We start from the raw sequence: 224,252 nt of genomic DNA on the forward strand, positions 1-224,252 counted from the left end.
GGTAAAATCAGAACGTCCCTTACGCGAGACAAATCCGTCGGATTTGCTCGGCACAGACCGTAAATCCCAAAGGGATTTACCTTATCGCGATAAACCGCACAGCGGTTTACGCACCGGATAAACCGCATAGCGGTTTACCGAGATGGCGCGGGGTGGAGCAGCCCGGTAGCTCGTCAGGCTCATAACCTGAAGGCCGCAGGTTCAAATCCTGCCCCCGCAACCAAATCAAAAAAAAAGCCCGCAAGACCGAAAGGTCCGCGGGCTTTTTGGCGTTCAGGGGCAAAGAAAACAAAACCGGCTAACCGCCAAGCGCGCCCAGAACAAAGTCCAGGACCTTCGGTCTAAGAAGACGATGGCCCACGATGGCCCACGGCAGCCTGCAATATGCAACGAAGGCCTACAGTCCGCTATCTCTGGTTTGCCCTCATCCGCCAGAGATAGGCCATGCCCTTTTCAAGCATGCGGAAACGACTCCGCAAGGCAGCATTCGGCGAAAAACTTCGCTTGGTCGTGCAATTTGGCCTTGCAGCTCTAGTCACTAGAGGTCGTAGCCTTGCGTCAAGATATGCAAGGAGCAGGTCATGGCAGCAAATATTCGCGAAAACCGATATCGGGTCGAAGGCATGGATTGTGCTTCCTGCGCATCGAAGATCGACACCGCCGTCAGGCGCATGCCTGGTGTTGAAGATGTCTCGGTTTCCGTTGCCGCGGGCACGATGTCGGTCAAGCATGCCGACGACGGCGATCTTGCCGCGAATATCGTCAGCCGGGTCGGAAAGCTCGGTTACCGGCTGCATCCGATTGCCGCCCACCAGAAGCCCGCGGTTGTCGCCATACACACTTGCTCGGGCGATCACGACCATGACCATCCTCACGATCACGATCACGATCACGATCATGGGCACGGCGACAAGCATGAGAAGCACGCGCATACCAACGACCACGAACATCAGCACAGCCACACCGCGGCCGGGGCAGCTTCATCGCAGCAGCCCAGTTCCCATGCCCATGATCACGGGCCAACGAACGGCCCCTGGTGGCGCTCGGCCAAGGGCCGGCTGACCATCGCCTGTGGTCTGGCTCTGGCCGCCGCCTATGGCCTTGGGCATCTTGTTCCGGCCACCGAGCCCTGGATCTTCACGCTTGCCATGCTGGTCGGCCTGCTGCCGATTGCGCGGCGCGCCTTCGCAGCGGCGACCTCGGGCACGCCGTTCTCGATCGAGATGCTGATGACCATTGCGGCGGTGGGTGCCGTCTTTATCGGCGCGACGGAGGAAGCGGCGATGGTCGTGCTGCTCTTCCTCGTCGGCGAACTGCTGGAAGGCGTCGCCGCCGGCAATGCGCGGGCCAGCATTCAATCGCTGACGGCGCTCGTGCCGAAGTCGGCCTATCTCGAGCGCAGCGGTCGGGTCGATGAGGTCCCGGCGGATAGCCTGGCGGTCGGCGCCGTCATTCTCGTCCGACCCGGCGACCGCGTTCCGGCCGATGGCATCATCCTCTCTGGCGAAAGCGCCGTCGACGAGGCACCGGTCACTGGTGAAAGCACGCCGGTGCACAAGGCAGTGGATGATGCGCTTGTCGCCGGAACGGTGAATGGCGACGGGGCCTTGCGCGTACGCGTCACGGCTGCGGCCTCGGACAATACCATTGCCCGAATCGTGCGGCTCGTCGAGGAGGCGCAGGAGAGCAAGGCGCCGACCGAACGCTTTATCGATCGCTTCTCGCGCTACTATACACCGGCCGTCGTTGTTGTCGCCGCCCTGGTCGCGATCCTTCCGCCACTTCTGGGCAGCGGCGTCTGGAGCGAGTGGGTCTACAAGGGGTTGGCGATCCTGCTGATCGGCTGCCCCTGCGCCTTGGTGATCTCGACTCCGGCTGCGATCGCCGCCAGCCTTTCGGCCGGTGCCCGCCGCGGCCTGCTCCTGAAGGGCGGCGCCGTGCTTGAAAATGTCGGCAAGATCACCGCCGCAGCATTCGACAAGACAGGTACGCTCACCGAAGGCAAACCGCGGGTGACTGATATCGTCGGCTTCGCCCGCGCCGAGAACGAGGTGCTGGGCTTGGCCGCAGCTCTTGAGCAGGGATCGAGCCATCCTCTGGCACGGGCAATCCTGCAGCGCGCCGACGAGCTGAAACTGCAGGTCCCGGGCATCACGACGGTCAAGGCTATCGGCGGCAAGGGTCTTGAAGGCGTCGTTGGCGCCGCCACCCTGTTCCTCGGCTCGCCCCACGCTGCCGATGACCGCGTGCCGATGTCGCCTGATCAGAAGGCGCGCATTGCGGCTCTGAACGACGAGGGCAAGACGGTCTCGGTGCTGATCTCCGGCAATGAGATTATCGGCGCCATCGCCATGCGTGATGAGCCGCGCCCGGATGCGGCAGTCGGCGTCAAGGCGTTGACCGACGCCGGCATTCATGTGGTCATGCTGACTGGCGACAACCGCCGCACGGCGGAGGCGATCGGCCGTCAGTTCGGCATGGAGGTGCGCGCCGAACTGCTGCCGCAGGACAAGCAGCGCATCGTTGGAGAATTGAAGAAATCCGGCTTCAATGTTGCCAAGATCGGAGATGGCATCAATGATGCGCCGGCGCTCGCTGCAGCCGACGTCGGCATCGCCATGGGCGGCGGCACGGACGTGGCGTTGGAGACCGCCGACGCGGCGGTGTTGCACGGCAGGGTCAGCGATGTCGCCGCGATGGTCCGGCTTTCCCGCTCTACAATGCGAAACATTGTCCAGAATATCACTATTGCGCTTGGCCTGAAGGCTGTTTTCCTCGTCACCACGATTGCGGGTATCACCGGTCTGTGGCCGGCCATTCTCGCCGATACCGGCGCCACGGTGCTTGTGACCATGAATGCGCTGCGCCTGCTGCGGCCCGTCCAAACCGCTTGAAGCAAAAGCATAAAACTGAACCGGCGGCATCGAATGCCGCCGGTTTTTTGTTGCGATTACGGCCGATCTGCCTGTGTATATTCACGCTGGACTCTCATCAGCGATCCGGTGAGAGTATAAGGAGATCTCGATTGAGGGCTTCCGTGCCGGGAAATCGATGATAAACTTATACCAAATGGTAAAAAAATCGCCGGCACGGTTTCTGGGAAGAAGACCGAAGCGGGCCAGTTTGGGGATCGTAAGGCCAATATGGACAGTATTGCCATCGAACTGCGTGGGATCGACAAGAGCTTCGGTCCGGTTCACGCCAACAAGAATATCAATCTGAAAGTCCGCAAGGGTACGATCCACGGCGTCATCGGTGAAAACGGTGCGGGAAAATCGACCCTGATGTCGATCCTGTACGGCTTTTACCAGGCCGATAGCGGCGAGATTCACGTCGATGGCAAGCAGGTCTCGATCCGGGATCCGAATGCGGCGATCGCTGCCGGCATCGGCATGGTGCACCAGCACTTCATGCTGGTCGAGAACTTCACCGTTCTCGAAAACGTCATGCTCGGCGCGGAAGAGAGCCAGATCCTCAACAAGGGCATTGCCAAGGCGCGCATCGAGCTGAAGCGGCTGGAGCGCGAATACGCGCTCGAGGTCAATCCGGATGCCGTGATCGAGGAATTGCCTGTCGGCTTGCAGCAGCGCGTCGAGATCCTCAAGGCGCTCTATCGCCGGGCCGATATCCTCATTCTCGATGAGCCCACCGGCGTGTTGACGCCGGCCGAGGCCGATCATCTCTTCCGCGTTCTCGAACAGCTGAAGAGCCAGGGAAAGACCATCATTCTCATTACCCATAAGCTCAGGGAAATCATGGCGATCACCGACGAGGTTTCGGTGATGCGCCGCGGCGAGATGGTGGCAACGCGCACGACGGCGGAAACCTCGGTCGAGGAACTCGCCGAGCTGATGGTCGGCCGCCGCGTGCTGCTGCGCGTCGAAAAGGGCGAGGCCAAGCCCGGCGATGTCAAGCTTTCGGTCAACGGTCTGACCGTCAAGGACGGCCGCGGCGTCACCATGGTCGACAATGTGTCGTTCAACCTTAGGGCCGGCGAGATCGTCGGCATTGCCGGCGTCGCCGGCAATGGCCAGTCGGAACTCCTGGAGGCGATCTCCGGTATCCGCCGTGCCGTTTCCGGCGAGGTGCACCTCAATGGCAAGCCGATCGACGTCACCGGCCATGCCGACCCCAAGGAGCTGCGCGATCGTGGCCTCGCTCATGTGCCGGAAGACCGGCACCACGTCGGCCTAGTGCTGAAATTCGAGGAATGCGAAAACGCCATCCTCGGCTATCACCATGACAAGCGCTACCTCAACGGCGTCTTCCTGAATGTCGACGCCATCCGCAAGGATGCCGAGCAGCGGATCGCCGAATACGACATCCGTCCGCCGAACGCCCGGCTGAAGACCGCGAATTTCTCCGGCGGCAATCAGCAGAAGATCGTTCTCGCCCGCGAGATGGAGCGGGGGCCGGACGTGCTGATCATCGGCCAGCCCACCCGCGGCGTCGATGTCGGCGCCATCGAATTCATCCACAAACGGATCATCGAGATGCGCGACCAGGGCAAGGCTGTCCTGCTTGTTTCCGTCGAACTCGATGAGATCCGCGCCCTGTCGGACCGTATCCTGGTCATGTTTGCCGGCCGTGTCGTCGGCGAGCGCGATCCCGATGCGACCGAGGGCGAGCTGGGCCTGCTGATGGCCGGCGTCGAAGGCCGCAAGGAGGCCGCAGAATGAGCAATCCCTATGCAAAGCTTCCAGGTTGGGTCGAATACGGCCTCGTCCCGCTGGTCAATCTCGCCGTCGCGTTTCTGGTTGCCGGCCTCGTGGTTCTGCTCGTCGGCGAAAATCCGTTCGAGGCGGCCTATCACCTGATCAACGGTGCCTTCGGTCGCGGCGAATATATCGGCTTCACGCTCTACTACGCCACCACCTTCATCTTCACCGGCCTTGCGGTCGCGGTCGCATTCCATGCCGGGCTTTTCAACATCGGCGGCGAGGGCCAGGCCTATGTCGGCGGCATCGGGGTCGCGCTCGCGTGCCTCTGGCTCGACCAGACGATGCCGTGGTTTGTGGTCTTCCCGCTGGCGATCATCGGTTCGGCCGCTTTCGGCGCTGCCTGGGCGTTTCTGCCCGGCTGGCTGCAGGCCAAGCGCGGCAGCCACATCGTCATCACCACGATCATGTTCAATTTCATCGCGTCGAGCCTGATGGTCTATCTGCTGACGCGGGTGTTGAAGCCGCTCGGCTCGATGTCGCCGCAGACGCGCACCTTCGCCGAAGGCGGTCAGTTGCCCAAGCTCGATTGGCTTCTGGGGATCTTCGGGCTCGATATCGGCACGGCGCCATTCAACGTTTCGTTCCTGCTGGCCCTTGTCGCGGCCTTCGGCGTCTGGCTCCTGATCTGGCGCACCAAGCTCGGTTACGAGATGCGCACCATGGGCCACAGTCCGTCGGCCGCGCGATATGCCGGCATGAGCGAGAGCCGCATCACCGTCATCACCATGATGATCTCCGGCGCGCTTGCCGGCATGATGGCGCTCAACCCGATCATGGGTGAGCAGGGCCGCATGCAGCTTGATTTTGTCCAGGGTGCAGGCTTCGTCGGCATCGCCGTCGCCCTCATGGGCCGCTCGCATCCGGCAGGCATCATCCCGGCGGCCGTTCTCTTCGGCGTGCTCTACCAGGGTGGGGCGGAGATCTCGTTCGAAATGCCGTCGATCTCGCGCGACATGATCGTCATCATCCAGGGCCTCGTCATTCTGTTTGCTGGCGCCCTTGAAAACATGTTCCGGCCGGCGATCACCCGGTTGTTTTCCACATCCAGCCGGCGCGCCGCGGTCGTTGCCCAGACCAAGGGAGCTTGAAGCCATGGATTTCTTCCACGTCATCGTGGTGCTCCTCGAGTCCACCATCCGCGTCTCCGTTCCGCTGATCTTCGCAGCCCTCGCCGGTCTCTTCACCGAGCGTGCCGGTATCTTCGATATCGGCCTTGAAGGAAAAATGCTGGGCGCCGCCTTTGCCGCCGGCGCGGTCGCAGCGATCACCCAATCCGTCTGGCTGGGACTGCTTGCGGGCATCCTCATCTCGATCGCCCTGTCCCTTGTCCACGGCTATGCGTCGATCACCCAGCGCGGCAACCAGATCGTCTCCGGCGTTGCCATCAACTTCATCGTCGCGGGTTCCACCGTCATCCTCGGTGAGGCCTGGTTCCGTCAGGGCGGGCGCACGCCGGCACTGGCCGAAGGTGCAAGGTTCCAGACGATCACTTTTCCCTTCGCGGACGCCATTCGCGATGTTCCCTTCATCGGGCCGATCTATGCCGATCTGCTCTCCGGGCATTTCATCCTGACCTATGTGGCCTTCGCCATGGTGCCGCTCAGCTGGTGGATCCTCTACCGCACCCGCTTCGGCCTGCGGCTCCGTGCGGTCGGGGAGAACCCGGGTGCCGTCGACACCGCCGGCATTTCGGTGGTCTGGATGCGGTACCGCGCCGTCATCTGCTGCGGCATCCTGTGTGGCTTTGCCGGCGCCTACCTGTCGCTGGCGATGACCGCCGGCTTCGTCAAGGGCATGACCGCCGGCAAGGGCTACATCGCGCTTGCAGCGCTGATTTTTGCCAAATGGCGGCCATTCAACATCATGCTTGCCTGCCTGCTGTTCGGCTTCCTCGATGCGTTTGCGATCCGCCTGCAGGGCAATCCCCTGCCGCTGATCGGCCAGGTGCCGGTGCAGCTGATGCAGGCATTGCCCTATATTCTCACCGTCATCTTGCTTGCCGGCTTCATCGGCAAGGCAATCCCGCCGAAGGCCGGCGGTGTCCCCTATGTGAAGGAGCGGTAAGGCTATGGAAAACGAACTCTTCGAAGCCGCACGCGAAGCGATGGCCAAGGCGCATGCGCCCTATTCCAAGTTTCCGGTGGGCGCCGCGATCCGTGCGGAAGACGGCCATATCTACACCGGCGCCAACATTGAAAACCTCTCCTTCCCGGAAGGCTGGTGTGCCGAGACCACGGCCATCAGCCACATGGTCATGGCCGGCCAGCGCAAGATCATGGAAGTCGCCGTTATCGCCGAGAAGCTGGCGCTCTGCCCGCCTTGCGGCGGGTGCCGGCAACGGCTTGCGGAGTTTTCCGGCGCCAGCACGCGCATCTACCTCTGCGACGAGACGGGCGTGAAGAAGACGCTCGCCCTGTCCGATCTGCTACCGCACAGCTTCGAGACCGAGATCCTCGGATGAGCAGCGCTGCTGAATTCCTGAGGGGCAGGCTCGGCGGCCTGGCTCCCCGCTATGGTATTGTCCTTGGTTCAGGGCTTGGGACGCTCGTCGAAGCGGTCAGTAACCCGACACGCATTTCCTATGCCGACATCCCGGGTTTTCCCGTCAGCAGCGTTTCTGGCCATGCCGGCGAACTCGTCGCAGGTTTGCTCGGCGCCGTCCCGGTCGTCATGCTGTCCGGCCGGGTGCATTACTACGAGAGCGGCGATGCCAACGCGATGCGCGTGCCGCTGCAGACGCTGAAGAAACTCGGCGTCGAAAATCTCGTGCTGACAAACTCCGCTGGCTCGCTGCGTGATGATCTGCCGCCGGGTTCGGTCATGCGGATCTCGGATCACATCAACTTTTCCGGATTCAATCCACTGATTGGCGTCGAAAGCGACGATCGCTTCGTCGGCATGACCAACGCCTATGACACCGAGCTTGCGACGCGCATGCGGCGCGCGGCCGACCGGATGGGCATTCCGCTGCAGGACGGCGTTTACATGTGGTTCTCCGGGCCGAGCTTTGAAACGCCAGCGGAAATTCGCATGGCGCGCGTGCTCGGCGCCGATGCGGTCGGCATGTCGACCGTGCCGGAAGTCATTCTCGCGCGCTTCCTCGGCCTCAAGGTTGCTGCAGCGTCGGTGATCACCAATTTCGGCGCGGGCATGACGGGCGGCGAACTCAGCCATCACGAGACGAAGGACATGGCGCCGGTCGGCGGCAAACGCCTGGCCGCCATTCTCAAGGAGATGATTTCCACGGACGCGGCGGTTCAGTGACCATGCTTCCCCAGGAGATCATCCGCCGCAAGAGAAACGGCGAGCGCCTCGAGGCGGCAGATATCACGGGCTTCGTCCGCGGCCTTTCCGATGGTTCGATCTCGGAGGGTCAGGTCGCTGCCTTCGCTATGGCTATCTGGTTTTCGGGCATGAGCCGGGACGAGACGGTGGCGCTGACGCTCGCCATGCGCGATTCCGGCGAAACCCTCGACTGGAGCAGCATCGGCCGACCCATTGTCGACAAGCATTCCACCGGAGGCGTCGGCGACAACGTCTCGCTGATGCTTGCCCCGATAGTCGCAGCATGCGGTTTGGCCGTGCCGATGATCTCGGGACGGGGATTGGGGCACACGGGCGGCACGCTCGACAAACTCGAATCCATACCCGGCTATGATATTCAGCCGTCTGCTGCGCTATTCCGAAAGACGGTCGACGAGGTCGGCTGCGCCATCATCGGCCAGACCGCCAATCTGGCGCCCGCCGACAAGCGGCTCTACGCCATCCGTGACGTGACGGCGACCGTCGATTCAGTTCCGCTGATTACCGCATCGATCCTTTCCAAGAAGCTTGCCGCCGGGCTGCAGTCGCTGGTGCTCGACGTCAAGCTCGGCAATGGCTCGTTCATGGGCGATGCTGGCGAAGCCGAGGCACTCGCCCGGTCGCTAGTTGATGTCGCCAATGGTGCCGGCGTTCGCACGTCGGCATTGCTGACGGATATGAACGAGCCCTTGGCCGATGCGGCTGGAAACGCGCTTGAAATCCGGAACTGCGTCGCCTTTCTCAAGGGCGAGAAAAGCGGCACCCGCCTTGAAACCGTGGTCATGGCTTTCGCCGCGGAGATGCTCGTCGCGGCCGGTGTGGCAGTCGACCCGGTAGCCGGCGAAGCATTGGCGCGCACGGCGCTTGCAAACGGTGCAGCGCTTGAGCGTTTCGCCAGGATGGTTTACGCGCTCGGTGGTCCCGCCGATTTCGTCGAGCGTCCCGAACAGCACTTGGCGCCTGCCCCAGTTATCCTTCCGGTGGAAGCAGAAAGAGACGGCTATCTACAATCCTGCCGGACCCGTGACCTTGGCATGGCCGTCATCGCTCTGGGTGGCGGTCGGACACATCCGAACGACAGGATCGATCATCGGGTCGGCTTTGCCGAGCTGAAACCGTTGGGAACGCGAGTTGCCGAGGACGAACCGATCGCCTTCGTCCATGCGGCGGACGAGACCGCGGCCGAACATGCGCGGCAAGAGCTGCTGGCGCTCTATACGATCGCCGACGCTCAGCCTGAGGTGCGCTCGCCAATCCTTTCAAGGATCACCTGACCAGATGCAGCGCGCCGTTTTCGACGCGGTAGGACGATAGTCGGCCGAGGAAGCTCATGCCGACGAGCATGCCGGCAAGCGCCTTGTCGGGCAGCACCAGGGCGTCGACGTCGCGCAACGATATGCCGCCGATTTCGACCCTCGTCAGCTTGGCCCGCGCTGCATCGACATCGCCATTGGCCGTTCGAACGCGTGCGTTGAAAGTAAGCGCTCCGGCAGACAGGCCGAGCCTGCGCGCGGTCGAGACATTGATCGCGATGGTGCTGGCGCCGGTATCGACCATGCCCCGTTCGGTGCGGCCGTTGATGCGGAACGCTCCGAAGAAATGGCCCGAGCGGTCGGCTTCGAGCACCACGCCTTTTCCCGAAGCATATTTCGCCGTCGTTGCCGGAAGGGAGTTGTTCACCGCCGGTTTGTCCGTGGCGGCAGTCTCAGCGTTCGAGAGATAGGAACTCGCGAGGTCAGGAATGACCAGGGCCGCAATAGCGATACCGCCGGCGAATGTCAGCAGACGGACGAACATGGCCTGACCTCCCGCGCATCGGGCCGCAGACGCCCGCGCCGATGAAGTCCAGTAGAGCAGGGGATGGCTAATGCGATACAAAAAAGCCGCCGGTTTGCCGGCGGTTTTTCATCAATTTTGCGCTCTGGTTAAGAAACGGAAAATTACTTGGTTCCATACATGCGGTCGCCGGCATCGCCGAGCCCGGGCATGATGTAGCCGAGTTCGTTCAGGTGGCTATCGATCGACGCCGTGAAGATCGGCACATCGGGGTGGGCGGCCTGGAAATTGCGAATGCCTTCGGGCGCTGCGAGCAGGCAGAGGAAGCGCAGGTTCTTCGCGCCACGTTCCTTCAGCTTGTCGATTGCTGCGATCGAGGAGTTGCCGGTCGCAAGCATTGGATCGACGACGATGATCAGGCGCTCGGACAGGCTTTCGGGCGCCTTGAAATAATACTCTACCGGCTTCAGCGTCTCGTGGTCGCGATAGACGCCGATATGGGAAACGCGGGCCGACGGCACGAGTTCGAGCATGCCTTCAAGCAGGCCGTTGCCGGCGCGCAGGATCGAAGCGAAAACGAGCTTCTTGCCTTCGAGCACCGGTGCGTCGATCGCCTGCATCGGCGTCTCGATGCGCTCCATCGTCAGTTCCAGATCGCGCGTCACCTCGTAGCAGAGCAGCGTCGAGATTTCCCGAAGCAGCCGCCGAAAACCGGCGGTCGAGGTTTCCTTCTTGCGCATGATGGTCAGCTTGTGTTGCACAAGCGGATGATCAATCACTGTAACGCCGTCCATGGCCACCTTCCCCGAAGTTTATGTATCCGCCCTTTTTCCATGGAATGCTCCGCGGCCGCAAGGGCGTTGGGCGGCTCGTTGTGTTCATCCCCAACCGCGACCACCCGCGCTACGGCATAATTCCTTAAATCGGAATCGATTTAAGGAGAAAATTATGCAGCAAGCTTAAAGCGCTACCGCGTCCTTAACGCGTCAAATTTGACGCGCGGCGCTGTAGGTGAACGCAAGGCTCGGTCAGATTAGGGCAAGCAGTTTCTGGCGGGTCGACTCGTCGACGAAAGCCGCCTGGATCGCCGTCCTAGTCATGCTATTGATGTCGTCGTCGCCGAACCCCATCACCGAAGAAGCTATGTCATATTCCTGGGCTAGCGAAGTGTGGAAGAAGGGCGGGTCGTCGGAATTGAGCGTCACGCGCACCCCGGCGCCATGCAGCGTCCGCAAGGGGTGCGAGGCGAAGTCCGGGAAGACCTGCAGGGAAATGTTGGATCCGGGGCAGACCTCCAGAACGACGCCGTCGTCGGCAAGCCGCTTGACGAGATCGGCGTCTTCGATCGCCCGCACGCCGTGGCTGATGCGCGACGGCCTGATATGGTCGAGCGCATCGCGCACACTGAAGGCGCCGGAAAGCTCGCCTGCGTGAATGGTCAAACCCAGGCCGGCGTCACGGGCGATATCGAATGCCCGGGCAAAATCGGCGACGCGGTGCATGCGCTCCTCACCCGCCAGATTGAAGCCGGTGACCAGCGCATGGTCTCTCCTGGCGGCAAATTCGGCCGTCTTGGCGACCGATTCCGGCCCGAGATGACGGATGCCGGTTATCAGCATGCGCGATTCGATCCCGGTCTTTGCCTTGGCGGCCTCCATGCCGGCGGCAAGCCCCTCAAGATAAGCGTCGGCCCCGAGGCCGATCGTGTTGCCGTGATCCGGCGAGACGATGATCTCGCTGTAGATCGTTCCGACCTCCGCCAGTTCCGTCAGATAGGCTTCGGCCAGAAGTGCATAGTCTTCCTGCGTGCGAAACAGCGAGGCGACACTGTCGTAGCACTTCACGAAGCTGGTAAAGTCTGTCCAGACATAGGCTCGGTCGGCGATGATCTCGCTGGTGTCGAGCCCGTACTTCTCCGCCTGCAGCAGCGCCAATTCCGGCGGTGTCGCGCCCTCGATGTGGCAGTGCAGTTCCGCCTTCTTCAGATGTGCGGTCAAATGAGGCTTCTCCCATGTAGGCCGGGTGCGATCCCGAGATGTCTGGCGACCGTTTCGCCGATATGCGCAAAGGTATTGGCAACGCCGAGCGAACGGCTGCGCACAGCCGGGCCGAACATCAGCACCGGCACGCGCTCGCGCGTGTGGTCCGTTCCGCGCCAGGTCGGGTCGCAGCCATGGTCTGCCGTGAGAATGACGATATCGCCGGGTTTCAGCCGCCGGTCGAGATCGGGCAATCGTGCGTCGAAGGCTTCAAGCGCCGCGGCATAGCCGGCGACATCGCGGCGGTGGCCGAAGAGCATGTCGAAGTCGACGAAGTTGGTGAAGACGAGGTCGCCATCCTCCGCCTCGTCGATCGCCGCCAGGCTGGCGTCGAAGAGCGCCATGTTGCCGTCCGCCTTGGTCAGCTTCGTCACGCCCTGATGGGCGAAGATGTCGCCGATCTTGCCGATCGCATGCACGGTGCGCCCCGCTTGCGCCAGCCGGTCGAGGACCGTCGGCTCGGGCGGCAGCACCGAGTAGTCGCGCCGGTTGCCGGTGCGGGCAAAGGTCTGCGCGTTGTGGCCGATGAAGGGACGGGCGATAACGCGGCCGATATTGTAGTCGTCGAGCAGGCGCCGGACGACCTGGCAGAATTCTAGCAGGCGCTCCAGGCCGAAGGTGTGCTCGTGGGCGGCGATCTGAAAGACGCTGTCCGAGGAGGTGTAGCAGATCGGCTTTCCCGTTCGCATATGCTCCTCGCCGAGGCGCGCGATGATATCAGTACCGGAGGCATGGCAGTTGCCGAGAATGCCGGGAATGTCGCCCTCGCGGCAGATCGCTTCGACCAGTTCGGCGGGAAACGCGTCGCCCTCGGCCGAGAAATAGCCCCAATCGAACGTGACCGGCGTTCCGGCGATCTCCCAATGACCGGATGGCGTATCCTTGCCGCGCGAGACTTCGCTGGCAGCGCCATAGGCACCGTAGACCCGGCCCGGAACCGGCATGCCAATAGGCACGCGGCCCGTGGCCAATTTCGCCGCATGCACGAGCCCGAGCGCAGACATGTTGGGAAGGTGCAGCGGGCCTTCGCGCACACCGGCGCGATCTGCGGCGCCCGTCGCGCAAAACTCGGCGATGTGACCAAGCGTGTCGGCACCCAGGTCGCCATAGGTTTCGGCATCCGGCGCACCGCCTATACCGAAGGAATCGAGGACAAAGAGAAACGCGCGCGCCATGAAAGTTCCGGTAAGCCGAAGCGCGGGGCAGGGCCTGCGTTCCGGTGCTGCAACGAGCGCGGACGCAGATGCCGCCAGCGCAATCCCGAAGGAATACCGCCGGCGACGCCGCAATGCAATTGGCCTCGACTACAGCGCTGCGCGTCTTATTAGACGCGCAAAGGTCGCTGTAGTACTTTGAATGGCTGCATGTTTTGATCCTTAAATCGGATAGGATTTAAGGAAACATGCAGTGGCCCCGGTCAGCAATCCGGGCACTTTATGGTTTCGGCCTGGCGTGAGCGGAAATACGCGGTTTTGGACAAATCTACGGTGTTCGTGCTGGATGCAAGGCTCGGCGCGAACAGCAACAGTCCATGCTCCACGATCAGCTCCGTACGGATGACGAAGGCCGTGGTCGCCGTAAACTGGCTCGGAACGGTGGTGGTCGAGTTGACGGCATACGGCACCGCGCCGTTTTGGTCGCGCGACCAGACGACGGTTCCCGTGTTCGTTCCGCTGACCTCGATGCCGGTAATCTTGAGCGTGTATTTTGAACCTTCGTACGGGGCAAGGATGCTTTTCACCACATTCGACATGTTTCCCAAATAGGTCTTGTTGACCTCGCTTTGCTGGGAAACCAGATCGGCAACGGCGCTGGCGGCACGCGCAGCCTTGCCGGCTACGGTAAAGCCGAGCGATAATTCGAATGCGCCGACGTAAATCATGATCAGCAGCGGCGTGACGATGGCAAATTCGACACCGCCAAGCCCGCCCCGGTCTTTGAGCAGCGAGCGGAAGCTTGCGAAGGTCAGGCGGATTGCCGTCATCCAGTGCATCGCTAAAGTCTTCACGACGCGCCTCACTCGTTTTCTGTGCGGAAAGTGGTTGTGGAAACCATGAGATAGTCTTTAGGCATGCTGGATCCGGCCGGGCGCAGGTTGGTCACAAATGGCCTGATGAGATCGGTCATCACACTCCAGCGATAATACGCGCGCATGACGTTGAAGGAGCCGGGTCCGCCCGGCGCAAACTTCAGGTCGGCTGTCTTGAGATCCGACGACGACGACGAGGGGTCCATTCGCGGGATGAGCACCGGGAATTTGGTGAGATCGGTGACACTTCTGACGTCGATATAGAGCTTCGAGGCTTGGGCAGCCTCCGTCGCCGAGCACGTCAACATCACCGAGATTTCCTCGCAGAATGCCTGGCGAAACTTTGTCTCGTCCATATCAGTCGCCGTCTTGCCACGGTTGAAGGTGATCTCGCCGGTCCGGATCTTTCGCGCCATCGTTTCCGTGGCGTTTGCCAGCAGCTGGTCGCCGTAGAAGGCGGCGAATGTTTCGATGGAGGCGAAAATCACCATAAAGAAGGGAAGAGCCAGTATCGCGAACTCAATGCTCGCGGTGCCCTTTCTGTCGCGCCGGAAACGCCTCAATAAGCCCCTTGTGGGCTTTGCGGCCTTTTGGGGCTGCAGTGTTTCCTGCTCGATGCTCATCGCGCCGTCCCATCATGTTACGCCTGACGGAGACACAAAGTAGGGAGTAACTATTGATATTTCGTTGGCGATAATCGCGGGTATTTTAGTGAATTTCCAGTGTTTCTCGCAGTTTGCTCAGCTCCCACCACTTGCGGTTTTGCGCTCCACATGCCGCTCGCAACTTGGCGTACAGGAAAGGACTGTGCGCGACGTCTGTCGATAGACGCGCAGAGTGTTTGCTTCGTCGATCGACACGAGAATTTGCTCGTCGACGATGGCGTTTCCGTCCTGATCGAGGATGACAAGATTCGTCGTGCCGAAGCTGCGGCCGGTAATGACGATCGTGCGGGCGTCGGCCACCGTCGCATCTGCAACTTCCGCGTTGCCGATGATGACTTTGGCGACCGGCCGGTCGAGCTTGAGCACCCGTGCATGGTCCATGTAGACGCGCATCATATCGTCCTGCGCGCTTGCGGCCGACGCCGCCATCAGCGAAAGCATGCCGAGGATCGTGAGTGTCAGCGTGGCGGTCCGGTTGGCCGCGAGGGGCAAAATCATGGCAGGTCCCTGAGATGGCATTCGCCCCATCATCGGCACTCTTGGTGAATGAATCGTTAAGTCGGGTCGGCGCATCCTAAGCCGGCACATTTCCTATTCGCTTACCCAAAAATCAGCGGTGGGCCGTTAATCTTTTGGTAGCTGTCTTCCTTAAGCCGATAGCAATTCGCCAGGACTAGGTTGAGCTCATCCGATCAACGGCAACAGTTGGCGGACGTGCTGAACAACAATCGTGAAGTTAGGAGAATCATCATGAAGAAGATTTTTGCCCGTCTGATGAAGGACGAGTCCGGCGCAACCGCCATCGAATACGGCCTGATCGCCGCTCTGATTTCGGTTGCGCTTATCGGTGGAGCGACGGCGTTGGGCGACAAGCTGAACACGCAGTTCACCAACCTCGGCTCGTACATGAAGGTTACCCCGGCTCCTTGATCACTGCCTCTTTCTCTGAGGGCAAGGCGAGGTTCCGCCGGCGATCAGCTTAAAGTGCGGGGCCGCCCTCCAGTGGGGCGGCCTTATCTTTGCTGCAAGCAGCAAAATGGACTTTTGTGTGCTGGCTGGAAGGCCAGGAAACGTATTCCGCAAACGATGGAACGTCGCAGTGGCGAATTTATGAGTTCCACTCGAGGAGACGACCGGTGATCGTGGCTGCTATCTTCGTAGTTTTTCCGTTTTGTCTGGCGTTGTCCGCTTTCTCCGACGCCTTTACGATGACGATTCCAAATCGGGTGCCGATCGTTCTGATTGCGACCTTCACCATCGTTGCGCCCCTTGCTGGGCTCGGCATCCCGGAAATCGCGCTCCACATTGCCACAGCCCTTACCGTATTCGGCTTATGCTTCTGTCTCTTTGCACTCGGAACCATGGGTGGCGGTGACGCCAAACTTCTGACCGCTTGCGCCCTATGGTTTGGGGCCAACAGTTCGCTATTGGAATTCTTGCTTTCAGTCTCACTGTTTGGCGGCGTGTTGACCGTTGCGATCCTGTTCCTCAGGGCGCATGAAGATTTCATCCTGCCCTCGCGAATTCCGATGCCGCGGCTATTGTTTACGGCCACAAAGATTCCATACGGGATAGCGATCGCGGCCGGCGGTTTTGTTGCCTACCCCTCGTCACCATTGGTGCGAATGGCGTTATCCAGTCTCCATTGAACTGGCGATCCGAGTTTTGACATGTGCCGCCGCAAGTGTTCGCCACGTGCAGTAAGCGGCCTATGCCGACGGTAGGCGATTATTAACCATACCCGTAAGCGGCTTATTAACTATAATTACACCAATTCCTGATCAACCTGACGCCAGCATATCTGCGGGGCTCAGAAACGATCATGAAACCGGTTCGCATCATCATACTGGCGGTGGCCGTCGCCTCGGCGGCGATGGCCGGGTTGTTGGCGATGAAGCTGACCCGTGGTCCCTCGCCACAAATGGCGGAGCCACTGATCGAGCGAGCGCCGACCGTCAATGTCCTTGTTGCGAGCAAGAGCTTGCCCGTCGGGTCGCGCTTAGGTGGCGATGCGGTCCATTGGATGGCATGGCCCAAGGACGGTGTCGTCGAGGGGCTCATCACCGAAGAAAATCGTCCCTCTGCCATTGAAGATCTGACCGGCGCAGTCGTTCGCCTGCCGATCTTTAACGGCGAGCCCGTGCGCAGCGAGAAGGTCGCGGACTCCTCCAGCCGAATCATGTCGTCGCTATTGCCTGCTGGCAAGCGCGCCGTTGCCACAGAGATCACCGTGGCGACCGGCGCCGGCGGCTTCATCCTGCCCAATGACCGCGTCGACGTCATCATGGTCCGTAAATCGGACGGCGATCTCTACCTGACGGAAACCGTGCTCAGCAATGTTCGCGTGCTGGCGATCGATCAGCAGGTCGAGGAGAAGGATGACGGCTCAAAATCCGTTGTCGGTACCACGGCGACGCTGGAACTGACGCCGGATCAATCAAAGGTCATGACTGTCGCGCAGCAAATGGCTGAACGCATCTCACTTGCCCTTCGCAGTGTCGCGGATGCTCAAGAATCCGATACGAACGCTGCGGATTACCTTCTGAGTGGCGATGGCCAGCCCAGCATCCAGGTCATCAAGTCGGGCTCGATCGTCAAGAACGACGGTGCCATCAGCCAAGGCCAGCAACAATGAGCGATCGAGCGGAGCGCAGGGTGAAGCGGAGCGGGAACAAATTTCGGACGTCTGTTGCAGCCGGTCTGTCGTTTTGCCTGACATTCTCGGGCATGGCGCTGCCAACGCTCCCGTTCGCCCATGCGGCCGCCTCGTCGGTCGTCAGGATCGTTGAAAGCGGGCCCGGGGTGAAGAAGAAGATCAGCCTGGGGCTGAACAAGGCCGTCGTCGTCGATCTACCGGCCGATGCCCATGATATTCTCGTCGCCGACCCATCGCTCGCCGATGCCGTCACGCGCACCTCCAGGCGTATCTATCTCTTTGGAAAATCCGTTGGGCAGACCAACATTTTTGTCTTCGGGCCGAATGGCGAAGAGATCGTCAGTCTTGACGTCGAGGTTGAGCGCGACATCGCCAATCTGCAGTCAAACCTGCGTCGTTTCATTCCCGATGCCGAAATCAACGTTGAGATCATCTCCGACAACATCGTGCTGACGGGTACCGTGCGCACACCGCTCGATTCGACGCGAGCCGTCGATCTCGCCAAGGCCTTCCTGCAGGGCGGTGAAGCGACGACACGCAACATCACTGCGCAGGGAAACAATGGTGATGCCGATATCTTTGCCGAGGATCGGCAGGTCTCGCAGATTGTCAACCTGTTGACCATCGAAGGTGACGATCAGGTCACGCTGAAGGTGACGGTTGCCGAAGTGAGCCGCCAGGTCTTGAAGCAATTGGGCTTCAACGGGCGTGTAGGAGACGGCGAGAGCGGTATCGGCTTCCGCAATCCTGCAAACCTCGGTGATGCGATCAGTGTCGGCGCAAACGCGCTGATCAAGGGATCCATCGGCGGAACGACGATCTCGAGCTACATCAATGCGATGGAGCAAGCCGGTGTCATGCGCACACTGGCCGAACCCACCTTGACGGCAATTTCGGGACAAGAGGCCAATTTCTATGTCGGCGGGGAATTTCGGCTCGGCGGCACCCAGGAAGTCAAGGTCGACGACAAAACCGGCGACCCAACGGTTACGCGTGAGATCAACGACGTCGAATATGGAATTCGCCTGAACTTCAAGCCGGTCGTCCTGGGACCGGGCCGTATCAGTCTGCAGATCGAAACCAACGTTTCCGAGCCGACCTATGAGGGCTCGATCGTCACCGGCAACGGCTTCACCTCTGTCCCTGGCAACACCTTCCTCGGCATCCGCAGGCGCGAGGCGTCGACCAGTGTCGAGCTTCCCTCGGGCGGCTCTATCGTCATCGCCGGCCTCGTGCAGGACAATATCCGTCAGGCAATGTCCGGCCTGCCGGGTGCATCGAAAATCCCGGTCCTCGGAACGCTCTTCCGCAGCAAGGATTTCGTGCGCAACGAAACCGAACTTGTCATCATTGCGACGCCCTACCTCGTGCGCCCGGTTGCCAGAAGCGCGATCGCCAGGCCCGACGACAATTTCAACCCTGCCAATGATCTCGACAGCTTCTTCCTTGGTCGCGTGAACCGCATCTACGGGCGCCCGGAAGCATCCGCACCGGCGGGTCAGTACCATGGCAATGTTGGCTTCATCTACAAATAGGGCTGGGTCATGCAAACGCGAAGCAGCTTCCACGAGAATTCTGAAAGGCCGAGTGCCATGTCCCTCAACAGATCCGGAGTTCCCGTCCGTCATTTGCGGCGTGCTGCAATCCTCCTCGTGGCTGCCGGGCTGCTTGTCGGCTGCGGCACCAAGGATAATCTTTCGACGGGCTCTATCCCCGATGATTACCGGACACGGCATCCGATCGTGCTTGCCGAGGGCGAGCGTACGATCGATATCCCCATTGCCTCCGGTGACCGTCGGCTGACGCAAGGCACGCGCGACGTCATCAGCGGCTTTGGTGCCGATTATCGCAATTCATCGACCGGTGTCGTCCAGATCATGCTGCCGCGTGGCTCGGCAAACAGCCACGCCGCGCAGGCCATGCGCAAGGAGATCCGCGGCGTTCTCGTCGCCGCCGGCGTTCCCGCGAAGCGACTGATCGAGGCCGGCTACGAGGCCGGTCCCATGGGTGATGCCGCTCCGGTTCGCTTGAGCTATGTGGCGATCACCGCCCAGACCGGTCCCTGTGGCGAGTGGCCGGAGGACGTTGCACTCAACACGATCCAGAACCGCAACTACTATAATTTCGGCTGCGCGTCGCAATCCAATCTGGCGGCCCAGATCTCCAATCCGACCGATCTGCTCGGCCCGCGCCAGATGTCGCCGATCGATGCGGAGCAGCGCGGCCAGGTCATCACGGACTGGCGCGGAACCGAAAAGAGTGACGGACCCGTCATCATCGTCAATTGATATCGTTGGGATCAGCAGATGAGCACCATTGAGTACAGGATCGAAACGGGGGCCGGGGCGGGCGATTCCGTTTTCGATACGGTTCAACCGGGCGACCTCGAGCAGGTCCGTCCGCTGCCGCGCATTTCTATCCATGCCTTTTGCGAAAGCGAGGCGATGCAGCGGCTGATGGAGCGTTGCGGCCAGGACCGCCGCATGGCGAAGGTCAGCCTGCGCATCAACAGTGGCGGCATCGATGCTGCGGCAAACATGTTTGCGACGGTGTCGACGCCCAATCTGATTATCCTGGAAACGTCGACAGAACCGCGGTCGCTGCTGACGGAACTCGCGCCATTGGCTGCGGTCTGCGACCCCAGCACCAAGGTCGTTCTCATCGGCAAACACAACGATATCGCTCTTTATCGCGATCTCATCCGCAACGGCATTTCCGAGTATATGGTCGCGCCGGTGGCGATGCCGGATATTCTGTCGGCGGTTTCATCGATTTTCGTCGATCCCGACGCCGAGCCGCTGGGGCGCAGCCTGGCCTTTATCGGCGCCAAGGGCGGCAGCGGTTCCTCGGCCATCGCGCACAATTGCGCCTGGGGCATTTCTAACCTTTTTTCGACCGAAACCATTCTTGCCGATCTCGACCTGCCCTACGGCACGGCCAATATCGATTTCGATCAGGACCCGCCAACGGGTATCTCGGAAGCGGTTTTCGCACCGGAGAGGCTCGACGAGGTCTTTCTCGATCGTCTTCTGACCAAATGCTCCGAGCATCTTTCGCTGCTGGCGGCGCCGTCGATGCTGGATCGCGCCTATGACTTCGAGGGTGGCGCCTTTCATCCGATCCTCGAGATCTTGCAACGCAGTGCACCCGTTTCGGTGCTCGACATCCCGCATATGTGGACGGAATGGACGCGCGCGGTTCTCGGCGAAGCCGATGAGATCGTGATCACAGCCGTGCCGGATCTCGCAAGTCTTCGCAACACGAAGAACCTGCTCGATGCCTTGAAGAAGCTTCGGCCGAACGACAAGCAACCTCATCTCATCTTGAATCAGGTGGGCATGCCGAAGCGTCCGGAGATTGCGGTGAGCGAATTCTGCGAGTCGCTGGAAATCGAAGCGGCCGCTATCATCCCGTTCGACGCCGTTCTCTTCGGCAACGCGTCGAACAGCGGCCGCATGATTGCGGAGATAGACAAAAAATCCGCCGCCGCCGAAACCTTCTCCCAACTCGCGCACCTGCTGACCGGCCGTGCGTCGATGAAGAAGGCGCGACGCGGCGGCCTCGGGAAGATGCTCGCGGCGCTGGGCAAGAAATAGACCACGCATACCGCATAATTCCTTAAGTCGGATTCGATTTAAGAAGAAAATTATGCAGCAAATCTAAAGTGTTACAGCGTCCTTAGCGCGTCATGTTTGACACGCGGCGCTGTACAACGGACGGATCAGGAACATGTTCGGCAAACGCGGAAACGAAGGCTTCGGCAAGAGCGGCACGACAGGTGCTGCTCTGCCGCCGATCGTCCCTGCCACGCAAGCGGCCGTCATCGCCCACGTGCCGGTGCTTGGCGATGCTCAAGCACCGGCGTCGCGTCCGCAATCGCCAGCTCCGGCACAAAGAAAGCGACCCGCCCGCAACGAGGACTACTACGATACGAAGTCGCAGGTTTTCTCCGCGCTGATCGATACGATCGATCTGTCGCAGCTGGCCAAGCTAGATACGGAAAGCGCACGCGAAGAAATTCGCGATATCGTCAATGACATCATCACGATCAAGAACTTCGCGATGTCGATCTCCGAGCAGGAGGAACTGCTCGACGATATCTGCAATGACGTCCTTGGCTATGGACCGTTGGAGCCGTTGCTCGCGCGCGATGATATTGCCGATATCATGGTCAATGGTGCCGGTCAGACCTTCATCGAAGTGGGCGGCAAGACGATCGAATCCGAAGTCCGATTCCGTGACAATGCCCAGCTCCTGTCGATTTGCCAGCGGATCGTCGGACAGGTGGGGCGGCGCGTCGACGAATCCAGCCCTATCTGCGACGCGCGTCTTCCTGACGGCTCGCGCGTCAACGTCATTGCGCCGCCGCTCGCCATCGACGGCACCGCACTGACGATCCGCAAATTCAAGAAGGACAAGCTGAAGCTCGATCAGCTGGTGAAATTCGGCGCAATCACGCCCGAGGGGGCAGTCCTTCTCCAGATCATCGGCCGCGTCCGCTGCAACATCGTCATCTCCGGCGGTACCGGTTCGGGCAAGACGACGCTTCTGAACTGCCTGACCGGCTTCATCGACCTCGACGAGCGAGTGATTACCTGCGAAGACACCGCCGAACTGCAATTGCAGCAGCCGCACGTGGTTCGCCTCGAAACCCGACCGCCGAATATCGAAGGCGAGGGTGAGATCACCATGCGGGATCTCATCAAGAACTGCCTGCGTATGCGGCCCGAGCGCATCATCGTCGGCGAAGTGCGCGGACCTGAGGTGTTTGACCTGCTGCAGGCGATGAACACCGGCCATGACGGTTCCATGGGGACGATCCACGCCAATACGCCGCGCGAATGCCTGGCGCGTATGGAATCGATGATCGCCATGGGCGGCTACACCCTGCCGGCCAAGACTGTGCGCGAGATCATCTCCGGATCCATCGACGTCATCATCCAGGCCGCGCGTCTGCGCGACGGTTCGCGCCGCATCACCCACATCACCGAAGTGGTCGGTATGGAAGGCGACGTCATCATCACGCAGGATCTGATGCGCTACGAGATCGAAGGGGAAGATGCCAACGGCCGTATTGTCGGCCGCCACGTATCGACCGGCATCGGTCGCCCGCACTTTTGGGATCGCGCCCGGTACTTCAACGAAGACAAACGCCTGGCGGCGACACTCGACGCTATGGACAAGGGCTAGGAGCCGCGATGTTCGGCATAGGCATCCCCGTCCTGGCGCTGGCCTTCCTCGTCGCAATTTCAGCGGCGGCCCTTGCCTATGTTGTCCTGTATTCGCGGATAGAAACCGAGAAGAAGGCGGAAGGTCGAATTCGCAAAGTCGGCGCCGCCGAAACAGATCGGGTCAAGGTCAAGGCAGCTCGCGATCGTGTCAGCGAAATGTCGAAGCGACGCAAGTCCGTTCAGGACTCGTTGAAGGAACTCGAGAAGAAGCAACAGGAAAAATCGAGCAAGACGGCGCCATCGATGAAGGCCCGCCTGGCACAGGCAAACCTGTCCATTTCCCTGACGCAGTTTTATCTTTTCAGTGCGGCTTTCGGCTTCGTCGCCTTCATCATCACGCTCATGGCTGGCGCCGGTCTCGCGATCTCGGCTGGCATCAGCCTGATCGCCGCCGCTGGCCTGCCACGCTGGTTCATCGGCTTCCTGATCAAGCGTCGCTGCAAGAAATTCCTTGAGGAGTTTCCGAACGCGCTCGACATCATGGTTCGCTCGATCAAATCGGGTCTTCCGTTGAATGATGCCCTGCGCCTCATCGCCGGTGACGGCCAGGAGCCGGTCAAAACCGAATTTCGCCGCGTCGTCGATTCTCAGCAGGTCGGCCTCAGCGTCACCGAGGCATGCGCCCGCATGATCAATAGCATTCCACTGGCAGAGGTGAATTTCTTCGCCATTGTTATTGGTATTCAGGCGCAGGCGGGTGGCAACCTGTCCGAAGCGCTCGGCAACCTGTCGAAGGTGTTGCGTGAACGAAAGAAGATGAAGGCCAAGGTCAGCGCTCTGTCGATGGAGGCAAAGGCTTCGGCTTGCATTATTGGCGCCCTGCCATTCATCGTGTCGTTCCTCGTTTACGTTACCTCACCCGACTACATGATGGTCCTGTTCACTGACCCGCGCGGCCATCTCATCATTGGCGCTGGCTTGGTCTGGATGAGTATCGGCATTCTGGTGATGCGCAACATGATCAATTTCGATATCTGAGGGACGATTATGAGCGAAGGATTGATCAAGACACTGACGGATCCCAATGTCGTCTTTGCCGTTCTTGTCTCATTTGCAGTGCTGGCGACCTTCTATTCTCTCGTGGTGCCGCTCTTGGAGCGCGGAGACCTCGGCAAGCGGATGAAATCGGTGGCGACCGAGCGCGAACAGATCCGCGCACGGGAACGCGCGCGCCTGGCGGCCGAAGTCTCGAGCGGCAAGGCCAATTTGCGCGGTCAGAACAATACGTCCGTTCGCCAGGTGGTCGAGCGGCTGAATCTGCGCAAAGCCCTCGTTGACGACAACACGGTCAACCGTCTCAAGACGGCGGGCTATCGGTCCCAGAACGCGCTCAACACCTTCCTCTTCGCGCGCTTCTGCCTTCCGTTCCTGTTCCTGGTCATCGCGATCATCTATATTTTCGTGCTCGGCAATTTTGCCGAAAAGCCGTTCATGATGCGGTTCGCATTTGCCGTCGGTTTTGCCTATGTCGGCTTCTATGCGCCGAACATCTTTGTCGCCAACGCCATCTCGAAGCGACAGCATTCCATTCGTCGCGCCTGGCCGGATGCGCTCGATCTCCTGCTGATCTGCGTTGAATCCGGCGTCTCGATGGAGCTTGGCATGCGGCGCGTTGCCGATGAAATTGCCTCCCAGTCGCCGGCTCTGGCGGAGGAATTGGTGTTGACGACGGCCGAGCTTTCCTTCCTGCCCGAACGCCGGATCGCGCTCGAAAACCTCGGCCACCGGACGGGCCTCGATGATGTGAAATCGGTGGTTCAGGCGCTGATCCAGGCCGACCGCTACGGCACCCCGATTGCCCAGGCGCTGCGCGTTCTGGCGCAGGAAAGCCGCGATCAGCGCATGAATGCCGCTGAAAAGAAGGCGGCGGCGCTGCCGCCCAAGCTCACAGTGCCGATGATCCTGTTCTTCCTGCCGGTTCTCGTCGCCGTCATCCTCGGTCCGGCCGGCATCCAGGTCGCCGATCGTTTCTGATCCCGCTGCTGCACAATTCTTCAGAGCGGATGCAATTTGGGAGATTGTGCCGAAAAGTCGGGCCGCCCATGGCGCTCGTCGCGTATTCCATTGAACGCGCGAGGCTGTGGAGGCTTGCAAATCAGAGGCGGCTTGAGATCAGCCTAGCGCATGTCACTATCGCAAAACCGCTACGCACTTTTGCGCGACATGCGCAAAAACAAAGGCTTAAAGCGCAGTCAGCGATTCCTACAGCGCAGCACGTCTTATTAGACGCGCAAAGGTCGCTGTAGCGGGCTTGGGGCGTGCGACAGACACCGGTTCCGTTCCGTGATCTCAGTTGGTGTTAGTTTCGTCCGCCTTGGCCAGCTGCGTCCACGCACCTTGCTGCGACAGCATCGAGCGCAGATATTTCACGTTGGCTTCTGCCTGCTCCCCGGAAAGCTCCTGGCGGGCGATCGTTTCGGCCTCTTGAAAGCGTCCCTGCAGCCCGACGGCGAGTGCGAGGTTCTGCCGTACGCTGCTGTCGGCGCCGGGTTGGCTCGCGGCGGACTTGAGATAGGTCTCCGCCGTGCGCAGGTCCTTGGTCAGAAGATAGGACATGCCGAGGTTGGAGAGCACCGAAGGCTCGTTCGGCTTGAGCTCGAGCGCTTCGCGATAGCGCAGGCGCGCCTCCTGGGCACGTCCGAGTTGGTCAAGGATCGCGCCCTCGGCCGATTTCAGCTTCCAGTCCGGCCGATCCGGCGTCTGCGCGCGACTGATCGTGTTCAGTGCCTGATCCAGTTGTCCGGCCGCTGCCTGCGCCTTGCCGTAGGCGCCGAGGACCTCGCGGTCCTGCGGATGGTTGATGGCGACCTGCTGCATGACGGCAAGCGCCTGTTCGTTGCGCCCGGTCATGCGCAGAAGATTGGCGTAGTTGAGCCCCGCCTCGCGATCCCGCGGGTTCTTCTCATAGGCCTGGCCGATGCCTTCGGCTGCCTGGGACAGTTCCGATGCGGTCATCGATTGAACCGACTTCGACGTGCCCGAAATGGAACCGGTCGTCAGCTCCTTCTTCGGCTGGTTGGCACAGCCGGCGACAGACAGGGCGACGATCGCGATCGCGGCGCCTTGCAGCAGACGGTTGGCGTTTAGGGATGAGATCGTGCGTTTGGCCATCGGCGGTGTCCCCAGCATGCATTCGCGCACCAGAACTCCAAACAACATCGGCGCAACTTTCACTCCAGCAATAATCTGTTAACCCTAACAGAGCGTTAAATGCGCGAATCCATCTCTGTCAGCCGAGGACTTCCATGGCCCCCTATCAGTTCATCGAGCGGCCGTCGCCGTTCAACACCAGCGCAGGCAAGACTCTGCCGATCTTCGCGGTCACGCCGGCGCATATCGAAACGGGAGCCATCGATCCGATCGCGCTTGATTGGGCCCGAAAGGCCGGCTTCAAGGCCGAATCGGGCGCGGTCCTTCTGATCCCATCCGCCGATGGCCATCTCGGCGGCGCGCTCTTCGGCCTGGGCGGCAACCCATCCGAGGCGCCGTTCCTGACCGGCAAGCTCGCGCGCGCCCTGCCACCCGGCAAGTGGCATATCGAAACGGCGCCGCTCACAGCCAACCGGCTGGCACTCGGCTATGGTCTCGGCTCCTATCGCTTCGAGCGTTACAAGTCGGCAAAGGGCGAGCCGCCGACCTTGCTCATCCCGACCGATGCCGATGCTGCCGATATCAAGCGTCAGCTCGCCGGCGTCTTCCTTGCCCGCGACCTCATCAACACGCCGACCAACGACATGGGCCCTGAGGCGCTGGAAGCAGCATTCCGCGCACTTGCGACGCACTACAAGGCGGATGTCTCGGTGATATCGGGCGAGGCTCTTCTGACGCAGAACTTCCCGCTTGTTCACACGGTCGGCCGTGCGAGCGCAGAAGCGCCGCGTCTTCTTGAACTGCGCTGGGGCAAGAAGGGCCACAAGAAAGTGACGCTGGTCGGCAAGGGCGTCTGCTTCGACACCGGCGGCCTCGACATCAAGCCCGCTTCCTCAATGCTGCTAATGAAGAAGGACATGGGCGGTGCCGCCAACGTCATGGGCCTCGCGCTGATGATCATGGATGCAAAGCTCAAGGTCGATCTGCGCGTCATCATCCCCGTCGTCGAGAACTCGATCTCCGCCAATGCCTTCCGGCCGGGCGACATCTATCGCAGCCGCAAGGGCCTGACGGTGCAGATCGACAACACCGATGCCGAAGGCCGTCTCATTCTTGCCGATGCGCTCGCCTATGCCGACGAGGAAAAGAACGAGCTGCTTGTCGATATGGCAACGCTGACCGGTGCCGCCCGCGTTGCACTCGGTCCCGACCTGCCGCCGTTCTTCACCGACGACGCCGAGCTGGCGCAGGATCTCTCTGAGGCGAGCCTCAGCGTCGACGATCCGATGTGGCGCATGCCTCTGCACATGGGCTACGACAAGGACGTCTCCGCGCGCATTGCCGACCTGACGAACGCGCCTTCGGGCGGCATGGCAGGTTCGATCACCGCAGCGCTCTTCCTCAAGCGCTTCGTCACCAACACCAAAAGCTGGGTGCATTTCGATATCTTCGGGTGGGCCCAGTCCGAGCGGCCGCATTCGCCTGTTGGCGGTGAGGCTCAGGCTATTCGCGCGCTCTATCAGCATATCGGGCGGATCGCCAAGTAAGTCTCTGATGAAGACGACCGGCGCTGACCCTGCGCCGGTCGTCCGAAAAAGCAACGCTTGCGTAACGGTCCGCCGCTATGGTGGCGGACTACCGCAGCGCCGCGCTTCCCTTGGAAGTGTATTGGTCGCTGTCGTTCGTTGACTGTCTGTTTGAATCCTCGAACCGGAGAGCGATCGAGGGATTCATGCGGTTGCGCAGGAGTTGCCATTGCCGGTCGAGCTTACGCCCTCCCAGGCCCTCGGGCTCTGGCACATGGTATCGTTGGAACAGGTGCGGGTGGACGGTCGCGATCTGACGCTGCGCCAGATGGCGATCCTCTTGCAGATCTATCTCGTGCCGCCGCCCCACACCGTTCGTGGCCTTGCCGCAACCCTTGGCGTCACCAAGCCGGTGATCACGCGAGCACTCGATACCATGGGCGCCCTCGGCCTTGTCGACCGCGCCCGCGACGACCGCGATCGGCGCAACGTGGTCATCAAAAGGACAGTCGACGGTGCTCTCTATCTTGAAAAATTCGGCGATCTGATCATTGATCAGGGCCGCAAACAGCCTAAGTGAGTTGACATGTCGACACTTCCCGATCGCCGCCTGAATGCCTATCGAGCCGACCTCGCCGAAAGCCGCCTTCGCGGTGTCGTGGAGGCCGAGCGCTATGTCGAGGGAAGCGTTGCCCGCGTCTCCGTGCCGGTAACGCCGCTCAGGGCAAAGCCCGATCTTGCCTGCGGTACCGATACCGAACTGCTGCTCGGCGAATCGGTTCGGGTGCTCGATACCAACGAGAGCTGGTGCTGGGTGAAGGCGGATCTCGACGGCTATGTCGGCTACCTTCCGGAATATTGCCTTGCGCCGGTGGTCAAGAGCCCGACGCACATCGTCTCGGCCCCGCGCACCTTCGTCTATTCCGGTCATGACTTGCGTTTTCCGACTGTTTATCCGTTGTCGATGGGCAGCCGTCTCAGCGTTGTCGACGAGCGCGAGACCCGTGGCACGCGCTACTTCCTGCTCGACGGCGGCCAGGCGGTGATCGCCAACCATTGCATCGAGGTCGGCAGCGTCGTGCCCGGAGACTATGTCTCGGTTGCCGCCCGCTTCGTCGAAACTCCCTATCTCTGGGGCGGTCGTTCCGGTTTCGGCATTGATTGTTCCGGCCTTGTGCAGCTGTCGATGATGATGGTCGGCAAGCTCGCCCCGCGCGACTCCGACATGCAGGCTGCAGGCTTGGGAACGCCGATCGCCCGTGAGGAGCTTAGGCGCGGCGACCTCGTCTTCTGGAAGGGCCACGTTGCGCTGATGGAAGACGACGAAACGCTGATCCATGCCAACGGCCATACGATGACCGTTGCCCGCGAGGGACTGGAAGCGTCGATCGAACGCATCGGTTGGCTCTACGACCAGCCGACGGGCTATCGCCGCCCTTAAGCATTTCCAGGAAAAGTGCGAAGCGGTTTTCCGTCAGGTAATGCGCAAAAACAAAGAGATAGAGGGTTTGGGCGGCTCTCTCGAGGCCGGAAGCGTTCTAAGCGCTCAGTAGCCGGCTAATTTATCGACGACGTGCTGCAAAGGTTGCCCGCTTTCGAGGCGGGCGATCTGCTGTTCGACGTGGCGGAACAGCGCCTTGACGTCGGACGAAGCTGCGACATGCGGCGTTACATAGACATTCGGCATCTGCCAGAAGCGGCTTTCTGGCGAAAGCGGCTCCTGCTCGAAAACGTCAAGGGACGCTGCGCCGAGAAGGCCCGAATCGAGTGAGCTCAAGATATCGGTTTCGACCTGGCTGCCGCCGCGGCCGCCATTGATGAAGACCGGGGCGCCAAAGGGGCCGTTGCGGCTCAGCTTGGCAAAAAGTCCGGCATTGAAGATGCCGCGGGTCTCCGGCGTCAGCGGCAACAGGCCAACCAGGAAGTCCGTGCGCGCCAGGAAGGCGTCCAGCTCGTCACCGCCATAGGTCTCGATGCCGTCGATCGCCTTCGTGCTGCGCGACCAGCCGACGACCTTGAAGCCCAAGGCCGAAAGCTTACGGGCCGCATCCTGTCCAAGCACGCCCATGCCCATGATGCCGACGGTAATGTCCGCCGCCTCGGGTTGGGAAAGGTCGCGCCACTCCCGCTTTGCCGCCAGCGCCTCATAGGTGCTGTGCTGGCGCAGATGCATGAGGCATTGCATCACCACCCATTCGCTCATGCGTGTCGTCAGGCTGCGATCGACGAAGCGCACAAGCGGCACATCCGGCAATCCCGGCAGCGTCAGGACATGGTCGACGCCGGCGCCGCCGGAGAACACCACCTTGAGATCCGGCGCTCTCTCGAAAAGGTCCGGTGCCGATTTCCACACCACGGCATAGTCGATATCAGAGAGATCGCGATTGTCGTGGATGGCATCGGCTCGGTTGATCACCTCCCGGTCCGGGAAGGCGCCCTTCAGGGCTGCCGCAACCTCCTCGGGAATGAACTTCAGATCGATGATGACGGAGCTTTTCGAGGGCATTGTTAGGACTCTACTGGCGGATGGCGGACAGGTTGACGGCTTCGAGGTTGAAGGCTGCCGCCATCAGGGCCTTGGTATAATCCTCCTGCGGCGCATTGAAGATGCGCTCCGCCGGGCCCTGCTCGACGACCTTGCCCATGCGCATCACGATCATCTCGTTGGCAAGCGCCCGCACAACCTTGAGGTCGTGGCTGATGAAGAGATAGGCGAGGTCGTGCTTGTGCTGCAGGTCGCGCAGCAGGTCGACCACCTGCGCCTGGACGCTCATGTCGAGCGCCGAGGTCGGCTCATCCAGCATCACGAATTTCGGCTTCAGTACCATCGCACGCGCAATCGCGATGCGCTGCCGTTGGCCGCCGGAGAATTCGTGCGGATAGCGCCAGCGGGTGGCGGGGTCGAGCCCCACTTCCTCGAGCGCTGCGGCGACGCGTTGATCGCGCTCGTTGTCCGACAGCGCGCTCTCGTGGATTTTCAGCCCTTCGGCGATGATGTCGGAAATCGACATGCGCGGGCTCAGAGAACCGTAAGGGTCCTGGAAGACGACCTGCATCCGGTTTCGAAGCGGCCGCATTTCGCGGAAGCTGTAGGCGGCGATGTCCTTGCCGACGAAGGCGATCCGTCCCTTGGACGATATCAGCCGCGTCAGCGCCAGACCGAGCGTCGTCTTGCCGGAACCCGATTCGCCGACGACGCCGAGCGTCTGGCCGGCGCGCAGCTTAAGGTCGATGCCGTCGACCGCCTTCACGTGGTCGACGACCTTGCGCAGGAAGCCGGCCTTGATCGGAAACCAAACCTTCACATCAGCCGCTTCCATGACGACTGGCTTCGAGGCGTCCGAAAGCGGCGGGTTACCCCTTGGCTCGGATGCGAGCAGGTGGCGGGTATAGGCATGCTGTGGATTGGCAAAGATCTCGGCGGTCGGCCCGGTCTCGACGATCTTGCCCTTGGTCATCACGCAGACCCTGTCGGCGATTTTTCGCACGATGCCGAGGTCATGGGTGATGAACAGCATCGACATGCCGTGCTCGTCTTTCAGCGTTTTCAAGAGTTCGAGGATCTGGGCCTGCACCGTGACGTCGAGCGCCGTCGTCGGCTCGTCGGCGATCAAAAGCTCCGGCCGGTTGGCGAGCGCCATGGCGATCATCACGCGCTGGCGCTGGCCACCGGAAAGCTCGTGAGGATAGGCGCCAAGCCGCTTCTCCGGCTCGCGGATGCCGACCTGGTTCAAGAGCTCGAGAATTCTCGTGCGCGCCGCGGCTCCTTCCAGTCCCTGATGCAGCTCCAGGATCTCGCCGATCTGCCGTTCGATCGGATGCAGCGGATTGAGCGATGTCATCGGCTCCTGGAAGATCATCGTGATGTCGTTGCCGCGCACATGGCGCAGCTCCGCATCGCTGGCCTTCAGCAGGTCCTTGCCGTTGAAGTGGATTTCGCCGCTCGGATGGCTTGCCGAAGGGTAGGGCAGGAGCTTCAGAATCGAGTTGGCGGACACGGACTTGCCGGAGCCGGACTCACCGACAAGCGCAACCGTTTCGCCGCGCTTGATGTCGAAGGAAATGCTATCGACCGCAAGCGAGGTGTTACCGCCCTGATGGAAAGCGACCGACAGATCGCGGACGGAGAGAATGGGATCGGTCATCGTCGCGCTCACCGGAATGTCTTTCTCGGGTCGAAGGCATCGCGGGTCGCTTCGCCGACGAAGATCAGCAGCGACAGCATCACCGACATGACGCAGAAGGCCGTCAGCCCGAGCCAGGGCGCCTGCAGATTGGATTTGCCCTGCGCGATCATCTCGCCAAGGGAAGGCGAGCCCGGCGGCATGCCGAAGCCGAGGAAGTCGAGCGAGGTCAGCGTGGTGATCGAGCCAGAAAGGATGAACGGCAGGAAGGTCAGGGTCGCCACCATCGCGTTCGGCAGCAGGTGACGGTACATGATCGTGCCGTTGCCGACGCCAAGCGCGCGCGCTGCATTCACATATTCGAAGTTGCGTGCCCGCAGGAACTCGGCGCGCACGACGCCGACAAAGCCGACCCAGGAAAACAAGAGCATGATGCCGAGCAGGATGAAGAAGCCCGGCGGCAGGATCGCGGCGATGATCAAGAGAATGTAGAGCACCGGCATCGACGACCAGATCTCGATGAAGCGCTGCATCAAGAGGTCGGTCCAGCCGCCGAAATAGCCCTGCACTGCGCCGGCCGTCACGCCGATGATCGCGGAGGCGATGGTGAGTACCAGCCCGAAGAGCACCGAGATGCGGAAGCCGTAGATCATGCGCGCCGTCACGTCGCGCGCCTGGTCGTCGGTGCCGAGCCAGTTGAGGTTGCCGGCAATGCAGTTGCGGTCGGCGGTGCCTTCCGGATAGGCCGAGCAGCGTTCCTCCGTGCTCATCAGCCAGAAGGGCTTTGTCGGCGCCGAATGCGGAATGTTCGAGTTGACCGTCTGGTAGGAGTAGCGGATCGGCGGCCAGATCATCCAGCCGTTGCCCTCGATCTCGTCGCGAATGTAGTCGGAGCGATAGTCGGTCTCGGCAAGGAAGCCGCCGAACTTCTCCTCCGGATAGTTGACCACCGCAGGAAACAGGATCTCGCCCTTGTAGGAGGCGATGATCGGCTTGTCGTTGGCGATGAATTCGGCAAACAGGCTGAGCACGAACAGCAGAAGGAACAGCCAGAGCGACCAGTAGCCGCGCCGGTTCGCCTTGAAGTTCTGCCAGCGCCGCTTGTTGACCGGCGACAGCCAGCCACGCGGCGGGGCGGCAACCTGGGTGGGGGCAGTGGTTACGGTGCTCATCACACGTCCCTCCGCTCGAAATCGATGCGCGGATCGACCCAGGTGTAGATGAGGTCGGAGAGCAGGCTGACGAGCAGCCCCATCAGCGAGAAGATGAACAGCGTCGCAAAGACGATCGGATAGTCGCGCTTGACGACGGAATCATAGCCGAGCCGCCCAAGGCCATCGAGCGAGAAGATATATTCGATCAACAGCGAACCGGTGAAGAAGGCCGAGATGAAGGCGCTCGGGAAACCGGCGATGATGATCAGCATAGCGTTGCGGAAGACGTGGCCGTAGAGCACCTGACGGTCATTCAGGCCCTTGGCGCGCGCCGTCGTCACATACTGCTTCTTGATCTCGTCGATGAACGAATTCTTGGTCAAGAGCGTCGTTGTCGCGAAGGCCGAAAGCAAAAGCGTGATCAGCGGCAGCGTCATGTGCCAGAAGTAGTCGAGGATCTTCTGCCACCAGGGCAGTTGCCAGAAATTGTCGGAAACGATGCCGCGCAGCGGAAACCAGTCGAGGAACGAGCCGCCGGCAAAGACGACGATCAGCAGGATGCCGAAAAGGAAGCTCGGAACGGCATAGCCGACGATGATGATGCCCGAGGTCCAGATGTCGAAGGTCGATCCATCAGACACCGCCTTCTTGATGCCGAGCGGGATCGAGATCGCGTAGGAAAACAGCAGGATCCAGAGCCCCAGCGAGATCGAGACCGGCATCTTCTCCTTGATCAGATCGATGACCGACGTGTTGCGGAAGAAGCTCTCGCCGAAGTCGAAGCGGATATAGTCCCACATCATCGTGCCGAAGCGTTCGAGCGGCGGCTTGTCGAAGCCGAACTGTTTTTCGAGCTTGGCGATGAATTCCGGGTCGAGCCCCTGGGCGCCTCGGTACTGGCCGCCTTGATCGCCACCGGTCTGCATCAGGTCGCCGCTGCTGCCGCTCAGCCGGTCGGAGCCGCCGGCGTTCGTCAGGTCCGAAATCACCTGTTCGACCGGTCCGCCGGGCGCAAACTGAATGACTGTGAAAGAAATCGCCATGATCCCGATGATCGTCGGGATCATCAGCAGCAGGCGTCGCAGGATATAGGCACCCATCAGGCCAGCCTTTCGATCGACGTGTTGCCGGTGGCCCGGACCCGCGAAGCGTCGGCGTGCGCCCTATGGTGTCTCAATCCTCACGTCTCCTTGCGGCTTTCAGGCCCAAGCCGGGCCTATATTCGTTTTCAGTGATTCGTTTTTCTGCATTTGGAATCGAGACGGCATCCAAGTGCAAGGGCTTCATTTGGCCGTGGCGTTTTTCGACCACCAGACATCCGGGAAGCCGGTGCCGTAATAGGGCAGCTCCTGCGGATGGGCGAGGTGGTTCCAATAGGCCACGCGGACCGCCTTGGAATAGAAGAGCGGCACGACATAGTTATGGGAGAGGAGAACGCGGTCGAGCGCCCGTGTCGTCGCAACCAGTTCCTCGCGGTTCGGCGCGAAGATGATCCTTCGGATCAGCTCGTCGATCGCTGGATCGGCAATGCCGGCATAGTTTCTCGATCCCGGCTGGTTGACCGAGCTCGAGCCCCAAATGTCGATCTGTTCGTTTCCTGGCACCAGGGACTGCGCCCAGATGCCATAGATCATGTCATAGTCGAAGCTTCTGACGCGATTGGTGTATTGCGAATCGTCGACGGTGCGGATGCGGGCATCGATGCCGATTTTCTTGACGCTGTTAATGAATGGCGTGACCGTGCGCTCGAAGGACGGGTTGGACAGAAGCAGCTCGAAGCCGAAGGGTTCGCCGGTCTTGACGTTGACCAACCGGTTGCCCTTGAGCTCGTAGCCCGCCTCCTTGAACAGGTCGAGCGCCTTGCGCAAGTTGCCGCGCACCTTCTGCGGGTCGCCGTTGATGGGGTTCACATAGGGCGTGGTGAAGACTTCGGCCGGAACCTTGTCCTTCAGCTCCTCCAGGATTGCCTTTTCGCGGCCCTCGGGAAGCTTGGAGGAGGCAAGCTCGGTGCCCCAGAAATAGCTGTCGACACGCTGATAGGCGTTGTAGGCGAGATTGCGGTTGAGATCCTCGAAGTCGAAGGCGTAGTTCAGCGCCTCGCGCACCCGCTGATCCCTAAACTTCTCGCGGCGCATGTTCGGCACCAGCGCCTGCATGACCCCGGTTGCGCGCAGCGGATTCTCGATCTCCTCGCGGATCACACGGCCGTCCTTCATGGCCGGAAAGTCGTAGGCGGTCGCCCAATGGCTCGCGCTGCTGTCTCGGTAGAAATCGACGTTGCCGGCGCGAAAAGCCTCGAATTCCACGTTTCTGTCGCTAAAGAAGGCATAGGTGATCGTGCTGAAATTGTATTGTCCGACATTGACGTTGAGGTTCTTGCCCCAATAGTCGTCCCTGAGCTCGAAGCGGATCGAGCCACCCGCCTGGAAAGAGGCGATCTTGTAGGGGCCGGAGCCCATCACCGGTTCCAGCGTTGTGCGGGAGATATCGCGCTTGTTGCCCTTGGCGTCCTGCCCCTCCCACCAGTGCTTCGGAACGATCGGGAACTGGCCGAGAATGTTCGGCAGTTCGTGGTTGTTCTTCTCGTCAAAGCGGAAGGTGATATCGCGCTCGCCGGTCTTTTCCGCTGAAACCACGTGGCGGTAATAGTTGGACTGGAGTGGATTGTGCTCCTTCGCCATGTTGAGGGAGAAGATGACATCCTCCGGGGTCACCGGCGTTCCGTCGGCCCACTTGGCCTCCGCACGCAGGCGAAAAGTGGCAGACGAGATATCGTCGGGATAGGAGACGCCCTCGGCAAGCAGGCCGTATGCGGTGGTGATTTCATCCTCGGCGGTTTTCAACAGCGTATCGAAGACCAGGGACGAAACGCCGGTCGCCGCTTCGCCCTTGGCGAGGATGGGGTTGAACGTGTCAAACGTGCCGTTTTCCGAGAGCCGCAGCTCGCCGCCTTTCGGTGCGTCCGGATTGACGTAGTCGAAGCGGGCGAAGCCATCCTTATGTTTTGGCTCACCGATCGACGACGTACCATTGCGCCAGACGGGCTGTTCTTCGGCATTCGATGCAGGGGGAAGGAGAAGAAGCGCTGCTGTCAGAAGCGAGGCCGCGAGGCCAGGTTTCACGGTCCTGCAGAAGTTTGGCATCCAGCCGGTACCCCTATATTCCAATGTTCTTTTTTGAAAGCATAGGCGAAATCGGGGCAATTGACAGGCACCGCCGCAAATCAGGCGAAATTTTTGCGTCACATCCCGGTGATTCACAAGGCTGAGGCAAAGACCGCGCCTTAGGATGGGGGTTCATCGGACACGGCGCGTCGGCGTCGGGGTCTGCGGGACATGAACGGGACGAAATGACATGGTTGCTCCACTTCAACGTTGCGGCTCGGCGCTTCTGGCGCTGTTGCTCGGAACGAGTTTCTTGATCGCCGATGCTGCCAGGGCCGACGACACGCCGGCAAAGACGCTTTTCGGCGCCAAGACGCTGCCGGCTCAGATGGCGCCTTCGTCCTATGGCTTCTATGCGAAGGGCTGCCTTGCCGGCGGCGTCGCGATCCCGACGGATGGTCCCACCTGGCAGGCGATGCGGCTGTCGCGCAACCGGCGCTGGGGCCATCCCCAGATGATCGCACTGATCGAACAATTCTCCCATGATGCCGCCGAAAAGGTCGGCTGGCCGGGTCTGCTTCTCGGCGATATCTCGCAGCCGCGTGGCGGACCGATGATCTCCGGCCACGCCTCGCACCAGATCGGTCTCGATGCCGATATCTGGCTGACGCCGATGCCGCAGAGGACGCTGACGGGCCGGGAGCGGGAAGACATCTCCGCAACGTCGATGCTGCAGAAGAACAAGTTTCTGACCGTCGACCCATCGATCTGGACGCCGGCGCATGCCCGGCTGATCATGCTGGCCGCCAGTTACCCGCAGGTCGAACGGGTCTTCGTCAATCCGGCGATCAAGAAGAAGCTCTGCGACACCTGGAACGGTGACCGTTCTGCGCTCGGCAAGGTCCGGCCGATCTATGGCCACGACTACCATTTCCACATCCGCATCAAATGCCCGGCAGGCTCGAAGACCTGCAAGGACCAGGCGGCCGTCCCGGCCGGCGATGGCTGCGACAAATCGCTGGCCTGGTGGTTTACAGATGAACCATGGGCAAAGCCGAAGAAGAAGCCGGGCGAAAAGCCGGTGAAGCCCCGGTTGACGACCATGGCCGATCTGCCGAAGGCCTGCACCCTGGTGCTGAACGGACCGGCCCCGGCCACCGAGCAGGATGCGACCTTCGGCATGGCCTATCGCGCTGCGTCGCCAGTGCCTGCCGAACAGGGCATCGAGCAGGTGATCGGCAATGCCGCAGCCGATTTGCCGCCAGCCGACATTCCCGTTCCCCTGGCGCGCCCGACGCTGCAGTAGCCGTCTCGGCTTGCGCCTTTTCAATCTTGCCGGGCTCATGTATACGGCCATCAAATCGATTTAAATTTGCTGGCGGGGATACGGCATGGCGGATCGGAAATGCGTTGCCCTGATCGCTCACGATCAGAAGAAGGATGATCTCGCCGCGTTTACCAAGGCAAACGAAGCGGTCTTCGCGCAATGGAAGATCGTTGCCACGGGCACGACTGGCGGCCGCGTTCTCGATGTTTGTCCCAGCCTCGATATCACGCGCCTGAAAAGCGGTCCGCTCGGCGGCGACCAGCAGATCGGCGCGATGATCGCCACCGGCGATATCCAGCTTCTGATCTTCTTCGTCGATCCGCTGACGGCGATGCCGCACGATGTTGACGTCAAGGCGTTGATGCGGCTTGCGATCGTCTACGATATTCCGATGGCGCTCAATCGCGCAACGGCGGAGCAGTTGATCGACTTCAACCACAACTGATACTGCATGAATCCTTAAATCGGATTCGATCTAAGGATTCATGCAGCAAGTTTAAGTGCTACAGCGTCCTTTGCGCGTCATATTTGACGCGCGGCGCTGTAGAGAATTCGAAACCTCACGGCGACGATCAGGATGGACAGTGTGATGCCCGGTGCGAGTGACAACAGTTTTTCCTTTCCGATCCTGATCGGCGACATCGGCGGCACCAATGCCCGCTTCGCTTTGCTGCTCGATGCCTTTGCCGAGCCGAAGCAGCTGCCGCCGATCAAGACCGGCGATTTCGAGACGATCGAGGAAGCGTTGCAGAAGAGCATCCTCGACAAGACCTCGGTCCAGCCGCGGTCGGCGATCCTCGCCGTCGCCGGCCCGATCAAGGGCGACGAGATTCCGCTGACCAATGCCGGCTGGGTGTTACGCCCCAAGGACATGCTGTCGGGCCTCGGCCTTGAGGACGTCCTGATCATCAACGATTTCGAGGCGCAGGCGCTGGCCGTCGCCGCCCCGGCTGCCGAAGATCTGGTGAAGATCGGTGGCGGCAGCGTTCGCCCGCTGACCTCCCGCGTCGTTCTCGGTCCGGGTACCGGACTCGGTGTCGGCGGCCTGGTCTTCGCGCAGCACACCTGGTTTCCGGTGCCCGGCGAAGGCGGTCATGTCGATATCGGCCCGCGAACCGAGCGCGACTTCCAGATCTGGCCTTTCCTGGAGCCGATCGAGGGGCGCATGGCCGGCGAGCAGATCCTCTGCGGTCGCGGCATCATGAATCTTTATCGGGCCGTTTGCGCCGCCAATGGCGAAGAACCGGTCCTGAACGATCCGGCCGAGGTCACCACAGCAGCACTTGCCGACAACAACCCCGCCGCGGTCGAGAGTATATCGCTGTTTTCGACCTATCTCGGTCGCGTGGCCGGCGACATGGCGCTGATTTTCATGGCGCGCGGCGGTGTGTTTCTGGCCGGTGGCATTTCGCAAAAGATCCTGCCGGCGCTGCAAAAACCGGAATTCCGGGCCGCCTTCGAAGACAAGGCGCCGCATTCCGCGCTGATGAAGACCATCCCGACCTTCGCGGTCATTCATCCGATGGCGGCACTGTCGGGTTTGGCAGCTTTCGCGCGCACGCCGAGAGACTTCGGTGTTGCAACGGAGGGACGCCGCTGGCGAAGCTGATGGCGGCGGCGTGCGCAAAGACTCGCCAAAGCGACATCAAAGCACTATAGAGCCCGAGAAAGGTAGTGTCGGCGTCCGACTTACCGCGCAGGCTCAGGGAAGACAGGCTTTTTGAGCGCCAGAGATAGAAAACAGCACGCTGTCGATTCTGACACGATCAGCGGAATCTTGAAGCGGGTCATCGCAGAAAACGGTCGCGATCATATCCGCGGCTACGTCTTTGCCATTGCGTGCCTGGCTGTCGTCGCCGTGACGACCGGCTTTACCGCCTCGATCATGGAGACCGTGATCAACGAGGCTTTTGCCAACAGAAATGCGGGTATCGTGCTGCTGGTGTGCGGTTCGATCTTTGGCGCGTTCGTGTTGCGCGGCTTTGCCACCTACGGCCAGGCGGTCGCCTTGTCGAAGATCGGCAACAATATCGTCGCGCGCTACCAGCGCCGGCTCTATGCGCATCTGATGGCACTGAGCGTCGGTTACTTCAACGAGACACGCTCGGCGCAGCTCGCTGCCCAGATCAGCCAGAATGTCAGCGGCATTCGGGACGTGCTCAATCTGACCGTCACTTCGATCGCCCGTGATCTCCTGACCCTGATCGGGCTCGTCGGCGTGATGTTCGCCAAGGATTGGCTGCTGTCGATCATCGTCTTCGTGGCAGCGCCGCCGTTGCTGCTGGGCCTGCGCTACGTTTCCAGGCGCTTGCGCTCGGCGACGCGTGAATCCATCGAGGTCAACAGCCGTGTCCTCGGTGCCATGCAGGAGACGATCCAGGGCATTTCCATCGTCAAGGCATTCACGATGGAGCGCGAACTGCGCGGCAAGGTCGAAGCGATCATCGAGCGGGCCGAAAACCGGGCCAACCGGATTGCGCGCTTGAGCGAACGCACCGCGCCGATGACCGAAACCTTTGCGGGTCTCGCGATTTCCTGCGTGCTTGCCTATTCCGCGTTCCGCGCGATTTATGCCGGCGTACCGCCGGGAGCCTTCTTCGCCTTCGTCGTCGCTCTGTTGATGGCCTATGACCCGGCCCGACGCCTGGCGCGCCTGCAGGTTTCGCTGGAACGTGCCGCGGTCAACGCCCGCATGGTCTACGAAATCCTCGACACGGTGCCGCATCAGCGTGACAAGCCGGATGCAAAGCAGCTCGAGTTCCACGGTGCAAACGTCGAGCTGCGCGATGTGCGCTTCCGCTACGCCAATGGCGACGAGATTCTGAAGGGCGTCAGCTTTGTCGCCGAAGGCGGCAAGACCACTGCGCTTGTCGGCCCGTCCGGGGCCGGAAAGTCGACGGTCATCAGCCTTGTTCCGCGGTTCTACGATCCGGCCTCCGGCCAGATTCTGATCGACGGGCAGGACATCGCCGACGTCACCAAGCAGTCGCTGCGCAATGGCATCGCCTATGTCTCGCAGCAGCCCTATCTTTTCGAAGGCTCTATCCGCGACAACATCCGCTATGGCCGCCCGGACGCGACCGATGCGGAAATCGAGGAAGCCGCGCGTCTGGCCTATGCGCATGACTTCATCCTCACCCAGCCGCAGGGTTACGACACCCCGGTTGGCGAAAACGGGGTCACGATGTCCGGTGGCCAGAGGCAGCGTCTGTCGATCGCCCGCGCGTTGGTGCGCAATGCACCGATCCTGCTGCTCGACGAGGCAACCTCGGCGCTCGACACCGAGTCGGAGGCCGCGGTGCAGAAGGCGCTCGACGAGGCGATGCACGGACGCACGGTCATCGTCATCGCCCACCGTCTGTCCACGGTCGTCAATGCCGACAAGATCATCGTCATGAAGGACGGTCTCGTCGTCGAGGAAGGCACGCACGAGGATCTTGCGGGCCGCCAGGACGGTCTCTACGCTCGCCTGCACAATCTCCAGGGCAAGGCCCCAGAGGCGTCGGCCGACGCCGAAATCTAAACATGAGCTGGAAGGAATATCGCCGATGAGCACGACGGACATGAAGCTTGTGGTCGTCGGCGCGGCCGGTCGCATGGGCCAGACGCTGATCCGTATGGTTCACGGCATGGACGGCGTCCGCCTGCATGCGGCCGTCGAACGTCCAGGCTCACCCTTCGTCGGCCGTGACGCGGGCGAACTCGCCGGGCTCGGACCGATCGGCATCGCGATCACCGACAAGCCGCTCGAAGCTTTTGTCGAAGCCGAAGGCGTGCTCGATTTCACGTCGCCGGCCGGCACCGTCGAATTTGCCGGCCTCGCCGCACAGGCACGCATCGTGCATGTGATCGGCACCACCGGCTGCGGGGCGGATGACGACGCGAAGATCCGCGCTGCCGCGCGTCATGCCCGCATCGTCAAGTCGGGCAATATGAGTCTCGGCGTCAATCTTCTCGGCGTGCTGACGGAGAAGGCGGCGCGTGCTCTCGGGCCTGCTGCCTGGGACATCGAAATCCTCGAAATGCACCATAAGCACAAGGTGGATGCCCCCTCCGGCACGGCACTGCTCCTTGGCGAAGCGGCGGCGAGGGGGCGCAGCATTGCGCTGTCTGAAAATTCCGTGCGCGTCCGTGACGGCCACACCGGCGCCCGCCCGCAAGGCACGATCGGTTTTGCGACGCTGCGCGGCGGCTCGGTGATCGGCGAACACTCGGTCATTCTCGCCGGAGAAGGCGAACAGGTGACGCTGTCCCACAGCGCCACCGACCGTTCCATCTTCGCGCGGGGCGCCATTACCGCAGCACTCTGGGCACGCGACCAGAAACCCGGCTTCTACTCCATGCTCGATGTTCTCGGGCTCAACTGACACCATCTCTATCGTCTCAAGGGGAAATCATATGAGCGGCACCCTCGTCCTTGTCCGGCATGGCCAGAGCGACTGGAACCTGAAGAACCTGTTCACCGGCTGGCGCGATCCTGACCTGACCGAGCTTGGCGTCGAAGAAGCCAAGGCTGGCGGCAAGGCGCTCGCCGACTACGGCATCAAGTTCGACATCGCCTTCACCTCGTCGCTGATCCGCGCCCAGCGCACCTGCCAGTTCGTGCTCGACGCCGTCGGCCAGCCGTCACTCGAAACCATCCGCGATCAGGCGCTGAATGAGCGCGACTATGGTGACCTCTCCGGCCTCAACAAGGATGATGCCCGCGAGAAGTGGGGCGAAGAGCAGGTGCATATCTGGCGCCGTTCCTACGACATTTCGCCGCCGGGCGGCGAAAGCCTGCGCGACACCGGCGCCCGCGTATGGCCCTACTACCTGACGGATATCCTGCCGCGCGTGCTGGCCGGCGAGAAGGTTCTCGTTGCCGCGCATGGCAACTCGCTGCGCTCGCTCGTCATGGTTCTCGACCGGTTGACGAAGGAAGAGATCCTGAAGCTCAATCTCGCGACCGGTGTGCCGATGGTCTACAAGCTCAACGCCAATTCGACGGTCGCTTCCAAGGAAGTGCTCGGCGATATGTCGGCTGCCCATTAAGGCAAACTGCAGAGCAAACAAAAGGGGCGCCGGTCGCCCCTTTTTTCGTTCTCAGGCCTTGCCGGCTTCCCATCCGAGGATTGCGCGCTTGCGCGTCAGCCCCCAGTGATAGCCCGTGAGATCGCCGCTCTTGCCGAGCGCCCGGTGACAGGGAACGACGAACGAGATCGGGTTACGGCCGACGGCTGCCCCGACGGCGCGTGAGGCGGTCGGCTGGCCGATCTCGCCGGCGATGGTCGAATAGGTCGTGGCGCGGCCGAGCGGGATCTTCAAGAGCGCCTGCCAGACCCGGATCTGAAAATCGGAGCCGATCAGGAAGATGCGCAAGGGCTCTCCGGCGCACCAGCGTTCAGGATCGAAAATGCGCGCCGCATAACGCGCCGTGGCCGCGCTGTCCTCGACATAGGTGGCGTTCGGCCAGCGATGCGCCATATCCTCGAAACTCTCGTGCTCGCCGCCGCCATCGGCGAAGGCAAGGCCGGCAAGACCTCGATCGGTGATCATCACCAGCGCCGTGCCGAAGGGGGAGGGGTGGTAGCCGTAGCGGATGGTGAGGCCCGCGCCGCGCGCCTTCCATTCGCCCGGCGACATCGCCTCATGGGTGACGAAGAGGTCGTGCAGCCGGCTCGGGCCGGAAAGCCCGATCTCGATGCTGGTCTCCAAGAGTGGCATGTCTTCCTGGCGCAGCAAGCGCTTGGCATGGTCGAGCGTGACCGCCTGCAGGAACGCCTTCGGCGACAGCCCGGCCCAGCGGGTAAAGACCTTCTGCAGTTGCGTCGGCGACTGCTTCAGACGCTTCGCGATCGCTTCAAGCGAAGGCTGCTCGCGATACTCTTCGGTGAGCATCTCGATCACATTTCTCACCGTGTCGTAATCGGTGCCATCAGGCGTGATGTCGGTGGGGAGGGTTGTCGCAATGTTCATCGGTCATCTCCTGTCGTGACACAGGTAACCATGCCGCCAGCGTCGTTGCCACCCGAAACTTGATTGGCCCTAGCGTCAGCGGCGGCGCACGGTGGCAAGCGCCCCGGAAAACGCCGTGGCGAAGGTTTCGCGGTCGTCGCGGTTGAGGAAGGAACCGACATCGGTCCTGTGGCCGCCGCCGCTGATGCTCATCGAGACGATGCCGATCTCCTGATGCCGTGCGATGTTGAAGCGCGCCCAGAACGGATTGAAGCGGTGTTCGATCATCCGGCCCGACGGCGTGAACTTGCGCACCGACACGTCGGTTCGCGAGACGCTGACTTCTTCACGGCTACGCGCCGAGCGGTAGTTCAGCCAGAAAGCACCGAACAGCAGCGCGAAATCCAGCCCGAAGAAGAACACGATCGGCCAAGCGCCGATCACCATGAACACGACCGCATGTACCAGGCTGAGCAGCCCGGCGATCAGGAAAAACACCTTGAACCCCTTAAAGCCCAGGGAGCGATAGGGGGTCAGTTCGGCGCTGAACACCGGCTCTTCGCCGTCAAGCGTCTGATCGTTGCCATCAGTCATGACCATTGACTATAGATGCATCATGAAAAACGTGAAGCCGAAATTGCCGGGCGAGCCCGCGAAAACGAAGCCAGCGACGGGCCGCCGCGCCCCGCGTACCTCAGGCGTCTACAGTCGCGAGGAAATCTCCGAGATCTTCCGACGCTTCTCGATCCAGCGGCCGGAGCCGAAGGGGGAACTGGAGCACGTCAATCCCTTTACCCTGGTGGTTGCCGTCGCCCTGTCGGCGCAGGCGACTGATGCCGGCGTCAACCGGGCAACCCGGGCACTTTTCGCCGTTGCCGACACGCCGAAAAAAATGCTGGCCCTCGGCGAGGAGAAGGTCCGCGACTACATCAAGACCATCGGCCTTTTCCGCAACAAGGCCAGGAACGTCATCGCGCTCAGCGAAAAGCTGATCACCGATTTCGGCGGCGAAGTCCCGCGCACGCGGGAGGAGCTGGTAACGCTGCCGGGCGTCGGGCGAAAGACCGCCAACGTCGTGCTGTCGATGGCCTTCGGCCAAGCGACGATCGCCGTCGACACCCATATCCTTCGCATCGCCAACCGCCTCTGTCTGGCACCGGGCAAGACCCCTGATGAGGTCGAGGCGAAGCTCTCGCGCATCATTCCCAACGAATATCTCTACCATGCGCATCACTGGCTGATCCTGCATGGCCGCTATTGCTGCAAGGCGCGCAAGCCGGAATGCGAGCGCTGCGTCATTGCCGATATCTGCAAGGCACCGGAAAAGACCTGCGATATCCCGGCGCCGCTGGTCGAGTTGCCGCAACAAGTTCTTCCGGTCGCCGGCTGACGCGCGTCTTATATCTGTCTGCGCTGTCGGCCCGAGACTGACTCATGCGGAGATCAGTCGGTCGATCAGATGGCCGATGGCGTCGACGTAGACCTCTGTCGGCGCGCCTTCGGCAATCTCCAGCACGGCGCGGTCGAAGGCGGCTGACAGCAGCGTCGCCATTGCCGTCAAGGCGGCCTGATCGTGGACCTGCGGCGCCATCGCCTCCGCCAGGCCCTCTTCCAGCGTTCTCTGGGCGTTGGCCGCGTCGATCGTCGCCATTTCCCGTGTGCCGAGCACGGCCGGGCCGTCGAGCAGTAGAATGCGGATTCTGCCCGGCTCCGCCATGGCGTCGAAGAAGGCGCGCGCGCCTGTTATCAGCGCCTCGCGCGGCGTCAGGCGGTCGAATGTCGCTTCCTCGATCCTCGCCGCCACGGCACTGGATTCCCGCTCGGCGACGGCGCGAAACAGTGCCCTCTTGTCTTCGAAGTGGTGGTAGAGCGCACCGCGCGTCATGCCGGCGGCAGCCACGATGTCCGGCGTCGACGTTTCTGCATATCCCCTCGCGACGAAGAGACCGTGGGCAGCATCGAGGATCGCGGCGCGCGTCGTGTCGGAGCGCTCGCGATTGGAGCGGCGCGAGGATTTTATTTGCATACATTCAGCCTGTATGTTAATTCAAAAATACATGCAGACTGTATGATGATGCGAGCGCGAGGGAAAGCCCCCATGAAATCGACGAGCTACTATCCTGTGATCATGACATCAGACGTTGCAGCAACCGCGGCATTCTACATCGACAACTTTCGCTTCCAGGCGCTGTTCACCAGCGACTGGTACATGCATCTGCAGTCGACGGAATCCGAGACGGTGACGCTCGCCGTCCTCGACTATCGCCATGAAACCATCCCGGAGCGTGCCCGCGCGCCGGTCAGTGGCCTGCTCCTCAACTTCGAAGTCGAGGATCCCGACGCAGTCTATGCCGATTGCCAGGCAGCAGGTCTGCCGATCCTGAAGGCGATCTGCGACGAAGATTTCGGCCAGCGCCACTTCATCACCGCCGATCCCAATGGCGTTCTGATCGACGTCATCAAGCCGATCCCGCCGAGCGCCGAGTTCGCCGCCGCCTATGAGGCAAGCGCATTACCAGCGGAATGATCGCAGCCACGCGTGTTTTGTCTTCCAAATGGCTGGAAAACCGCTATTAACGAACACCGGCCATTAGGGAAACTGGACGGAGTTCATGACAAAATACGACGTGCTGACGATCGGCAATGCGATCGTGGATATCATTGCGCGCTGCGATGACGGCTTTCTGAGTGAAAACGGCATCATCAAGGGCGCAATGAACCTCATCGATGCCGACCGCGCGGAGCTGTTGTACTCGCGCATGGGCCCCGCCGTCGAAGCTTCCGGCGGCAGCGCCGGCAACACGGCGGCCGGCGTTGCCAGCCTTGGCGGACGTGCCGCCTATTTTGGCAAGACGACCAACGACCAGCTTGGCGAGATCTTTGCGCACGACATTCGCGCCCAGGGCGTCTATTTCCAGACCAAGCCGCTCGAAACGGTGCCGCCGACCGCCCGCTCGATGATCTTCGTGACCGAGGACGGCGAGCGCTCGATGAACACCTATCTCGGCGCCTGCGTCGAGCTCGGTCCGGAGGACGTGGAGGCCGATGTCGTCGCTGAGGCCAAGGTCACCTATTTCGAGGGCTACCTGTGGGATCCGCCGCGTGCCAAGGATGCAATCCGCGAGGCCGCCAAGATCGCCCATGAAAACGGCCGCGAAACCGCAATGACCCTGTCGGACAGTTTCTGCGTCCACCGCTATCGCGACGAGTTTCTGGAGCTGATGCGCTCCGGCACCGTCGACATCGTCTTTGCCAACAAACAGGAAGCGCTCGCACTCTACGAGACCGAGGACTTCGATCTGGCGCTGGAAAAGCTCTCGAAGGACTGCAAGCTTGCGGCCGTCACGCTGAGTGAAGAAGGCTCCGTCGTCGTGCGCGGCACCGAACGTGTCCGCGTCGGCGCGACGCCGCTCGCGCAGGTGGTCGATACGACAGGCGCCGGTGATCTCTATGCTGCGGGCTTTCTCCACGGATATACGACCGGTCGGTCGCTCGAGGATTGCAGCAAGCTCGGCAATCTCGCAGCCGGTATCGTCATCGGCCAGATCGGCCCGAGGCCGATGGTATCGCTTGCCGCTGCCGCCAAGCAGGCCGAGCTCGCCTGAGGCGAGCTGCAGCGCCGCGCACCAAATATGACCTATGTCAGAGCGGGCGTAGCCTTTATTTGAAGGCTTCGCCCGGATAGGCGCCCCAGATCTCGCTCTGGACGATCCAGCCTTCGACGCCCTGGGTTTCGATGTGGCACCAGTCGCCATTGCATTCACCCACACGGATGACCACGCCGGGCTCCATGCGCGCAACGATCCCTGCCGTGCTCTGCGGCTCGCGGCGCAGGTTGACGAAGACGCCTTCGCCCTTGCCGCGCATCCATGGCGCGGTGACGGCCGTGCGGTCGCCCGACAGAAGGGCCTGGTTCACCCAGCCTTCCGTGCCGTCGGCGTCGCGGATACGGCGCCAGTTATCGTATTCCTGGATGATTTCCACCGGTACGCCGGGCCTGAGGTAGCGGAACGCCACCGCGTAGTCGACGCTCGGGCCGATGCGCAGGTTGACGCTCTTGGCCTTCAGGCTGACGAAACGCGGCAGCGGCAATCCGCTGGCCCCCTTTGCGGCCTGGGCATGGGCACCCGACGTCGTGATGACCGCGCCGATGCAGGCGGCGATCAACGCTAACGAGAGTTTGGAAATGACGTGACGCATGACGAAGCTCATTTTCCGTGGCAACTTGCAGGCGCAGTTCACCCAGGGCTCTTGGCCGGGGCGTAAATCGCGGGGACGACGCAGCGAGTTTTGTTTGTCTTCCCGACCGGGTCTGGTAGAAATTGCGGCTACAGGGAGAAAGTATCGCCCAACTTGGTTAAGGACCCGTCAACAAGGCCCATCGCAGCAATGACAAGCAAGAAGAAGCCCAAGGTCTACATCACCCGGAAACTGCCGGACATCGTCGAAACCAGAATGCGTGAGCTCTTCGACGCCGAACTGAACATCGATGATACGCCGCGCAGCCAACCAGAGCTTGTGGCGGCGGTGAAGCGCGCCGACGTGCTCGTGCCGACGGTGACCGACCGCATCGATGCGGCGTTGATCGAGCAGGCCGGCCCGCAACTGAAACTGATCGCCAGTTTCTCCAACGGCGTCGACAACATCGATGTCGACGCGGCCGCACGCAAGGGCATTACCGTCACCAACACCCCGAACGTTTTGACCGAGGACACCGCCGACATGGCGATGGCGCTCATTCTCGCCGTGCCGCGCCGGCTCGCCGAGGGTGCGCAGATCCTGACCGATCGCAAGGGCGAATGGGCCGGCTGGTCTCCGACCTGGATGCTCGGCCGGCGCATTGCCGGCAAGCGCATCGGCATCGTCGGCATGGGCCGCATCGGCACCGCGGTCGCGCGCCGTGCCAAGGCCTTTGGCCTGTCGATCCACTATCACAACCGTCACAGGGTCAAGGCCGAGACCGAGGAGATGCTGGAGGCGACCTATTGGGACAGCCTCGACCAGATGCTTGCCCGCGTCGATATCGTCTCGGTCAATTGCCCCTCGACGCCGGCGACCTATCACCTGCTTTCGGCCCGTCGGCTCGCGCTGATGCGCCCGGAAAGCTATATCGTCAACACCGCCCGCGGCGGCATCATCGACGAGACGGCGCTGATCAAGTGCCTGCGCGAAGGCAAGATCGCCGGTGCGGGGCTCGACGTTTTCGAGAATGAACCCGTGGTCAACCCCAAGCTCATCAAGCTCGCCGGCGAGGGCAAGGTCGTGCTGTTGCCGCATATGAGTTCGGCGACGCTCGAGGGTCGCATCGACATGGGCGACAAGGTGGTGATCAATATCCGCACCTTCTTCGACGGTCACCGGCCGCCGGATCGGGTGCTGCCGGGTCGCGATTGATTCGCGACTGATCAAAGCGTCTTGCGCATCTCGATCGAGGTAGGCCGGGTAAAGCCCGGGTGAGCGGTTCTGTCGGTTTCGACGAAGCCCCAGGCCGAAAACGTCCTGTGGTTTTCGGTGAGTTCGATCCGTGTCAGCAGCCTCAGAGCGGCCAAGTGGCGGTCGCGTGCCGCTGCTTCGGCGCTTGCAAGCAACAGTCGGCCGACGCCTTTTCCCCGGCAGGTCGCGGAAACCGCAAGCTTGCCGATATAGAGGCAGTCGGTCTCCGGCTTGCAGAAGATGCAGCCGGCAAGCACTGAGCCGTCGACGGCGACGAAGCCAATTTCTGCCGAAGCCTTCTCGCTCAGCCCCTCAATCGTTAGCGCATGGGCCGAGGATGGCGGATCAATCCGCCCGTCCATATAGGCAAAGGCGTCAAGGATCAGGGCCAGCAATTCCTTGTAGCGATCGAAGGCAGCGTCGATCCTGATGATCTGCATCAGTCTGCGCTCCTGTCCTTGCGCCGGCGATAGCGGATGGTGCTGAATTGCGCCGAGAGAGCGTCATACATCAACAGCCGACCGACGAGTGGCTCGCCGATCCCGGCGATCACCTTGATGGCTTCCATAGCCTGCAATGTTCCGATGACGCCGGTGAGCGCGCCGATGATGCCGGCCTCGGCACAGGAGGGCACGACGCCCGGCGGCGGCGCTTCGGGAAAGAGATCGCGGTAGGACGGGTTCGGTTCGCCATCCGCGCCCGAGCGATAAGGCATCAGCACTGTAAGCGAACCGTCGAAGCGGCCGACTGCACCGGTGACGAGCGGTATGCCGACGGTTGCTGCCGTATCGGCGGCGAGATAGCGCGTGTCGAAATTGTCCGAGCCGTCGATCACCAGATCATATTGGCGCAACAGCGCCTCGGCGTTGTCGGCTGCCAGACGAAGGGGATGCCTCTCGACCACCACATGCGGATTGAGCGCGCCGATCGCTGCCGAGGCGCTCTCGACCTTTGTCTGGCCAATATCGGCCGTGCGGTGGATCACCTGCCGCTGCAGGTTCGACAGCGACACCACGTCATCGTCGACGATGCCCAGCGTGCCGATGCCGGCGGCGGCGAGATATTGAAGAACAGGAGCGCCGAGGCCGCCGGCGCCAATGACGAGAACGCGCGCCGCCTTGAGTTTCTGTTGCCCCCCACCGCCGAGTTCGGGCAGCATGATGTGGCGCGCGTAGCGGGCAATTTCCGATGATTCGAGGCTTGTACTAGTCATGAGCGGACACTTTCCATGATCGGCTCCATCATCCCGATACGCTTCCGTGCTCCACCGTCAGGAACCGGCCGCGATCGCCGAGCGCGTCGAACATCGCACGGTCCGTCCCGGTCATGAAGGCCTGGCCGCCAAGTCCGTCGACGAGATCGAATAGGGCGGCGCGGCGGCCCATGTCGAGATGCGCGGCGATCTCGTCGAGCAGCAGGATAGGAGCGTGACCGGTCATGTCGCCGACGAGGCGCGCATGGGCAAGAACCAGGCCGACGAGCAGCGCCTTTTGCTCGCCGGTCGAGCAGCGCTCGGCTTCCATGTCCTTTTCGCGGTGGCGAATCAGGAGGTCGGTGCGGTGCGGTCCGTCCAGTGTCCGGCCGGCGGCCGCGTCGCGCGCCCGGCCCTCGCGCAGCATGGTGAGATATTGTTCTTCGAGGTCGAAGGCTGGCTTGTGGCTCTCGTCGTCGAGGAAGCCCGCCAGCGCCAGGCGCGCAGATGGAAAGACGCTGTCGCCGGTGTTTCTCTCGACGAGCGCCGTCAGCAGACCCAGCATCTCCTGCCGTGCGAGCGCCATCGACACGCCGAGCCCCGCCATTTCCCGCTCGATGGCAGTCAACCAGGCCGGGTCGGGACGAAAGTCGCTGAGGAGCCGATTGCGGCTACGCATGGCACGGTCGAATTCGCTGGCGCGCTTCCCATGCTCCGGATCGAGCGAAAGCACCAGCCGATCGAGGAAACGGCGGCGATCGGCCGACGGGCCGGTGAAGAGCCCGTCCATGGCCGGCGTCAGCCACAGCACGCGCAGATGGTCGGTCAGCTCATCGACCGTACTCGCTGTCGTGCCGTTCAGCCGCAGGCGTCGTGATTGCCCCTCACTGGTGCCGGCCGTGCCGGTACCGATCTCGACCGGGCCTTCCATGCCCACGACTTCGGCAAAGACCGAGAAGCCGTCGCTTGCGCCGACGCGAGCGACATCGGCATAGGCCGCACGCCTGAGGCCACGGCCTGGCGACAGAAACGACACCGCTTCCATCAGATTGGTCTTGCCGGCGCCGTTCTCGCCGGTCAGCACGACGTGCCTCTGGTCGAGCGCCAGCGACAGCGCCGCATAATTGCGGAACTCGCTCAGCTTCAGGCGATTGAGAAAGACCTTTTGTGGCATTTCGGGTCCGGATTCGACGTCGGCGCCAGTCGCAGCGCCACGCGTCGAACAGGACGTGCAAAGGACGCTGCAACACTTGCTGCATAGCTCCATAAATCGATGCCGATTTAAGGAGCTATGCAGTAGGACGAAAGCGGGCTTTAAGGCAAGACGAAAGGTGACCTGAGTCATTTCCAGGCAAAATTGCGCGATAACGGCGGGGAAAGCCTTATAATCCCAGTCGTTCAGCGCTTTTCTTGATCGCTTGCGTACAATATGACAGCCGCATGACAATCCACGAACGGATATATTTGTGATGCTGGCTTGGTTCCGCAAACTCCTTCCCCGCGAAGACAGCTTTTTCGATCTCTTCGCGCAACATTCGCGTACCGTCGTCGGTGCCGCCGAAGCGCTCGACAAGCTCCTCGCCGGCGGCGACGATCTCGAAAAGCACTGCGACCGGATCGTCGCGCTTGAAGACGAGGCAGACGGTGTCACCCGCGAAGTGCTTCTGGCCGTTCGTCGCTCCTTCATCACGCCGTTCGATCGTGGCGACATCAAGGATCTCATCCAGTCGATGGACGATGCCATCGACATGATGCACAAGACGGTCAAGACCATCCGGCTCTACGAGCAGAAGACCTTCGATCCGGGCATGAAGGAAATGGGCGTCATCGTCGTCCAGGCGGCGCACCTGATCGCCGAGGCCATTCCGCTGCTCAATCGCATCGGCGTCAACCACGGCCGGCTCATCGCCATCGCCGAAGAGGTCACGCGCATCGAAGGCCGGTCCGACGAGCTGCACGACCAGGGCCTGAAGGATCTTTTCCGCCGCTACGGTGCCAACAATGCCATGGCCTACATTATCGGTAGCGAGATCTACGGCGAGCTCGAGAAGGTCGTCGACCGCTTCGAGGACGTCGCCAACGAGATCAGCGGCATCGTGATCGAGAACGTCTGATGGACGCGACGCTCGCCCTGCCGTTGCTCGTCGCCCTCATTGCAATCGCCCTGTTCTTCGACTTTCTCAACGGGCTGCATGACGCCGCCAACTCGATCGCAACCATCGTTTCGACCCGGGTGCTCCGGCCGCAATATGCGGTCATGTGGGCGGCGTTCTTCAATTTCATCGCCTTCCTGTTTTTCGGCCTGCATGTGGCCGAGACGCTCGGACGCGGCATCATCGATCCCGGCATCGTTACGCCGCTGGTGATCTTCTCGGCCCTGATGGGGGCGATCGTCTGGAACATCGCGACCTGGATCTTCGGCATTCCGTCGAGTTCGTCGCATGCGCTGATCGGCGGCCTCGTCGGTGCCGGCCTAGCCCGCACTGGCGGCGATGCCATCGTCTGGACCGGTCTCTTGAAGACGGTCGGCGCCATCGTGATGTCGCCGATGATCGGCTTCTTCCTGGCGCTGCTCCTGATCCTCATCGTTTCCTGGCTGTTCGTGCGCCGGACGCCTTTTGCTGTCGACCGTACCTTTCGGGTGATGCAGTTCGTCTCGGCGTCGCTCTATTCGCTCGGCCACGGCGGCAACGATGCGCAAAAGACCATGGGCATCATCGCCGTGCTCTTGTTCTCGCAGGGCTATCTCGGCTCCGAGTTCTATGTGCCGTTCTGGGTGGTGATCACCTGCCAGGCGGCGATCGCGCTCGGCACGCTGTTGGGCGGCTGGCGCATCGTGCACACCATGGGCTCGAAGATCACCAAGCTCAATCCGATGCAGGGCTTCTGCGCGGAAACCGGCGGCGCCATCACGCTGTTTGCCGCCACCTGGCTCGGCATTCCGGTGTCGACCACCCACACGATCACCGGCGCGATCATCGGCGTGGGTGCCGCCAAGCGTGTCTCGGCGGTGCGCTGGGGCCTTGCCGGCAACATTGTCATCGCCTGGTTCGTGACGATGCCGGCCGCTGCTGCGATTTCGGCGCTCACCTACTTCGCAGTCGATCTGTTCCTGTGACCCTGTCCGCCTCCGGCTGCAATGCCGGGGGCGGGGCTCGCGGTTGGGGAGAGAGCCTCCGCATTGGCGGTGGGACTGAGCGTCATGAGACGATCCAGTTCAGGGAACAGGCGTCCGACTTTCGGTTGCAAGGCTCGTCCGGGATATCCGGCCCGGTCGTGATCGCGACTTGGGCGGCGCCCATCAAGATGTAGCGAATGGGGGTTGCGCATGAACGGTCGCGCCCACAGCCGCGCAGCGGTTCACGGGTCCCAGTGCGGAGGATCGCCAAAGGTCTTCTTCAGATGATCGGTAATTGCCCGGAGCTTGGCCGACGGCCGTCGGCCCTCCGGATGGGCCATGTAGATGAATTCCGGCTCTGGGCGAAAACCGACATCGATCTCGCGAAGCCGACCGTCGCGCACCGCAGGACCGCAGATGAATGTCGGCAGCAGCGCGATGCCGAGCCCGGCGACGGCAGCATCGTGGATCATGTCGCCGTTGTTGATGCGCAGCGCCATGCGGGCGCGGATAACGGTCGAACCGGTCGGCCCCTCGAACCGCCAGTCGGAAGCGCCGCGATTGGTGTAGAAGATACCGCGGTGATCGTTGAGTTCCGCAAGCGAGGCCGGCGTGCCGTTGCGATCGAGATAGTCGGGCGAGGCGACCAGCAGGCGCCTGCTTTTGGCAAGCTTCCACACGACCAGCCGTGAATCGGCGATGATCCCGTGGCGCACGATGGCGTCATAACCCTCCGAGGCGACATCGACCCGGCGATCGTCGAGATCGAGCGTCAATTCGACCTCGGGATGTGCCGCCAGAAAGGGGTAAAGGGCAGGCCCGAGATGCAGATGCCCGAAACTGACCGGGGCGGCGATCCGCAATGGTCCGGTCAGCGTCCCGCGGCGCTCCGCCAGATCGCTGGCGGCGGCCTGCACCTCGCTGACGATCCGCACCGCGCGCTCGCGAAAGGCGATGCCATCTTCGGTGAGAGTCAGCTTGCGTGTCGTGCGATGCAACAGCGTTGCGTTCAGGTGGCGTTCCAGGTCCGAGACCCGTTCGCTGATCACGGATTTCGACAGCCGCAGCCGGCGCGCCGCCTCGCTGATCGAGCCGGCTTCCGCAACTGCGACAAAGGCAGCAATTCCTTCGATCTTCAGCATCGTTCGGCATTTCCGAATTCGAGTTCCATCATTGGCAGACTAATCCGAACGGCAATCTTCGGCCATATCTATTGGCAACGAAGGACGGCGGTCGATGGAAAGAAGACCGGTCCCAAGCCAACCCAACAGCCAGGCCAACCCAAAAGAAGGAATTCCATCATGCCACGTTTGCACAACAAGACCGCGCTCATCACCGGCGGCACCAGCGGCATCGGCCTCGAAACGGCGCGCCAGTTCATCGCCGAGGGTGCCCGGGTCGCCGTTACCGGCACCAATCCGAAGAACATTGCCGAAGCACGCAAGATACTCGGCGAAGGCGCCGTCATCATCCAGGCCGATGCCGGCAACGCCGCCGGACAGGCGGCGGTTGCCGAGCAAGTCAAGGCCGCCTTCGGCCATCTTGACATCCTCTTCGTCAACGCCGGCATCGCCAAGCTTCAGCCGATCGAAAAATGGGACGAAGCCAGCTTCGACCAGTCGCTCGCGATCAACGTCAAGGGCCCGTTCTTCCTGATCCAGGCGCTGCTGCCGATCTTCTCCAACCCCGCCTCGATCGTGCTCAACACCTCGATCAACGCCCATATCGGCATGCCGACCTCCAGCGTCTACGCGCTCAGCAAGGCGGCGCTCCTGTCGCTTGCCAAGACGCTTTCGGGCGAACTGATCGGCCGCGGCATTCGCGTCAATGCGGTCAGCCCCGGCCCGATCAAGACGCCACTGCATGACGGACACGGTGCCACGCCTGCCGAAAACAAGGAGATCGTCGCATCGATCGCCGCGCAGATCCCGCTCGGCCGCTTCGGCGATGCAAGCGAGATTGCCAAGGCAATTGTCTTCCTCGCCTCAGACGAGGCCGCCTTCACGGTGGGCGCCGAACTGATCATCGATGGTGGCATGGCCACGCTCTGATACTCACCTGTCTGTTGCCGCCGCGCGCGTTCGATCGCGCGTGGCGGCAAAGTCCTGTTCGTCATCGACGGCACGCCGCGGGCGGCGTTGGCAGGGCGCCCGGAGGAGAGTATATTCTTGAAACCTAATAAGTCGTCGAACAGTCGAGCGGAATGAAGCAGATCCCACACCGATCAGATCCGGGAGGAGACGATGACGAGTGTCAATTGGACGATCAAGGGTCGAGAATTCATTCATTGCAATTGCGCCTATGGCTGCCCCTGCCAGTTCAATGCGCTGCCGACCCACGGCAATTGCTGCGCCGTCGGTGGATTTGAGATCGAGACGGGCCATCACGGCGACACGCGCCTCGACGGCTTGAGATGCGGGATCATTGCGGCTTGGCCCGGTGCAATTCATGAGGGCAGGGGTGAGGTCGTGCCGATCGTCGACATCCGTGCCACGCCGGCCCAGCGCGAGTCGCTGCTGCGCATCATGAGCGGCCAGGATACCGAGCCGGGAGCAACCTTCTTCCAGGTGTTCGCCACCACCTTCGAAACCTTTCACGACCCGGTCTTTGCCGAGATCGACTTCGACGTCGATGTCGGCGCGCGGACAGCACGGCTGAATGTGCCCGGGTGGATCGTGGCGCGTGGCGAGCCGATCTTGAACCCCGTGACCGGAAACCCGCATCAGGCACGCATCAACCTGCCGCAGGGCTTCGAATACGACGTCTGCGAGGTTGGACGCGGGTGGGCCGACACGAAGGGGCCGCTGACGCTGTCCATTCCGGATTCGCACGCCCATTTCGCCAGCATGCATCTGTCTGAAAGCGGCGTGGTTCACTGACGCCCATGGCCGACACTGCGCTCGAAACGCTTTTAAGGCGCGACCGGCTCATCGTCGTGGTCTCGCTGTTGGCGCTGACCGGAATTACCTGGCTCTATATTCTCTGGCTGGCAGTCGGCATGGAGGCCATGGCGCACGTGCCGGCCTCTGGCGATGGCATGAGCGGCGACATGGCGATGGGCACAGACGAGGGCATGGCCATGGACATGTCGCCGGGTGCCATGGCGTCGATGGCCGACGTCGCCTTCCGTCCCTGGAGTGTGTCGACCTTCGCCTATGCCTTTGTCATGTGGGCGGTGATGATGGTCGGCATGATGACGCCTTCGGCAACGCCGATGATCCTGCTCTTTGCCCGTGTCGGGCGGCAGGCGGCGCTCGACGACAGGCCGTTTGCCGCGACCGGCTTTTTTGCCGGCGGCTATCTCACCGCCTGGGTCCTGTTTGCGGCTCTGGCGACGCTCGGGCAATGGCTGCTGGAGTCTGCTCTGCTGCTGACGCCGATGCTGGCGAGCGGCAGCCGTATTCTCAGCGGCATCATCCTGATTTCGGTCGGACTGTTTCAATGGACGGCGTTGAAGGACGCCTGCCTAAGGCAGTGCCAGGCGCCGCTCATGTTCATCCAGAGCCATGGCGGCTTTCGCCGCGATGCCGGCGGCGCCTACCAGTTCGGTCTTCTTCACGGCCTTTATTGTGTCGGCTGCTGCTGGGCGCTGATGGCGCTCCTGTTCATCGGCGGCGTGATGAACGTCCTGTGGATCGCGGTGATCGCGATTTTCGTGCTCGCCGAAAAGGTGGTGCCCGGCGGCCGGATGCTGTCCCGCGTCGCGGGAGCCGCGGTCGTCATGGCCGGGCTGTGGCAGCTTGCGGCCATGACGTGATCCTACAGCGCCGCGCGTCTTATTGGACGCGCAAAGGTCGCTGTAGCACTTTGAATTGCTGCATGTTTTTATCCTTAGATCGGATAGGATCTAAGGAAACATGCAGTAGGGGCAACCGCTGAGCGTCAGTCGCTCAGCGTGTCGAAGAAATCCTTCATCCGGGCGAAGAAGCCGGCGGATTCCGGATTGTTGTCCTTCGACGAGATCTGCTCGAATTCCTGTAGCAGCTCGCGCTGACGCTTGGTCAGCTTCTGCGGCGTCTCGATCTGCATCTGGATGTAGAGATCGCCGGTCTGGCTGGAACGTAGCACCGGCATGCCCTTGCCCTTCAGGCGGAACTGCTTGCCGGCCTGGGTGCCTTCCGGCACGGTCACGCGCGACTTGGTGCCGTCGAGCGTGGTGACGTCGAACTTGCCGCCAAGCGCCGCCGTCGTCATCGAGATCGGCACGCTGCAATAGAGATCGGCGCCATCGCGCTGGTAGAACTCGTGCGGCTTGACCGAGAGGAAGATGTAGAGATCGCCCGCTGGTCCACCGCGCAGGCCCGCTTCCCCTTCGCCGGAGAGGCGAATGCGAGTGCCGTCTTCGATGCCGGCCGGAATGTTGACGGAGAGCGTGCGCTCCTCGGTGACGCGGCCCTGGCCGTGGCACTTGGTGCAGGGATCGGTGATCGTCTGGCCGCGGCCGCCGCAGGTCGGGCAAGTGCGCTCGATCGAGAAGAATCCCTGGGCGGCGCGTACGCGGCCCGAGCCTTGACAGGTTCCGCAGGTCTTCGGGCTGGTGCCAGGCTTGGCACCGGACCCGGTGCAGACGTCGCAGGTGATCGAGGTCGGCACCCGGATCTGCGCGGTCTTGCCGGAATAGGCCTCTTCCAGCGAGATTTCCATGTTGTAGCGCAGATCGGCGCCGCGCTCGCGGCCACCCGATGAACGCCGCTGGCGCCCGCCACCCATCATCTCGCCGAAGATGTCTTCGAAGATGTCGGAGAAACCGCCTGCGCCACCGGCGCTACCGCCAAAGCCGTTGCCCATGCCGCCCTGCTCGAAGGCTGCGTGGCCGTAACGATCATAGGCCGCGCGCTTCTGCGGGTCCTTGAGCGTCTCGTAGGCTTGGTTGATTTCCTTGAAGGTCTTTTCCGAGGCGGCGTCGCCGGGGTTCTTGTCCGGATGATACTGCATCGCCAGTTTGCGGAAGGCGCTCTTCAGCTCCTTCTCATCCGCGTTCTTGGCAACGCCAAGCGTTTCGTAAAGATCACGTTTCATTCTTCAAAGATTGTCCTGTTGACAAGGCGTGCCAGCGCGGGGGCCCGGCGGCTGCCTGGTTACCTTGCCACAGGATTTAGTAAACCTTGAAGCGCGATACCATAGCCCATCGGGCCGCGGATGCGGTTTTTTGTCGGAAAAATGGCGTTTCTGCCGGTCTCGCGCCCGGTAGACCCGCTTTGGGTGGCACTCCTGCCCCCAGGGATGCTCTGTAGCGGCGGTTTCAGCGGCGCGGGCCTCACGGGCCCGACGTCCTTCAGAGGCTGTCTGGCGCAGGCGCCTGAGGGGTAAAAAGGCAACAAAAAAGCCCGGGTCGCCCCGGGCTTTTCCGTCTCTAGGAGAGGGCGACTTAGGCCGACCGCTTGCGATCGTCTTCGTCGTTGACTTCTTCATAGTCCGCGTCGACGACATCGCCGTCGCGCGCGGCGTCAGCGGCGGCATCCGCATGGGCGGCGTCCGTCTGCTGGGCCTCGTAGATCGCCTGACCAAGCTTCATGGAGACTTCCATCAGCGTGTTGGTCTTGGCCTTGATGTCTTCGGCGTCCGGCTCGGAAGCCTCGACGGCGGTCTTCAGCGCGGCAATGGCGTCGGAGATCGCGTTGCGGTCGGTTTCCGAAACCTTGTCGCCGTAGTCCTTCAGCGACTTTTCCGAAGAATGGATCAGGCTTTCTGCCTGGTTCTTCGCTTCCACGCCTTCGCGGCGCTTCTTGTCGGTTTCGGCATTGGCTTCGGCGTCCTTGACCATCTTCTCGATGTCTGCGTCGGACAGGCCACCGGATGCCTGGATGCGGATCTGGTGTTCCTTGCCCGTACCCTTGTCCTTGGCCGATACCTGCACGATGCCGTTGGCGTCGATGTCGAAGGTCACTTCGATCTGCGGCATGCCGCGCGGTGCCGGCGGAATGCCGACGAGGTCGAACTGGCCGAGCAGCTTGTTGTCGGCTGCCATTTCACGTTCGCCCTGGGAGACGCGGATCGTCACGGCCGACTGGTTGTCGTCGGCGGTCGAGAAGGTCTGCGACTTCTTGGTCGGGATCGTCGTGTTGCGTTCGATCAGGCGGGTGAAGACGCCACCGAGCGTTTCGATGCCGAGCGACAGCGGGGTCACGTCGAGCAGCAGAACGTCCTTGACGTCGCCCTGCAGAACGCCGGCCTGGATCGCAGCACCCATGGCCACGACTTCATCCGGGTTCACGCCCTTGTGCGGCTCCTTGCCGAACAGCTGCTTTACGGTTTCCTGGACCTTCGGCATGCGGCTCATGCCACCGACGAGAACGACTTCGTCGATCTCGGCAGCCGAAACGCCGGCATCCTTCAGCGCGGCCTTGCACGGAGCAACGGTGCGCTGGATCAGGTCGTCGACAAGCGCTTCGAACTTGGCGCGGGTCAGCTTCATGGTCAGGTGCTTCGGACCGGAGGCATCCGCCGTGATGAACGGCAGGTTGATTTCGGTCTGCTGCGACGAAGACAGCTCGATCTTGGCCTTTTCGGCCGCTTCCTTGAGGCGCTGAAGAGCGAGCTTGTCGTTCTTCAGGTCGATGCCCTGTTCCTTCTTGAACTCGCCGGCGAGATACTGGACGAGACGCATGTCGAAGTCTTCGCCGCCGAGGAAGGTGTCGCCGTTTGTCGACTTCACTTCGAAGACGCCATCGCCGATTTCGAGAACCGAGATATCGAAGGTGCCGCCGCCAAGGTCGTAGACAGCGATCGTCTTGCCGTCCTTCTTGTCGAGGCCATAGGCGAGCGCGGCAGCGGTCGGCTCGTTAATGATGCGCAGCACTTCGAGGCCCGCGATCTTGCCGGCATCCTTGGTTGCCTGGCGCTGGGCGTCGTTGAAGTAGGCCGGAACGGTGATGACGGCCTTTTCGACCTTTTCACCGAGGTAGGATTCGGCGGTTTCCTTCATTTTCTGAAGGATCATGGCGGAGATCTGCGACGGCGAGTAATCCTTGCCATGCGCTTCGACCCAGGCGTCGCCATTGTCAGCCTTGGTGATCTTGTAAGGAACCATGTCCTTGTCTTTTTGCGTGGTCGGATCCTGGAAGGTCCGGCCGATCAGGCGCTTGATCGCAAAAAGCGTGTTTTCCGGGTTGGTGACGGCCTGGCGCTTTGCCGGCTGGCCAACGAGACGTTCGCCGTCTTCGCTGAACGCCACCATCGAGGGGGTCGTGCGCGCACCCTCGGCATTTTCGATGACCTTCGCATCTTTTCCGTCCATGACGGCGACGCAGGAGTTGGTCGTTCCCAAGTCAATACCAATAACTTTAGCCATGTCGTTCTCTCCTTGCAGCGGACTGTCGGAACCCGGTCAGGCATTCGTGAGACAGTCCCTAACGGGATGGTCTTTGGATTTCTTCGCAGCGGTGGCTGCGCCGATGCGGCGTATATAAGGACCGGCGTTTCGGACTGCAAGGCATTCTGCGGGGCGATTGGGGGCAAAAGCAAGCCTGCGATTGGCGTGCGGCCTACAATAGATGCTCGACCCGCGGCAGGGGCGGCTGCAAACTGCCAGGACGGCGCCGTTTGCGCCGCCTCAGCCGCCCGTCAGGATATCGAAAAGCGTCGTGCGCTTGGTGGCGCCGGTGGTCTCGCCGACGTCTGCCGGCGGCACCATGCCGCCACTGCCCTCAGGCAAAGGCCGGGTCTGCTGCACGGCGGCCGAGCCGTCGACGCCTACAGGCGGCTCAGGAAACGCGTTCGGGTCGCCGGAAAGCATGTCGCCCGCCGCGGCAGGCGCACCTCCGTCATCGAAGACCGGCTGCACCCCGGTTGTGCCGAACAGCGGCGAGGGCGAAAGGCCATCATGTGCGGCCACCATGAAGTCGTGCCAGGCCTTGGCCGGAAGGCCGCCGCCGGTGACCTTCTTCATCGACTTGCCGTCGTCATTGCCGAACCAGACGCCGGTGGTGAGGTTCGAGGTGTAGCCGACAAAAAGCGCATCGCGGAAGGATTGAGTGGTACCGGTCTTGCCGGCCGCCTCCCAGCCCTTCAGACGCGCCTTCTTGCCGGTGCCGTTGGTCAGCACCCGCACCATCATCTGGTTCATTTCGCTGACGATGGCCGGATCGAGCACGCGCGGCGGGTTGTCGTAGGTGTTTTCGTAAAGCACCGTGCCATCGGCCTTCGAAATCCGGCGAATGACATGCGGCGTCGCCTTGAAGCCACCGTTCATGAACGGGGCATAGGCCGAGGTCAGTTCGACCAGGCTCACTTCCGAGGTGCCGAGCGCGATCGAGGCGTTGGCTTGCATCTCGGAATCGATCCCCAGGCGATGCGCCACCTTCACCACGTTCTGTGGGCCGACCTCCATCACCAGCTGCGCGGCGATGGTGTTTAGCGAGTTGGCGAGCGCGTCGGCGAGCGTAACTTCGCCGCGGTATTTCTGGTCGTAATTCTCGGGCGTCCAGTTGCCGATTCTGACCGGGCCGTCGTTGCGGATCGACATCGGCGTGCGGCCGATCTCAAGCGCTGCCGCGTAGACGAAGGGCTTGAAGGCCGAGCCCGGCTGGCGCTTGGCCTTGGAGGCGCGGTCGAACTGGCTCTCGGCGTAGTCCTTGCCACCGACCAGCGCGCGGATGGCGCCGGTGCCGTCGATCGAAACGAGGGCTGCCTGCGAGGCGTCGAGCTTGGCGCCGTCGCCCGCAAGCGTGGCGCTGATCGCCTCCTCCGCCTGCTTTTCCAGATTGAGGTCGATGGTGGTGTCGACGATCAGGTCTTCCTTGACGTCGCCGATCATGCCGGGAAGCTGGTCCATCACCATGTCGGCGACATAGTGTTCGGCACCCGACCAATAGCTCTTGGCCTTGGTCGGCGTCTGCGACATCGCCGTCTTGATCTCGCTGTCGGTAACGAAGCCTTCCTCGCGCATGGCGCCGAGCACGACCTGGGCGCGCTCTTCCGCGGCCTTCGGGTCACGGGCGGGCGACAGGCGGGAAGGCGCCTTCAACAGGCCGGCCAGCAGCGCCGCCTCGCCGAGGTTCACGTCGCGCGCCGATTTGTTGAAGTAGCGCCTCGACGCCGCCTCAACGCCGTAGGCGTTCGAGCCGTAGAACACCCGATTGAGGTACATCGCCAGGATCTGGTCCTTGGAATATTTCTGCTCCAGCCAGAAGGCGAGTAGCACCTCCTGAACCTTTCGTTCCAGGGTCCGCTCCGGCGACAGGAACAGGTTCTTGGCAAGCTGCTGGGTCAGTGTCGAGCCGCCCTGGACCATTCGGCCGGTGGTGACGTTCGTCAGCATGGCGCGCGCCAGGCCCAGAGGGTCGACGCCGAAATGCGAATAGAACCGGCGATCTTCGATGGCGATCACCGCCTGCGGGATATAGGGTGACATGTTTTCGAGCGACAGCGCTTCGCCGCCGGTCGTGCCGCGATTGGCGATGATGTCGCCATTGACGGAGAGAATCTTGACGTTGGGCGGACGCTCGGGGATCGACCAGCTTTCAGCACTCGGCATGCGCGCGCCGTAATAGAGCACCAGGCCGCCGACGCCCATCGCGCCCCAGATGCCGAGCACAATGCACCAGTAAAACAGCGTGCGCACGAGACCGATGAAACCGCCGCCTCCGCCCGAGCCGCGGCGCGTTCCGCCGCGCTTGCTGCGCTGAGCCTTCTTCTTGGGCGCAGGAGCCGATTTGCCACGCGCAGGTTTGCGGCTGCCGCCGGTCACGCGATCGCTGGCCTCGATGCGAAAATCGTCATCGTCTTCGGCGTTGCCGCCGAACGAGGGCTCGATCCGTTGTCCTGACTTGCCGCTTGCTGCCATGCCGTTTGGATTTACCCCTCATGCCGCATTGCGGGCGCCCAGTCGTCCGCCCCAGCAGCGAACGCAATCCTAAAGGCGGGGAAAAATTGATCGCTCGACCCGCCATGGCGATGCGGTGAACTTTAAATGCGGCAATTTAAGGGGGGGTTAAAAACCGAATTGTAAAATATGCATGGTCTTCAACAGCTTGCCGGATTTGAAGCCCCAGGCTTTGCCGCTTCGTTCGCGCACGCCTGCCAGCATCAATCGCGCGGAGCCACGCGCACGCGCCATCATCAACAGCGGAGGAATTGGCCGCAGTTGCCGCCGACGTGCACGATCCGGCATTGTGTCTGTGTCGATGCCGGCCCTATTCGGCGGCCTTTTCGTCCTGAACCACGCGATCGGTCTTTTTCAGGAGCACAATTTCTTCGGACGTCGGCTGGCTTTCCGTCGTGATGCTGGCGGTGGTTGTTGTCGTATCGACCGCTGCATTGGTCTTGGCGTGATAGGCGCATTCGGCAAATGCCGCGGAGGCGGACAGGCCGACGGTGGCCACAGTCACCAGAATGATCTTCATGATCTTCTCCTTCTCGCTCACGCGTGAAATCCTAACCTGCAACGCGAGCCGCTCGAAATCACGATTTTGTTCCGGCGGAGGCTGCGCCAGGGTTATGGAGGTAGATCGAACGTCGTTGCTCTACTCGATCGAACTCCTGAGCGGTGTTTCGCCGACGAGCTTCGCCTGCTTGCTGCGGTCTGGTTCGGTGTACTCGTAAAGCCATTGGCTGAAAGGCAGTCGCAGCAGGACGGTCTTTGCCAGCTTGTTGGTAGCCATCGCATCGCAGTCGCGCGCCGGGTAGGCCTGGCGGGTACACATCGCTTGCGGACTGTCGACCAGGCGGTAGCCGTGACCTTGAAAGACCAGTGTGGTCATCGCGGTCAACCGGTACGAACCGGGCGGCACAACAACGAGGCGCAGGCTGGCAAGCCAGGTCGTCAGAATCAGGAGAACGATGATCGCGGTCGGGACCTGGAGCAATAACTTCAAGAAAGAGCCTGCAATTCCTAGGTGCAATGGCATCTAAGGAACCAAAAACGCCCGCATGTCTAGGAAGATGTGCGCCGTCATATCGGCTATCTCCAGTTGTGGTTTGCAACCTTTAACGCCAATCGCCACTCATATACGCAACCGGTAATAGATTGCGGACATGATTTTGGGTGAAAATTGTGCGATGCAACAAATCCGCCCTTGAAAATATTGCGACGCATGATTATTGTAACACTTATCGAAGCGCTGCACCTCCTCCCGCGGCGCCCGATGCGGATCGGTGGCACTCCTCCTCCCAGTCACCGGTCAAGTTTGAGAGCCCCGTGCACCTCCTCCCGCGCGGGGCTCTTTTCATGTCTGGACCCCCGCGCTCGTAACGAAAGCACCTGAACGGCGACGCAGATTTTGCTGGTCCTGTCGGTGTTGCGGGTGTATCGGCGCGGTTCATGGGCTCCAAGGCAAACGGCTATATCTACGCGCTCCTCGCCATCGTTATCTTTGCGATCCAGGACGGCATCTCCAAACATCTGGGCAGTGTCTATCCGCCGGTCTTCGTGGCGATGATCCGCTATTGGGCCTTTGCCCTGTTCGCCGTGGCGCTGGCCGCCCGCGCAACGGGAGGGCTCAAGCTGACGGCGACGACGAAACAGCCATTGCTTCAGGTACTGCGCGGGCTGCTGCTGCCGCTGCAGATCGTCATGATCATTACCTCTTTCACGATGGTTGGGCTGGCGCATTCGCAGGCGATCCTTTCAGCGACACCGCTGTTCGTAGCGCTTCTGTCGATGCCGCTTCTGGGCGAGCGTGTCGGCTGGCGCCGATGGCTGGCAATCTCGGTTGGGCTCATCGGCGTACTTCTGATCCTGAAACCGGCCGAAGGCGCGTTCGAACTCACATTCCTGTTGCCCTTGGCCGCAGCACTTGTCTTTGCCCTCTATGTCATCGTCACGCGGCTGGTCAGCCGCGACGATCCGGCGATGACGAGCTTCTTCTACACCGGCATCGTCGGCGCCGTGGCGATCAGCCTTGTCGGCCCATTCTTCTGGACGACGCTGTCGCCACCCGATTGGGGTTGGATGCTGCTCTTGTGCCTCACGGGAACCACGAGCCATTATTTCCTCATCCGTGCCTATGACGTGCTGGACGCGGTCGCCGTCCAGCCTCTGACCTATCTGCAGCTGGTCTTCGCGTCGATCATGGGCGTCAGCCTCTTCGGTGAGACGCTGACCACCAACATGGTTGCCGGCTCGGTGCTCGTGGTTGCGGCCGGCATCTTCACCGTCTGGCGCGAGCGCGTCGTTGCCCGCCGCAAGGCGGGCCTGCCGTCGACCTGACGCGATATCGATATTTTGGCGAATCTTGCTATGGCTTCGCCTTGATGTTGTGCTCGGTTGGCTGCCCCAAAAGCCGATCAGGAGGAGTGCCATGACGTTTCCGTCCGCCGCCGTGCTGGTGTTTTCGACGCTCGCTGCCGTGAATTCCGAAGCTCTGGCGCAGGACAACGTCGCCTATATCGACGACCGATCGGATGGTGCAGCAGTCGTTCGCTCGCTCTACAACGCCATCAATCGCAAGGAATATGCGCGCGCCTACGGTTATTTCGGCGAATCGAAACCGGTTGGCGGTTACAGGACTTTCACGCGCGGTTACGACCGCACCGTTTCGGTCGAAATAAAGCTCGGCAAGGTGAAGACCGAGGCCGGCGCCGGCAGCATCTATTCGGCTGTTCCGGTGGCGGTGAAGTCGATCGAAAAACGTTCGCGGGTACGCTTCTTCGCCGGCTGCTACGTGACGCGGATCATCAATCCTTCGCTGCAGGTGCCGCCGTTCACGCCCTATCAGATCGAAGCGGCGCGCCTCAAGGAAGTGAAGGGACCGCTGGAGGCGGCCCTTCCGACCGTCTGCAACGCCCCGTGACGACGACCTCTACTGAATAGGTCCGCGCCGCTCCGCAAGGAATCTTGACCGTTCGAACACCAGGATTACGGCGAGCGCCATGATGAACGGGATGACGAGATAGAGGATCCGGAAGATCGCCAGCGCCGCCAGCACGTCGGCCGGATCCATTTCCGGCAGGGCGGCGATGAAGACGAGCTCAAGAACGCCAAGTCCGCCCGGCGCGTGCGACAAGAGTGCTGCCGAAAACGACGCCAGAAAGATCCCGAGAATGACGATGAAACCCGGATTGCCGGCTTCCGGCAGGGCGAAATAGATGATCCCGGCGGCACCGATCAGCTCGACCGGCGCGATCACCAGCTGCCGCAGCACGATCGAGGGCTTGGGATAATGCAGCTGGAACCAGCGTGTGCGGATCGACGGCAGGCCGACGAGGCTGCCGATCACATAGAGCGCGATCACGACCAGGATCAGCACGCCCGTCGTCAGCGACATTTCGACCGGCAGGAACTCGGCGAACCGCTCGATGATCTCCGGTTTGACCAGAAGCACGATCGCCGAGAGCATCAGGGTGCCGAGCGTAAAGGTGAACGAGCAGAAGGCGACGAGCACGCCGACTTCGCCCGGCGTCAGCCCTTTCGATCGGTAGGCCCGGTAGCGCACGACAGCGCCCGAAAAGACGGAGGCGCCAAGATTGTGCGAGAGCGCATAGGTGGTGAACGAGCAGACGGTGATGAACCACAGCGAGATACGATGGCCGAGGTGATCGAGCGCCAGCTTGTCGTAGCCGGCAAGTGCTGCATAGGCGACCAGCGTTGCGCCGATCGCCAGCAGCCAGCTTCTCAGGGAAATCGCCTTGAAGCTGGCGATGAATTCGTCCAGCGAGAGGCCGCTCAGCTCGTGATAGAGCGCATGCACCGAAAAGATGATCGCCGCCAGCCCGACGACGGGCCAGAAATACGCGCGCAGCCTGCTCATACCGGTGTCGCGATCGCTGCAACAATCTTGGCCGAAGGCCCTTTCGACGGCGTCGCCTTTATCTCGGGACGCATCTGTTCATGAAAGCAGCCGCGATCGCGGCTCCAGCCCGTCACAGTTTCGCGTCCGGAACGCGACGTCTCGGTCCTCACACTTGCCAACGATCCAATTTCCCATTCTGATTTGTTTTGCAAAAGGGAAGCATCTGAGGTCGAGCAGGTCAAGGATCGATGCCCCGGCAGGGGCCGGTGTTTGGTCAAGAAATCGCGAACACGACACGGTAAAGCGGAGGCGGGCGGATGCAGAACGATGAGGAAAAGCCGATCGAGCCGGTTTTTCGCAATGGAACGGTGACGGTCGTCGGCGTGGTGCTGTCGTTTTCGCTGGGCTTTCTCACCCAGTGGGCAGCCAATCCGGTGCCATGGAATATGGGCGATCTTCCCGCCGTCATCCTGTTGGCGATCGGCATCCTTTTGCAGATGCATGCGCTCTGGGACTTTCTGCAGCTGCGGTCGCTGCAGCCAAAGGTCTACGGTCAGGCGACGCGCATCTTCTTCATCGGCGTAGTGGTTACCGGCAGCGGCGTGTTTGCAGCGCTTGTCGCCGACTTTGTCGTGATGATCTCGAAAGCGGGGTGATGGTCGTGGCGGGCTGACCCGCCACGACGTCGTTCGATATCAGGCGGCAAGCGCGTTCAGGATGCGGATCCAGGAACGAATGCCCTTGTGATAGGATTGCAGCTCGTATTTCTCGTTCGGCGAATGGATGCGGTCGTCCGAAAGGCCGAAGCCGACGAGCAGCGATTCCATGCCGAGCATCTTCTGGAAGTCGCCGACGATCGGGATCGAGCCGCCCATGCCGATGACCACGGCCGGCTTCGGCCATTCGTCGGAAAGGGCGAGCTTTGCCGTGTTGAGCAGGTTCGAATCGTAGGGCAGCTGGATTGCCGGCGAACCGCCATGGGCGTGAAATTCGACCGTGCAGTCCGCCGGCACCTTCGAGCGCACATAGGCGCGGAAAGCTTCGCGGATCTTCTCCGGGTTCTGGTTGCCGACCAGGCGGAAGGAGACCTTGGCGGAAGCCTGCGCGGCAATCACCGTCTTGAAGCCTTCGCCGGTGTAGCCGCCGGTGATGCCGTTGATCTCGGCGGTCGGGCGGGCCCAGGTGAGTTCGAGGACCGAACGGTTCTTTTCACCAGACGGGATCGACAGGCCGATTTCGCCGAGGAATTTTTCCGCGGTCTGGCCAAGCGTCTCCCATGCAGCCTTGATCTGGGCCGGGGTTTCCTCGACGCCTTCGTAGAAGCCTTCGAGCGTCACGCGGCTGTTTTCGTCATGAAGCCCGGCGAGGATGCCGGTCAGGATGCGGATCGGGTTGGCGGCAGCACCACCGAAATAGCCCGAATGCAGGTCGCGGTCGGCCGCCTTGATGATGACTTCCTCGCCGACGAGCCCGCGCAAGCCCGCCGAGATCGCAGGCGTGTCCCGGTCCCACATGCTGGTATCGCAGACAAGTGCATAGTCGGCTTTGAGTTCGGCCGCATTGGCTTCGAGGAAAGGTTTTAGCGACGGCGAGCCGGACTCTTCCTCACCTTCGAACAGGATCGTGACGCGGCAGGGCAGCGAACCGTGGACTTCCTTGTAGGCGCGGGCGGCTTCGACGAAGGTCAAGAGCTGGCCCTTGTCGTCGGCGGTGCCTCGGCCGGTGATGACCTTGCGGCCGGGCTCCAGCTCCTTGACGCCGGGTTCGAACGGATCGGTGTCCCACAGGTTCAGGGGATCGACCGGCTGGACGTCGTAATGCCCGTAGAACAGCACATGCGGGGCATCGGCGGTGGCGCCGGCGTGATGGGCAACTACCATCGGATGTCCGGGAGTGTCGCGGATCGAGGCGTCGAAGCCGAGGCCGTTCAGTTCCGCGACCAGCCATTCGGCGGCCTTGCGGCAATCGGCCTTGAAGGCCGGATCGGTCGAGATCGACTTGATGCGCACGAGGTCGAAAAGCCTGTCCAGGCTCTTCGGCAGGTTTGCGTCTGCGCGCTCGAGAATGGGGGTGATATCTGCCATCATGCATATCCTTGCTTCAAGTTTTGCCGGAACCTACTGCATGACGCCGCAAATCGGAATCGATTTCAGCAGCGAAATCATGCGGCCGTTCGACGGGCGGCAGCGATTTTGGCGTGTCCGAACGAACCCGCTCAGGTTGTTTAGAACCTCATGCGGGTGGATTTAAGCCAAATTTTTTGATGGAACGATTAGGGAGACGTGTTGCCTGTCACGCGGCACCGCCGTCACGCGCGGCATGGGCAAGCGCCATGCGCATGTATTCGAGCATGAGTTCGCGCTCGAATTGCCTGAGGCCTGATAACAGCGACTGATCGGCGGCAAGCGCTGCCTCCTTGGCCGCCGCCTCGATTTCCCTCGCCCTCTCGGTCAGGAAGATTTGCTGCGAACGCTTGTCCTGCGGATGTTTGCGCCTGACGATGAGCCCGTCGCGTTCCATTCTCGCCAGCGTGTTGGCCATGGTCGCCTGTTCGATGTCGAGCCTGTCGAGAAGCTGTTTCTGGGTCAGACCCTCCTCGGCCCATAGTTCCAACAGGACGGGAAACTGCCCGGGCGCGAAGCCGAGCTTCTGACCGCGCTCCTGAAGTGCACGCGAGAAGCTTTTGGCCAGCAGGCTGGCCAGGTAAGTCGCAGATTCCATACGGTTGAAGGCCATGCTCCAATGGGTACGCTCGAAGCGGCGCGAAGACAAGTTACAAAGCAGGCGATGGACTTGAGAAAGCCTTATCTCACAAGGATTTGACAAGGACTTGACCCAACCAACGAGAAACCGCCACGGCGCGGAGGCGGCGCCGTGGCGGTTCTCTGAAAACGGGACAAAGGCCCGGAGAGGGGGATAAGGCCTTTGTCCTCATCTGGTGCGGGCGGGGGACAGGCCAATCACCAGAAGACGGCATCACTCGGTGCCGTTGACTAAGATTTGAGGATTCAAATGTGGCTTTTCAAGGATTGGGCCAATGAATCGCACATTACAAATGCGTAACGTTTCTGTGAAAGCCGGACATTGCTCAAGCGCCCTTCGAGCGCCGGTTCCGCAAGGCAAAAATGACCTCCACGGCGCCGATCGCGATTGCAGTCGCCAACGCTGATTTCGCCACATCGCGGGCCGATTGATCCGGCCTGATGCACATGACGATAATGAAGGCGACGAAAAGTGCGGCCCGAGCGATCGCGTATTCGACCTTCTGCCACAGTGGCCACGGCGCGGCGTCCGCCCGTCTGAAATGGGCATCGAGCCCCGTCGTCGCAAGCAGATAGATCGGCGCAAAGACGGTCTTGATGACGACAAGGAATGCCGGATCGCTCAACAGCCAGGAAATGACGAAACAGACTCCGGCAAACCCTGAAAGAACAAGGTACTGTCTCAGTGCATATTGCACGTCATGCGGCATCGCTTGCTCCTCTGTGACAGCTGGACATTGTAGTGTTCGACGAGAAAACCGCAATGGACGTTTGGCTCACCCCGCGCTATCCATTGCCCATGAAAAACGGTGATCACCTCTTCCTCGTCGACGGCTCCGGATTCATCTTCCGGGCGTTCCACGCCATCCCGCCGCTCAACCGCAAATCCGATGGCCTTCCGGTCAATGCGGTGTCCGGTTTCTGCAACATGTTGTGGAAGTTGCTCACCGATGCGCGCGACACCTCCGTCGGCGTGACGCCGACGCATTTCGCCGTCATTTTCGACTATTCCTCGAAAACGTTCCGAAACGAACTCTACGATCTCTACAAGGCCAATCGCTCGGCGCCGCCTGAGGATCTGATCCCGCAGTTCGGGCTGATCCGCCACGCCACGCGCGCCTTCAACCTGCCTTGCATCGAGAAGGAAGGGTTTGAGGCCGATGACCTGATCGCCACCTATACGCGCCTTGCCGAAAAGGCGGGCGCCAGCGTCACCATCATCTCCTCCGACAAGGACCTGATGCAACTCGTGACGCCGAACGTCTCGATGTACGACAGCATGAAGGACAAGCAGATCTCGATCCCGGAAGTGATCGAGAAATGGGGTGTGCCGCCGGAAAAGATGATCGATCTTCAGGCGATGACCGGCGACTCGACCGACAACGTGCCTGGCATCCCCGGCATCGGCCCCAAGACCGCGGCGCAATTGCTGGAGGAATACGGCGATCTCGATACGCTGCTGGCGCGTGCGGGCGAAATCAAGCAGGCCAAGCGCCGCGAAAACATCATCGCCAATGCCGACCTTGCCCGCCTGTCACGCCAGTTGGTGACGCTGCGCACCGACACGCCGCTCGACGTCCCTCTCGAGGAGCTGCATCTCGAACCGCAGGATGGGCCGCGCCTCGTCGCCTTCCTGAAGGCGATGGAATTCACCACGCTCACCCGTCGCGTGGCCGCCGCCACCGATACGGACGCCGATGTGGTCGAACCGGCCGCGGTGCCGGTCGAGTGGGGCGCGGATGCGCGCGGACCGGATCTCGACAAGGCTGCGGCTGCCCCGGCGTCGTCGAGTGCCGGCGAGGCCGCGCCTGCGGCCGTGAGCCAGGTAGCCTCCACGGGCGAGGCCACTGACGCCACACCAGAGGCGCTCGCACAATCGCGCGCAGCCCTTTTCGCCAGCGCTACCATCGACCACTCGCGGTATGTCGCGATCCGCGATCTGCCGACGCTCGACGCCTGGATTGCCGACGCCAAGGACGCGGGCCTCGTCGCCTTCGACACCGAAACGACGTCGCTCGATGCCATGCAGGCCGAGCTCGTCGGCTTCTCGCTGGCGCTTGCTGACTATGGCAAGGACCCTTCGGGAACGGTGATCCGCGCCGCCTATGTGCCGCTGATCCATAAAACAGGAGTGGGCGATCTTCTCGGCGGCGGCCATGCTGAAAACCAGATTCCGGTGCGCGAGGCGCTCAGCCGGCTGAAGGTGCTGCTTGAAGATCCTTCGGTGTTGAAAGTCGCACAGAACCTCAAATACGACTACCTCCTCATGAAGCGACACGGCATCACCGTCCAGGGCTTCGACGACACCATGCTGATGTCCTACGTCGTTGATGCCGGCAACGGCACGCACGGGATGGATGCGCTGTCGGAGCGCTGGCTCGGTCACAAGCCGCTCGCCTACAAGGACATGACCGGCAGCGGCAAATCGTCGGTGACCTTCGATTATGTCGATATCGACCGCGCCACCGCCTATGCCGCCGAGGATGCCGAAGTCACCCTGCGCCTCTGGCACGTGCTGAAGCCGCGGCTGGTGGCCAAGGGGCTGGTGCGCGTCTATGAGCGGCTGGAGCGCCCGCTCGTGCCGGTGCTGGCCCACATGGAAGAGCGCGGTATCACCATCGATCGCCAGATCCTGTCGCGCCTCTCCGGCGAACTGGCGCAAGGGGCAGCGGCGCTCGAAGACGAGATCTACAAGTTAGCCGGCGAAACATTTACCGTCGGCTCGCCCAAGCAGCTCGGCGATATCCTCTTCGGCAAGATGGGGCTGCCCGGCGGTTCGAAGACCAAGACCGGCCAATGGTCGACCTCGGCGCAGGTGCTCGAGGATCTCGCGGCGGAGGGCCACGAACTGCCGCGCAAGATCGTCGACTGGCGCCAGATGACCAAGTTGAAGTCGACCTATACGGACGCCTTGCCGGGTTTCGTCCATCCGGAAACCAAACGCGTCCACACCTCCTATGCGCTGGCGGCGACGACGACGGGACGCCTGTCCTCGTCCGACCCGAACCTGCAGAACATCCCGGTGCGCACCGCCGAAGGCCGCAAGATCCGCACGGCCTTCATTGCCACATCAGGTCACAAGCTGGTTTCGGCCGACTACAGCCAGATCGAACTGCGCGTGCTTGCCCATGTCGCCGACATCCCGCAGCTTCGCCAGGCCTTTGCCGATGGCGTCGACATTCACGCGATGACGGCTTCGGAGATGTTCGGCGTTCCTGTCGCGGGCATGCCGAGCGAAATCCGCCGGCGGGCGAAGGCCATCAACTTCGGCATCATCTACGGTATCTCCGCTTTCGGCCTTGCCAACCAGTTGTCGATCGAGCGCTCGGAAGCCAGCGACTACATCAAGAAGTATTTCGAGCGTTTCCCCGGCATTCGCGACTACATGGAAAACACCAAGGCCTTTGCCCGCGAGCACGGCTATGTCGAAACGATCTTCGGGCGGCGTGCACATTACCCCGACATTCGCTCGTCGATCCCCTCGCATCGCGCCTTCAACGAGCGCGCTTCGATCAACGCGCCGATCCAGGGGTCCGCAGCTGATATCATCCGTCGTGCCATGGTGAAAATCGAGCCGGCGCTGAGTGAGGCGAAGCTTTCCGCCCGCATGCTGCTGCAGGTGCACGACGAACTGATCTTCGAGGTCGAGGATGCCGACGTCGAGCGGACCATCCCGATCGTCGTGTCGGTGATGGAAAATGCCGCGATGCCGGCGCTCGACATGCGGGTACCGCTCAAGGTCGATGCCCGCGCCGCGATGAACTGGGACGAGGCGCACTGAGGTTTCCCTGAGGGATTCCATCAGCGACCTTGCATCGACAGCTGCGGTTATTCTTGCAGAAGGCGGCCACGACGGCCGCCTTCTGCCTGTCGGCGTATCACGATGATAGAAAGCGCATGCCGCCGCCGTCTCAGCGGTTGCGGTCGTCCTCGTCTCCCCCTAGGCAGCGATCGGGGAGGGCGCTAGCGCGCCCGGCAGAGCCGCCGATCGGAGGAGACCATGGCCACCAACACATTCATCCTTGTGCTGTCCTGTGACGACAAGCCGGGCATCGTTGCCGCAGTGACGACGGAGCTGGCCGGCCTTGGCGCGAATATCGCCGAGAGCAGCCAGTTCTGGGATCGGCACACCAACAGCTTCTTCATGCGCATCGCCTTCCAGGCGCCCGATGGCATGACGCGGGACGACGTCGAGCGGGCGTTGCGGCCGGCGGTCGACCGGTTCCAGATGCGCACCGCGCTGACGGAAGCCGCACGCAAGCCGAAGATCGTCATCCTGGTGTCGAAGTTCGACCATGCGCTCCTGCGTCTGCTCTACCAGATCCGCGTCGGCTGGCTGAACGCCGAGGTCGCCGCCATCGTTTCCAATCACGAGGACAGCCGGCGCACGGCGGAACTCGAGGCGATCCCGTTTCATCATTGGACGGTATCGAAGACCAACAGGGAAGAGCAGGAGGAAAAGCTGTTGCGCCTGACGCAGGAGACCGGCGCCGATCTGGTGATCCTGGCGCGGTACATGCAGGTGTTTTCGGACAATCTGTCAAAGCGCCTCTACGGCAAGGCGATCAACATCCATCACTCGTTCCTGCCGTCGTTCAAGGGGGCCAGGCCCTACCACCAGGCCCACGAACGCGGCGTCAAGCTGATTGGCGCCACGGCCCACTACGTCACCCCGGATCTCGACGAGGGGCCGATCATCGAGCAGGAAACCGAACGTGTCAGCCACGCGCTGACGGCGGAGGACTTCGTCGCCAGCGGCCGTGACATCGAAAGCCGCGTGCTGGCCCGTGCCGTCAAGCTGCACCTGGAACGGCGGGTGATGCTCAACGGCCATAAGACCGTCGTCTTCAGCTGACGGTGGATAGTGCAGAACGGGCGGCGGAGGGCGTGCGGAAGCTCGAAAACAGCCGCCTCAGCCCGTCACGCCCTTCGGCGACGATGTCGAACGGGCGACCAAAGAGCAGCCACTGGGTGCAAAGCCCAAGCATCATCCAGTGAAGCGTGCGGGTCGCCGACGTGGGCGTCCAGCTGTCCTGCATGTAGCCCTTGGCAAGGGCGCGGGAAAAGGCCAGTTCGAGCAGGGCATTATGATGTTCGTCGAGTTCCTTGTGGCGGGTCAGGACCTCGCTCATGTCGCCGTCGTAGTTGGTGCGCAGCATGATGGTGAGAATGCGCTGGCGCTGCTCGTCGGCGGCCAGGATATCGATCCAGGCGCCCATGGCGTCCTCGACGATTGCCAGCGTATCGGCGGCCTCGGCCTCGATTTCCTGGGCGATCATGTCTTCCTGGGGCAGCGGCACGGCATCGTGCAGGGCCAGGAAAAGATCGGTCTTGTTGGCGAAGTGCCAGTAGATGGCGCCGCGGGTCACGCCCGCTTCCTTGGCCACTTCCTCAAGCGTGGTGTTTGAAACACCCTTTTCGTAGAACACACGTTCAGCGGCGCTCAGGATCTTCTGCCGGGTTGCCTCCGCATCGGCTTTCGTTCTGCGCATTCATTCCTCCTTGCAGAACGGCCCGCCGAGAGGGCGGGCCGTCGATAGCAGTGTTATTCGGCGGGTGTTGGGGTCTCGGCTGCAGCCGGTGTGGCTTCTACCTTCTTGCGTCCGAACAGCTTCGTGACGAACACGAAGAACACCGGAACGAAGAAGATCGCCAGCACCGTTGCCGAGATCATACCACCCATCACGCCGGTACCGATGGCGCGCTGGCTGCCAGAGCTTGCGCCGGTGGCAATCGCCAGCGGCAGAACGCCGAGCGTGAAGGCGAGCGACGTCATCAGGATCGGGCGGAAGCGTAAGTGTGCTGCCTCCAGCGTCGCATCGATCAGCGATTTGCCCTGTTCACGCAGTTCCTTGGCGAACTCGATGATCAGGATGGCGTTCTTCGCCGACAGGCCGATGATCGCGATCAGGCCGACCTTGAAGTACACGTCGTTCGGCATCTCGCGCATGGTCACGGCAAGCACCGAACCGATGACGCCGAGCGGAACCACCATGATGACCGCCACCGGGATCGACCAGCTCTCATAGAGCGCAGCCAGGCACAGGAAGACGAGCAGGCACGACAGCGCGATCAAGAGAGGCGCCTGGGTACCCGACTGGATTTCCTGCAGGGACTGGCCGGTCCATTCGTAACCGAAGCCTGCCGACAGTTCGCCCGCAAGCCGCTGCATTTCGTTGATCGCGTCACCGGAGGAGTAACCCGGAGCCGCTTCGCCGCTGATGCGTACCGACGGGTAGCCGTTGTAGCCGATCGTCTGGGTCGAGGCCTTGACCCACTCCACCGTCGCGAAGGCGGAGAGCGGGACCATGCCGCCATTGGCGTTGCGGACGTTGAGGTTCAACAGATCCGCCGTCTGCATGCGCTGACCCTCGTCCGCCTGCACCGTCACGCGCTGCATGCGGCCGGCATTCGGGAAGTCGTTGACATAAGACGAGCCAAGGTTGGTCGAGATCGTCGAGTTGATGTCCGCAAAGGTCACGCCGAAGGTATTGGCCTTTTCGCGGTCGATGGCCACGCTGACCTGAGCCGCATCGGGCATGCCTTCGAAGCGAACCCCGGTCACGATCTTGCTCTGAGCCGCAAGGCCGAGAAGCTGGTCGCGTGCCTGGGACAAAGCCGCTTCGCCGAGACCGCCACGATCCTGCAGGCGGAAGGAGAAGCCCCCGGTGGTGCCGAGGCCCTGGATCGCCGGCGGCGACAGCGCGAAGCTGATCGCATCCTTGATCTGGCTCATGGCCATGGTGGCCCGCATGGCGATCGATTGAGCGGCGTTGTCGGCGTCGCGTTCCTTCCAGTCCTTCAGCGTCACGAAGGCGAGCGCTGCGTTCTGTCCGGTGCCGAAGAAGGAGAAGCCGTTGATCGCGATGATGCGTTCGACAGCCGGCTCCTGGCCGAAGATCTTCTCCGCCTGTTCCACCACCTCGGTCGTACGGTTGCCCGTCGCTTCGGAGGGGAGCTGCATCATGACGATCACGAAGCCCTGGTCTTCGTCCGGAAGGAACGACGACGGCAGCTTCATGAACAGCCAGCCGAGGCCGGCCAAGACGGCGATGTAGACGATCATGTAGCGACCGGTGCGGTGGACCAGGCGCTTCACGATGCCGCTATAGCCGTGCGAGGTCTTGTCGAAGCTGCGGTTGAACCAGCCGAAGAAGCCGCGCTTGGCGTGGTGGTGGCCCTTCGGAACCTGCTTCAGGAAGCTGGCGCACAGCGCCGGCGTCAGCGACAGCGCGAGCAGTGCCGAGAACAGGATCGACACGACCATGGTCAGCGAGAACTGGCGATAGATCACGCCGACGGCGCCCGGGAAGAAGGCCATCGGAATGAACACCGAAGCCAGCACCAGCGTGATGCCGATGACGGCGCCGGTGATCTGCTTCATTGCCTTGCGGGTGGCGTCCTTCGGTGTCAGCCCCTCTTCGGACATGATGCGTTCGACGTTCTCGACGACGATGATCGCATCGTCGACCAGGATGCCGATCGCCAGCACCATGCCGAACATGGTCAGAACGTTGATCGAGAAGCCCATCGCCAGCATCACCGCGCAGGTGCCCAGAAGAGCGACCGGCACGACGAGTGTCGGGATGATGGTGTAGCGGATGTTCTGCAGGAACAGGAACATCACGATGAAGACGAGCGCGACCGCTTCGACCAGCGTCGAAAGCACCTTCTCGATGGAAACGGCAACGAACGGCGAGGTGTCGTAGGGAACCGAATATTCCAGGCCCTCCGGGAAGAACTTCGACAGTTCGTCCATGCGCTCCTTGATCGCCGTCGAGGTCGACATCGCGTTGCCGCTTGGCGACAGCTGTATGGCGATAGCCGCGGACGGCTTGCCGTTCAGGCGGGTCGAAAACGCGTAGCTTTCGCCGCCGATCTCGACGCGGGCAACGTCGCGCAGACGAACGGAGGAGCCGTCCGGATTGGCGCGAAGCACGATCGCTCCGAATTCCTCGGCGCTCGACAGCTGACCCTTGACGACAACAGGAGCACTGATCTGCTGCGTGATCGGGTTCGGCTGTGCGCCGATCGAGCCGGATGCGATCTGGGCGTTCTGGGCCTGGATGGCATTCGTCACGTCGCCGGCGGTCAGGTTGAGGCCGAGCATCTTGTCCGGATCGAGCCAGATGCGCATCGAGCGTTCGGTCGCAAACAGCTGCGCACGGCCGACGCCGGGCACGCGCTGGACTTCGTTCAGCACGTTGCGGCTGAGATAGTCGCCGAGACCGATGGCGTCCATAGAGCCGTCGGTCGAGGTGAGCGCGACGATCATCAGGAAGCCGGAACCGGCTTCGTCGACCTGTACGCCCTGGCGCTTGACCGAATCGGGCAGGCGCGGTTCGACGCGGCGAACGCGGTTCTGAATGTCGACGGCCGCCTGTCCCGGATCTGTACCGGGTGCAAAGGTGGCGCTGATGTCGACCGAGCCGGCAGCGCTGGAGGTCGATTCGAAATAGAGCAGGCCTTCGACGCCGTTCAGCTCGTTTTCGATCAGCCGGGTGACGCTCTGATAGGTGTCCTGCGACGAAGCGCCGGGGTAGCTCGTGTTGATGGAGATCTGCGGCGGCGCAACATCAGGATATTGCGATACCGGCAACAGCGGTATCGCGATGATGCCGGCGAGCATGATGAAGATCGCCACCACCCAGGCAAAAATAGGCCTGTCGATGAAAAAACTAGGCATTAATCAGCACTCACTCTGTGGCTTCAGCGGGCTTTGCGTCGGTCGCCGCGGTCGTCTGGGCTGCTTCGGCCGCCGGCTTTGCATTCGGATCCCAGTCGGTCGGCTCCACCGGCGCGCCGGGGCCGATCTTCTGGAAGCCTTCGACGATGACCTTTTCGCCGGGCTTCAGCCCCGAGGCCACCTGCCAGCGGGTTCCGACCGTGCGTCCAAGTGTGACGTTGCGGAACTCGACCTTCTTGTCGGCGGCCACGACATAGACCTGCGACTGGCCGGCATTGTTGCGCTGGACAGCCTGCTGCGGCACGGTGATCGCGTCCTTCTCGACACCCTGCTGGACCAGCACGCGGACATACATGCCCGGCAATAGGTCGCCGTCGGGATTGGGGAACTCGCCGCGCAGCGTTACCTGGCCGGTCGTCGCGTCAACGGCCGCTTCCGAGAACAGGAGCTTGCCCTTGTGTTCATAAGGCGTGCCGTCGTCGAGGATCAGTTGAACCTCGGCCTCCTGGTCACCGCTCATCATCTGGCCGGCTTCAAGCGCCTTGCGCAGGCGGATGAGATCGGTCGCCGACTGGGTAAAGTCGGCATAGAGCGGATCGAGTTGCTGGATCGTGGCGAGGTTTTCCGAGCTGTTGGCGCTGACGAGCGCACCCTCGGTGATGAGAGCGCGTCCGATCTGGCCGCTGATCGGGGCGGTCACGTTGGCGTATTGCAGGTCGAGCTTGGCAGCGGCCAAGCCCGCCTGGGCGATGGCGACGTCGGCGTTTGCTGCAGCCAGCAGGCCGTTTGCATCGTCGAACTGCTGGGCGGCGACGACGTTTGCCTTCTTCAGAGCTTCCTGTCGGGCAGCCTTCTGTTCGGCCTGGAGATGCACGGCCTGGGCGCGGCGCAGGGTCGCTTCGGCCTTTTCGACCTGGACCTGGAAGGGAGCAGGGTCGATGCGGTAGAGCACGTCACCTTCCTTGACCTTCGAGCCCTGCTGGAAGACGCGTTCGACGACGATGCCGGAAACGCGCGGACGAACTTCGGCGACGCGCGTCGCGGTGATGCGGCCCGGCAGTTCATTGGTGATCGGCAGCGTCTCGGATGCGGTCGTGAAGACAGCGACGGCCGATGGCGGGAAGGCGGGAGCGGCCTGTTCTTCGTCTTTCTGGCAGCCGGAAAGGAGAATCACGGTTGCCAAGGCGGCGGCCAGTGTCGGTCGGTTCATGCGCATAGCGATGTCCATATTCGGTGACCGTGCGCAGCCAGTGCGTATCGCAGGGCTGCGCGGTCCGGAAGTGAAGGGAAGCAATTACCAGTATCGGGATGGGAAAATACCGGAACGCTAATATACAAACACAAATGTATGTTAATTTGCGCCGCAGTGCAACACCGTGATGCAGCGCGTTGAATCGATCAAAAAAATCAGCCGCCGCAGTGCTTTCGGCACCACGGCGGCTTGATATCACTAAGGTGTGATCCGGGTTTGTCGCCGGATTATCGTCTCAGGCGAGGACGCGGTCGTCGGCACCGAAGCGGTGCATGCTGCCGACCATCGGCGTCGCAAAGACAATGTCATCAGGCGCGTAGCGGTGTTCGCCAAACAGCCGAACGGTGATCAGACCGACCTGGTCGGACTCGATATAGACAATCGTGTCGGCGCCCAGATGCTCGACGTGGATGACCTTGCCCTTCCAGTCGCCACTCTCGCGCGACAGACCGATATGTTCCGGCCGGATGCCGATCGTCTTGGCGCCGGGATCGCCGAGGCGGGCGCCGTCGACGAAGTTCATCTGCGGCGAGCCGATGAAGCCACCGACGAAGACATTGGCCGGCCGGTTGTAGAGATCCATCGGCGAGCCGATCTGCTCGATCTGGCCGGCGTTCAGCACCACGATCTTGTCGGCCAGCGTCATCGCTTCGACCTGATCATGGGTCACGTAGATCATCGTGGCCTTCAGGCTGCGATGCAGCCGGGCGATCTCGAGCCGGGTGTTGACGCGCAAGGCCGCATCGAGGTTCGACAAGGGCTCGTCGAACAGGAACAGCTTCGGTTCGCGCACGATGGCGCGGCCGATGGCGACACGCTGGCGCTGGCCGCCGGAAAGTTCCGCCGGGCGCCGGGCGAGATAGGGGTCGAGCGACAGCATGCTGGCGGCCTTGCCGACCTTGTCCTCGATTTCAGCTTTCGGCTTGCCGGCCTGCTTCAGGCCCAGGCCCATATTGTCCTTCACCGTCAGGTGCGGATAGAGCGCATAGGACTGGAATACCATGGCGATGCCGCGCTTGGCGGGGGCCACGTGTCCGACTTCGACGCCGTCGATCTGGACGCTGCCGGAGGTCGCGTCCTCAAGGCCGGCAATGGTGCGCAGCAATGTCGACTTGCCGCAGCCGGAAGGACCCACGAAGATGACGAACTCGCCGTCCTTCACTTCCAGGTCGATGCCCTTGAGAACCTCATGGTTTCCGTAGGCCTTGCGGATGGATTTGAGTTGAAGTGATCCCACCTAATTGCCCCTCTTAAAGTTTGACCGGCTGACCGGTGCGGACGCTTTCATCAGCCGCAAGGCAGATGCGCAGCGACTGGACGGCGTCGTTCATGTGGCGGTCGAGATTGATATCTTCGCGAATGGCCTTCAGCACATAGGCCTGCTCACGATCGCAGAGTTCCTGATGGCCGGGCTCTCCGTCCATTGTCAGGTCCTCGTCCGGCTTGAGAAAGCGACCGTTGGGACCAGTTTCCGCATTGTGCACGCGAATGACCGAGGTCTTGGTGTGTGTGTCGATATCGTCCGACTTGGCATTCGGATCCATGACGATCGACACGGAGCCCTTTGGCGACATGACGTCCTTCACGAAGAAGGCGGTCTCCGAAATCATCGGACCCCAGCCGGCCTCGTACCAGCCGGCCGACCCGTCTTCGAAGATCACCTGCAGGTGGCCGTAATTGTACATGTCCGAAGCGATTTCGTCGGAAAGACGCAGGCCCATGCCGCGCACCTCCACCGGCTTGGCGTCGGTGATCTGGCACATGACGTCGACATAATGCACGCCGCAGTCGACGATCGGCGGGGTCGTCTGCATCAGCGACTTGTGGGTCTCCCAGGTCGGACCGCTCGACTGCTGGTTCAAGTTCATGCGGAAGACGTAAGGACCGCCGAGTTTGCGGGCTTCGGCGATCAGCCGGATCCACGAGGGGTGGTGGCGCAGGATGTAGCCGATGATCAGCTTGCGGCCATGCTTCCTGGCGGCAGCAACGACCCGTTCGGCGTCTGCGACCGTCGTTGCCAGCGGCTTCTCCACGAACACGTCGCAGCCGGCTTCGAAGGCGGCAACCGCATAGTCGGCATGGCTGTCGGAATAGGTACAGACCGAGCAGAGTTCGGGTTTCAGTTCCTCAAGCGCCGTCTTGAAGTCAGGATGGATCTCGTAGCCGCGCAGTTCCTCCGGAAGCTCCACCTTGGAGCGGTTGACCAGCCCGACGATCTCGAAGCCGGGATTGTTGTGATAGGCCAGCGAATGGCTGCGGCCCATATTGCCGAGACCCGCGACGAGGACCCGGACCGGTTTGCTGTTTGAACTCACTTGACTGCTCCTGCGGTGATGCCGCGGATCAGCTGCCGCGAGAAAATGACATAGAGGACGAGAACCGGAAGGATGGCGAGCGACAGGGCCGCAAGCACGGCGTTCCAGTTGGTGACGAACTGGCCGATGAAGATCTGCGAGCCGAGCGTGACCGTCTTGGTTGCTTCTGCCGGCGCCAGGATCAATGGGAACCACAGATCGTTCCAGATCGGGATCATCGTGAACACGGCAACCGTTGCCATCGCCGGCCGGATCAGCGGCAGCACGAGGCGGAAGAAGATCGAGTATTCCGACAGCCCGTCGATGCGGCCGGCATTCTTCAGGTCATCCGAAACCGTGCGCATGAACTCCGACAGGATGAACACCGCGAGCGGTAGCCCCTGTGCGGTATAGACGAGGATCAGCGCCGTCAGCGTGTTGACGAGGTTGGCAGCGACCATGCCCTGAAGGATGGCGACGGTGCCGAGCCGGATCGGGATCATGATGCCGATCGCGAGATAGAGCCCCATCAGCGTATTGCCGCGGAAGCGGTATTCCGACAGCGCGAACGCGGCCATGGCGCCGAACAACAGCACCAGCGCGATCGCGACGACCGTGACGATGAAGCTGTTCTGGAAGTAGGTCGCGAAATCGCCCTGGCCGAGCACCGTCTGGTAGCCGATCAGGCTGAAGGTCTCGGGCGTCGGGACCGTCAACGGCGCCCGGAAGATCGCGTTGCGATCCTTGAACGAGTTGATGATCGTCAGGAACACCGGAAACAGCGAGATGAGCGTATAGGCGATCAGCGCGATGTGGACGAAGCCGGTGCGGAAAATGGAGTGGCGTGCTTGCGACATCTCGGCCTCCCTTAGAACTGATAGCGGCGCATGCGGCGCTGGATGACGAAGAGGTAGAGCGAGACGCCGGCGAGGATGATCAGGAACATCACCGTTGCGATCGTCGCGCCCATCGAGCGGTCGCCCAGCTGCAGCTGGAAGCCGAAGAAGGTGCGGTAGAGCAGCGTGCCGAGAATGTCGGTCGAGCCATCAGGACCGGCAAGCGCGCCCTGCACGGTGTAGACCAGGTCGAAGGCGTTGAAGTTGCCGACGAAGGTCAGGATCGAGATGATGCCGATCGCGGGCAGGATCAGCGGCAGCTTGATCTTCCAGAACTGGCTCCAGCCGGTGACGCCGTCGCATTCGGCGGCTTCGATCACTTCATCGGGAATGTTGAGCAGGGCGGCGTAGATCAGCATCATCGGGATGCCGACATATTGCCAGACCGAGATCAACGACACGGCGATCAGGGCCGAGCCTGGCCTGCCGAGCCAGGGCGCAAACATCGACTTGAGGCCGACGAGATCGAGCATCCAGGGCGCGACACCCCAGATCGGCGACAGGATCAGCTTCCAGATGAAGCCGACGATAACGAAGGAAAGCAGCGTCGGCAGGAAGATCGCCGTGCGGTAGAACGTGACGAAACGCAGCTTCGGAATGGACAGCATGGCCGCCAGCGCAACGCCGATCGGATTCTGCACGCACATGTGAATGATGAAGAAGATGACGTTGTTCTTCAGCGCGTTCCAGAAGTCGTGCGCCCAGCGCTCCTCGCCGAACAGGACCTGGAAGTTTGCGAGACCAACGAAGGTCGGCTGGCCGTCGACCGTGTTGTATAGCGAGAGACGCAGCGTCTCGATCAACGGCAGGATCATCACCGCCGTGTAGACCAGAAGGGCCGGCAGCAGAAAGATGAGGATGTGCCAGCGTTTCGGCCGTCTCACGGTCGGCTGTCCCTCTTGCAGTGAAGTGACGTTGCTCATTGATCGTACCCGCTTGTTCGACCGGTTCCCCAGGGCGTCATGATGCACGTCGACGCCACACGGCCGGTCTTGCCGCATAACGCCTGCCCCGATCCGGGCTCATGACGAAGGTTAAGGCTATCGCGTTCTTTTGCAAACGACTGCGTCGGGGACCTCCCCATCAAGGGGAGGTCGAGGACGCTGCGGCTGGGGGAGTGCCTCCTTGGGCAATGTCCTCCCGCCCGGCCCTTGCTGCATGTTTCCTCAATCCTATCCGATTTGAGGACAAAAACATTCAGCAATTCAAAGTGCTACAGCGACCTTTGTGCGTCCGACAAGACGCGCGGCGCTGTAGGGCCGACCCTCCCCCGAAGGGGAGGGAACCAGTTGCGCTTACTTCGCCGGCTTGTACCAGCCGTCGAGACCCTTCTGCAGCTTTTCGGCCGCAACCTCAGGCGTATCCGTGCCGTTGATGACGTTGGCCGATTCAACCCAGGTTTCGTTCTCGAGGCTCGGCGTACCGCGCGCCAGGATCTGGTAGGTCGAGCGGATCGTCGGCTTGCACTTTTCGCGCCAGGAAACGAATTCCTGAGCGAGCGGATCGGTCATCTTCACCGGGGTCGAATTGAGGCTGAAGAAGCCCGGCAGCGAATTGGCGTAAATCTCGGCGAATTCCGGCGAAGCGACCCAGGTAAGGAAGGTCTTGGCTTGCTCGGCGTGCGCACTCTTGGCGTTCAGACCGACGCCGATGTCGTTGTGGTCGGAGATGTAGCAAGCGTCGCCGGCGTTCTTAACCGGAGGCGGGAAGGCGCCCATCTTGAACTGGGCCTGGGTGTTGAACAGGCCGATTTCCCACGAGCCGGCCGGATAGATCGCGGCGCGGCCGAGCGTGAACAGGTTCTGGCTGTCCGGATAGGTCTGGGCCTCGAAGCCGTCGCCGAGATAGTCCTTCCACTTGGCGAGAACGCGATAGGGCTCGACCCACGGTTCATCGGTCAGCTTCTGCTCGCCCTTGATCAGCGCAGCGCGGCCTTCTTCACCCTTCCAGTAGGTCGGGCCGATGTTCTGGTAGCCCATGGTCGCGGCTTCCCAGAGATCCTTGGTGCCCATCGCCATCGGGATGTAGTTGCCGTCGGCCTTGATCTTGTCGAGAGCTGCGAAGAATTCGGCTTCCGTCGTCGGGATCTGGATGCCGAGCTGGTCGAAGGCGTCCTTGTTGTAGATGAAGCCGTGGATGACCGAAGCCATCGGCACGCAGAAGGTGGCCGAGCCATCGTCTGTCGTCCAGGCGGACTTGGCGACCGGGGAGAAATTTTCCATACCCGGCAGCGCCGTCAGGTCGGCAAGGTGCTTCTTGTTGTAGAGTTCGAGCGAGACATCGAACGGACGGCAGGTGATGAGGTCGCCCGCGGAGCCGGCGTCGAGTTTGGCGTTCAGCGCCGCGTTGTACTCGGTCGGCGCCATCGGGGCGAACTTGACCTTGATGCCGGGGTTCTTGGCTTCGAAAGCCGGGATCAGCTTTTCCTGCCAGATCGCCAGGTCGTCGTTGCGCCAGCTTTCGATCGTCAGCGTGACGTCCTCCGCGTGGGCCAGGCCGGCCGAGCCGAGAATGCTCGACGCAAGCAGCAGGCCCTTGAGTGTCGTACGGGTCATTTAGCTTCTCCCTCTTATATGCGCCGTTTTGGCGCGGTTTGAATCCCAGGTTTATCTCAGGCCGAAACGATATCGATCGCCCGGCGCAGGTTCTGCTTGGTCTGGTTGAGCGCCGCTTCGGCTGCCGCCACGTCCTTCGCGCCCGATGCCAGCAGGATGGCGATCTTGACCGAGCCGGATGCGGCATTGATCAGCCGGCCGGCCTCGGATGCGCCAACACCGGTAATGTCGGTGACGATGCGAACGGCGCGGCCGTGCAGCTTGATGTTGTCGGCGCGCAGATTGACCATGTGGCCGTCGAGCACGTGGCCGAGATGGATGCCGACCAGCGTCGAGAACATGTTGAAGGCGATCTTCTGTGCCGTGCCGGCACCCATGCGCGTCGAGCCGGAAACGACTTCCGGCGGCGTCTGCAGCAGAATGGCGACATCCGCGTCGTTGAAAAGAGCTGCGCCCGGATTGTTGGCAACGGCGATGACTTTTGCGCCGAGCTTGCGCGCTTCGTCGGCTGCGGCCAGCGCATAGGGTGTCGAGCCGCTGGCCGACACTGAAACCAGACAGTCGCCCGCGGTGATGCCGGCCTTGCGGACGTCTTCGCGCGCCAGATCCATGTCGTCTTCGTAGCCGCCGGCGAGGTCATTGAGACTGGCGGCGCCGCCTGCAAGCAGAATGACGATCTGGTCCTGGGGGATGCCGTAGGTGCCGGGAAGTTCCAGCGCATCGGCCATGGCCATCAGGCCTGAGCTGCCGGCGCCGGCATAGGCGAGACGCTTGCCGGAGGCGAGCGTTTCTGCAGCCAGGGACGCAGCAGCGGAAATCTGCTCAATCGCGGCGTCCACGACCTTTGCTGCCGCCTGTTGTCCGGATGCGAGCAGCCGAAGCGCCAGCGCCGGATGCATGACATCCAGGCCTTTGGCGTTGTCGTGACGCTCTTCGGTCTTCACTGAAGGCATAGGTTGTGTCTCCTCTGGGTGAATTAATGCCAAAAAAATACCAATTGTCTAGGAGAAATTACATTTGGGCGTCAAAAAAAACCAATCTCTGAAATTATCCGTTGTTATTCAATGCATTATTTCAAAATTGGATATCGAGACCAATTCGGACTTGGTTATTGGTATTTTTTTGGTATCCTCTATGGGCGGAGGTGCTCATGCCAAACTACCTAATAGGAATCGATGGCGGCGGAACAAGCTGCCGGGCGGCTGTGGCTGCGGGGGATGGACGTATTCTCGGCCGCGGCAAGGCTGGTGCAGCCAACATTCTGACGGATCCTGAAACGGCGCTCGCCCATATTGGCGACGCTGCGCGGGCGGCATTTGAAGAAGCCGGTCTTGATCCCTCTGGTATCGCCGAGGCGCGCGCAATTGTCGGCGTCGCCGGGCACAATGTCGGCGATGCCGTGCATTATGTGAAGCGACGCCTGCCGTTTGCCGCAGCCGATATCGAATCGGATGGTCTGATTGCCCTGCAGGGCGCGCTCGGCGACGAGGACGGCGCCGTCGCCATTCTCGGCACCGGCAGCATCTATATCCTGCGGCAGGCCGACATCGTCAGCTATGTCGGCGGCTGGGGCTTCACGATCGGCGATCATGGCAGTGGCGCACGCATCGGCCATGCGCTTTTGCAGGAAAGCCTGCTTGCCTTCGATGGCATCCATGAGGCGTCGCCGATAACCGATTCCGTCATGGCCGAGTTCAGGAACGATCCGAGTGCTGTCGTCGATTTCGCGCGCCTGGCAAAGCCGGGTGAGTTCGGCCGCTATGCCCCGCGTGTCTTCGAAGCGGCGCAGGCGGGCGATCCCGTCGCCGTGCGTCTGCTCAAGACTGCGGCGATCACGGTCGACGAGGCGCTAGACGTCGTGGTCGCCCGGGGCGGGCGCAAGCTCTGCCTGCTCGGTGGCCTCGCGCCGCTCTATCGTCCCTGGCTTGCCGAGCGCCACCAGCCGTTTTTTGTCGAAGCCGAGGCCGACGCGCTCACCGGCGCCGTCGCACTCGCCGCACAGCGCTTCGGCTCCCGCTCGGAGGTCGGCGCATGACCGATCATCTCGCTGCCATTCTGCCGCTCGAAGGCCTGCAGGCCGGTGGATCCGGTCCGCTCTATCTGAAACTGCGGCAATCGCTGGAAGACGCGATCCAGTCGGGCAAGCTCAATCATGGCGACGCCCTGCCGCCGGAGCGCGATTTGGCCGATTACGCCAATATCAGCCGCGTGACCGTGCGCAAGGCCGTCGACGATCTCGTGCGCGACGGCTTGCTGGTGCGGCGCCACGGCTCCGGCACTTTTGTCGTCAAGCCGGTCTCCAAGGTGCAGCAATCGCTGTCGCGGCTGACCTCGTTTACCGAGGACATGGCGCGCCGTGGTCTCAACACTCATGCCCGCTGGCTGGAGCGAGGCCTGTATCATCCGTCGCCGGATGAGATGATGGCGCTCGGCCTGCCGGCCGACGCGTTGGTGGCCAGGCTCGGGCGTCTGCGCATCGCTGACGACATGCCGCTCGCGATCGAGCGCGCCAGCATCTCGGCCGAATTCCTGCCGGATCCGCAGGCTGTCACCTCGTCGCTCTATACCGCGCTCGACAAGACCCGTTCCCGGCCGGTGCGCGCCGTGCAGCGCATCTCCGCCTGCAACATCAAGGATCCGGACGCCTCCATGCTCGGCGTCGCCGTCGGCTCTGCCGGCCTTTCCATCGAACGCGTCTCCTATCTCGCATCGGGACGCGTCGTCGAATTCACCCGCTCGCTCTATCGGGGCGACGCCTATGATTTTGTCGCGGAACTGACCCTGTCGGAATCCTGACCGTCGCTCCGCAAGAAAGGAATTGACCATGCAGACCAACATGCGCCGAGAAATCGACGAGATCCCCGAAGCGGCGGCCCGACTGCTCGAGCATTCTTCCGAGGCCCTGAAGCAGGCCGGCGCAGCGCTGCGCGCCAAGGACCCGGCTTTCCTGGTGACGATCGCGCGCGGTTCTTCGGACCATGCCGCCCTGTTCCTGAAATATGCGATCGAGCTGCAGGCCGGTCGACCGGTCGCTTCGCTCGGGCCGTCGCTCGCGTCGATCTATGGCGCCAAGCTGAAGCTCGGTGGCGCGGCGGCAATTGCGATTTCGCAATCGGGCAAGAGCCCGGATATCGTCGCGATGGCCCAGGCCGCAACCGATGCCGGCGCCGTATCAATCGCACTTACCAACACCCTGCCGTCACCGATCTCGAAGGCATGCACCCATCCGCTCGACATTCTCGCCGGCCCGGAAATCGCCGTTGCTGCAACCAAGTCCTATGTCAACTCCATCGTCGCCGGCCTTGCCGTTCTCGGCGAATGGACCGGCGACGCGGCGTTGCAGCGCGCCGTGGCCGATCTGCCGAACCAGTTCGCCAAGGCGGTGAAGCTGGATTGGCATGAGTTCGCCGCCGATCTCGGCGAGGCCGAATCGCTCTACGTGCTTGGCCGTGGCCCGGCGCTGGCGATCGCCAGCGAAGCGGCGCTGAAGTTCAAGGAAACTTCGGGCATGCATGCGGAAGCCTATTCGGCCGCCGAAGTGCTGCATGGACCGGTGGCGCTTGTCGGCGCCAAGTTCCCGGTGCTGACGCTTGCGGCGCGCGATGCGGCCGAAGGGTCCGTCGCCGAGATCGCCGACGGCATGGCCGAGAAGGGCGCCGTGGTCCATGTGACGTCGAACCGCGCCGGCAAGGCCAAGCGCCTGCCGTTCGTCGAGACGGGACACCCGATCACCGACGCGCTGACCCTGATCCTGCCGTTCTATGGCTTCGTCGAAGCCTGGTCGCGCTCGCGCGGTCTCAATCCCGACGCACCGGCAAGCCTCAAGAAGGTAACGGAGACGAGATGACCGAGAAGAAGGCAATCATCGGCGCCCGCCTGTTCGATGGTATCGAATGGCATGACGGCGCCGCTCTCTTGATCGAGGCGGGTCGTGTCAAGGCCATCGTGGCAGCCGGCGATCTGCCGGCCGGTGCCACGATCGTCGATGCCCACGGCCTGCTGCTGGTGCCCGGCTTCATCGACCTGCAGGTCAACGGCGGCGGCGGGGCGCTTCTCAACGCGCAGCCGACGCTGGAAAGCATCCGCCAGATCTGTTCGGCCCATGCGAAGTTCGGTACGACCGCACTTCTGCCGACGCTGATCACCGATACGCGCGAAGTCCGCACGGCAACGATCGCCGCCGGCCTTCAGGCCAAGGCGGCCGGCGTGCCCGGCTTCCTCGGCCTGCATCTGGAAGGTCCGCATCTTTCGGTCGCACGAAAGGGCGCGCACGATCCAGCGCTGATCCGACCGATGGATGACGCCGACCTCAAGGAGATGCTCGACTGCGCCAGGGCGCTCGGCACCCTCATGGTCACGGTCGCACCGGAAAATGCGACCAAAGAGCAGGTTCGAGCCCTTGCCGACGCCGGCGCCATCGTCAGCCTCGGCCATACGGATGTCGGCTATGAGACCGCCGTGTCCTATGCCAAGGCAGGGGCGAAGACGGTGACGCATCTGTTCAACGCCATGAGCGGTCTCGGTCATCGCGAGCCTGGCGTCGTCGGTGCAGCCCTTGCGACAGGCACCCTGCACGCGGGCCTGATCGCCGACGGCTACCATGTCGACCCCGCCTCGATGGGTGTGGCGCTGCGGGCCAAGACCGGCCCGGGCCAGATCTTCCTGGTGACCGACGCGATGTCGCCGATTGGAACGGACATGACGAGCTTCGAGCTCAATGGCCGCGAGATCCTGCGCCACGGCGGTCGTCTGACGCTCGCCGACGGCACGCTTGCCGGCGCCGATATCGACATGCTCTCGTCGGTGCGCTTCGTGCACGAAAAGCTCGGCCTACCGGTCGAGGAAGCCCTTCGCATGGCATCGGCCTATCCCGCCGACGCCATGGGCATCTCCTCGCACAAGGGCCGTGTTCTGCCCGGGGCAGATGCGGATTTCGTGCTTCTGACATCAGAACTCGCCATGGGATCGACTTGGATTGGCGGCAACCAGGTCTACGCAGCCTGATCACCGATCTATCGAAAAATTGAGGCCCGACGATCGGAGTGATCGTCGGGCCTTTCTTTAGCGTGAACTGAAAGCGTGGCGAAGATCCGACGCGCGAACGTCCTACCCCGCCGAAAGCCGCGCTTTCATCGCCTGAACGGTCGCCACATCCGTGCGGCGCCGATCCTCGGTCACGAAGCCCATCTCGGCCAGTCGCCGATCATGAGCCGGCTCACGGATCGAGCAGGATGAATGCACTTCCGTGACGGGCAGTCGGGCAAGCAGCGCATCGACGGTTTCAAGCGTCACGCCGGAACCAGGCATGATCGAAAGCCGCCCACCTGCCAGCTCGACAAGCTCCGCCAGCTTCTCGATGGCCTGTGGCGCGCTCCTCGCGCCTCCGGATGTCAGGATCCGCTCAAAGCCGAGTTCAACCGCAAGTTCGATTGCGTCCTTGAAATCTGGCACCAGGTCGAAGGCGCGGTGCAAGGTGAGGCCGAGGCCTGCGGCATGGCCCGTCAGTTTTCGGAGCATGGGCGCATCGAGCTGGCCATCGGTAAGCGACGCACCGAGAACGACGCCGGCAAGTCCGGCATCGCGCACCGCATCGATATCGCGGCGCATCATGTCGAGATCGGCGGCGCCAAAGACGAAGTCGCCCGGCCGCGGCCGGACCATGACATAGACGGGTACCCGTGGCGGCCCGGCGAGTGCCATCAACCCGGCGGTCGGCGTCAGCCCGCCGACGGAAAGAGCTGCGCAGAGTTCGATCCGGTCCGCCCCGCCCTCGATCGCCGCGGCAAGCCCGTCGGCGTCGTCGACGCAAACCTCAAGTCCGATGCCATTCATGCCTTTTCTCCTCCAAGGCCGAGCAGGGCTGCGCCGATCAGGCCGGGCTCGACCTGACACTCGCCGCGCACGACGAGCGGCCGTTTGAACTGCCGCAGAATCCGGCTACGAACCGCCAGATCGATCCCCTCAAGCAGCGGTTCAACGTTGGAAAGACCGCCGCCGACAGGTACGATCGTCGCTCCCGTGGTGTTGATGACGAGCGCCAGCGGTGAGCTGACGAGATCGACAAGAATCTCGACGGTGCGTTTCGCTTCCGTGTCGCCCTTGAGCCACGCCTCGATGATCTCATGGCTCGACATGGTCTTGCCGTGCACGGTGTCGTGCAGTCGTTCGAGCCCGCGCGCGCCGCCGACCGTGTCGACGCAGCGCCGCTGGCCGCAGCCGCAGGCATAGGCGGGGATGGCGATCGGCGGTTCACCCGCTTCCGCGGCAAGTGCCGGTCCATGTCCCCATTCGCCGGCAAAGCCGCCGTCGGCGTTGATCAACTGGCCGTCGACCACCAAGCCGCCGCCGACACCGGTGCCGAGGATCGCCCCGAAGACGATGCGGTGACCCCGGCCGGCGCCGGCGCCCGCTTCGGCAAGGGCGAAACAGTCGGCGTCATTGGCGATCTTGATCGGCAGGTGCAGCTCGCGCTCGAGCTCGGCCACCAGTTCGCGGCCGTCGATGCAGGGGATGTTGGCGCATTTGATCCGGCGCGTCTCCGGGTCGATGACGCCGGTAATCGAGATCGCCACGCATTCCGGGTGGCCGCCGGCTTCGTCGAGCACGGATTCGAGCGTTTGGACGAACTGGCGGAAATTGTTGAGCGGCGTCGTGCGGCGCGGCAGCGGAAAGATCCGTTCGCGCGAATGCACGATCGCCCCCTTGATCGCCGATCCGCCGATATCGAAACAGACGATCATGCCTCTCCCCGGATCACGGCTTCGGCGGCAAGTGCGATCGAGAGCAACCGGTCGTCCTGATGGTGCGGTGCAGCCAACTGCAGGCCCACGGGCATTTCGCCGGCACCGGTGCCGCAGGGGATCGAGATGCCGCAGAAATCGAGGAAGTTGCCGATGAGCGTGTTGCGCAGCGTCGTGGCGTTGGTCTTGAAGAACAGCTCGTCGTCGGCCAGCAACGGCGCCAACGGCGGCGCGACATGCGGCAATGTCGGATGGACGATGAGTTCGCCCGGCTTCAGGCTCTCGACCGTTTCATGGATCAGCTGGTCGCGCGCATCGAGAAGCGCGATATAGTCAGGCATGGTGATCTTCTCGCCGAGCCTGGTGCGCGCGACGACACGCGGATCGATGCGTTCGGCCTCGGAGCCTGCCAGGCGCTCCCGGTGAAGTGCGAAGGCTTCGGCGGTGACGAGCGCGCCGTGGCGCGCCATCAGATCGAACACCGCCTTGAACGTCGGAAAGGCGCGGCGGGTGACCGTGGCGCCGGCCTTTTCCAGCCGCTTGACCGCATCCTCGAAGGCTTCGACGACTTCGTTTTCCGCCTCGTCGAAGACGATGGTTTCGGGGATGACGATCGAGAGGCCGGCGATCGCGCCGCGGCGAACCACCGGTGCGGTCAGTCCATGCATGGCGGCGTCGAGCCAGACCGCATCCTGCACCGTATGACAGAGAGGCCCGAGCGAATCGAGGCTTTCGGCGAGCGGGAAGACGCCCTTCATCGAATAGCGGCCGCGCGTCGCTTTGTAGCCGATGATGCCGGTCATGGCCGCCGGGATTCGGACGGAGCCGCCAGTATCGGTACCGATTGCCGCGGGCACGAGACCGGCCGCGACCGCCGCCGCCGCGCCCGACGAGGAGCCGCCGGGGATGCGCTCGACATCGGTCGAGGCCGGGTTGTGCGGCGTGCCGTAATGCGGATTGATGCCGAGGCCGGAGAAGGCGAACTCGCTCATGTTGGTTCGCCCGACGCTGACCATGCCGGCACCGGCAACCGCGCCGACCACGGCGGCGTCACTGCCAGCAGGCGGGGTGTCCCGCAGGACCGCGGAACCCGCGGTCGTCACGCTGCCCTTGACGTCGAAGAGATCCTTCCAGGCGACCGGAAGACCATCGAGCAGGCCGAGCGATCGGCCCGCACGAAGCCGGGCGGAGGCCGCCGAGGCCTCCTTAAGCGCGCGTTCGCGGGTGATGCCGACAAAGATCGACTGATCGCCGTGCGCCGCGATGCCGGCAAGTGTTTGCTCTGCAAGCGTGACCGGGTCGAGCTTGCCTTCCTGGACGAGTACCGAAAGCCCGGCGAGCGTTTTCTGTCTGGTCATGGTCTCCCCTTGTCCGCCTGCCGCCAGCGGCAGCTCGTCCTTCCGTTGGCCCGCGTGGGCAGGCTTTTGATCTAAAGCGTGTCGCGATCTCCAGGATTCGCTGACTGCGCATTAAGTCGTTGTTCTTGCGCATGTCGCGCAAAACCCCTGCACAGTTTTGTGCAACAAGCTCTACCATATCGCTCCCCGTGGCGTTTGCCATGGTTCGTCCGTCTTCGCCGCAGGAATTTTGCCGAAAGCAGATGATGCCGGCCGTCCTGCCTTGTCGATACGAAGGCGTTTGCCTACATGCCTCATCGAACCCTGCCCGGCACTGGAGAGATTTGATGATATTGGACGCGGCGCGGCTTTCTTTTGCCAATCTCTTTGCACCGGAGACCCGTTCGGTGTTCTGGAAAGTGCTCGGCCTGACGCTTCTGGCGCTCGCAGCACTGTGGTTCGGCCTGCGCGAACTCTTCATCTGGCTTGCTTTGCCATGGCTCGATGCGTTGATGCCTGGCACGCCCGCCTGGGCGGGTTGGCTCACCTTCGTGCTCGGCATCTTCGCGAGCCTCGGGCTGGCGCTGGCCCTGGCCCTGCTGCTAGCGCCGGTGACGGCGCTGATCGCCGGCTTCTTCCTTGACGATGTCGCGGACGTGGTCGAGGCGCGCGACTATCCGAGCGAGCCGGCGGGCAGGCCCTTGCCGCTCGGAGAGGCGATTGCCGGCTCCGCCAAGTTCCTCGGCGTCGTCATTCTCGGCAACATATTGGCGCTGTTCCTGCTGCTCGTGCCCGGCGTCAACCTGATCGCCTTCTTCCTCGTCAACGGTTACCTGCTGGGGCGGGAGTTCTTCGAGTTTGCCGCCATGCGCTACCGGTCGCCGGCGGAGGCGCGGCTTTTCCGCGCCAAGCACCGCTCGACCGTGTTCCTGGCCGGGTTGATCCTTGCGGCGTTTCTCGCCGTACCGCTGCTCAACCTGCTGACGCCGCTCTTTGCCGCCGGCATGATGGTGCACCTGCACAAGAGGCTGTCGGCAAGCGATCCGGGATTTTCGCTGACGCGAGGGGCCACGGCCAGGCCCTGAGACGCAATCTGCTTGACAGCGGACATCCGCTGGCCAATCTGCCGGCAAATCCCCCGCTGCATGTTTCCTTAATCTTGTTCGATTTAGGAATACCGACATGCAGCTATTCAGAGTGATACAGCGACCTTTGTGCGTCTGAAGACGTACGGCGCTGCAGGCGTCGCCCGCCGGGATGGCCGCGACAGGACGGAGCAGCTGAAATGAACAACGCCGAAGACCGGGTCACCCGCCTTGAAGAGACGGTGGCTCACCAGGCCAAGACGATCGAAGAGCTTTCCGACCAACTTGCCGAGCAATGGAAAGTGGTCGAACAGACCCGAGCAAAGCTCGACCGGCTGACGGAACGCTTCCTCAGCCTCGAGGAGCAATCGATCGATGCGCCTCCGATCACCCGGCCGCCGCATTACTAGAGCTTTTCCAGGAAAAGTGCGAAGCGGCTTTGCGTCAGGAAATGCGCAAAGCCAGGGAGATGGCGCGGCTCAATGGCTCCGCAGGACAGGGAAATAAAAAGGCCGCCGGTTCTAGCGAACGGCGGCCTTTCTCATTTTCAGGCGGAAGCCCTTAGTAGGGGCAGGCTTCGTCGCTCATGTAGTCGTGCACCTGGACCTTGCCGGCGATGATCTCGGCTTTCACCTTCTCGACCGCATCGAGCATTTCCGGGGTGATCAGAGCCTTGTTGTTGTCGTCGAGCGAGTAGCCGACGCCATCTTCCTTGAGGCCGAGATTGGAGATGCCGAACTCGAACTTGTCGTTCTTGGCAGCAGTGAAGGCTTCGTAGACGGCGACGTCGACGCGCTTCAGCATCGAGGTCAGAACCTTGCCCGGCTGCAGTCCGTTCTGGTTGGAGTCGACGCCGATGCCGAGCTTTCCGGCATCTGCAGCGGCCTGCAGGACGCCAACGCCCGTGCCGCCGGCTGCGTGGTAGACCACGTCCGAACCCTGGTCCATCTGCGACTTGGCAATTTCGCCGCCCTTGACCGGGTCGTTCCAGGCGTCCGGTGTCGTGCCGGTGTAGGCTTCGAGAACCTTCACGTCAGCGCCGGTCGACTTCGCGCCGCCGACATAGCCGCAGGCGAACTTGTGGATGAGCGGCACGTCCATGCCACCGACGAAGCTGACGGTCTTCGACTTCGAAGCGAGACCAGCGAGCACGCCGACGAGGTAGGAGCCTTCCTGTTCCTTGAACACGATCGACTTCACGTTCGGCTTGTCGAGCACCATGTCGATGATCGCGAACTTGGTGTCCGGATATTCGCCGGCAATCTTTTCGAGCGGTGCCGCCCAGTTGAAGCCGGCCATGACGATCGGGTTGTTGCCGTCGCTGGCGAAGCGGCGCAGGGCCTGCTCGCGCTGTGCATCGTTGGCGATTTCGAATTCGCGGTATTCGACGCCCGATTCGGTTTTGAACTTTTCGGCGCCGTTATAAGCGGCTTCGTTGAACGATTTGTCGAACTTGCCGCCCAGATCGTAAATGATGGCCGGCTTGATGTCGGCGGCCAGAGCCGTCGCGGACATCATGGAAAAGGCAAAGAGACCGAGAATGGTTTTTTTCATCGTGCAGCCCTGTTGTCGCTATTGATCTTTATCGGGTCCTCCCGCGGGCCCCGGATGGAACCTGTCTGCGGAACCCACCCCTCTCGTGGGGGCTAGGGTGGCCGCATCCTTGCACGGTCACGGCAAAAAAACACTCAAAATTTTTCGGATGGTAAAAATGTCGACCGGCATTCACAAGCAGGGTTAAAATGCCGGTTCGCTTGACCTTTTAGCGCGGGGGGTGGACACCAGCAGCATGTAAAAGGCCAAGAGCATATCGCGCAAGAGTATACAGTGGGTTGTGCGCGACATGCGCAAAAGCGAAAGCCTGAAACGCAGCAGGCGGATCCCGCTGATCGCGATAGGCCCTAGGCGCCGATCGGGCAGCTGACGCCGGTGCCACGCAGGGCGCAATAACCAACAGGGTTCTTCGCCAGATACTGCTGGTGGTAGTCCTCGGCAAAATACAACGGGCCGGCCTTCGCGATCTCGGTGGTGATCTTGCCGGTGTGGCCCGATCTCTTCAGCGCCGCCTGGAAGGCATCGCGCGCGGCCTTCGCTTCCTTCAGCTGCGCGTCGTCATAGACATAGATGGCGGAGCGATAGGTCGTGCCGATATCGTTGCCCTGACGCATGCCCTGGGTCGGGTCGTGTTCCTCGAAAAAGGTCTTGAGCAGGCTCGACAACGGAACCACCTCCGGATCGTAGACCACCAGCACCACCTCGGTGTGGCCGGTCAGTCCCGTGGTGGTTTCCTGGTAGGTCGGGTTCGGCGTCATGCCGCCGGAATAGCCGGCCGCGGTGACATACACGCCCGGCTTATTCCAGAGCAGCCGCTCCGCGCCCCAGAAGCATCCCATGCCGAGCAGGATCTTTTCCATGCCTTCCGGGTAGGGGCCCTTCAGCGGGTGTCCCGAGACGAAATGCGTGGCGGCGGTCGGAATGGCGTCCTCGCGCCCGCGCAGTGCCGTCTGCGCGTCGGGCATGATGGTCTTCTTGTTGAACATGTCGATCAGGAACATCACGAAACTCCTTGTCGGTCGACGCGGGATGAGCACCCCGCGATGATCAGGCAGCGAAACGGCCGGCCGCCGGCCGCTTCTTGTATCCGGCCATCCACAGGAGGAGGGCGAGAAGGGCGAGCACCGCAAACGCCGGCTGCGTAAAGAACCAGTGCAGCACCGTGTGCCAGAGGATCGGCCCGGTATCCGTCCGCTGCGCGAACAGCACCCAGCTAGCGGTGTCGGGGCCAAGCGCTTCGAGATCGTCGCCGAGCGACGTCATCACCAGCTCGGAGGCTGCGACGGACTGGATGGCATCGACAGCCCCCGCAAGGACGGCCGCAAGCAGCACCACAAAGCTCGCCAGTCGCAGCACGAAGCGCATCGGTCCCTCATTTCTCAAACTCTATCGCCCCAGATCGAACCGTCGCTCCCGTCTTACGGCATCAGTTCCCCTGCTTGAGGGCAAAGCCGGCGCGAGGGGAGAACGTGGCAATCCGGGATGGTGCAACGTTCCGGCGGCCTTCGAAAGGAGGCGCCGAACAACTCTGCCGCAAGAGATAGGCCCCGTGTTCGACAAGCGCAATGGCAGCCGTTCGCTGCCAAGTTTCATAAGATGTCAACAATCTGTCAGAAAGCAGTTGATCCCGCGCAAATCATCGGTATATATCCCGCCCGTCCGCCGGTTCGCGCCGGATGACACGAAGGGCCTTGCCCTTCCCATCCAGCCGCATGACCATCGGCTGTTGACGGATGGACAGGTGGCCGAGTGGTTGAAGGCGCACGCCTGGAACGCGTGTATACGTGAAAGCGTATCGAGGGTTCGAATCCCTCTCTGTCCGCCATTTCTTCACCAAGGGTTAATTTTTCATCGTACTCAGCCGTCGCTAGTCGCAACCTTGTGCGCTGACCCAGATCATTGATGTGCGCGGAGCTTGCGCGGGTGTTGGTGCGTCGCCGGCGGAGGGCAAACAGTTAGCCGTTGCGCTAAGTGTTTCGTCATGATACTTAGCCTTATGGAACAGTATTCGAGCCCTTTGGACGGAATTTTTCAGGCCCTGGCCGACCCCACGAGGCGCTCCGTGCTGGCGAGGCTCGGTCGAGGGCCAGCCAGCATCAGCGATCTGGCAGAGCCGTTCGACATGGCGCTACCGTCGTTCATGAAACACATCCATTTTCTCGAAGGCAGCGGCCTGATCCGCACCGAGAAGCAGGGCCGGGTGCGCACCTGCACCATCGAGAAGAGCCGGTTTGCCGCCATCGAAGCGTGGATGTCGGAGCAGCGCGCCCTTTGGGAAGGCCGCACCGATCGGCTTGAACAGTTCGTGATATCAGCTGAGAACAAGGAGAAATGACATGATCCGATCTCACAACCCCGATCTCGACCTGACGATATCGCGCCTGATCAAGGCGCCGCGGCCGACGATCTGGAATGCATGGACCGATCCCGCCAGCTTCGAGCAATGGTGGGTTCCGGCGCCGGCCAGATGCCAGGTGGTCGATATGGGCCTGCGGCCGGGCGGCGCCTTCGTCACAAGGATCAGCGAAGGCGGCGGTGCGTTCACGCCGCATCTGGATGCGTGCTTTCTGGCGGTCGACGACATCCAGCGCATTGTCTTTACCAATTCGCTGGTCGCGGGGTGGCGCCCGGCCGAAAACCCTTTCATGACGGCGATCATCACACTCAAGGATCATCCTGAGGGCACGGACTATGCCGCCCACGTCATGCACAAGAGCAACGCCGACCGAAACATGCACGAGGAGATGGGTTTTCACGATGGCTGGGGCACGGTCATCGCGCAGCTTGCCCGGCTCGTGGAGGGCAGAACCCAGTAGAGGAGGTCGACATGCGCAAGATTGTCCTGCAGATGATGACGACGCTCAACGGTCGCCTCGACGATCCGCTGGCCTGGCTCGGTAGCGTCGGCGACGACCAATATCGGGCGATCGACCGGCTCTACGCCACCTATGACACCGTACTCGTCGGCCGCGTGACCTACGAGGAAATGGCATCCTACTGGCCGGGCGCCCTGTCGGAGGACGTGGGAACCGAAACCAACCGCAAGATGGCGCGGAGGATGCACGACTATCGCAAACTGGTCTTCTCGCGCTCGGGACGCCAGACGCTGACCGAATGGAACAATGTCGAGCAGGTCGTTGCCCACGATGACGAATTGCTGGCAGCCTATCTCCTGGATCTGAAGGCGCGCGCCGGTGGCGATATTCACCTTTCCGGCGGCGCCAGCCTGGCCCAGACGGTCATCGGTCTCGGCCTCGTCGATATCTTCCACTTCTTCGTCTATCCCGTCACGTCCCCGGGTGCCGCCTGGTTCGATGAGCTTCCCGACAGATATGATCTGCGGCTGATGGGCACGGACACCTACGAGAATGGCGTGGTCGGCCTGCACTACGAACCGCTCAAGCGTGAGAACGCGGAACGGGCAAGCAGTTTTTCCGAACTGCTCGTATAACCGCGTGTCCCGCCGCTCCGGCCGCGCCGACGGCCCGAGCGGCGGTCGATCGCAGATCAGCAACCGTGCTCCAGCGCGGTCTTCATCCGGTCATAGGTCGGGGCGAGTGCCCGCAAGGTGGCCGCCGCGACTGCGTCCTTGCGCACCACCAGCGGATACTGCAGCGCTCCGATGAGCCGTGCCTGTTCATCGGCAATGCGGGCCGCCTCGTTGTAACCCGCCCGTGCGAGGCAGGCGGCCGCGTCGGCCGCGCGGCGGGCGCCGGTCCGGATGGCGAAGTGGACCAGATGCGCGCGCAAGTTCTTGTCGCAACCGGTCGCGACGCGCGCGGCGAGCGTTTCGGCTGCTTCGGCATTGCCGAGGGTTCCGGGAGGAACGGGCAGGTCCGTCTCCATCGACAGCCAGTGGATGGCGGCCGGGATCGACGCCCGTATCGTCTCGATTTCCGATATCTCGGCGATACGGACAAAGTCGGTCCGCATGGTGTAGGCGTCACCATAACTCAGCGTGTCTGCGCGCCAGGCGGCCATGAAGTTGGCGAGCGGCAGGCGCGCATAGGGGTAGCCCTGCGGGTCGTGCATCAGCACGCTGTCCTCGTCCATGTCGAGCACCACGACGTAATGGTCGGCGTCGATCGGTCCGTTCATGCCCGGCTGGTGGCGCAGATGCCCCATCTCGATGGGGCCGATCCAGACCGGTCCGTCCTTGAGGGCTGCGCGCAGGCGGGAAAGCGCGTCGTCCGCATCGCCGCCCTTGCTGAGCGTCGATGTCCAGCCGAGCGCCGCAAGCGCGCCTTCAGAGCCGGCTTCCGGATCCCAGCCATAGGGGTCGAAGAACGGCAGGGTGCCGCCGAGCAGTTGCATGCCGAACGGACTGCTGGTGGCAAATTCGATCACCGCGGTGGAGGGGGCCTGCGCGCCGAACATCATTGCGAAAGAGTTGGCGTAGCAATAGGGGCCGGAGCCCGTATAGGCGAAATGCATCATGATCGTCTGTCCTGTTAGAGCATTTCCAGGAAAAGTACGGAGCGGTCTTCCGTCAGGAAATGCGGATAAAACAAAGAGATAGAGTGGTTCTGATTCCGCCTAAGACGGAAACATTATGGGGTAGGCGACATCGAAGGACGCGCCGTTGCTGCCGGGGTAGATTTCGTAGGGGCTGCCGCTGCTGTTGATGTCGGTTCGCGCATCCAGCCAGGTTTCGATGGCGTCGTAGACGCGCAAGATCAGCGGGAAGTTTTCACAAGCCGCCGGCACCGGCAGAAAGACCTCTCGCCGCGCGGCCTGAAGGCGGATGCGCAGGTCGTCGACCGGCTCGATGCCGCCTTCATAGGCGATGGCGACTTCCACCAGTCCCTCGCTGTCGCGGCTAACGGTTTCATGGAAATGCACGGTCATGGCGCCGTCGCTGGCAATCCCGCAATGGCGCAGGTAACCACGGATCTCCGCCTGGGCGGTTGCCAGGAATGCATCAAGCGCCTCGATATCGAGCTGACGTTGGCAGGAGATCAGCTTGCAGGCTGCCACCTCGCGTACGGCAATCGCCGAGATTAGGTCGGCATCACCGCCGTCCGTCTGCCGCGCGATCGCCTCCACCAGCTCGGTCTGCTCGCTCAGCCGCTCGTTTTGAGCGTCCAGCCAGGACCGCAATTCGATAAGGCGGCTCTGCGCATCCAGTTCCACCAATTGCGCGACGCGCGCCACCGACAGGCCAAGGCGTCGAAGGCGCGCGATAAGCCGTGCCCGGGCGGCCTGCTCCGGCGCATAGTAGCGATAGCCCGTCGTCGGATCGGTATAGGCGGGCACCAGCAGGCCCTGCTCGGCATAAAGCCGCAGCGCCTTTGGTGACAGTCGTGTGGCGGCGCCAAAACGGCCCGCAAGGAGATAAGATTCGCTCATGGATCTGACTGTGAGGCTTGCCCCTGGGGCGAGGTCAAGAGGCAATCGTTGTCGATGTGCACGCCTTGTACTCGCATTCGCTTTGCCAGCGCTGTCGGGGGGTAAACAAGGGGTGCCGCAGGGCGTGCCGAGATGGTCGATACGCCCTGTGGCAGGTTCATCGGATCAGGCTTCCGCCGGGCGTTGCCTCGCCAGCACACCGAGCGCGACCAGCGTGACGATCGCCATTGTCATTGAATAGCCGGCTAATGGAAATGCGGTATCTCCACCAAGCAGAACCACAGCCAGGGTGCCGAGCACCCCGACAATCAGGCTCTGAATGCAGAAGTAGAGCGCGACCGCCGTTCCTGCCACATGGCCGAAAGCCTGGAGGGCTCCATTGGGGGTGACCGAACCGGTGAAGACGATGCCGACGGCGATGACCCACATCGGCAGGATGAAGGTCCAGAACGACGGTGCGGCGACGCTCTGGCCGACGACGAGCAGCACCGCGCCGAGGATGAGCAGCGCCATCCCGCGGGCAAGGCTGCCGGTGATGCCCCAGAGCGCCACGAAGCGTTTGGCAAAACGGGTCGTGACGATCATCACAAGGGCCGCCGTCGCAAAGACCAGGCTGAAGGCGAGTTCGGAATAATCAGCTCGATCGATGAGCACGCGTGGTGCTGTCGAGAAGAACACGAAGAACGAGGCCATCGCGGCGCTGAAGCCGAGCGTGTAGGTCCAGAACGCTCCGTTGCGCAGGATCGGGCCGAAGGATCTTCTCTCGCCTTCGGTGCCGGTTGGCCTGGTTTCCCGCCATCGCGGTATCGCATTCGCCATGGCCGCGATGGCGAGTAGGCCGAGTGCCAGGAAGATCGCCCGCCAGCCGAAGCGATCGGCAAGCAGCGCGCCGGCGATCGGGCCGAGGGCCGGCACGAAGGCGAGCATCGCGCTGAAGAGGCCGTAGATGGTCACGCCTTCGGGCCGGTCTGCATAGACATCGCGGACAGTGGCAAAGGTGGCAACGAGCGCTGCCGAGGCGCCGATCGCCTGCAGCAGGCGAAGGGCGAGGAAGGCGGGGGCCGACACGGTGGCGGCCATCAGCAGCGATGCGACCGCAAACAGCAGCGCCCCACAGATGACGACCGGACGCCGACCGATGCGATCGGAGATGGGCCCGAAGACGATCTGGCCGACGCCGAGAATGGTCATGTAGAGGCTTAACGTCAGCTGGATGATCGCTGGCGTCGTGGCGAGAATGCCCGGCATGACAGGCACGACCGGCAGATAGATATCCATCGCCAGGGAGGCGAGAATGTCGAAGGGGGCCATCAGCAACAGCGCTGCCGGCACTGAATAGTTCCAGGTTGATGATTTATGATTGGGCACGATTGAACATCCGCTCAAATGAATGACATTCAGCGGCGCTCTGCCTTCTTATCGGTAGTGTGAAATGACCGGACAGACGCCGCAACAACGATTGGGAGTGTTGTTGCGGCTTACTTGGTTGCTGACTCAGGCGTCCCCATTCCGGTCTCCATAGGAAATCGCGCGCGTTGTGGTTGGCGCCGTCTCCATTTACCAGCCCAAGCTGCCAACAACAACCGCTTGCGGTCAAGCAAGCAGATCATGAATGTTTGCCCGGCTTCACCGTCAGGCGGTTCTCGACGCTGGTGACGCCGATTACCGATCTCGCCGCGTCGCCGGCGCAGGCAACATCGGAATCGCTTGGGACCTGGCCCGACAGCACGACCATTTCGCCGAGCACGATCACTGAGATATCGGTGGTGTCGACGAAGGTGGCGTAGCGGATGAAGCGCAGAACCTTGCCCGCCAGATCGTCATCCTTCAGATGAGGATCGTCGTCCTTATGGGAGTAGATGGGCTTTTCTGTTGGCATGGTCGTTTTCCCACTGCTGTTCGGGAACGCCCCGGACAAGCGAATGTTCCGGTCTTTTTTACCTTGGTCGACGGCTTCGTCAGGGGCGTGGATCCGGTCCTGCAACCTTGCGGCGGTCGCCGGAACGGGTCTATCTCTATCGGACCGTTCCCAAGGCTCACGCATGTCCGATATTTTCCAGAATGTTCTGCCCATCTTCATCCTGATCCTCACCGGTTGGCTGATCGTCAGGCTCGGCTACCTGAAACCGACCGTTGGCGACGCGCTCGGTGATTTCGTTTTCCGCGTCGCGGTGCCTGTTCTCCTGTTTCGCACAATCGCCGAGGCGGATTTCAAGGACGGCTCGCCCTGGCCGCTCTGGGTTGCCTATTTCTCAGGCGTCGCCGTCACCTGGACCATCGGCCATCTGGCGGCGACGCTCGCCTTTGGCCGCGATGCGCGCATGGGCGTGCTGGCCGGTGTTTCCTCGGCCTTCGCCAACACCGTCTTCATCGGCTTGCCGCTGGTCTCGCGCATCGTCGGCGAGGAGGGGATCGTCGCGCTGTCGATCCTGCTGTCGGTGCACCTGCCGGTGATGATGATCGCGGGCACCGTGCTGATGGAGCGCGCCGAACGCAGGGTAAGCGGCAAGCCGGGCCAAAGCCCGCTGAAGCTCCTGGGCGGCGTTGCCCGCAACCTGCTGCGCAATCCGCTGGTCATAGGCCTTGCCTTCGGTGCCGCTTTCCATCTGCTTGGCCAGCCGCTCGACGGTCCGGTCAAGAGCGTCGTCGATCAGCTTGCCGCCATTGCCGCGCCGGCGGCGCTGGTTTCGATCGGCATGGCGCTCGACAAATATGGTCTTGTCGGCAATCTCGGGCTGGCGACGGTGACGAGCCTGTTGAAGCTTGTGGTTCTGCCGGGCGTCGTCTTTGCCGCCTGCCACCTGCTCGGCCTCAACGACAACTGGACGACCGCGCTTGTGCTGACCTCGGCGGTGCCGACCGGCGTCAACGCATGGCTGATCGCCAATCATTTCAACGTCGGCCATGCGCTGGCGTCCTCGACCATCACGCTGACCACAGCGCTGGGTGTCGCCAGCGTTTCGGTCTGGGCCTACATCCTGATGTGACCGGCGGGTCCGGTGAAGACAGCAAAAAGCCCGGCGCGATGGCCGGGCTTTGCGAAATTCGATCGTAACGGAGCTTGGGGCTTATTGAGCCGGCGCAGCCTGGCCTTCGGCCGGCTTGGCTTCCGTTGCGGGCGCTTCGGCCGGCTTCTCGGCAGCACCTTCGGTAGCGGCAGCCGGAGCAGCTTCTGCGGCCGCTGCATCCGGGAGAGCGGCCGGAGCATCGGCCTGTTCGCGGAGATATGCGATCAGGTTGGCGCGTTCGTCAGGCTTCTTCACGCCGGCAAAGCCCATAGCGGTGCCCGGAACGTGCTTCTTCGGCGCTTCGATGAAGAAGCTGAGGTGGTCGTAGTCCCAGACGACCTTGCTGCCTTCGGAGAAGGTCTTCATGCCAGCCGAGTAGCTGAAACCTTCGTGCGAGGCGATCGGGCGGTTGACGACACCCCACAGGTTGGGGCCGACCTTGTTGGCCCCTCCCTTATCCACGGTGTGACAGCTTGCGCATTTCTTGAACACGGTTCCGCCGGCTGCAGCGTCTGCCTTGAGGAGCAAGGGCTTGATGTCGACTTCAGCCGCTTCCTGGGCGCCGCCGCCAGCTTCGGCCGTGCCTTCTTCGGCAACGATCGCGAAGCCTTCCTTCTCGGGAGCCTCGGAATGGAAAATGCCTTCCGACGCAATGGATACGGACATCAGAACGAAAACCGTACCCAGAAAGGCACCCACGCCCATGTTCACATATGAGTTCATCTGCAAACGCTCCCTTTGCCACCGGCGTAAACAAAAACCCGGCCCATCTTGAAATCGCGCGGAACCTATGTCTTTTGGCTCTGCGTTGCAACAGAGATTATGGGCCCCCAACTGAGACTTTTTGACACTTTGGGCGGGGTTTTTGAAGGCCACATCATGAATCGCGAAAATTCAGGCAAAGCCATCGTGCTCATTCCGGCGCGCATGGCCTCCACGCGTCTGCCGGGCAAGCCGCTCGCCGATATCTGCGGCCTGCCGATGATCGTCCAGGTTGCCAAGCGCGCGGCGGAAGCCGATGTCGGACGGGTCGTCGTCGCCGTCGACGACCCGCGTGTTTTCGATGTCGTGCGCGACGCCGGTTTCGAGGCGATCATGACGCGGGTCGACCATCAGTCCGGTTCCGACCGGATCTATGAGGCGCTGTCGAAGGCCGATCCGGACAGTGAGGCGCAGTTCGTCATCAACGTGCAGGGCGATCTGCCGACGATCGAGCCGGCTCCTATCCGTGCCTCGCTGAGGCCGCTTGTCGAAAATGCCTCGACCGATATCGCCACCTTGACGGTGGCGATCACCGACGAGGAAGAGAAGAAGAGCCCCAACATCGTCAAGATCGTCGGCTCGCCGCTGTCGGCGACGCGCCTGCGCGCTCTCTATTTTACCCGCGCGACCGCGCCCTACGGACAGGGCCCGCTCTACCACCACATCGGGCTTTATGCCTACCGCCGCCAGGCGCTCGAAAAATTCGTCGCTCTGAAGCCGTCGACGCTGGAAAAGCGCGAATCGCTTGAGCAATTGCGCGCGCTTGAAGCTGGCATGCGCATCGATGTCGAAATCGTCGACACCGTACCGCTCGGCGTCGACACTCCGGTCGAGCTCGAAAAAGCCCGCCGCATCCTTTCCGAAAAAGCCTGAGAAGGAAGACAGTGTGACCACGAAGACCAACAGGATCTCCTTCCAGGGCGATTACGGCGCCAATTCCGACATGGCCTGCCGCGACATGTTTCCGTCGATGGAGCCGCTTCCCTGCCAGACCTTCGAAGACGCCTTCGTGGCGGTCGAGAATGGCGAGGCGGATCTCGCGATGATCCCGATCGAAAACACCATCGCCGGCCGTGTTGCCGACATCCACCACCTGCTACCCGAATCGCGGCTGCATATCGTCGGCGAATATTTCATGCCGATCCGCTTCCAGCTGATGGTGCTGCCGGGCGTGACGCGCGACGAAATCCGCACCGTTCACAGCCACATCCATGCGCTCGGTCAGTGCCGCAAGATCGTGCGCGCCAATGGCTGGAAGCCGGTGGTTGCCGGCGATACCGCAGGAGCCGCCAAGCTGGTGTCGGAGCAGGGTGATCGCTCGATGGCGGCGCTCGCGCCGCGGCTTGCCGCCGACCTCTACGGCCTCGAGATCGTTGCCGAAAATGTCGAGGACACCGAAAGCAACGTGACTCGCTTCGTCGTGCTGTCGCGTGACGAGCAGATGCTCTCCCGCAGCGCCGATGACGAACTGATCATCACCACCTTTGTGTTCAACGTGCGCAACATTCCGGCCGCGCTCTACAAGGCGATGGGCGGCTTTGCCACCAACGGCATCAACATGACGAAGCTCGAGAGCTACCAGCTCGGCGGCAAGTTCGTGGCCACGCAGTTCTACGCCGACATCGAAGGTCATCCGGACGACACGTCGGTGCGCCATGCGATGGAGGAGCTGCGCTTCTTCTCGGAGAAGGTCCGCATTCTCGGCACCTACAAGGCGCATCCGATGCGTGGTGTGCTTTAAGCATCTCAGAGACAGAGCGTTTCTACGACCCGTCTAAACCGGAGACGCTCTGGCGGCTCCGGCCGCACTGCAGATCAGGCTTACCAATGCGTTAACTCGCTACGCGTCTGGTGCATGCCTAATCTGCAATCGCGGCGGTACCTAAACAATGTGCAAATGCCTATTTGACACTCGTTCACATATGGAGTGTTAAAAATGAAGATCCGTCAGAAGATCGTTGAATATGCAAAAATGCGCCGTGCGATCCGCGAGCTGAATTCGCTGGATGACCACGCCCTGAGCGATATCGGTATTTCCCGTTCGCAGATCCAGGCCGCCGTTTACGGCCGCTAATCAGCACAATTCGCCGTATCCCGCCACCCAAGCTGGCGGGATACGCGCAATGCACTACAGCGCCGCGCGTCAAACTGGCGCTACTCGTCAAAAAGGCACACGCGCAGGCGGTGTCCATCCGGGTCAAGCGCCACGAAGGTCGGTCCGAAATCCATCTTCGTCAGTTCCTGCGCAATCGGCAGGCCAGCGTCCTTCCATTTTTCATAGTGCGCGCGAACCGCCTCCTCATTTTCCACCATGAATGCCAATTCCGAGCGGCTGCCGGTCTTCGACGGCGGTGGTGGCGCCACCTTATCCTGTGCCCAAAGCCCGAGCACGAAGCCGCCCTGCAGCTCGAAGGACGAAAAGGTCGGGAAGGAGACGAGCGGCTCCTTGCCGAGCAGCTTGCGATAGAATTCGACGCTTGCGAGCGGATCTTCGACATAGAGAATAGTGAGATTTGCCTTGGCCATAATCCGTCTCCTTGTTTGGGAGTTGCAGATTAGCGCGCACCACTGCCAATTTCTGTCAGCATCGATTTCCGGTTTTTATGCCTTATGCCGAACCGACCCGCCTGCCTTCAGGCGCAGCAATATTCTGCGTCGTGCGCCATTCCCGAAGCAACACCTGCCGCCGGCGCGCATAGCGGCTCTCGCTCATGTCAGCCTGCCTGATGCGGTCGGTCCGGAAATGCCTGAAGCCCTGGCGCAGCTCGCACCAGGCAACCAGAACTCGAACATTCTCGAAGAAGCCGAGGGCAAACGGCCAGACCGTGCGGCGGGTCTCGCTGCCGTCGTTGTCGATATAGACGAGGTCGAGCTTGCGCTCGTGGCGTATCGCCTTGCGCAACAATGCAATGTCGATGCCGTCGGCCACCGGCGGGCTTGGCCCGACGAGCAGTGTCGAGGCGTCGAGCTCGTCGCGCAGATCCGCCGGCAGCACCGCGGCGATCTTGGCGAGCGCATCGGCGGCGGCCGCCGCCAGATGGGTGTCGGCGCGTTTTGCCACCCAGCGTGAGCCGAGCACCAGCGCCTCGATCTCCTCCTGCGAGAACATCATTGGCGGCAGCATGAAGCCGGGTTTCAGGATGTAGCCGAGCCCCGGCTCGCCTTCGATATGGGCGCCCTGCGCCTGCAGGCTGGCGATATCGCGGTAGAGCGTTCTGAGGCTGACGCCGGTCTCCTCCGCCAGACGCCGTCCGCTGACGGGCTGGCGGTAGCGTCTGAGAACCTGCAGCAGGTCGAGAAGCCGTTCGGAGCGGGACACCTTAAGTCTCCTCGTATCGGCAGGTCTGTGCTCAGCCGTGCTCGTCCCAGGCCAGCCAGTCGCGCATCAGCCGGTGGGCAATGGCGCCCTTCGGCGGCGGAATATGCTCGTCGCCGGTATCGGCCACGCCGGTCGTGCGTTCCAGCATTGCTGCCGTTTCGGCGCGGGTGAACCAGCGGACATCCTCGAGCTCCTGTTCGTCGCGCTTGATCGCCGTCGATTTCGCCTCGGCATAGCAGCCGATCATCAGCGAGTGCGGCAGCGGCCACGGCTGCGAGGCGTGGTAGCGCACGCGGCCGATGTGGATGCCGGATTCCTCGTGGGTTTCGCGGCGCACGGCGTTTTCGATGGTTTCGCCCGGCTCGACGAAGCCGGCGAGGCACGAATACATTCCGGCCGTGAAATGCGGGCTGCGGCCGAGCAGGCAGAGATCACGCTCCAGATCGATGGTCAGCATGATGACGACGGGATCGGTGCGCGGGAAAACCATATGGCCGCAGGCTGTGCAGACGCGGCGATAGCCACCGGCCTTGCCTTCCATCGGCCCGGCGCAACGGCCGCAGAAGCGGTTGTTGGCGTTCCATGTGATGAGGCTCGAGCCTTGGGCGAACTGGCCGAGAAGTTCTTCCGGCAGCATCTGCTGGCGGTAGAGCGTGCGTCCGTCGGCGATCTTGAACGGCTCGGCCATGTTGTCTTCGGTAAGGCCGGTCGGCACGGCGAGCCGCGGCTCGCCGTTCGGCAGGTAGCCGAGCAGGATGGTGTCGTCGAGCACCGGCTCAAGCCCGTCGAGCTCATAGGGTGCAAACAGCGGGTCGATGATCTTCTCGTCGTGTTTGACGATCAGCTTCGGTCCGGAAAAGGCGAGGAAATGGGCGCCCGGATGTTTGAGCGCGACTTCGATGCAGTCGTCGGCCCGGTGCTCGGACTGGCGATCCAGGTGGTTCTCGGAAAAGGCGACGAGAGTGCTCGGCTCCGGATGAGGGCTTCGAAGGTCAAAGATCGATTTCGTCATGTTCAGAGATTTTCCAGAATGCGGGCTGCAAATGCCTGATGGTCTTGCTCGCCCCAAGGCTCCGACTTGCCGAAGCCCCAGACGGGTCCGGGCCAGTTCGGGTCGCCGTCACTGCGGGCGATGATATGCACATGGAGCTGCCGGACGATGTTGCCGAGCGCGCCGATATTGATCTTCTCGGCACCGGTGACCTTTTTCAAGGCGGTCGCCACCATATTGGTTTCGAAAGTCAGCATCGTCTGGTCGAGCGGCGTGAGATCGAAGATCTCGGAAATGTCCCCGCGTTGGGGAATGAGGACCAGCCAGGGCCAGCGGCGATCGTTCATCAGGCGCATCTGGCAGAGGCCGATCGAGGCGATCGGGATGCCGTCGCGTTCAAGCCGCTCGTCAAGGGTGAATGTCGTCAAGAAGGTCTCCTTGTGCCGGGAGCGGATTCGCCTTGTTTTGCATATCGATATCAGTTTTTTGATGGCTTGGCTTGCATTTGGTTGCGATATTGCCGATATGGGAGCCGGGAGGTTGGTGGTGGACGAGCCACTCGCCAACCGGGTCAGGTCCGGAAGGAAGCAGCCCTAACGAGCCCGGCACGGGTCATCGTGCCAGCCTCCCACCTGCCTGATTGCTGAGATCGAGATAGCTCTCAGCAATCAGGCAGCATCACAGAATGTTGCGGCGTCCAGACGCATCCCATGCGACGCGCGGTGCCGTAAATCCGTCCTGTCGGGACACGAGTTCAAGCAGCGGCAGGGTCGATGAGCGACGAAACGTCCATTTCATCCGAACAGAAACCAGCCGCCTACCGCGTTCTGGCGCGCAAGTATCGCCCCAAGGATTTCTCCGACCTGATGGTCGGCCAGGAGCCGATGGTGCGCACGCTGACCAACGCGTTCGAAACCGGCCGCATCGCTCAAGCCTATATGCTGACCGGCGTGCGCGGGGTCGGCAAGACCACCACCGCCCGCATTCTCGCCCGTGCGCTGAACTACAAGACACCCGAAATCGATCGGCCGACGATCGACCTGCGTGCTCTCGGCGAGCATTGCCAGGCGATCATGGACGGCCGCCATGTCGATGTCATCGAGATGGACGCCGCTTCCCATACCGGCATCGACGATATCAGAGAGATCATCGAGCAGGTGCGCTACCGCCCGGTTTCGGCGCGCTACAAAGTCTACATCATCGACGAAGTGCACATGCTGTCGACGCAGGCCTTCAACGGTCTGTTGAAGACGCTGGAAGAGCCGCCGGAACATGTGAAGTTCATCTTCGCCACCACCGAAATCCGCAAGGTTCCGATCACGGTGCTGTCGCGCTGTCAGCGGTTCGATCTTCGGCGCATCAGCGGCTCCGACCTCGTCGGCCTGTTTTCGACCATTCTCGGCAAGGAAGGCGTTTCCTTCGATCCCGAAGCGCTGGCGATGGTCGCGCGTGCGGCCGAAGGCTCTGCCCGTGACGGCCTGTCGCTGCTCGATCAGGCGATCGCCCATGGCGGCGGTTCCGTCGAGGTCGAGACGGTGCGTTCGATGCTCGGACTTGCCGATCGCGCCCGCATCGTCGATCTGTTCGAACATATCGTCAGGGGCGACGTTGCCGCAGCCCTCGCAGAATTTTCGGCACAATACGAGGCCGGCGCCAACCCGACGGTGGTTCTGACCGACCTTGCCGATTTCACCCATCTCGTCACCCGGCTGAAATACGTGCCGGATGCGGCCAGCGATCAGTCCCTGAGCGAGATCGAGCGGACGCGCGGAGCGGAGTTTGCCGGCAATGTCGCCGTCAGCACGCTGTCGCGCATCTGGCAGATGCTGCTGAAGGGCATTCCTGAAGCCGAAAGTTCGTCGCGCCCGGCCGGTGCTGCCGAAATGGTGCTGATCCGGCTTGCCCATGCGGCCCATCTTCCGTCGCCCGAAGACGCGGCGAGACGCGTGCTCGAACTGTCCGGCAGCGACAATGGCAGCGTCCGTCCGGCGCCCGGTGGTGGAAGTGGCGGCGGCATGCTGGCGTCAGTCGGCGCGCCCGTGCAGGCGCAGGCGGCCCAGTCGACATCGATGGGACGGCCGACCGGCAACGGCGCGACGATGTTGCGCGCGGTTCCCGATGTCAGCCCGCAGCCGATCAGCGTCGGACACACCGAGGAGCGGCCGGCAGCCGCGCCTTCAGCAAAGGCTCAGCCGTCGGTGCCGGTCAATTCGGTCAGCGACATCGCCGACCTCTGCGCCAAGAATAAAGACATCAAGCTGAAGACGCTGGTGCGCGGCTTCGTGCGGCTGGTGCGCATCGAGCCCGGCCGGCTTGACGTCAACGTCCCGGATGATGCGCCGAAGACGCTGCTCGGCGAACTCGCCGTCAAGCTCAAGGAATGGACCGGCATTCACTGGATCGTCAGCTACAGCCGTGACCCCGGCGAGCCGACCATGATCGAAGCCGAACAGCAGGCCCAGGAAAAGCGTGTCAGCGATGCGCGCCAGGATCCGGATGTGGCTGCCATCCTCGCCCGTTTCCCGGGCGCCAAGATCACCGACGTGCGCATTCGCGCCGTCGAGGAGGAAGAGGCCGAGAGCGTAGCTCCGGCCACAGCCGAATCTGCCGATGGCGATATCGTCCCCGGCGACGATATCGAATAGTCGGTCGGAACGAACGACCGGAAATTTCTAGAGAACAGGAGACGACGATGCGCGACATCATGGGGATGATGGGCAAGGTCAAGGAAATGCAGGCCAAGATGGAGAAGATGCAGGCGGAAATCGCTGCGCTCGAAGTCGATGGTGTCTCCGGTGGCGGCCTCGTCACCGTCCGCCTCGATGGCAAGGGCACTCTGAAGAGCCTGAAGATCGACCCGTCGCTGTTCAAGGAAGACGATGTCGAGATCCTCGAAGACCTGATCGTCGCCGCCCACAAGGACGCCAAGGACAAGGCCGAGGCCGTCCAGGCCGAAAAGACCCGCGAACTCACAGCCGGCCTGCCGATCCCGCCCGGTATGAAGCTGCCGTTCTGATCGGCCGTTCTTCGCTGCTAGACCATTTCCAGGAAAAGTGCGAAGCGGTTTTCCGTCAGGAAATGCGTAAAAACAAAGAGATAGATCATTTGTGCGGTTCCGTCCAAATCGGAAACGACTCTATGAGTCGGGCGCCGGTGCGGGAACGATCGGTTTCGCCGGAGTGGCGCCGCGCGGATTGGTGTCCATGCTGGCGGTGATGCGCAGATCGGCTTTCTGTGTAGAGGCCGGCGGTATCGGTCGTTGATCGAGCGCCGCGCCGATCTCGGCGAGCTTGAAGGCGAAATCGTTGAGCGCTGCGCGTTCGGCCTTGGACGACCCCACCAATCCGGTCGGGTCGTATTTCGTCAGGATCGTTGGATAGTCGGCGGTGCTGTCCGTCGGCGGCGCATTGTAGCGCGCCGAGAGCTTTCTGAGCGATTCCGCCAATGTCGGCAGCATCGTCAACGCTCTACGCCAACGGTGTTCGTTGAAGTCGAAATCGTTAAGAAGAGTCTCGCCGGCCTTTCCGCCGAGTGCGCTGAGATAGGCGACGGTTTCGCGATCCATATCCAGATTGAGCCCACCCTCCTTGTCGTCGTCGAGCCTGACTTCGACGATCCGCTCGCTGTAACCGTGCAGCTGGCTCTGCAGCGTGTCCTGCCAATTGCGCGCCGTGTCGAGGATGGCACCGACAAAGCCGAACAGCCCGTCGACCGGGTAGATGGGCGCGACCTTGCCTTCGGACGTCCTGCGCGGAAGATAGACGCGGCTTGCCCCGTCCGCGTCATCGCCGTGCCGCCGCTGATCATAACTGGCAAGCGAGATGCCGAAGGTCGGTCGCCCAGGCAGAAGGCCGTCAAAAAGGTGAATCGGAAAGTTGCTGGTGATGCCACCGTCGGAAAACAGACAGCGGATGTGCGTAGCGGGATCGCGCCGTGCGCTGCTTTTCAGCGAGTAGTCGTAGCGGTAAAGCGGCACGGCACGGATCAGCCCGGGAAAGCTCAGGCTCATCCGGGCGAGAATGGCCACGGGCAGCTTGTTTGCCGGCGGTAGCTGGTAGAAGTCCTTCGACCCATCGGCCGCGACGATGTCGCGTGGTTTGCTCTCCTTGAGCAGGTACGCCATGATCGAGGACGGAAACAACGCCTCGAACTCCGACTTGCGATAATTATGGACCCGGTCTCCGAATGGCAACTCGTAAGGACGGCGCGAGGAGAGGTCGGTGGTCACGCTTCTAAGCGTGATGTCGTGCGCCTCGAGGTCGCCAATTGTCAACGGCCTGTCCGAACCATCCTGCCGGAGGGGACCGGCTATCGCCTCTATTCTTTCGGAGATCCAGTTGGTGAAAGCCGGGTTCTTCATGCCCGGCTGGGTCAGGCCGCTGCAAAGACCGAAATCGTTGGCCGGCAAGAGCACCGCTACCGCCTGGTAGAATTGATAGAGGATCATCAAGATTGCGCCGGTCAAAGCGGTGACGATGCCGAGCAGTATTGTCGCGGCGCCGGTGCCGAGCACACCTGCAATAAGGATCAAAATGCCGGGTGCAGCGCCAAGCAACGCCGGCAGGGCAAAGACCCGCAGCGTCTCCAAGGCGCAGGCCATGGCCCTGCTGTGCTGGGTGCGAATGGCGGCCATGCCGATGCGAAAGAGGGGGGCCGTGTCGGCAGAGGGCTGAAAGAAGGTTGAAAGGTTTGCCGCCAGCTCGCCAGGCATGCCGTCGATGAGGGCAAAGCCGGCATTCTTCTCTTCCACCGTCGCGCCGGTTTGCCGCCGGTACTCCGCGGCCGCCGTCATCACGGCGGCGATCGCGCCAGCCGAAGTTCCGCCAATGTGCATGAAGCGGTAACGGGTTGCCAGTTCAGTGATGGCGCGCGGGAATACCACGCCGGAGGTGATGCCACCCTTCATGATGAGGTCGCACTCTTCGCTGGGTTTGGCGTAACGGAAAGTCGTATCGTTCATCGCACCCTCCATCTCCGAACAACAACATTAGATTGTGTTGATGTTCGATGCACGCAATTTCGCAGCGGCGGAAGGCTGGCGCCGACGGCAAAGCATGGTAATTTGCCGCCTCTCGAGGAGGATCGCGCATGACCATGACGTCCCTGCTTATGTTTGCCGGCGCCTTGCTGGTTGCGGCCGGCTCGCCCGGCCCGAGCGTCGCCGCCCTTGTGGCCCGCGTGCTTTCGAAGGGCGCGCGCGACGTTCTACCCTTCCTTGTGGCGCTCTGGATCGGCGAGGCCATCTGGCTGTCATTTGCGGTGGCCGGCCTGGCGGCGATTGCCGAAAGCTTCCATCTGCTGTTCGTTGCCATCAAGTGGCTGGGCGTCGCCTACCTGCTCTATCTCGCCTGGAAAATGTGGATGGCCGAACCGGATCTGCCCGGCGACAGCCTGCCGCAGTCGCGCTCACCCTCCAAGCTGTTCTTTGCCGGCCTGACGGTGACGCTCGGCAATCCCAAGGTGATGATGTTCTACGTCGCGTTGCTGCCCTCGATCATCGACCTGCGCTCGGTCACCTTGATCGGCTGGATGGAGCTGGTTGCGACGATGCTGGTGGTTCTGGTCGTGGTCGATTTCGGCTGGGTGACCATGGCCGCCAATGCGCGCAAGCTCCTAAAGAGCAAGCGCGCCGTTCGCCTCGCCAACCGCGCCAGCGCCGGAACCATCGCCGGGGCGGCCGTCGTCATCGCCACCCGTTGAGCCGTGCTTCGATGCGTCCGTGAGTTCCGGCGCAATGGAGGGCGGGAGCCGCGTGATATTCCGGCAAGGCGATTCCGTTTGTCGGCGATATGGGCTAAAAGCGCCGCATGGCAAAGCGAGTCACCGGTCCCGAAATCGAAAAACTGATCCAGCTTCTGGCAAAGGTGCCGGGGCTGGGGCCGCGTTCGGCGCGGCGCGCGGCGCTGCATCTGGTCAAGAAGAAGGACCAGCTGCTTGGGCCCCTGGCGGAAGCCATGGGCGAGGCCCATCGCAAGGTGCGCATCTGCTCGTGCTGCGGCAATGTCGACACGATCGATCCCTGTACGGTCTGCGCGGATGAACGCCGCGACCAGTCGGTGATCATCGTCGTCGAGGATGTCGCCGATCTCTGGGCGCTGGAACGGGCCGCGGCGATGAACGCCGCCTATCACGTGCTCGGCGGCACGCTGTCGCCGCTCGACGGCGTCGGCCCCGACGACCTCAACATCAAGGGGCTGGTGCAGCGCGTTGCCAATGGCGGCGTCCGCGAACTGATCATCGCCGTCAACGCCACGGTCGAGGGCCAGACTACCGCCCACTATATCACCGACCAGCTCGAGGGGATGGAGGTGAAGATCACGCGGCTTGCCCATGGCGTGCCTGTTGGCGGCGAACTCGATTATCTCGACGAGGGCACGCTGGCGGCCGCCCTTCGCGCCCGCACCTCGATCTGACACCTCGAATTGATCGGGGCTTTTGCCCCAACCGCCCGCGATCCAACCGATAGGGAAGCCGGATGCTGAGATTTCTATCACTGTCGACATTGTTGTTCTGCGTTTTCACGGGCTTCGCCCAGGCTGCCTCCAAGGCGGATGTCGAGAACCAGTTTCGCCAGTGGCTGCAGCGCGATCTCTGGCCGGAAGCCGAGAAGTCGGGTGTATCAGCGCGATCGTTCAAGGCCGCATTTGCTGACGTAAAGCTGAACTGGGACCTGCCCGATCTGGCCCCACCCGGCTTCCCCAAGCCGAAGGAGCAGAAGCAGAGCCAGGCGGAGTTTTCCTCGCCCGGCAGCTACTTCTCCGAAAAGCGGCTGCAGGGATTGGCGGCAACGGGGCGAAGCCTTGCTTCGACGCACGCGTCTACCCTGAAGCGGATCGAAAAGACCTATGGGGTTCCGGCATCGGTGGTCGTGGCGATCTGGGGCCGCGAATCCGGCTTCGGACGCGCGAAAATTCCCTATCCGGTCGTCGATGTCCTGGCGACCAAGGCCTTCATGTCGACCCGGCCGGATCTGTTCCGCCGCGAGTTGATCGCGGCCTTGCATATTCTGGACAGCGGCGACGTCGAAGAGGTGTCGATGCGCGGCTCCTGGGCCGGCGCCATGGGTCAGCCGCAGTTCATGCCGTCGAGCTTCCTGCAATATGCCGTCGATTTCGACGGCGACGGCCGCCGCGATATCTGGAACTCTGTTCCCGACAGCTTGGCGTCGATTGCCAACTATCTCGTCAAGAAGGGCTGGCAACGTGGCCGCGACTGGGGCTTCGAAGTGTCGATCCCGGCCGGCGTCTCCTGCGCACAGGAAGGTCCGGATCTTGCCCGGCCGATGTCCGATTGGGCGGCCAAGGGCATCACCCGCATTTCCGGAAAAGCCTTCCCGTCGCATGAGCGTTCGGCGCCGTCGATGATGTTGGTTCCGGCCGGCACTCATGGGCCGGAGTTCATCGTCACGCCGAATTTCTATGTGCTCAAGGAATACAACAACTCGGACCTCTATGCGCTGTTCATTGGCAACCTTGCCGATCGCATCGGCGCGGGTGGCGGTGCCTTCCGCGGCACCTGGGGCGATGTCGGCAACATGCTGCGCTCCGATGTCCTGGCGATGCAGAAGGCGCTGGTTGCCAAGGGCTACGACGTCGGCAAGGCCGATGGTCTGGCCGGCTACAAGACGCGCCGCTCGCTCGGCGACTGGCAGGCCAAGAACGGCCTGGCGCCGACCTGCTTTCCCGACGCCACGTTGAAAGCGAAGCTCCGGTAAGTCTGCTGCTGCCGGCGTGTTTACCCAATCCTAGGCGCGCGCTTCGCCTCAGTGCATGTCGACGTTCACCTGCCGCTTGTAGCGCTCGTAATGCGTCGGAACGATCGTCTGGCGCTCGATCATGCGATGCACCCGCGGTGGCGCTGCGCCGCGATGCAGCGCCGTCAGCTTGTCGCCGACCGAGGCGTCGGCTTGCGTCCGGCGCTGGTTATGGCGCACATATTCCACCCAGGTCGGCACATGGTAGGTTTCCGTCCAGGTGGTCGGAATTTCCAGATCGCGCATCAGCGCCCAATGGCCGGCGCCGTCGCGGATGCGGATGCGCCGCCGTTCGGCCATGGTCTCCAGAAACTCCGGTATGTCGGCATCGTCGATCTCGTAATCGATCATGATGACGATCGGGCCGCTGCGGGGTTTCAGGTCCAGCTCGAGCAGCGGCTCGTTGAAGCGGTTGAGCGGATCGAGGTTGAGCGACTTGAACTCGGGCAGCGGCAGGCGCAGGCCGATGACCGCACCCGCCAGCATCAACAGACAGGAGACAACAAGCGCATTGGTGGCACCATATTGCTCGGCCGTCGTGCCCCAGAGCCAGCTGCCGCCGGCAATGCCGCCGAAGGTCATGGTCTGGTAGAGCGACAGCGCCCGGCCGACCACCCAGCGCGGAGCCGAAAGCTGGACGGTGGTGTTGAACAGCGACAGGGCCAGCACCCAGGATGCGCCGGAGACCAGGAGCACGAGACAGCTGAGCCAGGCATAGGGGCTGAAGGCAATGACGACCGTGCTCACGGCAAAGCCGCCAAAAGCCAGGCGAACGATCGCTTCGCTCGACATCATTTCGCGCAGTCTTGCGCTCAGCAATGCGCCGCCGATCGCGCCGAGACCGAAGGCGCCGAGCATCAGGCCGTAGGTGAGCGGTCCGCCCTGGACGAGATCGCGCGCCACCAGCGGCAGAAGCGCGAGAATGGCGCTTGCCGAAAGGCCGAAGAGGAAACCGCGCACCAGCACCTTGCCGATATTGGGCGACATGACGACATAGCGCAGGCCTGCCGTAATCGCCCGGCCGAGCGTTTCGCGCGGCAGTGGGCTCATGGTCACTTCGCGCCGCCAGCGCATCAGCGCAAAGAGGATGGCGAAGTAGCTGAGCGAGTTGGCGGCAAAGGCCGCCGCTGCACCCGCCGTCGCCACGATCACGCCGCCGATCGCCGGGCCGACGCTGCGGGTGATGTTGAAGCCCATACTGTTCAGCGCCACGGCCGCCGGCAGGTCGTCGCGCGGAACCATGTCGCCGACCGAGGCCTGCCAGGAGGGGTTGTTGAGCGCCGTGCCGCAGCCGATCAGGAAGGTGAAGAGCAGGAGCAGCCACGGCGTAATGATGCCGAAATAGGCGCAGATGGTCAGAAGCGCCGACACCGTCAGCATGAAACACTGCGCCACCAGCATGATCCGCCGCCGGTCGAAATTGTCGGCAAGCGCGCCGGACACCAGCGAGAACATCATGATGGGAAGCGCGGTCGACGCCTGCACCAGCGCAACCATGTTGGCCGACGAGGAAATCGAGGTCATCAGCCAGGCGGCGCCGACCGACTGGATGAGGCCGCCGAAGTTGGAGGCGAGGCTTGCTATCCAGATGGTGCGGAAGATGTCGTGCTTGAAGGGGGCCAGTGGCGAAATACGGGTGGGCACCTCGTCTTCTCTCTCGTGTCTTTTGATTGCGATATCGAAGCGGTTCGTTGCCTGTTATAAACCTCGAAGGCCGAAGTGCCAGCCGCTGAAACTTGCCGTCGCATCGATTGCCTGCCATCCGCCCCGATCTGGCGGCTTCGGCCACCACCGGTCGAACACCTTGCAATTTGCGGCAACGAGGCGTATATGGGCCTCAAATTCTTGATCGGTAGATGAAGAGTGGGCCCGTCAGGACCCGCTCTTTTTTATTAGCCGGTCCCATGAGGAGACATCGTTTGTCCGATCCGACAACGGCTGAAAATGAAATTGAACCCCGCCTGATCACCGAGACCGGTCTTGATCAGCGCATCGCCGACATCATCGAACCGGTGCTGACGCCGATGGGCTATCGCCTGGTACGCGTGCGCATGTCCGGCCAGAACGGCATGACGCTGCAGATCATGGCCGAGCGCAACGACGGCACCATGACCGTCGAAGATTGCGAAGCGATCTCGATGGCCATTTCCCCGGTTCTCGATGTGGAAGATCCGGTCGACAAGGCGTATCATCTGGAAGTGTCGTCGCCCGGCATCGATCGCCCGATGGTGCGCAAGTCCGATTTCTTCCGCTGGCAGGGTCACCTGCTGAAATGCGAGACCTCGGTGCTGGTTGAAGGCCGCAAGCGTTTCCGCGGCAAGATCGTGTCCGTGGATGCGGATGGTTTCCAGATCGAGCGCGATCAGCCTGCTTATGGCGAGGAAGCGACGGTTACCATTCCTTTCACCACGCTTGCGGAGGCGCGGTTGATCCTGACCGACGACCTGATCCGCGACGCCCTGACGGCCGACAAGAAGGCCAAGGCAGCGCGCGCCGCGAACGAGAATTTTGAAGACGAAGATTCACCTATCGACGAATAAAAGCCGGGGCGGTGCTTGAGGCCCCCTGCAACCAGACGGAGACATGAGATGGCAGTCAGTGCTAACCGGCTCGAGCTTCTGCAGATCGCAGATGCAGTGGCACGCGAAAAGGTGATCGACCGCGAGATCGTTCTGGCCGCGATGGCCGATGCGATCCAGAAGGCCGCGCGCTCCCGCTATGGTTCGGAATCCAACATCCGTGCCGACATCAATTCCAAGACCGGCGAAATCCGCCTGCAGCGTCTGCTGGAAGTGGTCGAGAAGGCGGAAGACTATTCCACCCAGATCCCGCTTGAACTGGCCCGCGACCGCAACCCGGACGCCAAGCTCGGCGACTTCATTGCCGACCCGCTGCCGCCGATGGATTTCGGCCGTATCGCTGCCCAGTCGGCCAAGCAGGTCATCGTGCAGAAGGTTCGCGAAGCCGAGCGTGACCGCCAGTTCGACGAATTCAAGGATCGCGTCGGCGAGATCGTCAACGGCACCGTCAAGCGCGTCGAATACGGCAACGTCATCGTCGATCTCGGCCGTGGCGAAGGCATCATCCGTCGCGACGAGATGATCCCGCGCGAAAACATGCGTTACGGCGACCGCGTCCGCGCCTTCGTCTACGACGTTCGCCGCGAACAGCGCGGCCCGCAGATCTTCCTGTCGCGCACGCATCCGCAGTTCATGGTCAAGCTCTTCACCATGGAAGTGCCTGAAATCTACGACGGCATCATCCAGATCAAGTCGGTTGCCCGCGATCCGGGCTCGCGCGCCAAGATCGCCGTGATCTCGAACGACTCGTCGATCGATCCGGTCGGCGCCTGCGTCGGTATGCGCGGTTCGCGCGTTCAGGCCGTCGTCGGCGAACTGCAGGGCGAAAAGATCGATATCATTCCGTGGTCGCAGGATCCGGCATCGTTCATCGTCAACGCGCTGCAGCCGGCGGAAGTCGCCAAGGTCGTTCTCGACGAAGATGCGGAACGCATCGAAGTGGTGGTTCCGGACGAGCAGCTGTCGCTGGCCATCGGCCGCCGCGGCCAGAACGTTCGCCTCGCTTCGCAGCTGACCGGCTGGGATATCGACATCCTCACCGAGCAGGAAGAAAGCGAACGTCGCCAGAAGGAATTCAACGAGCGCACCAACCTGTTCATGGACTCGCTCGACGTCGACGAGATGGTCGGTCAGGTTCTGGCTTCCGAGGGCTTTGCGGCTGTCGAGGAGCTTGCCTATGTCGATCTCGACGAAATTGCCTCGATCGACGGCTTCGACGACGAAACGGCTACCGAAATCCAGACCCGCGCCCGCGAGTACCTGGACAGGCTGGAAGCTGAGATGGATGCCAAGCGCAAGGAACTCGGCGTTGCCGACGAACTGCGCACGATCAATGGCCTGACCAGCCCGATGCTGGTCGCGCTCGGCGAGGAAGGCATCAAGACCATCGAGGACTTTGCCGGTTGCGCCGCTGACGACCTGGTTGGCTGGAGCGAACGCAAGGACGGCGAGACCAAGCGCTTCGAGGGCACGTTCTCGAAGTTCGAAGTTTCGCGTGCCGACGCTGAAGCCATGATCGTTCAGGCTCGCCTTGCTGCCGGCTGGATCACGGAAGACGACCTCGCCGTCGAGCAGGAAGTAGATGAGGCGATCGAGGTTGCCGAAGGCGCGGAACAGGACGCCTGATGGCGACCACCGCATCGACTGACGCTGACGTTCTGCCTTCGGACAACGGTCCGAAGGACAAGAGCGGCAGCACCCGGACTTGCATCGTCACGCGCGAGAGTGGCTCGCCCGACGATCTGATCCGCTTCGTCGCCGGACCCGACGGCCGCATCGTTCCCGATCTGAAGCGTCAGCTTCCGGGGCGCGGCTGCTGGGTCAAGGCGGAGCGGGCGCTGGTCGAAAAGGCCATGGCGAAGAAGCTCTTCGCCCGGGCCTTGAAGGCCGACGTCAAGGTCGATGCGACGCTTGCCGATGACGTGGACAGGCTGCTCGTCGAGCAGCTTGCCGGAATGATGAACATGGCGCGCAAGGCGGCCCAGTTCATCTCCGGCGCGACGAAGACGGAGCAGGCAGTTCGTGGATTGGCGGCACTCGCCGTCTTCCACGCGAGTGATGCGGCAGCCGACGGCGTCCGCAAGATTGACCAGGCCCGCAAGGCGATGAGCTTTGTGGTTGAAGATGAAACGGAAATACCCGCGTTCCGCCCCTTCACGGCGGCGGAAATGGAGGGCCTTTTGGGAAGTAATGCTTTTATCCATGCCGCAACGCTTGCAGGGCAGGCGGGTGAGGGTGTAGTGAAGCGCGCAATCATGCTCGAAAAGTACCGTGGATCCGTCCCGGTCCGGGCCGAAGGCGGCGCTGGCAAGCCACAGCAATGACGCGCGTCACCGGCAAAATCCGGCATCGCGTACATTGTTTGAGACAATTTGGAAGACAGGGTCAGGTGATACGCATCCGGCCCTGATCGCTAGGAACGGAACGGAATGACCGACAACAACGACGACAAGACAGGCGGCGCAGCAGGCAAGAAGACGCTGACCCTGAAGCCCTCCGGGGTTTCGCAGGGGACCGTGCGTCAGGACATGGGCCGTGGCCGCACCAAGGCGGTCGTGGTCGAAACCAAGAAACGCCCCTTCCATCGCCCCAAGGACGAGCGCCCGATCACGCCGGTTGCCGCGGCTCCCGCCGCACGGCCGGCCGAACAGCGTCCGGCTCAGCCGCAGCCTTCGGGCCGCCCGGCCCCGCAGCCACAGCAGCACCAGACGCGCCAGGAAGCCAACCAGGCGAACCGTCCGCGCGTCGGTGTCGTTCTGAACCAGCTTTCCGCCGGTGAGATCGATGCGCGCCGCCGCGCTCTGGCCGAAGCCCAGATCCGCGAAGCTGAAGAAGCGGTCATCCGCGCCGAGAACGAAGCGCGCCGCAAGCGTGAGGAAGAAGCCCGTCTCCTGCAGGAGAAGGAAGACGCCGCACGTCGCGCCGCCGAGGAAGCAGCCCGCCCGGCTGTCGAGCCCGAAGCCAAGGCCGAAGAGGTTGTCGAAGAGCGCCCCGTGGCTGCTCGCGCACCTGCAGCCGGCGAGCGTCGCGTCGACAATCGCCCGCAGGCTGCACGGCCCGCCGCCGCCCCGGCAGCAGGTCTTCCGACGCCGGCACCGGCCGGTGCTCTGCGCGGCCGCAAGGTCGACAACGAAAAGGATGAGGATCGCAGCCCGCGCCCCGGCGCAGGTCCGGTTCGTGGCAAGGTCGTGCGTCCGGAGCCGGCAAAGCCGGTCACGCGCCCGAAGGGTGACGATGGTCGCCGCCAGGGCAAGCTGACGCTGACCACCGCTGCCGACGAGGATGCCGGCCAGCGCGCCCGCTCGCTGTCGGCGATGCGTCGCCGCCAGGAGAAGTTCAAGCGCAGCCAGATGCAGGAGACCCGCGAGAAGATTTCGCGCGAAGTCGTTCTGCCGGAAACCATCACGATTCAGGAACTGTCGCAGCGCATGTCCGAACGCGCCGTCGACGTCATCAAGTACCTGATGAAGGAAGGCCAGATGATGAAGCCCGGCGATCTGATCGATGCCGACCTGGCTGAACTCATCGCCGGCGAATTCGGCCACACCGTCAAGCGTGTTTCCGAGTCCGACGTCGAAGAAGGCATCTTCAACGTTTCCGACATCGAGGAAGAACTGGTCTCGCGTCCGCCGATCGTCACGATCATGGGTCACGTCGACCACGGCAAGACCTCGCTGCTCGACGCCATCCGTCATGCCAACGTGGTTGCCGGCGAAGCGGGTGGCATCACCCAGCACATCGGCGCCTACCAGGTCGAGCAGAACGGTAACAAGATCACCTTCATCGACACACCCGGCCACGCGGCGTTCACCGCCATGCGTGCCCGTGGTGCCCAGGCGACCGACATTGCCATCCTGGTGGTTGCGGCCGACGACAGCGTGATGCCGCAGACGATCGAATCCATCAACCACGCCAAAGCGGCCGGTGTTCCGATCATCGTGGCGATCAACAAGGTCGACAAGCCGGCGGCCAATGCCCAGAAGGTTCGCACCGAACTTCTGCAGCATGAAGTCTTCGTCGAATCCATGGGCGGTGAAGTTCTCGACGTGGAAGTCTCGGCGAAGAACGGCACCAACCTCGACAAGCTGCTCGAAGCGATCCTGCTCCAGGCCGAAATCCTCGACCTCAAGGCCAATCCGAACCGGACAGCCGAAGGTACTGTGGTTGAAGCCGAACTCGACCGTGGCCGCGGCGCCGTCGCAACCGTGCTCGTTCAGAAGGGTACGCTGCGTCCGGGCCAGATCATCGTTGCCGGCGACCAGTGGGGCCGTGTGCGCGCCCTGGTCAACGACAAGGGTGAACACGTCAAGGAAGCCGGTCCGTCGATGCCGGTCGAAGTTCTCGGCCTGTCGGGCACGCCGGCAGCAGGCGACAAGTTCGCCGTCGTCGAAAACGAAAGCCGCGCTCGCGAGATCTCGGAATACCGCCTGCGGCTTGCCCGCGACAAGGCAGTTGCCCGTCAGTCCGGTTCGCGCGGTTCGCTCGAGCAGATGATGACCCAGCTCCAGACCTCCGGTCTCAAGGAGTTCCCGCTCGTCATCAAGGGCGACGTGCAAGGCTCGATCGAAGCGATCGCCGGTGCGCTGGACAAGCTCGGAACCGACGAAGTGCGTGCGCGCATCGTCCATTCGGGTGCTGGCGGTATCACCGAGTCGGATATCTCGCTCGCAGAAGCATCGAACGCCGCCATCATCGGCTTCAACGTTCGTGCCAACAATCAGGCCCGTTCGGCAGCCGAGCGTGGAGGCATCGAAATCCGCTACTACAACATCATCTACGATCTGGTGGATGACGTTAAGGCGGCGATGTCCGGTCTGCTTTCGCCCGAGCGTCGCGAAACCTTCCTCGGCAACGCCGAGATCCTTGAGGTGTTCAACATCACCAAGGTCGGCAAGGTCGCGGGTTGCCGCGTCACCGAAGGCAAGGTCGAGCGCGGCGTCGGCGTCCGTCTGGTTCGCGACAACGTCGTCATCCACGAAGGCAAGCTCAAGACGCTCAAGCGCTTCAAGGACGAAGTCTCGGAAGTCAACGTCGGTCAGGAATGCGGTATGGCGTTCGAGAACTACGAAGACATCCGCGCAGGCGACACGATCGAGTGCTTCCGCGTCGAACACATCACGCGGACGCTGTAAGATCCGTCCGATTAGAAATTGTGCGGGCGCCGGGTTATCCTTCGGCGCTCGCATTTTTTTGAGGTATTGACCAATGACCAGAGCCACATCCTCTGCCCCCTCCCAGCGCATGCTGCGCATCGGTGAACAGGTGCGCGCCGCGATCACGCAGGTTCTACAGCGGGGCGACGTCCGCGATCCCGTGATCGAGAAGACGCTGATCGCGATCTCCGAAGTGCGCATGTCGACCGACCTGAGGATCGCGACCGCCTTTGTGACGCCGCTCGGCGTTCCCAATCATGCTGAGGTCATCGAGGCGCTGAACAAGAACGCCAAGTACATTCGCGGCCGCCTCGGCCCGCATTTGCGCCAGTTGAAGTACATGCCCGAAGTTCGCTTCCGCGACGATACCAGCTTCGACAACTACAAGAAGATCGATGCCCTGCTTCGTTCGCCCGAAGTCAGCCGCGACCTCGATCCGAATACCGACGACGAAGAATAGAAGAGTTCATGTCCAAACCGCGTAAACCCAAGGGCCGTCCGATCTCGGGCTGGCTGATCCTCGACAAGCCGCTCGATTTCGGCTCGACCGAAGCCGTTTCCAAGATCAAGTGGCTGTTCAAGGCGCAGAAGGCCGGCCATGCCGGCACGCTCGATCCACTGGCGTCCGGCATGCTGCCGATCGCTCTTGGCGACGCGACCAAGACCGTCCCCTATGTCATGGATGGCCGCAAGATCTATGAATTTACGGTCGCCTGGGGCGAAGAGCGCTCGACCGACGATCTCGAAGGCCAGGTGACGCATTCTTCGGACGCACGCCCGACCGAAGAGGCGATCCGCGCCCTCTTGCCGAACTATACCGGCGTTATCAGCCAGGTGCCGCCGCAGTTCTCTGCGATCAAGATCGACGGCGAGCGCGCCTACGATCTCGCCCGCGATGGCGAGACCGTCGATATCCCGGCACGCGAAGTCGAGGTGTTCCGCCTGACGCTGCTCGGCGCCGCGCCCAATCTCGCCCAGTTCGAGATCGAATGCGGCAAGGGCACTTATGTTCGCTCGATCGCCCGCGACATGGGCCGCGATCTAGGCTGTTTCGGCCACATCGCTTCGCTGCGGCGCACCTTCGTCGCGCCGTTCGGCGAGGATGACATGGTGCCGCTCGCCGATCTGGTGGCACTCGAAAAGATCGAAGACGAGGACGAGCGGCTGGCAGCCCTCGATGCGTTCGTCATCGAAACCGGCGAGGCGCTGTCCAGCCTGCCGCATATCGCCGTCAGCGACGACCAGGCGCATCGGCTGAAGATGGGCAATCCTATCATCCTGCGTGGCCGAGACGCGCCTCTGGCAACGCCAGAAGCCTATGCGACCACCCGCGGCAAGCTGATCGCCATCGGTGAGATCGCCGAAGGCGAGTTCCGCCCGAAGCGGGTCTTTGCCGTCGGCTGATCGCTTCGATCGCCACATTTGCCTTTGCCGCATCGCTGACGCATGATCCCGCCCAAGGGCTTGGGGCTGCTTCGAAACGGTTCCGTTTCCAGCTCGCAAGCAGGCGCTCGTCGCCTGCTGTCGCCCGTTTCGTCCGGCGGTCATGGCTGCTGCATGATTTTCCGGATCGGCATTGATTTGGAGCGAGGATTATGACGCAGTTTTAAGGTGTTGCGGTGGCCTTCGCGCGCTACATTCGACGCGCGACGCTGTGGTTGAAAGGCGGTGCATTTGGCGCAGGTTTCGCAAGAGGGAAGGGAGACTGCCGTGGGTCGCCTGGCGACAGCTCTCGATTTCGTTCGTCACCGCATGACGCGGCCTTTCCGTTTCTACCTGACTTCGCTGCTGCTGATCGCGATCGTTCCCGCGTTCATCTTTTCGCTCGTGGTGCTGAAGCGCAGCGTCGACGCACAGGAGCAGGTCATCACCGCGCTGCTGCAGGCCTCGACCGGATCGGTGACGCGCATCGTCGAGCGCGATGTCGAGGGAATGCTGACGACGCTGAAGGTGCTGTCGACCGCACCGGCGATGGAGGGCGGCGACATGGAGGCCTTCTATCGCAGGGCCTCGACGGCGCTCGCCGATACCGATTCCTATCTGATCGTCATCGACCGCAAGCACAATCAGCTCATGAACACCCGGGTGCCCTTTGGCACGCCGCTCGCCAAGGCCTCCGATCCCGCCTCCGTCGAGCGGGCCTTCACCAACAATGGTGCGCCGCTGGTCTCGAACGTCTTCTTCGGCCAGACGGCCGAAAAGTGGGTCTTCAACGTTTATTTGCCGGCGAAGCTTCCAACCGGCGAGGAATACCTGCTCGCTCTGACGCAGAACGCCGAGAGCATGGCCAAGGCCGTGAACCGCGAAACGCTGTCGCCCGGCTGGAACGCCGCTCTGGTCGACGGCAACGGCAAGGTCATCATTTCCTCCGACACCGGGGTCAAGGCGGGTGAACCGTTCTTCCTCGACAAGGTGCCGGCGATCAGCATCGGCGTGCGCAACATCACCGAAAACGGTACCGCCTATCGGGTGGCAACGGAGTTCTCCGTCGTGACCGGCTGGCGGATCATCGCCTGGGCGCCGCGCACCACGGTCGATGCGCCGGCCACCTGGTCCTTCCTGTGGCTGTCGCTTGGCGGCATCATCTTTGCCGGCATTGCCATTGCGGGATCGCTGGCGATCGCAAGGCTTCTGTCGCAAGGGGTGAAACTGGTCGCGCTCGACGCACGCCGCCTCGGCGCCGGCGAGCGCATCGAGCCGCGCCCGCATATGATCGCCGAAGTCGAGACCGTATCCGCAGCCCTTGCCAAGGCCGCGGCGTCGCGCACCAAGGCCGAGGGCGAGATCCGCTTCCTGATGCGCGAGGTTGCCCACCGCTCGAAGAACCAGCTGACGGTGATCCAGTCGATGCTGAATCAGTCGGTGCATTCGGCCGAAAGCGTCGCCGACTTCGCGGACTCCTTCCGCAAGCGCATCGCCGGCCTTGCTCGCTCGACAGATCTGATGATTGCCAACGCCGCCCAGGGCGTCGATTTCCGCGAGCTTGCCCAGAACCAGCTGCAGCCGTTCACCCCGGATGATCCCAAGCGTGTGGTCCTGTCGGGCCCGCCCCTAAGGCTCGACACGGAGAGCGCACAAACGCTCGGCATGGCGCTGCATGAACTGGCCACGAACGCCACGAAGTATGGTGCGCTTGCCAATACCACCGGTGTCGTCAAGCTCAGCTGGTCGCTGTCCGACGAGGGCATCGCCGTTCGTTGGCGCGAGGAGGGGGCCGACATCGAGGCGCAGACGAACCCGACCCGCAAGGGCTTTGGAACGCTGGTGCTGGAGCGTATGCTCGGCATGGCGCTGAAGGCCGAATTAGAACGGATCATGCATCCCGACGGCATCGAGTGGCGGATCAACATCCCGCGGAATGCCAAGGGTGGCGAAGGGGACGACGCGGAGCCTTGAGACGCATTCGGTTTTGAACGGTTGGTTTTGAAAAGGGGCAGGAATGCGGGGCTGGACAGGTCGCATCGGCATTCTCTCAGTCGTGTTGAGCCTGATGGCTGCGGCACCCGCCGCCGGCCAGGATGTGGCCTGTGTCGTCTCAGACCCGACCGGCACGCCGCTTACTGCATAATTCCTTAAATCGGATCCGATTTAAGGATAAAATTATGCAGCAGGTCTAAAGCGTTACAGCGTCCTTTGCGCGTCATATTTGACGCGCGGCGCCGTAATGTCCGCACGGAACCGAACGGCCGGATCGTCATGACATTGGCCAATGGCAGCAAGGTTCGCCGGGTCGGCGAACGCCGGCATGCCGGCAGGGGCTGGGCGCTGGTTTCGAGCGTTGCCGGCGAACTCGGATGGGTGTTTGCCGCCTATCTCGACTGTGTCCCGGTTGATGGCGACCAGCTGAAGTCGGCGCCGATGCGCCCGCGACCGTCAGGCAATTGAGAGGCGGCCGGCCATCGCTGAAGAGCCATTTTCATGACCCTTTCCTTTTTCATCCAATTCGGTTATAGGCACGCCAGCAAAAGGCGCATGCCCGTTGCATTCACGGCCGCAGCTGGACGACATCCCGGCTGAAGGCGTCCCTAAATCCTCGAAATCGAAAGGATCATCCGATGTCGATTGCTGCAGAGCGTAAGGCTCAGCTCATCAAGGAATATGCAACCGTTGAAGGCGACACCGGTTCTCCGGAAGTCCAGGTAGCTATCCTGACGGAACGGATCAACAACCTGACCGAACACTTCAAGGGCCACAAGAAGGATAACCATTCCCGCCGTGGTCTTCTCGCGATGGTTTCCAGCCGTCGTTCGCTCCTCGACTATCTGAAAAAGAAAGACGAAGCGCGCTACACCAAGCTGATTGGTGCCCTCGGCATCCGTCGCTAAGCGACTTGCCCGGCGGATCGCATGCGGTCCGCCGGCCTTTTTTATTATGGAGCGCAGAGCGCTCAGGAAATGAACTCTCCGCAAGCGCACTAGGCGCACACAAGGAGAGGTATCCAGCGGGCCGGATGGGCCGGATCCGCGGATCAACCGATGGCCCGTCATGGGGCAGGATTGCAGGATGCTTCGGCGCCTGCTTGCAGAACCCGCTGCAGAGCAGCCAGGTCTTGCAAAGCGGAAAGCGGCCGGTCTCTTTTGAAGCCTCCCGTTGTCTTGCCCGTGATGCGCCATACCAGGCGGTTTTTCGACCACCCGCGCTGCAACAGCCGCGGAAAGGTCTGCCGCACACGAAGGACAGAACATGTTCGATACCCATAAGGTTGAAATCGAATGGGCTGGGCGTCCGCTCAAGCTCGAAACCGGCAAGGTCGCCCGTCAGGCTGACGGCGCCGTTCTCGCCACCTACGGCGAAACCGTCGTTCTCGCCACCGTCGTTTCGGCCAAGTCGCCGAAGCCGGGCCAGGACTTCTTCCCGCTGACCGTCAACTACCAGGAAAAGACCTACGCCGCCGGCAAAATCCCGGGCGGCTACTTCAAGCGCGAAGGTCGTCCGAGCGAGAACGAAACGCTGGTTTCGCGTCTGATCGACCGCCCGATCCGCCCGCTTTTCCCCGATGGCTACAAGAACGACACCCAGGTCATCGTCACGGTCATGCAGCATGACCTCGAAAACAATCCCGACATCCTGTCGATGGTTGCAGCTTCCGCTGCGCTGACGCTGTCCGGCATCCCGTTCATGGGCCCGATCGGCGGCGCGCGCGTCGGCTACATCAACGGCCAGTACGTTCTTAACCCGCATCTCGATGAGATGGACGAGTCGACCCTCGACCTCGTCGTCGCCGGCACGCAGGAAGCCGTGCTGATGGTCGAGTCGGAAGCCAAGGAACTGGCCGAAGACATCATGCTCGGCGCCGTCGTATTCGGCCAGAAGGGTTTCCAGCCGGTCATCGACGCCATCATCAAGCTCGCTGAAGTTGCCGCCAAGGAGCCGCGCGAATTCGAACCGGAAGATCATTCCGCTCTCGAAAACGCCATGCTTTCGCTTGCCGAAGACGAACTGCGCAATGCCTACAAGATCACCGAGAAGGTTGCTCGCTACGTTGCCGTCGACGCTGTCAAGGCGAAGGTAAAGGCGCACTTCCTGCCGGAAGGCATCGAGCCGGCGCATACGCCTGAGGTTATCGGCGCTGTCTTCAAGCACCTGCAGGCCAAGATCGTTCGTTGGAACATCCTCGACACCAAGAGCCGCATCGACGGCCGCGATCTCGAAACCGTACGTCCGATCGTCTCGGAAGTCGGTCTTCTGCCGCGTACCCACGGTTCGGCGCTCTTCACCCGCGGTGAAACCCAAGCGATCGTCGTTGCCACGCTCGGCACCGGCGAAGACGAACAGTACGTTGACAGCCTGACCGGCATGTACAAAGAACGCTTCATGCTGCACTACAACTTCCCGCCCTTCTCGGTCGGTGAAACCGGTCGCATGGGCTCCCCGGGCCGCCGCGAAATCGGTCACGGCAAGCTCGCCTGGCGCGCTATCCGCCCGATGCTGCCGGAAGCCGAGCAGTTCCCCTACACGCTGCGCGTCGTTTCCGAGATCACCGAATCCAATGGCTCGTCGTCGATGGCGACGGTCTGCGGCACCTCGCTCGCTCTCATGGATGCAGGCGTTCCTCTGGCAAAGCCGGTTGCCGGTATCGCCATGGGCCTGATCAAGGAAGATGAGCGCTTCGCCGTTCTCTCCGACATCCTCGGCGACGAAGATCACCTCGGCGACATGGACTTCAAGGTTGCAGGCACCGACGCCGGCATTACCTCGCTCCAGATGGACATCAAGATCGAGGGCATCACCGAAGAGATCATGGGCATTGCGCTCAACCAGGCCAAGGGCGGCCGTCTCCACATCCTCGGCGAAATGGCCAAGGCCATCTCCGAAAGCCGCGGCCAGCTCGGCGAATTCGCACCGCGCATCGAAGTGATGAACATCCCGGTCGACAAGATCCGTGAAGTCATCGGCTCCGGCGGCAAGGTCATCCGCGAAATCGTCGAAAAGACCGGCGCCAAGATCAACATCGAAGACGACGGCACCGTGAAGATCGCTTCTTCTTCGGGCAAGGAAATCGAAGCGGCCCGCAAGTGGATCCACTCGATCGTTGCCGAGCCGGAAGTCGGCCAGGTCTACGAAGGCACCGTTGTCAAGACCGCCGACTTCGGCGCCTTCGTCAACTTCTTCGGCGCCCGTGACGGCCTCGTCCATATCTCGCAGCTTGCCTCGGAGCGCGTTGCCAAGACCACCGACGTCGTCAAGGAAGGCGACAAGGTCTGGGTCAAGTTGATGGGCTTCGACGAGCGCGGCAAGGTTCGCCTTTCCATGAAGGTCGTCGACCAGGCGACCGGCAAGGAAGTTGCTGCAGAAAAGAAGGGTGACGGCGAAGCCGCTGAATAAGCGGTCTCTACCCGAACGCATTCGGGGCGCGGAGCGGATCGCTCCGCGCCCTTTTCTTGTACTGATATCGACGGAAGAAACCGATGAGCCGAGACGCATTGAAGACCCTGTTCCACCCGTTCGAAACCGGGGTTATCGACCCGCCGGGCGAGGGCGAGCGTGTGCTCTTCCTCGGTGCTGAGGCGGGCTACAGGCTGCCCGAGGGCTTCGGGGCGTCGATCGCTTCCGTCCAGCCGCTAAGGCCGCTGTATCGCGCCCTTGAGGCCGAGCGCGCCGACGTGGCGCCTGTGGTCACCGGTGAGGACTACGACGTCGCGCTGATCCTGTGCGGCAAGCACAAGGGTGAAAACGAGGACCGCATCGCCGAGGCGCTGAAGCGCACGCGCGACGGCGCGCTCATCGTCGTTGCCGGCGGCAAGGAAGATGGCATCCAGTCGCTGAAGAAGCGCATCGCCAAGTTCGAATGGGATGGCGATCACCTGCCGAAATATCACGGCGTCGCCTTCTGGTTCACCCGACCGGAAGACGTCACCGACGCTGTTCAGAAACTTGCCAAGGTGCCGGTCCGGGTCGACGGCCTGTTCGCAGCTTCTCCGGGCATGTTCTCGCACGATCGCATCGATGCCGGCTCCGAACTGCTGGCCTCGCGCCTGCCGCGCGACTTCAACGGCCATGCCGCCGATTTCGGCGCCGGCTGGGGCTATCTCGCGGTCAAGCTCGCCGAAGCGTCGCCCGGCACGAAGGGCATCGACCTCTTCGAGGCCGACCACGATGCGCTGGAGGCGGCCCGCGTCAACATGCCGGCAAACGCTCCGCGCATGCCGGCGCGCTTCTACTGGTTCGACCTGACGAGCGAAGAGCCGCGCGACAAATACGATCTCATCGTCATGAACCCGCCGTTCCACGAAGGCCATGCCGCCGAACCGGCGCTGGGCGTGGCGATCATCAAGGCGGCGCACAAGGCGCTGAAGCAGGGCGGCAAGGTCATGCTGGTCGCCAATCGCGGCCTGCAGTATGAGCAGGTGCTCGCCGAGACCTTCAAGGAATATGGCGAGACCTGCCGCAACGCACGCTTCAAGGTTCTCTGGGGCAAGCGCTGAGCCGCAATCGAAGTCAAGCAAGGAGCCGGGTTCGTCGCCCGGCTCTTTCGTTTTTGGGTGTGCGCCTCATCCGTCGGCGTGAAGGCAAAAGATTGCCTGTTGCCATCATCCTTGATCGGGCTCACCATGCTCGCTGCCGATGTGTCTCGTCGAAGGATGGGTGCCATGACGTGGGGAGTGAACAGGCCGCCTTTGACCGAGGATGCGGCCGAAGCCATCGCCAAGGATATAAAGCACGCCGAGGGGCACGGAGCCACCTCGGAAGTGCCCCTGTCGTTCCTGAAGAGCCTCTACCGTCTGCCGCTGGATCCGGCGCGGCGCACGCATACCGGCCTGGTCGTGCTGGCGATCATCGTCGTCCTGCTTGTCCTGTTTCTCTGGCCTTGAACCTTTCGGTCCATGACGACGCCCGCAGCCAGTGACGTCGGCGTTGACGCGATCGCCAGCGGAAAAAACCTCTCTTTTCTCACGCTTGTCTCGGAAGGGGCGTCGATACAAGGCGCCCCAGCGGCGCTTTTGAACGGCATTGCCGGTTACGCCCCCTGGAGCGGCTGTGGCGTCGCAAACGTCGGCTATCGAGACAGCCCCGTCGTCCGGAATGGCCCAGCGATCCACGATGTGAGTGCTGTTGCCCTCCGTTTTCGTGTCGTGCTATCGTTGGTGTTATTCCATGACAACGCAACCAGAATTGTCGCCTGACATTTGTTTCGACAGTCACATTTGCCGCATGGATTTTGCGGACTAGACATTTTCTTCAGCTCGGCGCCGGGCGGGGCTGCGAGACTGGAATCCAGCGAAAGCGCTGCGTTCTGATCGACGCTCAAACAGTCGGGATGAGGGACTTCTTTGCTCGGCACGACACTTCTACGCGACGTCTTCCTGCATTACGTGGCCATTCTCTGTCTGTTGGCCGGGCTCCTGGCCTCAGCCTCGACAGTTCTGGCATCGCCGGCCGGCGGCGCTGACATGCAGTTCTTGGTGGTTCGCAGCAATCAGCCGGGGTGCGAGCCGACATGCCCGGAGTGGATATCGGCCGAGGGGACGATCGTTCGCGAAAGTCCGACGCATCTCAAGAAGCTGCTCAAGGCGATCGGCGACCGCCGCCTGCCGATCGTCGTGACGTCGCTCGGCGGCGACGTCGATGCCGCCATGGTGCTCGGACGGATCATCCGGGCGCGAAAGCTCGAAGTGGCGGTCGGCAAGACGCGCTTCGTCGGTTGTCAGCCGCAGCAGAAGGATTGCCGCGACAATGACGGCAAGGGTGCCCGCCTCATCGGGACTGCCTATTCGGGCGGAGCCTATTGCAACTCCGCCTGCCCGCTGATGCTTGCCGGCGGTGCCCGGCGTGTGGTCGGCCAGTGGGCATATCTGGGCGTTCACCAGATCACCGCTGTCTACGCTCAGGTCCAGACACGGTACCAGGAGAAATATCGGATAGTGAACGGCAGGAAGAAGATAATCAGCAAGAAAGTCGTCAGCCAAAAGAATGTTGGCAACCGCAAGACCTACGAGATGAGCAAGGCGATGGAGCGCGAACTGGCCGCATACCTAGCGGAAATGGGCGTCGGGCGTGCGGTCATCGATCAGATGAAGATCACGCCCGCTGCCGACATGCGCAAGATCGAACCTGTGGCGATGATGGAGATGAAGTTGATCACGCAACTGGGCGGGGTCGAGCTGCTGACCGCGGCCGGGGTCTGCAAGACGGTGCCCGCCTCCGCCAATTGCCGGGTTTTCGTTATGTCGGACCTGAAGCGTTAGACGAGGGGATCTGGGTTGGAGACCGGAATGCGCATATGGAGTTCTCCCGTCGGCTGCGCCACGCCCCGCCTGCGACGAGTAGTGCTGCTGATCTGTCTGCTGGCCGCAAGCCTGTTGATGGAGCGGCCGGCAATGGCGGCTGAGCAGCAGATGCGGTTTGTCGTCGTGCGCTCGAACGAGGTCGGTTGCGAGCCGACATGTCCGGAATGGATTTCCGCCGCAGGCACCATCGGTCCGAAGACGCCGGCACTGCTGAAGGCAACCTTGAAAACGCTCGCAGGCCGCAAGCTACCATTGGTCCTGCGATCGCCCGGTGGCGATATGGCGGCTGCGATGGCACTCGGCCGCCTCATCCGCAAGAGCAAGCTGAGCGTGGCGGTGGGCACGACCATTTTCGTTGGATGTCAGCGAGATCAGAAGAACTGTACCGCAAACGACCGCAAGGCGGCCGAGTATATCGGCAAGGCAGTTTCGCTTGGAGCCTGCTCACAGGCATGTACGCTTGTCCTTGCATCCGGCAATCGACGACTCGCGGGAGAGGGGGCGATCGTCGAAGACATTCCGACGCTAGCCGGAAACGAGGCCGACACCCGGAAACTCGTGGCTTACTACGGTGAAATGGGCGTGCGATACCAGTCCCTGGTCGAACGCCTGCGCAGCGCGGACGGCAATCTCGGCCGCTATCAATTGTCCACGGTGCTGCTGTTGACGAGCGAGCTGCCCGTCGGCCAACTGGTCGATGCGGATATTTGCCGTGGCACGCCTGCGCCCGACAATTGCCGGGTCTTCACCACGATGGATCTGGAATAGCGGCAGGCGCCGGGCGCGGGAGCCAACCAAACTGGAAAACACGCCAACAAAAAAGCCCCGTCGATAACCGCACCGGGGCTCGTCATCTCTGGGCTGTGCCCACCCATCAGCTTTACTCGGCGTCGGCGGTCCTGAGCGCGTCGAGCGCCGGCATCGAGGTGATGTTGTAGCCCGAATCCACGTAGTGGATTTCGCCGGTGACGCCACGCGACAAATCGGAAAGCAGGTAGAGCGCCGAACTGCCGACATCGTCGATGGTGACGGTGCGGCGAAGCGGCGAATTCTTCTGCTGCCAGGAGAGCATGGCCCGCGCATCGGAAATGCCGGCGCCTGCAAGCGTGCGGATCGGGCCGGCAGAAATCGCGTTGACGCGGATGCCGCGCACGCCGTAGTCGGCCGCAAGATAGCGCACGGAGGCTTCGAGAGCCGCCTTGGCAACGCCCATGACGTTGTAGTTCGGCATCACCCGCACCGAGCCGCCATAGGTCAGGGTCAGCATCGAGCCGCCGTCGTTCATCAGTTCGGCGGCGCGCTTGGCGATCTCCGTGAAGGAGAAGCACGAGATCACCATGGTGCGGCTGAAGTTGTCGCGCGTCGTGTCGGCGTAGAGGCCCTTCAGCTCGTTCTTGTCGGAAAAGCCGATGGCGTGGACGATGAAGTCGAGCTTGCCCCAGCGTTCCTTGATGGCCGAGATGACCGTATCGACGGAAGCGATGTCCTCGACGTCGCAAGGCAGCAGAAAGTCGGAGCCGACCTCGGCCGCCAGCGGCTTCACGCGCTTGCCAAGCGCTTCACCCTGGTAGGTGAAGGCCAGTTCCGCGCCCTGCGCTGCCAGCGCCTTCGAGATGCCCCAGGCAATAGAGTGGTTGTTGGCCACACCCATGATGAGGCCACGCTTTCCATTCATCAGTCCCGTCATGGTGTTATCCGTTGTAGCGCTGGAAGACGAGCGTTGCGTTGGTTCCGCCGAAGCCGAACGAATTGGAAAGAACCGTATCGATCTTGGCGTTGTCGATGCGCTTGCGCACGATCGGCACACCATCGAATTCCGGGTCGAGTTCGCTGATATGGGCGCTCTCGCCGATGAAGCCACCCTGCATCATCAGGAGACCGTAGATCGATTCCTGGACGCCGGCAGCGCCGAGCGAGTGGCCGGTGAGCGACTTCGTCGACTGGATGTGCGGGATCTTCGCGCCGAACACTTCGCGGATGGCGCCGATTTCCTTGCTGTCGCCGACCGGGGTCGACGTGCCGTGCGTGTTGATGTAGTCGACGTCGCCCTTCACGGTCGACAGCGCCTGGCGCATGCAGCGCATCGCGCCTTCGCCTGATGGGGCGACCATGTCGTAGCCGTCAGAAGTCGCGCCGTAGCCGACGATTTCGGCGTAGATCTTGGCGCCGCGCGCCTTGGCATGTTCCAGCTCTTCGAGCACCAGCACGCCGGCACCGCCGGCAATGACGAAACCGTCACGGCTGACGTCATAGGCGCGCGATGCGGTCGACGGCGTGTCGTTGTACTTGGAGGACATCGCGCCCATGGCATCGAACAGGTTGGACATCGTCCAGTCCAGGTCCTCGTGGCCGCCGGCGAACATCACGTCCTGCTTGCCCCACTGGATCATCTCCGCGGCATTGCCGATGCAATGGGCAGACGTCGAGCAGGCCGACGAGATCGAGTAGTTGACGCCGTGGATCTGGAACCAGGTCGCAAGCGTGGCCGAAGCCGTCGACGACATCGCCTTCGGCACGGCAAACGGGCCGATGCGCTTGGGGCTCACGTTCTTGCGGGTCGTGTCCGCCGCCTCGACGATCGTGCGGGTGGACGGACCACCCGAGCCCATGATGATGCCGGTGCGCTCGTTGCGGGAAATGACCGCTTCCTCGAGGCCGGAGTCGGCGATCGCCTGCTTCATGGCCACGTGGTTCCACGCGCCGCCCTGCGACAGGAAGCGCATGGCGCGCCGGTCGACGAGATCGCTCGGATCGAGCGTCGGTGCGCCCCAGACCTGGCACTTGAAGCCGTTTTCGGCGAAATCGGAAGAAAACGTGATGCCCGATTTGGCGTCGCGCAGCGATGCCGTGACTTCGTCGGCATCATTCCCGATCGAGGAAACGATCCCGAGGCCCGTGACAACAACCCGTCTCATGGTAATGACCTTTTCTTTATCTCATTCGGTGCGGAGAACCCGCGGCTTAGTCGGTCTTTTCCTTCGACAGACCGACACGCAGGTCGGTTGCCTGGTAGATGGTTTCGCCGTCGGCCTTCAGCCAGCCATCGGCAGTGCCGAGCACGAGGCGACCGCGCATGACCCGCTTGAAATCGATTCCGTACTCGAGCAGCTTGGTATGGGGGCGAACCATGCCCTTGAACTTCACTTCGCCGGTTGACAGCGCCATGCCGCGCCCCGGTTCGCCGAGCCAGCCCAGGAAGAACCCGGTCAATTGCCACATGCCGTCGAGACCGAGGCAGCCGGGCATGATCGGGTTGCCCTGGAAATGGCAGGGGAAGTACCAGTCATCAGGGCTCACGTCATACTCGGCGCGAATGAAGCCCTTGTCGAAGGCGCCGCCCGTCTCGGAGATTTCCGTGATGCGATGGACCATGAGCATGGGCGGCAGCGGCAGCTGCGCGTTGCCGGGGCCAAACAGTTCACCTCGGCCGCAGGTCAGGATTTCCTCATAGCTGAAGCTGGATTGCCTGGTCGTCATCAATGGTTGTTTCCCCGAGTAACATAAAGTGTTGTCAGACCTGCTTTAGAGCAAGTTCGCTGTGAAATGAAGCGCACCGATGGCCGTTTTCGATGTTTCCGACGTCGGCGTCGCCCATTTCGATTGCGATATCGTTCCGCCGTCGCTTACAGGATCAATGTGGGTCCGACCAGAGTTAAATACCAGCCTTCCTTGAAATAGGCCGGTTTTTCAGGCATTCCAGCCGTTCTGCACCTTAGAATCTATTGAAAGAGCAGCGTGCAAAAGTTATATCGCAGCGGAAGTATTGTAAATTTTACGGGATCCATGGAACGCTCCTTGATGACGAAAGCAACCGAAGTGAGTTCGGAAGAGAGATTGCGCAGCTCGGGTCTGCGCCCGACGCGTCAGCGTGTCGCGCTTGCCGATCTGATCTTCGCCAAGGGCGACCGTCACCTGACCGTTGAAGAACTACATGAAGAGGCTGTTGTCGCCGGCGTGCCGGTTTCGCTGGCAACCGTCTACAACACGCTGCATCAGTTCACCGAGGCCGGCATGATCCGCGTGCTCGCGGTGGAAAGCGCCAAGACCTACTTCGACACCAACGTCTCCGACCATCACCACTTCTTCATCGAGGGCCAGAACGAAGTCCTCGATATTCCCGTCAGCAATATCGAGATCGGCAATCTGCCGGAACCGCCTGAAGGCATGGAAATTGCCCATGTTGACGTGGTCATTCGTCTCCGCCGCAAGCGCGAACGGTCGTAGCGACCTTTTCCTACATCACATCGTTGGGGTCGCGGCCGGGGCTTGCTTTGCCGATGGGCAGCGTCCAGCCGTATTTGAGTGCGCCGGCGCGCACGGTGAAGGCCGAGACCACGCCGAGCGCCGATGTTGCGGCCAGCGGCAGTCCGATCATCGTCGCGACGACGAACACGGCGGAGCCGACCAGAGCTGCCGTCACATAGACTTCCGGACGCAGCAGCACTGACGGCTCTCCCGCCAGGAGGTCGCGCAATATGCCGCCGAAGGTCGCCGTCAACATGCCGGTGACAAGCGCGACCCCGGGCGAGCCTGTTGCCGCCAGCCCCTTGGCAGCACCCATGACGCAATAGGCCGACATGCCGATCGCATCGAGCCAGACCAGCACCCGGTAACGCGAGCCGAACAGGTGGGCGGTGAAGAACAGGATGACGCTCACCGAGACGCAAACCAGAAGGTAGGTCGGGTTGAGCACCCAGAACACCGGCGTTGCGCCAAGGATGACGTCGCGCATCGTTCCACCGCCGATACCGGTGACCGAGGCAAGGAACAGATAGCCGATGATATCGAGCTGCTTGCGCGAAGCTGAGAGCGCTCCTGTTGCGGCAAAGACGGCAACACCCGCATAGTCGAGGATTTCCAGGATCGTCATGGCCGCTCCGTTGATAGGCGCATCGCTGTTATCGGTCGCATCGCAAGCTGGAGCATCCAGGCCCGCCGCGTCAACGGGGTGAAGCGTTGGGGGGTGAAACGCCGGGAAGCAGGCTGTCCGTCCGGCCGCCGAAATAATAGGCCGCCAGCCCGATCCATTCGCGCACCGCCGTCGTCGCCAATTGGGCATTGAGCGAGGGTTGGGTGAAATCGAAGCCGGGCGTGACCGTGCCGCTGGTGCGGTAGTCCGTCGGCCAGGGAGTGACCTCCAGCCCGAGCTTGCGGAAAAGCCCGACCGAACGCGGCATATGGAAGGCCGACGTGACCAGGGCGCAGTTGGCAAGGCTGTTTGCCGTCAGCAACGCCTCAGTGTTGCGGGCATTCTCGAATGTCGTTCTCGATTGCTCCTCGCGGATCAGCCGTTCAGGGCCGATGCCGAAGGTGGCAAAGAAGGCTTCCGATGCCTTGGCGTCGCCGTCATAGGCGCCGCTGAACGAACCGTCGCCGCCGGAAATCAGGATGCGCGCTTGTGGGTAGCGCTTCGCCAGCATGGCCGTCTCGATGAAGCGGTCAGCCGCCTGGTTGAACTCGATGCCGCCACGGCTCGCCATCACCTCGTTCTCGAAGGCGCCGCCGAGCACGATGACGCAGGAGAGGGTTGCTGGCGGTACCGTCGGCCGCGGGAAGTGGTCCTCGAGCATCTGCAGGAAATAGGATCCTGAGGTCGTGAACAGGCTGACGAAGAGCACCAGCGCACCGAGCAGGCCGAAGGCGACGCCGCTGCGCCTGAGGCCGGCCGCCGTCATCAGCAGTCCGGCAAGGACGGCGAAGAACGCCAGGGAAAGGGGCTGCGCGACGAGCCAGAATATCTTGGAAAGCAGAAACATCAGGCCCGTGTTCTTCGCTACGATCCCTTAATATTTCGCAAAGCCGATCGGCCGGCCGGCTAAAGCGCTCCCGTACCCAGGCAATCGTGGAGCCGCTCGATCCCGTTATTCTTACGCAAATCCGGACGCAAAACCGCTCCGCATTTTTGCTGGAATTGCTCCAATCAACACCCTGCGCCGCTCATCAGGCCGGCACGCCGCCGGACATCGGCTTTGCCTTGCCGGCACGCAGATAGCCGATGCCAAAAGCAATGAGCGCGCCGACTGCGACGATCGCCAGCGACAACAGCGGGCGATAGGCAAACCAGGCGACGGCGATGACGACAGGGCCGAGGAGCAACGTTAGGATCGCGGCGATGATGCCGGTACCGAAAGCGACCACAGAACCGAGCACCGGAATGACGTCGGCAATGATGGAGATAAGGGACAGCATCAGCGTGAAGCCGATGAACAGGCCGATCAGTCCGCCCACCCGAACCAGCCAGGAAATCAGCGTGTTCTCGCTCTGGGCGGCGTCAAACATTTCGGCGGCGCTGGTGATGCCGGCTGAGCTCAGGAACAGGTCGCGACCGTTCGTGGTGCGGTAGGGGGCAAGGCTGCCACCTTTCTGTGCGGCGACGAAGCTCGCGGTCTCCGTGTCTTCGCGGGTAAAGCCGATGCGCAGATCGCCGACGGCCGGGTTCTGGCGATCGGCGGAGACGAAGATCGTCTGGCCGTCGGTCTTGACGGGGCGATTGGTGTCGAGCGCGTCGGCGAGGTGCTGCAGGTCAGTGTCCGCCATTTGCACGGGGCTGTCGCGGCCGAGATCGGCAACGGCCCTGCCGTTGACGGAAAACGCACCGAGCATCGCGCGGTCGACGGTGAACCGCTCGCTTGAGATCGGCATTTCCGGGTTCTGATGCCCGTTGCCGTCGCGGAAGTCGGCTGAATCGGCGCGGTCGCTGCGCCACTCCTTGGTGTAGGAATAGGTGGTGACCGTTTCCTCGCCGCCGCCGAGCGTCTTGCGCGTCTCGCTCTTCTTTTCCTCGACCCATTGGTACATCTCGACCGAGCGGCGCAGGCCCGCAGCCCCCTTCGCGGAGATCCCGAGTTGGCTGTCGGCCGGCGTGCCGACGGGCTCGACCCGGCTGGCGATGTGAACCAGCTTGCCCTCGTTGCCAGCCTCGACAGCGCCGCTGTCGATGTCGACCACAGCGCCGGCGCCCTCGACGAGTGCCCGATAGGTCTTGACCGAACGGCCCTCGTTCCAGGCAAGCAGCCAGATCATGCCGAAGACCAGCAGCAGACCGATGAAGATGCCGATGACACCGTTCTTGAGGCGCGCGAACCACGACGTTCTGGTCGTTTCGGTAAAACTCATCTGATCCCCCGGCACTTGCATTCGACCCGGTTGCGCAAGCGAACCGTTCGATTTTCCCGTTGGTACCAGAAAAAAAGCGGAAAGGAATATACCGGCCGACATGCGCAGACGTTTGGCCCAAACATGGTGAAAGGCGGTCAGTTCAAAGGTTTGTATTTCAGGAGAAATTTGGTGGAGCTAAGCGGGATCGAACCGCTGACCTCTTGCATGCCATGCAAGCGCTCTCCCAGCTGAGCTATAGCCCCATATCGGGTCCGGCAAGGCCGGTTCCGGGAAACTTGTCGGGCTGTTGTGCCCGGCGAGTGGCGGCTTATTACTTCTGCTCTTCGCGGATAGCAAGCCGAAAATGTCAGGCCGGTGGAAATAATTTGGCTCCGGCCCGATTTGCTCCCGTCCACGCCATTTGGCAGGGGACGGGAGGCATTCGCGTAATATTTTAAGCGCTTAGACGTCGTCGTCGTCGTCGGACACGCCGATGAGGTCGCTCATGTCGTCGTCGTCGTCTTCGTCGTCGGTCTGCAGGAAGGTATCGTCGTCGTCGCCGTCGATCTCTACCTCGTCGTCGCCCAGATCCGGAATCTCGTCGCCGCCGGCTGCTTCGTCGTCAGCTTCCTCGAGCGATACGAGTTCGACTTCCGTGTTCTCGGTGTCGACTTCAGCGACGTCCTCTTCCTCTTCCTTCTCGAGCACCTTGGCAACCGAGGTTTCTTCGAAGAAGGACAGCGGGTAGGACTTGCCGCTGTAGGGGGAAACGATCGGATCACGGTTCAGATCGTAGAATTTGCGCCCCGTTTCCGGGTCAATGCGCTTTGTTCCGAGTTCCGCTTTTGCCACAGTCAAAGCCTCTTGAATGGCCGGCCGAACCGGCGCTTGCCGGAAAGCCGGCGGGTGGAAAGGATATCAAGCCTATGATGATTAGCCGGTCCCCATAATCATCTTGGCCGCATCTGTCAAAGATAAAACTCGAAAGCCCTGCGCCGCCTGCTTTTTCTTGCGCCCGGGAGGATGATCGCGCAATCGCATTGTGTTAGGCAACGCAACGGAAGGTGGTCGCGCCTCCGTAGCCGTTTCGCCTGTGGCGATGGATGGTTCCGGCCGCAGGTTTGAGGAAGGTTCATATGTCCGCTGGCTTGATCGCAAAGCCTGCCATTGCGCGCAGATCCAAGGCACTCGGCGGCACGGTGCGTATCCGCGGCGACAAGTCGATTTCCCATCGCGCCCTGATGCTCGGCGGGCTTGCGGCCGGCCGGACGCGCATTGCAGGCCTGCTCGAAGGCGAGGATGTCATCAACACCGCACGAGCGATGCGGGCGCTTGGCGCTACGGTGCGCGAGGAAGGCGGCACCTGGATCGTCGACGGTCTCGGCAACGGTGCGCTGCTTGAGCCCGAAGCCCCGCTCGATTTCGGCAATGCCGGTACCGGCTGCCGCCTGACCATGGGGCTCGTCGGCGCTTATGATTTCACCACAACCTTCGTCGGCGATGCCTCGCTTTCCAAACGTCCGATGGGCCGCGTACTCGATCCGCTGCGCCAGATGGGCGTTCAGGTGGCGTCGGCCGAAGGCGGCCGCCTGCCGGTGACGTTGCGCGGACCGAAGACGGCGAACCCGGTGAACTATCGCGTGCCGATGGCCTCGGCCCAGGTGAAATCCGCCGTGCTGCTCGCGGGTCTGAACGCACCCGGCATCACCACGGTGATCGAGCCGGTGATCACCCGCGATCATACCGAGAGAATGCTGCAGGCCTTCGGCGCGAACTTGGCGGTTGAGACTGGCAATGAGGGCGAACGCATCATTCGGCTCGAAGGGCAGGGCAGACTGACCGGCCAGGACATCGATGTTCCCGGCGATCCGTCCTCGGCGGCCTTTCCACTGGTGGCAGCGCTTCTCGTGCCGGGTTCCGACATCACCATTCTCAACGTGCTGATGAACCCCATCCGCACCGGACTGATCGTGACGCTGCTGGAAATGGGCGCTCAGATAGATGTCCTGAACGCGAGGACTGCGGGCGGCGAGGACGTGGCGGACCTGCGCGTCCGTTACTCGGAGTTGAAGGGCATCACGGTGCCGGAAGATCGCGCTCCCTCGATGATCGACGAATACCCGGTGCTGGCCGTTGCGGCGGCTTTCGCCGAGGGCCGCACTATCATGAGCGGTCTTGAGGAGCTGCGCGTCAAGGAATCCGATCGGCTTTCCGCCGTTGCTGCCGGGCTCAAGCTCACCGGCGTCGATTGCGAGGAGGCACCTGCCGCCCTCGTCGTGCACGGTCGCCCCGGCGGCAAGGGTCTCGGCAATGCCGCCGCCGCCGTCGCCACCCATCTCGACCACCGCATCGCCATGAGCTTCCTCGTCATGGGCCTTGCCTCGGAGCACCCCGTCACCGTCGACGACGCGACGATGATCGCCACCAGCTTTCCCGGGTTTCTGGAGCTAATGGCCGGGCTGGGCGCTGCGATCGAATGATGCATCGGTAAAATCCTAAAGGCCGGCGCGACCCGTCGGTAACGACCATCGGCTATGGTTTGACTGGTTGAGGATATGCCTATGTCGGTGGACGATCGATTCAAACTGGTACGCCGCCATGATGACGGCAGGATAAGCTATCGGCAAAATTTGCGAGCGCCCGCGGTTGTCGTTACGGAAGACGAGCTCGATGAGCTGAGCCGGTTGACTGGGAAGTGCTGGGTGGTGCCCATTGCTTTCTTCCTTTTCGCGGCGCCTCTCTTTGGCCTTTGGGCGAAGCAACCTGCAATACCCGTCGTTTTCGTTGTGTTTGCTGTCGTGGTGAGCGCAGGGGTTATTGTCACTGCCCGACAGCGGTTACGAGAAATTTTGGCGAATGCGCCGCGCCATATTGAGAGTGGTCCACTATCGGTGCAGCCATCGACCCTCGAGTACGTTCGGGAACTTTGGTTCGACGACAAAATGACGATGCTATGCGGCATCGTTTTGTCCGGAATGGTTTTTTTCACCTACGCTACTGTTGTCATCGCCAAGATCGTCGGCCATCCGGACTTCGTCGATAAAGGTGGCAGCTCGATAAAAGCCGCCGCACTGGCCATCGTCTCGGGATACGTGCTGCGCGTCCATCTCAAGGCGTGGCGCCGCGGAAAAAAGGAAAGAAATTAGTAATCCTCTAGGTGCATTGAATGGTGATTGCAGCCTGGACGTGCGGCCGAATGGCCTTCTGACGTGTGTCGAGGCGTGGCACCGGCCTATGCGCCGTTTGAGGAGAAGATTTCATGTTTGACCGCGGCTTGAATTGGGAGAAACGAGAGGACGGAACGATCCTCTATCGCCGGTCGCCTTCCGGGCCGACGTTTATCATCGATGAGCAGACACTCGGCCGCATCGTGCGGTTTAGGTTCATGATCCCGCTTGTGTCGTTCCTGACCTTGATTCCAACGGTTGTGCTCGGCGTTTTCGCGGGCCATGGAGAGGTCTCGCTTGCGATACCTGTCGCCGCGCTTCTTTTTGGGGTGGCGGCCTTCTACCTCTATTTCCGCCGCACAGAGCGTCGGATCGAATGGATGCTTGCGGGAGCCAGACGATCATCCCAGGCGCCCGAGCCGTTCAAACCGCAGCGCAATGCCCGGAACTGGAAGACGCTGGATGACGGCTCGGTTTTCTATTGGCCGCGGAACTGGCCGAACCCGGTAATGCTGACCGCGAAACAGTTTGCGTCGATTGGAGTCGACAACGGGTATGGCTTTTGTGCGCTGTTTGTTAGCGTCATTATTGCCGTGTTGGCGGATGGCTACCGTTGGGCCGGCGGACTAAACAATGGCGCCGCAAGCGTCATTGCCGTTGCCCTGATTTCGTTCAATGTGCTTTTCATTGCAAGGATACGCCGAACGCGGCAACGCATGCTGGATCGCGCGCCGCTCGCACCTGTTGTATCGGGATTGAATCCACCGCTGAAGTTACTCGATTTTGCGCGCCTGATCAGAATGAAACTGGTTCGGGGTTCAAGGGGTATGCTCTTGTTCTGGCTTTTGGTTGCCGTGTTCGGGCTTTTCCAAAGCGTGCAAACCTTGTCTGACCTCTTTGGCGGCGTTAGGGTCTATTGGGATAAGGGAAAGTCGTTTCCGGTAGGCCCGGTTCTGCCTTCGCTGGCTTTTGTCGGTAGCCTGTTGCTGGCCATGGTGAATGTATCTGCGATCGTCATGCGCGCGAGGTCTGCCGGCAAAGGGTGACGGAGCATCGGATGAGCATGGATTCGCCTGCGAATTTGATCTAAAGGCCAGCAACAACATCGATTGCAGGACCACCTATGATCATCATCGCCATCGACGGACCCGCAGCGGCAGGCAAGGGCACGCTCTCGCGCCAGATCGCCGAAGAGTACGGCTTTCACCACCTCGATACCGGGTTGACCTACCGCGCCACGGCGAAGGCGCTGCTTGATGCCGGCCTGCCGCTCGACGATGAGGCGGTGGCCGAACGCATGGCGCTGAATGTCGAACTGGCAGGCCTCGATCGCTCTGTGCTGTCGGCACACGCGATCGGCGAGGCGGCGTCGAAGATTGCCGTCATGCCGGCCGTGCGTCGCGCGCTGGTCGAGGCGCAGAGGGCGTTTTCGAGGAAAGAGCCGGGCACCGTGCTCGACGGTCGCGATATCGGCACCGTCGTCTGCCCGGATGCGGCGGTGAAGCTCTATGTCACCGCATCGCCGGAAGTGCGCGCGAAACGCCGCTATGACGAGATCGTCGGCAACGGCGCCGCCGCCGATTACGCGGCGATCTTCGACGATGTGAAGAAGCGCGACGAGCGCGATATGGGTCGGGCCGACAGTCCTTTGCGCCCCGCCGACGACGCGCACTTGCTTGATACGTCTGAAATGAGTATAGAGGCGGCGTTTCAGTCCGCGAAGTCTTTGATCGATGCGGCCCTGATCAAGAAGATCTGAAGAAGAGCCTTTTCGCGACACTGTCAGGATCGCTCTTCTTGCATAAGCCTGAAATTCCGTCCACGCGCCGGATTGTCCCTTTGATGGGGCGGACTGGGTTCAGGCCTGTTCAACACCAACCCCCGGCGCATGTGCGTCTCTCATTTAGAGATGCATCAGGAGATTCCATGTCTGCTACCAACCCAACCCGTGATGATTTCGCAGCGCTTCTCGAAGAATCCTTCGCGAAGACCGATCTTGCCGAAGGCTATGTTGCCAAGGGCATCGTCACGGCCATCGAAAAGGACGTCGCCGTTGTCGACGTCGGTCTGAAGGTCGAAGGCCGCATCGCTCTGAAGGAATTCGGCGCGAAGGCCAAGGACGGCTCGCTCAAGGTCGGCGACGAAGTCGAAGTCTACGTTGAGCGCATCGAAAACGCGCTTGGCGAAGCTGTTCTCTCGCGCGAAAAGGCTCGCCGCGAAGAAAGCTGGATGCGCCTGGAAGTGAAGTTCGAAGCCGGCGAACGCGTCGAAGGCATCATCTTCAACCAGGTCAAGGGTGGCTTCACCGTCGATCTCGACGGCGCCGTCGCCTTCCTGCCGCGTTCGCAGGTCGACATCCGTCCGATCCGCGACGTGACCCCGCTGATGCACAACCCGCAGCCCTTCGAAATCCTCAAGATGGACAAGCGTCGCGGCAACATCGTCGTTTCGCGTCGTACCGTTCTGGAAGAATCCCGTGCTGAACAGCGTTCTGAAATCGTTCAGAACCTTGAAGAAGGCCAGGTTGTCGAAGGCGTCGTCAAGAACATCACCGATTACGGTGCGTTCGTCGACCTCGGCGGCATCGACGGTCTGCTCCATGTCACCGACATGGCATGGCGCCGCGTGAACCATCCGTCGGAGATCCTGAACATCGGCCAGCAGGTCAAGGTTCAGATCATCCGTATCAACCAGGAAACCCACCGCATCTCGCTCGGCATGAAACAGCTCGAGTCGGATCCGTGGGATGGCATCGGTGCGAAGTATCCGGTTGGCAAGAAGATCTCGGGTACCGTCACGAACATCACCGACTACGGTGCGTTCGTCGAGCTGGAGCCGGGCATCGAAGGCCTGATCCACATCTCCGAAATGTCCTGGACCAAGAAGAACGTACACCCCGGCAAGATCCTGTCCACGAGCCAGGAAGTCGACGTTGTCGTTCTCGAAGTCGATCCGACCAAGCGTCGTATCTCGCTCGGCCTCAAGCAGACGCTCGAGAACCCGTGGCAGGCATTCGCGCATAGCCATCCGGCTGGCACCGAAGTTGAAGGCGAAGTCAAGAACAAGACCGAATTCGGCCTGTTCATCGGCCTCGACGGCGACGTTGACGGCATGGTGCACCTTTCCGACCTCGACTGGAACCGTCCGGGCGAGCAGGTCATCGAAGAGTTCAACAAGGGCGACGTCGTTCGCGCCGTTGTTCTCGACGTCGACGTCGACAAGGAGCGCATCTCGCTCGGTATCAAGCAGCTCGGCAAGGATGCAGTTGGCGACGCCGCTGCTTCGGGCGAACTGCGCAAGAACGCTGTTGTTTCGGCCGAGATCATCGCCGTCAACGACGGTGGTATCGAAGTGAAGCTCGTCAACCACGAGGACATCACTGCGTTCATCCGCCGCGCCGATCTGTCGCGTGACCGTGACGAACAGCGTCCGGAGCGTTTCTCGGTTGGCCAGGTTGTCGACGCACGCGTCACCAACTTCTCCAAGAAGGACCGCAAGATCCAGCTGTCGATCAAGGCTCTGGAAATCGCGGAAGAGAAGGAAGCCGTTGCTCAGTTCGGTTCGTCCGACTCGGGCGCTTCGCTTGGCGACATTCTCGGCGCCGCTCTGAAGAACCGCCAGACCAACGAGTAATCGTTCGCTGACGCCTGAAATGAAAAAGGCCCGCGGAGAGCGATCTCCGCGGGCTTTTTGCTTGTGAGCGTTTCGTTCGGCTGCAGTGTCCTTGGTTTTCTGGATCGCTCTTCTGAAGTCGACCCGATCTAACGCGTATCGCGATCTCTAGGATTCGCTTGCGGCACTTTCAGCTCTTGATTTGCGCACGTCGTTCTCGCAGGACCAACTGCACACTTTTGCGCGACATGCTTTCGGCGATCAGTCCGGAGGGTCAGCCAAGACCGCCGAGCTTGCGATAGAGTTCGTAGACATCGGGCTCGGCGTTCCATTCGCCGCCCGTTTCACCCCTGCCGCCTTCGGTCTGCTGCTCATCTTGCGTGGCTTCGTCCCGTGCGGCTCCGCCGTCGCCCTGCGCCGCTTCGTGGTCGCCGTTCGGCTCTTCGCCGCCTTCGCCTCTGCCCTCGTCGCGCTCGCTCTTTTCCGCCTCGCTCTTCACGTCCTCAACTGCGATCGGATAGGGGATCATAGCAAAGGGTATCGCTTCGCGCGGCAGCCCGTTTTCGATCAACCGTGCGATCGCCTGTTGCATCGCCGGGTCGTCCGTCGGCCTCTGGGCGCGCTGGACGGCGGTGGCGCCCGCCGGGCCTGGTGGCTCCGTCTGGTCTTCCGCAACGCTCAGGGCGGCAAGCTCAGCGCCTGCAGCCGTATCGCGGGGGCGGAGCGGGTTTGCGCGGCCCGGCTCCGTGCCATCCGTCTCTGTATGGCTCGCTGCTGCGTCGGCTTCGGCGCTTTCGAGTTCGGGTGCGATCCCTTCGGGTCGGTCGGCGCCTGCAGGTTCTCCCGGCAGGCCGAGCGTATCGCGCACGATCGTCTTCAGCGCGTCCGAAAGCGCGCGGTCCGTACGGCTCTCGTTGCCGCGCGTCGTTGCCCTGTCGTTCTGCAGCTGATCCTCGCCGTCGCGCAGCGGGCCATAGGTGCCGTCTGGCTCCTCGCCTTCGTCGGTGTGGCCAGCCTCGGTGCCCGCATCCGTCCGGGCGGTGCCGTTGCGCAGCTCTGCTTCCTTGGCCTTTGCGGGCAAATCGGTATCGTCAGCCGCGGCGGCAGGGTGCGGCGACGCATTTTCCTCATCATCGACCGCTGCCTTGCCGGTAACAACCTCCGGATCGACGAGTTCGGGGTCGGTGTCGCCATTGATGATGGCGGCCAGGGCTTCGATCTCGGGGCCATCAAGCGAAGGCAGCCTGCCGGGCATCGCTCTCGGTTCTCCCCGCTCTGGCGAAGTCTGAGGCCGAACCGTTGCTGCGTCTTCAGCAGGTGGTGTCGCGTCCATCTCCTCCGATGCGAGACTCGACGTGTCACTCTCGCTGCCGACGCCAAAAGTTTTTTTCAGCGCGGTCTGCAGCATGGCGACCTCGCTTGCAGCCGGTGCGCTGGCGGCGGCCAGATGCAGCGGGATGGCTGGCTGCAGGGATGGGTTGCTGAGGCCGGGCAATGCGGCGCCCATGGAGGGTGGCGCCGCACCATTTCGGATGGCCGGCAGGTCTGCAAGGATACCGACCCGTAGCGCCAGGCTGCGACCGCCCAGTTGCCGCTCAAGCGCCAGGCGTTCCGGCATCGGCATCGATTCAAGAAAGGTGACGAGCCGTCGCACGAAGTCGCGCCCGCCTTCCTGTGGCAGCGGCGGGAATTTCAGGATGCGGGCAAGGTCCTCCATCAGCCGCACAAGCGCGTCCTTGGATAGGATCTCGCGGCCTGCGAGATGCCGGGTCAGCGCGTCGAGGACCTTCTGGATCGCTTCGCCGCGCTGGGCGGCAGTAAGAGGCGCTGCCGGTTGTTGGGGCCGAGCGCTTGCCTCCTCGGCAAGTCCGGTCGCGGTTTTGACCGTGAGAATGGATGTCAGCATTCTGGTCTCCCTCTCGCTTGACCCTCGCGTTGGCGCGCGGCCGTTGACAGCCGGCATCCGCATTTCACGCCGTTCCACGGATCACCTCGACCGTCCGTCGGGCAGGTTGTCACTTCGGTTCGGGCTGGCGCCTCATGCGCGTCTCGGCCAACCGGCCAGACCTGCCGCAGCTAAGGTGCGGATACGGGAATCGGCATGATGCTTCGAGACAGGTTTATGAAATCTTAACCATGCGATGGGGTGCGACGGAGGTCGCAGTGCCTTGTCGCCTGGGCGCGCAAAGACCCGTTGCCGCACGAACCCTTTGCATCGCGACCGATCCGGCGGCAAGATGCACGCTGCAACCGCAGTTGCGCGTGTTACTGCATGTTTCCTTAAATCCTATTCGATTTAAGGATAAAAACATGCAGCAATTCAAAGTGCTACAGCGACCTTTGCGCGTCCAATAAGACGCGCGGCGCTGTAGTCAACGCGTGGCGCTATCCGTGTTGGAGCCATGGAGTTTCGGATGACCGTTCGCCCTCCAAGATCCCTGAACCCCTCCTATTCGGCTGCGGGTGCCCTCAGCGCTCTCGAATACGAATTGCTTTCGGAGCGTGCCGACGCGCTCGGGCGGCATGGCCTCAAGGTCGAAAAGGCGATCGCGGCATTGCAGGCGCTCGAGCGGAATGAAACGACGCCGGAGCTGCGCGAGCGGTTGCTCGACGATGCGGCTGACGCGGTCTGGGCGTTTTTTATCCAGCGCGAGATCTGCGGCCTGCGCGATAGCCGCGACGCTATCCGGCGCTATGGCATACCCAACCAGGTCATGGCCCGGCTGGGTATCGTCCGTCGGAAATGATCAGGCGGCGATAAACGTCTGGCTGGCGAGGCTGTAGCGACCGATCTCGTCGATCCGAACCGGCAGCGGGCGCTCGGCTTCGGCCTCGCGCGCGTCTTGCACGTCTTCCAGATTGTCCTTGGCCTGAAGCGCTTGTAACTCTTTCTGCTGCTCGGCGAGTGTCTCGGTGTCGGTGACGCGAGTCAGGTCACCAGTCAGGCTGTCCAGTTGCAGTTCGTCCAGCGACTTCGCCTCTGCAGCATCTGCAAGACGCTGTATCGCCTTCGTAGCGCCGTTGCTTTGGCCGGTGTTCGCAGACCCCTTGCTGTCGAGAGCCTCGTCCAGCTTCTTGCCCCGGCTGCCCTCGGGGTCCTTGATCGCCTCGATCAGTTCGTTCAGCGAGACATCGATATCCGTCAGCCCCAGCTTCTTTTCGATGTCACGAACGGTTGCCGGTGGCAGGTCCTCGACGATCTTTGACAGTGCGCTGCCAAAGGCGAAATCGGATTTGAAATCCTCTCGCTTCAGGTCGAAGAACTCGCCGACTTCCCGGATGAGCACCATCCGGTTGTTATTGGCATCGTTTCCTGCCTGATTGAAGAAATGATCGTTGATCTTGGTATTGGCTGCCTTCTGGGCGTCGTCCGACTTCACCTGGGCCTTCAGGATCTTGTCGTCCTTGGTGCCTTTCGCCTTTTCGTCCTCTTCCGCCTGGCGCTTCTCGATATCCTTCAGGATCGAGCCGACCAGGTTGGTCGTCGCGGTGGCGTTGGATTGCTGGGTCGGGAGCAGCATCATTTCATTCCGGCAAAGAGTTGCGAGCGTGATGAAACGGTATGATGGCGAGGTTAATTGCTGCTTAACCAGCCTTTCCAAGAAATTGGAGTTGGTAAAGCGGCGCAACGCCGGCGCTGCGCCGCTTGGGCGTGACCTATCGATAGGGCGAGTAGCAGGCGCGATAGACACCCTGATAGGTGAGGAACCGGTTGGTTGCCGGATTGTAGGAGCGGTAGCGCGAAAGGCACCAGCTCACATGCGCGTTGGTGCCGCCGCGAACATAGTTGTCGCGGTAGTAGTAGCGCTCGCGGTAGTAGCGGCGGGGATAATTGTTGTAGTAGCCTCCATAGCCCGGTCCGAAATAGAGGCTGAAGCCCGAGCCACCATAATACGGGCCGCCCCAGCCTCCGCCGTAGTAGCCGGGGCCCCAGCCACCGCCCCATCCGCCACGCCAGCCGTTGGGATACATAACGCCTCCGTATCGCCTGTACGGGTAATATTGGGCCTTTTGGACATCGCCTTGCGCCCTGATTTGAACGTCGTGGCCTGACAGCGGCATGGCCAGGGCAGGCCCGACCGAGGTCATCAGGGAGGCGGCGGCTAAGGCGCAACCGACAACGAAATTCCGAAATCCCGTCATGCTTTCCTCACTTTCCGAAAGGGTTGCTTTCCGGTTGTGTCCCTGCTTCACATTAGGTGTTTTTTTCTTGGTTTATTCATGGCGAAATGGTGCGGATCCGTTCGGCCGATGGCCGGATTTCCACGCCGTCTGCCGTTCGGTATAGAATGCACCGGCGCGTTTGCCATGTCACTGTTATTCTTGCCTATTGCCGTTCGTTGGCATTCACGGAGTATAAGATGCAATTGAAGTTCGGTACCAGCGGTCTGCGCGGCCTGTCCGAGGAGCTGAAAGGCGAGCCGTCTGCACGCTATGCGAAGGCCTTCGCGCGGCACCTGATCGCCTCCGAGCAGGCGAAGGCCGGGGATCCGATCCTGATCGCTCGCGACTTTCGCGATTCCAGTCCTGAAATTGCGGGGGTTTGCGCCGATGCGCTGAAGAGCGAAGGCTTTCGCGTGTTCGATTGCGGCACTGTTCCGACCCCGGCACTGGCGCTTTATGGCCTCGTCCACAAAGCTGCGGGCCTGATGATCACCGGCTCGCATATTCCCGCTGATCGCAACGGCATCAAATTCTACCGGCCCGACGGTGAGATCGACAAGAACGACGAACTGGCGATCAGTTCCATTGCCGACGCCATTGCCGGCGAGGCCGTGCCTTCGGCCGGCTCCGGTGAAGACCATGCGGCGTCGGCCGCAGATCTGTTCCTCCAGCGCAACAGGGACCTGTTGCCACCCGGTTCGCTTGGCGGCTTGCGCATCGGCGTCTATCAGCACAGCACGGTAGCCCGCGATCTGCTCGTCGAGTTGCTGACGCATCTCGGCGCCGAGACGGTCGCTCTCGGCCGATCCGAGGACTTCGTGCCTGTCGATACCGAGGCGGTTTCGCCTAAAACGCTCGCCAAGCTTACCGCCTGGGCGCCTGAACATCGCCTGGATGCGATCGTCTCGGCCGATGGCGACGGTGACCGGCCGCTGGTTGCCGATGAAAAGGGCGCGCCGCTTCGTGGCGACCTGTTGGGCCTCGTCGCCTGCGAGTTCCTCGGTGCCCAGATCGCTGTGACGCCGGTCACCTCCAATTCGGGTCTCGAACGAGCCGAAGGTCTGTCGGTCATCCGCACCCGGGTCGGTTCGCCCTATGTCATCGCCGGAATGGCGCAGGCAGTTGCGGAAGGCGGCACGAAGGTGGCCGGCTTCGAGGCCAATGGCGGCACGTTGACCGCGAGCGACTTCTCCGTCGGCAATGGTGTTCTCAAGGCTTTGCCCACCCGTGACAGCTTCCTGCCGATCCTCGCCGTGCTTGGGCGCGCCGCCGAAGCCCGGATGACCCTCTCGGCGCTGGCCGCGTCCTATCGTCTTCCGGTCGCGCTTAGCGACCGCCTCGAACACTTCCCGGTCGAAACCAGCAGCCGGCTGATGGCGTTTCTGCGCGGTGGGGCGGAGAACCTCGGCGGCTTCCTTGCCGCCATTGGCCGTCCGGCTGCCGTCAGCGACATCGATGGTCTGCGCGTTACCCTTGCCGATGGTCGAACGATTCATTTCCGCCCGTCCGGCAACGCACCGGAAATGCGCTGCTATGTCGAGGCCGAGACGACAGCAGAGGCGGAATCGCTGCTAGCTCAAGGACTTTCCACAATTCGATCCTGGGCAAAAGTGACGTCAAACTGACCTTTTTCGTGTTCTGACACGAAAACTTCAAAATGCCTGTTGACACTTCGGCTCGGGCCTTTTACATGCCGGTCCGTCGCCCAGATGGCGGAATTGGTAGACGCGCCAGCTTCAGGTGCTGGTACTCGAAAGGGTGTGGAGGTTCGAGTCCTCTTCTGGGCACCATTCCTTTAGCCAAACATTTGTTTTGGTTCGAAAAACCCCGGCTTGCCGGGGTTTTTTCGTTTCTGGCTTTTGGCCTGAACGGCGAGCGACCACCGCAAGTTTGCCTGATGAAAAATGCCCGATTTCCCGAGTTCGAAACCGCGCGGCGGAGCCACGTTCCTGCATAGGGTTTGTGTGCCTGCTAGCGCGCCGCGTGAGCCATTTCTGCAGCGTCTGGTGCATCTGCGCGGTACAGGGTCATTCAGCCAGTAAGGAAGCCGTTGTGGCGGCGCGTCTTGCGATCTGTGGTAGGCTCGCTACTATTCAATCACCCGCTGCGGCGGCGGATTTCGAGCGAGGATCATCCGCGATGGCTGACACGCGTCGCAAGCTGACGACCATCTTCTCCGCTGACGTCCAGGACTATACCCGCCTGATGCGGGCGGACGAGGAGGGTACGCTTGCTACTCTCAAGCGGTACCGGGATGCCATGACGCGCCTGATCGAGGCGCATGACGGCCGGGTCATCAACACCTGGGGGGATGGGCTGATCGCCGATTTCCCCAGTGTCGTCGAGGCGCTGCGCGCGGCGATCGACGCCCAGAACGAGCTGGCCGGTTACAACGCGAGAAGCAAGGACGATGCGCAGATGCTGTTTCGCATCGGCATCAACCTCGGAGATGTGATCACCGAGGACGACGACATCTATGGCGACGGCGTCAACGTTGCCGCTCGCCTGCAGGCGTCCGCCCCTGCCGGCGGCATCGTGATCTCCAACACCGTCTATGACCAGGTGCGCAACAAGATCGCCGTCGGCTTCGAGTTTCTGGGCCAGCTTGAGGTCAAGAACATCGACGGCGGCGTGCCGAGCTATGCCGTGCGCATCGGTGCGTCCGATGACAGCGGGGCGGCTGCGGACCGCCAAGCCGAATGGGGCCGGTCGGCCGAGCAATCCGGCCGATCCGCGACCGTACCGATCGAAGCCGCGGCTGAACCGACGGGCCTGACCGGAAAGCTTATGGGAACGTTGGCGGTCATCGGCGCCGGCCTCGCGGCGCTCAATCTGCTGACCTGGCGCGGCGTGTTCTGGGCCGCATGGCCCCTGCTGGCATTCGCGGTTCTCGCGGCCTTGCGATGGGTGCGGGCAAACAGGAAGATCGACCGGGTCATCGGCACGCTTGCTGTCGCCGGTCTGGCTCTCGTCGCAATCAACCTCCTGTCCTGGCGGGGCGTGTTCTGGGCGGTGTGGCCGTTGCTTGCGATCGCTATTGCTGCTGGCATCCGTTGGGTCATGCGCCAGAGAGATGGCGTCCGGCGTTGACGGCGCGCGCTGCAGGCGCCTCAGGATGATGTCGTCGGTGATTTCAAGGCTGCATCCTCGACGATCGGCCGCGCGCTCAGCACCTCATAGACATCGAGTGCCGTGGCGCGCCCCTTGGCTTGCGCCGATCCGAGCGGCCGGAAGGTGATCGCGTCGGATGCCTGGGCGACGACGGCGCCGCTCGCCATGATCGTCGTGCCGTAGTTCTTGTTCATGCCTTCGAGTCGCGAGGCGACGTTCACCGTGTCGCCCATGGCGGTATATTGCAGCCGTTCCTTCGCGCCGACGCTGCCGACAACGGCGGTGCCAGTGTGGATGCCGAAGCGCGTACGGAACTCCGGCAGGCCCTTCTTGCGCTGCGCTTCGTTGAACGCTTGCAACCGTTCCTCGACTGCCAGCGCGCAACGACAGGCATTCTCCGCATGGCGCTCGTCTGGCGCCGGCGCGTTCCACATGGCAAAGACGGAATCGCCGAGGAACTGGATGATCGTGCCGTCATGGGCATCGACGACCTCGCTGAAGATGTCGAAATATTCCGAAAGCATCGCCACCACTTCTTCCGGCGCGTGGCGTTCGCTCAAGGTGGTGAAATCGTAGATATCGGTGAAAAGTGCCGTGACCTCCTGACGCCAGGCCGCGCGGCCGCTGAACTGGCCGGATTCGATGCCCTTGCGCACCAGTTCCCTCGGCACGTAGAGCGCGAAGGTGAAGATCGCGTCGCGTGCCCGGTTCATCGCCCCGCCGAGCGTGGAGATCTCGCTGACATGCGACGACACGTCGATCGGCGTGGTGAAATCCAGGTCCTGCAGCCGGTTGGCGCTGGCGGTCAACTGGTTGAGCGATTTAGTGATCAGGTGTGCGAGCACCAGCGACGACAGGACGGCGAGCGCCACTACGGCGCCGGATATTGCAAGCCCCTGGATCAGTGCCTTGTTGGCGTCGGCCATGAGTTCGTCGAGCGGGGCGGCGACGACCGCCCGGTGTCCGGTCAGCAGCAGCTCCGATTCGAGCGGTGTCACCATGACCAGATAGGTCCGGTCCCCCACCTCGGCGAAACCGGCCTTTCCAGGCGGTGGCGGGTTGAGGCGGATGCTTTGCACCAGCGGATCGTTCTGCGGCGGGACGATCGGATCGTCCTTGTCCTTGGCCGACATGATGCGTTTCATCATCGTCCGGTCGGAGTGGATGATCGGTCGGCCGACCGCATCGAGGATGAAGGAGACGGATCCCTTCGTCAGCCGTTCGCGCGACAGGAAATCGGTGATGGTGTCGAGAACCACGTCGGCGCCGATGACGATCTTGGGATTGCCGCGGTGCGCCTGCGAGATCGTCATGCCGAGCGCGCCGGTCGTTGCCATCTCGTAAGGGCCGTTCGACACGGCAGCCGTGCCGTCGACGGCCGACTGGTACCAGGGCCGGGTTCGCGGATCGTAGCCCGACGGCGGTAACCGTCGCTCCGACGTCGGTTCGCCCGCCTCGTCCAGGAAGATGACGCGGTTGATCGATTTGCCGCTGGCGTCGCGCTCCATCGAGCGGACAGCCATGGAGGCGCCGCGTGGGGCATCGAGCGCCATGCGCCAGGCGATGTGCTTGAGATCGACCACCTGGAAAAACGCGCCGCTCGGGTAGCCGACATAGACGCCGTCGATATGCGGCGAGCGGCTGATGCCTTCGCGCAGCACGGCCGCCTTGTCGTTCATGCGCTCCGGCGGAGGCACGAGGAAGGAGTTGGCGACCGACGAGACGAGGCTGACAAGCGCCGAGGTGTCGCCGGACAGCACGCCGAGACGATCGACCAGGCGGCCGGCAAAGCCGCGCATGTTGGATTCGGCATCCGCAATCGCGGCGTTGCGTGAGCGGTGATAGTCAAGCCCGACAAGGATGCCGGATACGGCGATCAGCATGGCGACCATCACCAGGCTGAACAGCGAACGCAGCGAACTGTTCCAGCTGTCGCGTATCCTGGTTCCGAGAAAGCCGGACGTCTTGTTGGCCATTGCGTGTCTCTGATCTCGCGCCTGTCCTGGCGATGCTACGTGCTTTTCCCATAGAACACGTTAATCGGGGGCAATGCATTCCCGGCCGTCAGCGAAACGATGAAATCTCCGATGGCGAAGAGCTTATACCAAGCTGGGTCGATATCAGTTGACCGTCACCGGCTTGGAGCGCATCCGTGCGACCGTCTCGCGCTCAGCGCGTTTGCAGCGCATCGGCGGCAGGTCCCGGTCCATCAGGTCCATGTCTTCCAGCACCATGTCGCCCATCTTCTTGAAGGCGCTGTCGAGCGCGCCCGCGCGGTGCGCCGAGCGCAGGAAGCCGGGCAGGCGGCGCACCCTGTGGTCGAGCGGAAGTGGCTCCTGCGGGAAGACGTCGCTGGCGGCAACGATATGCCCGCTTTCGACGGCGGCCATTAGCGCATCGAAATCGACGACGCCGGCGCGGCTGAGCAGGATGAAGGCTGCCCCCGGCCGCATGCTGGCAAAGGCCCTCGCGCCGAGAAAACCCTCATTCTCGCTGGTGACCGATGCGACGACGAAGACGAAATCGCTTTCGGTCAGCACGGTTTCCAGCGATGCCGGTTCGACGCCGTTGTCACGGAGGATAGAGGCCGGCATCCAGGGATCGAAGACGCGGATCCTGGCGCGGAAGCCTGACAGCACCCGGTTGAGCGCCTTGCCCAGGTCTCCGAAGCCGATGATGCCGATGTCCGAGCCGGAGAGCAGTCGCGCCGAGCGATTGCCGTCGCCACCCCAAAGCTCCCGGCCCTCGCGAAAGGCGAGATCGGCGTCGACGATGCCGCGCGCGATGTTGAGGGCCATCGCAAGCCCCATTTCGGCGACCGGCTCGGCAAATACTTGGCCGGTCGTGACGACGTGGACACCGCGTTCGAACAGCACCTCATAAGGCATGTTGTTGATCAGGTTGCTCTCGACATTGAGAATGGCCCGCAGCTTCGGCAGGCGCGCCAAGGTATCGTGGTCGAGCGGCGGTTGGCCGATGATGTAGCGCGCTTGCGACAGCACCTCGTCGCCAAGGCCGGCGATCTCATCCGGATCGGTCTCAACGATGCGGTAGCGCTCGTGCAGTTGCTTCAAGGCGTCGGCTGTGAAGATCAGGTCGAGCGTGCGCGGCGCCGGCACGCTGATGGCGAGCGGTCTCGTGTCGTTGGGCATTGTTCCTCCTCGGTGGAGGCAGAACACCTCCACAGTTCCTTGCCCAATTTTCTAGGAAGTATTCATCGGCTTGCCAAGCCGAACCGGTGCAGGTTGGTATTAGTAGCCGAGCCCGCGCTTCTGCCGGTAGAGTGACGGTGGCAAATCGCTACCCTGGAACACCGGGCCATCGCCGCGGCGGCAGTTGTAGATCGTGTCGTAGCGCGGCCCGCCGCGCGAGCTCGATTCGAACGGATAGTCGCGATCGACAAGTGTCTGCTGGCAGACGACCTTGTCGCCGTTGTCGTTCAGGGGATCCATCGGGCGCACACCGGGCAGGTCCCTATAGTTCTGCGCCAGCGCCGGCACGACCGTGAAGCCAAGCACGAGCGATATGATCGAAAGAGCCGAGGCGGTGCGAGAGGAGGTCATCAATGCGAGCTTTCGAAGGGTGCACCCGCGGCGAGGTGCCATGACACGGTTTCGCCAGGGCCAAACTTGCGCTATAGGCGACACCACTTCCGTTTCATCTGGGGATTTTCGATGGCGAATGCAATACGGTTCCATGAAGGCGATATTTCCGCAGCCGATGCCGCCCGCTACCGGGGCGCGATTGCCGTCGACACGGAAACTCTTGGCCTTGTCCCCCGCCGCGACCGGCTCTGCGTCGTCCAGCTTTCGCCGGGCGACGGCACCGCCGACGTGATCCGTATTGCCGCCGGCCAGAAGGATGCGCCGAACCTCGTCGCCATGCTCGCCGACCCGGCCCGGCAGAAGATTTTCCACTACGGCCGTTTCGATATCGCCGTACTCTTCCACACTTTCGGCGTGACGACGACGCCGGTGTTCTGCACCAAGATCGCCTCGCGTCTGACGCGCACCTACACGGATCGCCACGGGTTGAAGGACAATCTGAAGGAAATGCTCGACGTCGATATTTCCAAGCAGCAGCAGTCCTCCGACTGGGCGGCCGAGACCCTGTCTCCGGCGCAGCTCGAATATGCCGCATCCGACGTGCTGCACCTGCATGCGCTGCGCGAAAAACTGACGGGGCGGCTCTTGCGCGATGGCCGCATGGACCATGCGGATGCCTGCTTCGCCTTCCTGCCGACCCGCTCCAAGCTCGATCTGCTCGGCTGGGACGAGACCGACATTTTCGCCCATAGCTGAACGGGTCATACCAACCTGCGCTGATATTGACCTCTCGCGCCGGAGCGATTTTGGTTTCCGGCAAAGAGACAATCGCAACCGGACCCAAGCGGCGCGGTGAGGAGTGTCGACGCTATCAGGATGCCAAAAGCGCCCGGCCCTTCGGGTGGGCCGTGTATCGGCCACCGGCAGCGTCGCAATCCTCGACCGATGCCAAAGCATCGTCCTGCGGTATGCTCCTTGCCGGATGACCGCACGGTCCCACGCAAGACGTCAATATCAGCGCAAGGTTGGTATCACGGCGTCAGCCAGAGCACGATGGCGTAACGCGCCGCCTTGCCGATCGCCACGAACACCAGGAACAGTGCAAAAGGCATGCGCAACAGCCCGGCGACGAGCGTCAGCGGATCGCCGACCACCGGCAGCCAGGATAAGAGCAGCACCGGCTGGCCATAGCTCGCAAACAGCGTCTCCGCCTTCTGCCGCGCCGCAGGCGAGATCGGGAACCAGCGCCTTCCCTCAAAGCGGATCAGGAACCGCCCAAGCACGAAATTGACGACGGCGCCAAGGACGTTGCCAGCTGTGGCCGCGACGAAAAGGGCGACACGGCCGGTTTCGCCATGAAGTGCGGCGGCGACGATCGCCGCCTCCGACATGCCGAACAGCAGTGTCGCGGAGAGGAAGGCTGCCGAGAAAACGCCAGCGAGAATGCCGAAATCCAGGATCAGCTCCTGTCGGTGTGGCCGAGATCGCGCTCCGGCTCGATGATGTCGCGGATGCGCTGCTTCAATTCTTTCGGTCCGGGAAAACCGCCGTCACGCTTGCGCTCCCAGATCAGTTCGTCATTGACGCGGATCTCGAAATTGCCGCCGGTGCCGGGGATCAGCGCCACTTCACCCAACGATTGGCCGAAGGTCTGCAGCAGCTCCTGTGCCATCCAGCCGGCGCGCAAAAGCCAGTTGCACTGCGTGCAATAAAGGATGGTGATCCGCGGCTTCTCGTCCATCTGGTGGTTCCCGGCTGGTTTGTGCGCGGCAACATACTGCATAACCCCGTAAAACCGGAACCGGTTAAATGAGAAAATTACACAGCAGGTTTCAGGCGTTACACCGTCCCTGGTGCGTCACGCCGACCGCTTGGCGCGGTAGCGGTCGATCTGGAAACAACCGGCGGTCACGCGCCTCTCACGCAATTGTCAACTGATTTAGTCATGTTTTTATCGGTCGCTCCCTTGCAAACGAAAAGACGCCCGGCGAGACATTGCTGCATTGCACATATTGTCGCAGCCACCTCCAAGAGGACCTACCCATGACTGATGCTACCGTCTCGACCTCCCGTCCCCGTGCAATCCTCCCGGCACTGGAAAAGATCTATCTGCCGCTTGATACCTTTGCCGAAACGCTGCTGCGCGTTCTGTGCGGCGTCCTGCTCGTAACCCACGGTTACGGCAAGATCATCAATCCCTTCGGGGCTGTCGGCATGGTCGAAAGCCTCGGCTTCTACCCCGGCGTCTTCTGGTCGCCGCTGCTGGCCGCCACAGAATTCTTCGGCGGCATCCTGATCGCGATCGGCCTTCTCACCCGTCCGGCCTCGGTTGCCGCGATGATCGTGCTGCTCGTCACTGTCTACTTCCATGGCGTTGTGCAGGACCAGGGCCTCGGTGGCGCCGAAAAGTCCATTCTCTGGGCAGCGATCCTGTTCTTCTTCGCCGTTCGCGGCGCCAACAGCCAGTCCGTCGACGCCAAGCTCGGCAAGCAGTTCTGATCGACCTTCGGGCAAGAGTTGATTGAAAAGCGGGGAGGGCGGTCTGACGACCGGCCTCCTCGACGCGTTTCGGGGGTGCGCTCAGGCCCGCTCGGCCGGTGTAACGTTGCGGATGGTCATCCGGTGGACCTTGCCGGAGCGGTCGTGCCAATCGATCGACTGGCCGACGGACAGGCCGATGAGTGCTGCGCCGATCGGCGTCAGCACCGAAATACGCCCAGCCTCGATATCGGCCTCGCCGGGATAGACGAGCGTCACCTGCTTGGCAAAACCATTGTCGGCGTCGAAGGCGACGGTGGATCCCATCTGGACGCTGTCGGCCGGCAGCTTGCCAGGGGTGGTCACCCGCGCCCGTTCGAGTTCGGACAGAAGCGCCTCGGCGACCTCGGGGATGCGGTCGAGAGCGGAGGAGGCAAGCGCCGTCAGACGCTTGTGGTCCTCGGCATTGATGATGATCGCGGGAAGTTTGTTACGGGCGGTGGTCGCCATGATGATAACCTGACGTTCTTGTCGACGGGCCATGGGCGCCGTCATTGCTGATTCTTTCTGGAAAAACGCGGCGCTCGGATCGTGGCATGGGAACGGAGGTTCTCATTTGCCGACGCGAAAGGCTCCCCTGACCCGGAGAGCGCAAGCATCCGGGCTGGGGTCAGGTTCCTGCGATCGGGCACACCCGGAAGCAGCGAAGGGAAGAAATCGCGAGCATCATGATATCAGGAAAGTCGGAAAGTTTGGCACGGAAGTCAAGGCCCGGCTGCGTTGGTCAATGAGCACCATGCCGGTTCTCTCCTCTTGAACCGGGGCGCATGTCGTGATCAATCTTCCGCCCATACGGCAAAGGGAAGGTGATGATGCGGGTACTGGTGGTGGAAAACATGGCGAAGACGGAGCTCGGCCAGGTCGGCACGGCGCTTCGCGAGGTCAAGGCCGAAATCGAGGTTCGCCGTGCCTATGCCGGCGACCCGGTGCCGACTGAACCCGATGGCTTCGATGCGCTGGTCGTGCTCGGCGGCGAGCAGAGTGCGCTCGACGACGAGGCTTTCCCCTATCTCCCGCAACTGGCAGCTCTGATGCGCCGTTTCGGCGACAGCGAGCGTTCCGTGCTCGGCATCTGCCTCGGCAGCCAGCTTTTGGCGCGTGCCTATGGTGCGAAGAACCTGTTGGGCGAAGCCAAAGAATTCGGCTGGCACGATGTGCGGGTGCGTGCCGAGGGGCAGAGCGATCCGGTGCTGGCAAGCGTCGGCGAAAGCTTTCCGATCTTCCAATGGCATGGCGATACCTTCACGCTGCCGGAAGGGGCGGTGCACCTTGCCGAAAACGATGTCACCCGGCATCAGGCGTTTCGCATCGGCCGTGCCGCCTATGGCACGCAATTCCACTTCGAGGCCGACACCGATCTCGTCGAGGATTGGAACCGCTCGTTCCCGCAGACGATCAATCGGCTCGACCCCAACTGGTTGGCAGAGTACCCTGCCCATGCCCGGCATCATGGCGAAAAGGCCAATGCCGCCGGTCTCGCTTTGGCGCGCGCCTGGGTCGCCACCATCAGGCGTGGCGATGCTATTGCCGCAGCGTCGGGCGACGAGGTGCTGGAGGAGGCCTGCTGATGGATAAAACCATTGCTGGCGGCTGCTTCTGCGGACGCATCCGCTATCGGCTGAAACGGCGGCCGATGTTCGTCAACTGCTGCCATTGCACCGATTGCCAGCGACAGGTCGGAAGCGCCTTCGTTGTCAATGGCGTTATCGAGCGTGAGAACATCGAGCTGACGGCAGGCGAACCCATCGTCGTGACGCTGCCGACCGAGAGTGGCCGGCCGCACGATGTCTATCGCTGCGGTGAATGCCAGACGGCGCTCTGGAGCGATTACGGCCGTCGCGGCTGGCTCGCCTTCCTGCGCATTGCAAGCCTCGATCGGCCTTCGGATTTCCCGCCGGATGCCCATATCTTCACGCGCTCGAAGGTCTCCTGGCTATCGCTTCAAGGCGGCGCCCCGGTCTTCGACATCTATTACGACATGGCGGCACTGTGGCCGGCGGAAAGCCTGGCGCGGCGTCAAGCGGCCGAGGCAAGGGCAAAACCGTGAGCGCCAGCGAGCGCGGCAAGATGGCGGCGGGCGATTGGTACTGCTGCCTCGACCCGGAACTCGAGCGGCTGCGTCAGCGCGCGCGTGACGCGGTGCACCAGCACAACACCATGGCACCCGATGCGCGTGGGTCGATGGCGCCGGCGCTTCGGGCGCTGTTCGCGAGCGTTGCCGATGATGTTCTCATCGAAGCGCCGTTTCATTGCTCCTATGGCATCAACATTTCGCTTGGCCCCCGCGTCTATCTCAATGCCGGCTGCACCATGCTGGACAGCGGCCGCATTTTGATCGGCGAAGGTTCGATGCTAGGCCCGGGCGTGCAGATCTATTGCGCCGAGCATCACAAGGACGTGCCGCTCAGGAGCCGTGGCATCGAGATCGCAAGGACGGTCGAGATCGGCAAGGACGTGTGGATCGGCGGCGGCGCCATCATTCTCGGTGGCGTGACGATCGGCGATGGCGCCATCGTCGGGGCCGGCTCCGTCGTCACGAGAGACGTGGCGGCGGGCGCGACGGTTGTCGGCAACCCGGCGCGGCCTCTGCCGCAATCCGGCAAGTTGTAGTTCAAAAGAGAGGTTTTTGATGGTCGACCAGATGACAACAATCAAGGTGCGTCCGACAACGCCTGCCGACGTGCCGGCGCTCTGCGCCTTCCTCAACGAGATCATCCGGATCGGCGGCACGACTGCCAATGAGACGCCGTTCACACTCGAAAGTTTTACCGCGCACTACCTCGCCGGCCCGGGCTTCGTCAGCTGCTTCGTTGCCGAAGATGTCGACGGCCGCCCTTGCGCGTTCCAGGCACTGGAACGCTACGACGGATTGCCGGAAGGCTGGGCCGATATCGGCACGTTCTCCCGCCCTGATGCCAAGGTGCGCGGCGCCGGCTCGGCGCTCTTTGCGGCCACGAGGGACAATGCCCGTGCGCTGGGCCTCACCGCGATCAACGCCACCATCCGCGCCGACAACACGGGCGGCCTTGCTTATTACGGCAAGATGGGTTTCGTCGATTACAAGGTGGACAAGGCGGTGCCGCTCAAGAGCGGCCTTCCGGTGGATCGCATCTCGAAGCGGTATCTGCTCACTGAGAGCTGAAGACGGCTGGTGGTCGGTGGTGGCCTCGGGTCAAGCCCGAGGATGACGGCGGTCGGGTGTGAGGCTGAACAGAAATCAGCTCTGCTTTGCAGCCTCCCCGTGGGCGACTGCCCCGAGATCCGTTGCTGGCCAGGACCACCTCCCACTGTCATCCTCGGGCTTGACCCGAGGATCCATGGACGAGCTCTGCCCCGCTGCCGGGCCATGCTGACATCGTCACGAACTGCAAAGAGGCGATCGTTATTTCGAGATTTTGCAGGTGGATCCTCGGCTCAAGTCCGAGGACGGAGACGCCGTCAGCGAACGTCTGCAAGCAAGGGCGTGGCGTCAGGCTCTCCCCTTCGCCACGCACGTCATTGGTGTCTGACGCTTATTCGTCGCCCATCTTGAGCGCGGCGATGAAGGCTTCCTGCGGGATCTCCACCTTGCCGAACTGGCGCATGCGCTTCTTGCCGGCCTTCTGTTTTTCCAGAAGCTTGCGCTTGCGGGTGGCGTCGCCGCCGTAGCACTTCGCCGTCACGTCCTTGCGGAGCGCCGAGATGGTCTCGCGGGCAATGACGTTGCCGCCGATCGCCGCCTGGATCGGGATCTTGAACATGTGCTTCGGGATCAGCTCCTTGAGCTTCTCGCACATTTCGCGACCGCGCTTTTCGGCCGCCATCCGGTGCACCATCATCGACAGCGCGTCGACCGGCTCGCCGTTGACGAGGATCGACATCTTCACAAGGTTGCCTTCCTTGTGGTCGGTGATCTGGTAGTCGAACGAGGCATAGCCCTTGGAGATCGACTTCAGGCGGTCGTAGAAGTCGAACACGACTTCGTTGAGCGGCAGGTCGTAGGTCAGCATCGCGCGGGTGCCGACATAGGTCAGCTCGATCTGAATGCCGCGCCGGTCCTGGCAGAGCTTCAGAATGCCGCCGAGATAGTCGTCGGGCGTCAGGATCGTCGCGCGGATCCACGGCTCGTGGATCTCGGCGATCTTGACGACGTCGGGCATGTCGGCCGGGTTGTGCAGCTCGCGCTCCGAACCGTCGGTCATGAACAGCTTGTAGACGACCGAAGGCGCCGTCGCGATCAGGTCGAGGTCGAACTCGCGCTCCAGGCGCTCCTGGATGATTTCAAGGTGCAGGAGCCCGAGGAAGCCGCAGCGGAAACCGAAGCCGAGCGCGGCCGACGATTCCATTTCGAACGAGAACGACGCGTCGTTGAGGCGCAGCTTGCCCATCGCCGAACGCAGGTCCTCGAAATCGGCGGCATCGACCGGGAACAGGCCGCAGAACACCACCGGCTGCGCCGGCTTGAAGCCCGGCAGGGCCTTGGCGGTCGGGCGCTTGTCCTCGGTGATGGTGTCGCCGACGCGGGTATCGGCCACTTCCTTGATCGAAGCGGTGATGAAACCGATCTCGCCCGGGCCGAGCGCGTCCATGGCCACCATCTTCGGCGTCAGCACGCCGACGCGTTCGATCGTGTACTTGGCGTCGGTGCCCATCATGCGGATGGTCATGCCCTTCTTCAGGGTGCCGTCGATGATACGCACGAGAACCATGACGCCGAGATAGGCGTCGTACCAGCTGTCGACCAGCAGCGCCTTCAGCGGTGCGGTATCGCCGCCCTCGCTCTTCGGCGCCGGCAGCTTGGTGACGATCGCTTCGAGAACATCGGGAATGCCGAGGCCCGTCTTGGCCGAGATCAGAACGGCTTCGGAGGCGTCGATGCCGATCACTTCCTCGATCTGTTCCTTGATCCGCTCCGGCTCGGCGGCGGGAAGGTCGATCTTGTTGAGCACGGTGACGAGCTCGTGATTGTTGTCGATCGCCTGGTAGACGTTGGCGAGCGTCTGGGCTTCCACCCCTTGGCTCGCATCGACGACCAGCAGCGAACCTTCGCAGGCCGACAGCGAACGCGAGACTTCATAGGCGAAGTCGACGTGGCCGGGCGTGTCGATGAGGTTCAGCACGTAGGTTTCGCCGTCATTGGCCTTGTAGTGCAGACGCACGGTCTGGGCCTTGATGGTGATGCCGCGCTCGCGCTCGATATCCATGCTGTCGAGCACCTGCTCGGACATTTCCCGCTCGGCAAGGCCGCCCGTCGACTGGATCAGTCGGTCGGCCAGCGTCGATTTGCCGTGGTCGATATGGGCCACGATCGAGAAGTTACGGATATGCGACAGGGGCGTCTTGGAAGATGTTGTGCTCATGGGCCGCATATAGCAGTGCCTTCAAGCCGCGCAAAGCGGGAAATGAAGGCTTCGTTCACTATAAATGAGGGGCTGCGGCGGCTATTCGGTTCTGGCATCCGCGTCGATCAGCGCGCCGGCATTCGGCACCTGCGCGCTCTTCAGTTCGAAGGTCTCGCGCTCGCCGGCGGGTACCTCGTCGCGTTTCCTGAGGCGTATCAGCACGAACAGCGCATAGAGCGCCGCAACGACCATCGCCGCATAGATGAAAGTACGCGGCCCGAACACCGGCGTCAGCAGCGTGACGAGCATCGGCACCAGGGTTGCCGCCGCCGACCAGGCGACCAGCATGGTGCTGGCGAGCGGCACGAAATCCGCCGGATCAGTGCGGTCGTTGGCATGTGCGTTGGCGATGGAATAGACGGTCTCGACCGCACCGGCGAACAGCGCGAAGACCACCATCAGCATGAGAAGATTGCTGAAGGTCGCCGAGAGCGCGAAGAAGCCGGCGGTAACGATCAGCAGGCAGGTGGCGATCAGCACCAGCCGGCGGTCGATCCGGTCTGATAGCGTGCCCATCGGATACTGGATGGCGATCAGCCCGAGCTGCATCACGAACATCAGGTTGGCAACGTCGCCCTGGCTCACCTGATTGGCGGCCGCATAGATCGGCGTGAAGCCCTGTACCACCATCGAAAGACCGCCAGCGGCAAGCACGCCGATGAAGGCGACAGGTGAGCTGCGCCAGACCATCGGGATATCGATGCTGACCTTGGCCGGCGCCGGCGGTGTGGGCAGGCGCGTCAGGCCGATCGGCAGGATGGCAAGTGCCGTGAAGAAGATGGTGATGAGCGGCGGCAGGTTACCGTCGACGGGGATCTGTCCGAACAGCCAGGCGCCGGTGCCAAGCCCGATCACGTAGGCCATGTAGAACATCGCCATCGCCCTGCCGCGCCAGTGGTTGTCGCTCGCATGATTGAGCCAGCTCTGACTGATGATGAAATTGGTGTTTCCGGCAGCACCGTAAAGGCCGCGGGCGAGCACCCAGAGGATCGGGTGCATGCCGAGACTGATCGTCAGCGCCGAAAGGATGACCAGCGCCATCGAGCAGGAAAACGCCCGGGCATGGCCGACGCGGCGGATCATCGGTCCGGCGATCACGCAGCCGACAAGCCCGCCGAAGGCAATCATGGTGACGGCGGCGCCCGGCACCCAGTCCGGCGCATCGGACCGGGTCAGCACGAAAGGCACATAGGCGAGCATCATGCCGTTGCCGATCGCCACAGCCGTCATCGACATGACGATGCTGGCAATCGACGTCAGCGAGGAGGGTTGCTTGTCCATGTCGTGCCGGTCCGTTTCATCAGCCGTGACGGCCTGTTTCGTGAGGTCGTGCTAAATTATTGAGCGGGAACGTTTTTTCGCTCAGGATGCCCGTTGCGGACCTTAGCCGAAAGCGCGTTGTCGCAATGTCGCCAAAGCGGCATTGTCAGCCTTTATTTTCAGTTCCCGAGGTCTTGACTCTATTATATGAGAAATGTAATCTCAAATAATGGAAATCACCGGCGACCCACTCGAACAAGCCATCGGCGAACGCGTCCGTTCGCTGAGGGCCGAGCAGAACCTGACACTTGACGATCTGGCGACGCGGTCCGGCGTCAGCCGGGCCATGATCTCGCGCATCGAGCGCGGCGAGGTGAGCCCGACGGCGCAACTGCTCGCCAAGCTTTGCAGCGCCCTCTCGACTACGCTGTCGGCGCTCTTTGCCTTTGACGGCCAGCAGGCTTCGCCGGTTGCACGGCGCGCCGATCAAAGACTTTGGCGGGATCCGGAATCCGGCTATCTGCGCCGCTCGGTCTCGCCTGATGGTGTCGGCTCGCCGGTCGATATCGTCGAGGTCGAGTTCCCGCCGGGCGCGCGCGTCGTCTTCGAACGCCAACCGGCCGATCGGGGCATTACGCAGCACCTCTGGCTTTTCTCCGGCCGGCTCGAACTGACCATGGAATCCGGGTCGCATGTGCTTGAAGCCGGCGACTGCCTGTTCATGGGGCTCGAGCAGGGCCACGTCTTTCACAATCCCCATGATGAGCCGGCTCACTATGCCGTCGTCCTTTGCCGAACCAGGGTTTGACCATGCCTGACATCACGATCCGCCTGCTCAACGAAGCCGAAACCCGTTCCGCCATGCCGGCGCTTGCCGAGGTGCTCTCCGATTGCGTCGAGGGCGGCGCATCCGTCGGTTTCATGCAGCCCTATCCGCCGGAGGCGGCGTTGCCCTACTGGGATGGCGTCGCCAATGCGGTTGCCGCCGATGAAACGCTGCTGATAGTTGCCGAAGACGAGGGGCGGATCGTCGGCACGGTCCAGGTCGGCGTGGCGCAGATGCCCAACCAGCCGCATCGCGGCGATCTGAAGAAGCTGCTCGTCCATCGCGCCGCCCGCGGCAAGGGCGTCGCCCGGCTGCTGATGCAGGCCGTCGAACGGGAGGCGGCGGCACGCGGCAAGGTGCTGCTTGTGCTCGACACGGCAACCGGCAGCGAGGCGGAGGCGATCTATCCACGCCTTGGATGGGAACGCGTCGGCGTCATTCCCGATTACGCCATGTGGCCGGAGGGCGGCCTGTGCGCCACGACGCTTTTCTACAAGCGCATCGCGGCGTAGGGGGATCGCCGCTCCCTCGGATGCCCCTCCTTCAGTGTCGCTGCCCCTCACCCCAGCCCTCTCCCCGCTTGCGGGGAGAGGGGGGACTGGAGTTTGCCGCGCGTCTCCTTCGCCTCGCTTGCGGGGAGAAGGTGGCCGGCAGGCCGGATGAGGGGCGCCCGCTGAGGTAGCCAACGGCCCGAACCCTGCGCTAGCTTGCCGACGCTTCGCTCGCTTCACGAACTCAACCGGGACATTGCCATGCGCGTTTTCTATTCCGAAGATCACAAGCTCCGTGAGGCCAGGACAGAACTCTTCGGTGGCGAACTGGTGGCGCCGTTCGAGGCGCCGTTTCGTGCCGAATGGATTTTGGCGGCGGTGAAGGAGGCTGGCTTTGCCGATGTGGTTGCGCCCACGCATCACGGCCTGGAAACGGCCCTCAAGCTCCACGCGGCCGACTATCTCGACTTTCTCGAAACCGCCTGGGCGCGCTGGGTCGCTGACGGTTATCGCGGCGAAGCGATCCCGACGTGCTTCCCGGCGCGCCGGATGCGCCAGCACCCGCCCAAGGATATCGACGGCGCGCTCGGCTATTACGCCTTTGCCGCGGAAACATCGATCACTGAAGGCACCTACGTCGCCGCGCGCGCGGCGATGAATTGCGCGCTTTCGGCTGCCGAGCATGTGGACGCCGGCAACACGGCCGCCTTTGCGCTTTGCCGCCCGCCCGGCCATCACGCGGCGATCGATCTCTATGGCGGCTACTCCTTCATCAACAACGCCGCCTGCGCCGCCCAGCGGCTACGCGATCTCGGTGCTGCCAGGGTCGCAGTGCTCGATGTCGACTTCCATCATGGCAACGGCACGCAGGACATCTTCTATGGACGCGGCGACGTCTACTTCGCCTCGCTGCATGGCGATCCCGTCGACGCTTTCCCGTACTTTCTCGGCTTTGCCGATGAAGAGGGGGCTGGCGAAGGCCTCGGCACCACGAAGAACTATCCCCTGCCGCGCGGCACGGCCTATTCGGCCTGGTCGGCCGCGATGGACGATGCACTTCATCGCATCGAGACCTTCGGCGCCGAGGCGCTGGTGGTTTCGCTCGGCGTCGACACGTTCGAGCGCGATCCGATTTCGTCGTTCAAGCTGAAGTCGGAGGATTATCTGCGCATGGGCGAGAGGTTGAAGAGGACGGGCCTGCCGGTCGTCGTCTGCATGGAGGGCGGCTACGGTGTGCCCGAAATCGGCCTCAACGTCGCCAATGTGCTCAAGGGCATTGCTACCTGAGCCTACTCCGGCCGTCAGGCAGCCGCAGATTTCTCACGAACCCCTGTTGACCTCAACTTTACTTGAGGTCGTACGAGTGTTCCTGCCCGTCGCCGAATGGCCGCCGACGGGATTTGAAGGGATACTCAAGGAGAGTTCAATGAGCAGCAATACAAAGGCGGGTATCGTCGCACCGCTCTATCGTATCAACAAGTTTGCGGTGCCGACCGCCGCACGGACGCAGTTTCTGGAACTGGTGGAAAAGACCCTCGAAGTGATCCGCAGCCAGGACGGCTACGTCAAGGACCTGTTCCTCGAGCAGCATGCGGGCCCGGGAAAGTTCAACTTCTGCACCATGATCGAATTCGAAAGCGAAGAGGTCGCGCCGAAGGTTGCAGCAGCGATCGGCGCGTTCGATAGAAGCCTCAACATCGATCGTGCGGCGCTGATGGAAAAGCTCGGGGTTGAGACCGATTCCGCCAGCTACAAGAGCTTCCAGGCGACATCGGCATGAGATCGCGCCGTTCCGGCTACTGCTTAATTGCTTAAATCGAATCCGATTTAAGGATAAAATTATGCAGCAAGTTTAAAGCGATACAGCGTCCTTTGCGCGTCATATTTGACGCACGGCGCTGTAGCCGGCCGGACTCGCGACCGGCGCGTCGATGACGACGCGTCAGGTTCACGATGGCGATACGTTTTAAGAAACGAAGAAGTTGGATAGGCCCTGGCCGGCCGCAACTGCCATATAGGCGAGGACGGTGAAGTAGACCGTGGTTGCGATCAGGAAGAGATAGCCGCCAGCGACCATCAGTCCGTCGCGCTGGATGATGCCGAGCGACAGGAGCAGGATGGCGATGCCCGGCAGCGTGTTCGATAGCGGAATGAGGCCGAGCGGAAACATCAGCAGCACGCCTCCGGCCATGATCATCAGGCCGTTGAAGCGGTTCATCAGTGCGCCTTGCGTCAGGAAGCCGAAGCGCGGCCTGACGAAGCGATCGAGCTTGGAGACAAGCGCTGCCCCCTTCTGCAGCGTCGGCACCAGTTTTTCGGTTTCGATCTGCCGGTCGAGGATGCGCTGCGGCATCCAGGGCAGGCGGTTGAGGGTAATCGAAATCGAGATCAGGATGATGGCGGCGCCGAAAACGGTACTGACGCCGGGAATGGAGACCGGCAGCAGAAACGGCAGCGTCAGCAGCGCGCACAGCAAGAGAAAGCCCTGTTCGCCGATGCCCGTCATCAGGTCGCGAAGCGTGATGGTGTTGCCGCGAATCGACCCGATCATCCCGTTGAGCGTGTCGCTGAGACTGCGTTGCGTATCGCCAAACTCGATTGCCATCAGATAGTCCGCCTCGATTTTCCTCGAACGCGCTTGTTATCAAGAGCGTGTGAAGGATCGGTTAGTATCCGGCCCTGTCATGACGATGACTGTGGCCGTGGCGCCATTTGTCGCCAAACAATGGCATCAGTGGGACGTCTCTTCATCTTCCTGCCGCAATCGCTAGTATGAAGCACCTTTGAGCACGAATGGGGACCATTGATTCTATGATCAAGAAATGCGCCATACTGGCTGTAGCGGCCATCTATCTCTCGGGATGCACGACCACCGATCCCTATACGGGTGAGCAGAAGATGTCGAACACCGCCGGCGGCGCGCTGATCGGCGCGGGTCTCGGTGCAGCGACCGGCCTTCTTGTCGGCGGCAGTGCTGCGGGACGGCGTGATGCCGCTCTCGTCGGTGCCGGTATCGGCGCGCTCGGCGGTGGCTTGGTCGGCAACTACATGGACAGCCAGGAAGCGGAACTGCGCGCCCAGCTGCAGGGTACCGGTGTTTCCGTTACCCGCGCAGGCGACCGCATCATCCTGAACATGCCGTCGAACATCACCTTCGCCACCGACCGCGACCAGGTAATCCCAGCCTTCTACGACACGCTGAACTCCGTGGCGATCGTGCTGCGCAAGTTCAACAAGACGCTGATCGACGTCGACGGCCACACCGATTCGACCGGCAGCGCCTCCTACAACCAGGGCCTTTCCGAGCGTCGCGCAGCCTCAGTTGCCAATTATCTGGCAAGCCAGGGCGTCGACCAGCGCCGCATGGCCACCATGGGCTTCGGCCAGGAACGGCCGATCGCCTCCAACGGCAGCGAGGCCGGCCGGGCGCAGAACCGCCGCGTCGAAATCTCGATCGCGCCGATCAAGCAGGGCTGATAGGTCTCTGCGATACCTTGATATAGAAGGGCCGCACCGGGAACAGTGCGGCCCTTCGTCGATCGGACGTCCCGTCGCCGTACTGCTAAAAGCGGTAGCGCAAAAGCCGCCCCATCCGCTGCAGCATGGGCATGACGCTGAAGATCTGGATGGCGATGCGCGCGGCCGCTGACATTCTTTCTATCTGGCTCGGATCGTAGTCGCTGACCTCCTCCAGCAGACTGAGGCCCGGCACCTGCCGCTCCAGCATGCGTGGATCGTCGATGCCCCAGCGAAGCGCAGCACCGGTGGCGCGGATGGCGGGGTTGAAGCGCAGCAATTGAATGCCCAGGTGGCTATAGCCGTCGAAGACGACCTCGCCCGCCGGCAGGCGTTCCAGCAGACGCCGAAGCAGATCGTAGACGTCCTCTGCCGCAAGGTAGGGCAGGACGCCTTCGGCGACGACGATCGCCGGCGCGTCATCCGGTATCGCCGCAAGCCATCCCGCCTCCGTCACCGAAGATGCGATCTGTGTATAGTTGGCGCGATCCGGATAGAGCGTGCGGCGCAACGTCATCACATCGGGAAAATCGACGTCGAACCACCGCACCTCGTCGGGCGGATCGATGCGGAAAACGCGGGAATCGAGGCCGCAGCCGAGATGCAGCACAGTTGCATCCGGGTGCCTGGTGACGAAAGCCCGTGTCCACTGGTCGAGGAGATAGGCGCGCATGGCGATCCCGATCGTCATGTCGTGGCCGACGTCGAGATGCTGCGCAGCTTGCCCGAGACGACGCATGGCATCGGCGGCGAAATGGTCGCGCAGCAGGGAATCGGGAAGCGCGCTTTCGGCGGCCTTTGCCTGCAGCGTGATCAGCAGTGTTTCTTGCGCGCCACTCAGGCCGATCCCGTCGGCATCCATCGTTTCCTCCCCACAGCGCCGCGCGTCAAATATGACGCACAAAGGATGCTGTAGCGCTTTAAACGTGCTGCATAATTTCATCCTTAAATCGGATCCGATTTACGGAATTATGCAGGAGGCACGGCCTCGGAAACGGTGGCACGTATCCGCTGCCTAGTCGTCGGCTGCCTTCACCGCACGCGCCCGACGGACGCGCCTCGCCGTCAGCATCGCCAGTGCCGGTGCCAGCGCGAACAGCCAGAAAAGCCACTGCGTCGCGCGGGCAACGCCGTCGGTGGTGCTTGCTTCGATACCCGCCAGATTGGCGGTCAGGCCGGCAAGGGCAGCACCCAGTGCGGCGGCAAAAAGCTGCACGGTGGTGATCGAGCTCGATGCCTTCTCTTCCTCGCCCTGTGGTGCCAGTTCGTAGACGGCCGTCACGATATGCGGCCAGGCGAAACCCATGCCGAAACCGACCGCCATGATACCGGCGGAAAGCGGTGCGGAGATCGCGGCAAACCCGGTGCCGGCCATCGGCATGAACATGGCGATCAGCGCCAGGCCGGCAAGGCCGAAGGCCGGTCCGGCGAAGATCGTGCGCTGCGCCCTGTCGCCGTGCCAGTGCGCGCTGGTCATCGATCCGGCGGTCCAGCCGATCGACATCAGTGCGGCGATGTAGCCGGCAACCAGCGGCGACAGCCCATGCAATTCCTGCAGCAGATACGGTACGTAGATCTCCGGCTGCATGCCGATCATCAACAGCGTGATCGTAGCATAAAGCGCTGCCAGCGGGGAGGTTATGGTGAAGCTGCTGCTCGGCAGCAGCTTGCCGGCAGCCCGGCGTTCGACGACGAGAAGCACTGCGAACATGAGGATGGCCGCGCCGACCGAGGCGAGCTGTTCGCCCGATGTGGACAGGGTGCTTGCGATCGAAAGAGCCAGAACGATGCCGACCAGAAGCAGCAGTTGCACGACCGGCAGCGGCGTGCGATTTCCTTCGGACGAAGCGTTGCGCGGCAACGTCCAGAAGGCGAGTGCTGCCAGAAGTGCCGTCAGCGGCAGCAGCGACCAGAAGGCGGCGCGCCAGGTGGCGAATTCCGCAAACATGCCGCCAACAGCCGGGCCGATAAGCGTTGCCGTGCCCCAGGTCGCCGAGATCAGGCCGATGGCACGGGTCCAGAGCGCCGGCGCAAACACCAGGCGGATGACGCCATAGGCGAGCGCATAGAGCAGGCCGCCGCCAAAGCCCTGGATCGCCCGGCCGCCAAGCAGCACCAGCATATCGGGAGCGGAGGCGCACATGAGCGTGCCGAGGCCGAAGACGAGCGCGCCGATCGCATAGGCCGAGCCGGCGCCGACGACGGCAAGCAAGCGGGCCGAGAGTGCTGCGCCGAGGATGGATGCGGCCACGAAGACGGTGGTGCTCCAGGCGTAATATTCGAGCCCGCCGATCTCGCGCACGATCGACGGCATGATCGTCGTTACGACATAGATGTTGAGCGCATGGAGAGCTACGCCGCCGCTCAGCACGACGGAATGGATGGCGTTTTCGCCCGACAGCAGAGCGAGCCAGCCGCTGTCGGCTTTTTCAGCGGGTCTGGATGTCTTGTCGAGCATATGTGTGCACCTTTTCCTGTCGCCTCACGACTGCCGGGCAAGTAACGCGCCGTGCATCGTTGCGCGGCCGCGTCGGGCTTGCCCCGTCGGCGCCGATAGAGCACTCCCGTTTCAAATGGAGTTTTGGAGCGGCTCTATCCTATTGTTTTTACGCATTTCCTGACGGAAAAGCGCTTCGCATTTTTCGTGGAAATGTTCTGATTCAGTGGACGACGGCATCACCGAGATGGGTGAGCTTGTCCGGATTGCGAACGATGAAGATGTCGTTGACGTTTCCGTCGCCGTCATAGCCGAAGGAAACGCTGGCGGCGATATCATTTTCGGTCTCGCCCCGGAGCACAATGCCGCGGCCGCCGTTGATATCGGCAACGTCCCAGACATAGTGCGCCCAGTATTCGGTCAGCCGGTCGGCGATGAAGGCAAGCACGGTTTGCTTGCCCGAGAGCACGCCGAGCACCGTCGCCACCTTGCCGCCGCCATCGGCCGTCAGTCGTACGTCGGCGGAAAGCAGGCTCGAAAGGCTGGCAATATTGCCGCCGTGGATCGCCGTGTGGAAAGCCGACAGCAACTCGTCCTGGCGTTCGCGCGGCGTCTGGTGACGGCTCTTCTCCACGCCGATATTGGTCTTGGCGCGCGACACCAGCTTGCGTGCGGCCGCCTCCTGCATGTCGAGCGTTTCAGCCACCTCCTCATAGGGCTGGCCGAAGATTTCATGCAGCAGATAGGCAGCCCTTTCCTTCGGCGTCAGCCGCTCCAGCATCAAGAGGAAGGCGGTGGTCAGCGACGAGGTCAGTGCCAGCTTCTCCTCGGCATTGTCGTCGCTTGCCGTGTGGATCGGCTCCGGCAGCCAGGCACCGACATAGTCGACACGCTTGCGGTGTGCCGCCTTCAAGAGGTCGAGGCAGCGGCGGGTGCAGGCGGTCGTCAGCCAAGCGGCCGGGCTTTCGATCGCCAATTGATCGGCCTCCTGCCACTTCACGAACGTGTCCTGCACCGCGTCTTCCGCGTCCGCGCGCGAACCAAGGATCCGGTAAGCCAGACCGAGAAGGCGGGGACGCGCCTCCTCGAAAATTGCCGTGCTGTTTGCGCCGCCCATCTCAATGCCTCGATATCTGTTTGGTCCGGTCAATGCTGTCCTGGTCGATCGTCTTGCGTCCGCCGGCAAGCGCGCCGAGCCCGTCGGGGATTTTCTGCTCGTAACGGACGGTTTTCATATCGGTCATGATTACAACTCCGTCGATCGTTGCTCATGACCAACTGACGATTGGCTTCCGGCCGCTGTGACGCCGTCTTGAAATTTTTCTCAGATTTTTGGCGGGTAGGCGTGCTCTTTGCCGCGGAAGTCGGTCACGGTGTAGCAACCGCCGCCGTCCGCAGCGATCGATGCCGCGCTGATCACCGTCTTGCCGTGACCGCCGGGAATGTCGAGGATATAGGTCGGCTGGCAGAGGCCAGAGACCCGGCCGCGCAAGGACGCGACGAGTGCCTGGCCCTCCTCGATCGAGAGCCGGAAGTGGCTGGTGCCGGGTGCCAGATCCGGGTGGTGCAGATAGTAGGGCTTGATCCGGGTTTCGACGAAGGCGCGCATCAGTGCGGCAAGCACGTCCGCATCGTCATTGACGCCTTTCAGCAGCACCGACTGGCTGACCATGACGACGCCGGCATCGATCAGCCGGGCCGAGGCGTCGCGCGCTTCCTGTGTCAGTTCACGCGGATGGTTGGCGTGCAGCGCCACATAGGTCGCCTTGCCGCTGGCCTTGAGGGCTGAAACGAGATCGGCGTTGATGCGCTCGGGCTCGACCACCGGTACGCGGGTGTGGAAGCGCACGATCTTGACATGGGCGATCGGCTTCAGCCGCTCCATGATTTCGGTGAGGCGGCGCGGCGAAAGCACCAGCGGGTCGCCACCGGTGAGAATGACCTCCCAGATCTCGTCATGTTCGGCGATATAGGCGATCGCCGCATCGAGTTCGGCGGGTGTCAGCGTACCCAGTCCCTGCGGTCCGACCATTTCGCGGCGAAAGCAGAAGCGGCAATATACCGGGCAGACATGCACGGCCTTCAAAAGCACCCGGTCGGGATAGCGATGCACGATGCCGGCGACCGGGCTGTGCGCCTTGTCGCCGATCGGATCTTCGCGCTCTTCCGGCAGCAGCGTCAGCTCGGCGGCATCGGGTACGAACTGGCGGGCAATCGGATCGTTCGGGTCGTTGCGGTCGATCAGCTTGGCGATAGCAGGACTGATGGCGACCGCGTAGCGCTCGGCGACCTGCGAAACGACGGTTTGCTGTGACGGTTCGATAAGGCCGGCATCAACCAATTCGCCGGCTGTCTTGATCGGCCGGTGAACGTTCATGATGCCGTCTCCGCCACCGGTGCCCAGAGCACCTGGTCGATGCGCGACGCACCGGTCGCCAGCATGACCAGCCGGTCGAAGCCGAGCGCGATGCCGCTCGCCTCGGGCATGATGGCGAGCGCTGCCAGAAAATCCTCGTCGAGCGGATAGGTCTCGCCATAGACGCGGGCCTTCTCCGTCATTTCCATCTCGAAACGACGGCGCTGCTCGGCCGCATCGGTCAGTTCGCCAAAGGCATTGGCGAGTTCGACGCCGCAGGCATAGAGCTCGAAGCGCTCGGCAACGCGGCGGTCGCGCGCGGTCGGCCGGGCAAGGGCTGCTTCAGCGACCGGATATTCATCGAGGATCGTCGCGCGGCCAAAGCCGAGATGCGGTTCGACCTTTTCGACAAGCACGCGGCTGAACAGGTCGGCCCAGTTATCGTCGGCGGCGACCCGCAGCCCGGCCGATACCATCGCGCTAGCAAGCGCGTCCCGGTCCGTTTCTCCGTTGGAGGCGATCGAAGCGAGCAGGTCGATTTTCGCAAAACGCTTGAAGGCTTCGGCCACCGCCAGCCGTTCGGGCTCGGCGAAGGGGTCGCAGGTGCGGCCCTGGAAGGTGAACTGACTGACGCCGGTCGTCTGTGCCGCGAGCGTCAGGATCTCGGCGCAGTCGCGCATCAGCGTCTCGTAGGTCTCACCGGCGCGGTACCATTCGAGCATGGTGAATTCCGGATGGTGCAGCGGCCCACGCTCGCGGTTGCGATAGACATGGGCAAAGCAGGCGATGCGCTTTTCACCGGCAGCGATGAGCTTCTTGCAGGCAAACTCCGGCGAGGTGTGCAGATAGAACGGATCGGCGGAGCCGTCATGGTTGAGCGCCTGGGTGGCAAAGGCGTGCAGATGGGCTTCGTTGCCCGGTGAGACCTGCAGCGTCGCGGTATCGACCTCGATGAAGTCGCGCTCGTCGAAAAACCGGCGCAGCGCCGACTGGATCCGGTTGCGTCCGAGAAGAAACGGGCGCCGGTCGGCATGGACGTGCGGCGTCCACCAGGGTGAGGCATGCGACATGGTCGTTCGATCCAGGCTTTCTTCGCGCCCTAGGCTATCTTCGCGTCAATGCCGGCGCAGGCTGGCTATTTGCACGAAATTAGGGTAGTGGCGGCGCGATATCATAATTTTCGCGTCTTTCGGGGCCGGCTTTCCCGGCGCGCCGTGTCGCGCATACCTCTGTTACAAGGAAGACTAATGGTCAAGGTCATCGCTTCATCTGTCCGCAAGGGCAACGTTCTCGACGTTGACGGCAAGCTCTATGTCGTTCTTACCGCGCAGAACTTCCATCCGGGCAAGGGCACGCCGGTCACCCAGGTCGACATGCGCCGCATTTCCGACGGCGTGAAGGTCTCCGAACGCTACCGCACGACCGAACAGGTCGAGCGCGCCTTCGTCGAAGACCGCGAGCACACCTTCCTTTATGAAGATGGCGAAGGCTTCCACTTCATGAACCCGGAAAGCTACGACCAGCTGGTCATGACCACTGACGACATCGGCGACCTCAAGGCCTACCTGCAGGAAGGCATGGCCTGCATTCTTTCGATCCACGAAGGCCTGGCGATCGCCATCGACCTGCCGCGCCACGTGACGCTCGAAATCACCGAGACCGAGCCGGTCGTCAAGGGCCAGACGGCATCGTCGTCCTACAAGCCGGCTATTCTGTCGAACGGCGTTCGCACGCTCGTGCCGCCGCATATCCAGGCTGGCACCCGCGTCATCATCGCGACCGAAGACGGCTCCTATGTCGAGCGCGCCAAGGACTGACACGCTCAAGCACTGACGATCGAGCGATCGCATCGAACGGGGACGGCAGGTTCAACCTGCCGTCCCCGTTGTCGTTTCTACTGCTGGGCTCCTTCGACCGTTGGTGTTTCAGGGGCAAAACCAGGCAGCAAGTTCAAAGCGTTACAGCGTCCTCGGCGCGTCACCGGATGCGCGACGCCGCAGAGCCCGGAAGCTGTGGCAGAGATCGGATAAGCAACCGCAAATTTAGGGGGAGCATTTCGAAAAACGGGTGCTAGGATGCCGGCGCTACGACGTTTCCGCCATGAGAGGGCCCGCATGTTTCCATTGTCGCATATGATGAAGTCGTTCATTCGCAAGGGTCGCCTGACGGTGATCGACGCTGATGGCAGGAGGCATGTCTTCTCCGGCGAGCCCGGGCCTGAAGTCACCATGCGGCTCACCGACAAGAAGCTCTATCGCAGCCTTGTCTTCAATGCGGAGCTGGCGGCTGGCGAGGCCTACATGGACGGTACCATGCGCTTCGAGGAAGGCTCGACGCTCAAGGATTTCCTGACGCTGTTTTCGATCAACCGGCTCTCGCTCGGCTCCTACCCGATCCAGAAGGTGCTGCGCGCGATAAAGATGCGCTTCCGCAAGCGCCAGCAGGCAAATCCCAAGGGCAAGGCGCAGGAGAACGTCGCCCATCACTACGATCTCGGCAACGACTTCTACAAGTTGTTCCTCGACGAGAACATGCTCTATTCCTGCGCCTATTTCCGCGAGCCGAACGAGAGCCTGGAAAAAGCCCAGCGCAACAAGCTGCGGCTGCTCGCCTCCAAGCTCTGCCTGGAGCCGGGCATGAAGGTGCTCGATATCGGTTCCGGCTGGGGCGATCTGGCGATGTACCTGGCGAAACTCGAAAACGTCGAGGTTCTGGGTGTGACGCTTTCCAAGGAGCAGCAGGCGCTGTCTTCGCAACGCGCACAGGCGGCCGGGCTCGCCGATCGTGTTCGCTTCGAACTGAAAGACTATCGGGATGTGCAGGGACCGTTCGATCGCATCGTTTCGGTCGGCATGTTCGAGCATGTCGGTGTGAATCACTACGACGAGTTTTTCAAGAAACTCAATGCGCTGATGCCGGATGACGGCGTTGCGGTGCTGCATTCGATCGGCCACATGAGCCCGCCCGGCATGGCGAGCGCCTGGCTGCGCAAATACATCTTCCCCGGCGCCTATTCGCCGGCACTTTCGGAGGTCTTCGACGTCGTCGAGCGCAACAGCCTTTGGGTCACCGATCTAGAGTTCCTGCGCGTGCACTATGCCACGACGCTGGCGCATTGGGGGGAGCGGTTCGAGGCAAACCGCGACAAGGTGATCGCGATGTATGACGAGCGCTTTGCCCGCATGTGGGAGTTCTATCTGATCAGTGCCGAAATGATGTTCCGCACCGGCAGCCAGCTGGTCTTCCACATGCAGCTGTCGCGCTCGCGTGACGCAGCACCGATCGTGCGCGATTACATCACCGACCGCCAGCGCGACTTCATGGCCCGCGAGCACGCGCTCGACCTCAACATCTGACCGGCCCCATTTGACCGGCATCGTGCCGGTCAATCTCCGTTCCAGCGCAGCCGCTTGTAGTCGAAGCCGAATTCGAGTGTCGGCTTGACGATCGAGAAGAACGGCGAGAGATCGAAGTCGCGCGGGGTATAGAGCGAATAGTGGCGGATATGCAGGATCTCTTCGCGTGAATAGGTGGAGGCGGCCGACGCGCGCCCAGGCGCGCGCGTGACCTCCGGCAGGATCGGATAGCGGATCTGCTCGAAGGCTTCGGCAATCAGCGTCGAGCAGATCGCCCGCGTCGGATCGCCTGAACCAAGCGCCAGCAGGCGACGACGCCAGCGCACGGGCACCGGCGGTGCCGGCATGAAATAGCGCAGCATATCCAGAATGTTCTTCAGGTCGTATTTCATGCCGAGCCGGGCGATCATGAAGCCGACCAGCGCGGTACGATCGTCGGGCGTCAGCGCCACCGGTCGGCAGATGCGCGTGTTGAACGATGCATATTTCTTCAGCGGCACCGCGACGCAACCTTCGCCGATATTCACCTCGATCAGTTGAGGCCTTTCGATCACCGGCAGGGTCGCCTGGTCGAGCGTCAGCGGCATCTCGTCGCCGACGAAAAATGCCGCGTGCGACCAGGTGGATTGCGTCAGGTATTTGATCGCGGCGGAAACCTTCTGGTTGCCTTCGATCAAGAGGACGTCGCCCGGACGCAGCGTGCGCGCCAGCGTTTCCGGGTCGGATGGCGTGTAGGGTTCGTAGCCAAGGGTCTGCGTCTGCAACCTTGCGGCCATACGGGCGCCGAGCCGGTCCAGAAACGTATCCTTGCTTTCCGAAAGCGGGTAGATGGTCCTCATGGAGGCGATTGCTCCAGCCGCGGGAAGGGGATTCGCATGCGCCTGCATGGTGGCCGAGCCGCGACACTCTGTCGAGTGATTGTCGCGTGATTGCATGGCTTTGACCTTGACGCACATTCCCGGGGTTTCTATTTAGAATTATTCTAAAGAAGGTTTTCAACGATGTTTTCCCGTCTCTTCTCCCGCTCCAAGCGTCCGTTTCTCTCCCTCAACGAACAGGAAATCCTGGCACTGGCGATCTCGTCGGAGGAGGACGATGGACGCATCTATCTCGCCTATGCGGATGCGTTGAGAGAGAAATATCCGCACTCGGCAAAAGTGTTCGAAGAAATGGCGGAGGAGGAGAGCCATCATCGGCAATGGCTGATCGACATGCACGTACAGCGCTTCGGCAACCGGATCCCGCTGATCCGCCGCGAGCATGTCCGCGACTTCCCCGATCGCAAGCCTGAGTGGCTGATCGCCGAAATGCCGATCGAGAAGGCGCGGGCGGAAGCCGAGGCAATGGAGGAGACGGCGCACCGCTTCTATGTCGAGGCGGCGGCGCGCACCCAGGATGCGGCGACGCGCAAGCTGCTGGGCGACCTGGCAATCGCGGAAAAAACGCACGAATCGCTCGCCCGCAGGCTCGGTGAAAAGCACACACCGGACGATGTTCGCGAGGAGGAGGAGCAGACGGCGCGCCGACAGTTCATCCTGACCTACGTTCAGCCGGGGCTGGCTGGGCTGATGGATGGCTCGGTTTCGACGCTCGCACCGATCTTTGCTGCTGCCTTTGCGACACAGGATACCTGGCAGACCTTCCTCGTCGGCCTGTCGGCCTCGGTCGGCGCTGGTATTTCCATGGGCTTCACAGAGGCGGCCCATGATGACGGCAAGCTGTCGGGCCGCGGTTCGCCGATCAAGCGCGGCCTCGCATCGGGCATCATGACCGCGCTCGGCGGTCTAGGGCACGCACTGCCCTATCTCATTCCGCATTTCTGGACGGCGACGATCACGGCCGCAGTCGTCGTCTTCTTCGAGCTTTGGGCAATCGCGTTCATTCAGAACCGCTACATGGAAACGCCGTTCCTGCGCGCCGCATTCCAGGTTGTGCTGGGCGGCGGCCTAGTGCTGGCAGCGGGCATCCTGATCGGTAATGCCTGATCGGGCGTGCAGCGTTTGAAACGAAAAAAGGGCCGGTTTGACCGGCCCTTTTTCGTAAAGCGATGATGCTGCGGTATCAGTTGCCGACCGAGCCGACGACCACTTCCGCGCCGTTGTCGATGGTGACCCAGCGACCGCTGTTGAACGAAGCCTGGCGCTTGAGATAACGGTAGGGCGTCTGGGTCCAGAGCCGCACGCCGTTTTCGAGGTTGTCGAGGACGAAATCCCCCTGGGCGGTGCGCACCGTCAGCACGGCATGGCCCTCGCCATCGGGTTTGCGAACGACAGTGATCAGCAGTTCGCTGGGGGAAAAGCCCTTGCGCATCAGACGCTTGCGCTTTTCGAGAACGAAGTCCTCGCAATCGCCGGCGTCCTGCGGGTAGGACCAGACTTCATCCCTGCCGAAGAGTTCCTGATCGGTCACCGGCGTGATTTCGCGGTTCACGGCAGCGTTGACCTGACGGATCGTCGCCCAGCCGCGCTCGGTGACACGCGGCGCCACGCTCGTCTTCGATTTGACGCTGCATTCGCCCTTGTGCTTCTGACAGAACTCGTAATGTCCGATCGGCTGCGAGGTAACCGAGCCGGTCTGCATCCAAGGAGAGGATCCCGCCTGTGCGGGAATTGCCGTGTTCGCTGAAATGAAAAGTGCGCAAAACGCCGCGATACTTCCCTTAACCCCGGTCCAAGACGCCATACAAATCCCCTGCGTGACGCGGTATGCCGGGCTCTTCCTGTCCGGACGTATTCGCGCAATCCTGAGTTGAGGGCAGCTTGTTCAGGTCTTCCGCCTCACGCTGCTCTAATCGTTAATAAAGAGTTAATAGCGTTGGGGTCGGAGAGTCAATCTACTGATTCGGCCATTGGACTTTATGGTTAAAGCCGTTGCCGAAACGCAGCGCAAAGCCCTGCGCAGCAGGCGGTCTGCGGCGCATGGACGCGGAAATTGGGGGTAGAAAGGGCGTCGAGCGCCGGCCTATCGGCTTAAGCCGAAGGCAGCATGTTTCCGATCGCCTGTTTCATTTTAGCAATGTCTTCCTCGCGCGAAAGACGGTGGTCGCCGTCACGGATGAGCGTCATGACGACGTCGTCGGCCGGAAGGTGCTCCATCAGTTTCAGCGCGTGCGTGTAGGGCACATCCGGGTCGCGCATGCCCTGCAGGATGTGAACCGGGCAGCCGGTGGTGATGGTGCCGACGAGCACGCGGTTGTCGCGGCCGTCCTCGATCAGGGCGCGCGTATAGATGTTGGGCTCGGGGCTGTATTCGGACGGTTCCTCGAAATAGCCGCGCTCGGCAAGCGAGTGCCGCTCGATCTCCGTCAGGTTTGGTTCGATGAGTTCGGCGGTAAAGTCGGGAGCAGGCGCGATCAGTACCAACCCGGCGATGCGTTCGCTGAGGCCGCGCTGGCGTAGTTCCTGGATCAGCCTCATCGCGATCCAGCCGCCCATCGATGAGCCGATCAGGATCAGGCGCTGCCCGGGGGCGGCATGTTCGACGACGGCAAGGCTTTCTTCCAGCCAACGCGAGATCGTGCCGTCCTTGAAGGCGCCGCCGGAGGCGCCGTGGCCGGAATAGTCGAAGCGGATGCAGTCGGTTGCCCTGTCTCTCGCAAGCTGCTCGACCTCGACCGCCTTCGTCCCGGTCATGTCGGAGCGGTAGCCGCCAAGCCACACAAGCGTCGGCCGATCGGAGCGCTTTTGTGCCCGCAGGATCCGCATGGCGATGCGGCGACGGGCGGCATCCTTGCCAACCTCGATGAAGGTTGTTTCGGTTTCGGCTGGCGTCGTTTGCATCTCAATTCTCTCCAAATGCCCGGATTGGCGGCGAATTTCTTTCTAAAACAGATTCGTCTTGGCTTCGACAGGTGGTGATTTTCCCTGCGAGCCATGCTATTGACTCTCCCGTCGCAATTCACACATTGCCGTCGGCGGCAGATTGAAGCATTTCGGCCAAGGCCGCGCCGACTAATAATTGAACCGCATTTTCGGAAACAGCTCGAGGAGAGTACGACCATTCGCAGACCGTTCAAAACGGACGCCCCCGTCAAGGAGGGACCGCGCTCAAACAAGGAAATCCGGGTGCCCCGGGTTCAGCTTATCGATGCCGAAGGCCAGAATATCGGTGCCATCCCGATCGACCAGGCGCTCCGCATGGCGGAAGAGGCCGGTCTTGATCTGGTAGAGATCGCACCGAACTCCGAGCCGCCGGTGTGCAAGATCCTCGATCTCGGCAAGCTGAAATACGCCAACCAGAAGAAGGCGGCCGAAGCGCGCAAGAAGCAGAAGATCGTCGAGATCAAAGAGATCAAGATGCGTCCCAACATCGACACGCATGATTATGAAGTGAAGATGCGGGCGATGAATCGCTTCTTCGAAGAGGGCGACAAGGTCAAGGTGACCCTGAAGTTCCGCGGTCGCGAAATGGCGCACCAGGAACTCGGCATGAAGCTCCTGCTTCAGGTCAAGGATGACACCCAGACGATCGCCAAGGTGGAGGCCGAGCCGAAGCTCGAAGGCCGCCAGATGATGATGGTCCTCGCTCCGCGTTGACCGAGGTGTCCGGGCGCAATGTCCGGAAACTGGATCAGGTAGGAAGCCGCCCGAAGGGCGGCTTTTTGCGTTTGAGGGTCCTTGCCATCAGCGCCGATATCGCCGATGCCTATGGCGCGAAGTTGATCCTCGGGCAGTCGCCGCTCGGCGGACTGGAGGCGGTGCTCGCCTTCGAAACGGCCGGCAGGCGCAAGCGTCGGCGCGATCCGGTTTGACGTTGTATGTCGCTTCTATGACGCTTCGTCGATTCCGCAGTTGCGCTTTCGGGGAGGTCCGGGTATAAGCGCCCGTCCGAACGGTCCGGCAGGGCATGCCGTGGCCGTTCTTAACGCTGGAAATGGACCTCGTCTGTCCGTTTCGAATTCTTAAGAAAAATGGAGTAGCAAAATGCCCAAGATGAAGACGAAATCGTCTGCCAAGAAGCGGTTCAAGATCACCGCTACCGGCAAGGTTCGTGCAGCAGCTGCTGGCAAGCGCCACGGCATGATCAAGCGTTCCAACAAGTTCATCCGCGACGCACGTGGAACCATGGTTCTCGCGGAGCCCGATGGCAAGAAGGTCATCAAGAACTACCTGCCCAACGGTCTCTAAGACTTTCAGGCATTTTGGACACGTTAAGGAGATCATGACATGGCACGTGTAAAACGCGGCGTAACCGCTCACGCCAAGCACAAGAAGACACTCAAGGCAGCCAAGGGCTTCTACGGCCGCCGCAAGAACACCATCCGCGCTGCAAAGGCTGCGGTTGATCGTTCGAAGCAGTTCGCTTACCGCGACCGCAAGGTCAACAAGCGCAACTTCCGCGCTCTCTGGATCCAGCGCATCAACGCTGCCGTCCGCGAATTCGGCCTGACCTACGGCCGCTTCATCGACGGCCTGAACAAGGCTGGCATCGAAGTCGACCGCAAGGTTCTGTCCGACATGGCTATCCATGAGCCGGCAGCATTCGGCGCCCTCGTCGAAGCTTCCAAGAAGGCACTTGCCTACCTCAAGGAAGCCGGTACGACCAACGAGTTTGAAAGCGCTGTTCGTTAAGCCAGCGTTTTCCCAAAACCGTTCTTGATTTTTGTTGGGAAACCCGCGCTGGCAGGGCTAGCGCGGGTTTTTCTTATTTGGCGGGACGAAAGTGTACGACGATCGAAAGGGGCCGCTTGCGGTTCGCGAGCTTGACGACGAGGACATGGCGGCTCTGCTGGCAGCACTTGCCGGCGGATCATCCCGTGTCGAACGACGCCAGCCTAGGGATCGTATGGTCTGGATCAAGCGTGACCGGCGCGTTGGCCCGCGTCTCGGACTGCTCTTCCTGCAGATCGCAAGCCGCGCGCTGAAGCCAGAAACGCCGGACCGGGCTTTTGCCGCCTGGAAGCTTGCGGCGCCAGCGGAAGCCGCCGTCGCTCCCTCAGAGATCAAACCGCTCTTTACGCGATTGTTGCCGCTGGCGCGCTTCTTCCTGCGCATCCAGAACGGTCATGACCCCGTGCGCCTCGTGGCGGCGACGGACTCACTGGCGACGCAATCACAATCCTGAAGACAACAACCGATATAGACCGAACCCATTCCCGCATCGAGGCAGGACAGAATGAGCGAACTGGAAACACTGGAACGGACACTGCTGGCGGACATCGATGCCGCCGGCGACGAAGGATCGATCGAGGCGGTGCGCGTCGGCGCGCTCGGCAAGAAGGGCTCGATCTCCGAGCTACTGAAGACGCTCGGCACGATGACGCCGGAAGAGCGCCAGACCCGTGGCGCCCAGATCAACGCGCTGAAGACCACGGTTGCAGAAGCGATCACCGCCCGCAAGTCGGCGTTGAAGGACCAGGCGATCGCCGAGCGTCTGGCCCGCGAAACCGTCGATATCAGCCTGCCGGTGCGCTCGTCCCCGGCCGAATGTGGCCGTATCCATCCGATCAGCCAGATCGTCGACGAGATCACCGCGATCTTCGGCGACATGGGTTTCTCGATCGCCGAAGGTCCTGACATCGAGACCGACTACTACAACTTCACGGCGCTGAACTTCCCGGAAGGCCACCCGGCCCGCGAGATGCACGACACCTTCTTCTTCAATGAAGATGACAAGGGCGAGCGCAAGGTGCTGCGCACGCATACCTCGCCGGTGCAGATACGCACGATGGAGGCGCAGGACCCGCCGATCCGCATCATCATCCCCGGCAAGACCTATCGCCAGGATTCCGACGCCACCCACTCGCCGATGTTCCATCAGGTCGAGGGCCTGGTCGTCGACAAGTCCGCGAACGTCGCCAACATGCGCTGGGTGCTGGAAGAATTCTGCAAGGCCTTCTTCGAGGTCGATCAGGTCACGATGCGTTTCCGCCCGTCGTTCTTCCCGTTCACCGAACCGTCCTTCGAGGTCGACATCCAGTGCGACCGCTCCGGCCCGATCGTCAAGTTCGGCGAGGGCACCGACTGGATGGAGATCCTCGGCTGCGGCATGGTCCACCCGAACGTGCTCAGATCCGGCGGGCTCGATCCGGACGAGTATCAGGGCTTTGCCTGGGGCATGGGTCTCGACCGCATCGCCATGCTGAAATACGGCATGCCGGACCTGCGTGACTTCTTCAACGCCGATGTCCGCTGGATGAACCATTACGGCTTCCGCCCGCTCGACATGCCGACATTGTTCGGCGGCCTCTCGGCCTGATCGCGCTGAAAATTGGAGCATTTCCAGGAAAAGTGCGAAGCGGTTTTCCGCCAGGAAATGTGTAAAAACAAAGGGATAGAGTGTTTCTGCAACCCGGTTTAAGCCGGAAACGCTCGAGGACACAGGTGAAATCATGAAATTCACGCTTTCCTGGCTCAAGGACCACCTTGATACCGACGCTTCGCTGGACGAGATCTGTGCGCGCTTGACGATGATCGGGCTTGAAGTCGAGGATGTCGACGACAAGGCCGCCTTCAAGCCGTTCGTCATCGCCAAGGTCGTTTCCGCCGAGCAGCATCCGAATGCCGACAAGCTTCGGGTCCTGATGGTCGATACCGGCACAGGCGCACCGGTTCAGGTCGTCTGCGGCGCGCCGAACGCCCGCGCCGGCCTCGTCGGCGCCTTCGCCGCATTGGGCACCTACGTGCCGGGCATCGACGTCACGCTCTCCGTCGGCAACATTCGCGGCGTCGAAAGCCACGGCATGATGTGTTCGGAAAAGGAACTCGAGATCTCCGACGACCACAACGGCATCATCGACCTGCCGGATGATGCGCCTGTTGGCACGAGCTATGCGGCCTATGCCAGCCTCGACGATCCGATGATCGAGATCAACCTGACGCCGAACCGCCCGGATTGCACCAGCGTTTACGGCATCGCCCGCGACCTCGCAGCCTCTGGCCTCGGTACGCTGAAGGCCCGCGCGGCACCCGCCTTTGCGGTCGAAGGCGAGACCCCGGTCAAGCTGACGATCGACCTTGGCGAAGATCGTCACCTTTGCCCAGGCTTCGGCCTGCGGCTCGTGCGCGGCGTCAAGAACGGCCCGTCGCCGAAATGGATGCAGCAGCGGCTGCTGTCGATCGGTCTTCGTCCGATTAACGCGCTGGTCGACATCACCAACTACATGACCTTCGACCAGGGCCGGCCGATGCACGTCTTCGACGCGGCCAAGGTTACGGGCAACCTGACTGTGCGCCGCGCCAAGGAAGGCGAAACCGTGCTTGCGCTCGACCAGCGCGAATACAAGCTCGGCCCGAACAACGTCGTCATATCAGACGAAAAGGCCATCGAGTCGATCGGCGGTATCATGGGCGGCGAACACTCCGGCTGCGATGAGAACACCACAGACGTGCTGATCGAATCGGCGCTCTGGGACCCGATGAACATCGCCAAGTCCGGCCGCACGCTCGGTATCATCACCGACGCGCGCTACCGCTTCGAGCGTGGTGTCGATCCGGAATACATGGTGCCCGGTCTCGAGCGCACCACCGAACTGGTCCTCGAGCTTTGCGGCGGCAAGCCGGCCAAGGCAGAAGTCGTCGGCTATGCCGGCTATAGCCCGAAGATCGTCGATTTCCCGATGTCCGAGGTCAAGCGCCTGACGGGGCTCGAGGTTTCCTCGGAAGAGAGCGTCACGATCCTGAAGAAGCTTGGCTTCGGCGTCCAGGGCTCGGGCGAGCGCGTCAACGTTTCGGTGCCGTCCTGGCGCCCGGATGTCGACGGCAAGGCCGATCTCGTCGAAGAGGTCATGCGCATCCACGGCGTCGACAACATTGTTGCAGCACCCTTGCCGAGCCATGGCACCGTCAATGGCAAGATCCTGACGACGCTGCAGATCCGCACCCGCCTTGCCAAGCGCGCGTTGGCGAGCCGCGGCATGCTGGAGGCCGTCACCTGGTCGTTCATTTCCGAAGACCAGGCGAAGCTCTTCGGCGGCGGTCAGCCGGCGCTGAAGCTTGCCAACCCGATCGCGGCCGATATGTCGGACATGCGCCCGTCGCTGTTGCCGGGTCTCCTGTCGGCGGCACAGCGCAATGCCGACAAGGGCTTTGGCGACGTTGCGCTCTTCGAAGTCTCCGGCACCTATGAAGGCGATGGCCCGGATCAGCAGCGCCGCGTTGCCGGTGGCGTACGCCGTGGCACCGCATCGCTCAACGGCGCCGGTCGTCTCTGGTCGAATGCTGCCAAGGGCGGCGGCAAGCCGGTCGACGTCTTCGACGCCAAGGCCGATGCGATCGCGGTCTTGGAAGCCTGCGGCGTGCCGATGGGCAATGTCCAGTTCGAAGCCGGCGGTCCCGCCTGGTATCATCCCGGCCGTTCCGGCACGATCAAGCTCGGTCCGAAGATCGTGCTTGGCTCCTTCGGTGAATTCCACCCGAAGACGCTTGAGGCGCTCGATGTCTCCGGTGCACTCTGCGGCTTCGAAATCTATGTCGACGCCATGCCGGAACCGAAGAAGAAGGCGACCCGCACCAAGCCGGCACTTGATCTTTCGCCGTTCCAGGCGGTCAAGCGCGACTTCGCCTTCGTCGTCGACAAGGGCGTCGAGGCAGGTGCCATCCTGCGTGCAGCCTCCGGCGCCGACCGCAAGCTGGTGACCGGCGTCAGCGTCTTCGACGTGTTCGAGGGAGCGTCCCTTGGCGAAGGCAAGAAGTCGATCGCCATCGAAGTGACGATCCAGCCGGTCGAGCGCACGCTGACCGACGAGGACTTCGAGGCTTTGACGGCCAAGATCGTCGCCAACGTCACCAAGACGACAGGCGGCGTGTTGCGCGCCTGAAGGCCGTTCGGTTTATAACCATGGCAAAGGCCGCTGCTTGCAGCGGCCTTTGCCATGCGGCTAACCAATGCGTTGCATCAGCTCGATCCGGTTGCCGAAGGGATCGCTGACGTAACACCTGGCATATCCGGCAAGTGGCGCGTCACGCGTGATCGACACGCCGGAGGCTTCGAGTCGCAAAAGGAGCAGGGCAAGGTCGTCGACAAGGAAGGCGGGATGAGCCTTGCGCGCAGGCGAGAAAGCCGGGTCGATACCGAGGTGAATTCTTGCCTCTCCTCGCTCGAACCAACAGCCACCACGTCCGGCAAGGTTCAATGGTTTCTGCACCTCGGTTAGGCCGAGCAGCCCTTCATAGAAACCCCGTGCTACATCCTCCATCCCGGCAGGCATGGCCAGCTGGACATGGTCGAGCGCCATGATTTGACCTATGGCCTCGAGGCTCCCGCTTGATCCCGCCATCAGGCGTGAAGGTGGTAGATCTTGTTGACGATCACCCAGCGCCCGTCGATCTTGACCAGCGACAGATAATCGGAAAAGCGTTCGCCGGCGAAGCTGTCGATCACCTTCACCGTTGCCGCATCGCCGGTAATGTCGGTCATCTCCACATCCATCTCCGGCTGGCTCCCGGGCGGCGCGGCCCCCTGGTCCAGAACCGCCTTGATGAAGCCGTCGCGCGTCATCCATTCGAGCGCGCCTCTGTAGTTGCCGATGATCGCCGCGTCTGGGTGAAACGCCTTGCGCAACGCACCTTCGTTGGCAAAGGCCATGCCGTCCACATAGAGATGCACCACCGCGCTGATCGCCTGCTCGTCGGACATTCCCGATCCTCCGAAATTGTTGGTCACGACAGGAAAGGTAGTGCATCCGGCTGAAAATTCGATGGGTGAATGCCCCGCCTCGGCAAGGAGGCGGGGCATGCGCGTTCAACGATTGGTGAGCGCCAGCGATGCTTCCGTATAGCGCTTGCCAGCAACGAGCGCCGGCGACAGCGCATCGCCGAGCCGGGCAAGTTCGTCAGCGCTCAGCACGATATCGGCCGCGGCCGCATTCTGCTCCAGGTGGTGGAGCTTGCGCGCGCCGGGGATGGGCACGATGAAGTCGCCCTGATTGATCACCCAGGCGAGCGCCAACTGGGGGGCGGTTACGCCTTTTTCGCGCGCGAGCGCTTCCAGCGTTTCGACAAGGGCGGCGTTGGCGCCGAGGTTTTCCGCCTGGAAGCGCGGCAACGAGCGACGGAAATCGTCCGCTGCAAGATCGTCAGCCTTGCGGATCGTGCCCGTCAGCATGCCGCGCCCAAGCGGGCTATAGGGCACGAAGCCGATGCCGAGGTCGCGGCAGGTCGCCAGCACGTCCTCTTCCGGGTCTCGCGACCAAAGCGAATATTCGCTCTGGACCGCCGCGATCGGATGCACCTTGTGGGCACGTCGGATCGTTTCGGAACTTGCCTCGGAAAGCCCGAGCGTGCGCACCTTGCCCTGGCGCACCAGATCGGCCATGGCGCCGACGGTTTCCTCGATCGGAACCCCGGGATCGACGCGGTGCTGGTAGTAGAGGTCGATCACATCGATCCCAAGCCTCTTCAGCGAGGCGTCAGCCACGGCCCTTGCGTTTTCCGGTCGACCGTCGATGCCTTTGATCGCCTCGGCCGCTGGTTTGCCGGGCTCTATGCGGAAGCCGAATTTAGTCGCGATCGTGACCTTGTCGCGTAGCGGCTTCAACGCCCGGCCGACAAGCTTTTCATTCTCGTAAGGGCCATAGACTTCGGCCGTGTCGAAGAAGGTGACGCCGAGGTCGACGGCGCGCTGCAGCGTGCGGATCGATTCCGCCTCGTCGGCGCCGCCATAGGCAAAGCTCATGCCCATGCAGCCAAGACCAATGGCGGAGACGGTCAGTTCATTCCCGAGTTTGCGGGTCTTCATGTCATGTCCTTTCGGGGTAGGGGCGACCATGCAGGCGCGCCAGGGTGGCCCGCGAACGCATCGAAACGCCCGGTATTCGTCGGCGCTTGGCCAGTCGGCTCCAAGCGGCGTCCTGCATGCCGCTCTTCCCGGTGCCGTCTGGCTACGACGATGATCAAAGGATAGGGCCGCAGCATGCGGTTGAAAATCTCTGTCAACTCTCACGGGCTGTTCTATTATTTAGATCAATGAACAGGACCCAGCTTTCCCAACTCGCCGTCCTTGCCGCGGTTGCCGCCCATGGCAGCTTCCGTGGTGCCGCCCGCGAGCTTGCCATCGCACCATCGGCCGTCAGCCACGCGGTCGGCAGCCTTGAAGCGAGCCTTGGTGTGCGGCTTTTATCGCGCACCACCCGCAGCGTCGCGCCGACCGAGGAGGGGCGGCGCCTCCTTGAACGACTGGCACCGGCGCTCGACGAGATCGCCCACGCGCTGGAGGCTGCCACGGACACGCGCGACCGTCCGGCCGGCAATCTGCGCATCACGGCGCCGCGATTTGCCGCCGATCTTATCCTGGCGCCCCGGCTTGGTGCCTTTCTCAACCGCTACCCGGAGATCGTGCTGGAAATCGCCAACGAGGATGGTTTCACCGACATCGTCGAACAAGGCTACGACGCCGGCATCCGACTCGGCGAAAGCCTCGAAGCCGATATGATCGCCGTCAAGGTCGGGCCGGAGCTGGAAAGTGCGGTTGTTGCATCGCCCGATTATTTCGAGCGTTTCGGCCGCCCCTTTCATCCGAGCGATCTCGCCGGCCACCGCTGCATCCGGCGACGCTTTTCCAATGGCACGCTCTATCGCTGGGAGTTCGAGAGGCACGGCGAGGAATTGACGGTTTCCGTCGAGGGGCCGTTAATCCTTGGGGAAGACCGGCCGATTATCAAGGCGGCGATGGGTGGAGCAGGGCTTGCCTATCTCTTCCTCTCGCGGGTGGAAACGCCAATCGCCGAAGGGCGGTTGATCCGCGTGCTCGAGGATTGGTGCGCGCCCTATGCCGGCCCGTTTCTCTACTATCCGAGCCGGCGCCAGATGCGCCCGGCCCTTCGCGCCTTCATCGATTTCTTCAAGCATGCGAGCTAGGCCGGTTGATGGCCCTCATCAACGGCTATCGGCGTTTGCATCGGACTTGCAATCGCCGGTCGGCCGGGCAAAGTCGCGCTGACGCGGTGTGTCACGAGGGGAAGCGCAGTGAAGAAACCGCATTGGAAGATCTCGGGCGCGTGCGGCTGTCGAAAAACTTCTTCTTGCGCGAGTTCCTGCATTCGGAGATCGCCGATTTTCATCGTATCCCGAATATACCCGATGATCCCGAGCTGGCGATCGAGGCCGGGCGGCGGTTGTGCGAGGAGCTACTGGAACCGCTGGAAGCGACCTTCGGCCGTTTGACCATTCGCTCCGGATACCGAAACCGCGCGGTCAACGGTTTTGGCAATGCCCGCGGTCTCAACTGCTCGAGCAATGCGGCGTCGGCGGCCGATCACATCTGGGACATGCGCGATGCGGACGGCTGCATCGGCGCATCCGCCTGCATCGTCATTCCCTGGGTCTGGGACCGTCGCCACGAGCTCGGCGGCTGGCAGTCGATCGCCTGGTGGATCCACGACCATCTGCCCTATTCATCGCTCTGTTTCTTTCCGAAACTCTGGGCGTTCAATATCCAATGGCACGAGCGGCCGGCGCGCCGGATCCGAAGCTTCGCCGAGCCGCGCGGGATGCTGACCAAGCCCGGCATGGCGAACCAGCACGGCAGCCATCATGCGTTCTACGCACTCTTGCCCGAGCCGGTGAACGTGCCGAAAGTCAACTTGTAGCGCACGTGGTCGTCGGTTGCCGAGTAGCGGTCGTAGAGACGGCGCGCCACGGCATTGTCGCGTTCGGTATACCAATAGAGCCGGTCCCAGTCCGACGCCTGGCAGAGCGCGATCAGGTCGTCGATCATGGCGCGGGCGACGCCTTGGCCGCGCGCTGATGGATCAACGTAGAGATCCTCGATGTAGCAGATGGGGTGTCGGAAGAAGGTCGCGAGCTGTTCCTGGCAGATCACGAAACCGACCGGTTCGCCATCGAGGATCGCCAGCCGGGCAAAGAGCGGTGCAGCGGGATCGATGAGGCGGCTCCAGGTCAGACTGACGATGTCCTCCGCCAGCTCAATGCCGGAAAAGGCGACATAGCCGGCCCACAGGCGGCGCCAATGCGTTTCGTCGCTGGCGGTCGCCGCCCGTATGCTCAATGCCATCGTCCTTGCCTTGCTCCTGCTATTCGCTGACGTCGTTGAGCTGTCGAATTGCCTCGTCGCTCAAGGTCAGCTGGGTCGAACGGATGAGGCTCGTCAACTGGTCGAGATTGGTGGCGCTGGCGATGGGAGCGGTGATGCCCTTGCGGTTTCGCACCCAAGCGAGCGCAATCTCGGCCTGCGTTGCTCCGGTCTCTTCAGCGATTTCGTCGAGCACGCCGAGGATGCGCATGCCGCGGCCGTCGAGATATTTTTCGACGCCCGAGCCGCGCGCCGACCCTTCAAGGTCCTTGTGCGTGCGGTATTTGCCCGAGAGGAAGCCGCGCGCCAGGCCGAAATAACTGATGACGCCGATCTCTTCGCTGACGCAAAGATCGCGCAACGGCCCGTCGAAACTGTCGCGATCGTAGAGATTGTATTCCGGCTGCAGCACCGCATAGCGCGGCAGGCCGCCATTGGCGCTGACATCGAGCGCTTCGCGCAGCTGCAGCGAGTTCAGGTTCGAGGCGCCGACGGCGCGCACCTTGCCCTCAGACAAAAGCTGGTCATAGGCGGCAAGTGTTTCTTCGTAAGGCGTTTCGGGGTCTGGCCAGTGCGAGAGGTAAAGGTCGATATAATCAGTCTGCAGCCGCTTCAGTGAATCCTCGACCGCCTGCAGGACCCAGCGGCGTGACAGGCCCTTGCGGTCCGGCCCAAGCTCGGAACCGACCTTGGTAACGATCACAGCCTTGTCGCGGCTGTGGCCGGACTGTTTCAGCCATTTGCCGATGATCGTCTCGGATTCGCCGCCCTGGTTTCCTGGTGCCCAGGACGAGTAGACGTCAGCGGTGTCGATGGCATTAAGGCCGGCATCGAAGAAGGCGTCGAGCAGGGCGAAGGACGTCTTTTCGTCAGCTGTCCAGCCGAAGACATTGCCGCCGAAGACAAGCGGCGCGATTGAAAGGTTAGTGCGGCCAAGTCTGCGTTTTTCCATGGTTTCGCTCCATTGGACTGGATGAAAGCAAGTGCGCGATCGGGAGGATGCCGGCACGAACATAAGGCAAGCGAACAAAGCTTGTCACCTGCCGCCGGTCTTTTTTATCGGTCGTCGCCGCTTGATAGGTACGCACCTCGCCGCTACGGCGCCGCGCGTCATATGACGCGCTAAAGGCGCTGTAACGCTTTAAACTGCTGCATGATTTTCTCCTTAAATCGATTCCGGTTTAAGGAATCATGCAGTAGTCTCAGCCGCCAAATCAGGGAGCCCCGCTATGTTTCGTTTCGGAATTCTGTCCACGGCCAAGATCGGCCGCGATCTCGTCGTGCCCGCCATTCAGGACGCCGAGAACTGCGTCGTTTCGGCAGTCGCCAGCCGCGACCTCGCAAAGGCGCGCGCCATGGCCGACCGCTTTTCCGCGCCGCACGCCTTCGGATCCTATGAGGAGATGCTCGCCTCCGACACGATCGATGCGGTCTATATCCCGCTGCCGACCTCGCAGCACGTGGAGTGGACGATCAAGGCTGCCAATGCCGGCAAACATGTGCTCTGCGAAAAGCCGATTGCGCTGCGGGCATCCGAGATCGATGCATTGATCGCGGCGCGCGATCGCAACAAGGTGCTGATCGCCGAAGCCTTCATGGTCACCTACAGCCCCGTCTGGCGCAAGGCCCGCTCGCTGCTTGCCGAAGGGGCTATCGGCCGACTTCGACACGTGCAGGGTGCCTTCACCTATTTCAACCGCGACCCCGGCAACATGCGCAACATTCCGGCACTCGGTGGCGGCGGCCTGCCGGATATCGGCGTCTACCCGACGATCACCACGCGCTTCGTGACGGCCAAGGAGCCGGTGCGCGTGCAGGCAAGCACTGATCGCGACCCGGAATTCGGCACCGACATCTATTCGAGCGTGCGCGCCGACTTCGGTGATTTCGAACTGAGCTTCTATATCTCCACGCAGCTTGCCGCCCGCCAGGTCATGGTCTTCCACGGCGACAAGGGTTTCATCGAGGTGAAATCGCCGTTCAATGCCGACCGCTACGGGCGCGAGGAAGTGGAGCTCACCAACCAGAACCACGCCCAGTCGCAGCTCTTCCGCTTCCAGGATGCACGCCAGTACAAGCTGCAGGCGGAAGCGTTTGCGCGCGCTGCAAAGGGCGAAGCCGAGGAAGTGGTCACGCTCGAAAACTCGCGGCTCAACCAGAAGCTCATCGATGCGATCTACCGCGCCAGCGACAAGGACGGCTGGGAAAAGATCTGAGCCGGCTAATGAAAGAAAAAGCCCGCCGGCGCGAGCCGGCGGGCATTTCTCGTTGTTGTCGGATCAGGCCAGCGCCGCGCGCTCCCTGGCGAAGCCCTTCACCTTGAAGAACAGGAAGTCGCCGACGCCGATCAGGCCGACGATCAAGAACCCGACGCCGATGGGCGTCAGCGAGTTATAGGCGGTTGCAAGCAGTGCAAGGCTTGCGATCTGCCACAGGACGTCGCCGCCGATACTGACGCGGGCGGCAGCCGAAACCGGCCCACCGTTGCGGGCGGCCGAGAGATGGAAAATCCCCCAGGCCAGAAGCCCGACGCCAAGCAGCTTTATCATCAGCGGGGTGGCGACAGGGCTGATGAGAGCGGCGAGCGGGGCCGCACCGAGGATGAGGACCGCGCCGGTGAGGAGCGAAAATGCGCCATCGGCGAGGAAGGTCTTGTTGAGCAGGCTGCGGTTGGAAAGGTTCAACATTTTCGGCTCCATTCGTTTGTCGATATCCGGATGTTGCCGCCTCCCGGTCATGAAACCAATTACCTCGCAGGTAGTGGATTTTGCGCAGCGCCTGCGCCAATCTGCCGGCACAACGGAGATCGGCATCGATGGAATTCGGCAATCACCTGAAGGAATGGCGTGGGCACCGCCGCATGAGCCAGCTTGACCTGGCGGTGGCTGCCGGCATCTCGACGCGGCACCTTTCCTTCCTCGAAACCGGCCGATCGAAGCCATCGGAAGGCATGATCCTGCGTCTGGCCTCGGTGCTCGACATTCCTGCGCGCGACCAGGGCACGCTGTTTTCAGCCGCCGGATATCGTCCGCGCATGACGACGCGCCCTGCGTCGGGGCTCGATGCCATGCCCGCCGCCGTGGCCAATGCCATCCGGCTCATCCTTGCTCGCCACGATCCCTATCCGGGCCTGGTGCTCGATCATGAATACACGCTCCTGATCGTCAATCCGGCGCTGGCGGCGCTCGCCGTTTCGGCCGACGTGCCTTTCAATCCCGGCCAGAACTTTCTCGATGCTTTTCTCTCGTCGGAAAATGTCCGCGCCCTCGTCGTCAATTGGGAGGCTGCGGCCGCCGATCTGGTCCAGCGCGTTCGCACCGAAGCCTGGCTGCAGGGGCCGAGGAGTCGCCTTGGCAAGAGGCTGGAGAAACTGGCGGCCGATCCCGCCGTCAAGCGCGCGGTCGAAAACTATCCGGATACCGACCGGCTACCGGTTCTGCCTGTCGAGTTGCGCGTCGGGCCGGTTACGTTGAGCTTCATCACCACGCTGCAGACCTTCGGCTCGACCCAGGACGCCCTAGTGGAAGGTGTGCTGATCGAATCCTTCTTCCCGGCCAACGAGGAAACCAGAACCTTCTTCGAACGCAAGGGATGACGTGTCAGCCGTTATGCACGCCAGCGACGATGGCGCCGCACAGCGTCAGTGCAATGCCCATGTTGTAGCCGCCGATCGCTGCTGCAACCTGCACCCAGTCACCACCTGCACCCGCCAGGATGGAAAGCACGCCGGCAACGAACAGGCATGTCCGAGGCGAACGGAGGCCTGCGACAAGCATGCCGAGCATGACGGTGGCGATAATGATCATGAAACCCACATTGCTGGCATCGCCGTCAGGAGTTGATGATGATCATGCCGCCGATGATCAGCACCGCGCCACCGACATAGCGCAGCGTCAAGGCTTCGCCGAGGAAGACGGCGGCAAGCAGCGGCACGATGCAAAAGGTCAGGGCCATGAACGAGTAGGCGATGGTCAGCGGTACCGACCTGATGGTGAAGATCCAGATGATCGTGCCGAAGCCGTAGACGATCAGGGCCGTCAGCAGCGTCGGACTGAAGATGAGCGCCAGCAGGCCCTGTGCGTCAGGGCTTCCCGTCTTGGCGCTCGTCAGCTTGAAAAGGATCTGGCCGGCCGAGATCAAAACCGGCGTGAAGAACAGTCCAAACCAAACGGCCGGGGCGAGATTGAGATTCATCGCAGGGCACCTCGCATCGGCTACAGCGCCGCGCGTCTCATTAGACGCGCAAAGGTCGCTGTAGCACTTTGAATTGCTGCATGTTTTTATCCTTAAATCGAATAGGATTTAAGGAAACATGCAGTAGGCCTTGTCTTCGCAATAGAAAATATCGCGACCGATATCGATGCACGCGTGTTGCGCTGGGACAGGATGCATCGCCCGCAGGAAGGAGTGCGTATAGGGGAAGAAATTGAAATGCGGATTGAAGGTGTAGCGATATTCGCGTTCGCGCGGAACGACGATGATCAGCCGCTGCCGGGTGATACGGCGCAGTTCGGCAATCGCCTTGCGATAGTCGAGGATATGCTCGATGACGTGGGTGCAGACGACGGTATCGAATTCGCCATCCGCGAAGGGAAGCTCTTCGATCATCGCCGCGAAGTATTCCACGCCCTCGATTGTGGCCGCGTCATCGATGGCGAAGTCGACGCCGGTCAAGCGCCGCAGATCGGGGTTCGCGCCTCGGATGTGCTTCAGCAGCACGCCGGTGCCGCAACCGACATCGCAGACGGATTTGCCGCGTACTTCGGCCGCAATCTTGCGAACACAGGCTTCGGAATTGTCGGTTCCTTCGTGAACGCGTGGATGCTGCTTGTAGAGCTGCTCGTATTCTAAGGCCGTCAGGAAGGGGGCACGTTCGCGAAAACGGGCGAGGTGGCCGATATGCTCGCCCCAGGCGAGGCTCGCCATGCCCTTGAACAGGCGTGAGTCCCTGACGAACGGCGGCAATATGTCTTCGATGACAAAGCGTATGCGGTTGGTGGTTTCGCGGTTCATCGACAGGGGTTCCATATATCTCGTGAGCTTAGGCCGCGTCCGGTCCGCGCCGGTGGGCACGGAGCTGCGGGACCGCCGGCTTTTCGACGACAGCCTCTCGCGCTGCGCGCCGGCCGGTCGCCATGTAATGCAGCCGCAACTGCTCGGTGCGGGCCCGCGATACGGAGTCCAGGATCAGGCCGGCGGTGAACATCGTGATCGATATCAGCAGCAGCACCATCGAAAGCACCCAGGTCGGCATGCGGGGAACCAGCCCCGTGCCGAAATATTCGATCAGCACCGGCGTCATGAAAATCAGGCTCGTTGTCATGAAAGCGAGGCTGATCAGACCAAAGAAGGCGAAGGGTCGCGTTTCCTTCATCAGCATTGCGAACATCCAGAGGATCTTGGCGCCGTCGCGGTAAGTTGAGAGCTTGGAATGCGAGCCTTCGGGGCGTCTGCCATAATCCAGCTCCAGTTCGCTGACCGGCAGCTTCAACCGCGAGGCATGCACCGACATCTCGGTCTCGATCTCGAAGCCGGCGGATATCGCCGGAAAACTCTTCACGAACCGTCGCGAGAAGACGCGATAGCCGGAAAAGATGTCACTGAAATCCGTACCGAAGATCGACCGGTAGAGGTAGTTGAAGAGCTTGTTGCCGAGCGCGTGACCCTGCCTGCCTGCATCTTCGCGAATATTGCGCCGCGTCCCCACGACCATGTCCGACTGTTCGGTAATCAGCGTGCGGATCAGGTCCTCGGCGTCAGCCGGTGAGTAGGTGCCGTCGCCATCTGCCATCACGTAGATATCCGCGTCGATGTCGGCGAACATCCGCCGGACCACGTGTCCTTTGCCTTGCCGTCTTTCGCGAACGACGGTGGCGCCGGCGAGCATTGCCTGCAAGGCGGTTCCGTCCGTCGAGTTGTTGTCGAAGACGTGAATGCTGGCCGTCGGCAATGCGGCTCTGAAGTCGCGCACGACGCCGCCGATGGTCGAAGCTTCGTTGTAGCAGGGCAGAAGGACAGCAATGCTTAAGGGTTCAAACATCGGCGCAGCTCGATTTGAAAGTGTCAGCGCATGATAGGTGTCGCCGGTTAACAACACGCCAAAGTGCACATGCGCGTCAGCGCCTTTGTCTTCGGGAGCCCGGTACAACTTTACGGTTTTTTGATCCCGCCCGATTAGGGTCCTGGGAGGATAGGGGCGTAAGAAGATGCTGGACAGAATTGCGAGACGTCAGGACCCGGCGGCAGTGACCGCAAAAATGCGCTTCTGGTCGAGCTTGCCTTGGATGGTCCTGTTCTATGGCGCGCCCGTCGTCTTGTTTTTGGCCGTCCGTTTCCTCCGCGCATCGGATTATGTGGGCCGCGACAATGATGACGCCATGCGGCTGGTTCAGGTTCGAGACCTGCTCAACGGTCAAGGCTGGTTCGACCTGGTCCAGCTTCGTCTCGGTCTGGATGGCGGCACGCAGATGCATTGGTCGCGGCTGATCGACCTGCCGATAGCCGGGCTCATTTCCTTGCTCAGTCCGCTCTTCGGTGCCGACAGAGCCGAAGTGCTGGCGCTTGCGATCTGGCCGATCTTCCTCGCCATTCCATTGCTGGTGTTCATGGGGCTCGCCGGCCGTCGTATTGGCGGAACGCAATGCATGCATTTCTGCCTCGGTCTGACGGCGATCTTTGTGGTGACCAGCAATCGGTTTATGGGTGGCGCCATCGATCACCACAACGTCCAGCTGGTCCTGGCTGCAGTGATGGCCGCGATGCTGGTCGACATGCGCCATCGTGCGCGCAACTACGTGATTGCCGGCGCGGCGGCGGCGCTGGCGATTGCCATCGGCGCCGAGACGACGCCGCTTGTGGCGGTCGTTTGTGCCATTGTCGCGTTGCAATGGGCGCTCCTCGGGCGGGACGTTGCTGGTGCGACCATCGCTTTCGGCATCTCACTGGCAGTTACCTTGAGCACTGTGTTCTTCCTCACGGTGCCGCCTCACCTCTATCGCGTGGCAACCTGTGACAACCTGTCGATCGCCTTCTACTCCCTGGCACTTGTCGGCGGTTGTGTGCTGGCTGCGTCTGCGGCATTTGTTAGCGATCGCGGAATATCGGCTCGGTTTGTCGCGCTGGCCGTCAGTGCCTGTTCCGTCCTGGCTGTCGCACTCGTTATTGCGCCCCAATGCCTTGGCAACCCGCTTGCCGATCTTGACCCGCTGTTGATCGAACTTTGGCTCGACCGTGTGACCGAGGCGCAATCCTTCGCGACCGTGCTGGCGCGCCAGCCGGCAAGCGTCGGCGCCTACTATTTCTGTGGGGTCTTTGCATCGCTCGTCTGTGTCTGGCGCATTTGGCAGGGCGATCGGGTCAGACTGCATCTCATCCTCGTCGCCCTTGTTGCTGCCAATCTTGCCATCGCGATGGTCCAGGTGCGAGCGATGGCGTTTTCCAACCTTCTGGCAATCCTGCCGCTCTCGCTGCTGCTCGTGGATATGCGAGCCTGGTCGCAGGGGGGAACCAGGGGCGTGAGCGCATCGCTCGCCTATGTCCTTGTTCTGATTTTTTCGGTGCCCGCAGTCTGGGCAATCGGCGGCGCCTTGGCACGCAACGGCCTTGCCGCTCTGGAGGCGCCGCAGGCGTCCAATACCGAAAACTGCCTGACGCCGGCAGCTCTTTCAGATCTTGAAGGTCTTCCGCCATCGATGATCGTTGGTCCTTCGGATATTGGCGCCTCGATCCTTAGATACACGAGCCACCGTGTCTTGACGGCGCCCTATCATCGCAATGCCGATGGCATGCTTATGGAGCTGAAGATCGGGCTGGCGTCGCCATCTGATGCCAAGGCGATGCTGAGCAAGTTGCACGAACCGATCCTGGCATTTTGCGCCAACGATGTTCAGGCAGACATGATCATCAAGCGGGAACCTCGGGGGCTCTACGGGCAGCTCGCCGCCGGTCGGGTTCCGGAGTTTCTGACGCCGCTGCCTGTTTCCGAGAAATCCAGCATTTTGCTCTACGCGCTGAAGCCATAGCGAGCGGGGACGGCGGAGGAAGAAACCGGTAGAAAGGCGCACGGTTCTGCTGACCTTGGGCCTCTCGTCGGCTACAAATGGGCATGAGCTCCATTTTCGACAACGATTCTCCGAGCAACCTCACCGAATATTCGGTCTCCGAGCTTTCCGGCTCGATCAAGCGTACGGTCGAGCAGGCCTTCGATCAGGTTCGTGTGCGTGGCGAGATCTCGGGCTATCGTGGGCCGCATTCTTCGGGGCACGCCTATTTCGCGCTCAAGGACGATCGGGCGCGCATCGATGCGGTGATCTGGAAGGGCACCTTCTCGCGGCTGCGCTTCCGCCCGGAAGAGGGCATGGAAGTGATCGCCACCGGCAAGGTCACGACCTTCCCCGGTTCGTCGAAATACCAGATCGTCATCGAGACGCTGGAGCCGGCCGGTGCCGGCGCGTTGATGGCGCTTTTGGAAGAGCGCAAGCGCAAGCTTGGCGCCGAAGGCCTGTTCGACGCGACGCGCAAGCGGCCGCTGCCTTTTATGCCAAAGGTGATCGGCGTGGTCACTTCGCCGACCGGGGCCGTCATTCGCGATATCCTCCACCGCATCGCCGACCGGTTCCCCGTCCATGTCGTCGTCTGGCCGGTTAGGGTCCAGGGCGAAGGCTCGGGAGACGAGGTGGCGGCGGCCATCCGTGGCTTCAACGAATGCGAAGCCGGCGGGCCGATCACCCGCCCCGACGTCCTGATCGTCGCGCGCGGTGGCGGCAGCCTGGAAGATCTCTGGGGTTTCAACGACGAGGCGGTCGTGCGCGCGGCGGCAGCGTCCGTCATCCCGCTGATCTCGGCCGTCGGTCACGAGACCGACTGGACGTTGATCGACTATGCTGCCGACCAACGCGCACCGACCCCGACCGGGGCGGCGGAAATGGCCGTGCCGGTCAAGGCCGATCTGGAAGCGGAAGTATCCGGCCTTTCGGCGCGGCTGAAGGCCGGCATGGTCAGGCAGATGGAAAACCGTCGCCAAGTGGTGCGGTCGCTTGCCCGGGCGCTGCCGTCGCTCGATCAGTTGTTGGCGCTGCCGCGTCGACGCTTCGACGAGGCTGCCCTCGGCCTCGGGCGTGGTCTGATGATGAACACAACGAACAAGCGCCGGATGTTCGAGCGCGCTTCGGCGGAGCTGCGGCCGGATCTGGTCAAGGCGCGGCTCGGCGATCGTCGGCAACGGCTAAACGATGCGATGAACCGCGCCGAGCGCGTCGTCGAGCGTCAGGTCCATCGCGGACAGTCGCGTGTCTCGGCGGCGGATGCGTCGCTGCGCGCGCTGCCGTCGCGCCTGCTGGCCCAGATCCACCGCTCGACGGATCGCGTGGCTGGGCTGGTTGCGCGGTCCGACGCGGCAATCCGCACGGACATTCGCCGGTTGACGGGTGTCATCGCCGCACAGGACCGCATCCTGCAATCGCTGTCCTATCGCAATGTCCTGCAGCGCGGTTTTGCGCTGGTGCGCGACGGCGAGGGCGGCCCGGTTCGCCAGGCCGCGGCCGTTGCGCCCGGCATGGCGCTGTCGCTGGAATTTGCCGACGGCAGCGTTTCGGCGATTGCGGGTGAGGGTGGGGAGCCGACAGCCCAGGCGGCCGCCAGGAAGAAGCAGCCGAAAACCGGTGGTTCCGGTGGCGACCCGTCGAAGCAAGGCAGCCTGTTCTAGGCAAGGTTTGCGATCACGGGAGCCCTCATCTTTCCAACGAGGACGGGTTGACTGTGCGGCCTGCATCAATGACGCCTGCTTTTCATTTCCCTGTCACGGAGGCAGCATAACGCCGCGCTCACAGCACTCTGCGGAATGGAAGTCAGATATGGTCGAACGAGCCAAGATTATCTTCATTCACGGCGCTTCCAGCAGTGGAAAATCCACTCTGGCGCGCGCGGTCCAGGCACAAATCGGCGAGCCATTCTGGCACGTCTCGATTGACCATATTCGTGATTCGGGAACGTTGCCGACGGAAAGATTCCGGCGCGGCGACTTCAGGTGGCAGGAATACCGTGCCCGTTTCTTCGAAGGGTTCCACCGCTCCCTGGTCGCCTATGCCTCGGCCGGCAACAATCTCCTGCTGGAACACATTCTCGAGGAGCCCGGTTGGGCGTCTGAGCTGGCGATGATGCTGCAGTCCTTCGATGTCTTCTTCGTCGCGCTCCACTGTGAGCTTCAGGAACTTGTCCGACGGGAAACGCTGCGCGCGGACCGGCCGATCGGCAGCGCTACAGACGATTTCCATCGCATTCACGAGGGGCAGCGCTACGATCTCCAGCTTCATTCAGGGCAAGCCGTTGAAGATAACGCTGCGCAACTGATTTCCGCCTGGGCGTCGCGCCGGTCGCCATCCGTGTTCGAGGAACTGGCCTTGGAAGCGCGCTCCCGGCCCGCCTACTCCTCCGGTCTCTGAGCAAGGGCGAGTTTGGCAAACGCATTTGGAATCGGCCGATTTTCCGGTGACATGCGTTCGTCGCGGGCGGGTCGCGCTACGGCTCAAAAGATCGTCATTGCAATAGATTGATTCTTTGGATCATTTTCTCCGTCGATCGATCTCGATCCCAGGTCTTATGCAGTAGGAACAATGGATGCATATTCTGCTCGTGCTCGCCCATCCGCTGGAAGACAGCTTTGCCGCCAGCGTCGCCCGCGAAGCGCAACGGGCGCTTGTTGCCGGTGGCCATACCGTCGATCTGCTCGATCTCTATCGCGAGGATTTCGATCCGAGGTTGAGCAAGGTAGAGCGCGGCAGCTATTTCACCGACAACTACGATGCCAGCTTAACGGCCGGGTTGATCGCGCGGCTGCAGGCAGCGGACGGGATCGTCCTGGTTTTTCCGCAATGGTGGTTCAATTTTCCGGCGATCCTCAAGGGCTTCTTCGATCGGGTCTTCGTGCCGGGCGTTGCCTTCGACAACGATCCGGCCGGCGGCCGCATCATCCCGCGGCTGAAGAACATCAAGCTCTTCTGGGCGCTGACGACGACGGGATCGCCCTGGTGGGTGGTGCATCTTTATATGGGCAACCCCGTGCGGCGGCTGCTGAAGCGCGGTATTGCCGCCTTCTGCGCCAAGGGCCTCGATTTCCGCATGGTCAGCCTGCACGACATGGATCGGGCCACGGATGAGAAACGTAAGCGTCACCTTGCCCGCGTGCGGCAGCTCGCCGGACGCATCTGATCGTCAGCCCTATTCATAGGTTGCAAGCAGTTTCCGCAGCACCGCATCCAGCGCTTCGCGCTCGTCCGGTGCAAGGCTTGCAACGACCCGGTGCTGGTTGGCGACATGGGCCGTCGCAGCCTCGTCGACGCGTTCCAAGCCTTCCGCCGTCAGCGCTATGATCACGCCGCGGCGGTCGTCCGGATTGTCGAGGCGCTGGACGAGACCCTGCTTTTCCAGCTGGTCGATGCGGTTGGTCATCGTGCCGGAACTGACCATGGTGGTCGCCAGCAGTTCGCCGGGTGAGAGCTGAAAGGGTGATCCGGAGCGCCTGAGCGCCGCAAGCACGTCGAAGCTCGCCGACGTCAATCCGCGCTCGGCGAAGGTCTTTTCGATCTCGCGTCCGATATGGTTACGCAGCCGCGTGAAGCGGCCGAGAAGGCCCATGGCCGAAACGTCCAGGTCTGGTCGTTCGCGTTGCCACTGCGCCAGAATTCTATCGACGTGATCCATCTGAGCCTCCACCGTTCTTCCGAAATGCCTAAGGCGAAGATATCTTGACGTCAAGATAATATCGGTTATAACGGAGATATCTTGATCTAGAGATACTTGAGGTAGAGACATGATCGCCAGCCGCAACGCCGACCTCGCCCTGACCGCCCTGGCGCCTGCCATCTGGGGCAGCACCTATCTGGTCACGACCGAACTGCTGCCGCCGGGCTATCCCTTGACGGTCGCCATGTTGCGCGCCTTGCCGGCGGGGCTCTTGCTCCTGCTGATCGTCCGCCAGCTGCCTTCAGGCATCTGGTGGCCGCGCACGTTCCTGCTCGGCGCCCTCAATTTCTCGTTCTTCTGGGCGATGCTGTTCGTGTCTGCCTACCGGTTGCCCGGCGGCGTCGCCGCCACGGTCGGCGCGATCCAGCCGCTGATCGTCATCCTGTTGTCGCGCGTCTTTCTCGGCTCGCCGATCCGCGCGCTGAGCATCATCGCCGGCCTTGCTGGCATCGTCGGCGTCGGCCTGCTTGTGCTGACACCGGGCGCAACGCTCGATCCACTCGGCGTCGTTGCCGGTCTTGCCGGTGCCGTGTCGATGGCCTTCGGCACGGTTCTGAGCCGCCACTGGGCGCCGCCCGTGCCGCCCTTGACCTTCACCGCCTGGCAGCTTGCCGCCGGCGGAGTGCTGCTGGTGCCGGTCGCTCTCTTCTTTGAGCCGGCCCTGCCGACCCTGACGATGGCGAACTACGCGGGCCTCGCCTATCTCGGCCTGATCGGCGCCGCCTTCACCTATCTGCTCTGGTTCCGGGGGCTGTCGCGCCTCGAGCCCTCGGCCGTAGCGCCGCTCGGCTTCCTAAGTCCTGTCGTCGCGATCCTGCTCGGCTGGGGTGTGCTTGATGAACGTCTGACACCGGTCCAGGCGCTGGGCATTCTCGTCGTGCTAATCAGCGTCTGGCTGAGCCAGCGGGCGCAACTGGCGCCTCGCGTTCGCCCGGCCCGTGCGTGAAGAACAAGGTGCCCCCTTCGCTCACCAATCCAGGCAAGCGCTGAGGTTGGACAAGGCAGGCGCCCCGGCAAAAACCTACCCGAGGTCGCAGTCGCGGGTGCCGGCCGCCGCTTTCGCAGCGGCGGCCGTTAACCCCCGAGCGATCGGCGTGTGGATATCGGCGGCAGCCATGGCCTCGAGCCCGGCCGCGGTCGTGCCAGCGTAATCGAGGAAGGTTTGCACGATTTCGTCAGGCGTCTGCTTGCTGCCTGCCAGCAAGGTGCTGCCGCCGAGGAAAAGCTGGCGCACGGCGCGCTCGGCGATGCCTCTCTCGATGCCTTTCGTCACGGCATCGGAAATCATCGCATCGGCAAAGACGGCAAGAAAGGCAGGGCCGGAGCCGGTCAAGGCGGTGAAGTAGTCGAGCTCGGTTTCCGTCGCGATCCTTTGCACCTTGCCGGATGCTTCAAAGAGCCGCTCGGCGAAGGCGCAATCCGCCTCGGTGGTGTCAGGGCTTGCAAGCCACGGTGTGAAGGAGAGCCGCTTTTCGGCGGCAGTATTCGGCATCGCCCTGATGATGCGACGAGCCTCGAAGCGGGCGGCAAGGTCGGCAAGCGAAACCATCGCCATCACCGAAATGACGAGCTTGCCCGAGAGATCGAGCGCGATGGCGTCGAGATCCTGTGGGCGTACGGACAGCATCACCACATCCGCGTCAGCGGCGAGCGCGGCGTTATCTTTCGTCTGGCGGACAGCCGGCCAGGGCTCGAAGCCCGGGACGGTGCCGCTGCGCGAGGAGACGGTCAACGCCTCCCCGGCGATGACGCCATCGGCAAGGGCGGGCAGCAACAGGGCCTTGCCCAGCCAGCCGCCGCCGCCGATGACACCGAACTGCGTCAAGCCCACTCGCCCTGCCGCATGACCGGCACGCGACTGCCGTCGGCGCGCACGCCGTCGATATCCACCTGGCCGGAGCCGATCATCCAGTCGATGTGGATCAGGCTCGAATTGCCGCCCTGGGCGCGGATCTGTTCCGGCGTCAGGCTGGTGTCGTCGACGAAGCAGCCCGAGTAGCACTGGCCAAGCGCGATGTGGCACGAGGCATTTTCGTCGAACAGGGTGTTGTAGAACAGGATGCCGCTTGCCGAAATCGGCGAGGAATGCGGCACGAGGGCCACTTCACCGAGCCTGCGCGCGCCCTCGTCGGTGTCGAGCACCTTGTTCAGCACCTCCTCGCCGCGCGAAGCCTTCGCCTCGACGATGCGTCCGCCTTCGAACCGGACCTGAATGTTGTCGATCAGCGTACCCTGATGCGACAGCGGCTTGGTGCTGGAGACGTATCCCTCGACGCGCAGCGCGTGCGGTGTCGTGAAGACCTCTTCGGTCGGGATATTGGGATTGCAGATGATGCCGTTTTTCGCTTCCGACGCGCCGCCACACCACAGATGGCCATCGGCCAGCCCGACGACGAGATCGGTGCCGGGGCCGGTGAAATGCAGCGAGGCGAAGCGTTCGCCGTTCAGCCAGGCGGAGCGTCGCGCCAGGTTGGCATTGTGCGCCTTCCAGGCCGCAACCGGATCGTCGAGATCGACGCGCGACGCGGCGAAAATGGCGTTGGCCAGCTTTTCCACCGCGATCGGCTCGGGATCGTTCGGGAACACCAGCTGCGCCCAGGCAGGGTTCGGATAGGAGACGATGTTCCAGTTGATGTCGAAATTCGTGATTTTTTCGAGCGCCGGCTTGTAGGCGATGGAATTGGCCTTGTTGGCGCGCGCCACTTTGCTCGGGTCCTGGGCCGACAGCATCATCGGGTTGTCGCCGGAGATGGCTAGGCGGGCAGCGCCGCCGCCGAATGCCTTGGCCATGCCTTCGTAAAGCCAGTCGCTTGCCCGGTCGAAGCTTTCGTCAGGCGCGTAGGCGTAGCGCGCAAGTGTCGTTTCCTCGTCGGAATAGAACGTCGTCACCAGACCGGCGCCGGCCTTGTAGGCGTGCTTGGCGATATCGCGCACAAGCGGCATGGCGGCGATCGGCGCCGTCATTACCAGGTCCTGGCCCTTTTGCAGCTGCAGGCCGACCTTGATGGCGACTTCCGCGAGCTTGTCGAGTTTTACCGGGTCGATCGGGGTGGGGGTGTTGGCGGGATAGGTCATGATTTGCCTGTCATTATGAAATCGGACGAACAAGACTTAGTGCGCTTTGCGGCGAAAATGAAGGCTGGCGGTTGCAAACGTCAGATGCTCTTGGCTGCAGCGCGCATTCTGGCGACATTGCTGTCGTGCACCTCTTCATAGGGCGCGAAGTAGAGGATCGAACCGGCGGCGATCTCATCGGCAGCAAAATCCTTGAGAGGCCCGATGGGAGTTCCGTCCGCGGCCGCGCGCACCAAACGTTCGAGATAGCTTCGGTTCGCATCGATCAGCGCCGCGTCATAGCCGCCCGCAGCAATACGATCGCGATCGCCGTGGCTTGGCAGGATGCGGGCGATCGGCCATTCCCGCAGGCGCTTCAATTCGGCGATATGCGTTGCGACCTGCTCGGCTTCGGCGATAAAGGTGGCGCAGTCTTCGACCGTGTCGCCGGCCAGCAGCAGCTTTTCCTCGGGCAGCCAGAGGACATTGCCGTCGGCGCTGTGAATGGCGAAATGATGCAGTTCCACCTTTCGTTGCCCCACCTTGAGATCAAGCCCGTGCTCAAACAGGCGGTTGGGCATGACGAGGGGATGGATCGGCGGCGTTGCGATTTCGATCTTCTCGCGGTTTTCGGCAAGCCGTTCCGCCGTCAGCGACAAAGCGATGATCTCGCAATCGACAAAGGCGGCGTTTCCGGCTACGTGGTCCTTGTGCCAGTGGCTGAGCACGACCCGGATCGAGGTGACGCCAAGGCCTTCGAGATGGACGCGAATGGCTTCGGCGTGGGGGATGGAGATGTGGGTGTCGTAGACGAGCGCCTCACCGCCATCGACGATTGCGTAGGACGCGACGCCCAACGCATAGGCGCCATCGTCCAGCCAGTTTGGTCCCTCGGAATGGAGCCGGGTCCCGGCAATCCGCCCGTCGTAATAGGCGAAGATGCCGGGATAGGGCTGCAATATCGTCAGGGTCGACGTCATATCAGGCATGGCGCGCTTGCTCCTCCCGTTGTTCGCATCTGTCATAGGATGGCGCGCGCCGAAAAAGAAGGGCCGTGGGGCCGCTCTATTGCGCACGCAGCAGATAGGCGTCGTGCTGCTTCAAGAAGATCATCAGACGCTCGCCATAGTCCGATGCCACGGCAGCCTTGACGCTCGAGCGTTCCGCCAGGGCCTGCCGCCAGGCGGAAACACGGGCAAGGCCGCTGAAGATCTTGTGGTCGACCAACGTGTCGAACAGGTCGAAATAGCGGAAGATCGGCGCAAAGACTGCATCCACCAGGGAGAAATCCGTTCCGGCGAAATAGGGCCCGTCGCCCAGAACGGTTTCGATCGTCGCAAACTTCGCGGCGATCACCTGGCGCTTCTGCTCGAAAGCGTCGGCAGCCCCGGTGGTCTCGAAGCCCCAGAGGTCCGAGAGGATCGACGAGCCGTATTCCATCCAGCCGCGGTGGCGTGCCCGTTCCAGAGGGTCCGTCGGGTGAAGCCGGACGCCAGCCTGTGTCTCCTCGAGGTATTCGCAGATCACCGAACTTTCGAACAGGACGGCCTCGCCGGTCGTCTGCGGGATCTGCAGCAACGGCACCTTGCCGAGCGGCGAGATTTTCAGGAACCAGTCTGGCTTGGCGGCCAGATCGATGCTCGCGCGATCGAAGGCGACACCCTTTTCGGCAAGCGCGATCGCAGCGCGCTGCACATAGGGGCAGAGATGATGGCTGATCAGGGTAAGGGCACTGCTCATGGGTGGTCTCCTGGGTTGATCAATGTAGATGCATCTGCATGTATGTGTGCTTGCCAACACTTTCAAGATCAATGTAATTGCATCTATGAGCGATATTTCGAAGAATGGAGAACTGCGGCCGACGCCGGCTGCCACACAGGCCTGGATCGGCCTCATGCGCGCGCAACGGCGCGTGCTTTCGGCGATCGAGGCGGATTTCAAGAGGGCCGGTCTGCCGCCGCTCGGCTGGTATGATGTGCTCTGGGAACTGGTGCAGGCGGAGGACGGCAAGCTGCGTCCCTTCGAGATCGAGTCCCGCACCTTGCTTGCCCAATACAATCTCTCGCGTTTGATCGACCGGCTTGAACGGGAAGGGCTGGTTCGGCGCGAGGCTTTCGACGCCGACGGGCGCGGGCGCTGGGTGGTCGTGACTGACAAAGGGCGTGCGACACGCGAGCGCATGTGGGAGGTCTATTCCGGTTCGATCGAGGCCCATGTCGGCACAAAACTGGGTACGGACGAAGCGCAGCAACTGGCTAGTCTGCTCGCAAGGCTTCGCTAGAGCATTTCCAGGAAAAGTGCGAAGCGGTTTTCCGTCAGGAAATGTGTCAAAACAGGGAGATAGAGCGTTTCTGCGGCTCTGTCTAAACCGGAAGCGCTCTCGATCTCAGAACACGCCTGGAATGCCCAAGGACATCCTGGAGTGTTCATGTCGGCGTCAGGCGATCAGCGGTGCCGCCACGGCCTTGAGTGCCGTTCGTGCGTCGCCAGGTGCCAGCCGCACCTGAAGCCCGCGCTGGCCGCCATTGATGTAGACCTGTGCTTCGGAAAGCGCCGCTTCTTCGATCGCGGTCGGCACCAGCTTCTTCTGCCCGAACGGGCTGATGCCGCCGACATGATATCCGGTCAGGCGCTCGGCATCAGCAGGCTTCATCATCGCTGCCGACTTGCCGCCGAAGGCCGCGGCCAGTTTCTTCATGCTGACTTCGCGATCGGATGGCACCACGCAGCAGACTGGCTTGCCGTCGACCTCGGCCATCAGCGTCTTCAGCACCCGGCTCGGATCCTCGCCGAGTGCTTCTGCCGCCTGCAGCCCGACGCGCTCGGCGTTCGGGTCGTAGTCGTAGGTGTGGACGGTGAAGACAACGCCGGCCTTGGCAAGCGCCTGAGTTGCGCGGGTGGTCTTGGACATCGTGCCTCTCCCGGCGTCAGGCGTTGGTCTTGTGAAACAGGGCCTCGTAGAGGTCCGGCTTGAAGCTGATCAACAGGTTGCCGTTGGCCTCGATCACCGGACGCTTGATCATCGAGGGCTGTGCCAGCATCAGCGCGATTGCCTTGTCGGTATCGAGGTTCTGCTTTTCGGCATCGGGCAGGTTGCGGAAGGTGGTGCCGGCGCGGTTGAGCACGATTTCCCAGCCTGCCTCCTTGCACCAGCGATCGAGATGGGCTCGGTCGATGCCCTCGACCTTGTAGTCGTGGAAGCGATAGGCGATGCCCTGGCCGTCGAGCCAGGTGCGCGCCTTTTTCATCGTGTCGCAATTCTTGATGCCGTAGATCGTGACCGTCATTCCCATGCCTTTCCTGCCTTGCGGCAAATTCGTGCTGGGAGTGATAGCCTCCCTCTCAGGGAGAGGGAAGACCTTGCCGGTGTCTCAGGTTACGCCGACGTAGCGGCCCGGCTTGTGGTTGATGGCAAGCGTCATGTTGACGACGGCGGCGCCAACTACGGACAGAACCAGGTTGGCCGGCGGCAGCACGAAGAAGGCGGCGGCAAGGATCGTAAGATCGACGGCAAGCTGGAAATAGCCGGCGCGGATGCCGTACTTCTCCTGCAGATAGATCGCCAGAATGTTGATGCCGCCGAGCCCGGTGCGGTGGCGAAAGAGGATCAGCAGGCCGGTGCCCATCAATCCGCCGCCGACAATGGTCGCGTAGATCGGGTCGAGCTTGGCGAATTCCACCCATCCTGCCGTCAACTTCGAAAACAGCGCCACCAACGTGACCGCAAGAAAGGTGCGCAGCGCAAACATCCAGCCGAGCCGTTTGATCGCCAGGACATAGAACGGCAGATTGATGAGCGAGAACACCAGCCAGAATTGCGCGCCGGTCGCGTATTGCAAAAGAAGGGCCAGACCGGAGGTGCTGCCCGTCAGCAGCATCGCCTTGCTGTAGATGATGACGCCGAGCGACATGATCAGCGTGCCCGTCAGGATCGCCAACGCATCCTCAAAGAGGTGGTGGCGCTCGGCGGGCACGTCCTGGGTATTGATCATTGGCTCGGCGTTCATCGTCTTTTCAGTCCTTAGAGGTTCTTGAACTTGCCGATGACGTCATCGACTTCGGCCGTCTTCAGTCCGGCAATGTTGATGCGGCCGGAACCCGGCATGTAGATGCCGTGTTCGTTCCTGAGCCGCATCACATCCGCTTCCGAAAGCGGCAGCAGCGAGAACATGCCTTCCTGGTCGGCGACGGCGCCAAGCGCCTGCCAGCGGTCGCGCAGGCCTTCGGCAAGCGATCGGCGAATGCCTGATATACGCTGGCGCATGGTTTCAAGTTCTTCTCTCCAGTCGCGCGCCAGGTCGGCATCGCACAGGATGGTGCGCACGATGGCGGCGCCGTGATCCGGCGGCATCGAGTAGCTGGTGCGCGCCAGGCCGGCGAGGTTGGAGCGGACCGTGTCGGCCGACGAGGACGAGGCGGTCACGGCAAAGATGGCGCCGGTGCGCTCGCGGTAGAGCCCGAACGATTTCGAGCAGGAGACGGCGATCAGGGTTTCCGGGACGATGCCGATGAGATGGCGAAGGCCCGTTACGTCCTCGTCCAATCCGCGGCCGAAGCCCTGATAGGCAAGGTCGATCAACGGCAGCAGGCCGCGCTCGGCGACGACGGCCGCGATCTCCAGCCATTGCGTATCGGTGATCACGCCGCCCGTCGGGTTGTGGCAGCCGGCATGCAGCAGCACGGCGTCGCCGGCCGAAGCACCTTGGAGCGCGCTCATCATGGTGTCGAAGAGCACGGTCTGGGACGGGACGTCGAAGAATGGATAGCCGGCCGTCTCAAGGCCCGCGGCCTTGAAGATGCTGGCATGGTTCGGCCAGCTCGGCAGGCCGATCCAGATGCGCTTGCCGCCCATCTGGCGGATGAGGTCGGCCGCAAGCCTTAGCGCGCCGGAGCCGCCCGGCGTCTGCACGCCGGCCAAATGGCTTCGGTTGATCGTGTCGCCACCGACCAGCGTCCAGAGGTGATCGACGAAAATGAGGTCGCCCTCGGGGCCGACATAGGCCTTGCTGTCCTGCGTTGCGAGCAGCCGCTTTTCCGCTTCCTTGACCGCGCGGAAGATCGGCGTGTGGCCGGTTTCGTCGCGGTAGACTCCGACGCCGAGATCGACCTTTCCAGGGCGCTCGTCCTTGCGATAGAGCCCGATCAGGGCCAGCAACGGATCGTCGGGTTGGCGGGTCAGAGCGTCGAACATGCCGGAATTCCCCCTTGGCAGTGACAGAGTAGCGATGGGCGATCGAGAAAGGTCGCGCCGAGAACCGTCCTCCGGCTCTCGACAGGCTTCTTCTTTAAATCAGAGACAGCGCAAAATCGATGCCGGATTTGCCACGGAGACAATATTCGCATAGATCGAATTGCGTAAATCGATGCATTTCTTTTGCTGATTTGCGCAAACGCTGAAGAGAGCGGGAAGGGCTGGCTATGACGGAGCGCGGAGCGTCCAAACTCGATGCGATCGACCGGCGGATTATCCGATTGCTTGTCGAGGACGCGTTGCGCAGCAACAACGAGCTTGCGGCGCGGGTCGGGCTTTCGCCGGCACCGCTGTCGCGCCGGTTGGCGCGGCTCTACTCGGAAGGTGTTATCCGGCAAACGGTCGTGGTCGATCCGAAGGCGGCGGGGGTCGGCTTCCAGGCCTTTCTCGAAGTGACGCTGGAGCGGACCGCAAGCAAGGTCGGGCAGCGTTTCATCGAACTGGTGTCGCGCATGCCCGAGGTGGTGGAGTGCCATACGGTTGCCGGTGATTTCGACTTTCTGCTGAAGATCGCCGTACGTGATGTCGCCGACTACAAACGGCTATTGTGGACCGAGTTCGAGCAGATCGGCGAGATCAAGACTCTGCGCTCGACCATCCTTCTCGACAGTCCGAAGATGACCGCGACGATGTCGCGGTGATGTCCGGAACGTTCTCAGGACGTTCCGGACAAAGCCACAGCTTTGGCTTGGCTTCAGGCTTCCAGCGGGCCGGGCTTGCGTGCGGCGCTTGACGCGGTTGCGCAGGCGATTTTCATCAGGTCCGCGCGGCGACGGGCAAGCCTTGTCGATACCCGGGTAACAATCAGCCCGTCCTGCGGTGCGCGGACTTCGATGGCGCCGTCTGGCCGGCCGGGACGGCTAAGGATCGTCACGAGCAGATCGGCGGCCTTCACCCTCTCGCCGATATCGCGGTGGAAGAGGATGGCGCCGGATTCCGGAGCGCGGATCAGCTCGATGTTGTCGAGCGGCGCGACGATGCCGCCGAATGCTGGAAGTGCTGCCCTGTCGCCGGCGACCACGCCGCGCTGGGCGAGGAAGCGCAGCACGCCTTCGGCATCCTTGCGTGCCATGTCAGGATAGACGTCGCGTGTGCCGCGAAGCTCGACCGTGACGGAGAGCCGCCCCGGAAGGCTCGTCTTCATCTGACCGGCTGCCTCATACTTCCAGGCGTAGGCGACGGCCTCTTCGAAGGCGGAGCTTTCGCCATCCGAAAGAAGCACCGCCTCCATGTCGAGAGCTGCGGCAAGGTCGGCCGCCTCCGGCCAGAAGGCGTCGTCGATATAGGCATATTGCAGCGCTTCGTCGTCGCAATGCAGGTCGAGCATCAAGTCGGCGCCGAGCGCCATATGCAGCAATTGCCGCTTCAGCCGATCCGTGGCCGAGTAACGATCAAGATCCTCGAGAAGGCTGTCGCGCTCGCCGAGTGCGATCAGCGGAAAATCGCGGTTGAAATTGGTGCGCGAGCCGAGATCGAACCGGCCCTGCAGTTCGCCGAAATGCGATTGCGCGGTGCCGATGGGGTTTGCCTGCGGCACGACGGTGATGTCGCCGAGAATGGCGGCGTTCTTCTCCGCGTCAGCGAGCTTCTGCAGGAGGAAATGCGCCAGCGCGGTGCCGGGCAGTTCGTTGGCGTGCAGTGCCGCTTGAATATAGGTCTTCGGTGCGTCGGGGCTCCTGCCCTTGAAGCGGAAGACCGGAAGGCGCCATTCGATGCCTGCGGTGTCGCCGGCGATGATGATTTCCGAGATGTCCATGGTCTCCCCCTTTTGTCTCGTGTCGAAGGCTTATCGGCATTCCCGATAGGCTCTGCAAGTGGCTAGAAACGGGGAGCGCGGGCGTTGATGGGGGCGGAGCAAGGCTTTGCTTTTGCCGCGCATCCGTTGTCTTCTGGCTGCGCTCTCACCAGACGGGACCCTGCAGATGATCCTGATCGGCCAATATGATTCTCCCTTCGTCCGCCGCGTCGGCATCGCGCTCACGCTATACGGCATGGAATTCGAGCACCGCCCCTGGTCCTCCTTCGGCGATGCCGACAGGCTTCGTGCCTACAATCCGCTGACGCGCGTCCCGACCCTGGCGCTGGACGACGGTACCGCGTTGATCGATAGCCACATCATTCTCGATTATCTCGACGGCCTTGTTTCCGATGAACGCGCAATGTTTCCAAGGTTCGAACCCGCCCGACATCGGGCGCTTAAGGTTGCGGCGCTTGCAACCGGGCTCGGCGACAAGGCCGTCAGCCTGTTCTACGAGAAGCGTCTGCACGGCGAAGTCTCGGCCCTCTGGGTCGATCGCTGCCGTCACCAGATGGAGGCGGCGCTCGGCGTATTGGAGGCCGGCCGGTCGGAGGGTACCTCGGAGTTCTGGTTCGGGGAGCGCATTGGCCATGCCGATATCGCCGTGGCAGTGGTGCTGCGTTTCCTGTGCGAGGTCCATCCCGAGCTGATCGCGATCTCCAACTATCCGGCGCTACGGGCACACGGGGAAATGCTGGAGGCGTTGGCCGTATTCCAGGCGATCAGCCAGCCTTTCATTCCGCCGACCTGACGCCCAGCCGGAGCTTGAGAGCTATCGCGCTGCGCGCTGGCCATGATGCGAAAAGAGCCGGCGCAAAGTGCTTGCGCCGGCTCTGGTCAATGGCCGCTTCGTAGGCACCCTCGATCATTCCGCGTCGAGAAAGCTGCGGATCGCCTTCACCGTCGCTTCGGGCTGTTCCTCCATCAACCAATGGCCGGAAGCGGGAATGACCACCTCGGTGACATTGTTGGCGGCAAAGCGGGTTACGACGGCCATTGTCGGGCCGAAGGATTTTTCGCCGCCGACGGCCAGGACAGGCATGCCGAGCTTGCCCTGTTTCAGGAAGGCCTGGTTGTCGATCGCGTCCTGATCGAAGGCGGCGAACTGGGCGAAGCCCGCCCGCATCGCGCCCGGCTGGGCATAGAGCTTGGCGTAGTGTTCGCGCGAGGCCTCGTTCCACTTCTTCGGATCGGCGGAGAATTCGTTCCAGAAGCGGTCGAGGTAGATGCGCTCGCGGCCGGCCACCAAGCGCTCCATGTCAGGCCCGCCGAAACGGAAGTGCCACAGCAGCGGGTTCTTCAGGATCTCTTCCCACGGGCCGACGCCGGGAAGCGGCGCGTCCATCAGCACCAGCTTTGTCGTTCGTGTCGGATACTGGGCGGCAAAGGCGTAACCGACCATGTTGCCGATATCGTGTGCCACCACGTCGACCTTGTCGGCCTTCAACGCGTCGAGCACGCCGGCGATATCCTGCGCTTCTGTCTTCTTGTCATAGCCGGTCGCCGGCTTGTCCGAGAGCCCCATGCCCCTGAGATCGGGCACGATGACGCGGTGATCGCGGACAAGCTCGGCAGCAAGCGGCGCCCACATGTCGCCGGTCTCGCCGTAGCCGTGCAGCAGCACGACGGTCGGCCCCCGAACCGCCGACGCGCACATGCAGGGTCGTGCCGTTGGTGGCGATGGTTTCCGTTGTAAACGTCGCCGGATAGGGCTGAACGTCGGCGAGTGCCGGGACGGCGAAGGCTATGGCTGCGCCGGTGATGAGGGAACGAAGCATTGGTCTCTCCTGTTTTTTCGGTGTGCGCCGATTGGCGTTTCGATGGAGAGAAGATGACAGGCGTGATCTGTTCGAACTAGCCGCCAGAAGGCGGATCTACTGTTCGGCAATACCGAACGCGGCATGGCGCATTTGCTCGGTTGCTACGCGATGGGGATGGGGTAGGGCGCGCGACGGCGCGCCCTGGAAAACTTCGATGTCCGTTCGCCTGGTCTTTACATCGGCGGCATCTTGTCAAACTTCGGCAGCGTCGGGTCGAGGTGGTCCCAAGCGTAGCCGCGTGATCCATAGGTGACGACCTGGGGCTTGTAGCGACTCGGATCGTCGAGGCTCGCCGCGCGCACGGTGAAGAATTCGGGCATTGCGGCAAAGGTCATATAGACGGGCGAACCGCAGGTGGGACAAAAGGCCCGGGTCTTCACGTTGCCGCTATCGGCGACCATGTCCCACAGCGTCGCCTTGCCTTCGAGCTTCACGCCGTCTCGCCTGAAGGTCAGGTGCGATCCGTGTCCGGTGCCGCTCTCGCTCTGGCAGTCGCGACACTGACAATCGTTTGAGAAAACCGGTTCTCCAGAGATCTCGTAACGGATCGCGCCGCAGGCGCATCCACCGGTATAGGGCTTGCTCATGTCATTGCTCCTTGGGCTCTGGGGACGGCAACGCGTACGTCATCGAGCGTGCTCGATGGTCGGGCATCGCAATCAGTTGTTTTGCTTGTGTTCGTGATGGCGCTACGGCGCTTGCCGAACCGGGCGCGTCAAGGACGCGGGCACGGCGCCCGCGTCAGGCTTTGGGTGTCGTCTCAGTCCTGCCCTTCGGTCACGGTGCCGATCCGCGTCAGAACCTTCTTCCAACCTTCGCTCATGTTCTTGAAGGCGGTGTCGTTTCTCGGCGTCACGAAGCCGGAATGAACGAGGCGAAGGCGCGTGCCGTTGTGGACCCTGGACAGGGTCCATGTAACGACCGTGTCAAGACGCGAGCCATAGCCGGCATTGGCCTCGTGCCCGCCTTTCCAGGCGTAGACGAACCGCTCGTTCGGTTTCACCTCCAGCACCCGGCAGTGGATGACGCCATCCCATTCGCCGGCCGGCGTGGTCTGGAAGGTGAAGCGGTTGCCTTCGACCGGCTCGAAGCCTGTCGCAACCATCATCCAGCGGCTTATCAAGGCGCCGCTCGTCAAGGTTTTCCAGATCGTCTCGGGGGCGTGGGGGAAGACCTCGTCTACCACGATGTCCTGCGTGTGGGGCTGCAACACTACTTCATTCATGGATCGATCTCCTTCAAGAGAGTGCGGAGGTTTGCAAACCGTTCGCGCCAGAAGGCGCCGTAATGGCTCATCCAGTCGACAAGCGGCTCGAGGCCTTCGGGCTCAGCGCGGTAATAGACGTTGCGGCCTTCGGGACGCTCGCTGACGAGGCCCGCCTGCTTCAATGACTTGAGATGCTGCGAAATGGCACCCTGCGTCACGCCGCTGCCGCGCGTCAGTTCGACCACCGTGATCTCGTCGGCATTGGCGATGCGCTCGAACACGGCACGCCGGGTCGGATCGGCAAGGGCGCGCATGACGGCGGTGATGGGTGCGGTTTCAATCATGACAAAACAATTAGTGCATACTGATTAATTAGTCAACACTATTGTTTTTTGTCAGGTAAGGCTACGGCTCTTCCGTTGTTGTGGCGATGGCTTGGACTGCTTATTTCAGTCAGCAGGCCCCGCTCCGCAGAGAACCATTTCCCAAAATTTTCAAACGTCGCGATCCGTTTTCACCCTTCCGGTCGTCCTTGATGTGTTCGAAACAAAAAGGAGACATGCCATGTCCGACGAGTCAGTCATTTTGATCAATCTGCTGAAGGTCAAACCCGGGAAGCAGGATGCGCTGATCGCGCTCCTGAAGCTGAACACCGACACGGTTGTCCGCACGCTTGAAGGCTGGAAGACGACCCGGTTGATCGCGGCAAATGACGGCACCGGCGTCGTCATCTACTCCGAGTGGGAGACCCCTGCAGCGGTCGAGGCGATGCGCAGCGACCCGCGCATGAAAGCCTACTTCCCTGAGATCCTTGAGCTGGCGAGCCTCGATTCGATCATCGGCTCGGCGGTGTTTGGCGAAACCCGGTGAGGCTTGGCACACACCGAAACAACGGAGGAATCGCAATGGCCCGCATGGTCGTGATTTACCCAACACCTGATAATGTCGAGGCGTTCGACCAGCATTATTTCGAGATCCACGTGCCTCTCGCCAAGAAGATCCCTGGGCTCAGGAAATACGAGGTCAGCGACGGCCCGATCGCAAGGCCAGTCGGAACGTCCAAAATTCATCGCATTGGAACGCTGCATTTCGACGACCTTGCGGCGATCAACAAGGCGTTTGCAAGCCCGGAAGGTCAGGCCGCTGCGGCGGATCGACGACTTTTTGCGCCTGACGACTCTGGTGTTGAAATGTTCCTTTTCGACGACAGGGAAGTTTGAACCGACGCTGGCAGTTGGCCGCTTGCACAGGCCGCAAATATCGTAAGGTCAGAGTAAAGGGGACTGAGGGAATGGCAGTGACCAAAGCAGTTTTTGTCCTGATCCATGGCGGTTGGCACGACCGCTCGACATGGGACAAGGTGACGCCGATACTTGAAGCCAATGGCTTTTCGGCCTTGACGCTCGACCTTCCCGGCGCGGGGGTCAATGCCATAGCCCCACCGTCGCTCGGCCTTCGTCCGTTCGACCCCATTGCTTTTGCCACGGAGCCGTCACCCAGCGCCGGCATTACGCAGCTGGAGCGGACGGAAGCGGTTGTCGAGCTGGTAAAAGAGGCCGCGGCCCTCGGCGGCGGCAAGGTCATCCTGGTCGGGCACTCGGCCGGCGGGATGACGATTTCGGCGGTCGCCGAAAGGGTTCCGGACCAGCTTCTCGCAGTCGTTTATATCGCCGGGTTCATGGTGCCGAACGGCATGCCGTTGCTGGCGATGCTGCAACACGAAACCATGTCTTCGGCCCTGTCGCCCGGGTTGTTCGTGGGCGACCCCGTCGGCATCGGTGCGACAAGGATCAATCCGCGATCGACAGACGTCGCCTATCGATCGCTTCTCAAGGCTTCGTTTTATGGCGACGTGCCGGAGGTGGAATTCGCGCAGGCGGCGCTGCATCTTCACTACGACGAATCGAATGCCGGCGCCGTGGCTCCATCGGCCATTACGCCGGAAGGATTTGGCACCGTGCCGCGCCACTACATCCGCACCACACAGGACCGCGCGGTTCCGTTGGCCGGTCAGGATCACATGATTGCGACCGTAGACGTTGCCATCGGCGGCAAGACGACGACCCACACTTTGGAGACCAGCCACTCGCCATTCCTGTCACAACCGGCCAAGCTGTCGAAGATACTGATCGAAATCAGCGCCCAGTCCCAGGCGGAGCGGGCAAGCGCCGGAGGTCTTGGTGCATGAATACCGACCATTTCGAGGACCGTCTGAATGCGCTCAGACCACGCCTTCATCGCTACTGCGCGCGCATGACGGGATCGGCGGTCAATGGCGAGGATGTCTTGCAGGATACGCTCGTCAAGGCGCTCAACGCACGAGCCCAAGGAGTCGAGGTCGATAGTCTCGAGGGCTGGCTGTTTCGCATCGCCCACAACACGAGCCTCGATTTCCTGCGCGAGCGGTCGCGCAACACGGTCGTCTCGCTCACCGAAGACGTCGAGGCGGCGCCCATCCCTGAGGCGGAAATCGTCGCGTTCAGCTTCCAGACGTTTCTGCGGCTGCCTGAACTTCAGCGCTGCGCGGTGATCCTCAAGGATGTCCTGGGTCATTCGATCGACGAGATCGCCGGGATCGCGGGCTGCTCGCCCGCCGCCGCCAAATCGGCGCTACAGCGCGGGCGCGTTGCACTCCGGGAACTTGCGCAGGCACCCGACGATATCAGGCTGCCGCTGATGTCAGAGCCGGACCGGCGGAAGATGACCGCCTATGTCCGTCTCTTTCAGAGCGGTGATTTCGACGCAATTCGCGCCATGCTCGCCGATGACGTGAAGCTCGATCTGGTAAACCGGCTGCAACTCGAAGGACGCGACAGGATCGGCCACTATTTTACCCGCTATGGCGAAGTGACGAAGTGGCGGTTCGCCTTCGGCGCGGTTGAAGGACAGCCGGCCATGCTGGTGTTCGACAGCACCGGCTCGACGGAACGGCCTGCACATTTCGTCCTGATCGGCTGGTCGGAAAGCCGGATCATCCAGATCCGGGACTTCCTGTTCGCGCCGTATGTGCTCGAAGCCATCGATTGGGTGCGGTTGGACTAATCGACCGGACAGCGCCATCATGGCGCTCGGCGCACGTGAGGAATAGACGGCTGGCAGCAGCGCGGGCGAGAAAATCGCCGCCCAAAGCTACGCTATTGCCGCCGATTGCCCGTTATTCCCACTCGATCGTGCCGGGCGGCTTCGACGTGACGTCGTAGACCACGCGGTTGATGCCACGGACCTCGTTGATGATGCGCGTTGCCGCACGGCCGAGGAATTCCATGTCGTAGTGGTAGAAGTCGGCGGTCATGCCGTCGACCGAGGTGACGGCCCGCAGCGCACAGACGAACTCGTAAGTGCGGCCGTCGCCCATGACGCCGACGGTCTGGACCGGCAGCAGCACGGCAAACGCCTGCCAGATGGCGTCGTAGAGGCCGGCCTTGCGGATTTCGTCGAGATAGATCGCGTCGGCTTCGCGCAGGATCTCGAGCTTCTCGCGGCTGATGCCACCAGGGCAACGGATGGCAAGGCCCGGTCCGGGGAACGGGTGGCGGCCGATGAAGCTGTCGGGCAGGCCGAGTTCGCGGCCGAGCACCCGGACTTCGTCCTTGAACAGCTCGCGCAGCGGCTCGACCAGCTGCATGTTCATGCGTTCCGGCAGGCCGCCGACATTGTGGTGCGACTTGATCGTCACCGACGGGCCGCCGGCGAAGGAAACGCTTTCGATGACGTCGGGATAAAGCGTGCCCTGGGCAAGGAAATCCGCGCCGCCGAGCTTCTTTGCCTCTTCCTCGAACACCTCGATGAACAGGCGGCCGATGATCTTGCGCTTGGTTTCCGGATCGCTTTGGCCTTCCAGTTCGCCGATGAAGCGGTCGGAAGCGTCGACGTGCAGCAGGTGCAGATTATAGTGCTCTTCAAACATGGCGACGACGTTCTTCGCCTCGTCCTTGCGCATCAGGCCATGGTCGACGAGGATGCAGGTCAGCTGGTCGCCGACTGCCTCGTGGATCAGGAGCGCTGCGACCGAGCTGTCGACGCCGCCGGAAAGCGCGCAGATCACCTTCTTGTCGCCGACCTGTTTGCGGATCGCGTCCACGGCCTTGGCGCGGTAGGCCGACATCGACCAGTCGCCCTTGATGCCGGCGATCTTGTGCACGAAGTTGGCGATCAGCTTGGCGCCGTCGGGCGTGTGCACCACTTCCGGGTGGAACTGCACGGCGTAGTACTTGCGCTTCTCGTCGGCAATGAAGGCAAAGGGGGCGTTGGCGGATGTCGCCACGACCTCGAAGCCTTCGGGGATCGCCGTGACGCGGTCGCCATGCGACATCCAGACCTGGTGGCGCGAGCCGAGCGACCAGACGCCGTCGAACAGCGCGCAGTCCTTCTCGACTTCGAGGAAGGCGCGGCCGAATTCGCGGTGATGGCCGCTCTCGACCTTGCCGCCCAGCTGGGCGCACATGGTTTGCTGGCCGTAACAGATGCCGAAGACCGGCAGGCCGGAATCGAAGATCATCGAAGGCGCGCGCGGCGAGCCGATGTCGAGGGTGGAAGCCGGGCTGCCGGAGAGGATGACGGCCTTCGGCTTTAGCCGCTGAAAACCTTCGTCCGCCGACTGGAACGGCACGATTTCGCAATAAACACCGGATTCGCGCACGCGCCGGGCGATGAGCTGCG

The 224,252-nt window shown here is 62.2% G+C and carries 226 protein-coding genes, 4 tRNA genes, 1 other RNA gene and 1 pseudogene (1 of these 232 running past the window's edge); 122 read left to right on the forward strand and 110 right to left on the reverse strand.

All coding sequences use genetic code 11. From position 1 onward, the window contains the following. The first annotated feature begins 146 nt into the window (after nt 1-146). The 8 genes from IB264_RS00005 (at nt 147) to deoA (ending at nt 9,298) form a co-directional block, all read left to right on the forward strand. Nucleotides 147-223, forward strand: a tRNA-Met gene (locus IB264_RS00005). A 358-nt stretch (nt 224-581) separates the two neighbouring features. Beyond that, nucleotides 582-2,894, forward strand: a complete 2,313-nt coding sequence (locus tag IB264_RS00010; RefSeq protein WP_025425375.1) for a heavy metal translocating P-type ATPase — start codon at nt 582-584, stop codon at nt 2,892-2,894. Nucleotides 2,895-3,143: 249 nt separating this feature from the next. Then, nucleotides 3,144-4,679 (forward strand): ABC transporter ATP-binding protein, encoded by a 1,536-nt coding sequence (locus IB264_RS00015; protein ID WP_025425376.1) that lies wholly within the window; start codon nt 3,144-3,146, stop codon nt 4,677-4,679. Beyond that, nucleotides 4,676-5,809, forward strand: a complete 1,134-nt coding sequence (locus tag IB264_RS00020; RefSeq protein ID WP_025425377.1) for an ABC transporter permease — start codon at nt 4,676-4,678, stop codon at nt 5,807-5,809. The genes IB264_RS00015 and IB264_RS00020 overlap by 4 nt, the downstream gene beginning before the upstream one ends. A gap of 4 nt (nt 5,810-5,813) precedes the next feature. Beyond that, nucleotides 5,814-6,785 carry an ABC transporter permease gene (locus tag IB264_RS00025; protein WP_057204426.1) on the forward strand — a complete coding sequence of 324 codons (972 nt, stop codon included), beginning with the start codon at nt 5,814-5,816 and terminating at the stop codon, nt 6,783-6,785. Nucleotides 6,786-6,789: 4 nt separating this feature from the next. Next, nucleotides 6,790-7,182, forward strand: a complete 393-nt coding sequence (locus IB264_RS00030; protein ID WP_025425379.1) for a cytidine deaminase — start codon at nt 6,790-6,792, stop codon at nt 7,180-7,182. Continuing rightward, on the forward strand, nt 7,179-7,985 hold the full coding sequence (locus tag IB264_RS00035) for a purine-nucleoside phosphorylase (RefSeq protein WP_025425380.1): 807 nt from the start codon (nt 7,179-7,181) through the stop codon (nt 7,983-7,985). The genes IB264_RS00030 and IB264_RS00035 overlap by 4 nt, the downstream gene beginning before the upstream one ends. After that, a complete protein-coding gene (gene deoA / locus IB264_RS00040; protein ID WP_025425381.1) occupies nt 7,982-9,298 on the forward strand; it encodes a thymidine phosphorylase in 1,317 nt (438 codons plus the stop codon). The genes IB264_RS00035 and deoA overlap by 4 nt, the downstream gene beginning before the upstream one ends. On the opposite strand, the gene IB264_RS00045 is transcribed toward deoA, so the two are convergent. The 7 genes from IB264_RS00045 to IB264_RS00075 form a co-directional block, all read right to left on the reverse strand. After that, nucleotides 9,291-9,821: a TIGR02281 family clan AA aspartic protease gene (locus tag IB264_RS00045; protein ID WP_025425382.1), complete on the reverse strand. Its 531-nt coding sequence runs from the start codon at nt 9,819-9,821 to the stop codon at nt 9,291-9,293. The two genes, deoA and IB264_RS00045, sit on opposite strands and share 8 nt — an antisense overlap. A 143-nt stretch (nt 9,822-9,964) precedes the next feature. After that, nucleotides 9,965-10,594, reverse strand: coding sequence for a uracil phosphoribosyltransferase (upp, locus tag IB264_RS00050; RefSeq protein WP_025425383.1), 630 nt, complete (start codon nt 10,592-10,594; stop codon nt 9,965-9,967). Nucleotides 10,595-10,828: 234 nt separating this feature from the next. Further along, nucleotides 10,829-11,797: an adenosine deaminase gene (locus IB264_RS00055; RefSeq protein ID WP_025425384.1), complete on the reverse strand. Its 969-nt coding sequence runs from the start codon at nt 11,795-11,797 to the stop codon at nt 10,829-10,831. Continuing rightward, the gene (locus IB264_RS00060; protein ID WP_025425385.1) at nt 11,794-13,014 is read right to left on the reverse strand and encodes a phosphopentomutase; all 1,221 of its coding nucleotides are present in this window, start codon (nt 13,012-13,014) and stop codon (nt 11,794-11,796) included. The genes IB264_RS00055 and IB264_RS00060 overlap by 4 nt, the downstream gene beginning before the upstream one ends. Before the next feature lie 242 nt (nt 13,015-13,256). Continuing rightward, on the reverse strand, nt 13,257-13,823 hold the full coding sequence (locus IB264_RS00065; RefSeq protein WP_081788889.1) for a TadE/TadG family type IV pilus assembly protein: 567 nt from the start codon (nt 13,821-13,823) through the stop codon (nt 13,257-13,259). Between the two features lie 32 nt (nt 13,824-13,855). Continuing rightward, nucleotides 13,856-14,491, reverse strand: coding sequence for a TadE/TadG family type IV pilus assembly protein (locus IB264_RS00070; protein ID WP_025425387.1), 636 nt, complete (start codon nt 14,489-14,491; stop codon nt 13,856-13,858). A gap of 117 nt (nt 14,492-14,608) precedes the next feature. Beyond that, entirely contained in the window at nt 14,609-15,031 is a 423-nt protein-coding gene (locus IB264_RS00075) for a pilus assembly protein N-terminal domain-containing protein (RefSeq protein ID WP_025425388.1), read from the reverse strand. Nucleotides 15,032-15,283: 252 nt separating this feature from the next. Between IB264_RS00075 and IB264_RS00080 the strand changes: the two genes are divergently transcribed. The 9 genes from IB264_RS00080 (at nt 15,284) to IB264_RS00120 (ending at nt 24,394) form a co-directional block, all read left to right on the forward strand. Beyond that, nucleotides 15,284-15,463, forward strand: a complete 180-nt coding sequence (locus IB264_RS00080) for a Flp family type IVb pilin (protein ID WP_025425389.1) — start codon at nt 15,284-15,286, stop codon at nt 15,461-15,463. Nucleotides 15,464-15,669: 206 nt separating this feature from the next. Further along, nucleotides 15,670-16,182 carry a prepilin peptidase gene (locus IB264_RS00085; protein WP_025425390.1) on the forward strand — a complete coding sequence of 171 codons (513 nt, stop codon included), beginning with the start codon at nt 15,670-15,672 and terminating at the stop codon, nt 16,180-16,182. A 173-nt stretch (nt 16,183-16,355) separates the two neighbouring features. After that, a complete protein-coding gene (gene cpaB / locus IB264_RS00090) occupies nt 16,356-17,168 on the forward strand; it encodes a Flp pilus assembly protein CpaB (protein ID WP_025425391.1) in 813 nt (270 codons plus the stop codon). After that, nucleotides 17,165-18,724, forward strand: coding sequence for a type II and III secretion system protein family protein (locus tag IB264_RS00095; RefSeq protein WP_051509142.1), 1,560 nt, complete (start codon nt 17,165-17,167; stop codon nt 18,722-18,724). The genes cpaB and IB264_RS00095 overlap by 4 nt, the downstream gene beginning before the upstream one ends. A gap of 57 nt (nt 18,725-18,781) precedes the next feature. Further along, the gene (locus IB264_RS00100; RefSeq protein ID WP_025425393.1) at nt 18,782-19,477 is read left to right on the forward strand and encodes a CpaD family pilus assembly protein; all 696 of its coding nucleotides are present in this window, start codon (nt 18,782-18,784) and stop codon (nt 19,475-19,477) included. Nucleotides 19,478-19,495: 18 nt separating this feature from the next. Next, entirely contained in the window at nt 19,496-20,785 is a 1,290-nt protein-coding gene (locus IB264_RS00105; RefSeq protein WP_025425394.1) for a CpaE family protein, read from the forward strand. Nucleotides 20,786-20,918: 133 nt separating this feature from the next. Beyond that, a complete protein-coding gene (locus tag IB264_RS00110) occupies nt 20,919-22,379 on the forward strand; it encodes a CpaF family protein (protein WP_025425395.1) in 1,461 nt (486 codons plus the stop codon). Between the two features lie 8 nt (nt 22,380-22,387). Next, a complete protein-coding gene (locus IB264_RS00115; protein WP_025425396.1) occupies nt 22,388-23,398 on the forward strand; it encodes a type II secretion system F family protein in 1,011 nt (336 codons plus the stop codon). A 9-nt stretch (nt 23,399-23,407) separates the two neighbouring features. Next, a complete protein-coding gene (locus tag IB264_RS00120; RefSeq protein WP_025425397.1) occupies nt 23,408-24,394 on the forward strand; it encodes a type II secretion system F family protein in 987 nt (328 codons plus the stop codon). Nucleotides 24,395-24,709: 315 nt separating this feature from the next. Here the strand turns inward: IB264_RS00120 and IB264_RS00125 are convergent, their stop codons facing one another. Beyond that, nucleotides 24,710-25,531 carry a tetratricopeptide repeat protein gene (locus IB264_RS00125; RefSeq protein ID WP_025425398.1) on the reverse strand — a complete coding sequence of 274 codons (822 nt, stop codon included), beginning with the start codon at nt 25,529-25,531 and terminating at the stop codon, nt 24,710-24,712. A 134-nt stretch (nt 25,532-25,665) separates the two neighbouring features. On the opposite strand from IB264_RS00125, the gene IB264_RS00130 reads away from it, so the two are divergent. The 3 genes from IB264_RS00130 to IB264_RS00140 all read left to right on the forward strand — a co-directional run bounded on the left by IB264_RS00130 (nt 25,666) and on the right by IB264_RS00140 (nt 28,477). Then, nucleotides 25,666-27,057 (forward strand): M17 family metallopeptidase, encoded by a 1,392-nt coding sequence (locus IB264_RS00130; RefSeq protein WP_025425399.1) that lies wholly within the window; start codon nt 25,666-25,668, stop codon nt 27,055-27,057. Nucleotides 27,058-27,265: 208 nt separating this feature from the next. Then, on the forward strand, nt 27,266-27,616 hold the full coding sequence (locus tag IB264_RS00135; RefSeq protein WP_025425400.1) for a helix-turn-helix domain-containing protein: 351 nt from the start codon (nt 27,266-27,268) through the stop codon (nt 27,614-27,616). Between the two features lie 6 nt (nt 27,617-27,622). Continuing rightward, on the forward strand, nt 27,623-28,477 hold the full coding sequence (locus tag IB264_RS00140; RefSeq protein ID WP_025425401.1) for an NlpC/P60 family protein: 855 nt from the start codon (nt 27,623-27,625) through the stop codon (nt 28,475-28,477). Nucleotides 28,478-28,582: 105 nt separating this feature from the next. On the opposite strand, the gene IB264_RS00145 is transcribed toward IB264_RS00140, so the two are convergent. From IB264_RS00145 to IB264_RS00165, 5 genes are all read right to left on the reverse strand, one after another. Further along, nucleotides 28,583-29,542: a glyoxylate/hydroxypyruvate reductase A gene (locus tag IB264_RS00145; protein WP_025425402.1), complete on the reverse strand. Its 960-nt coding sequence runs from the start codon at nt 29,540-29,542 to the stop codon at nt 28,583-28,585. 10 nt (nt 29,543-29,552) lie between these two features. After that, entirely contained in the window at nt 29,553-31,181 is a 1,629-nt protein-coding gene (locus tag IB264_RS00150; protein ID WP_025425403.1) for an ABC transporter ATP-binding protein, read from the reverse strand. 8 nt (nt 31,182-31,189) lie between these two features. Then, on the reverse strand, nt 31,190-32,332 hold the full coding sequence (locus IB264_RS00155; protein WP_025425404.1) for an ABC transporter permease: 1,143 nt from the start codon (nt 32,330-32,332) through the stop codon (nt 31,190-31,192). After that, nucleotides 32,332-33,414 (reverse strand): microcin C ABC transporter permease YejB, encoded by a 1,083-nt coding sequence (locus tag IB264_RS00160; RefSeq protein ID WP_025425405.1) that lies wholly within the window; start codon nt 33,412-33,414, stop codon nt 32,332-32,334. The genes IB264_RS00155 and IB264_RS00160 overlap by 1 nt, the downstream gene beginning before the upstream one ends. 183 nt (nt 33,415-33,597) lie before the next feature. Then, complete coding sequence (locus IB264_RS00165) at nt 33,598-35,457, reverse strand: extracellular solute-binding protein (RefSeq protein WP_025425406.1); 1,860 nt, start codon at nt 35,455-35,457, stop codon at nt 33,598-33,600. A gap of 211 nt (nt 35,458-35,668) precedes the next feature. On the opposite strand from IB264_RS00165, the gene mepA reads away from it, so the two are divergent. The 6 genes from mepA (at nt 35,669) to IB264_RS00195 (ending at nt 41,779) form a co-directional block, all read left to right on the forward strand. Further along, complete coding sequence (gene mepA / locus IB264_RS00170; protein WP_025425407.1) at nt 35,669-36,724, forward strand: penicillin-insensitive murein endopeptidase; 1,056 nt, start codon at nt 35,669-35,671, stop codon at nt 36,722-36,724. Between the two features lie 85 nt (nt 36,725-36,809). Beyond that, nucleotides 36,810-37,190, forward strand: coding sequence for a methylglyoxal synthase (locus IB264_RS00175; protein ID WP_025425408.1), 381 nt, complete (start codon nt 36,810-36,812; stop codon nt 37,188-37,190). Between the two features lie 144 nt (nt 37,191-37,334). Next, nucleotides 37,335-38,354 (forward strand): glucokinase, encoded by a 1,020-nt coding sequence (locus IB264_RS00180; RefSeq protein ID WP_025425409.1) that lies wholly within the window; start codon nt 37,335-37,337, stop codon nt 38,352-38,354. 111 nt (nt 38,355-38,465) lie between these two features. After that, nucleotides 38,466-40,268, forward strand: coding sequence for an ABC transporter ATP-binding protein (locus IB264_RS00185; protein WP_025425410.1), 1,803 nt, complete (start codon nt 38,466-38,468; stop codon nt 40,266-40,268). Between the two features lie 25 nt (nt 40,269-40,293). After that, entirely contained in the window at nt 40,294-41,112 is an 819-nt protein-coding gene (dapB, locus tag IB264_RS00190) for a 4-hydroxy-tetrahydrodipicolinate reductase (protein ID WP_025425411.1), read from the forward strand. Nucleotides 41,113-41,143: 31 nt separating this feature from the next. Continuing rightward, nucleotides 41,144-41,779, forward strand: coding sequence for a 2,3-bisphosphoglycerate-dependent phosphoglycerate mutase (locus tag IB264_RS00195; protein WP_025425412.1), 636 nt, complete (start codon nt 41,144-41,146; stop codon nt 41,777-41,779). A 51-nt stretch (nt 41,780-41,830) separates the two neighbouring features. Here IB264_RS00195 and IB264_RS00200 read toward each other — a convergent pair whose 3' ends face one another. Next, complete coding sequence (locus IB264_RS00200; protein WP_025425413.1) at nt 41,831-42,703, reverse strand: bifunctional helix-turn-helix domain-containing protein/methylated-DNA--[protein]-cysteine S-methyltransferase; 873 nt, start codon at nt 42,701-42,703, stop codon at nt 41,831-41,833. A 75-nt stretch (nt 42,704-42,778) separates the two neighbouring features. Continuing rightward, nucleotides 42,779-43,276, reverse strand: a complete 498-nt coding sequence (locus tag IB264_RS00205) for a DUF2244 domain-containing protein (RefSeq protein WP_025425414.1) — start codon at nt 43,274-43,276, stop codon at nt 42,779-42,781. Nucleotides 43,277-43,298: 22 nt separating this feature from the next. Between IB264_RS00205 and nth the strand changes: the two genes are divergently transcribed. Further along, a complete protein-coding gene (gene nth, locus IB264_RS00210; protein ID WP_025425415.1) occupies nt 43,299-44,072 on the forward strand; it encodes an endonuclease III in 774 nt (257 codons plus the stop codon). Between the two features lie 42 nt (nt 44,073-44,114). Here the strand turns inward: nth and IB264_RS00215 are convergent, their stop codons facing one another. Beyond that, nucleotides 44,115-44,708: a TetR/AcrR family transcriptional regulator gene (locus tag IB264_RS00215; protein ID WP_025425416.1), complete on the reverse strand. Its 594-nt coding sequence runs from the start codon at nt 44,706-44,708 to the stop codon at nt 44,115-44,117. 72 nt (nt 44,709-44,780) lie between these two features. Between IB264_RS00215 and IB264_RS00220 the strand changes: the two genes are divergently transcribed. Both IB264_RS00220 and IB264_RS00225 read left to right on the forward strand, forming a co-directional pair. Continuing rightward, complete coding sequence (locus IB264_RS00220; protein ID WP_025425417.1) at nt 44,781-45,209, forward strand: VOC family protein; 429 nt, start codon at nt 44,781-44,783, stop codon at nt 45,207-45,209. An 85-nt stretch (nt 45,210-45,294) separates the two neighbouring features. Next, a complete protein-coding gene (locus tag IB264_RS00225; RefSeq protein ID WP_025425418.1) occupies nt 45,295-46,287 on the forward strand; it encodes an adenosine kinase in 993 nt (330 codons plus the stop codon). 55 nt (nt 46,288-46,342) lie between these two features. Here IB264_RS00225 and IB264_RS00230 read toward each other — a convergent pair whose 3' ends face one another. Next, complete coding sequence (locus IB264_RS00230) at nt 46,343-46,882, reverse strand: SH3 domain-containing protein (RefSeq protein WP_025425419.1); 540 nt, start codon at nt 46,880-46,882, stop codon at nt 46,343-46,345. A 189-nt stretch (nt 46,883-47,071) separates the two neighbouring features. Here IB264_RS00230 and IB264_RS00235 point away from each other — a divergent pair, with 189 nt between their 5' ends. Beyond that, nucleotides 47,072-48,076 (forward strand): D-glycerate dehydrogenase, encoded by a 1,005-nt coding sequence (locus tag IB264_RS00235; protein WP_025425420.1) that lies wholly within the window; start codon nt 47,072-47,074, stop codon nt 48,074-48,076. 11 nt (nt 48,077-48,087) lie between these two features. Here the strand turns inward: IB264_RS00235 and IB264_RS00240 are convergent, their stop codons facing one another. From IB264_RS00240 to recF, 3 genes are read right to left on the reverse strand one after another with little or no spacing between them, the layout of a single operon-like run. Further along, nucleotides 48,088-48,555 carry a GNAT family N-acetyltransferase gene (locus IB264_RS00240; protein WP_025425421.1) on the reverse strand — a complete coding sequence of 156 codons (468 nt, stop codon included), beginning with the start codon at nt 48,553-48,555 and terminating at the stop codon, nt 48,088-48,090. Further along, nucleotides 48,555-49,328 (reverse strand): molybdopterin-synthase adenylyltransferase MoeB, encoded by a 774-nt coding sequence (locus tag IB264_RS00245; RefSeq protein WP_025425422.1) that lies wholly within the window; start codon nt 49,326-49,328, stop codon nt 48,555-48,557. The genes IB264_RS00240 and IB264_RS00245 overlap by 1 nt, the downstream gene beginning before the upstream one ends. A 28-nt stretch (nt 49,329-49,356) precedes the next feature. Next, nucleotides 49,357-50,481 carry a DNA replication/repair protein RecF gene (recF, locus tag IB264_RS00250; protein WP_025425423.1) on the reverse strand — a complete coding sequence of 375 codons (1,125 nt, stop codon included), beginning with the start codon at nt 50,479-50,481 and terminating at the stop codon, nt 49,357-49,359. A gap of 295 nt (nt 50,482-50,776) precedes the next feature. Here recF and IB264_RS00255 point away from each other — a divergent pair, with 295 nt between their 5' ends. Together IB264_RS00255 and IB264_RS00260 are read left to right on the forward strand one after the other, a co-directional pair. Further along, nucleotides 50,777-51,421 (forward strand): DUF47 domain-containing protein, encoded by a 645-nt coding sequence (locus IB264_RS00255; protein WP_025425424.1) that lies wholly within the window; start codon nt 50,777-50,779, stop codon nt 51,419-51,421. Continuing rightward, nucleotides 51,421-52,425, forward strand: a complete 1,005-nt coding sequence (locus IB264_RS00260; RefSeq protein ID WP_025425425.1) for an inorganic phosphate transporter — start codon at nt 51,421-51,423, stop codon at nt 52,423-52,425. The genes IB264_RS00255 and IB264_RS00260 overlap by 1 nt, the downstream gene beginning before the upstream one ends. Nucleotides 52,426-52,667: 242 nt before the next feature. Here IB264_RS00260 and IB264_RS00265 read toward each other — a convergent pair whose 3' ends face one another. After that, nucleotides 52,668-53,567 carry a LysR family transcriptional regulator gene (locus tag IB264_RS00265; RefSeq protein ID WP_025425426.1) on the reverse strand — a complete coding sequence of 300 codons (900 nt, stop codon included), beginning with the start codon at nt 53,565-53,567 and terminating at the stop codon, nt 52,668-52,670. Between the two features lie 159 nt (nt 53,568-53,726). Here IB264_RS00265 and IB264_RS00270 point away from each other — a divergent pair, with 159 nt between their 5' ends. From IB264_RS00270 to IB264_RS00280, 3 genes are all read left to right on the forward strand, one after another. After that, on the forward strand, nt 53,727-54,476 hold the full coding sequence (locus tag IB264_RS00270) for an SDR family oxidoreductase (protein WP_025425427.1): 750 nt from the start codon (nt 53,727-53,729) through the stop codon (nt 54,474-54,476). Between the two features lie 192 nt (nt 54,477-54,668). Continuing rightward, on the forward strand, nt 54,669-55,304 hold the full coding sequence (locus IB264_RS00275; RefSeq protein ID WP_025425428.1) for a DUF1326 domain-containing protein: 636 nt from the start codon (nt 54,669-54,671) through the stop codon (nt 55,302-55,304). Nucleotides 55,305-55,309: 5 nt separating this feature from the next. Beyond that, complete coding sequence (locus tag IB264_RS00280) at nt 55,310-56,182, forward strand: DUF2182 domain-containing protein (RefSeq protein ID WP_107026809.1); 873 nt, start codon at nt 55,310-55,312, stop codon at nt 56,180-56,182. A 125-nt stretch (nt 56,183-56,307) separates the two neighbouring features. Here IB264_RS00280 and dnaJ read toward each other — a convergent pair whose 3' ends face one another. The 5 genes from dnaJ to IB264_RS00305 all read right to left on the reverse strand — a co-directional run bounded on the left by dnaJ (nt 56,308) and on the right by IB264_RS00305 (nt 63,239). Further along, nucleotides 56,308-57,444 (reverse strand): molecular chaperone DnaJ, encoded by a 1,137-nt coding sequence (gene dnaJ, locus IB264_RS00285; RefSeq protein ID WP_025425430.1) that lies wholly within the window; start codon nt 57,442-57,444, stop codon nt 56,308-56,310. 349 nt (nt 57,445-57,793) lie between these two features. Beyond that, nucleotides 57,794-59,716 (reverse strand): molecular chaperone DnaK, encoded by a 1,923-nt coding sequence (gene dnaK, locus IB264_RS00290; RefSeq protein ID WP_025425431.1) that lies wholly within the window; start codon nt 59,714-59,716, stop codon nt 57,794-57,796. 261 nt (nt 59,717-59,977) lie between these two features. Then, nucleotides 59,978-62,209 carry a transglycosylase domain-containing protein gene (locus IB264_RS00295; protein WP_025425432.1) on the reverse strand — a complete coding sequence of 744 codons (2,232 nt, stop codon included), beginning with the start codon at nt 62,207-62,209 and terminating at the stop codon, nt 59,978-59,980. A 349-nt stretch (nt 62,210-62,558) separates the two neighbouring features. Next, entirely contained in the window at nt 62,559-62,789 is a 231-nt protein-coding gene (locus IB264_RS00300) for a hypothetical protein (RefSeq protein WP_239637561.1), read from the reverse strand. A 99-nt stretch (nt 62,790-62,888) separates the two neighbouring features. Continuing rightward, nucleotides 62,889-63,239: a hypothetical protein gene (locus tag IB264_RS00305; RefSeq protein WP_144239129.1), complete on the reverse strand. Its 351-nt coding sequence runs from the start codon at nt 63,237-63,239 to the stop codon at nt 62,889-62,891. A 446-nt stretch (nt 63,240-63,685) separates the two neighbouring features. Here IB264_RS00305 and IB264_RS00310 point away from each other — a divergent pair, with 446 nt between their 5' ends. Next, nucleotides 63,686-64,573, forward strand: a complete 888-nt coding sequence (locus tag IB264_RS00310) for a DMT family transporter (RefSeq protein ID WP_025425435.1) — start codon at nt 63,686-63,688, stop codon at nt 64,571-64,573. A gap of 91 nt (nt 64,574-64,664) precedes the next feature. Further along, a complete protein-coding gene (locus IB264_RS00315; RefSeq protein WP_025425436.1) occupies nt 64,665-65,156 on the forward strand; it encodes a hypothetical protein in 492 nt (163 codons plus the stop codon). 9 nt (nt 65,157-65,165) lie between these two features. Here the strand turns inward: IB264_RS00315 and IB264_RS00320 are convergent, their stop codons facing one another. Then, nucleotides 65,166-66,113, reverse strand: coding sequence for a YbhN family protein (locus IB264_RS00320; RefSeq protein WP_025425437.1), 948 nt, complete (start codon nt 66,111-66,113; stop codon nt 65,166-65,168). A gap of 299 nt (nt 66,114-66,412) precedes the next feature. Between IB264_RS00320 and IB264_RS00325 the strand changes: the two genes are divergently transcribed. Beyond that, entirely contained in the window at nt 66,413-66,751 is a 339-nt protein-coding gene (locus IB264_RS00325) for a hypothetical protein (protein ID WP_025425438.1), read from the forward strand. 39 nt (nt 66,752-66,790) lie between these two features. Here IB264_RS00325 and IB264_RS00330 read toward each other — a convergent pair whose 3' ends face one another. The 3 genes from IB264_RS00330 to IB264_RS00340 form a co-directional block, all read right to left on the reverse strand. Further along, entirely contained in the window at nt 66,791-68,182 is a 1,392-nt protein-coding gene (locus IB264_RS00330; protein WP_025425439.1) for a M20/M25/M40 family metallo-hydrolase, read from the reverse strand. Nucleotides 68,183-68,387: 205 nt separating this feature from the next. Then, nucleotides 68,388-68,831 (reverse strand): MarR family winged helix-turn-helix transcriptional regulator, encoded by a 444-nt coding sequence (locus IB264_RS00335; RefSeq protein ID WP_025425440.1) that lies wholly within the window; start codon nt 68,829-68,831, stop codon nt 68,388-68,390. A gap of 352 nt (nt 68,832-69,183) precedes the next feature. Next, entirely contained in the window at nt 69,184-69,567 is a 384-nt protein-coding gene (locus tag IB264_RS00340; RefSeq protein ID WP_025425441.1) for a hypothetical protein, read from the reverse strand. Nucleotides 69,568-69,656: 89 nt separating this feature from the next. Here IB264_RS00340 and polA point away from each other — a divergent pair, with 89 nt between their 5' ends. Then, complete coding sequence (polA, locus tag IB264_RS00345) at nt 69,657-72,638, forward strand: DNA polymerase I (protein ID WP_025425442.1); 2,982 nt, start codon at nt 69,657-69,659, stop codon at nt 72,636-72,638. Between the two features lie 219 nt (nt 72,639-72,857). Continuing rightward, nucleotides 72,858-73,712 (forward strand): formyltetrahydrofolate deformylase, encoded by an 855-nt coding sequence (gene purU / locus IB264_RS00350; RefSeq protein ID WP_057219983.1) that lies wholly within the window; start codon nt 72,858-72,860, stop codon nt 73,710-73,712. Here purU and IB264_RS00355 read toward each other — a convergent pair. From IB264_RS00355 to IB264_RS00395, 9 genes are all read right to left on the reverse strand, one after another. Then, complete coding sequence (locus IB264_RS00355; RefSeq protein ID WP_025425444.1) at nt 73,705-74,349, reverse strand: TetR family transcriptional regulator; 645 nt, start codon at nt 74,347-74,349, stop codon at nt 73,705-73,707. The two genes, purU and IB264_RS00355, sit on opposite strands and share 8 nt — an antisense overlap. Before the next feature lie 53 nt (nt 74,350-74,402). After that, nucleotides 74,403-77,543 (reverse strand): efflux RND transporter permease subunit, encoded by a 3,141-nt coding sequence (locus IB264_RS00360; protein WP_025425445.1) that lies wholly within the window; start codon nt 77,541-77,543, stop codon nt 74,403-74,405. Between the two features lie 10 nt (nt 77,544-77,553). Further along, nucleotides 77,554-78,771, reverse strand: a complete 1,218-nt coding sequence (locus IB264_RS00365) for an efflux RND transporter periplasmic adaptor subunit (protein WP_025425446.1) — start codon at nt 78,769-78,771, stop codon at nt 77,554-77,556. Between the two features lie 259 nt (nt 78,772-79,030). Continuing rightward, the gene (locus IB264_RS00370) at nt 79,031-80,032 is read right to left on the reverse strand and encodes an ABC transporter ATP-binding protein (protein WP_025425447.1); all 1,002 of its coding nucleotides are present in this window, start codon (nt 80,030-80,032) and stop codon (nt 79,031-79,033) included. Nucleotides 80,033-80,045: 13 nt separating this feature from the next. Then, the gene (locus IB264_RS00375; RefSeq protein WP_025425448.1) at nt 80,046-81,110 is read right to left on the reverse strand and encodes a Gfo/Idh/MocA family protein; all 1,065 of its coding nucleotides are present in this window, start codon (nt 81,108-81,110) and stop codon (nt 80,046-80,048) included. Then, the gene (locus tag IB264_RS00380) at nt 81,107-81,946 is read right to left on the reverse strand and encodes a carbohydrate ABC transporter permease (RefSeq protein ID WP_025425449.1); all 840 of its coding nucleotides are present in this window, start codon (nt 81,944-81,946) and stop codon (nt 81,107-81,109) included. The genes IB264_RS00375 and IB264_RS00380 overlap by 4 nt, the downstream gene beginning before the upstream one ends. Before the next feature lie 11 nt (nt 81,947-81,957). Further along, nucleotides 81,958-82,908, reverse strand: coding sequence for a carbohydrate ABC transporter permease (locus IB264_RS00385; protein WP_025425450.1), 951 nt, complete (start codon nt 82,906-82,908; stop codon nt 81,958-81,960). Nucleotides 82,909-83,280: 372 nt separating this feature from the next. Continuing rightward, entirely contained in the window at nt 83,281-84,540 is a 1,260-nt protein-coding gene (locus IB264_RS00390; protein ID WP_025425451.1) for an ABC transporter substrate-binding protein, read from the reverse strand. Between the two features lie 56 nt (nt 84,541-84,596). Then, a complete protein-coding gene (locus IB264_RS00395) occupies nt 84,597-85,493 on the reverse strand; it encodes an N-acetylmuramic acid 6-phosphate etherase (RefSeq protein WP_025425452.1) in 897 nt (298 codons plus the stop codon). A gap of 197 nt (nt 85,494-85,690) precedes the next feature. On the opposite strand from IB264_RS00395, the gene IB264_RS00400 reads away from it, so the two are divergent. The 4 genes from IB264_RS00400 to nagA are packed head-to-tail and all read left to right on the forward strand — an operon-like array spanning nt 85,691 to nt 89,544. Next, nucleotides 85,691-86,575 carry an N-acetylglucosamine kinase gene (locus tag IB264_RS00400; protein ID WP_025425453.1) on the forward strand — a complete coding sequence of 295 codons (885 nt, stop codon included), beginning with the start codon at nt 85,691-85,693 and terminating at the stop codon, nt 86,573-86,575. Then, nucleotides 86,572-87,336, forward strand: a complete 765-nt coding sequence (locus IB264_RS00405; protein ID WP_025425454.1) for a GntR family transcriptional regulator — start codon at nt 86,572-86,574, stop codon at nt 87,334-87,336. Before IB264_RS00400 ends, IB264_RS00405 begins: the two co-directional genes overlap by 4 nt. A gap of 28 nt (nt 87,337-87,364) precedes the next feature. Beyond that, complete coding sequence (locus IB264_RS00410) at nt 87,365-88,387, forward strand: SIS domain-containing protein (protein ID WP_025425455.1); 1,023 nt, start codon at nt 87,365-87,367, stop codon at nt 88,385-88,387. Then, a complete protein-coding gene (gene nagA, locus IB264_RS00415) occupies nt 88,384-89,544 on the forward strand; it encodes an N-acetylglucosamine-6-phosphate deacetylase (protein WP_025425456.1) in 1,161 nt (386 codons plus the stop codon). The genes IB264_RS00410 and nagA overlap by 4 nt, the downstream gene beginning before the upstream one ends. A 102-nt stretch (nt 89,545-89,646) precedes the next feature. On the opposite strand, the gene IB264_RS00420 is transcribed toward nagA, so the two are convergent. From IB264_RS00420 to IB264_RS00430, 3 genes are read right to left on the reverse strand one after another with little or no spacing between them, the layout of a single operon-like run. Further along, complete coding sequence (locus IB264_RS00420) at nt 89,647-90,372, reverse strand: copper homeostasis protein CutC (RefSeq protein ID WP_025425457.1); 726 nt, start codon at nt 90,370-90,372, stop codon at nt 89,647-89,649. Continuing rightward, nucleotides 90,369-91,280, reverse strand: coding sequence for an ROK family protein (locus IB264_RS00425; RefSeq protein WP_025425458.1), 912 nt, complete (start codon nt 91,278-91,280; stop codon nt 90,369-90,371). Before IB264_RS00425 ends, IB264_RS00420 begins: the two co-directional genes overlap by 4 nt. After that, nucleotides 91,277-92,638: an amidase gene (locus IB264_RS00430; protein ID WP_025425459.1), complete on the reverse strand. Its 1,362-nt coding sequence runs from the start codon at nt 92,636-92,638 to the stop codon at nt 91,277-91,279. Before IB264_RS00430 ends, IB264_RS00425 begins: the two co-directional genes overlap by 4 nt. 326 nt (nt 92,639-92,964) lie before the next feature. Between IB264_RS00430 and IB264_RS00435 the strand changes: the two genes are divergently transcribed. Further along, nucleotides 92,965-93,702, forward strand: a complete 738-nt coding sequence (locus IB264_RS00435; RefSeq protein ID WP_057204371.1) for a sulfate transporter family protein — start codon at nt 92,965-92,967, stop codon at nt 93,700-93,702. Nucleotides 93,703-93,902: 200 nt separating this feature from the next. Continuing rightward, nucleotides 93,903-94,112 carry a SlyX family protein gene (locus IB264_RS00440; RefSeq protein WP_025425461.1) on the forward strand — a complete coding sequence of 70 codons (210 nt, stop codon included), beginning with the start codon at nt 93,903-93,905 and terminating at the stop codon, nt 94,110-94,112. A 151-nt stretch (nt 94,113-94,263) separates the two neighbouring features. Here the strand turns inward: IB264_RS00440 and IB264_RS00445 are convergent, their stop codons facing one another. The 3 genes from IB264_RS00445 to IB264_RS00455 all read right to left on the reverse strand — a co-directional run bounded on the left by IB264_RS00445 (nt 94,264) and on the right by IB264_RS00455 (nt 96,621). Then, nucleotides 94,264-95,256, reverse strand: coding sequence for a BMP family protein (locus IB264_RS00445; protein WP_025425462.1), 993 nt, complete (start codon nt 95,254-95,256; stop codon nt 94,264-94,266). A 347-nt stretch (nt 95,257-95,603) separates the two neighbouring features. Then, the gene (msrA, locus tag IB264_RS00450) at nt 95,604-96,257 is read right to left on the reverse strand and encodes a peptide-methionine (S)-S-oxide reductase MsrA (protein WP_025425463.1); all 654 of its coding nucleotides are present in this window, start codon (nt 96,255-96,257) and stop codon (nt 95,604-95,606) included. A gap of 46 nt (nt 96,258-96,303) precedes the next feature. Then, nucleotides 96,304-96,621 carry a hypothetical protein gene (locus IB264_RS00455; protein WP_025425464.1) on the reverse strand — a complete coding sequence of 106 codons (318 nt, stop codon included), beginning with the start codon at nt 96,619-96,621 and terminating at the stop codon, nt 96,304-96,306. A gap of 370 nt (nt 96,622-96,991) precedes the next feature. On the opposite strand from IB264_RS00455, the gene IB264_RS00460 reads away from it, so the two are divergent. The 4 genes from IB264_RS00460 (at nt 96,992) to IB264_RS00475 (ending at nt 98,707) form a co-directional block, all read left to right on the forward strand. Then, a tRNA-Ser gene (locus IB264_RS00460) sits at nt 96,992-97,081 on the forward strand. 171 nt (nt 97,082-97,252) lie between these two features. Beyond that, the gene (locus IB264_RS00465; RefSeq protein ID WP_038576608.1) at nt 97,253-97,591 is read left to right on the forward strand and encodes a helix-turn-helix transcriptional regulator; all 339 of its coding nucleotides are present in this window, start codon (nt 97,253-97,255) and stop codon (nt 97,589-97,591) included. Nucleotide 97,592: 1 nt separating this feature from the next. After that, nucleotides 97,593-98,072 (forward strand): SRPBCC family protein, encoded by a 480-nt coding sequence (locus tag IB264_RS00470; protein WP_025425466.1) that lies wholly within the window; start codon nt 97,593-97,595, stop codon nt 98,070-98,072. An 11-nt stretch (nt 98,073-98,083) separates the two neighbouring features. Beyond that, nucleotides 98,084-98,707, forward strand: a complete 624-nt coding sequence (locus IB264_RS00475) for a dihydrofolate reductase family protein (protein WP_025425467.1) — start codon at nt 98,084-98,086, stop codon at nt 98,705-98,707. A gap of 56 nt (nt 98,708-98,763) precedes the next feature. Here the strand turns inward: IB264_RS00475 and IB264_RS00480 are convergent, their stop codons facing one another. From IB264_RS00480 to IB264_RS00495, 4 genes are all read right to left on the reverse strand, one after another. After that, a complete protein-coding gene (locus IB264_RS00480) occupies nt 98,764-99,693 on the reverse strand; it encodes a hypothetical protein (RefSeq protein ID WP_025425468.1) in 930 nt (309 codons plus the stop codon). 99 nt (nt 99,694-99,792) lie between these two features. Next, nucleotides 99,793-100,605, reverse strand: coding sequence for a MerR family transcriptional regulator (locus IB264_RS00485; RefSeq protein ID WP_025425469.1), 813 nt, complete (start codon nt 100,603-100,605; stop codon nt 99,793-99,795). A gap of 165 nt (nt 100,606-100,770) precedes the next feature. After that, entirely contained in the window at nt 100,771-101,973 is a 1,203-nt protein-coding gene (cml, locus tag IB264_RS00490) for a CmlA/FloR family chloramphenicol efflux MFS transporter (protein ID WP_025425470.1), read from the reverse strand. Between the two features lie 238 nt (nt 101,974-102,211). Beyond that, entirely contained in the window at nt 102,212-102,484 is a 273-nt protein-coding gene (locus tag IB264_RS00495) for a BON domain-containing protein (protein ID WP_025425471.1), read from the reverse strand. Between the two features lie 163 nt (nt 102,485-102,647). Between IB264_RS00495 and IB264_RS00500 the strand changes: the two genes are divergently transcribed. Beyond that, on the forward strand, nt 102,648-103,592 hold the full coding sequence (locus tag IB264_RS00500; protein ID WP_025425472.1) for an AEC family transporter: 945 nt from the start codon (nt 102,648-102,650) through the stop codon (nt 103,590-103,592). An 81-nt stretch (nt 103,593-103,673) separates the two neighbouring features. Here the strand turns inward: IB264_RS00500 and IB264_RS00505 are convergent, their stop codons facing one another. Next, nucleotides 103,674-104,336 (reverse strand): cytochrome c family protein, encoded by a 663-nt coding sequence (locus IB264_RS00505; protein ID WP_038575793.1) that lies wholly within the window; start codon nt 104,334-104,336, stop codon nt 103,674-103,676. Between the two features lie 156 nt (nt 104,337-104,492). On the opposite strand from IB264_RS00505, the gene IB264_RS00510 reads away from it, so the two are divergent. The 3 genes from IB264_RS00510 (at nt 104,493) to IB264_RS00520 (ending at nt 106,449) form a co-directional block, all read left to right on the forward strand. Next, nucleotides 104,493-105,248, forward strand: a complete 756-nt coding sequence (locus IB264_RS00510) for a 3-deoxy-manno-octulosonate cytidylyltransferase (protein WP_025425473.1) — start codon at nt 104,493-104,495, stop codon at nt 105,246-105,248. A 13-nt stretch (nt 105,249-105,261) separates the two neighbouring features. Further along, the gene (locus IB264_RS00515) at nt 105,262-106,116 is read left to right on the forward strand and encodes a prephenate dehydratase (RefSeq protein ID WP_025425474.1); all 855 of its coding nucleotides are present in this window, start codon (nt 105,262-105,264) and stop codon (nt 106,114-106,116) included. 195 nt (nt 106,117-106,311) lie between these two features. After that, entirely contained in the window at nt 106,312-106,449 is a 138-nt protein-coding gene (locus tag IB264_RS00520; protein WP_065784874.1) for a DUF1127 domain-containing protein, read from the forward strand. An 80-nt stretch (nt 106,450-106,529) separates the two neighbouring features. On the opposite strand, the gene IB264_RS00525 is transcribed toward IB264_RS00520, so the two are convergent. The 4 genes from IB264_RS00525 to IB264_RS00540 all read right to left on the reverse strand — a co-directional run bounded on the left by IB264_RS00525 (nt 106,530) and on the right by IB264_RS00540 (nt 109,113). Continuing rightward, nucleotides 106,530-106,901 (reverse strand): VOC family protein, encoded by a 372-nt coding sequence (locus IB264_RS00525; RefSeq protein WP_025425475.1) that lies wholly within the window; start codon nt 106,899-106,901, stop codon nt 106,530-106,532. 82 nt (nt 106,902-106,983) lie between these two features. After that, nucleotides 106,984-107,694, reverse strand: a complete 711-nt coding sequence (locus tag IB264_RS00530; RefSeq protein ID WP_025425476.1) for a YafY family protein — start codon at nt 107,692-107,694, stop codon at nt 106,984-106,986. A 31-nt stretch (nt 107,695-107,725) separates the two neighbouring features. Then, nucleotides 107,726-108,706 (reverse strand): NAD(+) diphosphatase, encoded by a 981-nt coding sequence (gene nudC, locus IB264_RS00535; RefSeq protein ID WP_025425477.1) that lies wholly within the window; start codon nt 108,704-108,706, stop codon nt 107,726-107,728. Nucleotides 108,707-108,708: 2 nt separating this feature from the next. Further along, nucleotides 108,709-109,113 (reverse strand): HIT domain-containing protein, encoded by a 405-nt coding sequence (locus tag IB264_RS00540; protein WP_025425478.1) that lies wholly within the window; start codon nt 109,111-109,113, stop codon nt 108,709-108,711. Nucleotides 109,114-109,220: 107 nt separating this feature from the next. Between IB264_RS00540 and ffs the strand changes: the two genes are divergently transcribed. From ffs to IB264_RS00555, 3 genes are all read left to right on the forward strand, one after another. Next, an RNA gene (gene ffs, locus IB264_RS00545) (signal recognition particle sRNA small type) lies at nt 109,221-109,317 on the forward strand. 141 nt (nt 109,318-109,458) lie between these two features. Continuing rightward, nucleotides 109,459-111,330, forward strand: coding sequence for a DNA polymerase III subunit gamma/tau (locus tag IB264_RS00550; protein ID WP_025425479.1), 1,872 nt, complete (start codon nt 109,459-109,461; stop codon nt 111,328-111,330). Between the two features lie 47 nt (nt 111,331-111,377). Further along, nucleotides 111,378-111,701: a YbaB/EbfC family nucleoid-associated protein gene (locus IB264_RS00555; protein WP_025425480.1), complete on the forward strand. Its 324-nt coding sequence runs from the start codon at nt 111,378-111,380 to the stop codon at nt 111,699-111,701. 120 nt (nt 111,702-111,821) lie between these two features. On the opposite strand, the gene IB264_RS00560 is transcribed toward IB264_RS00555, so the two are convergent. Continuing rightward, nucleotides 111,822-113,645 (reverse strand): patatin-like phospholipase family protein, encoded by a 1,824-nt coding sequence (locus IB264_RS00560; RefSeq protein ID WP_025425481.1) that lies wholly within the window; start codon nt 113,643-113,645, stop codon nt 111,822-111,824. Nucleotides 113,646-113,773: 128 nt separating this feature from the next. On the opposite strand from IB264_RS00560, the gene IB264_RS00565 reads away from it, so the two are divergent. The 3 genes from IB264_RS00565 (at nt 113,774) to IB264_RS00575 (ending at nt 116,399) form a co-directional block, all read left to right on the forward strand. Then, complete coding sequence (locus tag IB264_RS00565; RefSeq protein WP_025425482.1) at nt 113,774-114,385, forward strand: LysE family translocator; 612 nt, start codon at nt 113,774-113,776, stop codon at nt 114,383-114,385. A gap of 107 nt (nt 114,386-114,492) precedes the next feature. Next, complete coding sequence (gene recR / locus IB264_RS00570) at nt 114,493-115,098, forward strand: recombination mediator RecR (protein ID WP_025425483.1); 606 nt, start codon at nt 114,493-114,495, stop codon at nt 115,096-115,098. 62 nt (nt 115,099-115,160) lie between these two features. Further along, nucleotides 115,161-116,399, forward strand: a complete 1,239-nt coding sequence (locus IB264_RS00575) for a lytic murein transglycosylase (protein ID WP_025425484.1) — start codon at nt 115,161-115,163, stop codon at nt 116,397-116,399. 48 nt (nt 116,400-116,447) lie between these two features. On the opposite strand, the gene IB264_RS00580 is transcribed toward IB264_RS00575, so the two are convergent. After that, nucleotides 116,448-118,082: an MFS transporter gene (locus IB264_RS00580; protein ID WP_038575795.1), complete on the reverse strand. Its 1,635-nt coding sequence runs from the start codon at nt 118,080-118,082 to the stop codon at nt 116,448-116,450. Nucleotides 118,083-118,342: 260 nt separating this feature from the next. Here IB264_RS00580 and rimP point away from each other — a divergent pair, with 260 nt between their 5' ends. The 15 genes from rimP (at nt 118,343) to IB264_RS00650 (ending at nt 134,666) form a co-directional block, all read left to right on the forward strand. Then, nucleotides 118,343-118,978 (forward strand): ribosome maturation factor RimP, encoded by a 636-nt coding sequence (gene rimP, locus IB264_RS00585; RefSeq protein ID WP_081788827.1) that lies wholly within the window; start codon nt 118,343-118,345, stop codon nt 118,976-118,978. Nucleotides 118,979-119,026: 48 nt separating this feature from the next. After that, nucleotides 119,027-120,643: a transcription termination factor NusA gene (nusA, locus tag IB264_RS00590; RefSeq protein WP_025425487.1), complete on the forward strand. Its 1,617-nt coding sequence runs from the start codon at nt 119,027-119,029 to the stop codon at nt 120,641-120,643. Further along, nucleotides 120,643-121,341 (forward strand): RNA-binding protein, encoded by a 699-nt coding sequence (locus tag IB264_RS00595; RefSeq protein WP_025425488.1) that lies wholly within the window; start codon nt 120,643-120,645, stop codon nt 121,339-121,341. Before nusA ends, IB264_RS00595 begins: the two co-directional genes overlap by 1 nt. 105 nt (nt 121,342-121,446) lie before the next feature. Further along, nucleotides 121,447-124,149: a translation initiation factor IF-2 gene (gene infB, locus IB264_RS00600; protein WP_025425489.1), complete on the forward strand. Its 2,703-nt coding sequence runs from the start codon at nt 121,447-121,449 to the stop codon at nt 124,147-124,149. A 73-nt stretch (nt 124,150-124,222) separates the two neighbouring features. Then, nucleotides 124,223-124,630, forward strand: coding sequence for a 30S ribosome-binding factor RbfA (rbfA, locus tag IB264_RS00605; RefSeq protein ID WP_025425490.1), 408 nt, complete (start codon nt 124,223-124,225; stop codon nt 124,628-124,630). An 8-nt stretch (nt 124,631-124,638) separates the two neighbouring features. Continuing rightward, nucleotides 124,639-125,574, forward strand: coding sequence for a tRNA pseudouridine(55) synthase TruB (gene truB, locus IB264_RS00610; RefSeq protein ID WP_025425491.1), 936 nt, complete (start codon nt 124,639-124,641; stop codon nt 125,572-125,574). A gap of 270 nt (nt 125,575-125,844) precedes the next feature. Further along, a complete protein-coding gene (locus IB264_RS00615; protein ID WP_025425492.1) occupies nt 125,845-127,566 on the forward strand; it encodes a sensor histidine kinase in 1,722 nt (573 codons plus the stop codon). 43 nt (nt 127,567-127,609) lie between these two features. Further along, a complete protein-coding gene (locus tag IB264_RS35080) occupies nt 127,610-127,738 on the forward strand; it encodes a hypothetical protein (protein ID WP_255569776.1) in 129 nt (42 codons plus the stop codon). 65 nt (nt 127,739-127,803) lie between these two features. Continuing rightward, the gene (locus IB264_RS00620) at nt 127,804-128,055 is read left to right on the forward strand and encodes an SH3 domain-containing protein (RefSeq protein ID WP_025425493.1); all 252 of its coding nucleotides are present in this window, start codon (nt 127,804-127,806) and stop codon (nt 128,053-128,055) included. A 170-nt stretch (nt 128,056-128,225) separates the two neighbouring features. After that, a complete protein-coding gene (gene rpsO, locus IB264_RS00625) occupies nt 128,226-128,495 on the forward strand; it encodes a 30S ribosomal protein S15 (protein WP_025425494.1) in 270 nt (89 codons plus the stop codon). A 358-nt stretch (nt 128,496-128,853) separates the two neighbouring features. Beyond that, nucleotides 128,854-130,995: a polyribonucleotide nucleotidyltransferase gene (pnp, locus tag IB264_RS00630; protein ID WP_025425495.1), complete on the forward strand. Its 2,142-nt coding sequence runs from the start codon at nt 128,854-128,856 to the stop codon at nt 130,993-130,995. 83 nt (nt 130,996-131,078) lie between these two features. Next, entirely contained in the window at nt 131,079-132,095 is a 1,017-nt protein-coding gene (locus tag IB264_RS00635; protein WP_025425496.1) for a class I SAM-dependent methyltransferase, read from the forward strand. Nucleotides 132,096-132,260: 165 nt separating this feature from the next. Further along, nucleotides 132,261-132,482, forward strand: coding sequence for a hypothetical protein (locus tag IB264_RS00640; RefSeq protein WP_038575800.1), 222 nt, complete (start codon nt 132,261-132,263; stop codon nt 132,480-132,482). Nucleotides 132,483-132,941: 459 nt separating this feature from the next. Further along, on the forward strand, nt 132,942-133,856 hold the full coding sequence (locus tag IB264_RS00645; RefSeq protein ID WP_192433105.1) for a hypothetical protein: 915 nt from the start codon (nt 132,942-132,944) through the stop codon (nt 133,854-133,856). A 27-nt stretch (nt 133,857-133,883) separates the two neighbouring features. Continuing rightward, complete coding sequence (locus IB264_RS00650; RefSeq protein ID WP_128090450.1) at nt 133,884-134,666, forward strand: hypothetical protein; 783 nt, start codon at nt 133,884-133,886, stop codon at nt 134,664-134,666. Between the two features lie 112 nt (nt 134,667-134,778). Here IB264_RS00650 and fabI read toward each other — a convergent pair whose 3' ends face one another. From fabI to fabA, 3 genes are read right to left on the reverse strand one after another with little or no spacing between them, the layout of a single operon-like run. Beyond that, complete coding sequence (fabI, locus tag IB264_RS00655) at nt 134,779-135,585, reverse strand: enoyl-ACP reductase FabI (protein WP_025425499.1); 807 nt, start codon at nt 135,583-135,585, stop codon at nt 134,779-134,781. 4 nt (nt 135,586-135,589) lie between these two features. Continuing rightward, nucleotides 135,590-136,813, reverse strand: coding sequence for a beta-ketoacyl-ACP synthase I (gene fabB, locus IB264_RS00660; protein ID WP_025425500.1), 1,224 nt, complete (start codon nt 136,811-136,813; stop codon nt 135,590-135,592). A gap of 46 nt (nt 136,814-136,859) precedes the next feature. Next, the gene (gene fabA / locus IB264_RS00665) at nt 136,860-137,375 is read right to left on the reverse strand and encodes a 3-hydroxyacyl-[acyl-carrier-protein] dehydratase FabA (protein ID WP_025425501.1); all 516 of its coding nucleotides are present in this window, start codon (nt 137,373-137,375) and stop codon (nt 136,860-136,862) included. 321 nt (nt 137,376-137,696) lie between these two features. On the opposite strand from fabA, the gene irrA reads away from it, so the two are divergent. Beyond that, nucleotides 137,697-138,122 (forward strand): iron response transcriptional regulator IrrA, encoded by a 426-nt coding sequence (gene irrA / locus IB264_RS00670; RefSeq protein ID WP_025425502.1) that lies wholly within the window; start codon nt 137,697-137,699, stop codon nt 138,120-138,122. Between the two features lie 10 nt (nt 138,123-138,132). Here the strand turns inward: irrA and IB264_RS00675 are convergent, their stop codons facing one another. The 5 genes from IB264_RS00675 to IB264_RS00695 all read right to left on the reverse strand — a co-directional run bounded on the left by IB264_RS00675 (nt 138,133) and on the right by IB264_RS00695 (nt 141,848). Next, the gene (locus IB264_RS00675; RefSeq protein ID WP_025425503.1) at nt 138,133-138,768 is read right to left on the reverse strand and encodes a trimeric intracellular cation channel family protein; all 636 of its coding nucleotides are present in this window, start codon (nt 138,766-138,768) and stop codon (nt 138,133-138,135) included. 70 nt (nt 138,769-138,838) lie between these two features. Then, complete coding sequence (locus IB264_RS00680) at nt 138,839-139,654, reverse strand: YdcF family protein (RefSeq protein WP_025425504.1); 816 nt, start codon at nt 139,652-139,654, stop codon at nt 138,839-138,841. A 184-nt stretch (nt 139,655-139,838) separates the two neighbouring features. Next, nucleotides 139,839-141,014 carry a TMEM43 family protein gene (locus tag IB264_RS00685; protein WP_025425505.1) on the reverse strand — a complete coding sequence of 392 codons (1,176 nt, stop codon included), beginning with the start codon at nt 141,012-141,014 and terminating at the stop codon, nt 139,839-139,841. Between the two features lie 169 nt (nt 141,015-141,183). Beyond that, nucleotides 141,184-141,259, reverse strand: a tRNA-Ala gene (locus IB264_RS00690). Between the two features lie 199 nt (nt 141,260-141,458). Beyond that, nucleotides 141,459-141,848, reverse strand: a complete 390-nt coding sequence (locus IB264_RS00695) for a TIGR02300 family protein (RefSeq protein WP_025425506.1) — start codon at nt 141,846-141,848, stop codon at nt 141,459-141,461. A gap of 284 nt (nt 141,849-142,132) precedes the next feature. Here IB264_RS00695 and aroA point away from each other — a divergent pair, with 284 nt between their 5' ends. The 5 genes from aroA (at nt 142,133) to rpsA (ending at nt 147,796) form a co-directional block, all read left to right on the forward strand. Further along, complete coding sequence (gene aroA / locus IB264_RS00700) at nt 142,133-143,476, forward strand: 3-phosphoshikimate 1-carboxyvinyltransferase (RefSeq protein WP_025425507.1); 1,344 nt, start codon at nt 142,133-142,135, stop codon at nt 143,474-143,476. A gap of 81 nt (nt 143,477-143,557) precedes the next feature. Further along, a complete protein-coding gene (locus IB264_RS00705; RefSeq protein WP_025425508.1) occupies nt 143,558-144,142 on the forward strand; it encodes a hypothetical protein in 585 nt (194 codons plus the stop codon). Nucleotides 144,143-144,255: 113 nt separating this feature from the next. Next, nucleotides 144,256-145,209 (forward strand): hypothetical protein, encoded by a 954-nt coding sequence (locus tag IB264_RS00710; protein ID WP_025425509.1) that lies wholly within the window; start codon nt 144,256-144,258, stop codon nt 145,207-145,209. Between the two features lie 77 nt (nt 145,210-145,286). Further along, on the forward strand, nt 145,287-145,922 hold the full coding sequence (gene cmk / locus IB264_RS00715) for a (d)CMP kinase (RefSeq protein WP_025425510.1): 636 nt from the start codon (nt 145,287-145,289) through the stop codon (nt 145,920-145,922). A 167-nt stretch (nt 145,923-146,089) separates the two neighbouring features. Continuing rightward, nucleotides 146,090-147,796, forward strand: a complete 1,707-nt coding sequence (gene rpsA / locus IB264_RS00720) for a 30S ribosomal protein S1 (RefSeq protein ID WP_025425511.1) — start codon at nt 146,090-146,092, stop codon at nt 147,794-147,796. A gap of 253 nt (nt 147,797-148,049) precedes the next feature. On the opposite strand, the gene IB264_RS00725 is transcribed toward rpsA, so the two are convergent. Further along, nucleotides 148,050-149,681: a hypothetical protein gene (locus IB264_RS00725; protein WP_025425512.1), complete on the reverse strand. Its 1,632-nt coding sequence runs from the start codon at nt 149,679-149,681 to the stop codon at nt 148,050-148,052. A 508-nt stretch (nt 149,682-150,189) separates the two neighbouring features. On the opposite strand from IB264_RS00725, the gene IB264_RS00730 reads away from it, so the two are divergent. Beyond that, on the forward strand, nt 150,190-150,522 hold the full coding sequence (locus IB264_RS00730; RefSeq protein WP_025425513.1) for a DUF6665 family protein: 333 nt from the start codon (nt 150,190-150,192) through the stop codon (nt 150,520-150,522). Here IB264_RS00730 and IB264_RS00735 read toward each other — a convergent pair whose 3' ends face one another. Continuing rightward, nucleotides 150,523-151,296, reverse strand: coding sequence for a hypothetical protein (locus tag IB264_RS00735; protein ID WP_025425514.1), 774 nt, complete (start codon nt 151,294-151,296; stop codon nt 150,523-150,525). Between the two features lie 136 nt (nt 151,297-151,432). Further along, complete coding sequence (locus tag IB264_RS34530) at nt 151,433-151,747, reverse strand: BA14K family protein (protein ID WP_244445419.1); 315 nt, start codon at nt 151,745-151,747, stop codon at nt 151,433-151,435. A gap of 389 nt (nt 151,748-152,136) precedes the next feature. On the opposite strand from IB264_RS34530, the gene IB264_RS00745 reads away from it, so the two are divergent. The 3 genes from IB264_RS00745 (at nt 152,137) to IB264_RS00755 (ending at nt 155,029) form a co-directional block, all read left to right on the forward strand. Beyond that, entirely contained in the window at nt 152,137-153,564 is a 1,428-nt protein-coding gene (locus IB264_RS00745) for a phosphomannomutase (RefSeq protein ID WP_025425516.1), read from the forward strand. Between the two features lie 78 nt (nt 153,565-153,642). Beyond that, nucleotides 153,643-153,729: transfer RNA gene (locus tag IB264_RS00750), tRNA-Leu, on the forward strand. Between the two features lie 349 nt (nt 153,730-154,078). Then, nucleotides 154,079-155,029 carry an adenylate/guanylate cyclase domain-containing protein gene (locus IB264_RS00755; protein WP_025425517.1) on the forward strand — a complete coding sequence of 317 codons (951 nt, stop codon included), beginning with the start codon at nt 154,079-154,081 and terminating at the stop codon, nt 155,027-155,029. A gap of 20 nt (nt 155,030-155,049) precedes the next feature. Here IB264_RS00755 and IB264_RS00760 read toward each other — a convergent pair whose 3' ends face one another. From IB264_RS00760 to IB264_RS00770, 3 genes are all read right to left on the reverse strand, one after another. Next, a complete protein-coding gene (locus IB264_RS00760) occupies nt 155,050-157,026 on the reverse strand; it encodes an adenylate/guanylate cyclase domain-containing protein (protein ID WP_025425518.1) in 1,977 nt (658 codons plus the stop codon). Nucleotides 157,027-157,170: 144 nt separating this feature from the next. Beyond that, nucleotides 157,171-158,202, reverse strand: a complete 1,032-nt coding sequence (locus tag IB264_RS00765) for a hydroxyacid dehydrogenase (protein WP_025425519.1) — start codon at nt 158,200-158,202, stop codon at nt 157,171-157,173. 99 nt (nt 158,203-158,301) lie between these two features. Next, nucleotides 158,302-158,613 (reverse strand): hypothetical protein, encoded by a 312-nt coding sequence (locus IB264_RS00770; protein WP_025425520.1) that lies wholly within the window; start codon nt 158,611-158,613, stop codon nt 158,302-158,304. A 111-nt stretch (nt 158,614-158,724) separates the two neighbouring features. Between IB264_RS00770 and IB264_RS00775 the strand changes: the two genes are divergently transcribed. Then, complete coding sequence (locus IB264_RS00775; protein ID WP_025425521.1) at nt 158,725-159,351, forward strand: ribonuclease D; 627 nt, start codon at nt 158,725-158,727, stop codon at nt 159,349-159,351. 275 nt (nt 159,352-159,626) lie between these two features. Here IB264_RS00775 and IB264_RS00780 read toward each other — a convergent pair whose 3' ends face one another. Continuing rightward, complete coding sequence (locus IB264_RS00780) at nt 159,627-159,971, reverse strand: YqaA family protein (protein ID WP_025425522.1); 345 nt, start codon at nt 159,969-159,971, stop codon at nt 159,627-159,629. 83 nt (nt 159,972-160,054) lie between these two features. Next, nucleotides 160,055-160,336, reverse strand: a complete 282-nt coding sequence (locus IB264_RS00785; protein WP_025425523.1) for a SelT/SelW/SelH family protein — start codon at nt 160,334-160,336, stop codon at nt 160,055-160,057. A 302-nt stretch (nt 160,337-160,638) separates the two neighbouring features. Between IB264_RS00785 and IB264_RS00790 the strand changes: the two genes are divergently transcribed. Then, entirely contained in the window at nt 160,639-161,094 is a 456-nt protein-coding gene (locus tag IB264_RS00790; RefSeq protein WP_025425524.1) for a DoxX family protein, read from the forward strand. An 81-nt stretch (nt 161,095-161,175) separates the two neighbouring features. On the opposite strand, the gene rnk is transcribed toward IB264_RS00790, so the two are convergent. After that, nucleotides 161,176-161,583, reverse strand: a complete 408-nt coding sequence (gene rnk, locus IB264_RS00795) for a nucleoside diphosphate kinase regulator (protein WP_038576621.1) — start codon at nt 161,581-161,583, stop codon at nt 161,176-161,178. 362 nt (nt 161,584-161,945) lie between these two features. Between rnk and IB264_RS00800 the strand changes: the two genes are divergently transcribed. Genes IB264_RS00800 through IB264_RS00815 form a run of 4 tightly spaced genes read left to right on the forward strand, consistent with a single transcriptional unit; the run spans nt 161,946 to nt 164,275 of the window. Further along, on the forward strand, nt 161,946-162,701 hold the full coding sequence (locus IB264_RS00800) for a type 1 glutamine amidotransferase (protein ID WP_025425526.1): 756 nt from the start codon (nt 161,946-161,948) through the stop codon (nt 162,699-162,701). Next, the gene (locus IB264_RS00805) at nt 162,701-163,180 is read left to right on the forward strand and encodes a GFA family protein (protein WP_025425527.1); all 480 of its coding nucleotides are present in this window, start codon (nt 162,701-162,703) and stop codon (nt 163,178-163,180) included. The genes IB264_RS00800 and IB264_RS00805 overlap by 1 nt, the downstream gene beginning before the upstream one ends. Continuing rightward, complete coding sequence (locus IB264_RS00810) at nt 163,177-163,743, forward strand: sugar O-acetyltransferase (protein WP_025425528.1); 567 nt, start codon at nt 163,177-163,179, stop codon at nt 163,741-163,743. Before IB264_RS00805 ends, IB264_RS00810 begins: the two co-directional genes overlap by 4 nt. 19 nt (nt 163,744-163,762) lie before the next feature. After that, on the forward strand, nt 163,763-164,275 hold the full coding sequence (locus IB264_RS00815; protein WP_225906193.1) for a GNAT family N-acetyltransferase: 513 nt from the start codon (nt 163,763-163,765) through the stop codon (nt 164,273-164,275). Between the two features lie 370 nt (nt 164,276-164,645). Here the strand turns inward: IB264_RS00815 and lepA are convergent, their stop codons facing one another. Continuing rightward, complete coding sequence (lepA, locus tag IB264_RS00820; protein ID WP_371412227.1) at nt 164,646-166,472, reverse strand: translation elongation factor 4; 1,827 nt, start codon at nt 166,470-166,472, stop codon at nt 164,646-164,648. Nucleotides 166,473-166,553: 81 nt separating this feature from the next. After that, a complete protein-coding gene (locus IB264_RS00825; RefSeq protein WP_025425531.1) occupies nt 166,554-167,795 on the reverse strand; it encodes an MFS transporter in 1,242 nt (413 codons plus the stop codon). A gap of 208 nt (nt 167,796-168,003) precedes the next feature. Between IB264_RS00825 and IB264_RS00830 the strand changes: the two genes are divergently transcribed. The 4 genes from IB264_RS00830 to IB264_RS00845 all read left to right on the forward strand — a co-directional run bounded on the left by IB264_RS00830 (nt 168,004) and on the right by IB264_RS00845 (nt 170,871). Further along, complete coding sequence (locus IB264_RS00830) at nt 168,004-168,582, forward strand: helix-turn-helix domain-containing protein (protein WP_025425532.1); 579 nt, start codon at nt 168,004-168,006, stop codon at nt 168,580-168,582. Between the two features lie 2 nt (nt 168,583-168,584). Next, on the forward strand, nt 168,585-169,112 hold the full coding sequence (locus IB264_RS00835; RefSeq protein ID WP_025425533.1) for a GNAT family N-acetyltransferase: 528 nt from the start codon (nt 168,585-168,587) through the stop codon (nt 169,110-169,112). A 240-nt stretch (nt 169,113-169,352) separates the two neighbouring features. Beyond that, on the forward strand, nt 169,353-170,378 hold the full coding sequence (locus IB264_RS00840) for a histone deacetylase family protein (RefSeq protein ID WP_025425534.1): 1,026 nt from the start codon (nt 169,353-169,355) through the stop codon (nt 170,376-170,378). Between the two features lie 139 nt (nt 170,379-170,517). Continuing rightward, nucleotides 170,518-170,871, forward strand: coding sequence for a hypothetical protein (locus tag IB264_RS00845; protein ID WP_025425535.1), 354 nt, complete (start codon nt 170,518-170,520; stop codon nt 170,869-170,871). A 186-nt stretch (nt 170,872-171,057) separates the two neighbouring features. Here the strand turns inward: IB264_RS00845 and IB264_RS00850 are convergent, their stop codons facing one another. Beyond that, nucleotides 171,058-171,696 (reverse strand): exopolysaccharide biosynthesis protein, encoded by a 639-nt coding sequence (locus IB264_RS00850; RefSeq protein ID WP_025425536.1) that lies wholly within the window; start codon nt 171,694-171,696, stop codon nt 171,058-171,060. Nucleotides 171,697-171,902: 206 nt separating this feature from the next. Between IB264_RS00850 and IB264_RS00855 the strand changes: the two genes are divergently transcribed. Further along, nucleotides 171,903-172,568, forward strand: coding sequence for an OmpA family protein (locus IB264_RS00855; protein WP_025425537.1), 666 nt, complete (start codon nt 171,903-171,905; stop codon nt 172,566-172,568). Between the two features lie 85 nt (nt 172,569-172,653). Here IB264_RS00855 and IB264_RS00860 read toward each other — a convergent pair whose 3' ends face one another. From IB264_RS00860 to epmA, 6 genes are all read right to left on the reverse strand, one after another. Continuing rightward, nucleotides 172,654-173,469, reverse strand: a complete 816-nt coding sequence (locus IB264_RS00860; protein ID WP_192433107.1) for a class I SAM-dependent methyltransferase — start codon at nt 173,467-173,469, stop codon at nt 172,654-172,656. Nucleotides 173,470-173,622: 153 nt separating this feature from the next. Continuing rightward, nucleotides 173,623-175,065: an MFS transporter gene (locus IB264_RS00865; RefSeq protein ID WP_081788828.1), complete on the reverse strand. Its 1,443-nt coding sequence runs from the start codon at nt 175,063-175,065 to the stop codon at nt 173,623-173,625. Between the two features lie 202 nt (nt 175,066-175,267). Then, complete coding sequence (sigJ, locus tag IB264_RS00870; RefSeq protein ID WP_025425540.1) at nt 175,268-176,161, reverse strand: RNA polymerase sigma factor SigJ; 894 nt, start codon at nt 176,159-176,161, stop codon at nt 175,268-175,270. A 1-nt stretch (nt 176,162) separates the two neighbouring features. Next, the gene (locus tag IB264_RS35085; protein WP_255569777.1) at nt 176,163-176,288 is read right to left on the reverse strand and encodes a hypothetical protein; all 126 of its coding nucleotides are present in this window, start codon (nt 176,286-176,288) and stop codon (nt 176,163-176,165) included. 80 nt (nt 176,289-176,368) lie between these two features. Further along, nucleotides 176,369-177,421, reverse strand: a complete 1,053-nt coding sequence (locus IB264_RS00875; protein ID WP_025425541.1) for a lysine-2,3-aminomutase-like protein — start codon at nt 177,419-177,421, stop codon at nt 176,369-176,371. Next, entirely contained in the window at nt 177,418-178,470 is a 1,053-nt protein-coding gene (epmA, locus tag IB264_RS00880; RefSeq protein WP_025425542.1) for an EF-P lysine aminoacylase EpmA, read from the reverse strand. Before epmA ends, IB264_RS00875 begins: the two co-directional genes overlap by 4 nt. Nucleotides 178,471-178,647: 177 nt before the next feature. Here epmA and efp point away from each other — a divergent pair, with 177 nt between their 5' ends. Both efp and IB264_RS00890 read left to right on the forward strand, forming a co-directional pair. Continuing rightward, nucleotides 178,648-179,217, forward strand: a complete 570-nt coding sequence (efp, locus tag IB264_RS00885; RefSeq protein WP_025425543.1) for an elongation factor P — start codon at nt 178,648-178,650, stop codon at nt 179,215-179,217. A 297-nt stretch (nt 179,218-179,514) separates the two neighbouring features. Beyond that, nucleotides 179,515-180,756 (forward strand): cyclopropane-fatty-acyl-phospholipid synthase family protein, encoded by a 1,242-nt coding sequence (locus IB264_RS00890; RefSeq protein WP_025425544.1) that lies wholly within the window; start codon nt 179,515-179,517, stop codon nt 180,754-180,756. A gap of 29 nt (nt 180,757-180,785) precedes the next feature. On the opposite strand, the gene IB264_RS00895 is transcribed toward IB264_RS00890, so the two are convergent. Continuing rightward, entirely contained in the window at nt 180,786-181,595 is an 810-nt protein-coding gene (locus IB264_RS00895; protein WP_038575805.1) for a YiiX/YebB-like N1pC/P60 family cysteine hydrolase, read from the reverse strand. Nucleotides 181,596-181,757: 162 nt separating this feature from the next. Between IB264_RS00895 and mbfA the strand changes: the two genes are divergently transcribed. Next, nucleotides 181,758-182,741, forward strand: a complete 984-nt coding sequence (mbfA, locus tag IB264_RS00900) for an iron exporter MbfA (protein WP_025425545.1) — start codon at nt 181,758-181,760, stop codon at nt 182,739-182,741. A 76-nt stretch (nt 182,742-182,817) separates the two neighbouring features. Here mbfA and IB264_RS00905 read toward each other — a convergent pair whose 3' ends face one another. Together IB264_RS00905 and IB264_RS00910 are read right to left on the reverse strand one after the other, a co-directional pair. After that, nucleotides 182,818-183,438 (reverse strand): transglutaminase-like cysteine peptidase, encoded by a 621-nt coding sequence (locus tag IB264_RS00905; RefSeq protein ID WP_025425546.1) that lies wholly within the window; start codon nt 183,436-183,438, stop codon nt 182,818-182,820. Between the two features lie 287 nt (nt 183,439-183,725). Next, nucleotides 183,726-184,535 (reverse strand): carboxylesterase, encoded by an 810-nt coding sequence (locus IB264_RS00910; protein WP_025425547.1) that lies wholly within the window; start codon nt 184,533-184,535, stop codon nt 183,726-183,728. 219 nt (nt 184,536-184,754) lie between these two features. Here IB264_RS00910 and infC point away from each other — a divergent pair, with 219 nt between their 5' ends. From infC to pheT, 7 genes are all read left to right on the forward strand, one after another. Next, nucleotides 184,755-185,291, forward strand: a complete 537-nt coding sequence (gene infC, locus IB264_RS00915; RefSeq protein ID WP_038576631.1) for a translation initiation factor IF-3 — start codon at nt 184,755-184,757, stop codon at nt 185,289-185,291. Nucleotides 185,292-185,356: 65 nt separating this feature from the next. Then, a complete protein-coding gene (locus IB264_RS00920; protein ID WP_156407901.1) occupies nt 185,357-185,506 on the forward strand; it encodes a hypothetical protein in 150 nt (49 codons plus the stop codon). A 172-nt stretch (nt 185,507-185,678) separates the two neighbouring features. Further along, nucleotides 185,679-185,882 carry a 50S ribosomal protein L35 gene (gene rpmI, locus IB264_RS00925; RefSeq protein ID WP_025425550.1) on the forward strand — a complete coding sequence of 68 codons (204 nt, stop codon included), beginning with the start codon at nt 185,679-185,681 and terminating at the stop codon, nt 185,880-185,882. Nucleotides 185,883-185,921: 39 nt separating this feature from the next. Then, nucleotides 185,922-186,326: a 50S ribosomal protein L20 gene (rplT, locus tag IB264_RS00930; protein ID WP_025425551.1), complete on the forward strand. Its 405-nt coding sequence runs from the start codon at nt 185,922-185,924 to the stop codon at nt 186,324-186,326. Between the two features lie 91 nt (nt 186,327-186,417). Then, on the forward strand, nt 186,418-186,819 hold the full coding sequence (locus IB264_RS00935; RefSeq protein ID WP_025425552.1) for a hypothetical protein: 402 nt from the start codon (nt 186,418-186,420) through the stop codon (nt 186,817-186,819). Nucleotides 186,820-186,870: 51 nt separating this feature from the next. After that, on the forward strand, nt 186,871-187,953 hold the full coding sequence (pheS, locus tag IB264_RS00940; RefSeq protein WP_025425553.1) for a phenylalanine--tRNA ligase subunit alpha: 1,083 nt from the start codon (nt 186,871-186,873) through the stop codon (nt 187,951-187,953). A gap of 133 nt (nt 187,954-188,086) precedes the next feature. Next, nucleotides 188,087-190,513 carry a phenylalanine--tRNA ligase subunit beta gene (gene pheT, locus IB264_RS00945; RefSeq protein WP_192433109.1) on the forward strand — a complete coding sequence of 809 codons (2,427 nt, stop codon included), beginning with the start codon at nt 188,087-188,089 and terminating at the stop codon, nt 190,511-190,513. 60 nt (nt 190,514-190,573) lie between these two features. On the opposite strand, the gene IB264_RS00950 is transcribed toward pheT, so the two are convergent. The 3 genes from IB264_RS00950 to IB264_RS00960 all read right to left on the reverse strand — a co-directional run bounded on the left by IB264_RS00950 (nt 190,574) and on the right by IB264_RS00960 (nt 192,432). Then, the gene (locus tag IB264_RS00950; RefSeq protein WP_038575809.1) at nt 190,574-190,930 is read right to left on the reverse strand and encodes a VOC family protein; all 357 of its coding nucleotides are present in this window, start codon (nt 190,928-190,930) and stop codon (nt 190,574-190,576) included. Nucleotides 190,931-190,971: 41 nt separating this feature from the next. Next, a complete protein-coding gene (locus tag IB264_RS00955) occupies nt 190,972-191,331 on the reverse strand; it encodes a nuclear transport factor 2 family protein (RefSeq protein WP_025425556.1) in 360 nt (119 codons plus the stop codon). A gap of 105 nt (nt 191,332-191,436) precedes the next feature. After that, the gene (locus IB264_RS00960) at nt 191,437-192,432 is read right to left on the reverse strand and encodes an aldo/keto reductase (protein WP_192433111.1); all 996 of its coding nucleotides are present in this window, start codon (nt 192,430-192,432) and stop codon (nt 191,437-191,439) included. A 227-nt stretch (nt 192,433-192,659) separates the two neighbouring features. On the opposite strand from IB264_RS00960, the gene IB264_RS00965 reads away from it, so the two are divergent. Continuing rightward, on the forward strand, nt 192,660-193,550 hold the full coding sequence (locus IB264_RS00965) for a LysR family transcriptional regulator (RefSeq protein ID WP_025425558.1): 891 nt from the start codon (nt 192,660-192,662) through the stop codon (nt 193,548-193,550). 86 nt (nt 193,551-193,636) lie between these two features. Continuing rightward, entirely contained in the window at nt 193,637-194,281 is a 645-nt protein-coding gene (locus tag IB264_RS00970) for a hypothetical protein (protein WP_038576634.1), read from the forward strand. Here IB264_RS00970 and IB264_RS00975 read toward each other — a convergent pair. Together IB264_RS00975 and IB264_RS00980 are read right to left on the reverse strand one after the other, a co-directional pair. Then, nucleotides 194,233-194,706 (reverse strand): GNAT family N-acetyltransferase, encoded by a 474-nt coding sequence (locus tag IB264_RS00975; protein WP_025425560.1) that lies wholly within the window; start codon nt 194,704-194,706, stop codon nt 194,233-194,235. The genes IB264_RS00970 and IB264_RS00975 overlap by 49 nt on opposite strands. A 19-nt stretch (nt 194,707-194,725) precedes the next feature. Next, nucleotides 194,726-195,676, reverse strand: a complete 951-nt coding sequence (locus tag IB264_RS00980) for an aldo/keto reductase (RefSeq protein WP_025425561.1) — start codon at nt 195,674-195,676, stop codon at nt 194,726-194,728. A gap of 277 nt (nt 195,677-195,953) precedes the next feature. On the opposite strand from IB264_RS00980, the gene IB264_RS00985 reads away from it, so the two are divergent. After that, the gene (locus tag IB264_RS00985) at nt 195,954-196,940 is read left to right on the forward strand and encodes a Gfo/Idh/MocA family protein (RefSeq protein ID WP_025425562.1); all 987 of its coding nucleotides are present in this window, start codon (nt 195,954-195,956) and stop codon (nt 196,938-196,940) included. A gap of 63 nt (nt 196,941-197,003) precedes the next feature. Here the strand turns inward: IB264_RS00985 and IB264_RS00990 are convergent, their stop codons facing one another. After that, the gene (locus tag IB264_RS00990) at nt 197,004-197,411 is read right to left on the reverse strand and encodes a hypothetical protein (protein ID WP_025425563.1); all 408 of its coding nucleotides are present in this window, start codon (nt 197,409-197,411) and stop codon (nt 197,004-197,006) included. A 128-nt stretch (nt 197,412-197,539) separates the two neighbouring features. Between IB264_RS00990 and IB264_RS00995 the strand changes: the two genes are divergently transcribed. Further along, nucleotides 197,540-198,319, forward strand: coding sequence for a helix-turn-helix transcriptional regulator (locus IB264_RS00995; protein ID WP_025425564.1), 780 nt, complete (start codon nt 197,540-197,542; stop codon nt 198,317-198,319). 4 nt (nt 198,320-198,323) lie between these two features. On the opposite strand, the gene IB264_RS01000 is transcribed toward IB264_RS00995, so the two are convergent. The 4 genes from IB264_RS01000 to IB264_RS01015 all read right to left on the reverse strand — a co-directional run bounded on the left by IB264_RS01000 (nt 198,324) and on the right by IB264_RS01015 (nt 200,764). Then, nucleotides 198,324-198,530, reverse strand: coding sequence for a hypothetical protein (locus IB264_RS01000; protein ID WP_025425565.1), 207 nt, complete (start codon nt 198,528-198,530; stop codon nt 198,324-198,326). A gap of 25 nt (nt 198,531-198,555) precedes the next feature. Then, on the reverse strand, nt 198,556-198,918 hold the full coding sequence (locus tag IB264_RS01005) for a transporter (RefSeq protein WP_025425566.1): 363 nt from the start codon (nt 198,916-198,918) through the stop codon (nt 198,556-198,558). Nucleotides 198,919-199,026: 108 nt separating this feature from the next. Beyond that, complete coding sequence (locus IB264_RS01010) at nt 199,027-199,737, reverse strand: bifunctional 2-polyprenyl-6-hydroxyphenol methylase/3-demethylubiquinol 3-O-methyltransferase UbiG (protein WP_025425567.1); 711 nt, start codon at nt 199,735-199,737, stop codon at nt 199,027-199,029. 28 nt (nt 199,738-199,765) lie between these two features. Further along, nucleotides 199,766-200,764, reverse strand: coding sequence for a glycosyltransferase (locus IB264_RS01015; RefSeq protein ID WP_038576640.1), 999 nt, complete (start codon nt 200,762-200,764; stop codon nt 199,766-199,768). Between the two features lie 166 nt (nt 200,765-200,930). Here IB264_RS01015 and IB264_RS01020 point away from each other — a divergent pair, with 166 nt between their 5' ends. From IB264_RS01020 to IB264_RS01035, 4 genes are all read left to right on the forward strand, one after another. Continuing rightward, nucleotides 200,931-202,745 carry a hypothetical protein gene (locus tag IB264_RS01020; protein ID WP_038575812.1) on the forward strand — a complete coding sequence of 605 codons (1,815 nt, stop codon included), beginning with the start codon at nt 200,931-200,933 and terminating at the stop codon, nt 202,743-202,745. Between the two features lie 83 nt (nt 202,746-202,828). Then, nucleotides 202,829-204,427 (forward strand): exodeoxyribonuclease VII large subunit, encoded by a 1,599-nt coding sequence (gene xseA / locus IB264_RS01025; protein WP_025425569.1) that lies wholly within the window; start codon nt 202,829-202,831, stop codon nt 204,425-204,427. A 148-nt stretch (nt 204,428-204,575) separates the two neighbouring features. Beyond that, nucleotides 204,576-205,163, forward strand: a complete 588-nt coding sequence (locus IB264_RS01030) for a chloramphenicol phosphotransferase CPT family protein (protein WP_025425570.1) — start codon at nt 204,576-204,578, stop codon at nt 205,161-205,163. Nucleotides 205,164-205,338: 175 nt separating this feature from the next. Then, complete coding sequence (locus IB264_RS01035; protein ID WP_025425571.1) at nt 205,339-205,929, forward strand: NAD(P)H-dependent oxidoreductase; 591 nt, start codon at nt 205,339-205,341, stop codon at nt 205,927-205,929. 9 nt (nt 205,930-205,938) lie between these two features. On the opposite strand, the gene IB264_RS01040 is transcribed toward IB264_RS01035, so the two are convergent. Then, the gene (locus tag IB264_RS01040; protein WP_025425572.1) at nt 205,939-206,433 is read right to left on the reverse strand and encodes a MarR family winged helix-turn-helix transcriptional regulator; all 495 of its coding nucleotides are present in this window, start codon (nt 206,431-206,433) and stop codon (nt 205,939-205,941) included. Between the two features lie 97 nt (nt 206,434-206,530). On the opposite strand from IB264_RS01040, the gene IB264_RS01045 reads away from it, so the two are divergent. Further along, the gene (locus tag IB264_RS01045) at nt 206,531-207,409 is read left to right on the forward strand and encodes an EamA family transporter (protein ID WP_038575815.1); all 879 of its coding nucleotides are present in this window, start codon (nt 206,531-206,533) and stop codon (nt 207,407-207,409) included. A gap of 75 nt (nt 207,410-207,484) precedes the next feature. Here IB264_RS01045 and IB264_RS01050 read toward each other — a convergent pair whose 3' ends face one another. The 4 genes from IB264_RS01050 to IB264_RS01065 form a co-directional block, all read right to left on the reverse strand. Beyond that, on the reverse strand, nt 207,485-208,288 hold the full coding sequence (locus IB264_RS01050) for a pyrroline-5-carboxylate reductase (protein WP_158268914.1): 804 nt from the start codon (nt 208,286-208,288) through the stop codon (nt 207,485-207,487). After that, nucleotides 208,285-209,538 carry an aminopeptidase gene (locus tag IB264_RS01055; RefSeq protein WP_025425575.1) on the reverse strand — a complete coding sequence of 418 codons (1,254 nt, stop codon included), beginning with the start codon at nt 209,536-209,538 and terminating at the stop codon, nt 208,285-208,287. Before IB264_RS01055 ends, IB264_RS01050 begins: the two co-directional genes overlap by 4 nt. An 80-nt stretch (nt 209,539-209,618) precedes the next feature. Then, nucleotides 209,619-210,506 (reverse strand): MBL fold metallo-hydrolase, encoded by an 888-nt coding sequence (locus IB264_RS01060; RefSeq protein ID WP_025425576.1) that lies wholly within the window; start codon nt 210,504-210,506, stop codon nt 209,619-209,621. Between the two features lie 76 nt (nt 210,507-210,582). Then, a complete protein-coding gene (locus IB264_RS01065) occupies nt 210,583-211,257 on the reverse strand; it encodes a glutathione S-transferase family protein (protein ID WP_038575818.1) in 675 nt (224 codons plus the stop codon). A gap of 85 nt (nt 211,258-211,342) precedes the next feature. On the opposite strand from IB264_RS01065, the gene IB264_RS01070 reads away from it, so the two are divergent. Then, nucleotides 211,343-211,798: a MarR family winged helix-turn-helix transcriptional regulator gene (locus IB264_RS01070; protein WP_025425577.1), complete on the forward strand. Its 456-nt coding sequence runs from the start codon at nt 211,343-211,345 to the stop codon at nt 211,796-211,798. Nucleotides 211,799-211,954: 156 nt separating this feature from the next. On the opposite strand, the gene ybaK is transcribed toward IB264_RS01070, so the two are convergent. The 4 genes from ybaK to tatA form a co-directional block, all read right to left on the reverse strand. Then, nucleotides 211,955-212,428, reverse strand: a complete 474-nt coding sequence (ybaK, locus tag IB264_RS01075) for a Cys-tRNA(Pro) deacylase (RefSeq protein WP_025425578.1) — start codon at nt 212,426-212,428, stop codon at nt 211,955-211,957. A 16-nt stretch (nt 212,429-212,444) separates the two neighbouring features. Then, nucleotides 212,445-212,804 carry an ArsC family reductase gene (locus IB264_RS01080; RefSeq protein WP_025425579.1) on the reverse strand — a complete coding sequence of 120 codons (360 nt, stop codon included), beginning with the start codon at nt 212,802-212,804 and terminating at the stop codon, nt 212,445-212,447. An 84-nt stretch (nt 212,805-212,888) separates the two neighbouring features. After that, on the reverse strand, nt 212,889-213,524 hold the full coding sequence (locus tag IB264_RS01085; protein WP_025425580.1) for a YitT family protein: 636 nt from the start codon (nt 213,522-213,524) through the stop codon (nt 212,889-212,891). A gap of 14 nt (nt 213,525-213,538) precedes the next feature. Next, nucleotides 213,539-214,708, reverse strand: coding sequence for a tyrosine aminotransferase (gene tatA, locus IB264_RS01090; protein WP_025425581.1), 1,170 nt, complete (start codon nt 214,706-214,708; stop codon nt 213,539-213,541). 227 nt (nt 214,709-214,935) lie between these two features. On the opposite strand from tatA, the gene IB264_RS01095 reads away from it, so the two are divergent. Further along, nucleotides 214,936-215,409 (forward strand): Lrp/AsnC family transcriptional regulator, encoded by a 474-nt coding sequence (locus IB264_RS01095; protein WP_025425582.1) that lies wholly within the window; start codon nt 214,936-214,938, stop codon nt 215,407-215,409. Nucleotides 215,410-215,462: 53 nt separating this feature from the next. On the opposite strand, the gene IB264_RS01100 is transcribed toward IB264_RS01095, so the two are convergent. Next, nucleotides 215,463-216,524, reverse strand: coding sequence for a succinylglutamate desuccinylase/aspartoacylase family protein (locus IB264_RS01100; RefSeq protein WP_025425583.1), 1,062 nt, complete (start codon nt 216,522-216,524; stop codon nt 215,463-215,465). Nucleotides 216,525-216,690: 166 nt separating this feature from the next. On the opposite strand from IB264_RS01100, the gene IB264_RS01105 reads away from it, so the two are divergent. Continuing rightward, a complete protein-coding gene (locus IB264_RS01105; RefSeq protein WP_025425584.1) occupies nt 216,691-217,317 on the forward strand; it encodes a glutathione S-transferase family protein in 627 nt (208 codons plus the stop codon). A 114-nt stretch (nt 217,318-217,431) separates the two neighbouring features. On the opposite strand, the pseudogene IB264_RS01110 reads toward IB264_RS01105, so the two are convergent. The 4 genes and pseudogenes from IB264_RS01110 to IB264_RS01125 all read right to left on the reverse strand — a co-directional run bounded on the left by IB264_RS01110 (nt 217,432) and on the right by IB264_RS01125 (nt 219,937). Beyond that, a pseudogene (locus IB264_RS01110) lies at nt 217,432-218,344 on the reverse strand (alpha/beta fold hydrolase). Nucleotides 218,345-218,559: 215 nt separating this feature from the next. Further along, nucleotides 218,560-218,973, reverse strand: coding sequence for a GFA family protein (locus IB264_RS01115; RefSeq protein WP_025425585.1), 414 nt, complete (start codon nt 218,971-218,973; stop codon nt 218,560-218,562). A gap of 173 nt (nt 218,974-219,146) precedes the next feature. After that, nucleotides 219,147-219,611, reverse strand: coding sequence for an SRPBCC domain-containing protein (locus IB264_RS01120; protein ID WP_025425586.1), 465 nt, complete (start codon nt 219,609-219,611; stop codon nt 219,147-219,149). Continuing rightward, nucleotides 219,608-219,937 carry a helix-turn-helix transcriptional regulator gene (locus IB264_RS01125; RefSeq protein ID WP_025425587.1) on the reverse strand — a complete coding sequence of 110 codons (330 nt, stop codon included), beginning with the start codon at nt 219,935-219,937 and terminating at the stop codon, nt 219,608-219,610. The genes IB264_RS01120 and IB264_RS01125 overlap by 4 nt, the downstream gene beginning before the upstream one ends. A 220-nt stretch (nt 219,938-220,157) precedes the next feature. Here IB264_RS01125 and IB264_RS01130 point away from each other — a divergent pair, with 220 nt between their 5' ends. The 4 genes from IB264_RS01130 (at nt 220,158) to IB264_RS01145 (ending at nt 222,635) form a co-directional block, all read left to right on the forward strand. After that, nucleotides 220,158-220,463 carry a putative quinol monooxygenase gene (locus IB264_RS01130; RefSeq protein ID WP_025425588.1) on the forward strand — a complete coding sequence of 102 codons (306 nt, stop codon included), beginning with the start codon at nt 220,158-220,160 and terminating at the stop codon, nt 220,461-220,463. A gap of 35 nt (nt 220,464-220,498) precedes the next feature. Continuing rightward, a complete protein-coding gene (locus IB264_RS01135; RefSeq protein ID WP_025425589.1) occupies nt 220,499-220,813 on the forward strand; it encodes an EthD family reductase in 315 nt (104 codons plus the stop codon). 71 nt (nt 220,814-220,884) lie between these two features. Continuing rightward, the gene (locus tag IB264_RS01140; protein WP_025425590.1) at nt 220,885-221,781 is read left to right on the forward strand and encodes an alpha/beta fold hydrolase; all 897 of its coding nucleotides are present in this window, start codon (nt 220,885-220,887) and stop codon (nt 221,779-221,781) included. After that, the gene (locus IB264_RS01145) at nt 221,778-222,635 is read left to right on the forward strand and encodes a sigma-70 family RNA polymerase sigma factor (RefSeq protein ID WP_025425591.1); all 858 of its coding nucleotides are present in this window, start codon (nt 221,778-221,780) and stop codon (nt 222,633-222,635) included. Before IB264_RS01140 ends, IB264_RS01145 begins: the two co-directional genes overlap by 4 nt. A 112-nt stretch (nt 222,636-222,747) precedes the next feature. On the opposite strand, the gene guaA is transcribed toward IB264_RS01145, so the two are convergent. Further along, nucleotides 222,748-224,252, reverse strand: the 3' portion of a protein-coding gene (gene guaA / locus IB264_RS01150) for a glutamine-hydrolyzing GMP synthase (RefSeq protein WP_192433113.1). Its footprint extends 58 nt past the window's final position; 1,505 of the gene's 1,563 nt are visible here — the last part of the coding sequence; its start codon lies off the right edge, out of view; its stop codon occupies nt 222,748-222,750.

Origin of the sequence: Ensifer sp. ENS11, assembly GCF_014851895.1 — a bacterium.
GTDB classification, from domain to species: Bacteria; Pseudomonadota; Alphaproteobacteria; order Rhizobiales; family Rhizobiaceae; genus Ensifer; species Ensifer canadensis.

Bases quoted from the DNA above. Each gene is read 5' to 3' on its own strand.
- IB264_RS00010 (WP_025425375.1), top strand. From the start codon at position 582: ATGGCAGCAAATATTCGCGAAAACCGATATCGGGTCGAAGGCATGGAT.
- IB264_RS00015 (WP_025425376.1), top strand. From the start codon at position 3,144: ATGGACAGTATTGCCATCGAACTGCGTGGGATCGACAAGAGCTTCGGT.
- IB264_RS00020 (WP_025425377.1), top strand. From the start codon at position 4,676: ATGAGCAATCCCTATGCAAAGCTTCCAGGTTGGGTCGAATACGGCCTC.
- IB264_RS00025 (WP_057204426.1), top strand. From the start codon at position 5,814: ATGGATTTCTTCCACGTCATCGTGGTGCTCCTCGAGTCCACCATCCGC.
- IB264_RS00030 (WP_025425379.1), top strand. From the start codon at position 6,790: ATGGAAAACGAACTCTTCGAAGCCGCACGCGAAGCGATGGCCAAGGCG.
- IB264_RS00035 (WP_025425380.1), top strand. From the start codon at position 7,179: ATGAGCAGCGCTGCTGAATTCCTGAGGGGCAGGCTCGGCGGCCTGGCT.
- IB264_RS00045 (WP_025425382.1), bottom strand. From the start codon at position 9,821: ATGTTCGTCCGTCTGCTGACATTCGCCGGCGGTATCGCTATTGCGGCC.
- upp (WP_025425383.1), bottom strand. From the start codon at position 10,594: ATGGACGGCGTTACAGTGATTGATCATCCGCTTGTGCAACACAAGCTG.
- IB264_RS00060 (WP_025425385.1), bottom strand. From the start codon at position 13,014: ATGGCGCGCGCGTTTCTCTTTGTCCTCGATTCCTTCGGTATAGGCGGT.
- IB264_RS00065 (WP_081788889.1), bottom strand. From the start codon at position 13,823: ATGACGGCAATCCGCCTGACCTTCGCAAGCTTCCGCTCGCTGCTCAAA.
- IB264_RS00070 (WP_025425387.1), bottom strand. From the start codon at position 14,491: ATGAGCATCGAGCAGGAAACACTGCAGCCCCAAAAGGCCGCAAAGCCC.
- IB264_RS00075 (WP_025425388.1), bottom strand. From the start codon at position 15,031: ATGATTTTGCCCCTCGCGGCCAACCGGACCGCCACGCTGACACTCACG.
- IB264_RS00080 (WP_025425389.1), top strand. From the start codon at position 15,284: ATGAAGAAGATTTTTGCCCGTCTGATGAAGGACGAGTCCGGCGCAACC.
- cpaB (WP_025425391.1), top strand. From the start codon at position 16,356: ATGAAACCGGTTCGCATCATCATACTGGCGGTGGCCGTCGCCTCGGCG.
- IB264_RS00095 (WP_051509142.1), top strand. From the start codon at position 17,165: ATGAGCGATCGAGCGGAGCGCAGGGTGAAGCGGAGCGGGAACAAATTT.
- IB264_RS00100 (WP_025425393.1), top strand. From the start codon at position 18,782: ATGTCCCTCAACAGATCCGGAGTTCCCGTCCGTCATTTGCGGCGTGCT.
- IB264_RS00105 (WP_025425394.1), top strand. From the start codon at position 19,496: ATGAGCACCATTGAGTACAGGATCGAAACGGGGGCCGGGGCGGGCGAT.
- IB264_RS00110 (WP_025425395.1), top strand. From the start codon at position 20,919: ATGTTCGGCAAACGCGGAAACGAAGGCTTCGGCAAGAGCGGCACGACA.
- IB264_RS00115 (WP_025425396.1), top strand. From the start codon at position 22,388: ATGTTCGGCATAGGCATCCCCGTCCTGGCGCTGGCCTTCCTCGTCGCA.
- IB264_RS00120 (WP_025425397.1), top strand. From the start codon at position 23,408: ATGAGCGAAGGATTGATCAAGACACTGACGGATCCCAATGTCGTCTTT.
- IB264_RS00125 (WP_025425398.1), bottom strand. From the start codon at position 25,531: ATGGCCAAACGCACGATCTCATCCCTAAACGCCAACCGTCTGCTGCAA.
- IB264_RS00130 (WP_025425399.1), top strand. From the start codon at position 25,666: ATGGCCCCCTATCAGTTCATCGAGCGGCCGTCGCCGTTCAACACCAGC.
- IB264_RS00140 (WP_025425401.1), top strand. From the start codon at position 27,623: ATGTCGACACTTCCCGATCGCCGCCTGAATGCCTATCGAGCCGACCTC.
- IB264_RS00145 (WP_025425402.1), bottom strand. From the start codon at position 29,542: ATGCCCTCGAAAAGCTCCGTCATCATCGATCTGAAGTTCATTCCCGAG.
- IB264_RS00150 (WP_025425403.1), bottom strand. From the start codon at position 31,181: ATGACCGATCCCATTCTCTCCGTCCGCGATCTGTCGGTCGCTTTCCAT.
- IB264_RS00155 (WP_025425404.1), bottom strand. From the start codon at position 32,332: ATGAGCACCGTAACCACTGCCCCCACCCAGGTTGCCGCCCCGCCGCGT.
- IB264_RS00160 (WP_025425405.1), bottom strand. From the start codon at position 33,414: ATGGGTGCCTATATCCTGCGACGCCTGCTGCTGATGATCCCGACGATC.
- IB264_RS00165 (WP_025425406.1), bottom strand. From the start codon at position 35,457: ATGCCAAACTTCTGCAGGACCGTGAAACCTGGCCTCGCGGCCTCGCTT.
- mepA (WP_025425407.1), top strand. From the start codon at position 35,669: ATGGTTGCTCCACTTCAACGTTGCGGCTCGGCGCTTCTGGCGCTGTTG.
- IB264_RS00175 (WP_025425408.1), top strand. From the start codon at position 36,810: ATGGCGGATCGGAAATGCGTTGCCCTGATCGCTCACGATCAGAAGAAG.
- IB264_RS00180 (WP_025425409.1), top strand. From the start codon at position 37,335: ATGCCCGGTGCGAGTGACAACAGTTTTTCCTTTCCGATCCTGATCGGC.
- dapB (WP_025425411.1), top strand. From the start codon at position 40,294: ATGAGCACGACGGACATGAAGCTTGTGGTCGTCGGCGCGGCCGGTCGC.
- IB264_RS00195 (WP_025425412.1), top strand. From the start codon at position 41,144: ATGAGCGGCACCCTCGTCCTTGTCCGGCATGGCCAGAGCGACTGGAAC.
- IB264_RS00200 (WP_025425413.1), bottom strand. From the start codon at position 42,703: ATGAACATTGCGACAACCCTCCCCACCGACATCACGCCTGATGGCACC.
- IB264_RS00205 (WP_025425414.1), bottom strand. From the start codon at position 43,276: ATGACTGATGGCAACGATCAGACGCTTGACGGCGAAGAGCCGGTGTTC.
- nth (WP_025425415.1), top strand. From the start codon at position 43,299: ATGAAAAACGTGAAGCCGAAATTGCCGGGCGAGCCCGCGAAAACGAAG.
- IB264_RS00215 (WP_025425416.1), bottom strand. From the start codon at position 44,708: ATGCAAATAAAATCCTCGCGCCGCTCCAATCGCGAGCGCTCCGACACG.
- IB264_RS00220 (WP_025425417.1), top strand. From the start codon at position 44,781: ATGAAATCGACGAGCTACTATCCTGTGATCATGACATCAGACGTTGCA.
- IB264_RS00225 (WP_025425418.1), top strand. From the start codon at position 45,295: ATGACAAAATACGACGTGCTGACGATCGGCAATGCGATCGTGGATATC.
- IB264_RS00230 (WP_025425419.1), bottom strand. From the start codon at position 46,882: ATGCGTCACGTCATTTCCAAACTCTCGTTAGCGTTGATCGCCGCCTGC.
- IB264_RS00235 (WP_025425420.1), top strand. From the start codon at position 47,072: ATGACAAGCAAGAAGAAGCCCAAGGTCTACATCACCCGGAAACTGCCG.
- IB264_RS00240 (WP_025425421.1), bottom strand. From the start codon at position 48,555: ATGCAGATCATCAGGATCGACGCTGCCTTCGATCGCTACAAGGAATTG.
- IB264_RS00245 (WP_025425422.1), bottom strand. From the start codon at position 49,328: ATGACTAGTACAAGCCTCGAATCATCGGAAATTGCCCGCTACGCGCGC.
- recF (WP_025425423.1), bottom strand. From the start codon at position 50,481: ATGCCACAAAAGGTCTTTCTCAATCGCCTGAAGCTGAGCGAGTTCCGC.
- IB264_RS00255 (WP_025425424.1), top strand. From the start codon at position 50,777: ATGCTGGCTTGGTTCCGCAAACTCCTTCCCCGCGAAGACAGCTTTTTC.
- IB264_RS00260 (WP_025425425.1), top strand. From the start codon at position 51,421: ATGGACGCGACGCTCGCCCTGCCGTTGCTCGTCGCCCTCATTGCAATC.
- IB264_RS00265 (WP_025425426.1), bottom strand. From the start codon at position 53,567: ATGCTGAAGATCGAAGGAATTGCTGCCTTTGTCGCAGTTGCGGAAGCC.
- IB264_RS00270 (WP_025425427.1), top strand. From the start codon at position 53,727: ATGCCACGTTTGCACAACAAGACCGCGCTCATCACCGGCGGCACCAGC.
- IB264_RS00275 (WP_025425428.1), top strand. From the start codon at position 54,669: ATGACGAGTGTCAATTGGACGATCAAGGGTCGAGAATTCATTCATTGC.
- IB264_RS00280 (WP_107026809.1), top strand. From the start codon at position 55,310: ATGGCCGACACTGCGCTCGAAACGCTTTTAAGGCGCGACCGGCTCATC.
- dnaJ (WP_025425430.1), bottom strand. From the start codon at position 57,444: ATGAAACGTGATCTTTACGAAACGCTTGGCGTTGCCAAGAACGCGGAT.
- dnaK (WP_025425431.1), bottom strand. From the start codon at position 59,716: ATGGCTAAAGTTATTGGTATTGACTTGGGAACGACCAACTCCTGCGTC.
- IB264_RS00295 (WP_025425432.1), bottom strand. From the start codon at position 62,209: ATGGCAGCAAGCGGCAAGTCAGGACAACGGATCGAGCCCTCGTTCGGC.
- IB264_RS00310 (WP_025425435.1), top strand. From the start codon at position 63,686: ATGGGCTCCAAGGCAAACGGCTATATCTACGCGCTCCTCGCCATCGTT.
- IB264_RS00315 (WP_025425436.1), top strand. From the start codon at position 64,665: ATGACGTTTCCGTCCGCCGCCGTGCTGGTGTTTTCGACGCTCGCTGCC.
- IB264_RS00320 (WP_025425437.1), bottom strand. From the start codon at position 66,113: ATGAGCAGGCTGCGCGCGTATTTCTGGCCCGTCGTCGGGCTGGCGGCG.
- IB264_RS00325 (WP_025425438.1), top strand. From the start codon at position 66,413: ATGCAGAACGATGAGGAAAAGCCGATCGAGCCGGTTTTTCGCAATGGA.
- IB264_RS00330 (WP_025425439.1), bottom strand. From the start codon at position 68,182: ATGATGGCAGATATCACCCCCATTCTCGAGCGCGCAGACGCAAACCTG.
- IB264_RS00335 (WP_025425440.1), bottom strand. From the start codon at position 68,831: ATGGCCTTCAACCGTATGGAATCTGCGACTTACCTGGCCAGCCTGCTG.
- IB264_RS00340 (WP_025425441.1), bottom strand. From the start codon at position 69,567: ATGCCGCATGACGTGCAATATGCACTGAGACAGTACCTTGTTCTTTCA.
- polA (WP_025425442.1), top strand. From the start codon at position 69,657: ATGAAAAACGGTGATCACCTCTTCCTCGTCGACGGCTCCGGATTCATC.
- purU (WP_057219983.1), top strand. From the start codon at position 72,858: ATGGCCACCAACACATTCATCCTTGTGCTGTCCTGTGACGACAAGCCG.
- IB264_RS00355 (WP_025425444.1), bottom strand. From the start codon at position 74,349: ATGCGCAGAACGAAAGCCGATGCGGAGGCAACCCGGCAGAAGATCCTG.
- IB264_RS00360 (WP_025425445.1), bottom strand. From the start codon at position 77,543: ATGCCTAGTTTTTTCATCGACAGGCCTATTTTTGCCTGGGTGGTGGCG.
- IB264_RS00365 (WP_025425446.1), bottom strand. From the start codon at position 78,771: ATGGACATCGCTATGCGCATGAACCGACCGACACTGGCCGCCGCCTTG.
- IB264_RS00380 (WP_025425449.1), bottom strand. From the start codon at position 81,946: ATGTCGCAAGCACGCCACTCCATTTTCCGCACCGGCTTCGTCCACATC.
- IB264_RS00385 (WP_025425450.1), bottom strand. From the start codon at position 82,908: ATGAGCAACGTCACTTCACTGCAAGAGGGACAGCCGACCGTGAGACGG.
- IB264_RS00390 (WP_025425451.1), bottom strand. From the start codon at position 84,540: ATGACCCGTACGACACTCAAGGGCCTGCTGCTTGCGTCGAGCATTCTC.
- IB264_RS00395 (WP_025425452.1), bottom strand. From the start codon at position 85,493: ATGCCTTCAGTGAAGACCGAAGAGCGTCACGACAACGCCAAAGGCCTG.
- IB264_RS00400 (WP_025425453.1), top strand. From the start codon at position 85,691: ATGCCAAACTACCTAATAGGAATCGATGGCGGCGGAACAAGCTGCCGG.
- IB264_RS00405 (WP_025425454.1), top strand. From the start codon at position 86,572: ATGACCGATCATCTCGCTGCCATTCTGCCGCTCGAAGGCCTGCAGGCC.
- IB264_RS00410 (WP_025425455.1), top strand. From the start codon at position 87,365: ATGCAGACCAACATGCGCCGAGAAATCGACGAGATCCCCGAAGCGGCG.
- nagA (WP_025425456.1), top strand. From the start codon at position 88,384: ATGACCGAGAAGAAGGCAATCATCGGCGCCCGCCTGTTCGATGGTATC.
- IB264_RS00420 (WP_025425457.1), bottom strand. From the start codon at position 90,372: ATGAATGGCATCGGACTTGAGGTTTGCGTCGACGACGCCGACGGGCTT.
- IB264_RS00425 (WP_025425458.1), bottom strand. From the start codon at position 91,280: ATGATCGTCTGTTTCGATATCGGCGGATCGGCGATCAAGGGGGCGATC.
- IB264_RS00430 (WP_025425459.1), bottom strand. From the start codon at position 92,638: ATGACCAGACAGAAAACGCTCGCCGGGCTTTCGGTACTCGTCCAGGAA.
- IB264_RS00435 (WP_057204371.1), top strand. From the start codon at position 92,965: ATGATATTGGACGCGGCGCGGCTTTCTTTTGCCAATCTCTTTGCACCG.
- IB264_RS00440 (WP_025425461.1), top strand. From the start codon at position 93,903: ATGAACAACGCCGAAGACCGGGTCACCCGCCTTGAAGAGACGGTGGCT.
- IB264_RS00445 (WP_025425462.1), bottom strand. From the start codon at position 95,256: ATGAAAAAAACCATTCTCGGTCTCTTTGCCTTTTCCATGATGTCCGCG.
- msrA (WP_025425463.1), bottom strand. From the start codon at position 96,257: ATGTTCCTGATCGACATGTTCAACAAGAAGACCATCATGCCCGACGCG.
- IB264_RS00455 (WP_025425464.1), bottom strand. From the start codon at position 96,621: ATGCGCTTCGTGCTGCGACTGGCGAGCTTTGTGGTGCTGCTTGCGGCC.
- IB264_RS00465 (WP_038576608.1), top strand. From the start codon at position 97,253: ATGGAACAGTATTCGAGCCCTTTGGACGGAATTTTTCAGGCCCTGGCC.
- IB264_RS00470 (WP_025425466.1), top strand. From the start codon at position 97,593: ATGATCCGATCTCACAACCCCGATCTCGACCTGACGATATCGCGCCTG.
- IB264_RS00475 (WP_025425467.1), top strand. From the start codon at position 98,084: ATGCGCAAGATTGTCCTGCAGATGATGACGACGCTCAACGGTCGCCTC.
- IB264_RS00480 (WP_025425468.1), bottom strand. From the start codon at position 99,693: ATGATGCATTTCGCCTATACGGGCTCCGGCCCCTATTGCTACGCCAAC.
- IB264_RS00485 (WP_025425469.1), bottom strand. From the start codon at position 100,605: ATGAGCGAATCTTATCTCCTTGCGGGCCGTTTTGGCGCCGCCACACGA.
- IB264_RS00495 (WP_025425471.1), bottom strand. From the start codon at position 102,484: ATGCCAACAGAAAAGCCCATCTACTCCCATAAGGACGACGATCCTCAT.
- IB264_RS00500 (WP_025425472.1), top strand. From the start codon at position 102,648: ATGTCCGATATTTTCCAGAATGTTCTGCCCATCTTCATCCTGATCCTC.
- IB264_RS00505 (WP_038575793.1), bottom strand. From the start codon at position 104,336: ATGAACTCATATGTGAACATGGGCGTGGGTGCCTTTCTGGGTACGGTT.
- IB264_RS00510 (WP_025425473.1), top strand. From the start codon at position 104,493: ATGAATCGCGAAAATTCAGGCAAAGCCATCGTGCTCATTCCGGCGCGC.
- IB264_RS00520 (WP_065784874.1), top strand. From the start codon at position 106,312: ATGAAGATCCGTCAGAAGATCGTTGAATATGCAAAAATGCGCCGTGCG.
- IB264_RS00525 (WP_025425475.1), bottom strand. From the start codon at position 106,901: ATGGCCAAGGCAAATCTCACTATTCTCTATGTCGAAGATCCGCTCGCA.
- nudC (WP_025425477.1), bottom strand. From the start codon at position 108,706: ATGACGAAATCGATCTTTGACCTTCGAAGCCCTCATCCGGAGCCGAGC.
- IB264_RS00550 (WP_025425479.1), top strand. From the start codon at position 109,459: ATGAGCGACGAAACGTCCATTTCATCCGAACAGAAACCAGCCGCCTAC.
- IB264_RS00555 (WP_025425480.1), top strand. From the start codon at position 111,378: ATGCGCGACATCATGGGGATGATGGGCAAGGTCAAGGAAATGCAGGCC.
- IB264_RS00560 (WP_025425481.1), bottom strand. From the start codon at position 113,645: ATGAACGATACGACTTTCCGTTACGCCAAACCCAGCGAAGAGTGCGAC.
- IB264_RS00565 (WP_025425482.1), top strand. From the start codon at position 113,774: ATGACCATGACGTCCCTGCTTATGTTTGCCGGCGCCTTGCTGGTTGCG.
- recR (WP_025425483.1), top strand. From the start codon at position 114,493: ATGGCAAAGCGAGTCACCGGTCCCGAAATCGAAAAACTGATCCAGCTT.
- IB264_RS00575 (WP_025425484.1), top strand. From the start codon at position 115,161: ATGCTGAGATTTCTATCACTGTCGACATTGTTGTTCTGCGTTTTCACG.
- rimP (WP_081788827.1), top strand. From the start codon at position 118,343: ATGAGGAGACATCGTTTGTCCGATCCGACAACGGCTGAAAATGAAATT.
- nusA (WP_025425487.1), top strand. From the start codon at position 119,027: ATGGCAGTCAGTGCTAACCGGCTCGAGCTTCTGCAGATCGCAGATGCA.
- IB264_RS00595 (WP_025425488.1), top strand. From the start codon at position 120,643: ATGGCGACCACCGCATCGACTGACGCTGACGTTCTGCCTTCGGACAAC.
- infB (WP_025425489.1), top strand. From the start codon at position 121,447: ATGACCGACAACAACGACGACAAGACAGGCGGCGCAGCAGGCAAGAAG.
- rbfA (WP_025425490.1), top strand. From the start codon at position 124,223: ATGACCAGAGCCACATCCTCTGCCCCCTCCCAGCGCATGCTGCGCATC.
- truB (WP_025425491.1), top strand. From the start codon at position 124,639: ATGTCCAAACCGCGTAAACCCAAGGGCCGTCCGATCTCGGGCTGGCTG.
- IB264_RS35080 (WP_255569776.1), top strand. From the start codon at position 127,610: ATGCGGGGCTGGACAGGTCGCATCGGCATTCTCTCAGTCGTGTTGAGC.
- rpsO (WP_025425494.1), top strand. From the start codon at position 128,226: ATGTCGATTGCTGCAGAGCGTAAGGCTCAGCTCATCAAGGAATATGCA.
- pnp (WP_025425495.1), top strand. From the start codon at position 128,854: ATGTTCGATACCCATAAGGTTGAAATCGAATGGGCTGGGCGTCCGCTC.
- IB264_RS00635 (WP_025425496.1), top strand. From the start codon at position 131,079: ATGAGCCGAGACGCATTGAAGACCCTGTTCCACCCGTTCGAAACCGGG.
- IB264_RS00640 (WP_038575800.1), top strand. From the start codon at position 132,261: ATGACGTGGGGAGTGAACAGGCCGCCTTTGACCGAGGATGCGGCCGAA.
- IB264_RS00650 (WP_128090450.1), top strand. From the start codon at position 133,884: ATGCGCATATGGAGTTCTCCCGTCGGCTGCGCCACGCCCCGCCTGCGA.
- fabI (WP_025425499.1), bottom strand. From the start codon at position 135,585: ATGACGGGACTGATGAATGGAAAGCGTGGCCTCATCATGGGTGTGGCC.
- fabB (WP_025425500.1), bottom strand. From the start codon at position 136,813: ATGAGACGGGTTGTTGTCACGGGCCTCGGGATCGTTTCCTCGATCGGG.
- fabA (WP_025425501.1), bottom strand. From the start codon at position 137,375: ATGACGACCAGGCAATCCAGCTTCAGCTATGAGGAAATCCTGACCTGC.
- irrA (WP_025425502.1), top strand. From the start codon at position 137,697: ATGACGAAAGCAACCGAAGTGAGTTCGGAAGAGAGATTGCGCAGCTCG.
- IB264_RS00675 (WP_025425503.1), bottom strand. From the start codon at position 138,768: ATGACGATCCTGGAAATCCTCGACTATGCGGGTGTTGCCGTCTTTGCC.
- IB264_RS00680 (WP_025425504.1), bottom strand. From the start codon at position 139,654: ATGTTTCTGCTTTCCAAGATATTCTGGCTCGTCGCGCAGCCCCTTTCC.
- IB264_RS00685 (WP_025425505.1), bottom strand. From the start codon at position 141,014: ATGAGTTTTACCGAAACGACCAGAACGTCGTGGTTCGCGCGCCTCAAG.
- aroA (WP_025425507.1), top strand. From the start codon at position 142,133: ATGTCCGCTGGCTTGATCGCAAAGCCTGCCATTGCGCGCAGATCCAAG.
- IB264_RS00705 (WP_025425508.1), top strand. From the start codon at position 143,558: ATGTCGGTGGACGATCGATTCAAACTGGTACGCCGCCATGATGACGGC.
- IB264_RS00710 (WP_025425509.1), top strand. From the start codon at position 144,256: ATGTTTGACCGCGGCTTGAATTGGGAGAAACGAGAGGACGGAACGATC.
- cmk (WP_025425510.1), top strand. From the start codon at position 145,287: ATGATCATCATCGCCATCGACGGACCCGCAGCGGCAGGCAAGGGCACG.
- rpsA (WP_025425511.1), top strand. From the start codon at position 146,090: ATGTCTGCTACCAACCCAACCCGTGATGATTTCGCAGCGCTTCTCGAA.
- IB264_RS00725 (WP_025425512.1), bottom strand. From the start codon at position 149,681: ATGCTGACATCCATTCTCACGGTCAAAACCGCGACCGGACTTGCCGAG.
- IB264_RS00730 (WP_025425513.1), top strand. From the start codon at position 150,190: ATGACCGTTCGCCCTCCAAGATCCCTGAACCCCTCCTATTCGGCTGCG.
- IB264_RS00735 (WP_025425514.1), bottom strand. From the start codon at position 151,296: ATGCTGCTCCCGACCCAGCAATCCAACGCCACCGCGACGACCAACCTG.
- IB264_RS34530 (WP_244445419.1), bottom strand. From the start codon at position 151,747: ATGTATCCCAACGGCTGGCGTGGCGGATGGGGCGGTGGCTGGGGCCCC.
- IB264_RS00745 (WP_025425516.1), top strand. From the start codon at position 152,137: ATGCAATTGAAGTTCGGTACCAGCGGTCTGCGCGGCCTGTCCGAGGAG.
- IB264_RS00755 (WP_025425517.1), top strand. From the start codon at position 154,079: ATGGCTGACACGCGTCGCAAGCTGACGACCATCTTCTCCGCTGACGTC.
- IB264_RS00760 (WP_025425518.1), bottom strand. From the start codon at position 157,026: ATGGCCAACAAGACGTCCGGCTTTCTCGGAACCAGGATACGCGACAGC.
- IB264_RS00765 (WP_025425519.1), bottom strand. From the start codon at position 158,202: ATGCCCAACGACACGAGACCGCTCGCCATCAGCGTGCCGGCGCCGCGC.
- IB264_RS00770 (WP_025425520.1), bottom strand. From the start codon at position 158,613: ATGACCTCCTCTCGCACCGCCTCGGCTCTTTCGATCATATCGCTCGTG.
- IB264_RS00775 (WP_025425521.1), top strand. From the start codon at position 158,725: ATGGCGAATGCAATACGGTTCCATGAAGGCGATATTTCCGCAGCCGAT.
- IB264_RS00785 (WP_025425523.1), bottom strand. From the start codon at position 160,336: ATGGACGAGAAGCCGCGGATCACCATCCTTTATTGCACGCAGTGCAAC.
- IB264_RS00790 (WP_025425524.1), top strand. From the start codon at position 160,639: ATGACTGATGCTACCGTCTCGACCTCCCGTCCCCGTGCAATCCTCCCG.
- rnk (WP_038576621.1), bottom strand. From the start codon at position 161,583: ATGGCGACCACCGCCCGTAACAAACTTCCCGCGATCATCATCAATGCC.
- IB264_RS00800 (WP_025425526.1), top strand. From the start codon at position 161,946: ATGCGGGTACTGGTGGTGGAAAACATGGCGAAGACGGAGCTCGGCCAG.
- IB264_RS00805 (WP_025425527.1), top strand. From the start codon at position 162,701: ATGGATAAAACCATTGCTGGCGGCTGCTTCTGCGGACGCATCCGCTAT.
- IB264_RS00815 (WP_225906193.1), top strand. From the start codon at position 163,763: ATGGTCGACCAGATGACAACAATCAAGGTGCGTCCGACAACGCCTGCC.
- lepA (WP_371412227.1), bottom strand. From the start codon at position 166,472: ATGAGCACAACATCTTCCAAGACGCCCCTGTCGCATATCCGTAACTTC.
- IB264_RS00825 (WP_025425531.1), bottom strand. From the start codon at position 167,795: ATGGACAAGCAACCCTCCTCGCTGACGTCGATTGCCAGCATCGTCATG.
- IB264_RS00830 (WP_025425532.1), top strand. From the start codon at position 168,004: ATGGAAATCACCGGCGACCCACTCGAACAAGCCATCGGCGAACGCGTC.
- IB264_RS00835 (WP_025425533.1), top strand. From the start codon at position 168,585: ATGCCTGACATCACGATCCGCCTGCTCAACGAAGCCGAAACCCGTTCC.
- IB264_RS00840 (WP_025425534.1), top strand. From the start codon at position 169,353: ATGCGCGTTTTCTATTCCGAAGATCACAAGCTCCGTGAGGCCAGGACA.
- IB264_RS00845 (WP_025425535.1), top strand. From the start codon at position 170,518: ATGAGCAGCAATACAAAGGCGGGTATCGTCGCACCGCTCTATCGTATC.
- IB264_RS00850 (WP_025425536.1), bottom strand. From the start codon at position 171,696: ATGGCAATCGAGTTTGGCGATACGCAACGCAGTCTCAGCGACACGCTC.
- IB264_RS00855 (WP_025425537.1), top strand. From the start codon at position 171,903: ATGATCAAGAAATGCGCCATACTGGCTGTAGCGGCCATCTATCTCTCG.
- IB264_RS00860 (WP_192433107.1), bottom strand. From the start codon at position 173,469: ATGGATGCCGACGGGATCGGCCTGAGTGGCGCGCAAGAAACACTGCTG.
- IB264_RS00865 (WP_081788828.1), bottom strand. From the start codon at position 175,065: ATGCTCGACAAGACATCCAGACCCGCTGAAAAAGCCGACAGCGGCTGG.
- sigJ (WP_025425540.1), bottom strand. From the start codon at position 176,161: ATGGGCGGCGCAAACAGCACGGCAATTTTCGAGGAGGCGCGTCCCCGC.
- IB264_RS35085 (WP_255569777.1), bottom strand. From the start codon at position 176,288: ATGACCGATATGAAAACCGTCCGTTACGAGCAGAAAATCCCCGACGGG.
- IB264_RS00875 (WP_025425541.1), bottom strand. From the start codon at position 177,421: ATGAACGTTCACCGGCCGATCAAGACAGCCGGCGAATTGGTTGATGCC.
- epmA (WP_025425542.1), bottom strand. From the start codon at position 178,470: ATGTCGCATGCCTCACCCTGGTGGACGCCGCACGTCCATGCCGACCGG.
- efp (WP_025425543.1), top strand. From the start codon at position 178,648: ATGGTCAAGGTCATCGCTTCATCTGTCCGCAAGGGCAACGTTCTCGAC.
- IB264_RS00890 (WP_025425544.1), top strand. From the start codon at position 179,515: ATGTTTCCATTGTCGCATATGATGAAGTCGTTCATTCGCAAGGGTCGC.
- IB264_RS00895 (WP_038575805.1), bottom strand. From the start codon at position 181,595: ATGAGGACCATCTACCCGCTTTCGGAAAGCAAGGATACGTTTCTGGAC.
- mbfA (WP_025425545.1), top strand. From the start codon at position 181,758: ATGTTTTCCCGTCTCTTCTCCCGCTCCAAGCGTCCGTTTCTCTCCCTC.
- IB264_RS00905 (WP_025425546.1), bottom strand. From the start codon at position 183,438: ATGGCGTCTTGGACCGGGGTTAAGGGAAGTATCGCGGCGTTTTGCGCA.
- IB264_RS00910 (WP_025425547.1), bottom strand. From the start codon at position 184,535: ATGCAAACGACGCCAGCCGAAACCGAAACAACCTTCATCGAGGTTGGC.
- rpmI (WP_025425550.1), top strand. From the start codon at position 185,679: ATGCCCAAGATGAAGACGAAATCGTCTGCCAAGAAGCGGTTCAAGATC.
- rplT (WP_025425551.1), top strand. From the start codon at position 185,922: ATGGCACGTGTAAAACGCGGCGTAACCGCTCACGCCAAGCACAAGAAG.
- pheS (WP_025425553.1), top strand. From the start codon at position 186,871: ATGAGCGAACTGGAAACACTGGAACGGACACTGCTGGCGGACATCGAT.
- pheT (WP_192433109.1), top strand. From the start codon at position 188,087: ATGAAATTCACGCTTTCCTGGCTCAAGGACCACCTTGATACCGACGCT.
- IB264_RS00950 (WP_038575809.1), bottom strand. From the start codon at position 190,930: ATGGCGCTCGACCATGTCCAGCTGGCCATGCCTGCCGGGATGGAGGAT.
- IB264_RS00955 (WP_025425556.1), bottom strand. From the start codon at position 191,331: ATGTCCGACGAGCAGGCGATCAGCGCGGTGGTGCATCTCTATGTGGAC.
- IB264_RS00960 (WP_192433111.1), bottom strand. From the start codon at position 192,432: ATGAAGACCCGCAAACTCGGGAATGAACTGACCGTCTCCGCCATTGGT.
- IB264_RS00965 (WP_025425558.1), top strand. From the start codon at position 192,660: ATGAACAGGACCCAGCTTTCCCAACTCGCCGTCCTTGCCGCGGTTGCC.
- IB264_RS00975 (WP_025425560.1), bottom strand. From the start codon at position 194,706: ATGGCATTGAGCATACGGGCGGCGACCGCCAGCGACGAAACGCATTGG.
- IB264_RS00980 (WP_025425561.1), bottom strand. From the start codon at position 195,676: ATGGAAAAACGCAGACTTGGCCGCACTAACCTTTCAATCGCGCCGCTT.
- IB264_RS00985 (WP_025425562.1), top strand. From the start codon at position 195,954: ATGTTTCGTTTCGGAATTCTGTCCACGGCCAAGATCGGCCGCGATCTC.
- IB264_RS00990 (WP_025425563.1), bottom strand. From the start codon at position 197,411: ATGTTGAACCTTTCCAACCGCAGCCTGCTCAACAAGACCTTCCTCGCC.
- IB264_RS00995 (WP_025425564.1), top strand. From the start codon at position 197,540: ATGGAATTCGGCAATCACCTGAAGGAATGGCGTGGGCACCGCCGCATG.
- IB264_RS01000 (WP_025425565.1), bottom strand. From the start codon at position 198,530: ATGATCATTATCGCCACCGTCATGCTCGGCATGCTTGTCGCAGGCCTC.
- IB264_RS01005 (WP_025425566.1), bottom strand. From the start codon at position 198,918: ATGAATCTCAATCTCGCCCCGGCCGTTTGGTTTGGACTGTTCTTCACG.
- IB264_RS01010 (WP_025425567.1), bottom strand. From the start codon at position 199,737: ATGAACCGCGAAACCACCAACCGCATACGCTTTGTCATCGAAGACATA.
- IB264_RS01015 (WP_038576640.1), bottom strand. From the start codon at position 200,764: ATGTTTGAACCCTTAAGCATTGCTGTCCTTCTGCCCTGCTACAACGAA.
- IB264_RS01020 (WP_038575812.1), top strand. From the start codon at position 200,931: ATGCTGGACAGAATTGCGAGACGTCAGGACCCGGCGGCAGTGACCGCA.
- xseA (WP_025425569.1), top strand. From the start codon at position 202,829: ATGAGCTCCATTTTCGACAACGATTCTCCGAGCAACCTCACCGAATAT.
- IB264_RS01030 (WP_025425570.1), top strand. From the start codon at position 204,576: ATGGTCGAACGAGCCAAGATTATCTTCATTCACGGCGCTTCCAGCAGT.
- IB264_RS01035 (WP_025425571.1), top strand. From the start codon at position 205,339: ATGCATATTCTGCTCGTGCTCGCCCATCCGCTGGAAGACAGCTTTGCC.
- IB264_RS01045 (WP_038575815.1), top strand. From the start codon at position 206,531: ATGATCGCCAGCCGCAACGCCGACCTCGCCCTGACCGCCCTGGCGCCT.
- IB264_RS01055 (WP_025425575.1), bottom strand. From the start codon at position 209,538: ATGACCTATCCCGCCAACACCCCCACCCCGATCGACCCGGTAAAACTC.
- IB264_RS01060 (WP_025425576.1), bottom strand. From the start codon at position 210,506: ATGCCTGATATGACGTCGACCCTGACGATATTGCAGCCCTATCCCGGC.
- IB264_RS01065 (WP_038575818.1), bottom strand. From the start codon at position 211,257: ATGAGCAGTGCCCTTACCCTGATCAGCCATCATCTCTGCCCCTATGTG.
- IB264_RS01070 (WP_025425577.1), top strand. From the start codon at position 211,343: ATGAGCGATATTTCGAAGAATGGAGAACTGCGGCCGACGCCGGCTGCC.
- ybaK (WP_025425578.1), bottom strand. From the start codon at position 212,428: ATGTCCAAGACCACCCGCGCAACTCAGGCGCTTGCCAAGGCCGGCGTT.
- IB264_RS01080 (WP_025425579.1), bottom strand. From the start codon at position 212,804: ATGACGGTCACGATCTACGGCATCAAGAATTGCGACACGATGAAAAAG.
- IB264_RS01085 (WP_025425580.1), bottom strand. From the start codon at position 213,524: ATGAACGCCGAGCCAATGATCAATACCCAGGACGTGCCCGCCGAGCGC.
- tatA (WP_025425581.1), bottom strand. From the start codon at position 214,708: ATGTTCGACGCTCTGACCCGCCAACCCGACGATCCGTTGCTGGCCCTG.
- IB264_RS01095 (WP_025425582.1), top strand. From the start codon at position 214,936: ATGACGGAGCGCGGAGCGTCCAAACTCGATGCGATCGACCGGCGGATT.
- IB264_RS01100 (WP_025425583.1), bottom strand. From the start codon at position 216,524: ATGGACATCTCGGAAATCATCATCGCCGGCGACACCGCAGGCATCGAA.
- IB264_RS01105 (WP_025425584.1), top strand. From the start codon at position 216,691: ATGATCCTGATCGGCCAATATGATTCTCCCTTCGTCCGCCGCGTCGGC.
- IB264_RS01115 (WP_025425585.1), bottom strand. From the start codon at position 218,973: ATGAGCAAGCCCTATACCGGTGGATGCGCCTGCGGCGCGATCCGTTAC.
- IB264_RS01120 (WP_025425586.1), bottom strand. From the start codon at position 219,611: ATGAATGAAGTAGTGTTGCAGCCCCACACGCAGGACATCGTGGTAGAC.
- IB264_RS01125 (WP_025425587.1), bottom strand. From the start codon at position 219,937: ATGATTGAAACCGCACCCATCACCGCCGTCATGCGCGCCCTTGCCGAT.
- IB264_RS01130 (WP_025425588.1), top strand. From the start codon at position 220,158: ATGTCCGACGAGTCAGTCATTTTGATCAATCTGCTGAAGGTCAAACCC.
- IB264_RS01135 (WP_025425589.1), top strand. From the start codon at position 220,499: ATGGCCCGCATGGTCGTGATTTACCCAACACCTGATAATGTCGAGGCG.
- IB264_RS01140 (WP_025425590.1), top strand. From the start codon at position 220,885: ATGGCAGTGACCAAAGCAGTTTTTGTCCTGATCCATGGCGGTTGGCAC.
- IB264_RS01145 (WP_025425591.1), top strand. From the start codon at position 221,778: ATGAATACCGACCATTTCGAGGACCGTCTGAATGCGCTCAGACCACGC.